At 70.9% G+C, this 230,686-nt stretch carries 190 protein-coding genes, 3 tRNA genes, 1 other RNA gene and 3 pseudogenes (2 of these 197 only partly in view); 128 read left to right on the forward strand and 69 right to left on the reverse strand.

Going from position 1 to position 230,686, the window contains the following annotated elements:
- A protein-coding gene (merA, locus tag M3147_RS01380; RefSeq protein ID WP_236021854.1) for a mercury(II) reductase crosses the window boundary here: on the forward strand, positions 1-665 show its 3' portion. Its footprint begins 658 nt before the window's first position; only the last 665 of its 1,323 coding nucleotides appear in the window; its start codon lies beyond the left edge, outside the window; the stop codon is at positions 663-665.
- A 222-nt stretch (positions 666-887) separates the two neighbouring features.
- On the opposite strand, the gene M3147_RS01385 is transcribed toward merA (M3147_RS01380), so the two are convergent.
- The 4 genes from M3147_RS01385 to cmtR (M3147_RS01400) form a co-directional block, all read right to left on the reverse strand.
- Positions 888-1,490 (reverse strand): cadmium resistance transporter, encoded by a 603-nt coding sequence (locus M3147_RS01385; RefSeq protein WP_100810821.1) that lies wholly within the window; start codon positions 1,488-1,490, stop codon positions 888-890.
- A gap of 76 nt (positions 1,491-1,566) precedes the next feature.
- Entirely contained in the window at positions 1,567-2,091 is a 525-nt protein-coding gene (locus tag M3147_RS01390) for a signal peptidase II (protein ID WP_236021811.1), read from the reverse strand.
- A gap of 47 nt (positions 2,092-2,138) precedes the next feature.
- Complete coding sequence (locus M3147_RS01395; protein ID WP_285873152.1) at positions 2,139-3,950, reverse strand: cation-translocating P-type ATPase; 1,812 nt, start codon at positions 3,948-3,950, stop codon at positions 2,139-2,141.
- An 89-nt stretch (positions 3,951-4,039) separates the two neighbouring features.
- Positions 4,040-4,399, reverse strand: coding sequence for a Cd(II)/Pb(II)-sensing metalloregulatory transcriptional regulator CmtR (gene cmtR / locus M3147_RS01400; RefSeq protein WP_026926287.1), 360 nt, complete (start codon positions 4,397-4,399; stop codon positions 4,040-4,042).
- A 135-nt stretch (positions 4,400-4,534) separates the two neighbouring features.
- Between cmtR (M3147_RS01400) and M3147_RS01405 the strand changes: the two genes are divergently transcribed.
- Both M3147_RS01405 and M3147_RS01410 read left to right on the forward strand, forming a co-directional pair.
- A complete protein-coding gene (locus M3147_RS01405) occupies positions 4,535-4,846 on the forward strand; it encodes a hypothetical protein (protein WP_251201721.1) in 312 nt (103 codons plus the stop codon).
- A gap of 604 nt (positions 4,847-5,450) precedes the next feature.
- Positions 5,451-6,596, forward strand: a complete 1,146-nt coding sequence (locus tag M3147_RS01410) for an IS110 family transposase (protein ID WP_013599792.1) — start codon at positions 5,451-5,453, stop codon at positions 6,594-6,596.
- Positions 6,597-6,609: 13 nt separating this feature from the next.
- Here M3147_RS01410 and M3147_RS01415 read toward each other — a convergent pair whose 3' ends face one another.
- A complete protein-coding gene (locus M3147_RS01415) occupies positions 6,610-6,936 on the reverse strand; it encodes a hypothetical protein (RefSeq protein ID WP_251202156.1) in 327 nt (108 codons plus the stop codon).
- Positions 6,937-7,027: 91 nt separating this feature from the next.
- Positions 7,028-7,393 (reverse strand): annotated as a pseudogene (locus M3147_RS01420) (DNA cytosine methyltransferase); the annotation flags it as partial.
- Between the two features lie 249 nt (positions 7,394-7,642).
- Between M3147_RS01420 and mobF (M3147_RS01425) the strand changes: the two are divergent.
- The 7 genes from mobF (M3147_RS01425) to M3147_RS01455 all read left to right on the forward strand — a co-directional run bounded on the left by mobF (M3147_RS01425) (position 7,643) and on the right by M3147_RS01455 (position 19,664).
- Positions 7,643-11,182, forward strand: coding sequence for a MobF family relaxase (gene mobF, locus M3147_RS01425; protein ID WP_251202131.1), 3,540 nt, complete (start codon positions 7,643-7,645; stop codon positions 11,180-11,182).
- A gap of 44 nt (positions 11,183-11,226) precedes the next feature.
- Positions 11,227-12,333 (forward strand): CBASS cGAMP-activated phospholipase, encoded by a 1,107-nt coding sequence (locus tag M3147_RS01430; RefSeq protein WP_005049382.1) that lies wholly within the window; start codon positions 11,227-11,229, stop codon positions 12,331-12,333.
- A complete protein-coding gene (locus tag M3147_RS01435) occupies positions 12,330-13,325 on the forward strand; it encodes an SMODS domain-containing nucleotidyltransferase (RefSeq protein ID WP_005049383.1) in 996 nt (331 codons plus the stop codon). The genes M3147_RS01430 and M3147_RS01435 overlap by 4 nt, the downstream gene beginning before the upstream one ends.
- Positions 13,322-15,076, forward strand: a complete 1,755-nt coding sequence (locus M3147_RS01440) for a ThiF family adenylyltransferase (RefSeq protein WP_005049384.1) — start codon at positions 13,322-13,324, stop codon at positions 15,074-15,076. The genes M3147_RS01435 and M3147_RS01440 overlap by 4 nt, the downstream gene beginning before the upstream one ends.
- Positions 15,077-15,230: 154 nt before the next feature.
- A complete protein-coding gene (locus M3147_RS01445) occupies positions 15,231-15,611 on the forward strand; it encodes a hypothetical protein (protein ID WP_005049385.1) in 381 nt (126 codons plus the stop codon).
- 548 nt (positions 15,612-16,159) lie between these two features.
- Complete coding sequence (locus M3147_RS01450; protein WP_034228238.1) at positions 16,160-17,125, forward strand: AAA family ATPase; 966 nt, start codon at positions 16,160-16,162, stop codon at positions 17,123-17,125.
- Entirely contained in the window at positions 17,118-19,664 is a 2,547-nt protein-coding gene (locus M3147_RS01455) for a S8 family peptidase (RefSeq protein ID WP_251201722.1), read from the forward strand. Before M3147_RS01450 ends, M3147_RS01455 begins: the two co-directional genes overlap by 8 nt.
- A 55-nt stretch (positions 19,665-19,719) precedes the next feature.
- Here the strand turns inward: M3147_RS01455 and M3147_RS01460 are convergent, their stop codons facing one another.
- Positions 19,720-20,025, reverse strand: coding sequence for a helix-turn-helix domain-containing protein (locus M3147_RS01460; RefSeq protein WP_251201723.1), 306 nt, complete (start codon positions 20,023-20,025; stop codon positions 19,720-19,722).
- Positions 20,026-20,512: 487 nt separating this feature from the next.
- Between M3147_RS01460 and dcuC the strand changes: the two genes are divergently transcribed.
- Genes dcuC through M3147_RS01475 form a run of 3 tightly spaced genes read left to right on the forward strand, consistent with a single transcriptional unit; the run spans position 20,513 to position 23,582 of the window.
- Positions 20,513-21,913 (forward strand): C4-dicarboxylate transporter DcuC, encoded by a 1,401-nt coding sequence (gene dcuC, locus M3147_RS01465; RefSeq protein ID WP_251201724.1) that lies wholly within the window; start codon positions 20,513-20,515, stop codon positions 21,911-21,913.
- A 14-nt stretch (positions 21,914-21,927) separates the two neighbouring features.
- A complete protein-coding gene (locus M3147_RS01470) occupies positions 21,928-22,836 on the forward strand; it encodes a nucleoside hydrolase (RefSeq protein ID WP_251201725.1) in 909 nt (302 codons plus the stop codon).
- A 38-nt stretch (positions 22,837-22,874) separates the two neighbouring features.
- Entirely contained in the window at positions 22,875-23,582 is a 708-nt protein-coding gene (locus M3147_RS01475) for a DUF899 domain-containing protein (protein ID WP_251201726.1), read from the forward strand.
- Here M3147_RS01475 and M3147_RS01480 read toward each other — a convergent pair.
- On the reverse strand, positions 23,571-24,008 hold the full coding sequence (locus tag M3147_RS01480) for a GNAT family N-acetyltransferase (protein ID WP_251201727.1): 438 nt from the start codon (positions 24,006-24,008) through the stop codon (positions 23,571-23,573). The genes M3147_RS01475 and M3147_RS01480 overlap by 12 nt on opposite strands.
- A gap of 52 nt (positions 24,009-24,060) precedes the next feature.
- Between M3147_RS01480 and M3147_RS01485 the strand changes: the two genes are divergently transcribed.
- On the forward strand, positions 24,061-24,666 hold the full coding sequence (locus tag M3147_RS01485) for a GrpB family protein (protein ID WP_251201728.1): 606 nt from the start codon (positions 24,061-24,063) through the stop codon (positions 24,664-24,666).
- A 4-nt stretch (positions 24,667-24,670) separates the two neighbouring features.
- Here the strand turns inward: M3147_RS01485 and M3147_RS01490 are convergent, their stop codons facing one another.
- Positions 24,671-25,270: a TetR/AcrR family transcriptional regulator gene (locus tag M3147_RS01490; protein WP_251201729.1), complete on the reverse strand. Its 600-nt coding sequence runs from the start codon at positions 25,268-25,270 to the stop codon at positions 24,671-24,673.
- Between the two features lie 72 nt (positions 25,271-25,342).
- Here M3147_RS01490 and M3147_RS01495 point away from each other — a divergent pair, with 72 nt between their 5' ends.
- Positions 25,343-25,762: a VOC family protein gene (locus M3147_RS01495; RefSeq protein ID WP_251201730.1), complete on the forward strand. Its 420-nt coding sequence runs from the start codon at positions 25,343-25,345 to the stop codon at positions 25,760-25,762.
- Between the two features lie 7 nt (positions 25,763-25,769).
- Here M3147_RS01495 and M3147_RS01500 read toward each other — a convergent pair whose 3' ends face one another.
- From M3147_RS01500 to ffs, 3 genes are all read right to left on the reverse strand, one after another.
- Complete coding sequence (locus M3147_RS01500; protein ID WP_251201731.1) at positions 25,770-26,444, reverse strand: DNA alkylation repair protein; 675 nt, start codon at positions 26,442-26,444, stop codon at positions 25,770-25,772.
- Positions 26,445-26,545: 101 nt separating this feature from the next.
- A tRNA-Ser gene (locus M3147_RS01505) sits at positions 26,546-26,633 on the reverse strand.
- An RNA gene (gene ffs / locus M3147_RS01510) (signal recognition particle sRNA small type) lies at positions 26,631-26,727 on the reverse strand. Before ffs ends, M3147_RS01505 begins: the two co-directional genes overlap by 3 nt.
- Positions 26,728-26,795: 68 nt before the next feature.
- Between ffs and pta the strand changes: the two genes are divergently transcribed.
- The 4 genes from pta (at position 26,796) to M3147_RS01530 (ending at position 32,208) form a co-directional block, all read left to right on the forward strand.
- Positions 26,796-28,982, forward strand: a complete 2,187-nt coding sequence (gene pta, locus M3147_RS01515) for a phosphate acetyltransferase (protein WP_251201732.1) — start codon at positions 26,796-26,798, stop codon at positions 28,980-28,982.
- Positions 28,979-30,202, forward strand: a complete 1,224-nt coding sequence (locus M3147_RS01520; RefSeq protein WP_251201733.1) for an acetate/propionate family kinase — start codon at positions 28,979-28,981, stop codon at positions 30,200-30,202. The genes pta and M3147_RS01520 overlap by 4 nt, the downstream gene beginning before the upstream one ends.
- A gap of 96 nt (positions 30,203-30,298) precedes the next feature.
- A complete protein-coding gene (locus M3147_RS01525) occupies positions 30,299-30,889 on the forward strand; it encodes an ArsR/SmtB family transcription factor (protein WP_251201734.1) in 591 nt (196 codons plus the stop codon).
- Entirely contained in the window at positions 30,886-32,208 is a 1,323-nt protein-coding gene (locus tag M3147_RS01530) for an MFS transporter (RefSeq protein ID WP_251201735.1), read from the forward strand. Before M3147_RS01525 ends, M3147_RS01530 begins: the two co-directional genes overlap by 4 nt.
- Positions 32,209-32,212: 4 nt before the next feature.
- Here M3147_RS01530 and M3147_RS01535 read toward each other — a convergent pair whose 3' ends face one another.
- The 4 genes from M3147_RS01535 to M3147_RS01550 are packed head-to-tail and all read right to left on the reverse strand — an operon-like array spanning position 32,213 to position 35,196.
- Positions 32,213-32,716, reverse strand: coding sequence for a hypothetical protein (locus M3147_RS01535; RefSeq protein ID WP_251201736.1), 504 nt, complete (start codon positions 32,714-32,716; stop codon positions 32,213-32,215).
- On the reverse strand, positions 32,713-33,966 hold the full coding sequence (locus tag M3147_RS01540) for a hypothetical protein (protein WP_251201737.1): 1,254 nt from the start codon (positions 33,964-33,966) through the stop codon (positions 32,713-32,715). Before M3147_RS01540 ends, M3147_RS01535 begins: the two co-directional genes overlap by 4 nt.
- 44 nt (positions 33,967-34,010) lie before the next feature.
- Positions 34,011-34,631, reverse strand: coding sequence for a SipW-dependent-type signal peptide-containing protein (locus M3147_RS01545; protein ID WP_251201738.1), 621 nt, complete (start codon positions 34,629-34,631; stop codon positions 34,011-34,013).
- Between the two features lie 7 nt (positions 34,632-34,638).
- A complete protein-coding gene (locus M3147_RS01550; protein WP_251201739.1) occupies positions 34,639-35,196 on the reverse strand; it encodes a SipW-dependent-type signal peptide-containing protein in 558 nt (185 codons plus the stop codon).
- 566 nt (positions 35,197-35,762) lie between these two features.
- On the opposite strand from M3147_RS01550, the gene M3147_RS01555 reads away from it, so the two are divergent.
- On the forward strand, positions 35,763-41,009 hold the full coding sequence (locus M3147_RS01555) for an IPT/TIG domain-containing protein (RefSeq protein ID WP_251201740.1): 5,247 nt from the start codon (positions 35,763-35,765) through the stop codon (positions 41,007-41,009).
- Between the two features lie 215 nt (positions 41,010-41,224).
- Here the strand turns inward: M3147_RS01555 and M3147_RS01560 are convergent, their stop codons facing one another.
- On the reverse strand, positions 41,225-41,596 hold the full coding sequence (locus tag M3147_RS01560; RefSeq protein ID WP_251201741.1) for a TraR/DksA family transcriptional regulator: 372 nt from the start codon (positions 41,594-41,596) through the stop codon (positions 41,225-41,227).
- 110 nt (positions 41,597-41,706) lie between these two features.
- Between M3147_RS01560 and M3147_RS01565 the strand changes: the two genes are divergently transcribed.
- Together M3147_RS01565 and recR are read left to right on the forward strand one after the other, a co-directional pair.
- On the forward strand, positions 41,707-44,145 hold the full coding sequence (locus tag M3147_RS01565) for a DNA polymerase III subunit gamma and tau (protein ID WP_251201742.1): 2,439 nt from the start codon (positions 41,707-41,709) through the stop codon (positions 44,143-44,145).
- Positions 44,146-44,148: 3 nt separating this feature from the next.
- Positions 44,149-44,745, forward strand: coding sequence for a recombination mediator RecR (gene recR, locus M3147_RS01570; RefSeq protein ID WP_251201743.1), 597 nt, complete (start codon positions 44,149-44,151; stop codon positions 44,743-44,745).
- Positions 44,746-44,779: 34 nt separating this feature from the next.
- On the opposite strand, the gene M3147_RS01575 is transcribed toward recR, so the two are convergent.
- Positions 44,780-45,286, reverse strand: coding sequence for a hypothetical protein (locus M3147_RS01575; RefSeq protein ID WP_251201744.1), 507 nt, complete (start codon positions 45,284-45,286; stop codon positions 44,780-44,782).
- A gap of 124 nt (positions 45,287-45,410) precedes the next feature.
- Between M3147_RS01575 and M3147_RS01580 the strand changes: the two genes are divergently transcribed.
- From M3147_RS01580 to M3147_RS01600, 5 genes are all read left to right on the forward strand, one after another.
- Positions 45,411-45,803: a nuclear transport factor 2 family protein gene (locus M3147_RS01580; protein ID WP_251201745.1), complete on the forward strand. Its 393-nt coding sequence runs from the start codon at positions 45,411-45,413 to the stop codon at positions 45,801-45,803.
- A gap of 138 nt (positions 45,804-45,941) precedes the next feature.
- Positions 45,942-47,216 (forward strand): aspartate kinase, encoded by a 1,275-nt coding sequence (locus M3147_RS01585; protein ID WP_251201746.1) that lies wholly within the window; start codon positions 45,942-45,944, stop codon positions 47,214-47,216.
- Between the two features lie 191 nt (positions 47,217-47,407).
- The gene (locus M3147_RS01590) at positions 47,408-48,463 is read left to right on the forward strand and encodes an aspartate-semialdehyde dehydrogenase (RefSeq protein ID WP_251201747.1); all 1,056 of its coding nucleotides are present in this window, start codon (positions 47,408-47,410) and stop codon (positions 48,461-48,463) included.
- A 272-nt stretch (positions 48,464-48,735) separates the two neighbouring features.
- Positions 48,736-50,376: a sensor histidine kinase gene (locus M3147_RS01595; protein WP_251201748.1), complete on the forward strand. Its 1,641-nt coding sequence runs from the start codon at positions 48,736-48,738 to the stop codon at positions 50,374-50,376.
- Positions 50,373-51,518: a hypothetical protein gene (locus M3147_RS01600; protein WP_251201749.1), complete on the forward strand. Its 1,146-nt coding sequence runs from the start codon at positions 50,373-50,375 to the stop codon at positions 51,516-51,518. The genes M3147_RS01595 and M3147_RS01600 overlap by 4 nt, the downstream gene beginning before the upstream one ends.
- Here the strand turns inward: M3147_RS01600 and M3147_RS01605 are convergent.
- Positions 51,515-52,177: a hypothetical protein gene (locus M3147_RS01605; protein ID WP_251201750.1), complete on the reverse strand. Its 663-nt coding sequence runs from the start codon at positions 52,175-52,177 to the stop codon at positions 51,515-51,517. The two genes, M3147_RS01600 and M3147_RS01605, sit on opposite strands and share 4 nt — an antisense overlap.
- A gap of 153 nt (positions 52,178-52,330) precedes the next feature.
- Between M3147_RS01605 and M3147_RS01610 the strand changes: the two genes are divergently transcribed.
- Complete coding sequence (locus tag M3147_RS01610; protein WP_251201751.1) at positions 52,331-53,818, forward strand: glycosyltransferase family 2 protein; 1,488 nt, start codon at positions 52,331-52,333, stop codon at positions 53,816-53,818.
- Positions 53,819-53,887: 69 nt separating this feature from the next.
- Here the strand turns inward: M3147_RS01610 and M3147_RS01615 are convergent, their stop codons facing one another.
- Together M3147_RS01615 and M3147_RS01620 are read right to left on the reverse strand one after the other, a co-directional pair.
- Entirely contained in the window at positions 53,888-54,901 is a 1,014-nt protein-coding gene (locus M3147_RS01615) for a response regulator transcription factor (RefSeq protein WP_251201752.1), read from the reverse strand.
- Positions 54,902-54,955: 54 nt separating this feature from the next.
- Entirely contained in the window at positions 54,956-55,930 is a 975-nt protein-coding gene (locus M3147_RS01620; RefSeq protein WP_251201753.1) for a glycoside hydrolase family 6 protein, read from the reverse strand.
- 296 nt (positions 55,931-56,226) lie between these two features.
- On the opposite strand from M3147_RS01620, the gene M3147_RS01625 reads away from it, so the two are divergent.
- From M3147_RS01625 to M3147_RS01700, 16 genes are all read left to right on the forward strand, one after another.
- A complete protein-coding gene (locus M3147_RS01625) occupies positions 56,227-57,888 on the forward strand; it encodes an ABC transporter substrate-binding protein (protein WP_251201754.1) in 1,662 nt (553 codons plus the stop codon).
- A gap of 48 nt (positions 57,889-57,936) precedes the next feature.
- Positions 57,937-58,941 carry an ABC transporter permease gene (locus M3147_RS01630; RefSeq protein WP_251201755.1) on the forward strand — a complete coding sequence of 335 codons (1,005 nt, stop codon included), beginning with the start codon at positions 57,937-57,939 and terminating at the stop codon, positions 58,939-58,941.
- A complete protein-coding gene (locus M3147_RS01635) occupies positions 58,934-60,052 on the forward strand; it encodes an ABC transporter permease (protein ID WP_251201756.1) in 1,119 nt (372 codons plus the stop codon). Before M3147_RS01630 ends, M3147_RS01635 begins: the two co-directional genes overlap by 8 nt.
- Positions 60,049-60,930, forward strand: a complete 882-nt coding sequence (locus M3147_RS01640) for an ABC transporter ATP-binding protein (RefSeq protein WP_251201757.1) — start codon at positions 60,049-60,051, stop codon at positions 60,928-60,930. The genes M3147_RS01635 and M3147_RS01640 overlap by 4 nt, the downstream gene beginning before the upstream one ends.
- Positions 60,927-61,784: an ABC transporter ATP-binding protein gene (locus M3147_RS01645; RefSeq protein ID WP_251201758.1), complete on the forward strand. Its 858-nt coding sequence runs from the start codon at positions 60,927-60,929 to the stop codon at positions 61,782-61,784. Before M3147_RS01640 ends, M3147_RS01645 begins: the two co-directional genes overlap by 4 nt.
- A gap of 62 nt (positions 61,785-61,846) precedes the next feature.
- Complete coding sequence (locus M3147_RS01650; protein ID WP_251201759.1) at positions 61,847-63,001, forward strand: ROK family transcriptional regulator; 1,155 nt, start codon at positions 61,847-61,849, stop codon at positions 62,999-63,001.
- A gap of 117 nt (positions 63,002-63,118) precedes the next feature.
- On the forward strand, positions 63,119-64,375 hold the full coding sequence (locus tag M3147_RS01655) for a 6-phospho-beta-glucosidase (protein ID WP_251201760.1): 1,257 nt from the start codon (positions 63,119-63,121) through the stop codon (positions 64,373-64,375).
- Positions 64,372-65,391, forward strand: coding sequence for an N-acetylglucosamine kinase (locus M3147_RS01660; RefSeq protein ID WP_251201761.1), 1,020 nt, complete (start codon positions 64,372-64,374; stop codon positions 65,389-65,391). Before M3147_RS01655 ends, M3147_RS01660 begins: the two co-directional genes overlap by 4 nt.
- A 70-nt stretch (positions 65,392-65,461) precedes the next feature.
- Positions 65,462-66,946, forward strand: a complete 1,485-nt coding sequence (locus tag M3147_RS01665) for a malate:quinone oxidoreductase (protein ID WP_308201032.1) — start codon at positions 65,462-65,464, stop codon at positions 66,944-66,946.
- A gap of 266 nt (positions 66,947-67,212) precedes the next feature.
- Complete coding sequence (locus tag M3147_RS01670) at positions 67,213-68,898, forward strand: ATP-binding cassette domain-containing protein (protein ID WP_251201762.1); 1,686 nt, start codon at positions 67,213-67,215, stop codon at positions 68,896-68,898.
- 106 nt (positions 68,899-69,004) lie between these two features.
- Positions 69,005-70,078: an Rv2578c family radical SAM protein gene (locus M3147_RS01675; protein WP_251201763.1), complete on the forward strand. Its 1,074-nt coding sequence runs from the start codon at positions 69,005-69,007 to the stop codon at positions 70,076-70,078.
- A 97-nt stretch (positions 70,079-70,175) separates the two neighbouring features.
- Positions 70,176-71,549 carry a sensor histidine kinase gene (locus tag M3147_RS01680; RefSeq protein ID WP_251201764.1) on the forward strand — a complete coding sequence of 458 codons (1,374 nt, stop codon included), beginning with the start codon at positions 70,176-70,178 and terminating at the stop codon, positions 71,547-71,549.
- Entirely contained in the window at positions 71,546-72,706 is a 1,161-nt protein-coding gene (locus tag M3147_RS01685; RefSeq protein WP_251201765.1) for a hypothetical protein, read from the forward strand. Before M3147_RS01680 ends, M3147_RS01685 begins: the two co-directional genes overlap by 4 nt.
- A gap of 54 nt (positions 72,707-72,760) precedes the next feature.
- Positions 72,761-73,408 (forward strand): thymidine kinase, encoded by a 648-nt coding sequence (locus M3147_RS01690; protein ID WP_251201766.1) that lies wholly within the window; start codon positions 72,761-72,763, stop codon positions 73,406-73,408.
- Positions 73,409-73,510: 102 nt separating this feature from the next.
- Positions 73,511-74,362, forward strand: coding sequence for a universal stress protein (locus M3147_RS01695; RefSeq protein ID WP_251201767.1), 852 nt, complete (start codon positions 73,511-73,513; stop codon positions 74,360-74,362).
- Between the two features lie 82 nt (positions 74,363-74,444).
- Complete coding sequence (locus M3147_RS01700; RefSeq protein WP_251201768.1) at positions 74,445-75,767, forward strand: UDP-glucose dehydrogenase family protein; 1,323 nt, start codon at positions 74,445-74,447, stop codon at positions 75,765-75,767.
- A 48-nt stretch (positions 75,768-75,815) separates the two neighbouring features.
- Here the strand turns inward: M3147_RS01700 and M3147_RS01705 are convergent.
- From M3147_RS01705 to M3147_RS01715, 3 genes are all read right to left on the reverse strand, one after another.
- Positions 75,816-75,892, reverse strand: a tRNA-Pro gene (locus tag M3147_RS01705).
- Positions 75,893-75,994: 102 nt separating this feature from the next.
- Positions 75,995-76,972, reverse strand: a complete 978-nt coding sequence (locus tag M3147_RS01710) for a metallophosphoesterase (protein WP_251201769.1) — start codon at positions 76,970-76,972, stop codon at positions 75,995-75,997.
- The gene (locus M3147_RS01715; protein WP_251201770.1) at positions 76,969-79,563 is read right to left on the reverse strand and encodes a transglycosylase domain-containing protein; all 2,595 of its coding nucleotides are present in this window, start codon (positions 79,561-79,563) and stop codon (positions 76,969-76,971) included. Before M3147_RS01715 ends, M3147_RS01710 begins: the two co-directional genes overlap by 4 nt.
- Before the next feature lie 158 nt (positions 79,564-79,721).
- On the opposite strand from M3147_RS01715, the gene M3147_RS01720 reads away from it, so the two are divergent.
- Positions 79,722-79,949, forward strand: coding sequence for a DUF4177 domain-containing protein (locus tag M3147_RS01720; protein ID WP_251201771.1), 228 nt, complete (start codon positions 79,722-79,724; stop codon positions 79,947-79,949).
- Between the two features lie 2 nt (positions 79,950-79,951).
- Positions 79,952-80,419 (forward strand): RidA family protein, encoded by a 468-nt coding sequence (locus M3147_RS01725; protein WP_251201772.1) that lies wholly within the window; start codon positions 79,952-79,954, stop codon positions 80,417-80,419.
- Between the two features lie 88 nt (positions 80,420-80,507).
- On the opposite strand, the gene acs is transcribed toward M3147_RS01725, so the two are convergent.
- Complete coding sequence (acs, locus tag M3147_RS01730; protein WP_251201773.1) at positions 80,508-82,463, reverse strand: acetate--CoA ligase; 1,956 nt, start codon at positions 82,461-82,463, stop codon at positions 80,508-80,510.
- A 510-nt stretch (positions 82,464-82,973) separates the two neighbouring features.
- Here acs and M3147_RS01735 point away from each other — a divergent pair.
- The 8 genes from M3147_RS01735 to M3147_RS01770 all read left to right on the forward strand — a co-directional run bounded on the left by M3147_RS01735 (position 82,974) and on the right by M3147_RS01770 (position 95,572).
- A complete protein-coding gene (locus tag M3147_RS01735; RefSeq protein ID WP_251201774.1) occupies positions 82,974-83,627 on the forward strand; it encodes an ATPase, T2SS/T4P/T4SS family in 654 nt (217 codons plus the stop codon).
- 109 nt (positions 83,628-83,736) lie between these two features.
- Positions 83,737-84,465: a hypothetical protein gene (locus M3147_RS01740; protein WP_251201775.1), complete on the forward strand. Its 729-nt coding sequence runs from the start codon at positions 83,737-83,739 to the stop codon at positions 84,463-84,465.
- On the forward strand, positions 84,452-85,615 hold the full coding sequence (locus tag M3147_RS01745; protein ID WP_251201776.1) for a helix-turn-helix domain-containing protein: 1,164 nt from the start codon (positions 84,452-84,454) through the stop codon (positions 85,613-85,615). Before M3147_RS01740 ends, M3147_RS01745 begins: the two co-directional genes overlap by 14 nt.
- Before the next feature lie 164 nt (positions 85,616-85,779).
- Positions 85,780-86,796 (forward strand): hypothetical protein, encoded by a 1,017-nt coding sequence (locus M3147_RS01750; protein ID WP_251201777.1) that lies wholly within the window; start codon positions 85,780-85,782, stop codon positions 86,794-86,796.
- Between the two features lie 20 nt (positions 86,797-86,816).
- The gene (locus tag M3147_RS01755; RefSeq protein ID WP_251201778.1) at positions 86,817-87,587 is read left to right on the forward strand and encodes a Hachiman antiphage defense system protein HamA; all 771 of its coding nucleotides are present in this window, start codon (positions 86,817-86,819) and stop codon (positions 87,585-87,587) included.
- Positions 87,571-91,071 (forward strand): DEAD/DEAH box helicase, encoded by a 3,501-nt coding sequence (locus M3147_RS01760; RefSeq protein ID WP_251201779.1) that lies wholly within the window; start codon positions 87,571-87,573, stop codon positions 91,069-91,071. The genes M3147_RS01755 and M3147_RS01760 overlap by 17 nt, the downstream gene beginning before the upstream one ends.
- Before the next feature lie 123 nt (positions 91,072-91,194).
- Complete coding sequence (locus M3147_RS01765) at positions 91,195-92,286, forward strand: hypothetical protein (protein WP_251201780.1); 1,092 nt, start codon at positions 91,195-91,197, stop codon at positions 92,284-92,286.
- A gap of 283 nt (positions 92,287-92,569) precedes the next feature.
- A complete protein-coding gene (locus M3147_RS01770) occupies positions 92,570-95,572 on the forward strand; it encodes a hypothetical protein (protein ID WP_251201781.1) in 3,003 nt (1,000 codons plus the stop codon).
- Between the two features lie 123 nt (positions 95,573-95,695).
- On the opposite strand, the gene merA (M3147_RS01775) is transcribed toward M3147_RS01770, so the two are convergent.
- Positions 95,696-97,072 carry a mercury(II) reductase gene (gene merA / locus M3147_RS01775; RefSeq protein ID WP_138176038.1) on the reverse strand — a complete coding sequence of 459 codons (1,377 nt, stop codon included), beginning with the start codon at positions 97,070-97,072 and terminating at the stop codon, positions 95,696-95,698.
- Between the two features lie 100 nt (positions 97,073-97,172).
- Here merA (M3147_RS01775) and M3147_RS01780 point away from each other — a divergent pair, with 100 nt between their 5' ends.
- Positions 97,173-97,562, forward strand: a complete 390-nt coding sequence (locus tag M3147_RS01780) for a heavy metal-responsive transcriptional regulator (RefSeq protein ID WP_138176040.1) — start codon at positions 97,173-97,175, stop codon at positions 97,560-97,562.
- Positions 97,563-97,577: 15 nt separating this feature from the next.
- On the opposite strand, the gene istB is transcribed toward M3147_RS01780, so the two are convergent.
- The 5 genes from istB to mobF (M3147_RS01805) form a co-directional block, all read right to left on the reverse strand.
- A complete protein-coding gene (gene istB, locus M3147_RS01785; RefSeq protein ID WP_251201782.1) occupies positions 97,578-98,378 on the reverse strand; it encodes an IS21-like element helper ATPase IstB in 801 nt (266 codons plus the stop codon).
- A complete protein-coding gene (gene istA, locus M3147_RS01790) occupies positions 98,375-100,069 on the reverse strand; it encodes an IS21 family transposase (RefSeq protein ID WP_138176056.1) in 1,695 nt (564 codons plus the stop codon). The genes istB and istA overlap by 4 nt, the downstream gene beginning before the upstream one ends.
- Positions 100,070-100,375: 306 nt before the next feature.
- Complete coding sequence (locus M3147_RS01795) at positions 100,376-100,696, reverse strand: helix-turn-helix domain-containing protein (protein ID WP_251201783.1); 321 nt, start codon at positions 100,694-100,696, stop codon at positions 100,376-100,378.
- Positions 100,697-100,807: 111 nt separating this feature from the next.
- A complete protein-coding gene (locus tag M3147_RS01800) occupies positions 100,808-101,146 on the reverse strand; it encodes a sulfate permease (RefSeq protein ID WP_251201784.1) in 339 nt (112 codons plus the stop codon).
- 156 nt (positions 101,147-101,302) lie between these two features.
- A complete protein-coding gene (mobF, locus tag M3147_RS01805; protein WP_251201785.1) occupies positions 101,303-104,866 on the reverse strand; it encodes a MobF family relaxase in 3,564 nt (1,187 codons plus the stop codon).
- Between the two features lie 271 nt (positions 104,867-105,137).
- On the opposite strand from mobF (M3147_RS01805), the gene M3147_RS01810 reads away from it, so the two are divergent.
- On the forward strand, positions 105,138-106,064 hold the full coding sequence (locus M3147_RS01810; protein ID WP_251201786.1) for a DNA cytosine methyltransferase: 927 nt from the start codon (positions 105,138-105,140) through the stop codon (positions 106,062-106,064).
- A gap of 577 nt (positions 106,065-106,641) precedes the next feature.
- Here the strand turns inward: M3147_RS01810 and M3147_RS01815 are convergent.
- Positions 106,642-106,977, reverse strand: a complete 336-nt coding sequence (locus M3147_RS01815; RefSeq protein ID WP_439954174.1) for a cytochrome c biogenesis CcdA family protein — start codon at positions 106,975-106,977, stop codon at positions 106,642-106,644.
- Positions 106,978-107,109: 132 nt separating this feature from the next.
- Here M3147_RS01815 and M3147_RS01820 point away from each other — a divergent pair, with 132 nt between their 5' ends.
- A complete protein-coding gene (locus M3147_RS01820; RefSeq protein ID WP_251201787.1) occupies positions 107,110-108,231 on the forward strand; it encodes an acetate/propionate family kinase in 1,122 nt (373 codons plus the stop codon).
- Here the strand turns inward: M3147_RS01820 and M3147_RS01825 are convergent.
- A complete protein-coding gene (locus M3147_RS01825) occupies positions 108,221-108,709 on the reverse strand; it encodes a hypothetical protein (RefSeq protein ID WP_081766238.1) in 489 nt (162 codons plus the stop codon). The two genes, M3147_RS01820 and M3147_RS01825, sit on opposite strands and share 11 nt — an antisense overlap.
- Positions 108,710-108,822: 113 nt before the next feature.
- Complete coding sequence (locus M3147_RS01830) at positions 108,823-109,344, reverse strand: AAA family ATPase (protein WP_021010663.1); 522 nt, start codon at positions 109,342-109,344, stop codon at positions 108,823-108,825.
- A 95-nt stretch (positions 109,345-109,439) separates the two neighbouring features.
- Between M3147_RS01830 and M3147_RS01835 the strand changes: the two genes are divergently transcribed.
- From M3147_RS01835 to M3147_RS01990, 32 genes are all read left to right on the forward strand, one after another.
- Positions 109,440-109,724, forward strand: a complete 285-nt coding sequence (locus tag M3147_RS01835; RefSeq protein ID WP_036297866.1) for a metal-sensitive transcriptional regulator — start codon at positions 109,440-109,442, stop codon at positions 109,722-109,724.
- 46 nt (positions 109,725-109,770) lie between these two features.
- Entirely contained in the window at positions 109,771-110,124 is a 354-nt protein-coding gene (locus M3147_RS01840) for a heavy-metal-associated domain-containing protein (RefSeq protein ID WP_150447125.1), read from the forward strand.
- On the forward strand, positions 110,121-112,400 hold the full coding sequence (locus M3147_RS01845) for a heavy metal translocating P-type ATPase (protein WP_021065010.1): 2,280 nt from the start codon (positions 110,121-110,123) through the stop codon (positions 112,398-112,400). Before M3147_RS01840 ends, M3147_RS01845 begins: the two co-directional genes overlap by 4 nt.
- Before the next feature lie 21 nt (positions 112,401-112,421).
- Complete coding sequence (locus M3147_RS01850; protein WP_021010667.1) at positions 112,422-112,685, forward strand: YHS domain-containing protein; 264 nt, start codon at positions 112,422-112,424, stop codon at positions 112,683-112,685.
- Positions 112,686-112,714: 29 nt separating this feature from the next.
- Positions 112,715-113,296 (forward strand): hypothetical protein, encoded by a 582-nt coding sequence (locus M3147_RS01855; protein ID WP_021065011.1) that lies wholly within the window; start codon positions 112,715-112,717, stop codon positions 113,294-113,296.
- Positions 113,297-113,450: 154 nt separating this feature from the next.
- Positions 113,451-113,942 carry a DUF6153 family protein gene (locus M3147_RS01860; RefSeq protein WP_251201788.1) on the forward strand — a complete coding sequence of 164 codons (492 nt, stop codon included), beginning with the start codon at positions 113,451-113,453 and terminating at the stop codon, positions 113,940-113,942.
- 105 nt (positions 113,943-114,047) lie between these two features.
- Complete coding sequence (locus M3147_RS01865) at positions 114,048-114,683, forward strand: DUF305 domain-containing protein (protein ID WP_036302052.1); 636 nt, start codon at positions 114,048-114,050, stop codon at positions 114,681-114,683.
- Between the two features lie 194 nt (positions 114,684-114,877).
- Positions 114,878-115,735: a F510_1955 family glycosylhydrolase gene (locus M3147_RS01870; protein ID WP_251201789.1), complete on the forward strand. Its 858-nt coding sequence runs from the start codon at positions 114,878-114,880 to the stop codon at positions 115,733-115,735.
- Positions 115,736-115,793: 58 nt separating this feature from the next.
- Positions 115,794-118,247 carry a phosphoketolase family protein gene (locus M3147_RS01875; protein WP_150447128.1) on the forward strand — a complete coding sequence of 818 codons (2,454 nt, stop codon included), beginning with the start codon at positions 115,794-115,796 and terminating at the stop codon, positions 118,245-118,247.
- A complete protein-coding gene (locus M3147_RS01880) occupies positions 118,244-120,790 on the forward strand; it encodes a heavy metal translocating P-type ATPase (protein ID WP_150447129.1) in 2,547 nt (848 codons plus the stop codon). The genes M3147_RS01875 and M3147_RS01880 overlap by 4 nt, the downstream gene beginning before the upstream one ends.
- 19 nt (positions 120,791-120,809) lie before the next feature.
- Positions 120,810-124,016: an HAD-IA family hydrolase gene (locus M3147_RS01885; RefSeq protein WP_150447130.1), complete on the forward strand. Its 3,207-nt coding sequence runs from the start codon at positions 120,810-120,812 to the stop codon at positions 124,014-124,016.
- The gene (locus M3147_RS01890) at positions 124,016-125,662 is read left to right on the forward strand and encodes an ABC1 kinase family protein (RefSeq protein WP_036298344.1); all 1,647 of its coding nucleotides are present in this window, start codon (positions 124,016-124,018) and stop codon (positions 125,660-125,662) included. Before M3147_RS01885 ends, M3147_RS01890 begins: the two co-directional genes overlap by 1 nt.
- Before the next feature lie 38 nt (positions 125,663-125,700).
- Positions 125,701-126,759 (forward strand): type II glyceraldehyde-3-phosphate dehydrogenase, encoded by a 1,059-nt coding sequence (locus M3147_RS01895; RefSeq protein ID WP_251201790.1) that lies wholly within the window; start codon positions 125,701-125,703, stop codon positions 126,757-126,759.
- Positions 126,749-127,033: a DUF2933 domain-containing protein gene (locus tag M3147_RS01900; RefSeq protein WP_033107642.1), complete on the forward strand. Its 285-nt coding sequence runs from the start codon at positions 126,749-126,751 to the stop codon at positions 127,031-127,033. The genes M3147_RS01895 and M3147_RS01900 overlap by 11 nt, the downstream gene beginning before the upstream one ends.
- On the forward strand, positions 127,030-128,049 hold the full coding sequence (locus M3147_RS01905; RefSeq protein ID WP_091344499.1) for a DMT family transporter: 1,020 nt from the start codon (positions 127,030-127,032) through the stop codon (positions 128,047-128,049). Before M3147_RS01900 ends, M3147_RS01905 begins: the two co-directional genes overlap by 4 nt.
- Positions 128,046-129,569 (forward strand): multicopper oxidase family protein, encoded by a 1,524-nt coding sequence (locus M3147_RS01910; protein ID WP_099194866.1) that lies wholly within the window; start codon positions 128,046-128,048, stop codon positions 129,567-129,569. Before M3147_RS01905 ends, M3147_RS01910 begins: the two co-directional genes overlap by 4 nt.
- Positions 129,566-130,696: a helix-turn-helix transcriptional regulator gene (locus M3147_RS19460; protein ID WP_251201791.1), complete on the forward strand. Its 1,131-nt coding sequence runs from the start codon at positions 129,566-129,568 to the stop codon at positions 130,694-130,696. The genes M3147_RS01910 and M3147_RS19460 overlap by 4 nt, the downstream gene beginning before the upstream one ends.
- A gap of 173 nt (positions 130,697-130,869) precedes the next feature.
- Entirely contained in the window at positions 130,870-131,766 is an 897-nt protein-coding gene (locus tag M3147_RS01920) for a bifunctional DNA primase/polymerase (RefSeq protein ID WP_150447135.1), read from the forward strand.
- 29 nt (positions 131,767-131,795) lie between these two features.
- Positions 131,796-132,416 carry a DUF2637 domain-containing protein gene (locus M3147_RS01925; protein ID WP_251201792.1) on the forward strand — a complete coding sequence of 207 codons (621 nt, stop codon included), beginning with the start codon at positions 131,796-131,798 and terminating at the stop codon, positions 132,414-132,416.
- On the forward strand, positions 132,413-132,829 hold the full coding sequence (locus M3147_RS01930) for a hypothetical protein (protein WP_150447137.1): 417 nt from the start codon (positions 132,413-132,415) through the stop codon (positions 132,827-132,829). The genes M3147_RS01925 and M3147_RS01930 overlap by 4 nt, the downstream gene beginning before the upstream one ends.
- A 92-nt stretch (positions 132,830-132,921) precedes the next feature.
- The gene (locus tag M3147_RS01935; RefSeq protein WP_150447138.1) at positions 132,922-133,758 is read left to right on the forward strand and encodes a hypothetical protein; all 837 of its coding nucleotides are present in this window, start codon (positions 132,922-132,924) and stop codon (positions 133,756-133,758) included.
- Entirely contained in the window at positions 133,755-134,834 is a 1,080-nt protein-coding gene (locus tag M3147_RS01940) for a ParB N-terminal domain-containing protein (RefSeq protein WP_251201793.1), read from the forward strand. Before M3147_RS01935 ends, M3147_RS01940 begins: the two co-directional genes overlap by 4 nt.
- 34 nt (positions 134,835-134,868) lie before the next feature.
- Positions 134,869-135,561 carry a hypothetical protein gene (locus M3147_RS01945; protein ID WP_251201794.1) on the forward strand — a complete coding sequence of 231 codons (693 nt, stop codon included), beginning with the start codon at positions 134,869-134,871 and terminating at the stop codon, positions 135,559-135,561.
- A 4-nt stretch (positions 135,562-135,565) separates the two neighbouring features.
- On the forward strand, positions 135,566-136,738 hold the full coding sequence (locus M3147_RS01950; RefSeq protein ID WP_308201033.1) for a M23 family metallopeptidase: 1,173 nt from the start codon (positions 135,566-135,568) through the stop codon (positions 136,736-136,738).
- Positions 136,738-137,004 carry a DUF6112 family protein gene (locus M3147_RS01955; RefSeq protein WP_251201795.1) on the forward strand — a complete coding sequence of 89 codons (267 nt, stop codon included), beginning with the start codon at positions 136,738-136,740 and terminating at the stop codon, positions 137,002-137,004. The genes M3147_RS01950 and M3147_RS01955 overlap by 1 nt, the downstream gene beginning before the upstream one ends.
- Before the next feature lie 71 nt (positions 137,005-137,075).
- Positions 137,076-137,345, forward strand: coding sequence for a DUF6112 family protein (locus tag M3147_RS01960; protein WP_045249057.1), 270 nt, complete (start codon positions 137,076-137,078; stop codon positions 137,343-137,345).
- A 34-nt stretch (positions 137,346-137,379) separates the two neighbouring features.
- Positions 137,380-138,786 (forward strand): conjugal transfer protein TrbL, encoded by a 1,407-nt coding sequence (locus tag M3147_RS01965; RefSeq protein ID WP_251201796.1) that lies wholly within the window; start codon positions 137,380-137,382, stop codon positions 138,784-138,786.
- Between the two features lie 3 nt (positions 138,787-138,789).
- Positions 138,790-140,262 (forward strand): SCO6880 family protein, encoded by a 1,473-nt coding sequence (locus tag M3147_RS01970; RefSeq protein ID WP_251201797.1) that lies wholly within the window; start codon positions 138,790-138,792, stop codon positions 140,260-140,262.
- A 53-nt stretch (positions 140,263-140,315) separates the two neighbouring features.
- Positions 140,316-141,113 carry a hypothetical protein gene (locus tag M3147_RS01975; RefSeq protein ID WP_251201798.1) on the forward strand — a complete coding sequence of 266 codons (798 nt, stop codon included), beginning with the start codon at positions 140,316-140,318 and terminating at the stop codon, positions 141,111-141,113.
- Positions 141,110-142,627 (forward strand): ATP-binding protein, encoded by a 1,518-nt coding sequence (locus M3147_RS01980; protein ID WP_251201799.1) that lies wholly within the window; start codon positions 141,110-141,112, stop codon positions 142,625-142,627. The genes M3147_RS01975 and M3147_RS01980 overlap by 4 nt, the downstream gene beginning before the upstream one ends.
- 170 nt (positions 142,628-142,797) lie before the next feature.
- Positions 142,798-143,157 (forward strand): Cd(II)/Pb(II)-sensing metalloregulatory transcriptional regulator CmtR, encoded by a 360-nt coding sequence (cmtR, locus tag M3147_RS01985; RefSeq protein WP_100345896.1) that lies wholly within the window; start codon positions 142,798-142,800, stop codon positions 143,155-143,157.
- A 5-nt stretch (positions 143,158-143,162) separates the two neighbouring features.
- Complete coding sequence (locus M3147_RS01990) at positions 143,163-145,049, forward strand: heavy metal translocating P-type ATPase (protein WP_100345895.1); 1,887 nt, start codon at positions 143,163-143,165, stop codon at positions 145,047-145,049.
- 345 nt (positions 145,050-145,394) lie between these two features.
- Here M3147_RS01990 and M3147_RS01995 read toward each other — a convergent pair whose 3' ends face one another.
- Together M3147_RS01995 and M3147_RS02000 are read right to left on the reverse strand one after the other, a co-directional pair.
- The gene (locus tag M3147_RS01995; RefSeq protein ID WP_137877693.1) at positions 145,395-146,777 is read right to left on the reverse strand and encodes an FAD-dependent oxidoreductase; all 1,383 of its coding nucleotides are present in this window, start codon (positions 146,775-146,777) and stop codon (positions 145,395-145,397) included.
- Entirely contained in the window at positions 146,774-147,478 is a 705-nt protein-coding gene (locus M3147_RS02000; RefSeq protein WP_245861740.1) for an aquaporin, read from the reverse strand. The genes M3147_RS01995 and M3147_RS02000 overlap by 4 nt, the downstream gene beginning before the upstream one ends.
- A gap of 37 nt (positions 147,479-147,515) precedes the next feature.
- Between M3147_RS02000 and M3147_RS02005 the strand changes: the two genes are divergently transcribed.
- Both M3147_RS02005 and M3147_RS02010 read left to right on the forward strand, forming a co-directional pair.
- Positions 147,516-148,193, forward strand: coding sequence for an arsenate reductase/protein-tyrosine-phosphatase family protein (locus tag M3147_RS02005; protein WP_100345591.1), 678 nt, complete (start codon positions 147,516-147,518; stop codon positions 148,191-148,193).
- Between the two features lie 5 nt (positions 148,194-148,198).
- On the forward strand, positions 148,199-148,858 hold the full coding sequence (locus M3147_RS02010; protein WP_205547920.1) for an arsenate reductase ArsC: 660 nt from the start codon (positions 148,199-148,201) through the stop codon (positions 148,856-148,858).
- On the opposite strand, the gene M3147_RS02015 is transcribed toward M3147_RS02010, so the two are convergent.
- Complete coding sequence (locus M3147_RS02015; protein ID WP_431606868.1) at positions 148,855-150,183, reverse strand: NAD(P)-binding domain-containing protein; 1,329 nt, start codon at positions 150,181-150,183, stop codon at positions 148,855-148,857. The two genes, M3147_RS02010 and M3147_RS02015, sit on opposite strands and share 4 nt — an antisense overlap.
- 75 nt (positions 150,184-150,258) lie before the next feature.
- Here M3147_RS02015 and M3147_RS02020 point away from each other — a divergent pair, with 75 nt between their 5' ends.
- The gene (locus M3147_RS02020; protein ID WP_100345588.1) at positions 150,259-150,618 is read left to right on the forward strand and encodes an ArsR/SmtB family transcription factor; all 360 of its coding nucleotides are present in this window, start codon (positions 150,259-150,261) and stop codon (positions 150,616-150,618) included.
- Positions 150,615-151,124 carry a GNAT family N-acetyltransferase gene (locus M3147_RS02025; RefSeq protein ID WP_251201801.1) on the forward strand — a complete coding sequence of 170 codons (510 nt, stop codon included), beginning with the start codon at positions 150,615-150,617 and terminating at the stop codon, positions 151,122-151,124. Before M3147_RS02020 ends, M3147_RS02025 begins: the two co-directional genes overlap by 4 nt.
- 2 nt (positions 151,125-151,126) lie before the next feature.
- On the opposite strand, the gene M3147_RS02030 is transcribed toward M3147_RS02025, so the two are convergent.
- From M3147_RS02030 to M3147_RS02040, 3 genes are read right to left on the reverse strand one after another with little or no spacing between them, the layout of a single operon-like run.
- Positions 151,127-152,857 (reverse strand): hypothetical protein, encoded by a 1,731-nt coding sequence (locus tag M3147_RS02030; protein ID WP_240423315.1) that lies wholly within the window; start codon positions 152,855-152,857, stop codon positions 151,127-151,129.
- Entirely contained in the window at positions 152,854-153,162 is a 309-nt protein-coding gene (locus tag M3147_RS02035; protein WP_251201802.1) for a helix-turn-helix domain-containing protein, read from the reverse strand. Before M3147_RS02035 ends, M3147_RS02030 begins: the two co-directional genes overlap by 4 nt.
- Positions 153,163-153,184: 22 nt before the next feature.
- Entirely contained in the window at positions 153,185-154,204 is a 1,020-nt protein-coding gene (locus M3147_RS02040; RefSeq protein WP_251201803.1) for a tyrosine-type recombinase/integrase, read from the reverse strand.
- A gap of 196 nt (positions 154,205-154,400) precedes the next feature.
- Here M3147_RS02040 and M3147_RS02045 point away from each other — a divergent pair, with 196 nt between their 5' ends.
- From M3147_RS02045 to M3147_RS02070, 6 genes are all read left to right on the forward strand, one after another.
- Positions 154,401-155,024: a hypothetical protein gene (locus M3147_RS02045; protein ID WP_251201804.1), complete on the forward strand. Its 624-nt coding sequence runs from the start codon at positions 154,401-154,403 to the stop codon at positions 155,022-155,024.
- 2 nt (positions 155,025-155,026) lie between these two features.
- On the forward strand, positions 155,027-156,790 hold the full coding sequence (locus M3147_RS02050; protein ID WP_251201805.1) for a type IV secretory system conjugative DNA transfer family protein: 1,764 nt from the start codon (positions 155,027-155,029) through the stop codon (positions 156,788-156,790).
- A 74-nt stretch (positions 156,791-156,864) separates the two neighbouring features.
- Positions 156,865-157,347: a single-stranded DNA-binding protein gene (locus M3147_RS02055; RefSeq protein WP_251201806.1), complete on the forward strand. Its 483-nt coding sequence runs from the start codon at positions 156,865-156,867 to the stop codon at positions 157,345-157,347.
- A gap of 14 nt (positions 157,348-157,361) precedes the next feature.
- Complete coding sequence (locus tag M3147_RS02060) at positions 157,362-157,916, forward strand: DUF4913 domain-containing protein (protein WP_251201807.1); 555 nt, start codon at positions 157,362-157,364, stop codon at positions 157,914-157,916.
- A gap of 196 nt (positions 157,917-158,112) precedes the next feature.
- A complete protein-coding gene (locus tag M3147_RS02065) occupies positions 158,113-158,637 on the forward strand; it encodes a hypothetical protein (RefSeq protein WP_251201808.1) in 525 nt (174 codons plus the stop codon).
- Between the two features lie 146 nt (positions 158,638-158,783).
- Positions 158,784-163,649, forward strand: coding sequence for a helicase-related protein (locus tag M3147_RS02070; RefSeq protein ID WP_251201809.1), 4,866 nt, complete (start codon positions 158,784-158,786; stop codon positions 163,647-163,649).
- A 9-nt stretch (positions 163,650-163,658) separates the two neighbouring features.
- Here the strand turns inward: M3147_RS02070 and M3147_RS02075 are convergent, their stop codons facing one another.
- Together M3147_RS02075 and M3147_RS02080 are read right to left on the reverse strand one after the other, a co-directional pair.
- A complete protein-coding gene (locus M3147_RS02075; RefSeq protein WP_251201810.1) occupies positions 163,659-164,024 on the reverse strand; it encodes a hypothetical protein in 366 nt (121 codons plus the stop codon).
- 366 nt (positions 164,025-164,390) lie between these two features.
- The gene (locus tag M3147_RS02080; protein ID WP_251202134.1) at positions 164,391-165,881 is read right to left on the reverse strand and encodes a recombinase family protein; all 1,491 of its coding nucleotides are present in this window, start codon (positions 165,879-165,881) and stop codon (positions 164,391-164,393) included.
- A gap of 296 nt (positions 165,882-166,177) precedes the next feature.
- Here M3147_RS02080 and M3147_RS02085 point away from each other — a divergent pair.
- From M3147_RS02085 to M3147_RS02105, 5 genes and pseudogenes are all read left to right on the forward strand, one after another.
- Positions 166,178-166,669, forward strand: a pseudogene (locus tag M3147_RS02085) (ATPase, T2SS/T4P/T4SS family); the annotation flags it as partial.
- Positions 166,666-167,679, forward strand: coding sequence for a type II secretion system F family protein (locus M3147_RS02090; protein WP_251201811.1), 1,014 nt, complete (start codon positions 166,666-166,668; stop codon positions 167,677-167,679). The pseudogene M3147_RS02085 and the gene M3147_RS02090, both read left to right, overlap by 4 nt.
- A 59-nt stretch (positions 167,680-167,738) precedes the next feature.
- On the forward strand, positions 167,739-168,005 hold the full coding sequence (locus M3147_RS02095) for a DUF4244 domain-containing protein (RefSeq protein ID WP_251201812.1): 267 nt from the start codon (positions 167,739-167,741) through the stop codon (positions 168,003-168,005).
- 22 nt (positions 168,006-168,027) lie between these two features.
- Positions 168,028-168,339, forward strand: coding sequence for a TadE family type IV pilus minor pilin (locus M3147_RS02100; RefSeq protein WP_251201813.1), 312 nt, complete (start codon positions 168,028-168,030; stop codon positions 168,337-168,339).
- Positions 168,339-168,635 (forward strand): annotated as a pseudogene (locus M3147_RS02105) (Rv3654c family TadE-like protein); the annotation flags it as partial. The gene M3147_RS02100 and the pseudogene M3147_RS02105, both read left to right, overlap by 1 nt.
- 95 nt (positions 168,636-168,730) lie before the next feature.
- Here M3147_RS02105 and M3147_RS02110 read toward each other — a convergent pair.
- The 4 genes from M3147_RS02110 to M3147_RS02125 all read right to left on the reverse strand — a co-directional run bounded on the left by M3147_RS02110 (position 168,731) and on the right by M3147_RS02125 (position 172,270).
- The gene (locus M3147_RS02110) at positions 168,731-169,942 is read right to left on the reverse strand and encodes a hypothetical protein (RefSeq protein WP_251201814.1); all 1,212 of its coding nucleotides are present in this window, start codon (positions 169,940-169,942) and stop codon (positions 168,731-168,733) included.
- Between the two features lie 57 nt (positions 169,943-169,999).
- On the reverse strand, positions 170,000-170,683 hold the full coding sequence (locus M3147_RS02115) for a response regulator transcription factor (protein WP_251201815.1): 684 nt from the start codon (positions 170,681-170,683) through the stop codon (positions 170,000-170,002).
- Positions 170,680-171,912: a sensor histidine kinase gene (locus M3147_RS19465; RefSeq protein WP_251201816.1), complete on the reverse strand. Its 1,233-nt coding sequence runs from the start codon at positions 171,910-171,912 to the stop codon at positions 170,680-170,682. Before M3147_RS19465 ends, M3147_RS02115 begins: the two co-directional genes overlap by 4 nt.
- 121 nt (positions 171,913-172,033) lie before the next feature.
- Complete coding sequence (locus M3147_RS02125; protein WP_230767642.1) at positions 172,034-172,270, reverse strand: hypothetical protein; 237 nt, start codon at positions 172,268-172,270, stop codon at positions 172,034-172,036.
- A gap of 177 nt (positions 172,271-172,447) precedes the next feature.
- Here M3147_RS02125 and topA point away from each other — a divergent pair, with 177 nt between their 5' ends.
- The 8 genes from topA to speB all read left to right on the forward strand — a co-directional run bounded on the left by topA (position 172,448) and on the right by speB (position 183,173).
- Positions 172,448-175,258 carry a type I DNA topoisomerase gene (topA, locus tag M3147_RS02130; protein ID WP_251202135.1) on the forward strand — a complete coding sequence of 937 codons (2,811 nt, stop codon included), beginning with the start codon at positions 172,448-172,450 and terminating at the stop codon, positions 175,256-175,258.
- Positions 175,255-175,875: a dTMP kinase gene (gene tmk, locus M3147_RS02135; protein WP_251201817.1), complete on the forward strand. Its 621-nt coding sequence runs from the start codon at positions 175,255-175,257 to the stop codon at positions 175,873-175,875. Before topA ends, tmk begins: the two co-directional genes overlap by 4 nt.
- Before the next feature lie 62 nt (positions 175,876-175,937).
- A complete protein-coding gene (locus M3147_RS02140) occupies positions 175,938-177,170 on the forward strand; it encodes a DNA polymerase III subunit delta' (protein WP_251201818.1) in 1,233 nt (410 codons plus the stop codon).
- Positions 177,167-178,732, forward strand: a complete 1,566-nt coding sequence (locus tag M3147_RS02145; protein ID WP_251201819.1) for an alpha/beta hydrolase — start codon at positions 177,167-177,169, stop codon at positions 178,730-178,732. The genes M3147_RS02140 and M3147_RS02145 overlap by 4 nt, the downstream gene beginning before the upstream one ends.
- Before the next feature lie 153 nt (positions 178,733-178,885).
- A tRNA-Thr gene (locus M3147_RS02150) sits at positions 178,886-178,961 on the forward strand.
- A gap of 287 nt (positions 178,962-179,248) precedes the next feature.
- Positions 179,249-180,547: an MFS transporter gene (locus M3147_RS02155; protein ID WP_251201820.1), complete on the forward strand. Its 1,299-nt coding sequence runs from the start codon at positions 179,249-179,251 to the stop codon at positions 180,545-180,547.
- Positions 180,544-182,214, forward strand: a complete 1,671-nt coding sequence (locus M3147_RS02160; protein WP_251201821.1) for an amidohydrolase — start codon at positions 180,544-180,546, stop codon at positions 182,212-182,214. The genes M3147_RS02155 and M3147_RS02160 overlap by 4 nt, the downstream gene beginning before the upstream one ends.
- Positions 182,211-183,173, forward strand: coding sequence for an agmatinase (speB, locus tag M3147_RS02165; RefSeq protein WP_251201822.1), 963 nt, complete (start codon positions 182,211-182,213; stop codon positions 183,171-183,173). The genes M3147_RS02160 and speB overlap by 4 nt, the downstream gene beginning before the upstream one ends.
- On the opposite strand, the gene M3147_RS02170 is transcribed toward speB, so the two are convergent.
- Positions 183,160-184,680, reverse strand: a complete 1,521-nt coding sequence (locus tag M3147_RS02170) for a PucR family transcriptional regulator (protein ID WP_251201823.1) — start codon at positions 184,678-184,680, stop codon at positions 183,160-183,162. The genes speB and M3147_RS02170 overlap by 14 nt on opposite strands.
- A gap of 181 nt (positions 184,681-184,861) precedes the next feature.
- Here M3147_RS02170 and M3147_RS02175 point away from each other — a divergent pair, with 181 nt between their 5' ends.
- The 5 genes from M3147_RS02175 to M3147_RS02195 all read left to right on the forward strand — a co-directional run bounded on the left by M3147_RS02175 (position 184,862) and on the right by M3147_RS02195 (position 190,037).
- On the forward strand, positions 184,862-185,848 hold the full coding sequence (locus tag M3147_RS02175; RefSeq protein ID WP_251201824.1) for a Gfo/Idh/MocA family protein: 987 nt from the start codon (positions 184,862-184,864) through the stop codon (positions 185,846-185,848).
- Positions 185,849-185,920: 72 nt separating this feature from the next.
- Positions 185,921-187,402, forward strand: a complete 1,482-nt coding sequence (locus M3147_RS02180; protein WP_251201825.1) for a D-alanyl-D-alanine carboxypeptidase/D-alanyl-D-alanine-endopeptidase — start codon at positions 185,921-185,923, stop codon at positions 187,400-187,402.
- Positions 187,403-187,446: 44 nt separating this feature from the next.
- The gene (locus tag M3147_RS02185; RefSeq protein WP_251201826.1) at positions 187,447-188,028 is read left to right on the forward strand and encodes an isochorismatase family protein; all 582 of its coding nucleotides are present in this window, start codon (positions 187,447-187,449) and stop codon (positions 188,026-188,028) included.
- Positions 188,025-188,855: an alpha/beta fold hydrolase gene (locus tag M3147_RS02190; RefSeq protein ID WP_251201827.1), complete on the forward strand. Its 831-nt coding sequence runs from the start codon at positions 188,025-188,027 to the stop codon at positions 188,853-188,855. Before M3147_RS02185 ends, M3147_RS02190 begins: the two co-directional genes overlap by 4 nt.
- A 111-nt stretch (positions 188,856-188,966) precedes the next feature.
- Complete coding sequence (locus M3147_RS02195) at positions 188,967-190,037, forward strand: LPXTG cell wall anchor domain-containing protein (protein WP_251201828.1); 1,071 nt, start codon at positions 188,967-188,969, stop codon at positions 190,035-190,037.
- 155 nt (positions 190,038-190,192) lie between these two features.
- Here M3147_RS02195 and hpaD read toward each other — a convergent pair whose 3' ends face one another.
- The 7 genes from hpaD to M3147_RS02230 all read right to left on the reverse strand — a co-directional run bounded on the left by hpaD (position 190,193) and on the right by M3147_RS02230 (position 198,825).
- Complete coding sequence (gene hpaD / locus M3147_RS02200) at positions 190,193-191,335, reverse strand: 3,4-dihydroxyphenylacetate 2,3-dioxygenase (RefSeq protein ID WP_251201829.1); 1,143 nt, start codon at positions 191,333-191,335, stop codon at positions 190,193-190,195.
- Positions 191,336-191,377: 42 nt separating this feature from the next.
- The gene (gene hpaE / locus M3147_RS02205; protein WP_251201830.1) at positions 191,378-192,913 is read right to left on the reverse strand and encodes a 5-carboxymethyl-2-hydroxymuconate semialdehyde dehydrogenase; all 1,536 of its coding nucleotides are present in this window, start codon (positions 192,911-192,913) and stop codon (positions 191,378-191,380) included.
- Positions 192,914-192,975: 62 nt separating this feature from the next.
- Positions 192,976-193,644: a GntR family transcriptional regulator gene (locus tag M3147_RS02210; RefSeq protein ID WP_251201831.1), complete on the reverse strand. Its 669-nt coding sequence runs from the start codon at positions 193,642-193,644 to the stop codon at positions 192,976-192,978.
- Positions 193,641-195,182 carry a fumarylacetoacetate hydrolase family protein gene (locus tag M3147_RS02215; protein ID WP_251201832.1) on the reverse strand — a complete coding sequence of 514 codons (1,542 nt, stop codon included), beginning with the start codon at positions 195,180-195,182 and terminating at the stop codon, positions 193,641-193,643. The genes M3147_RS02210 and M3147_RS02215 overlap by 4 nt, the downstream gene beginning before the upstream one ends.
- 65 nt (positions 195,183-195,247) lie before the next feature.
- Entirely contained in the window at positions 195,248-196,147 is a 900-nt protein-coding gene (locus M3147_RS02220) for an HpcH/HpaI aldolase family protein (protein ID WP_439954175.1), read from the reverse strand.
- The gene (gene hpaH / locus M3147_RS02225; RefSeq protein ID WP_251201834.1) at positions 196,132-196,917 is read right to left on the reverse strand and encodes a 2-oxo-hept-4-ene-1,7-dioate hydratase; all 786 of its coding nucleotides are present in this window, start codon (positions 196,915-196,917) and stop codon (positions 196,132-196,134) included. Before hpaH ends, M3147_RS02220 begins: the two co-directional genes overlap by 16 nt.
- A gap of 243 nt (positions 196,918-197,160) precedes the next feature.
- The gene (locus tag M3147_RS02230; protein ID WP_251201835.1) at positions 197,161-198,825 is read right to left on the reverse strand and encodes a thiamine pyrophosphate-binding protein; all 1,665 of its coding nucleotides are present in this window, start codon (positions 198,823-198,825) and stop codon (positions 197,161-197,163) included.
- Between the two features lie 168 nt (positions 198,826-198,993).
- Here M3147_RS02230 and M3147_RS02235 point away from each other — a divergent pair, with 168 nt between their 5' ends.
- The 5 genes from M3147_RS02235 (at position 198,994) to M3147_RS02255 (ending at position 204,858) form a co-directional block, all read left to right on the forward strand.
- Positions 198,994-199,299, forward strand: coding sequence for a hypothetical protein (locus M3147_RS02235; protein ID WP_251201836.1), 306 nt, complete (start codon positions 198,994-198,996; stop codon positions 199,297-199,299).
- 253 nt (positions 199,300-199,552) lie between these two features.
- Positions 199,553-201,088 (forward strand): ABC transporter substrate-binding protein, encoded by a 1,536-nt coding sequence (locus M3147_RS02240; RefSeq protein ID WP_251201837.1) that lies wholly within the window; start codon positions 199,553-199,555, stop codon positions 201,086-201,088.
- An 82-nt stretch (positions 201,089-201,170) separates the two neighbouring features.
- A complete protein-coding gene (locus M3147_RS02245; protein WP_251201838.1) occupies positions 201,171-202,112 on the forward strand; it encodes an ABC transporter permease in 942 nt (313 codons plus the stop codon).
- Positions 202,109-204,007 carry a dipeptide/oligopeptide/nickel ABC transporter permease/ATP-binding protein gene (locus M3147_RS02250; protein WP_251201839.1) on the forward strand — a complete coding sequence of 633 codons (1,899 nt, stop codon included), beginning with the start codon at positions 202,109-202,111 and terminating at the stop codon, positions 204,005-204,007. The genes M3147_RS02245 and M3147_RS02250 overlap by 4 nt, the downstream gene beginning before the upstream one ends.
- The gene (locus tag M3147_RS02255) at positions 204,004-204,858 is read left to right on the forward strand and encodes an ABC transporter ATP-binding protein (RefSeq protein ID WP_251201840.1); all 855 of its coding nucleotides are present in this window, start codon (positions 204,004-204,006) and stop codon (positions 204,856-204,858) included. Before M3147_RS02250 ends, M3147_RS02255 begins: the two co-directional genes overlap by 4 nt.
- 111 nt (positions 204,859-204,969) lie before the next feature.
- Here M3147_RS02255 and M3147_RS02260 read toward each other — a convergent pair whose 3' ends face one another.
- A complete protein-coding gene (locus M3147_RS02260; RefSeq protein ID WP_251201841.1) occupies positions 204,970-206,382 on the reverse strand; it encodes an aldehyde dehydrogenase family protein in 1,413 nt (470 codons plus the stop codon).
- A gap of 287 nt (positions 206,383-206,669) precedes the next feature.
- Between M3147_RS02260 and M3147_RS02265 the strand changes: the two genes are divergently transcribed.
- Positions 206,670-208,184 (forward strand): GMC family oxidoreductase, encoded by a 1,515-nt coding sequence (locus tag M3147_RS02265; protein ID WP_251202136.1) that lies wholly within the window; start codon positions 206,670-206,672, stop codon positions 208,182-208,184.
- Between the two features lie 73 nt (positions 208,185-208,257).
- Here the strand turns inward: M3147_RS02265 and M3147_RS02270 are convergent, their stop codons facing one another.
- The 5 genes from M3147_RS02270 to M3147_RS02290 form a co-directional block, all read right to left on the reverse strand.
- Positions 208,258-209,499, reverse strand: a complete 1,242-nt coding sequence (locus tag M3147_RS02270; protein WP_251201842.1) for a multidrug effflux MFS transporter — start codon at positions 209,497-209,499, stop codon at positions 208,258-208,260.
- A complete protein-coding gene (locus M3147_RS02275; protein WP_251201843.1) occupies positions 209,496-210,500 on the reverse strand; it encodes an alpha/beta hydrolase in 1,005 nt (334 codons plus the stop codon). Before M3147_RS02275 ends, M3147_RS02270 begins: the two co-directional genes overlap by 4 nt.
- 114 nt (positions 210,501-210,614) lie before the next feature.
- Positions 210,615-211,598 carry an alpha/beta hydrolase gene (locus M3147_RS02280; RefSeq protein WP_251201844.1) on the reverse strand — a complete coding sequence of 328 codons (984 nt, stop codon included), beginning with the start codon at positions 211,596-211,598 and terminating at the stop codon, positions 210,615-210,617.
- Positions 211,599-211,656: 58 nt separating this feature from the next.
- Positions 211,657-212,616, reverse strand: a complete 960-nt coding sequence (locus tag M3147_RS02285) for an aldo/keto reductase (RefSeq protein ID WP_251201845.1) — start codon at positions 212,614-212,616, stop codon at positions 211,657-211,659.
- Between the two features lie 32 nt (positions 212,617-212,648).
- A complete protein-coding gene (locus M3147_RS02290; RefSeq protein ID WP_251201846.1) occupies positions 212,649-213,758 on the reverse strand; it encodes a zinc-binding dehydrogenase in 1,110 nt (369 codons plus the stop codon).
- Positions 213,759-213,867: 109 nt separating this feature from the next.
- Between M3147_RS02290 and M3147_RS02295 the strand changes: the two genes are divergently transcribed.
- On the forward strand, positions 213,868-215,331 hold the full coding sequence (locus M3147_RS02295; protein ID WP_251201847.1) for an amidohydrolase: 1,464 nt from the start codon (positions 213,868-213,870) through the stop codon (positions 215,329-215,331).
- A gap of 61 nt (positions 215,332-215,392) precedes the next feature.
- Here M3147_RS02295 and M3147_RS02300 read toward each other — a convergent pair whose 3' ends face one another.
- The gene (locus tag M3147_RS02300) at positions 215,393-216,133 is read right to left on the reverse strand and encodes an SDR family NAD(P)-dependent oxidoreductase (protein WP_251201848.1); all 741 of its coding nucleotides are present in this window, start codon (positions 216,131-216,133) and stop codon (positions 215,393-215,395) included.
- A gap of 85 nt (positions 216,134-216,218) precedes the next feature.
- Here M3147_RS02300 and M3147_RS02305 point away from each other — a divergent pair, with 85 nt between their 5' ends.
- On the forward strand, positions 216,219-217,184 hold the full coding sequence (locus tag M3147_RS02305; RefSeq protein ID WP_251201849.1) for an aldo/keto reductase: 966 nt from the start codon (positions 216,219-216,221) through the stop codon (positions 217,182-217,184).
- An 83-nt stretch (positions 217,185-217,267) separates the two neighbouring features.
- On the opposite strand, the gene M3147_RS02310 is transcribed toward M3147_RS02305, so the two are convergent.
- Positions 217,268-217,996, reverse strand: coding sequence for an alpha/beta fold hydrolase (locus M3147_RS02310; RefSeq protein ID WP_251201850.1), 729 nt, complete (start codon positions 217,994-217,996; stop codon positions 217,268-217,270).
- Positions 217,997-218,126: 130 nt separating this feature from the next.
- On the opposite strand from M3147_RS02310, the gene M3147_RS02315 reads away from it, so the two are divergent.
- Positions 218,127-219,131 (forward strand): methyltransferase, encoded by a 1,005-nt coding sequence (locus M3147_RS02315; protein ID WP_251201851.1) that lies wholly within the window; start codon positions 218,127-218,129, stop codon positions 219,129-219,131.
- A 68-nt stretch (positions 219,132-219,199) separates the two neighbouring features.
- On the opposite strand, the gene M3147_RS02320 is transcribed toward M3147_RS02315, so the two are convergent.
- The 5 genes from M3147_RS02320 to M3147_RS02340 form a co-directional block, all read right to left on the reverse strand.
- Positions 219,200-219,784 (reverse strand): TetR/AcrR family transcriptional regulator, encoded by a 585-nt coding sequence (locus M3147_RS02320; RefSeq protein WP_251201852.1) that lies wholly within the window; start codon positions 219,782-219,784, stop codon positions 219,200-219,202.
- A gap of 237 nt (positions 219,785-220,021) precedes the next feature.
- Positions 220,022-221,686, reverse strand: coding sequence for an amidohydrolase (locus M3147_RS02325; protein ID WP_251201853.1), 1,665 nt, complete (start codon positions 221,684-221,686; stop codon positions 220,022-220,024).
- A complete protein-coding gene (locus M3147_RS02330; RefSeq protein ID WP_251201854.1) occupies positions 221,686-222,519 on the reverse strand; it encodes a molybdenum cofactor biosynthesis F family protein in 834 nt (277 codons plus the stop codon). Before M3147_RS02330 ends, M3147_RS02325 begins: the two co-directional genes overlap by 1 nt.
- Before the next feature lie 87 nt (positions 222,520-222,606).
- Positions 222,607-224,670: a primary-amine oxidase gene (locus tag M3147_RS02335; protein WP_251201855.1), complete on the reverse strand. Its 2,064-nt coding sequence runs from the start codon at positions 224,668-224,670 to the stop codon at positions 222,607-222,609.
- Positions 224,671-224,898: 228 nt separating this feature from the next.
- Positions 224,899-226,359 carry an APC family permease gene (locus tag M3147_RS02340; protein WP_251201856.1) on the reverse strand — a complete coding sequence of 487 codons (1,461 nt, stop codon included), beginning with the start codon at positions 226,357-226,359 and terminating at the stop codon, positions 224,899-224,901.
- A gap of 237 nt (positions 226,360-226,596) precedes the next feature.
- Between M3147_RS02340 and M3147_RS02345 the strand changes: the two genes are divergently transcribed.
- Both M3147_RS02345 and M3147_RS02350 read left to right on the forward strand, forming a co-directional pair.
- The gene (locus tag M3147_RS02345; RefSeq protein WP_251201857.1) at positions 226,597-227,361 is read left to right on the forward strand and encodes an SDR family NAD(P)-dependent oxidoreductase; all 765 of its coding nucleotides are present in this window, start codon (positions 226,597-226,599) and stop codon (positions 227,359-227,361) included.
- A gap of 60 nt (positions 227,362-227,421) precedes the next feature.
- Positions 227,422-228,237, forward strand: a complete 816-nt coding sequence (locus M3147_RS02350) for an SDR family NAD(P)-dependent oxidoreductase (protein ID WP_251201858.1) — start codon at positions 227,422-227,424, stop codon at positions 228,235-228,237.
- A gap of 84 nt (positions 228,238-228,321) precedes the next feature.
- Here M3147_RS02350 and M3147_RS02355 read toward each other — a convergent pair whose 3' ends face one another.
- Both M3147_RS02355 and M3147_RS02360 read right to left on the reverse strand, forming a co-directional pair.
- A complete protein-coding gene (locus tag M3147_RS02355) occupies positions 228,322-229,023 on the reverse strand; it encodes an ABC transporter ATP-binding protein (RefSeq protein WP_251201859.1) in 702 nt (233 codons plus the stop codon).
- Positions 229,020-230,686, reverse strand: the 3' portion of a protein-coding gene (locus M3147_RS02360) for a branched-chain amino acid ABC transporter ATP-binding protein/permease (RefSeq protein ID WP_251201860.1). The gene runs 133 nt beyond the window's last position; the window shows 1,667 of its 1,800 coding nt (coding positions 134-1,800); the start codon falls outside the window, past its right edge; it ends in the stop codon at positions 229,020-229,022. The genes M3147_RS02355 and M3147_RS02360 overlap by 4 nt, the downstream gene beginning before the upstream one ends.

The raw sequence follows: 230,686 nt of genomic DNA on the forward strand, positions 1-230,686 counted from the left end.
AGGGCCTGGTCCAGGTGACGACCCGCAACGGGAAGGACGCGACCGGTGAACGTGTCCTCGTTGCCACCGGTCGCACCCCGCGCACCGAAGGGCTCAACCTTCCTGCTGCGGGTATCGCGACCGACGAGCGCGGCTTCGTCATCGTAGACGAGCAGCAGCGGACCACGAACCCGGCTGTGTTCGCCGCCGGTGACGTCACTGACGTGCCCCAGTACGTGTACGTCGCCGCGAGGACTGGGAAGATCGCCGCGCACAACGCCCTGGGTCACGACGAGCGAGTCGACTACACCGGGTTGCCGTCTGTGCTGTTCACCTCACCCCAACTGGCCTCCGCCGGGATCACCGAAGCCAGCGCCATCGCCGCCGGATACCGGTGCGCCTGCCGATTCCTACGACTTTCCGACGTGCCCAGGGCCATCGCCAACCACGACACACGCGGCGGCATCAAGGTCGTCGCCGACGCCGACACCGGCAAAGTCCTCGGTATCCACGCCCTCGCCGACACCGCTGGGGAGATGATGCTCGCCGCAACCTACGCCATCACCGCCGGATTCACCGTCACCCAACTCGCCGACACCTGGGCCCCCTACCTCACCATGGCCGAAGGCATCCGCCTCACCGCGAACCTCTTCCGCAACGAACTCCCCACCTCCTGCTGCGCCTGACACAAGAGCCGGGCCCAGCGATGTGGTGATCCAAGTGATATCCGCGACGCCTTCAACACCGGCACCGACCGCGTGATCGACGCCTACGCGGTCAGCGTGGGCTCAGTTGAGGCAGCGGCGCCGAGCACGTCGTCTGGGCCGCTCACACGCGGAGCGCACCGGGACACTCAGCCGCCAGGTAGCAACCACAGCACGCTGCCATCTACGCAGTCGGCTACGAGTTCAGAGGCCGAAGGCACCACCACTGACGAGGATGAAGATGCCCAGGCCGATGAGCACGATCGGGAACAGGATGTGTTCCCAGCGTTCCAGGAGTTCGGCGATCGGTCGGCGGGTGGCGACGAACTTGCCCAGGCCGACGAGGGCGGCGACCAGGGCGAGGAACACGATGCAGTACGCCACCACGGCCGCTGGGCCCACGCTGAGGAAGACCGGGACGTAGACGCCGATGTTGTCCCCGCCGTTGGCGAAGGTCACCCCGGCCACCGTCCACACCCCAACCTTCTTGCCCTCGACCTTTGCCTCATCGTCATCGTCGGCACCGCGGTTGCGCCAGGCTTGCCACGCAGCCCAAAGTCCCAACCCCAGCGGAATGAGTCCGAAGTAGGGGATGACCTCCGGCGGCAGGAACGCTCCCGCCCCGAGCGTCACCAGCACGGAAGCGCCCAGGATGCCAGCGAACCCGAGGTACTGTCCGACCAGGATTCGGGCGGTGGTCCCGCGCCGGCCCGCGCCTCGGGCGAAGAACAAGGAGAGCACGATGATGTCATCGATGTTCGTGGCGATGAATAGGCCGATCGCCTGCAGGACGGAGGACAGGATCATGCGCCCACCGCCGCGTTACAGCCGCCTGGCGACCCAGCGGTTCCGGCAGCCGCGTGCCGTTGATACTCTGCGACCATCATTGTCCGTTCCTGGTGTGGTTTGGGCCTCGGAGGTAAAGCAGTACGCCCAGGGCGACGCCGAAACCGAGGATGACGTCGGCAAGGTTGCCGATGAACAGGTTGCCGTAGGCGAGGAAGTCGGTGACATGACCGCGGCCGAATCCGGGAGGGGCGAACAGCCGGTCCAGGAGGTTGCCGACTGCGCCGCCCCACACCAGGCCGATCGCGACCGCCCACCCGGCCGATGGAGCGCGCGCGGCGGCGATGAGCAGGGCGATGGACGCCGCGGTCGCGATGACGGTGAGCAGCCACGTTGAATCGGACCCTAAGGACATGACGGTGCCGGGGTTGAACGCGAGCTGTAAGCCGAGCCAGTCTCCCAAGAGCGGGATTGCGGTCATCCTCGCTGAGCTGAGCTGAGCGAGGGCGAGTGCCTTGCTGCCTTGGTCGATCAGCACCGCGCCGGCGGCGACGGCGCACGCGAGCAGGAACCAGCGGAGCCGGACGCGCGCCGCCGCCGGGCCGGCAGAACTCGCTTCCACGGCATCCGCTTTTCCCGGGGAGGGAGCGGAGCCGTCAAGGGGATCGGTCATGCCTTCGTGCGCCGCGCCGCGCGGAGCCCGTTGAGGATGACGACGACTTCAGCGACCTCGTGTACAAGCACGACCGCGGCGAGCCCGAGGACTCCGGTGATCGCGAGCGGCAGCAGCGCCACGATGATCGCGATCGACAACACGACGTTCTGGTTGATGATGTTGCGGCCGCGGCGGGCGTGGGCGAGGGCCTGTGGGATGAGGCGCAGGTCGTGGCCGGTGAACGCGACGTCGGCCGACTCGATCGCAGCATCGGCGCCCTTGGCTCCCATAGCGATCCCCACATCCGCGGCCGCCAGCGCGGGAGCGTCGTTGATGCCGTCCCCGATCATGGCAGTGGGCTGAGACTTCGACAACTTCGCGACGGCGGTGGCCTTGTCCTCGGGGCGCAGCTCGGCGCGCACGTCCCTGATGCCGGCCTGGTCGGCCAGCGCTGCGGCGGTGCGGGCGTTGTCGCCGGTGAGCATCGTCACCCCGATCCCGCGGCGGTTCAGCGTGGCGATGACCTCGGGAACCTCTGGGCGCAGTTCGTCACGCACCCCGATCGCCCCGGCCGGCTGGTCGCCTCGGTGCACGATGACGACGGTCATCCCCTCGGACTCCATCGCCCGCACCTGGTCGGCCAGTGATCCGGCATCCAGCCAGCGGGGGCTACCGACGGCGAGACGGGCACTACCGAGCGTGCCGGTGATGCCGCGCCCGGCGGTCTCGGTGACGTCGTGCGCGGTCGGGGCGTCGGGGACGGCCTTCGTGATCGCGGCAGCCAGCGGGTGCGTGCTGTGACCTTCCAGGCTCGCCGCCCACGCCAGCACCTCATTCTCGGTCGCGCCGGTGGTGACGACGCGGGTCACCGTGGGCTCGTTGCGGGTCAGCGTGCCGGTCTTGTCGACGGCGAGGTGGCGGATGCCGCCGAACCGCTCGAACGCGGCCCCGGACTTCACGACCACACCGAACTTCGACGCCGCGCCGATCGCGGAAACAACGGTGACCGGGACGGCGATCGCCAGCGCGCACGGCGAGGCTGCGACCAGCACCACCAGAGCGCGGGTGATCCACAGCTCAGGGTCGCCGCTCAACAGCGACCCAAGCACGCCGACCAGCACGGCGAGGATCATCACGCCGGGCACCAGCGGGCGGGCGATCCGGTCGGCCAGGCGGGCACGGTCGCCCTTCTCGGCCTGCGCCTGCTCGACCAGCTCCACGATGGTGGTGAGCGAGTTGTCGGTGCCGGCGGCGGTGGCCTCGACCTCGAGCACGCCGGTGGTGTTGATTGACCCGGCCGAGACGTCGGTGCCCGGTTCGACCTCGACCGGGATCGATTCACCCGTGATCGCGGACGTGTCCAGGCTGCTTCGCCCGGCCCGCACGGTGCCGTCGGTGGCGATCCGTTCGCCCGGCCGGACCACCAGGACATCCCCGACGCGCAGCTCCTTCGCCTCGACCTCGGCGGTGGCGTCGCCGCGCTTGACGAGTGCGGTGTCGGGCACGAGCTTCAACAGCGCCCGCAACCCTGCGCGGGCGCGGTCCATCGCCTTGTCCTCCAGCGCCTCCGCAATGGAGTACAGGAATGCCAGCGCGGCGGCCTCCTCGACGTAGCCGAGGATCACCGCGCCGGTCGCGCTGATCGTCATCAGCAGCCCGATGCCGAACTTGCCCTTGGTGAACAGCTTGCGCAGCGCGCCCGGCACGAACGTGTAAGCGCCCAGCAGCAGGCCGATCCAGAACAGCACCAGGCTCGCGGTCTCCGCGCCGGTCCACTCGCACACCAGGCCGGCGGCGAACGCGACGCCGGAGGCGATCGGGATCAGAACGCTCGGGCTCCGATACCACGGCCGGTCATCGTCATCATCGTGGTCGTCGAGGTCGACGTGCTCGACCTGCGAACCTGTGACCGCGCTCACGCCCGCACCTCCCCCGCCTGGCAACCCTCGACCCCGCAGTCCGGGTCCATGCACGGCACGCTCTCGTCGACCGCAAGCGTGACATCCACCAGCGCCGTCAGCGCGCGGGCCAGGTGCGGGTCTGCCACCTCGTAGCGGGTCTGTCGGCCCTCGGGCTCGGCCACCACGATCCCGCACCCGCGCAGGCATGTCAGATGGTTCGACACGTTCGAGCGCGACAACCCCAGCTCGCGGGACAGCACCGCCGGGTAGCTCGGCCCGGCCAGCAGGGTCAGCAGAATGCGGGAGCGGGTCGGGTCGGCCATAGCTCGGCCGAGCCGGTTCATCACGTCGAGTCGATCGGAAATAGTCAGCATACGATGACTATACACTGTACGATGTATATTCGGCGCCAGGTGTCCTCACGAGCGGCGAGTCAGTTGACAGCTCCCTACCAGCGAGCGTGGCGAAGTGCTCGAAGATCCGTCGTGGAGAATATGTCCCGTTCCTCGGTGCCGGCGTCCCGCTCGATTAAGGTCGACGACTACTTGGCCGCCGCATGCCTGCTGCCGAACCTTCAGTTGCTGGGTGGGGCCGCCAACATCGAGAAGCAGGATGGACTGCCTGCGGAGTGGATGGACACCGCCTTCCCGAGCGAGAACAAGCGAGCTACGTACCTTGCCGAGGACGACCTCGACGGCCTTCCGCTCGACTTGGCCGACTTCACCTCGTTCTTCGAGCAGCGCAAGCAGCGAGTCCGGGTCCGCCTGCTCGCCGCTCTGGGAACGACACCGGGAGCACCGGAGGACGCCGCTCTCGCGTAGCCCACGTTCACGCGGCGAGCAGTGACAGCGCGGACACAGCCTGGAGGGGTAGCACTCCGTTGCCGAGGGCGGTGATCTGTTGATTCTGCGTCAGGTCGCCGCTATCGGTGACCCATCCAGTCGGCAGGCCCATGAGCCATTCGACGAATGCCGGTGCTGGGCGGGGGCCGTCGGCGTCGTTCAGGAGGGCTGGCGCTTGCGCGGGTCGCCCGGTGATGTGTTCCCAACGAGTGATGGCGTCGGCGTAGCGTCCCCATCGCTGAACAGTCCGTCGATCAGCGACCACAGCGTCTCCGATTCGGCTCTCCTGTTCGATGAGCCACCCGGTCCGTGGAGGGCGAAGTCGATGATCTGGTGCGACTGCGAGCATCGTGACTGCGCCACCACCTGGGGTCTGACCCTTGCTTATGACCGGCCCTGCGGGTGCCCTCGCGTTGACGTGTCGGCCCCGGGTGGTGGCGTTCACCAGGCTGCTGGCCGGGTGGGCAGTGACCTGATAGGAGCCTGACTCGACCAGGGCCTCATCGCAGTCCTGTCCGCCCACTCCGGCCAGCTGAGCCATGGACAGCCCGCCCGGAAAGTGCGAGAGAGGATCCACAGCCCGATGCCCAGCATGCAGCTTCGGCGTGACGATGTCATCGTCGGCGTCGACACCCACAAGGACAACCACGTAGCGGTCGCGATCGACGGCTTTGGCGGCCGGCTCGGCGACATCGTCGTGCCCACCACCATCGCCGGGTTTGAGGAGCTCCTCGCCTTCTGTCTGGCCTTCGTCGGGTCGGCCGGTCGGCTGATCGGGTTCGGCGTCGAGGGCACCGGCTCCTACGGGGTCGGCTTGGCGCGCTACCTGCGCAACCACGGTCACGACGTCCACGAGATCGCCCGCCCAGCACGGGCCGCGGAACGTCGACTCGCAGGGAAGAACGACACCATCGATGCCGAGCACGCTGCACGCCAGCTACTGGCTGGGCACGGGCTGTCGACACCCAAGACCGCCGACGGCGCGGTCGAAACGATCAGGCTGGTCAAGATCGCCTACGACGGTGCCGTTCAAGCGCGGACAACCGCGATGATCACGCTCAAGGCGACCCTCGCGACCGGGAGCGAGGCGTTGCGGGCGGAGCTGGAGACGCTCACCGACCACAAGCTGATCCTCGCGTGCGCGGCGCTGGAGGGTCCGACTCCACTGCCGCCCGTGCGCCGTGGCGCACCTGCCGTTGTTGTGCCGGGCGACCCGGATGTGGCGATGCGACACGTGCTGTCCTCGATGGCGAAGCGTTGGCTGGCGCTGCACGAGGAGGCCAAGGCTCACGCCGCATCACTGAAGGCACTCACTGCGGCCGCTGCGCCCCAGCTCGTCGAGGCCGTCGGCGTCGGCTACGACACTGCGGCACAGATGCTGATCACCGCCGGCGACAACGCCAACCGGATCAAGTCCGAGGCAGCGTTTGCCAAGATGTGTGGCGCGTGCCCGATCCCGGCTGGATCCGGCAAGACCAACAGCCGGCACCGTCTGTACCGCGGCGGGAACCGGCAGGCCAACGCCGCGCTGTATCGCGTGGTCATCGTGCGCATGCGCTGGCATCAGCCGACGATCGACTACGTGGCCCGTCGCACCGCCGAGGGCATGTCGAAGCGGGAGATCATCCGGTGCCTGAAGCGGTACCTCGCTCGCGAGCTCTTCCGCCTGCTGCCGGCCCCGGACGCCATCGCCAAGCCCGTTAATGGAGAGCTCGAAATCGCGGCCTGATCGACTTGACGATCTATAGGAGCATCAGCGCAATCGTCCCTCGTCTCGCTCGCACCTGGTCGAGAGTCTCTCCACCGCGCGATGAGTCCGTCGCCAGCGGGGTGCGGAACAGTGCGCCGGGCGAGGGCGAAGATGCGGAAGCGTTGGTGAGGAGCGCCGACAAGGGAAGCCGGTAAGCCGATCCATCCTGCATCCAGCCGCAAGTCGGCCAGATCGCCGAGAACGGCGCCGAGAGCCCGAAGAGGTCGAGTTGCGTAGTCTCCCAGATGCCACGGGTCGGGTTCCACGTTGCGAAGGGTTGCGCCGTCGGGGGATGCATCGCCTGGGTTGCGTCGGTCATGGTTATCTCCTTCTGCGGATGGCCGCGTCGCGGGTGAGGACAGCAGCCCGCGGACGTTCTCGATGACGACCCATTCGGGCTGGAGCGCGTCGATGGCTACGGCCATGTGCGCCCAGAGACCCGAGCGCGTACCCGGAGCAAGGCCGGCGCGCTTGCCTACCGTGGAAACGTCTTGGCACGGGAATCCGCCGATGAGGATGTCCACGGGCTCGACCTGACTCCAGTCGATGGCCGTGACGTCGCCAAGATTCGGAGCTTCGGGCCAGTGGTGCGAGAAGACGCGGGCGACGGGCGCGTTGAGTTCGGAGAACCACACGGTCGTGGCGTTGAATACGTGCTCGACGGCGAGGTCGAGGCCGCCGTAGCCGCTGAACAGCGACCCGATCCTGAGTCGTGGTTCGCCGCTGATGTCGAGGTCGTGCATAAAGTATACTCCGGTGAAGGTCGTCCCCGGCATCCGTGCCTCGTTGAGCACTGATGCCGAGCTGGCCAACTGTCAGGTGCACAACTCCGGCACGCCCGCAGCTCGTCGAGCCACGCGAGCGACACCGCCCGACGCCCCCATCTCCGGCCTTCGCTCTGACCGCCATCCGAGGTCACACGCGTCTTGCAGGTCGAGGTTTGTCAACCAAAGTTGACGGAGCGTTCGCGCGGTCAACGCCCGCTCACCTGACCGTCGAAAGGCGGTGGCGTGGTGACGGTCTCGATGCGCGTGATGTCGGCCGGGGACGGCTACATGTACCTGCTGCGCACCGTCGCGGCCGCAGACGGCGACCGCGCTCTTTCAACACCACTGACCAGGTACTACGTGGAGGCGGGGACACCGCCGGGCCAGTGGCTCGGCTCTGGCGTCGCCGCGCTCGGCAAGGGGCAGCTCGCGGTCGGGGATCGGGTGTCGGAGGCCCAGCTCCAGCTCTTGGTCGGGATGGGGCGTGACCCGATCACCGGCGACCCGCTCGGGCATGCGTTCCCGGCCTACAAGTCGGTGCCGGAGCGGATCGAGGCTCGGATCGCCGACCTCGACCCGAGCCTGAGTCCGGGTGCCAAGGGCGAGGCGGTCGCGCGGATCGAGGTCGAGGAGACCGAACGTGGGAAGCGGCGGGCGGTGGCGGGGTTCGACTTCACCTTCTCGGTTCCGAAGTCGGCCTCGGCGTTGTGGGCGGTCGCGGATGCCGGGACGCAGGCGTTGATTGGTGAGGCGCATCATGCGGCGGTTGCGGAGGTGGTTGCGTTCATGGAGCGGGAGGTTGCAGCCACCCGGTCGGGTGCAACTGCCGGTGACGGTGCGGTTGCGCAGGTCGATGTGACCGGGTTGGTGGCGACGGCGTTCGATCACTTCGATTCCCGCGCCGGCGACCCCCATCTGCACACGCACGTCGTCATCTCCAACAAGGTGCAGACCGCGTTCGACGGCAAGTGGCGGAGCTTGGATGGCCGTCCGATGCACGCCGCCGTGGTGGCGCTCTCGGAGCTGCACGAGGCGGTGTTCGCTGATCACATGACCCGCACTTTCGGCGTTGAGTGGGAGGCCCGCGATATGGGCCGGGACCGGAACCCGGCTTGGGCGATTAGCAGCGTGCCGGAGGAGTTGGTCCGGGAGTTCTCCACCCGTGCCAGGTACATCGACGCCGAGAAGGACCGGCTGATCGCCGAGTACGTCGCCCGGCATGGCCGCCAACCCTCCACGGCCACGATCATCAAGCTCCGCGCCCAAGCCACCCTCGCCACACGCCCGGAGAAGGAGGTGCGGTCGATGGCTGACCTGACTGCCGAGTGGCGCACCCGCGCCACCGGGGTACTCGGCCACGACGCCACCACCTGGGCACGTGGGGTGATGGACAACGACAAGCCGCTGCTGCTGCGAGCCGATGACGTGCCCTTGGACGCGATTGGCGAACTCGGCCAGACCGTGGTCGAGATGGTGGGCGAGAAGCGCTCCACTTGGCGCAGGTGGAACCTGATGGCCGAGGCGTCCCGGCAGACGATGGGCTGGCGCTTCGCCACCATGCACGACCGCGAAGCGGTCGTGGGGATGATCGCCGACGCCGCCGAGCAAGCCTCGCTGCGGTTGACGCCGCCCGACCTCGCCACCAGCCCGGTCGCGTTCCGGCGGGCGGACGGCACCAGCGTGTTCCTGCCCAAGCACTCCACCGTGTTCTCCTCCGAGCTGCTGCTCGCGGCCGAGGACCGGCTACTCGACCGCTCTCGCACCCTGACCGCTCCCACCGTGCCGCTGGCGACGGTCGAGAACGTCATCACTAAGCCTGATCGTGAAGGGCGGATGCTCGGTGAGGATCAGGCCGACGCACTCATGAAGATCGCGGTCTCTGGCCGGATGCTCGATGTGCTGGTGGGCCCGGCGGGCGCCGGGAAGACCACTGCCATGAACGCGCTGCGCAGGGCGTGGGAGAAGGAACACGGCGCCGGGTCCGTGGTCGGGCTGGCACCGTCCGCCGTGGCGGCGCAGGTCCTCGCTGACGACCTGGGGATTGCGACGGAGAACACAGCGAAGTGGTGGCAGAACCACCTCGTCCACGGAACTGACTTCCAGGCGGGTCAGCTCGTCATTATCGATGAAGCCTCCCTCGCTGGAATCCTCTCGTTGGATCGCATCACCCAGCTCGCCGAACGAGCCGGCGCGAAGGTGTTGCTGGTCGGCGACTACGCCCAGCTCCAGTCGGTGGATGCTGGCGGCGCGTTCGGGCTCCTCGTCGGTGACCGGGATGATGTACCCGAGCTGGTCGACGTGCACCGGTTCATCCACGAGTGGGAGAAGTCCGCGTCCCTCGCCCTGCGGCACGGCCGTACGCAGGTGATCGACACCTACCTCGACCATGACCGCATCCGCGACGGCGACGGCGACGCGATGACCGATGCCGCCTACACCGCGTGGCGCGCGGACCGGAACCAAGGTTTGGTGTCGGTGCTGGTCGCCGAGACCCGCGAGGACGTGACCGGCCTCAACACCCGCGCCCGCGCCGATCTGATTCTCGACGGCGCGTTGAAGCCTGGTCGGGAGGTCGAGCTGAACGACGGGACCACGGCGGGGGCTGGGGACACGATCATCACCCGCCGTAACGACCGCCGACTGCGCAACGGCAAGGACTGGGTGCGCAACGGTGACACGTGGACCATCACCGGCGTCCGTGACGACGGCTCGGTCACGATCCGCAAGGCCGGCCGCAGGTTCGGCGGCTCCATCGTCCTGCCCGCCGCCTATGTGGCCGATCACGTCGATCTGGGTTATGCGGTCACGGCGCACAGGGCGCAAGGCGTCACTGTCGACACCGCGCATGTGCTGGTGGAGCCGACCACGACGAGGGAGAACTTCTACGTCGCGATGACCCGCGGCAAGCAGGCCAACAACGCCTACGTGATCCTCGACCGGGCCGACGAGCACGCCGAGCCACATCCGGGCGACAACCCCGACGCCACTGGCCGATCCGTCCTGTTCGGGGTGCTTCAACACACCGGTGCTGAGCTGTCCGCGCACGAGACCATCACCGCAGAACAGGAGCACTGGGGCTCGATCGCCCAGCTCGCCGCCGAGTACGAGACGATTGCTGCCGCAGCCCAACGAGACCGCTGGGCCACCCTCATCCGTGCCTCTGGTCTGACTGCCGAGCAAGCCGACACCGCGATCGAGTCCGAGGCGTTCGGGGCACTCACCTCCGAGCTCCGCCGAGCCGAGGCCAACCACCACAACCTCGACACCTTGTTCCCTCGGCTGGTCGCGGCGCGCGGGTTTGCCGATGCCGACGACATCGCCTCCGTCCTGCACTACCGAGTGGCTCGTGCCACTGCCCGCCCGGCTGGCTCGGGTCGCACCCGTAAGGCACCACGAATGATCGCAGGGCTGATCCCATCCGCGGACGGCCCGATGACCGACGATATGCGCCAGGCGCTTGATGAGCGGCGCGAGCTGATCGAAGCCCGTGCCGACGCGGTGCTCGACACCGCACGCCAGGCTGGCGAGCCCTGGACGGAACCGCTCGGTGAGCCACCCCGTGATCCGCGCAAGGAAGCGGCGTGGCGACGGCACGCCCAAACCGTCGCGGCCTACCGCGACCGGTACGGCATCACCGATGACTCGCCCCTCGGCCCGGAACCGGAGAACGCGGCGCAGAAGATCGACGCGGCTCGCGCAAGAAGCGCACTCGCACGGGTAAATGAAGCCGCCCGCCGATCCGCGGCCGTCACCGAGCGTCGCTCGATCGAGCGAATTTCTCCCGGGCGGAGCCTGTGATCTGAGCCCGAGGGAATGTCGGTGCGGCAGCGTAGAATAGTTACATGGGTGTAGTTCCTGCAAGTTCGACCGATCCCGGAGGCGAGACGCCGACCGGACAGGCCGACGCGCCCGGACGGCAGGACCCTCCATCCACGACGATCGAGTCAAGCACCCCATCCGTCGATCGTTTCCAGATTCTCGCCCTCGATGGCGGGGGAGCCAAGGCACTGTTCACCGCTCACGTGCTGGCGCGGCTGGAACAGGACCTCGACGTCAGCATCAAGGACTCGTTCGACTTGATCGCTGGCACGTCGGCGGGTGGGATCGTCGCGCTTGGGCTGGGTGCCGGTCTCGCCCCGAGCGAGATCGTGGGGCACTACGAAGAACTGGTCGAGGCGGTCTTCCCGGCCGTGCGCCGGCGACTGTGGCGGCGGCCTCGCCAACTCACTGCACCCATCTACGACGGCGATGCGCTGCGCACTGCCTTGACGAAAGTGCTCGGCCAAAGGCTGCTGGGAGACAGCGCGAAGCGGTTGGTCATCCCGGCGTGGGACGTGCAACGAGGCTCCGTGCATATCTTCAAGACGCCCCACCACACACGGCTCGCCCGAGACTGGCGCATCCCGATGGTGGACATCGCGATGGCGACCTCGGCGGCGCCGCTCTACTTCCCTGCCGCGCGTGTCGATGGACACCGCCTCATTGACGGCGGCGTGTGGGCGAACAACCCTTCCGTCGTCGCGATTGCCGAGGCCGTGAGCATGCTCGACGTACCGCTCGCCTCGATCAGGGTGCTCAACGTCGGCACCATCGACCAGCTCACGAACCACCCCAAGCGCCTCGACCGCGGCGGGCTGTTCAACTGGGCGAAGCCGATCGCGCCACTGATCCTCACAGCCGGCAGCCGTGGCGGACAGGGCATCGCTGAACATCTGATCGGCAAGGCCGCTTTCACCAGGTTCGATGCTCTCGTGCCGAGCGGACTGTACGCACTCGACTCGGCAGACCCGAGCGATGTCGCCGGCCTCGCCGCGTCCGTGAGCCGCGAGCTCAGCCCTATCTACACCGCGCGGTTCGCAGATCATCGCGCGGCGGACTACACACCGTTGATCGGAGACCGACACCGCGGCGACCCGACCAGCACGTCGACCACGGAGGTCTCCCGATGAAGCTCACTGACTACTTCAACGTCTTGCTCAAGGACACCGTCAACCTCGGCCAGGTGAAGCTCGACTCGCTCGACTCTCGCGTCGAGGCGGTCTACAAGGCGTTGAAGGCCGACGAGCAGATCGGGCACCTGATCCTCGGCAAGACGCCCCAGGGCTCGTGGGCGCACAAGACCATCATCAATCCGGTGGGCAGCAACGAGTTCGACGCGGACTTCATGCTCGACATGAGCGAGAACGCGGACTGGGCCGACGATCCCAAGAAGTACATCGAGGAGGTCTACGCGGCTCTGCACCGGCACAGCACCTACGGAAACATGCCGCACTCACGCAAGTGCCGTTGCGTCCGAGTTGTCTACGCGAACTCCATGCACCTGGACATCGTTCCGCACCTCAACCTCGCCGATGGACGCGAAGTCATCGTCAATCGCGACGACAACGACTGGGAGCAGACCGACCCCCAGGGGTTCACGGACTGGATGAGGGACAAGGACGCGCTCGCGAAGGGCAACCTCCGCAAGGTCATCCGGCTGATGAAGTACCTGCGTGACCACAAGAACTCCTTCACCGGGACCCGGTCGATCCTCCTGACGACACTGCTCGGTGAGCAGGTCACCGAGTTGCGCACGCTGCTTGACCCCGGCTACTACAGCGACGTCCCCACGACTCTCCTGCACCTCGTAAAGGACCTCGACGCCTGGCTCCAGGCGCGCCCGATCAAGCCCTCCATTCCGGACCCGTCCGGGTCCGGGGTCACCTTCGACCATCGGTGGGAGCAGTCGACCTACAGCTACTTCCGGGACCGTATTCATGTTCACGCCGCCGAGATCGAGGAGGCTTACGAGGAGGAGAACAAGGAGCGCAGCATCGAGCTGTGGCAGGGCATCTTCGGTGACGGCTTCAAGGCCCCGGCCACCTCGTCCAGCAGCGCGAAGTTCCCGGCAGCAGCTCCCGCGGCCGCTTCCACCGTGGGGCGGTCTGGCCGCGCGGGATGAGCCGCCGCAACCGGGCCACGCTGTCGGCTTGGCAGAAGCACCTCTTCGATGAGCTGAGGTCACTCGCCAGGGAGCACCCCAGCGACGTGCGGATAGTCGAGCAGCCTCGGCTCGACTCTGACGGCGACGCCACCCTCCGACTTCGGCTCCACACCGCAGATATCCTTCATCGCCCCGGTGGGCTGGGACTTGGAGACGACGAGGAGTTCATCGTCAAGATTCGCCCCTCGCTGTTCGCACCCCCGAGCGCCGAGGTTGACCACACACGCTTCCTCGGTTTCCCGCACGTCCTCCAAGGGCAGCGGCTCTGCATCTATCTCGACCCCTCCCGCGAGTGGCGCCCTTCCGCCGGGATGGCCGGATTTCTCAGCCGACTGTGGGACTGGCTCACCGATGCTGCCGGCGGAGCGTTCGATCCCTCGACCGCGATGTACCACGCTGTCGGAGGAGTGCTCCACCACGCCGATGACACACCCACCATCGTCGTCCGCGAACCTGGGCCGCCGAAGCGGCAGCAGATCGCTCGGCTCGTCGCCCGCTCACCGCACCGCTACGACCTCACCTACTCGACCGACCGCGACGGACACCGCACACCCGTCTTTGTCCTCGCGAGGGACCTCCCGTTCGGTGCGGCATCCACCTTCGCGCTATTCCTGACGCTCTTGGACGACCCGCATCTTGACCGCGCCGAAGGACGACCGCCAGAGGTCTCACCGCAATCGCCCGCTTTCCTTACCTCGCTCCTCGCCAGCGCTCTACGAAACCCTGACGGCACCGAGCAGTACTTCGTGCTCGCCGTTCCGCACCCCGCAGGTGGACCGCACCATCTTCTCGGCGGACGCCTTCCCGCAACTACCGCCGACGCCCTGCGACGCCTCGCCAAGAAGCACGGCACAGCGGTCAACCTCGACCCCGCGATCATCAACGCCGACATCCCCATCGAATGGTGCAACATGTCCGACGAACGGCAAGAGGTCACAACCCGACGCGACGACAACCGTCCCGTCAACGGCTTCCAAGGACGAGCCGTCCACATCTGGGGCTGCGGCGGCCTGGGCTCATGGCTCGCCGAGTTCATCGCACGCGCCGGAGCCAGCGCCATCACCGTCTGCGACCCCGGCACCATCACCGGCGGACTTCTCGTGCGACAGAACTACACCGAGGCCGACATCGGCCAGACCAAGGCCGATGCCCTCGCCACACGCCTCCGCGCGATCCGCGACGACCTGACCGTGACCGTCGCAGAAGGAAGCGTCCCCGACCCAGCCGTCTCACTCTCCGCGGACCTCATCATCGACGCCACCGTCAGCCACAGCATCACCACCTACCTCGACACCCTCGCCGGCGAAGACCGCACGGCACTCATCGCCCAGGTCGCCACCGACGCCAGGACAGGATCGCTCGGTATCGCCAACATCTGCGCGCCCGGTGACACCTGTACGCCGTCTGAGCTTGACGACCAGGCAGGCCGCTCGGTATTGGCCGATGGTGGATTAGAGCTGTACCACCGGCTCTGGGAGGACGCAGCCGAAGGCGACGAACTGACTCCCACGAGGGGATGCTCCGTACCCACGTTCCATGGCTCGGCCGCGGACCTCGCTGCTGTCGCCGCGACACTCGTCAACATGATCGGCCTGCACCTCCAACAGGCAGGGGCACCTGTTTCAGGGACCCACCTCATCGCCCTGCCACACGCACCAGCCGGCCCACGGCATCACTTCCTTCCCGCGGCGTCGGACACTCGCGGATGAGATAGCACGGGTTTACGTCTGTCCGGGCTTGGGCGTAAAGTTGGGGGCCGAGGCAGGTTCTCCTCGATTGCGGGTCCTTCGGGACGGCCCAGCTTGGGCGCTCATACACGTACTGCCTCCTCGACGGAGAGACACGTGTGACGAGAGGCCCGCCATGATCCGCCTTATCTGGACGCTCAGCGCCCGCACCCGCTACTACCTGCGCCGCTACATGCCCACCAACCGGCTGCTCGACGCGATCCGACGCCGACGCAACTTTAAGTGGGGCATCCCCGCGACGCTCCTCGCGGTGCCCTACCTGCTGATCGCGAGCATCTGCACCAACGCCCTCGACCAGGGGGCACCAGGCTGGTTGCATCTGGTCGTGTTGTGGGCGGTGTGGAACGCGATGAAGTTCATCGTCATGGGACCGGTCAGCCTGATCCTCCTGATCCGCGCCCGGACCCAGGAAGCCATTGCCCGGCACCGCGACCGGCAGGGCACCCGCGACCGCTCGGAGTCCCAGGTGCCTATGACCGTAGGGGCGGCCCGATGAACGCCCCCACCTACACCTACGCCGCTCGCCTACCTCCGAGGCGCACGAGCGGCAGCAGACCGCTTGTCTGGCGCTGCCCGCGACCTCGACCTTGATGTCACTCGCAGATACAGCGATGAAGCCGGCGATCGCTCGGAGCTGACATGACTGCTCGCTGACTCTGCAACCGGCAAGTTCTCAGCCCTGATGATCGCGCGGCTGGACCGTCTCGGGCGGACGATCCCCGTTGCCCCCCACGTCCTGGCAGACCTCGACACTGCTGGTGTGTGCGTCTGTGCGGTCGATCGTGGCACGTACGCCCTCACTGACCGGATGACGTTGGCAGACATCTTGACCGCCACGATCCGACCGTGCACGTGCGGAAGGCACCTCACGCGCTGACCCTGAGCACGGCGTGGACTCGGCCGAATCGCGGCGCCAGTCCCGGCCAGTGCGCTTGGCGGCCTGCTGGCTGACCCGAGTGGTCGGCATGCGGGGGATCAGCGATGCTCTGACGGTCCTGGCCCGTAGACTTGGGACAACACGCGGCGTACGGCGGGAGGTGAGTGGTGGCCGGATCAGGAGAGCACTTCAAGGCGCTCGTACGAAGCCACGGGAGCGGCGACGACGAGGCGTTCTACTCAGTCGCGCTACAGGTTGCCGCTCAGGCGGCTCGGCAGGGGCACCACCATCTCGCGGCTGACCTCAAAGCCGCAGTTGATCACTCACGTGTCGAGCGGCCGAAAAAGGTCACCTCAATCGCTCAACCGCGAGGCGATCTTTCAGAACTCGTTATCGCCTCTCACCCAGCCGTTGGCTTGAAAGACTTGGTCCTGCCGGATGAGCTGGCCGCGCAGGTGCGACGTGTCCTCAGCGAACAGCGCCAACGCAAGCAGCTTCTGGATCACGGCTTTGAGCCTGCGCATCGCCTCCTGTTCGAGGGGCCGCCTGGTACGGGCAAGACGATGACCGCGGCAGTCCTGGCTCACGAGCTCTCTCTGCCCTTGCTGACGATCAGGCTCGACAGCCTGCTGAGCAAGTTCATGGGCGAGACCGCCAGTAAGCTGCGCGTCATCTTCGATGCAGTGGGCGCGCAGCGCGGGGTGTACCTGTTCGATGAGTTCGACGCGCTCGGTGGCGACCGAGCAGGAAACGACGTCGGTGAGGCCCGACGCATCCTGAACTCCTTCCTGGTGTTCCTGGAGAACAGTTCTCCCGAGAGCATCGTCATCGCTGCCACCAACCACCGGTCGATTCTGGACAAGGCCCTGTTCCGACGTTTCGACATGGTTCTCAACTACTCACTGCCGGACGCGAAACAGGCCGCCGCCGTGATGCGCGGCAGGCTCGGGTCTCTCGCCAAGGGCGTCCGTTGGGCCGCACTGGCAGAGCACATGGCAGGGCTCTCCCATGCGGACCTCGTAAGGGCTGCGGAGTCTGCCGCCAAGAGCGTCATCCTCGCTGGCGGAACACGAGTGAGTGCCGACGACATTCGACAGTCGCTCAAATCGCGGCAGGCGGCGAGCCTTGGCTGAGGGGCAGCAACACCTCAGTCACCTTCTGGTAGAAGATCGAGCGGCAGACGAGGAGTTTCGCCGACGGGGTGGACCGGACCCGAAAATTCGTCCGGTCGAAGACCGTGCCGGTCACGGCGGCGGGCGGCTGAACGAGTTGCAGTCCGCGTTCTCTAGCGGTGACGAGACCCGTGAAGAACAACTCCCAGACGACGAGCTACGTGCCTTGGGCACCATCATCACGTTGGAGGGCTCTGACCCCGCGTATCCGCTCAAGCTCGACACTCTCCAACAGCTCACCTCGCACCGCGATCCGCAGCGCAGGCGCCCCAAGTGGCTCCTTCTCTCGGTTCTCCCCGCGGACTCGGGTTCTGGCATCCCCGAGCGAGCGACCGTCTGGGTCAGCGACGACTACCGTGCGAAGTTCCTGCAGATCTTCGAGGACTACCTGGCGAAGGAGTCACCGAAAGGCAAACCTCGCAACAACGAACTCGTCGCGAACATCGCACGCATCCGCGCCACCATCCTGGGTGACCTTTGGCAGTCCGAGGGTCGCCCGCCAGAAGGTACGACGACATGGTGGGAACTATGGCTACGCCCAAACGCTGACGGCCCCGATCTGCTACGGCGCTTCGCCGAAGCCTCCGGACTGACCATCTCGCAGCGTCTCCTCCGGCTCGTCGACCGCGACGTCATGTGGGTCGAGGCGACGTGGGGGCAGCTTGAAGTCCTACCGTTCACCGCGGTGCCGCTGGCCGAAATCCGGCGCCCGGAGTTCATCGACTCCATAGAAGACCTCACCGCCGAGGAGCAAGCCGAGTACGTCGACGACCTGGCCAAGCGACTGGAACCTGCCGACGAACTCCAGCCCGCCGTCTGCCACCTCGACACGGGCGTAGCGAGAACTCACGTCCTCATCGAGCAGTCCCTGGCACCCCAGGACCTGCACACCGTGATCGGCGTCAGCGGCTTCGATCAAGACGGACATGGCACCAAGATGGCCGGCATCGCGCTGCTGGGAGCCGCGGTCGACCGCCACCTGCTCGGATCGGACTCCGTTGTGCTGCGACACCGACTGGAGTCGGTTCGCATCCTTCCGACCAAGACCGAGAAGCCGCACGAACCCCGCGCGTACGGAGACGTCACCGCCCAAGCCGTCTCGCTGCCCGAAATCGCAGCGACACGGCGCCGGGTGTTCTGCATGCCGGTCAGCACCAGTACCGACACCCCCGGAAACCCAGGTCAGCCCACGCTGTGGTCGGCCACCGTCGACGCACTGGCCGTCGGCGCCAACGTCGTCAGCAACGGCGACGAACTCCGGCTACTCGCGCCACCAGACAGCGAAGCAGCAAGACTCCTGATCGTGTCCGCCGGAAACGTAACCGGCTACGTCGCCGACCACCTCGCCGAATCCGACACCTCTCCGGTTCGAGATCCCGGCCAAGCCTGGAACGCACTCACCGTCGGCGCCTACACCGACCTCGACGCGGTCCCGACCGATCCGGCCTTCGCAGGCTGGACCCCTGTCGCGCGGAAGGGCGACCTCTCGCCCCACAGTCGCACGTCTCTGCCGTTCGGGAACAGGCCCTGGCCGATCAAGCCCGACATCGTCATGGAAGGCGGCAACGTCCTCCATGACACCGCCTCCATGTTCGAGCCGAATCACCCGGCGCTGTCCCTGCGAACCACCGGGCACACAAACGACCAGGCTCTGGCGTCGGCCAACGCAACCAGCGCCGCGACCGCGCAAGCCTCCCGGCTCGCAGCCCTCGTCATGGCCACCTATCCCGAGTACTGGCCCGAGACGATCCGAGCACTCCTCGTCCACTCCGCGCAGTGGACACCCATCATGCGCGACGAAATCGATCGTGCGGGGCAGAGCGGACTTCAAGCCAAACAGATGCTGCTACGCCGATACGGCTGGGGCGTCCCGACCGAGGAACGCGTGTTGTTCTCCTCCGATCGGTCCGTAACCCTGGTCGTACAGGACGAGTTCACCCCTTTCGAGGGCGATGAGTTCAAGGTCCCGTCGTTCCGGCTACACGACCTTCCTTGGCCGCGCGAAGTACTGCAAGACCTGGGCTCCGCTTCCGTGACCCTGCGCGTCACCCTCTCCTACTTCATCGAGCCGACGGCTTCCCGACGAGGATGGCGGCAGCGGTACAAGTACGCATCACACGGACTCCGGTTCGAGCTACAAGACCCCCTTGAATCTGAGGCCCATTTCATTCAGCGAGTGAACCGTGAAGCCCGCACCGAGGAAGCCGGCGGGCGCCCCGCAAGCGGACAAGTGTCGTGGCTCGTTGGCGCCAACCAACGCCTGTACGGCTCACTGCATCAAGACATCTGGGAGACCTACGGTTCAGCACTCGCCGACACCGGAAAGATCGCCGTCTACCCCGTCGGCGGCTGGTGGAAGAACAACAAGAACCGCGAACGCGTCGACCGGAAGATCCGATACGCCCTCGTCGTATCACTCCAGACCGACGCCACCGACGTCGACCTGTACACACCAGTGGCGAACCTCCTCCACACCTCGATCGAGATTCCGATCGAGTGATGTCCGATTCGCTCCGAATCCCACGGATAACGGATGACACCGCCGGACTCGCAGCTCAGACGTTCGATGCGACGGCTTTTGCGCGCCGACCACCCGGTCGAATCGTGACGCCCTCTGCGGCCAGCGCGCGTCGGACAGCTTGCTGGCTGACCCCGTACCGCAGCCCGACTTCCATTAGCGTAAGGCCCTCGTCGTACAGCTCGACCGCTTCGGCGAGATGGCACTCATCGAGCCCCCGCTGGCGTATCGGTACCGAGCGGCGGACAAGGTGCGCCGCCGCGGTGCGGCGATGAATGCTGAACCGCTCGCCCAACTCCACGAGTGTCGCGCCCGACTCATACGAGGCCACCAGCTCATCCACCTGCCCCGGGCTCAGAAAGGTTTGAGTCATCCCAACTGCACGCACCATCCGCCCCCGCTCGTCCACCACAGACGGCTCCAGCGGCCTCCGGTTCCGCCGGTAGACGCCCCGCGACCTGCGAGAAGCCACGGTTTTCAAGGCCGGGCAGGGGTTCTCGAACTCTCTACGGAGGTCCACCAAGCATACGAAGGCTCGAACCCCGGTCGATGGAAACATCGGCCGGGGTTCGAGCCTTTTCGCTGTTCCGATCCCGGCGAGGGCGGTCGGCACCGTCGTCCGGGATGTCCCTCCCGCGGATCGCCGCGCCGCGCCGCGCAGGCGCAGGGTCTGCGTCCACCGATCGCGCGTCGGCGCGCGAGCGGGCGAGAGCCCGATGGAATCCCGGACTGCTCGACGCGCGAAGAGGGTGCGGAGTCCCGGCGCTACAGTAAGGTGATCGTGGTATCCCAGTATGGGAATGCCGGCTCATTCCTCCGAAAGGCGCTGCGTGCTGCTCGAATACCTCCTGGCGATCTGCGGAATCCTGCTCGTGGGGGCGCTGATCCACCGGAAGGTGAACGCGACCGTCGCGCTGCTCGCGGGTGGCCTGCTCATCCTCATGATCGCGCCGGCGCTCGGGCGCACCGGCACGGGCGGCTACGAGGTCGCAGCCACCGGCAATGCCTGGCTCGACCAGTTCGGTTACCTCGCGGCGATCCTCTCCCAGACGACCGCCGGCATCGGCATGGTCATCATGGTGCTGTTCGGATTCTCCGCCTACATGTCGCACATCGGAGCCAATCAGGTCGCCACCCGGCTGCTGACGAAGCCGTTGCTGCGGCTGCGGGCGAAGTACCTGCTCGTTCCGCTCACCTTCTGGATCGGCAACTTGATGTCGCTCGCCGTCCCCTCGGCGTCGGCGCTCGCGGTGCTGCTCGTGGCCACCCTGCTGCCCGCGCTCGTCGGTGCCGGGCTCACCCCGATCACGGCGGCCGCGGTGATCGCCACGACGGCGACGATCATGCCGACACCGCTCGGCGCCGACAACGTCATCGCGGCCGAACGCCTCGGCATCCCGCTCGACGACTACGTGTTCGGGATGCACGCGGCGATCTCGATCCCGACGCTCGTCGCCATGGGGCTCGCGCACCTCGTCTGGCAGCGCTTCCTCGACCGCCGGGCCATCGCACGCTCGAAGAACCTCGGCCGCCTGCCCACCGAGTCCGAGGCGCAGACGGCGCCCGAGGCGGTGCGCGACGCGCCGAGATGGTACGCGGTGCTGCCGGTGCTCCCGCTGCTGCTCGTGCTCGTGCCGTTCGTGCTGAAGCAGTTCACCCCGTTCGATCTCACCGTCGAGCTCGTGCCCGTGACGTTGATCGCACTCAGCGTCGCGGCCGTCGCCGAGTCGCTGCGCCGACGGAGTCCGCGGGCGGCGCTCGAGGACCTCATGGTGTTCTTCCGCGGCATGGGCACGGGCTTCGCCGTGGTCGTCGCGCTGGTGATCGCGGCGAACGTCCTCGTCGAGGCGATCATGCAGATCGGCGTCGTGGACGCGCTGTCCGAGTCCGTCGCCGGACTCGACGGGGCGGCCCTGCTGCTCTTCCTCGGCTTCTCCGGGGCCATGCTGCTGCTCGCGCTCCTCACCGGCGGGGTCGCGCCGTTCTACTCGCTCGTCGAGATCGCGCCGAAGGTCGCGCTGTCCGCCGGGGTGAACGGCGCCCTCCTCGTGCTGCCGATCCAGTTCATCGGCAACCTCGCCCGCGCGATGTCTCCCGTCGCCGCCGTGGTGCTCATCGTGAGCAGCTCGGTTCGAGTGTCCGTCGCGGAGCTCGTCGCGCGCACGAGCGTGCCGATGATCGTCGGCATCGGCGTCTCGATGCTGCTCACCTGGATCGTGGTGGGACCGTGACGCGGCGGCTGTGGATGGACTGCGACACCGGCTTCGACGACGCCGTCGCGCTGCTCGTCATCGACCGGGCGAGCGCCTTCGAACTCGTCGGCATCTCGACGGTGGTCGGCAACACGACGCTCGAGCGGACGACGGCGAACACGCTGGCCGTCGTCGAGCGATTCGAGATCGCCGCCCCCGTGCACCGGGGCGCGGCGAAACCGCTGGCGCAGGAGCCGCAGACAATCGAGGAACTGCTCGGCGGCGGTGCGCTCGGCACCATCGGCCGTCCCTTCCCGCCGCCGCGGGCACGGACCGCCGACCCGCGCGATGCGATCGCGGCGCTCACGGCCGCGCTCGAGGACGGCCCGCTCACGATCCTCGCGACCGGCCCACTCACGAACCCGGCCATCGTGTTCAACCTCCGCCCCGACCTCGCCGCGTCCGTGGAGCGGTTCGTCTTCATGGGCGGCTCGGCCACGAGCGGCAACCACACCGCGGCCGCAGAGTTCAATGCCTTCGCCGATCCGGAGGCGCTCGACGTGGTGCTCCGGGCCGGCATCCCCGTCGAGATGTTCGGGCTCGACGCCACCCGTCAGGTGCCCATCGGTCCCGGTGAGGAGGCGGCGCTGCGGCGCGCGGGCACCCCGAACGCCGAGCTGTGGGCCGACCACGTCGGCTTCTACCTGCGCATGCTCGACCGACGCACCCCGCGGCCCATGGCGCTGCATGATCCGACCGCGGCGGCCCATCTGGCGTGGCCGGAGCTCGTCGAGCTCGCCGACGCCCGCGTCGAGGTCGAGCTCCACGGCAGCCGCTCGCGCGGCGCGACGTTCTGCGAGTTCCGTGTTCCCGCCCTGGCCCAGCCGAACGCCCGCGTCGCGGTATCGGTGCAGGGCGAGGAGGTCATGCGGCGGGTCCTCGAGGTGCTCCGCGCCTCGTAGGGTCGCGCCGTGTCGGCGGTCGCGGGCAGACTCATGGCATGACCGAGTCAGAGACGAGAAGGTTCCCGGTGCCGCGCGTCGTCGACCGCGAGGAGTGGGCGGATGCGCGGGCGACCCTCCTCCAGCAGGAGAAGGCGCTCACCCGCATGAACGACGCCGTCGCCGCGATGCGCCGGCGGATGCCGGTCGTGGAGATCGAGCGCGACTACGTCTTCGACGGCCCGGACGGGCCGGTGCGTCTGCTCGACCTCTTCGACGGGCGTCCCCAGCTCATCGTGCAGCACTTCATGTACGGGGCCGACTGGGCCGAGGGCTGCGACGGCTGCTCGATGATGGCCGACCACATCGGGCCGCTGTCCCATCTGCACGCCAGGCGAACCTCGTTCGCGATGGTCTCGCGCGCGCCGATCGACATGCTCACCTCGTTCCGCGCGCGGATGGGGTGGGACCTGCCGTGGGTCTCCTCCGGCGGCACGAGCTTCAACGAAGATTTCGGGGCGACCGTCGACGGCGAGGAACGGCAGGCGATCAGCGTGTTCCTCCGCGACGGGGAGCGCATCTACCACTCGTGGACCACCTACGCGCGTGGCGAGGAGCGGTTCATGCTCGTCTTCGACCTGCTCGATCTGACGCCCTACGGTCGACAGGAGTCCTGGGAGCACTCCCCGGCCGGCTGGCCGCAGGACCCGAGCTACTCCTGGATGCGACTCCACGACCGGTACGAGCAGCCCGGGTCAGTCGCCTGACCCGGCCCTCGCTTCGGCTCGCCGCACCAGGTACTTCGCGGGCTCGGGGAGATCGGCGAAGCCGTACTGGCGGTACAGGCCGTGGGCGTCGGAGGTGGCGAGCATCGTGCGGGGGATGCCGAGGGCGTCGAGGTCGGCGATGACGCCGTTCATGAGCAGCTTGCCGATCCCGGCGCCGCGTGCGTTCGGGTCGACGAAGACGTCGCACAGCCAGGCGAAGGTGGCGCCGTCGGTGACGACGCGCGCGTAGCCGAGCTGGGTGCCCGCCTGCTCGTCGTAGACCCCGTAGTTGCGCGAGGCGTCGATCGCGGCATCCTGCGTCGCCCGACTGCGTCCCTCGGCCCAGTAGGCGAGGGTGCCGAGCCAGCGATGCACGCGGGCGCGGTCGATGCGGTCGGTGGAGCTCGAGAACGCGTACCGGGTCATTCGATCAGCGTAGGGTGGTGGCTCCGCCGTTTCGCCGAGCAGAGGAGCCGGAGTGCCCACGCCGCAGCAGATCGTCGACTTCACGGAGCCGCCGGTGCCGGAGGGGCGTTCGCCGTTCGTCCGGCCGCAGCGGGTCGAGCCGGTCGAGGTCGTGGCCTACGACGAGCGTTGGCCGGCGACGGCCGGCGAGCTCGAGGCCCGCATCCGCGTGGCGCTCGGCGCGCGGGTGCTTCAGCTCGAGCATGTCGGCTCGACCTCGGTGCCCGGGCTGCCCGCGAAGCCGGTCATCGACCTCGACCTCACGGTCGCCGACCCCGAGCGGGAGGAGGCGTGGCTGCCCCCGCTCGAGGCGGCGGGTTTCGAGCTCACGGTGCGGGAGCCGTGGTGGCACGGGCACCGCTGTCTGGCGCTGGACTCGCCGCGCGCGAATCTGCACGTCTTCGGCCCGACGAGCCCCGAGCAGTACAAGCACCGGGTCTTCCGCGACTGGCTGCGTGCCGACGCCGCGGACCGTGCGCGCTACGCCGAGGTCAAGGCCGGTGCGGCGCGTGCGGCGACCGAGGCGGGGGAGACGATCATGCAGTACAACGCCCGCAAGGCCGAGGTGATCCAGGAGATCTACCGGCGCGCGTTCCGCGCGGCCGGGCTGTTCGACTGAGTCGTCAGCGGTCTGCTCGGCCCGCTCGGGCGACCGCCGCATCGACGAGGAGGTCGAGGCTCCGATGTGCGGCCGCTCGAGCGGCGGCGTCGCCGGGATGCTCCGCCAGCCACAGCGCTGCGTCGTTCATGGCGCCGGACAGCATCGCGGTGAGCGGCTCGAGCAGCGCGCCGGTGACGCCGGTCGCCGCGATCGCCTCCCGCAGGTGCACGACCGAGTGCTCGGCGTCGAGCTGCCGCCACTCGGCCCAGCCGATCACGGCGGGCGCGTCGACGAGCAGGGTGCGGACCGCCGCGGCATCCGTGACGGCGTCGAGGAAGGCGAGGCAGCCCGCCCGTAGCTGCGCCGAGGCATCCGGCCCCGCCTGATCGGCCGCCGCGACCACCGCCGACGCGACCTGCTCCTGCAGGCGTGCGACGACGGCGGTGAACAGTCCGCGCTTGTTGCCGTAGTGGTGGTAGACGGCGCCGCGGGTAACGCCGGCGGCCGCGGCGACGTCTTCGAGCGCGACCGCGGCGTACCCGGATCCGGCGAACAGGGCGGTGGCGGTGTCGACGATCGAGCGGGCCGTGCGGGCGGCGTCTTCGGCGGAGGCTCGGGGCATGGCTTCCTTTACGTGCAGAGTGTATGTAAAACTGGGGACCAAACATTCTCAGTGTACGTAAAGGAGTCCATCATGACCGTCACAAGCTGCTATCCCGTGCTGATGAGCGACGACGTCGCCGCCGCGGTCCGGTTCTACCGGGAGGAGCTCGGCTTCGAGGCGACGTTCGAGAGCGACTGGTACGTGAGCCTCCGACTGGGCGGCTGGGAGCTCGCGGTGCTCGACCGCGGGCACGAGACGATCCCCGCCGGCTTCGGCACGGCGGCCGCCGGGGTGCTGCTGAACCTCGAGGTCGACGACGTGGACGCCCTGCACACCCGGCTCGTGGGGGAGCGGGGCCACGAGCCCGTGCTCGGGCTGCGCGACGAGGCCTTCGGGCAGCGGCACTTCATCGTGGCTGCGCCCGACGGCGTGCTGCTCGACGTCATCCAGCCGATCCCGCCGAGCGCGGAGTTCCTGGCGGCCTATGCGTCGGGGGCCGCCGAAGGCTAGGCCGCGCTCAGCCGGCCCGCTGCTCGCGACGCACCATCTCCCCGATCCAGATCGGTGCGTACGGCGAGGTGCAGTTCGGCGGGGTGGGGTAGTCCTTCAGCACCTCGAGGCGCTCGCCGATGTCGAGCGCTCGGGCGCGGAGCTCCGGGCGGCGGATGCCGATGGTCGCCAGGCAGGTGTTCATCTCCCACTGCAGGCGATCGGGGGCGTCCTTCATCTCGGCCTCGATCGTGTCGAGCAGGCCCGGAAGATCGAGCACCTCGGGTCGCTTGGCGACTGCGTCGGCGGTGAGCGCCCAACCCGCGCTCGCGACGACGGGGTCGGCGTCGGCGAGCCACGCCTTCCGCAGCTCCTCGGCGTGCGGACCCTTCCTCACGACGTAGTTCACGAGCCAGTCGTGCACCTTCGGCGCCCGGGCCTCCCGCAGCATCTCGTCGAGCTCCGCCGGGGTGAACGCACGCGGCTTCGAGATCAGGATGGCGACGAGGCGCGCCGCCGTGTCGTCGGTGGCCCACAACCGGAGCGCGAGCTCGTGGTCGGACTTCAGCCGCTTGGCGACGCCGCGGAGCTTCGTCAGGTTCACGCCGTGGTCGTCGCCGTGCCGGGCGTTCACCTCGCGCATGCGCGGGTCCTCGAGCTCGGCCAGTTCGGCGAGCACCTCGTCGACGGTGGTATCGGTCATCGGAGCCCTCCGCTCGTTCGCGACCAGCCTAGGCGGGGTGGAGTCGGCCCGGGCGGGGTGGAATGCAGAACGCCCGCCGTTGCGGGCGGGCGTTCTGCGTCTGGCGGAGGATGGGGGATTCGAACCCCCGAGGGCTTTCACCCAACACGCTTTCCAAGCGTGCGCCATAGGCCACTAGGCGAATCCTCCAGAGACCCCTCACGCACCCGCCAGAGCCCGGTTACCCTTGCTGCGTTTCCGCCCTGGGGGAGTTGGCCTGGATGGCGCCACGTGAGGAGCCTCGGACAGTCTACCCGAGTGAACGGCTCCGGATGAACGCCGGCTCCCAGGCTCGACCAATAGGCTGGGTCCGTGGCGCACAGCATCTACATCTGCTCCGCCGAGGGGAACACGGGCAAGTCCACCGTCGCGCTCGGGACCCTCGACACGCTCATCCACCGCGCGACCCGGGTCGGCGTGTTCCGACCGGTCGCCCGCTCGACCGCCGAACGCGACTACGTGCTCGAACTGCTGCTCGGTCACGACGGGGTCGTCGACCTCGCCTACGACGACGCGATCGGCGTGGGTTACGACGACGTGCACGCCGACCCCGACGGGGCGCTCGCGACGATCGTGCAGCGCTTCAAGGCGATCGAGGCGCGCTGCGACACGGTGGTCATCCTGGGCTCCGACTACACCGATGTCGCGAGCCCGACGGAGCTCGCCTACAACGCGCGCATCGCGGCGAACCTCGGCGCGCCGGTGCTGCTCGTGCTCGGCGGCCGCGCCGGGCTCCAGGGCGCCGAGCGCATCGGTCACGCCGACCACGCCGTGGGCGACGAGGCGCGAACCGCGCCCGAGCTCGCCCAGCTCGCCGAGCTCGCCGTCGAGGAGCTCGAGCGCGAACACGCGAGCCTGCTCGGCATCGTCGTGAATCGCGCCGACCCGGCCGAGCTCGACGCGATCGTCGCCGAGGTGCGCACCGCCGTGCAGCGCGGTCCCGGCCGGCACGGCCGGCCCGCGGCATCCGTCGCCGGCGAGGCGCCGACCGCGGTGTGGGCCATCCCCGAGGACCGCTACCTCGTCGCCCCGTCGATGCGCACCGTGATGGAGGCGGTCGGCGGCGAGCTGTACGTCGGCGACCCCGACCTGCTCGACCGCGAGGCGCTCGGCGTCGTGATCGCGGCGATGTCGATGGAGAACGTGCTCAACTGGCTGACCGAGGGCGCGGTCGTGATCGTGCCGGGTGACCGCAGCGAGGTCCTGCTCGGCGTGCTCACCGCGCACTCGAGCCAGGCGTTCCCGTCGATCTCGGGCATCGTGCTGAACGGGGGCTTCCCCCTCGCCGAGCAGGTCGAGCGCCTCGTGCAGGGGCTGAAGGCCGGGCTGCCGATCATCCGCACGCCGATGTCGAGCTACGAGACGGCCCTCGCGATCACCCGAACGCGCGGCCGGCTCGCGGCCGAATCCCAGCGCAAGCGCGACACCGCGCTCGCGCTCTTCGAGAAGCACATCGACGCGGAGGCGCTGCTCGAGCTCCTCGACGTCGCCCGCACCGACGTCGTGACCCCGCTCATGTTCGAGTACGGGCTGCTCGAGCGAGCCCGTCGGGCGAAGAAGCACATCGTGCTCCCGGAGGGATACGACGATCGCATCCTCCGCGCCGCGGCGACGCTGCTCGCCCGCGAGGTCGCCGAGCTCACGATCCTGGGCGAGGAGATCGAGATCCGCTCGCGTGCGATCGGGCTCGGCCTCGATCTCGCGCGCGCGACCGTGCTCTCGAACCACGACTTCGTCTACGTGACGCGCTTCGCCGAGGAGTACCAGCGTCGTCGCGCGCACAAGGGGGTCACGCTCGAGCAGGCACGGGAGCGCGTGCAGGACGTCTCCTATTTCGGCACGATGATGGTCGAGCTCGGCATGGCCGACGGGATGGTCTCGGGAGCGGCGCACACGACGGCGCACACCATCCGGCCCTCCTTCGAGATCGTGAAGACCCGGCCGAACGTCGACATCGTGTCGAGCGTGTTCCTGATGGCGCTCGCCGACCGGGTGCTCGTCTACGGCGACTGCGCGATCGTGCCCGACCCGACCGCGGCGCAGCTCGCCGACATCGCGATCTCCTCCGCTCGCACGGCGGAGCAATTCGGCATCGAGCCGCGGGTGGCCATGCTCTCGTACTCGACCGGTCTGTCGGGCGAGGGCGCCGACGTCGACAAGGTGCGCAAGGCGACCGAGCTCGTCCGGTTGCGGGAGCCCGCGCTCGCCGTGGAGGGACCGATCCAGTACGACGCCGCCGTCGATGCGGCCGTGGCGCGTACGAAGCTGCCGGATTCGGAGGTCGCCGGCCGGGCCACGGTCTTCGTCTTCCCCGACCTGAACACCGGCAACAACACCTATAAGGCGGTGCAGCGCTCGGCCGGTGCCGTGGCGATCGGCCCGGTGCTCCAGGGGCTCAACAAGCCGGTGAACGACCTCTCCCGCGGCGCCACCGTGCAGGACATCGTGAACACCGTCGCCATCACGGCGATCCAGGCGGCCGAGGGCGGCTCGCGATGAGCGTCGTGCTCGTCTGCAACACGGGATCGTCCTCGTTCAAGTACCAGCTCATCGACGTCGAACGCTCGGAGACGCTGGCGAGCGGCATCGTGGAGCGGATCGGTGACGGGGTGGGGCACGCCCAGCACCGCCACGGCGGGCCGGAGAACTCGACGTTCGCCACGAACTGGGACGGCGCCTTCGAGGTGCCGGACCACTTCGCGGCGTTCGAGGTGATGCTCGAGGGGTTCGCCGCCCACGGCCCCTCGCTCGAGGCGTTCCCGCCGGCCGCGGTCGGGCACCGGGTGGTGCAGGGCGGCGCGCGCTTCTTCGAGCCGACGGTCATCACCGAGCTCGTGAAGATCAACATCGACGAGTTGTCCTCGCTCGCGCCGCTGCACAACCCGGCGAACCTCGCGGGCATCGAGGCTGCGCAGCGCGCCTTCCCCGGCGTGCCCCACGTCGCGGTGTTCGACACCGCGTTCCATCAGACCATGCCGCCTGCGGCATACAGCTATGCCATCGACCGGGAGGTCGCGGCGAAGCACCGGATCCGGCGCTACGGCTTCCACGGCACCTCGCACCGCTACGTCTCGCGGGCGGCGGGCGAGTTCCTCGAGCGCCCGATCGAGGAGCTGCGCATGATCGTGCTGCACCTCGGCAACGGGGCGTCGGCCTGCGCCGTCGCCGGTGGACGCTCGGTGGAGACCAGCATGGGGATGACCCCGCTGGAGGGGCTCGTCATGGGCACCCGCTCGGGCGACCTCGACCCGGCGGTGCTGCTGCACCTGCAGCGCCGCGCCGGGTACTCGGTGGCGGAGGTCGATCAGCTGCTGAACCAGCGCAGCGGGGTGCTCGGGCTCGGCGGCCACTCGGACATGCGCGATCTCGTCGCGGCGGCCGAGGGCGGCGACGAGTCGGCCACGCTCGCGCTCGAGGTGTATGCGCATCGCGTGCGCGCCTACGTCGGGGCGTACGCCGCGCAGCTCGGCCGGGTCGACGCGATCGTGTTCACGGCCGGGGTGGGCGAGAACGCGGCGCTCGTGCGGGAGTGGTGCCTCGCGGGTCTCGAGGGCTTCGGGGTCGTCGTCGATCCCGAGCGGAATCGCACGGCCGCGCGCGGGGCGCGGCGCATCTCGGGCGACGAGTCGCGGGTCGAGGTGCTGGTGGTGCCGACGAACGAAGAGCTCGAGATCGCTCGGCAGACGGCGGCCGTGGTCGAGGGGCCGGCCACCGGCTGACGCCGCGTCGGCCGGAGGAGGCGGTGGTCCGGCGCTCGCATCGCCAATTCAACAAGAGATGTTGCACAATGAGTCTTGTGTAACTACGCTGGCGACATGACCGACCACGACCGGCACGAGCCGAGCCGCATCGAGCTGCACGATCTCGGCCGCATGCGCGCCCTCGCGAACCCCGCCCGTATGCGCGTGCTCGGCCTGCTCCGCCTCGACGGGCCCGCGACGGTCGGCAGGCTCTCGGAACGGCTCGACGAGGCGCCGGGGTCGGTCAGCTACCACCTGCAGACCCTCGCCAAGCACGGCTTCGTCGAGGAGGCGCCCGAACTCGCGCGCGACCGTCGTGAGCGGTGGTGGCGTTCCGCGCACGACTACACCAGCTGGGATCCGCTGGAGTTCCGCGACGATCCGGCGACACGCGCCGGCCTCGACGAGTTCCGACGGCAGGTGCTCGAGGGCTACCACCGCGAGCTGCTCGACGCGCTCGCCGCCGAACCCGCCCTCGAGGCCGACTGGGTCGAAGCATCCGAATCAGCGGATGCCGCCGCCCACCTCACGGCCGCCGAGCTCCGCGAGCTCTCCGCCGAGCTCGCCGCCGTGCGCGAACGGTGGCGCGGGCGTGGTCGTGAACGCCGCGACGGCACGCGCCCCGTGCGGTTCATCACCCACACCTTCGTGCGGAGCGAGCCGTGAGCGCGGGCGGCGAGACCGAGGCACTCGGCTCCCTCGTGGCCGCCGCCCCGGCGCCGCCGCGGCGGACCCCGCTCTTCGCGACGTTCGCGGCCGCGCTCTTCTCCCTCGGCGGGAACGCGATCGCCCTCGTCGCGATCCCGATCATCGCGTTGCAGCAGACCGGTTCGCCGCTCGCGGCGGGCGTGGTCGGGGTGTTCGCGACCGTGCCGCTCGTCATCGGCGGTGCGTTCGGCGGCGTCCTCGTCGACCGCTTCGGCTACCGGGCGTCGAGCATCGCCGCCGACCTCGCCAGCGCGGTCACGGTGCTCGCGATCCCGATCCTGCACGCCACCGTCGGCCTGCACTTCGGCGCCCTGCTCGCCCTGGTCTTCCTCGGCGGCCTGCTCGACCCTCCCGGCGACACCGCGAAGACCGCGCTGACCCCAGATCTCGCCGCACTCGCGAGGATGCCGATCGCCCGGGCCGCCGGCATCCAGTCCGCCGTGCAGCGAACCGCCTCGATGCTCGGCGCGGCGACCGCCGGCGCGCTCATCGCCTTCCTCGGGCCCATGCCGGCGCTGCTCGTCGACGCCGCCGGATTCGTTATCTCGGCCGCCCTGGTGCTGCTGTTCGTGCCGCGCGGGTTGCGGCCGGGTGCGGCCGGCGCGGCGGACGGGCCCGAAGCGGGCGCGGCACCGGACGAGGCCGGCAGCCGAGGCTTCGTCGCCGGCCTCCGCTTCGTCGCGCACTCGCCGCTGCTCCGCTCGATCGTGCTGCTCGTGACCCTCACGAACGCCATCGATGCGGCAGGCCTCACGGTGCTGAAACCCCTCTACGCCACCGAGGTGCTCGGCGACCCCGCGCTGCTCGGCTTCATGGTGGGCTGCTTCGCGGGCGGCGCGCTGCTCGGCTCGGCGGTGTTCGCCGCCGTCGGCCATCGCTGGTCGGGGCGGGTGCTGTTCGCCGCGTGCTTCATGCTGGCCGGCACCGTCCCGTACGCCGCGATGGCGCTCCAGGCCCCGGCTCCAGTGCTGCTGCCCGTGCTCGCGGTGTCCGGCTTCGCGGCCGGAGCGATCAATCCGATGATCGCCACCGCGATGTACGGGCTGATTCCCGACGGCATGCGTGCACGGGTCTTCGGCGTCACCACGGCGGGCGTCGCCGCGACCATGCCGCTCGGCGCGTTCCTCGGCGGCCTCGCCGCCGAGCAGCTCGGCGTCGTCACCACCGTCGCCGGCTGCGCCGTGCTCTACCTCGTGTTGGCGTCCAGCCCGCTCTACCTGCGGGCGTTCGGCGGACTGCACGCGGCGAACGCCGCAGCGGCGGCGGGCGACGACTGAGCGCTCACGTGACGGTGCACGTGCCCGTTCCGATCAGTGCGGGGAGACTGGCGGTCACGAGACGCTGGGCCGAGGTCCATCCGGCGCGCTGCACCGACACCGAGAGGTAGCCGGTGCCACCCAGGGCGGCGTTCAGCAGCCCGCCCGTGTACGTCGTGGTGTACGAGCCGCCGCTCGGCCCCGTGGTGGTGAGCGTGCTGCCGAGCAGGATGACCTCGAGCAGCAGCGGATTCGTGCCGGCCTTGTAGACCGCCTCGCCGATCGCGTAGCCCGCCGGCAGCTGCCAGGTGATCGAGATCCGTGCTGAGCCGAGCACGTTCGACGCGGTGCAGGCGGTCGCGAGCGCCGTCGGCGCCGGGAGCGTCGCCGCTGAGATCGTGCCGGTGCCGGCCTCGGTGTCGCTCCAGGCCGCCTCGGTCGATCGGACAGGAACGGCGAGGAGCGTCAGCGTCGCGGCCGCGACGAGTCCGACGACGAGCCGGGCCGCCGAGCCGGGCCGGCGGTTCATGTGCGCCGCCTTCGGGGTCGACGACCGATCGCTGCGAGCGCGGTGAGCGCCGTCCCGAGGGCGAGGGCGCCCGCGGCCAAGAGCATCCGAGTCTCGGGCGCGGCGCCGGTCGCGGCCAGCCCGCCGCCCGTGCTCGCGGTGCCGGGCCCGGCGTCCGTCCCGGTGTCGAGCAGCTCGCCGAAGCCGTCGGCCTGCACTCGCCACTCGGCGCGCGCCCCCGCCTCGGCATCCTGCTCCGGTATCCGCACGTCGAAGCGCAGCCAGCCGCCCGGACGCCCGGAGACCTCGCCCAGGGCGAGATCGCTGATCGACGCGTCGAGCCGGCGCTCGGGCAGGATCTCGCGACCGGTCGCGCAGCGGCCGGCGGCGGGCGCGCCGTCGCAGGCCACGACGCGCAAGAGGATCGGGGTCGGCTCCGTCACCGAGACGTCGAGCCGGAGTGCGATCATGCCCGGCGCCCTGGCGAGCGTGGAGGCGCCGAGCAGGAGCGTCGTCGGCTGCCCGGGGGCGAGCCGCGAGAGGACGAGTGGATCGCCGACGATCGCCAGCCTCAGGAACTTGCCCTGCACCACCCGTTCCGTCGGCGCCGCATGCGCGGGGGCGGCGCCGAGCACGGCGGCGACCGCGACCACGAGCGCGGCGACGATGCCGATCGGGCCGATCTGCGCACCTCCGGAGGACGCGCCGAGCTCGACTCCGGCGTCGGGCCGCCGTTCGTGTCGGCGAGGCGGTCGCGGCGGTCGCGGACTTCGCGGGCCGCGCGGCCAGAACGCCCAGAGCACGAGCGCCGTGAGCCCGAGCGTGAGCCCGCCGAGCACGATCGGCTGCTGGAGTGCCGAGATCACGCCCGCGACGCCCGGCACCGACCAGAGCACGATCCGAGCGGTGGCGACGTCGTACGGCGACGGATCGTCGACGGGATTCGCATCGCCCCGGAGGGTGAGCGAGCGCCGCTCCCCGTCGCCGCTCGGTGCCGCGTCGATGCCGACCACGCGGTGGGTGACGGGCAGCCGGCCGTCGCGCTCGACGGTGACGACATCGCCGAGCCGCACCTCCGCCGCCGGGATCTCCCGGACGACTGCCGCTGAACCGGCCGGGATCGCCGGGCTCATCGAGCCGGTCGCGAACAGCATGATCGTCACGTTGAACGCGAGCGCGGCGACGACGAGGGCGATGCAGACCGCGCCCCCCGCGGCGAGCAGGAACAGCCCCGCTTCGCCCGCCGCACGCCCCACCCGCGCGGCGCTCACGTCGTCTCCGTCATCTCTGCCCCGTCCCCGTCGAGGTCGTCGCATCACTGGTTCGAACTGGTCGTGACCGTCCACTTCAGCGTGCCGCTCTGCCCCTGGATCGTGCTCGGCGCAGTCGGCTTCATCCGCACCTGGAAGCAGTACCGCACGACGTTGCCCGCGGCCTTCGTGATCGCGGCGCTCTTGCCGGCGGGCACGTTCGCGGTGGTGTCGGTGAACGTCCCGTCGGTGTAGATCGAGCTGTCGCTGCACGCCGTTCCGGTGCCGGCGAGCACGGCGACCTTGTAGTCGAGCTGCGCCGTGAGGGTGCTCGCGCCGCCGGCCGCGATCGCCGAGAGCACGGACTGGCCGTCCACGGTGGTCGCCGCGGTCGTGCGCACGTCGAGACCGGCGGTCGCGGTCGCGGACGGCGAGAGGCCGGCCACGGCGAAGGTCAGGGTCGCCGGTGCGGCGTCGCTCGTCTGGGCGTACGTCGCCGACGCGGTGTCCTTCGCCTCGGAGACGAAGACGCTCGCGCTGAAGCTGCCGGTGCCCACCTCGGCGTCGTTCCACGCGGCCAGGGTCGCGGTGGCGCCGACGCCGAGCACGAGCCCGGAGGCGAGGACGGCGAGGAGCCGACGGCGGGTGACGCCGTGCGGCCCGCGCCAACTGCGGTGCCGCGGCATGATCGACCTACGAGATCGGAGCCGCTGAGGTGCCGAGGAACTCCCACGTGACCGAGCCCGTCTGCGACTGGCTGAGCGCGCTGCTCGCGGTGACCGCGATGCAGTAGTTGCGCTGCTCGGCGAGCGAGGCGAGCGTGCCGATCCCGTCGGGCGTCGTCAGCGTGGCCGGGGTCGCGCTCGGGACGACCGGGGTGCCGGCCGCGAACGCCGTGGCGTCGCAGCTCGTCCCTGTCCCGACATCGACGACGCCGTAGCTGACGTTCGGTGCGATGGTCCCGGTCCCGCTCGAGGTGAGCGTGAGGTCGGCGCCGTAGTTCGAACCGGCGCCGAGTTTCAGCGAGAACAGGTGGTACACCGTCGCGTCCGGCGTCAGCCGATCGGCACCGACCGCGAAGATGAGCGCCGCGCCCGGTGCGCTCGGATGCTCGCTGAACGCGGTGCCGTCCGGACTGCCGACGAGCGAGAACGCTCCCGAGCCGAACGTACCGCTCGCGAACTCCCGGTCCGTCCATGCGGCGAGTGTGATCGCCGCGCCGACGCCGAGGACGAGTCCTCCGGCCAGCACCGCCATGATCTTCCGGCGCCCCCGCGCCCCGTCTGCGCCGTCCGGGGGGGGGGGGGGGCCCCCCCCCCCCGCGCCGCCGCCGGAGCGGTCGCAACAGTGTCCTGATGCATGTTTCCCCCGATGTGCCGCTTTCGCGACGGTTTCCCTTGCGACGGAGCGTATTCCTTCGCCAGTCGGACTGGTGTCCCCCTTTCGGAGGTCACCGCGGACGCGGGCGGGGTGTGTCGGGATGCCTCGCGCGGGGGTGCGCGCGGGGGTGCGCGCGGGGGTGCGCGGGGGTGCGCGGGGGTGCGCCGGCAGACGCGCGCGCGTGGAGATGAGCAAGCCTCACCCCAGTTCGGGGGAGTATCGAGCATTTTTCACCGAAGCCTTGAATCCGGCTCCGATCCTGTGGCAGCGTGTGCGCCATCGACGGATGCGATCGGGTCGCACCGTCGGATGGCGACGAAGCCGAGGGGAACGGCTTCGCCCACGGGGGAGGGAAAATGTCGCGCCTGCGCACACGCATGTCCGAATTCGGGAAGGGTCGGCGAGAGGATGCCTCGCCGGGTTCACGGCGAACGGGGGTGGTTCGCGGGCTCGCCGCGGGCACCGTGGCCCTGCTCGTCGCCGGGGGTGGTGGTGCGCTGAGTGCGCAGGCCGCGCCAGGGGACCCGTCACAGGCCCTCGGGCAGTTCCTGGGGGCCGATCTGCTGCAGTTGCAGGCGGCGGACCTGGCCTACGCCTACGCCTCCGATCCAGGCGGGCCACCGAGCGAGGCCGACCCGTTCGACCTGGCGGTCCTGCAGGCGCTCGGACTCCAGCTCGACCTCGTCGGCAACGGGCTCGTGCAGCTGCCGCTGCTGACCGACGGCACCGGGCCCGGCCTGCTGAACCTCGGCGAGATCGGGGTGATCAACAGCTACGCCGGCACGGCGTCCACCACCGACTCCGTCGCCGCCAGCGGCGCGGTCGCCGACGACGGCACGATCTCCGTGTCCGAGGATGCCGACCCCGCCGACTTCGGCAACGCGACGGTGAACCTCACCGACCTGCTCGACCAGCTCGGCGTCGCCGCGGTGACCGACGAACTCATCGACGAGGCATCCCTGGAAGTCGGGGCCCTCGCCACCCGCGCGGCGAAGGCCGGCGGCACCGGGGTGACCAGCGACTACCGCGTCACCGATCTGAAACTCGACCTCTCGAGCCCCGCGGTCGCCGGACTCGCGACGCAGCTGCGGACGACGCTCGGCACCGCGACGACCGAGCTCACGAGCGATCTCGAGGCCCTCGCCGGTCCCGGTGGCGCCGTGCAGGGGGTCGTCGACGCGATCACCGACATCCAGCTCCTCGGCGTCGCGAACGTCAGCCTCGGGGACGCGACCATCGCCGTCACGCCACCGAACCTGGAGCAGCTCGTGGACGACCTGCTGGGCGGGCCGAACGCGATCCTCTACAGCGACGACGGGGCCGTCTCGGTGAACCTCACCGACGGCACCGTCTCCGTGGACCTCGCCGAGCTCGTGAACCCCGGCGGCCCGAACCTCAACGGGCTCCCCGCGAACACCTCCGTGCTCACGCCCGAGGTCATCACGATGATCACCGACGGGGTCAACCAAGCCCTCGGCAAGCTCGTCGGCCACCTCACGGGCGGCCTGGACACCCTGCTGAACTCCACGCAGATCTCCCTGAACGTGGCCCTCAGCGTCGTCGCCCTGCCCGCACTCGGCGGACTCCAGCTCGTGAACGCGCCGATCATCATCAACGGCACGCTCGCCCAGTTCCTGAACGGCACGGCCACCACGGATCTCTCGCAGCTCCAGCTCCTGCCGGGGGTGCCGAGCTGTCTCGGCGTCGAGATCGGCGGGGTCTGCACGGGCGTCGACATCAACACGTTGCTCGCCTCGGTGCTCACCACCGTGACGAACACCATCGTCCCGACCATTCTCGCCGGCGTCGTCTCGCCGATCCAGACGCTGCTGACGAGCACGAGCGCCGAGATCACCACCGCCCTGAACGGCGTCGTCGACGCGGTGCTGACGCTGCTCGAGCCCGCCCTCGACGGCCTGCTCGCGAACCTCGTCGTCATCCGCATCAACGAGCAGCCCACCGAGGCGCCGCTGAACGAACCGGGCGGCGACCTCGGGCCCGGCTCCTTCACGGTCCGCGCGCTCAGCGTCACCCTCCTGCCGAACGTCGTGGACTCCGACCTCGCGAAGCTCGACCTCGCATCGTCGACCGTGCTCGCGGCGGCGCTCCCGCCGGTGATCACCGCCCTCTCGCCGGACCGGGGCCCGCAGGGCGGCGGCACCCTCGTGACGATCACGGGCACCGATCTCGCGGACGCCAGCCAAGTCACGGTCGACGGCTCGCCGGTGACGTTCACCCAGGTGAGCGGCACCCAGGTGACCTTCACGACGGCAGCCCACGCGCCCGGCCCGGTCGACGTCAGGATCACGACGCCGGGCGGCACGAGCAACGCGATGCCGTTCACGTTCATCCCGGCGCCGGCGATCACGGCGCTCGCGCCCGGGTCCGGTCCGACGGCGGGCGGCACGCTCGTCACCATCACCGGTACGAACCTCGGGGATGCCAGTGCGGTGGCGGTCGACGGGGCACCCGTCGCGTTCACCCAGGTGAGCGCCACCGAGGTGACCTTCACGACGGCCGCGCACGCGGCCGGCCCGGTCGGCGTGACGATCACGACGCCGGGCGGCACGAGTGCTCCGATGACGTTCACCTTCGTGCCGCCGCCGACGATCAGCTCGCTCGCGCCGGACTCCGGCCCGACCGCGGGCGGCACGCTCGTGACCATCACGGGGACCGACCTCGGGGATGCCAGTTCGGTGACCGTGGACGGGGCATCCGTCGCGTTCTCCCAGGTGAGCGGGACGCAGGTGACGTTCACGACGGCCGCGCACGCGGCCGGTCCGGTGGAGGTGAGGATCACGACGCCGGGCGGCACGAGCGGCCCGATGACGTTCACCTATGTGCCGGCGCCGGCGATCACGGCGCTGACGCCCGATGAGGGCCCGGCGTCCGGTGGGACGCCCGTGACGATCGACGGCACCGATCTCGCCGGCGCGACCGCGGTCACGATCGACGGCGCCTCGGTGCCCTTCAGCCAGGTGAGCGGCACCCAGCTGGGCTTCACGACGCCGCCGCACGCCGTCGGTCCCGTGGACGTCACCGTCACCACCGCGGGCGGCACGAGCGGACCGCTCACGTTCACCTACCTGCCGGCGCCGCTCCTCACCGAGCTCGACCCGGACGCGGGGCCGACGGCCGGAGGGACGCCGGTGACGATCACGGGCAGCGACCTCGGCGGGGCGACCGGGGTGACGATCGACGGCACCCCCGTCACGTTCAGCCAGGTCAGCGGCACCGAGATCACCTTCACGACCCCGGCCCACGCGGCCGGTGCCGTCGACGTGGTCGTCACGACGCCGACGGGGACGAGCAACCCACTGCCGTTCACGTACTACGACGTGCCGGTCATCGCCTCACTCACGCCCGACGAGGGCCCGACCGCCGGGCTCACGCTCGTCACGGTCGACGGCACCGACCTCGGCGGCGCGACGCTGCTCACCGTGGACGGGGCCTCGGTGCCCTTCACCCAGGTGAGCGACACGCAGATCACGTTCCTCACCCCGTCGCACGCGGCGGGCGAGGTCGACGTGATGGTGACGACGCCGGGCGGCGCGAGCAACGCGATGCCGTACACCTACGTGCCGGCACCCGTGCTCACCTCGCTCGACCCCGACGAGGGGCCGACGGCGGGCGGCACGCTCGTCACCGTCACGGGGACCGACCTCGCTGGCGCGACCGGAGTGACGGTCGACGGTGCTCCCGTGACGTTCACCCAGGTCAGCGGCACGGAAATCACCTTCACGACCGATCCGCACGCGGCCGGCGCGGTGAACGTCGTCGTGACCACCGCGGGCGGGCCGAGCAACGCGCTGCCCTTCACCTTCGTGCCGGCGCCGGTGATCACCTCGCTGGCTCCGGATCAGGGGCCGACCGGGGGCGGCACGCTCGTGACCATCACGGGCACGGATCTCGCGGGGGCGAGCGAGGTGTCGGTGGACGGGGTCTCGCTGCCCTTCACCCAGGTGAGCGGCACGCAGGTGACGTTCACGACGGCGGCGCACGCGGCCGGACCGGTCGACGTGACCGTCACGACCGCGGGCGGTGAGAGCAGCCCGATGACGTTCACCTTCGTGCCGGCGCCGGTGATCACCTCGCTGGCTCCGGATCAGGGGCCGACCGGGGGCGGCACGCTCGTCACCATCACGGGCACCGATCTCGCGGGGGCGACCGAGGTGTCGGTGGACGGGGCATCCGTCGCCTTCACCCAGGTGAGCGGCACGCAGGTGACATTCACGACGGCGGCGCACGCGGCCGGACCGGTCGACGTGACCGTCACGACCGCGGGCGGTGAGAGCGGCCCGATGACGTTCACCTTCGTGCCGGCGCCGGCGATCACCTCGCTCGCGCCCGACCACGGGTCGACCGCAGGCGGCACCTCGGTGACCATCACGGGGACGGACCTCGCGGGGGCGACCGAGGTCGCCGTGGACGGGGCCTCGCTGCCCTTCACCCAGGTGAGCGGTACCCAGGTGACGTTCACGACGGCGGCGCACGCGGCCGGGCCCGCCGACGTGACGATCACGACCGCCGGGGGCGAGAGCGAGCCGATGACGTTCACCTTCATCCCGCCGCTCGGGCTCGCGGCGCTGAGCCCCGACCACGGTCCGGAGACGGGCGGCACGACCGTCACGATCTCGGGCGCGGGGCTCGACTCCACGACCGGGATCACAGTGGACGGCGAATCGGTGCCGTTCACGATCGAGGACGACGGCACGGTGACGTTCGTCACCCCGCCGCACGCCCCCGGGCTGGTCGAGGTCGACGTGACGAACCCGCTCGGCTCGGAAGCGCTGCCGTTCACCTACAACCCGGTCGCGACGGTCGACGAGGTCGACCCGCCGACCGGGCCGGAGGCGGGCGGCACCGAGGTGACGATCACCGGATCCTGCTTCACCGGAGCGACGGACGTGCTGTTCGGCGGGACCTCGGCCACGAGCTTCACCGTGGTGAGCGACACCGAGATCACGGCCGTGGTGCCCGCCGGTACGGGCGTCGTCGACGTGAGCGTCGTCGGCGTCGGGGACTGCGGCACCGGCACGCTGCCCGGCGGCTACACCTACCTGCCGCCGGTGAATGCGCTCGCGCTCATGCCGGACCGCGGCCCGGCGAGCGGCGGCACGGCCGTGCAGGTGACGGGCACGGGCCTCGGCGGCGCGACGGAGCTGCTGCTCGACGGCGAGTCGGTGCCGTTCACCCAGGTGAGCGACGGCCGGGTCGACTTCGTGACCCCGCCGCACGCGGTCGGACCCGTCGAGGTGACGGTCACCGCGGCCGGCGGAACGAGCGCGCCCCTGACGTACACCTACACGCCGGCCGGCATCGATACGGTGACGCCGCCGAGCGGCCCGTCGACCGGCGGCACCGAGGTGACGATCACCGGGCAGTGCTTCACCGGCGCCACCGCCGTGAAGTTCGGTTCGAAGAACGCGAGCTCGTTCCGGGTCGTCGACGATCGCACGATCGTCGCGGTCGCCCCGGCCGGCACCGGCGTCGTGGACGTAACGGTGGTCGGCAGCGCCGACTGCGGCACCGCGACGCTCGCGAAGGCCTACACGTACCGATCGGGTGCGATGGCCTCCACCGGGTTCGACGCCGCCCCCGCGGTGCTCGGCGGGGTGGCGGCACTCATCGCCGGATTCGGTGCGCTCCTGGTGGCGCTCCGAGGCAAGCGGCGCCGCGCCTAGCGGGAGCGGGATCGGGGGTCGGCGCCGCGGCGCCGGCCCCCGCTCTCGTGCGGGGTGGGAGCGGGATGCCGGGGCCTCCGTCGACCCGCTGGACTCGCGCGGGGAGGAGATCGGCGGGCGGGGAGGCCTCTGCCGGGGAATCGGGCCTCCCGCGGCGCGAATCTCCTCCGCCGTGGTGGCCCGGGCATGAGGGGTTCGGGCGGGCCGGGTGGTCGTCAGCCGGCGAGGCGGGCGCAGTCGATGCAGAGGGTGGCCGTGGGGCGGGCTTCGAGACGGGCGACGGAGATCGGCTTGCCGCAGTTGGCGCAGACGCCGTAACTGCCGTCGGCGAGCCGGGCGAGGGCGCGGTCGACCTCGGCGAGCTCGAACTCCGCGTCGGCGAGCACGGCCGTGCGCTGCGACCACTCCTGCGTCATCGTCGGGCCCTCGGGGTCGTGCTCGTCGTCGGCCGAGGCATCCGATCGTGCGCTGCGCACCTCGGCCATGCCTTCTCGATGCTCCGCGAGGCGGGCTTCCGCCTCCGCGCGCTCGGCCTGGAGCGCCTCCTCGAACTTCGCCATGCGGGAGTCGCTGAAGTGCCTGGTCATCGTCGCCCCTCTCCGCCGGTCCGGCGATGGCATCCGGCGTCCTGGCATGCTACGCCCGCCGGATGCCTCGATGCGGGAGGCGTGTCGGCGGGGGTGGCTACGATTGGGTGGTGGTCACCGCCCTCTATCGCCGCTACCGGCCCGAGACCTTCGCCGAGATGATCGGCCAATCACAGGTCACCGAGCCGTTGATGACGGCGCTGCGCACCGACCGGGTGAATCACGCCTATCTCTTCAGCGGGCCACGCGGCTGCGGCAAGACGACCTCGGCCCGCATCCTCGCCCGTTGCCTGAACTGCGCAGAGGGGCCCACCGACTCCCCGTGCGGCGTCTGCCCGAGCTGCGTCGAGCTCGCCCGCGGCGGCGGCGGTTCGCTCGATGTCGTCGAGATCGACGCGGCCAGCCACGGCGGCGTCGACGACGCCCGCGACCTGCGCGAGCGTGCCATCTTCGCCCCGGCGCGCGACCGCTTCAAGATCTTCATCATCGATGAGGCGCACATGGTGACCTCCGGCGGCTTCAACGCACTGCTGAAGATCGTCGAAGAGCCGCCCGAGCACGTGAAGTTCGTCTTCGCGACGACCGAGCCCGAGAAGGTGCTGGGCACCATCCGTTCGCGCACCCACCACTACCCGTTCCGGCTGGTGCCGCCGGCGCCCATGCTCGAATACGTGCAGCAGCTCTGCGCCGAAGAGGGCATCCAGGTCGAGCCGGGCGTGCTCGCCCTCGTCGTGCGGGCCGGTGGCGGGTCGCCGCGAGACACCCTGTCCCTCCTCGACCAGCTCATCGCCGGCTCCGAGGGCTCGACCATCGACTACGAGCGGGCCGTCGCGCTGCTCGGCTACACCCACGGCGCGCTGCTCGACGAGGTCATCGATGCGATCGGCGCGCGTGACTCCGCCGGTGCGTTCGCCGCCGCCGACCGTGTCGTGCAGACCGGGCAGGACCCGCGACGATTCGTCGAAGACCTGCTCGAGCGCCTGCGCGACCTCATCGTCGTCGCGGCCTCGTCTCCGGAAGCCGCCGCCGCCGTGCTCCGCGGTGTTCCAGACGACGAGCTCGCCCGCATGGCCGTGCAGGCCCGGGCCTTCGGCGCCGCCGAGCTCTCGCGGGTCGCCGACCTCGTCAACCAGACACTCACCGAGATGACCGGCGCCACCTCGCCGAGGCTGCACCTCGAGCTGATGCTCGCGCGCGTGCTCGTGCCGCCGGCCGCCGTCGGCGGTGCCGTACCGGCGTCGGCGGGCGCCGCCCAGGCGGCTCCGGCCGCAGCCGCTGCTCCGGCCGCTGCTGCTCCGGCTCCGATCGCGGCGCCGTCGCAACGCACTGCGCAGGCAACGGCACCCACCGCGGGTCCGGCGCGTGGGACGGTTCGCCCCGATCCCGAGACGTCGTCGCCCGCGGCCGCTGCGGCCGGCCCGGCGGTCCCCGCCGCCGAGTCGCCGTCCGCCCCGGCAGCTTCCGTGCCTGCGGCTCCGACCCCTGCTCCGGCTGCTGCCGAGGCGAAGGCGCCGGCTCCGAAGCCGAGCGGCCCGATCTCGCTGCCGCAGTTCCGCGACGCCTGGCCCGAAGTGCTCTCGGTGCTGCAGAGTCGCAAGCGCACGGCCTGGATGGTGGCCTTCACCGCGAAGGTCCGCGACTACCGCGAGGGCGATGTGCTGGTCCTGTCGTTCCCGAGCGTGCAGGACGTCGAGGGATTCCGCGGCGGGGCGCCCGGTCAGAGCGTCGCCGAGCTCCTGCGCGAAGCCATCGAGCACGTGCTCGGCGTCCGTGTGAAGTACATCGCGAAGCCCGAGGCCGCGTTCGCGGGCGAGCCCGCCCCGGTCGACTCGGTGCCCGCCGCGTCAGCGGGAGCTTCGCCGGGCGAACAGATCGAGCCGATCGACGGCGCGCGGCAGAGCGCGTCGTCCTCACTGTCGGCCACATCGACGACAGTCGCCGCACCGGCGCCGAAATCGGCCCCCCGCCAGGCCCCGGCCGAGTCTGCCTCGTCGAACCCCGCGCCGGCCGGCTCGGGACCGGTCGACTCGGGACCGGTCGACTCCTGGGCGACGGTGGCGATCCCGCGCGAGGCGCCCGCAGCGGCAGAGCCCGCCCCGATCGGTGTCGTGGCGGCGTCGCTCGCCCCCGCTGACCGTCCGGCCGCAGCCACGGCCCCGGCGCTCGACGAACAGCCGCCGGCTCCTGACGATGCCGACGCGCCGCCTGAAGACCTCGAACCACCCTTCGACCCGGGGCCCGAGCCCGAGCTCGACGCGGCTCCGGTGCGAGAGGCGCCTGCGCCCGGCCGAGCGTCCGAACCGGGCGCGGCCATGCCCGCCGCGCCCCAGGCTTCCCGCGCGACCGAGGCCAAGAGCGCCGGCGAGCCCCGCCCCGCGGCCCGCACCACGGCCGCGCCATCTCAGCGCGGCGGGCGCCCGGGAGGATCGGCCGGCGGCTTCCAGCGCTACGGCGAGGCCGTCGTCCGCGAGGTGCTCGGCGCGACCTTCCTCGAAGAGGTCGACGCGCCGCCGCCCCCCGGCCGCGGCGGATACGGGGAGCGTGGCTGAGCCGTGTACGAAGGCATCGTCCAGGAGCTGATCGACGAGCTCGGCCGCCTGCCCGGCATCGGGCCGAAGTCGGCGCAGCGCATCGCGTTCCACATCGTGCAGACCGAGCACTTCGACGTCACCCGGCTCGCCGAGGTGCTGCTCGAGGTGCGCGACAAGGTGCGGTTCTGCGACATCTGCGGCAACGTGTCCGAGCAGGCGACCTGTTCGATCTGCCGCGACCCGCGTCGCGACCCCGCCCTCATCTGCGTCGTCGAGGAAGCGAAAGACGTCGTCGCGATCGAGCGCACCCGGGAGTTCCGCGGGCTCTACCACGTGCTCGGCGGCGCCATCAGCCCGATCGACGGCATCGGCCCCGACGAGCTGCGCATTCGCCAGCTCATGCAGCGGCTTGCCGACGGCACCGTGCGCGAGGTCATCATCGCCACCGACCCGAACCTCGAGGGCGAAGCCACGGCGACGTATCTCAGCCGCCTGCTCACGACCCTCGAGATCAGGGTCACACGTCTCGCTTCCGGGCTGCCCGTCGGCGGCGACCTCGAGTACGCCGACGAGGTCACGCTCGGCCGAGCGTTCGAGGGCCGCCGCGTCGTCGGCTGACCCGCGGGGCCGATCGCAGCGCAGCGCCGAGCGCTCAGCGCAGCACTTCGACGAGCACGACCCACGCGTGCACGATCGACGCGGCGATGGCGAGCAGCGTCCCCGCCGCGAGCAGCCACAGCCCGGTGCCGGCGGCGGCCTCGCCCGCGATCACGATGACCGACGCGCCGGCGAGAGAGGCGGCCAGCGGCAGCACCCCCGGGATCGACTTGCCGAACCGCACACCGAACGTCGGGCTCTGCGCGCGATCGGCGAAGACGCTGCGCACGGCATGCACCTGGAACGCGGTCGCCGCGAGCGCGGCCAGCAGCACTTCGAGCCCGTAGAGCCGGGCGGGCTGCGGCGGGGCGATCGCGAGTCCCGTGGTGACGATCCCGAGCACGAGCGTCGCGAGACTGCCGGCGATGCGCGCCGTGAGCGAGGACTCGCCGGTGATCCGGGCGATGTTCACGGACATCGCCACGATGAGCAGACCCGCGAGCGCGGCCGTGGCGCCGACCATGGCGACGTTGAACTCGGCCCACTCCCGCAGCTCCGGCATGGGGCGATGCTAGCGCCGCGCCGGACGCGCGCGACAGGGGCGGCGGGCGGTTGACGCCGCCCCGCCCCGGGCGTAGGAAGGGCGCGGAGGCGGGCGCGGCGCCCGCCGTCGAGAGGGGACCGGGATGAGCGGCCAGGGAACTGGGGACCGACCGGCGCCGAGCCGACGACTCGCCGAGTGGATGGCGGGCTACTTGCGCGCCTGGCGCGGCAACGACGCGGCCGACATCGGCGCGCTGTTCACCGACGACGCGGTCTATCTGACCGCGCCCGACGCGGAGCCCAGGCGCGGTCGCGAGGCGATCGTCGCGGGCTGGCTCGACGACGCCGACGCGCCGGGGGAGTGGACGTTCGACTGGTGGGTGCTGCACGAAGGCCCCGACGTCGCGTTCGTGGAGGGGCGCACGGAGTATCCGGCCGAGCGGGACTACCTGAACCTCTGGGTCGTCCGCTTCGCCGACGACGGTCGTGCCACCGAGTTCACCGAGTGGTATTTGGCGCGACCGCACGGCGGGTGACGCGCCGCGGGCGCGACCGCTCGCGCGTCGTTCCGGACCGGGCGTCACATGGCGATCCGGGAATGCCCCCAGCCGTATGATGAAGACTCCGACGACGGGCCCGTCGGCCCGCGCGCGCCCAGAACCCCGGGAGGCCACGTGAGCTTGATCGTGCAGAAGTTCGGCGGATCGTCCGTCGCCGACGCCGAGAGCATCAAGCGGGTCGCGAAGCGCATCGTCGAGACGCGCAAGGCGGGCAACGACGTCGTCGTGGCGGTCTCGGCCATGGGCGACAGCACCGACGAGCTGCTCGACCTCGCGAACGAGGTCGCGCCGATCCAAGCGCCCCGCGAGCTCGACATGCTGCTGTCGGCGGGTGAGCGCATCTCGATGGCGCTGCTCGCGATGGCGATCAAGAGCATGGGGCACGACGCGCGCAGCTTCACCGGCAGCCAGGCCGGCATGATCACGGATGCCACGCACGGCGCGGCCCGCATCGTCGACGTCACCCCGGTACGCCTCCGCGAGGCGCTCGACGACGGCGCGATCGTCATCGTCGCCGGCTTCCAAGGCTTCAGCCGCGAGTCGCGCGACATCACGACGCTCGGCCGGGGTGGCAGCGACACCACCGCCGTCGCGCTCGCCGCCGCACTCGAGGCCGATGTCTGCGAGATCTACACCGACGTCGACGGCGTCTTCACCGCCGACCCACGCGTCGTGAAGCGGGCGCACAAGCTCGCCCGGGTGACGAGCGAGGAGATGCTCGAACTCGCCGCCTCGGGCGCCAAGGTGCTGCACATCCGCGCCGTCGAATACGCGCGCCGCCACGGCGTGACCCTGCACGTGCGCTCGTCGTTCAACAACACCGAGGGGACCGTCGTCTACGACCCCTCGCGCGCCCCCGAAGGAGCCGAAGTGGAAGAATCCGTCATCGCCGGTGTCGCCGTCGACCTCTCCGAGGCCAAGATCACGGTCGTCGGCGTCCCCGACAAGCCGGGCGTCGCGGCGAAGATCTTCAAGATCGTCGCCGCCACGAACGCGAACGTCGACGTCATCGTGCAGAACGTCTCGGCCGCCGCCACGGGCAAGACCGACATCTCCTTCACCCTGCCGAAGGCCGACGGTGAGAAGGCGCTCACGGCGCTCGCCGGCGCGCAGGAGGCCATCGGATTCGGCTCGCTGCAGTACGACGACCAGATCGGCAAGCTGTCGATCGTCGGGAACGCGATGCGCAACGCCTCCGGCGTCTCGGCGAAGCTCTTCGAGGCGCTCTACGAGGCCGGCATCAACATCGAGATGATCTCGACCTCCGAGATCCGGATCTCGGTCGTCACCCGCGCCGACAGCGTCAACCAGGCCGCGGTCGCCGTGCACACCGCGTTCGGCCTCGACGCCGCCGAGGACGCGATCGTGCACGCCGGCACCGGTCGCTGAGACCGGCACCGACCCGGATGCCTCGGCGCGACGCCGCGGCGGCCAGGCAGGTCGAACGGTGCCCGCATCCGGCCGAAGCATCCGGCCGGAATGCGTGACGTTCCTGCCAATCCGGCCGGTGATCGCCGATTTCCGGCCGGCCTCCGCCCGGCGTCGGGCACACTGGAAGAGCTACGAGTAAGAGGGACAACATGAGCAACGGTGTGAACATCGGCGTCGTCGGCGCCACCGGTCAGGTCGGCGCGGTCGTGCGCCGCCTGCTCGAGGAGCGGGACTTCCCGGTCGCGAGCATCCGCTTCTTCGCCTCCGCCCGCTCGGCGGGCACGACCCTGCCGTTCAAGGGCGAGCAGATCGTCGTCGAGGACGCGTCGACGGCCGACCCGACGGGGCTCGACCTCGCGATCTTCTCCGCGGGCGCGACGCTCTCGAAGGCTCAGGCGCCGCGGTTCGCCGCCGCCGGCGTCACCGTGATCGACAACTCGAGCGGCTGGCGGATGGATCCCGACGTGCCGCTCGTCGTGAGCGAGGTGAACCCGCACGCCATCGCCGAGGCGCGCAAGGGCATCATCGCGAACCCGAACTGCACGACGATGGCCGCGATGCCGGTGCTGAAGGTGCTGCACGAGGAGGCCGGCCTCGAGCGCCTCATGATCTCGACCTACCAGGCGGTCTCGGGCGCCGGGCTCTCGGGCGGCGAGGAACTGCTCGAGCAGGCTCGCGCGGCGGTCGCGCAGGACGCGATCGCGCTCGTCCACGACGGTGACGCGGTGCGCTTCCCCGAGCCGGTGAAGTTCCCCCGGCCGATCGCGTTCGACGTGATCCCGCTCGCCGGCTCGATCGTCGACGACGGCGACAACGAGACCGACGAGGAGAAGAAGCTCCGCAACGAGAGCCGCAAGATCCTCGAGCTGCCTGGCCTCCGCGTCGCGGGCACCTGCGTGCGGGTGCCGGTGTTCACGGGCCACTCGCTGTCGATCCATGCCGAGTTCGCGAACGAGCTGAGCCCGGAACGGGCGACTGAGCTGCTGGCCGCCGCCCCCGGCGTCGAGCTCAGCGACGTGCCGACGCCGCTCCAGGCCGCCGGCAGCGACCCGAGCTACGTCGGCCGGATCCGCGCCGACCAGTCGGCGCCCGAGGGCAAGGGCCTCGTGCTCTTCGTCTCGAACGACAACCTGCGCAAGGGTGCCGCGCTGAACGCGGTGCAGATCGCCGAGCTCGTCGCCGCGAAGCTGCCCGCCGCCGTCTGAGTCTCGCTCCCGAACGCCCCGAGGCCCCGGCCCCGGGGCGTTCGTGCGTCCGTCCGCGTCGCCGTGCCGGCATCCGCGCCGCAGCTCCCGACGCGACAACTCAGGAACAGTCCGATCGGCGTCCCCGGAAACCCGGTGATCTGCGGATGCCTCGCCGCTCATAATCGCCACATGTTCCTGAGTTGCGGGGTGGCGGGCAGCGCGGGCCGGGGGTGATCGCCGGCCGGGCGGATGCGCACTCGTGCGCGCATCCGGGACGCTAGGCTCTGAGCATGTCGGGACCGGGGGAGTCGCGGCGCGCCGGCGCCACGTTCGACCGCTCCGTCGTTCTCTCGCAGCTGCTCTTCGGCGCCGTGCTCGTGACCGCCGTGTTCACGCTGCTGCTGTTCTCGCCGGCCGCGCTCACGAAGCCGATCGCGATCGTCGCGGTGGCGATCGTGTTCACGGCGACCGGCGTCGCGATCATCCTCCCCTGGCACCGGTTCCCGCGCGCGTTCGTCATGGCCCTGCCGATCGTCGACATCCTCGCGATCGGACTCATCCGCATCGCCGAGCCGGCCGCGGGCGTCGGGCTGCTCTGGTTCTTCCCCACGATCTGGCTGGCGAGCTACTTCGGGCTCACCGGCGCGATCATCGCCGTGAGCTCCTCCTCCGTGCTCGTCTGGATCTCCGAGCTCGTGAGCGAGCGGGCGTTCACGCCCATCAGCGTCCCCTCCGTCGTGCTCCTGCCGATCGCGCTCAGCTTCATCGCCACGAGCACCGTGCTGAGCTCCCGCCGCGCCGGGGCGCAGCGGGTGCTGCTGCGCACCCAGGCGAAGCAGCTGGAGCGGGCGCTCCGGCGGGCCAACAAGCAGGAGCAGCGGCTCGCCGAAGTCCTGAACGCCGTCGACTTCGGCGTCGTGCGGCTCGACCGCGACGGCCGTGGCGGCGTGATGAACACGGCCTACGCGAGGCTCTACGGTCTCGACGTCGCCGACCCCGACGCCGCTCGCGACGGCGTCGCCTTCGCCGCCGACCGGGCGACCCCGCTCAGTGCGGTCGAACTGCCCTTCAACCGGGCCGCCGCCGGGCAGGAGTTCGACGACGAGGTCACCTGGATCCCCGGCGACGGCAGCGAGCTCCGTGCCGTCTCGGTCACCGCCCGGCGGCTCTACGACGAGGACGGCGGCCTCGAGGGCAGCGTGCTCGTCGCCCGCGACATCACCGAGGAGCGGAACGCCGTGCGCGCCCGCGACGATCTCGTCGCGTCCGTATCGCACGAGCTGCGCACGCCGATGACCTCCGTGCTCGGCTACATCGATCTCTCGCTCGACGCCGAAGGGCTGCCGCCGAACGTCACGCGCAACCTCGAGATCATGCAGCGCAACGGCGACCGAATGCTCGAGCTCATCGCCTCGATCCTGCAATCGGCGAAGCACGCCGAGGCGCCCCTGCCGCTCGCCCTCGCCCCCGTGGACCTGCACGAGGTCCTCCGCGATGCCGTCGAGGCCGCGCAGGCCCGCGCCGACGAACGCGACATCAGCCTGACCATCACCACGAGCGAGCCCGCCGTGGTGCGCGCCGACGGCTTCCGCCTCCGTCAGGTCGTCGACAACCTGGTCTCCAACGCGGTGAAGTACAACCGCCAGGGCGGCGAGGTCATGGTCGGTGCGACGGCCGACGAGGGGATGGCGTGGGTGGTCGTGCGCGACACCGGCATCGGCATCCCCGAAGCGGAGCTGCCGAAGGTGTTCGAGCGCTTCTTCCGCTCGGGCGGTGTCCGACAGGGCACCGTCCACGGCAGCGGCCTCGGCCTCGGCATTGCCCGCGAGCTCGTCGAGCGCCACGGCGGGGAGATCCACATCGACAGCGAGGAGGGCGCCGGCACGACCGTCATCGTGACCCTGCCCGTCGCCGGCCCGGAGGACGCATGACGATCGACCTGTACACCGTCCAGCTCGCGACCAGCACGGTGACGATCATCGCGGGGCTGATGTTCATCCTCGACACCGTGCTGCGCCGCCCCGACACGGCCGGCCGGCTGTGGGCCGTGTCGTTCATGGGCGGGATGCTGACCTCGATCTCGTACGCCGTATGGATCCTCGTGCCGGGCGCCTGGTGGGCGGTCGCCGTCGGCAACGGGGCGATGGTGCTCACCGCCGGGCTGCTCTGGTGCGGCGCCCGGGCCTTCAACGCACGCAGCGACCTGCTCTGGGTGCCGCTCGTCGTGGCGACCGGCGCCGGCGTCGCGGTGCTCGCCGAGGGGCCGGACGGCGGCGACTGGGCGGGGGCGCCGTTGCTGTTCCTCGCCCTCGCGGTGTTCTCCGGGCTGGGTGCGGCCGAGTCGCTCCGCCGGCCGATGCGGAGCCACTGGGCGGCGCGCGGCCTCACCGTCTCCTTCATCGTCGTCGCACTCTTCTACGCGTTCCGCACGGCCGCCTATTTCGCGCTCGGCACGGAGGCGCCGCTGTTCCGCACCTTCTTCGGCAGCGAGGCCGCGGCGTTCGTCATGATGACGCTCATCATCGTGATGACGGTGAGCCTCGTCATCATCCGTTCCGATCGCGTGGGCGACACGGGCGGCACGGGCGGTTCGCACTGGTCCGAGGGCGAGGTGCTGGCCCCGACGGCGCTCCGGCGCGTGGTCGAGGACCAGCTCGAGCGGGCGAACTTCCACGACGAGCAGCTCGTCTTCCTCCGGGTCGGCCTCGACGAGGTCGAGTCGATCTACACCGCCTTCGGCCGATCCGCGGGGGCCGCCCTCGCCGGACGCTTCACCGCGGCGGTCCGCCGGTACGCCCCGCCGACCGCCGCCATCGGCACCTTCGACGGCAGCGGCGAGCTGCTCGTGGTCGCGCCGTTCCCGCGGATGGCCGACGCCCGTCGCGCGGCGATCGCGCTGCAGGCGGGCATCGGCGAGCAGACCATGGTCGAGGCGGACGGCCTGCGGCTCTCCGCGAGCATCGGGATGGCCGGCAGCGACGCCGTGGGCTACGACTTCGACCGGCTGCTCGCGGCCTCGGGGGAAGCCGCGGAGCGAGCCCGCCAGTCGGGCGGCGACGCGATCGCCGACTAGGGCGTCGGCGCGGGGGACGGGTCGGCGGCCGCCGCGTCGTCCCCGGCGATCGCGATCACGAGCGTGTCCACCGCGGTCTGCTTCGCATAGTCGCTCGCGGTCGGCGTCGACTGCAGCAGCAGCTCGTAGCGCATCGAGAGCTCGACGCTCGCGGCCTGCGGGTCGAGCGGTGGCAGGGTGAAGGTCTGGCTGTACGTGTAGGGGTCGAGCACCAGGTAGCCCGGCGCGACGGTCGCCTGGTCGACGATCGGGTCGAAGCCCGGCAGCTCGCTGCCGTCGGCCGCGCGCACCACCGGCGTCGCCGTCACGCGCGACAGGTACACCTTCTGCCCGTCGGACGGCGTCACGGTGGAGCGCAGCGAGAAGGTGAGCGGCTTCTGCGCGGCGACGGTCCAGCGGTCCATCGACAGCGTCGACCAGTAGTCGGCGGTCAGCGTGATCGCGCCGACCTCCATCGTGCGCGTGGCCGACCCCGAGGCGAGGTCGTTCTGGATCGCAGCCGGCGGGGTGCTCGTCGCGGGCGGGGTCGAGGCCGGGGCATCCGTCGGGTCGAGCCAGGGCGGGGCCTGACACCCTGCCGTGACCAGGGCCGCGGCGGTGATCGCGACGACGGCGGCCGCCCGCCGTGCTCGGCCGAATTCGCGCGCGGTCGATCGCATCCGTCCCCCAGAGTCCCGAATCTTGAGCAGATCTTGAGGCGACGCTATCGCATCGCGAGGGTGCTCCTGCGGTCGGCCCGCCAGACTCAGTGGTGTTGGAGCGGGGACGCTGCATCCGATGAATACCCACGAAGTCGAACGAAAGGCCACGTCATGACCGACACCGCACTCCACCGGCCCACCCCCGGGGCCGATGCCGCGGTCTCGGCGACCCGAGCGCGGCCGCTGCACACCGACATACCCGAAGTCGCTCCGCAGTTCGATGACTTCGCCGCCGTCGTCGACACCATCACGGTGTCACGGGCGAGCATCGGCTGCATCGTCCCCGCCTACAACGAGGAGGAGTCGATCGGGCAGGTGCTCGAGTCGCTCCTCGGGCAGACCCGACTGCCCGACGTCATCCACGTCGTGGTGAACAACTCGACCGACCGCACGGTCGAGCACGCGGCCGCCTACGCCGGCCTGCACCTCCGGGAGGACGACGGCGTGGAGCAGTTCACCGAGGTGTTCGTCCACGACATCGGCGAGAACCCCGACAAGAAGGTCGGCGCGCTGAACTACGGCTACTCGCTCGTCGAGGGCATGGACTTCATGCTCGGCGTCGACGGCGACACGGTCGCCGACGCGCAGGCCGTCGAGTTCCTCGAGGCCGAGATCGCCTCGGACAGCCGCATCGGCGGCATCTCGGCGATCTACTCGATCGACGACCGCCCATTCACGGGGGTCGTCGCCCCGTTCCTCATCGCCGGCCAGCGCGCCCAGTTCGCCGCCTTCAACATGCAGAACATGCTGCGCGGCCGCAACATGGCGGTGCTCGGCGGCCAGTACTCGATCTTCTCCACCAAGGCCCTCCGCGACGCGATGACCGCGAACCGCCAGGTCACCCCCTGGGTGAAGGACAGCGAGGTCGAGGACTCGCTGCTCTCGCTGCAGATCAAGAGCGCCGGCTACCTCACGAAGATCTCGGCCCGCGCCCGCGCCGACGTCGGCGGCATGACGACGCTCCGCTCGCTCGACGCGCAGCAGGTGAAGTGGAACTACGGCGCCATCGAGCTGATGTGGCCCGGCCAGCGCGGCGACACGAAGGGGCAGCCGTTCCACCCGAATCTGCGCCTGCGCTGGCTCGAGAACCTCTCGATGGCGACGAACGCGGTCACGCGCATCCTGTTCCTGGTGCTGCTCGCCGGCTCGCTGTCGATCAACGCCTTCGTGTTCAGCCCGATCTGGCTGATCCCGCCGGTCGTCGCGATCCTGCTGAACGTGCGCATCGCGCTCTCGATGAAGCACCGCACCGCGAAGGACATCCTGTTCGCGGCGCTCCTCGTGCCCGCCGAGGTCTACATGTGGATCCGGCTCGGCCACTTCGCCCGCGCCTGGGTGAAGTTCGCCTCGCGCAAGCAGGTCGACAACTGGGCCGAGCAGGCGAAGGCCGAGCGCGGCGGCGGCCACGCCTACCTGACCCCGCTCCTCGTCGGGCTCGCGATCGTGGTCGCGATGGTCGCGATCTGGACGCAGCTCAGCCCCGTCGTGCAGTCCTCGATCCTCTGGATCGGCTGGCCCGTGCTCGGCACGATCACCGTGCTGCAGACGCTCGGCATGTTCGGCAAGCTCGTGCGCCGCCAGCACCGCTACCGCGTCTGAGACCCGGACGACGAACGGCCCGCCAGGCTTCCGCCCGACGGGCCGTTCGGCATTCCGGCGTCGGGCGCGTCAGTCCTCGGCGGTCATCCGGTAGCCGACCCCGCGGACCGTCTCGATCCAGTTCGGCTGCGTGGCGCTCTCGCCGAGTTTGCGCCGGAGGTTCGCGAGGTGCACCTCGATCGCGCGCTTGTCGGCGTCGCTCACGTAGTACGAGGTGACGTAGCTCTCACCGCGGAGGGAGAGGGCGAGGTCGGCCTTGCTGCGCACTCGCCGTCCGGAGTCCATCAGCAGACGCAGCAGCTCGAACTCGCTGCGGGTGAGCTCGAGCTGGTCGCCGTGGAGGGAGGCGAGGTGCATCTCGGGCTGCAGCCGGAGACCGCGGTGCTCGTACCAGCCGTCCTGGCCGCCGCCGTCGCCGTCGCCGTCGCCGGCGCCGGCGAGCGGGGCCGGCGCGGTCGCAGGTTCCGGCACCGCAGCGGCCTCGGTCGCGGCGGGGCTCGGTGCGGACGCGGCGGATGCCTCCGCGGGGCTCGCTGCGGCATCCGCGCCCGGGGTCCGTGCCCGAACGCCCGTCGGCCCGCCGACGAGGGCGGGTGACAGCGCGGCCGTGCCGTTCGAGGCATCCGCGGTTCCGGTCCCGGTCGTCGCGGTCCCGGGGGGCCGGCCGGACTCCGTCGCCGCATCGGTGCCGCGCTCCCGCTCGCGGCGCCGCAGCATCGCATCGATGCGCGCCCGCAGCTCGCGGGGCCGGAACGGCTTCACGAGGTAGTCGTCGGCACCGGACTGCAGGCCGATGAGCGTGTCGGCCTCCTCGCCGAGCGCCGTCAGCATGATCAGGTACGTGCCGCTGAACTCGCGGATGCGGCGGGCCGCCTCGAAGCCGTCGATACCGGGCATGCTCACGTCGAGCGTCGTCACGATCGGTTCGTAGCGGCGGACGAGCTCGATGCCGTCGAGCCCGTTGCCCGCGCTGTGCGTCTCGAATCCGCCCTGTTCGAGCACTTCCACGAGCAGCTGCCGGATGTCGAGGTCGTCCTCGATGATCACCGCGATGCGCTCGCCGTTCGTCTGATTCGCCGTCATTTCCCCGATCTTCCTTCGTCGCGGGCGTCCCGTCGCCCGCGGTCGTGCGTCTCGTCAACCGCCCCCGGTGAGGGCGATCGCCGCTTCCGGCCACCACTGTCCGGCGGGCGGGCCGCCGTTGCACGTGCCGTCGCTCTCGCCGGGCGGCTTGATCCAGAGCACCGCGTCGACGACCTCGTCGTCGATCGGCCCCGGATCCTCGCCGACGGTGCGCCCGGGCACGTTGCACCACGAGGCATCCGCGGGCGGGCCCGATCCGTTGCGGGAGACGTCGATCACCGCGTGGCCGCCGCCGAGCGCCGCGGCGACGCGGCGCGCGTAGTCGCGCTCCTCGCTCGTGGTGCGCGTGTTCGAGACGTTCGTCGCGAAGCCGCGCACCCGCTCGACGCCGGCGGCGCGCAGCAGCTCGGCCATGCGCTCGGCCGGGAGCCAGGCGGAGTGACCGCCGTCGAGGTAGATGGTGGCCGTGCCGGGCAGCCGCGCGGCGGCATCGCGCACGAGCGTGGGCCGGGCCGCGGCATCGGGGCACGCCTCGGCGAGCGCGAGGGCGTCCGGCTCGAGGATGACGACGGCCGGACGCTCGCCGATGGCGGCCGCGATCTCATCGACCCAGGCGAGGTAGGGCGCGCGGGGGAGGCCGCCGGAGCTCTGTCCGCCGCAGTCGCGGTCGGGGATGCCGTACACGACGAGGACGGGCAGTGCGGCGTCGGCCGCGGCATCGTCGAGCACGGCGTCGACCGCGGGGCCGACCTCGCCGGCGGGCAGGCGCTCGGGGACGAGCCAGACGGCGGTGGGTCGCGCGGCGAGCTGGGCCGCGGCGTCACGTTCGGCGGGGTCGGCCGCGGTGCCGGCGGCGGTGGCCGCCGAGGAGTCGGGTGAGCGGTAGAGCGACCGGCCCGCGAAGGGGGTGGTGGCGGGCGCGGCGGGAGCGCACGCGGCGAGCAGGGCGAGCAGGGCGATCGTGCCGCTCGCGACCACGACGCGGCGGGTGGCGGCGCGCGAACGCTCACCAGCTCCCGATGCCGTCATCGCTCGCATCCTTCCCCCGTTCCGGTCAGTCTATGGCCCTCCGTTTCCCGCGCCGCCGCCGCGGCTTCTCAGGAACATCCGGCGGGTATGGCGGCCGACCCCGATCGCGGGGCGCGGATCGGCGGGGATGTCGGCGGAGCGTTCCTGAGTTGTCGCCGCGAGCGCGAAGTAACTGGATTGGTTCTTTCTGGATAGAACCTTTTCTGATAGTTTCATTTCCGGTAACGCTCGCACCGAGATCCTGCGCGACGTCGCTGTTCTTCCCACGCAATGAAGCCAGAGAGGAAACACGAACGATGATTCGAACCACGCGCCGCCTGGCGCTCGCGCTCGCCGCGGGTGCCTCCGTCCTCGCCCTCGGGCTGTCCGGATGCTCACCGTCGGGCGGCACTTCCGGCGACGACCCGATCCTGCGGGTCTGGGCCGGAAGCGCCACCCCGATCAACAACAACTTCAACCCGTTCGCCGTCGACACCGCCGTGCACGCGACCTTCGGCGCCATCTACGAGCCGCTGTTCTTCTTCAACCAGCTCTCCGCCGACCCGCCCACGGGCATGATCGGCGACAGCTACGAGTTCAGCGACGACGGCAAGACCCTCACCGTGAAGATCAAGCCCGACCTCAAGTGGAACGACGGCGAAGCCCTCACCGCCGAGGACGTCGCCTTCACCTTCGGCTACGGCTCGAACGTCAGCGAGCAGTTCGTCTCCGCCGAGGCGACCGACGACACCACCGTCGTGCTCACGTACACCGAGCCGCAGTTCACGAGCGCCTCGCTCACCCTCGGCTCGACGTGGATCATCCCGAAGCACGTCTGGGAGAAGATCGACGACTTCATGGCGGAGACGAACCCCGAGCCCGTCGGCTCCGGCCCCTACAAGCTGAAGAACTTCACCGAGGCCGCCTACACCGTCGAGGCGAACGAGCTGTTCCGCGACGGCGCACCCGCCGTGTCGCAGGTGCAGTACCTCGGTCTCGACTCGAACCAGTCCGCGCAGGACCTGCTCACGACGGGCAAGATCGACTGGGTCGGCCAGTTCATCGCGAACCCGGACGCGGTCACCGGCTCCGGCAAGATCGCCACGCTGAACCTGCAGCAGGACCCGACGACCATCACGACGTGCGCGAACGCCGAGCTCGGCTGCACGGGACCCCAGACCGACCCCGCCGTGCGCCAGGCGATCGACGTCGCGATCAACCGCTCGACGATCCGCGAGAAGGCCTTCGCCGGCCTCGCCGCCGAGTCCTCGCCGTCGTTCATGCTGCTGCCGCGCGACGAGCAGTGGCTGAGCGATCCCGCCCTCACGACGAGCCCGCAGGACCCGGACGTCGCCAAGGCGCAGCAGATCCTCGAAGCGGCCGGCTACTCGAAGCAGTCCGACGGCTTCTACGGCAAGGACGGCGCGTCGTTCGAGATCGACCTGTTCTCGCCCGACGGCTGGACGGACTACAACGACGCGGCGAAGCTCATCTCCGAGCAGGCCGCCGAGGCCGGCATCCGCATCAACGCGCGGACCGTGTCGGATGCCGAGTACTGGACGCCGATCCAGTCGGGCGACTTCCAGATGACCCTCTACGGGCTCACCCAGAGCCTCGTCGCCGACCCGTACTCGAACTACCACGAGTACTTCGCCGGCACCTCGACCGTGAAGGTCGGCGAGACCCCGCTCGTCGGGCAGAACTACTCGCGCTACTCGAACCCGACGGTCGACGCCGCCGTGCTCGCGGCCGGGGCCACGGAGGACGTGCCCACGAAGCAGGCCGCCTACGCGACCATCCAGGCGGAGATCGCCCGCGACCTGCCGTACATCCCGGTCGTGCTGAACGCCTCGCAGTCGTTCTTCAACACCGCGAAGTTCAGCGGATGGCCCTCGGAGAACGACCTCTACGCGGCGCCGCTGCCCTACCTCTCGGTGGCGAACGCGGTCGTGCTCACGCACCTGAAGCCGGCCGAGTAAGCCCATGGTCCCGATGAGACGACACCCCCTCCGACGGGCGGTGCGAGGATGAGCTTCTACCTCCGACGGGTCGCCTTCTACCTGGTGACCTTCTGGGCGGCGATCTCGCTCAACTTCCTGCTGCCCCGGCTCCTCCCCGGCGACCCCGCGGCGATCATGCTCGGCAAGCTGCGCCGCGCGAACGCCGGCCGGCCGCTCTCCGAGGAGACGGTGCAGGCGATCACCGCGATCCTCGGTGCCGAGAGGGGCACGAGTCTCTGGGACCAGTACCTGGCGTACTGGGGCCGGCTGCTTCAGGGAGACCTCGGCGTCTCCTCGACGAGGTACCCGGCCCCGGTCGCCGACCTCATCTCCGCGGCACTGCCGTGGACGATCATCCTGGTCGGCACCGCGACCGTCATCTCCTTCGTGCTCGGCATCGTCGTCGGGGCCTGGGTGGGCTGGCGGCGCGGTACCTGGCTCGACCACCTCGTGCCCGTCACGACGGTGTTCCAGTCGATCCCCTACTTCTGGCTCGCGCTCGTGCTCGTCGCGGTGTTCTCCGTGCAGCTCGGGATCTTCCCGATCGTCGGCGGTTACGACGTCTTCGAGTTCCCGGGCGGTCCGGAGTGGAGCTGGGCCTTCGTCGGCAGCGCGATCTGGCATGCGATCCTGCCCGCCACGACGATCGTGCTCTCCTCGATCGGCGGGTGGCTGCTCGGCATGCGCAACATGATGGTGTCGACGATGTCGGAGGACTTCATCGTCACCGCCGAGGCGAAGGGGCTCACGCCGCGCCGCATCCGCACGAAGTACGCCTCGCGCAACGCCTCGATCCCGAGCCTCGCGGGCTTCGGCATCGCCCTCGGCTTCGTGGTGGCCGGCTCGATCGTGATGGAGCAGGTCTTCAGCTATCCCGGCATCGGCAAGCTCATGATCCAGGCCGTGCAGGGGCTCGACTACGCGCTCATGCAGGGCGTGTTCCTCGTCATCACGCTGACGGTGCTCGCGGCGAACTTCATCATGGACCTCATCTACGGCTTCATCGACCCGAGAGTGCGGCACAATGGCTGACCGGCAGACCCTCACCGAGCCGGACTCCGGCGGCGAGCTCCCCGGCGCCGGCGCGGAGACCGCGCCCGACCTGCCCTTCGGCGCCCCGCTCGGGGCGGAGGCCGCCCGGGAGAGCGCGAGGGCGGCGACCGCCACCGCGGCCGTCGCCGCTGCGAGCGCCGCGGCCGTGCGGCGCGGCGGGCGGTTCCGCGGGCTCCTGCCGCGCCGCTCCGGCAAGCTCGTGACCGGCATCGTGATCGTCGCGGCGATCACCCTGTTCGGCCTGCTCGGCCCGCTCGTCGCGCAGCCGCCGCGGGACTCCAACAACCCGGCGCTGCTGCCGCCCGGACCCGAGCATTGGCTCGGCACCACGAAGCTCGGCTACGACGTGTTCTCCCAGCTCGCCTACGGCACGCAGGGCTCGCTGTTCATCGGCCTCGTCGCCGGTCTCGTGGCGCTCGTGCTCGGGGTGCTGTTCGGCGTCTTCGCCGGCTACTTCGGCGGCATCGCCGACGAGGTGCTGACCCTCATCACGAACATCGTCCTCGTCATCCCGGGCCTGCCCGTCGTCATGGTGATCGCGGCCTACGTGCAGAACGCCGACGGGCTCGGTCCGCTCGCCCGCAGCTCGCTGCTCGTCGCCCTCGTCCTCGGCATCACGAGCTGGGCGGGGTCGGCGGTCGTGCTGCGCGCACAGGCCCGCTCGCTCCGCACCCGCGAGTACGTGGCGGCCGCCCGGGTCGCGGGCGAGCGGCCGGCGCGGATCATCTTCGTCGAGATCCTGCCGAACCTCGTGCCGCTGCTCGCCGCGCAGTTCATCTTCGGGGTCATCCTCGCGGTGCTGGGCGAAGCGGGCCTCTCCTACTTGGGTCTCGGCCCGACCGGCTCGATCACGCTCGGCACCATGTTGAACGACGCCCAGACCGGGCAGGCCGTCGGCACCGGCGCCTGGTGGTGGTTCGTGCCGCCTGGCGCGATCATCGCGGCACTCGGCGCCGGACTCTCGCTCATCAACTTCGCGATCGACGAGGTCGTGAACCCCAAGCTCAGGCTCGCCCCGGAGAACGCCAAGCGGCAGCGCAAGGCGACGAAGGCGGGCAAGGGCGTCGCCGATTCGGGAGCATTCGCATGACGGTACTCGGACAGGCGGTCCTCACCGCCACGAACGTTTCGATCGACTACGAGGTCGACCCGCCCGTGCAGGCGGTGCGCGGCGCTTCGCTCACGCTGCACCGGGGCGAGATCCTCGGCCTCGCGGGGGAGTCGGGCTGCGGCAAGACGACGCTCGCCTACGGGCTCAACCGACTGCTGAAGGCGCCGGCGGTGATGACGGGCGGCGAGGTCGTGTTCCACGACGCGAGCGGCCGGGACATCGACGTCGTGCAGCTCGACGGCGAGGCGCTGCGCGCCTACCGCTGGGACAAGGTGTCGATGGTGTTCCAAGGCTCGATGAACTCGCTGAACCCCGTGATGAACGTCCGCAAGCAACTGCACGACGTGTTCACGACGCACCGGAAGGGGATGCCGAAGGCCGCCCGCGAGGCGCGCAGCGCCGAACTGCTCTCCCTCGTCGGCGTCGACCCCGCACGCCTGTCGAGCTTCCCGCACGAGCTCTCGGGCGGCATGCGCCAGCGCGTCATGATCGCGATGGCGCTCGCGCTCGACCCGCAGGTGATGATCATGGACGAGCCGACCACCGCGCTCGACGTCGTCGTCCAGCGCGGCATCGTGCGCGAGATCATGCGCCTGCGCGAACGGCTCGGCTTCGCGGTGATCTTCATCACGCACGACCTGCCGCTGCTCATCGAGATCAGCGACCGCATCGCGATCATGCTCGAGGGCGAGATCGTCGAGCAGGGGGATGCCGCGAGCATCTTCGGCGATCCGAGGCATCCGTACACGAAGCGGCTGCTGCAGAGCTTCCCGAGCCTCCGCGGCGAGGGCGGCGCGTTCATCCGTACGGGCGTGACGGGGGCGACCGCCGCCGTCGCCGAGGGAGGTGCCGCATGACCGCCGAGACGTCGTCGCCGCCCGTCGCAGCGGGGTCGCTGCGGGCGGAGGCGCTGCAGAAGGACTTCCGGCTGCGCAGCGGCGTCACGGTGCGCACGCTGCACGCGGTGCGCGGGGTCTCGCTCGAGCTCGAGCCGGGGCGCACCGTCGCCCTCGTAGGCGAGAGCGGTTCGGGCAAGTCCACGATCGCGCGGATGTTCGCGAAGCTGGAGTCGCCGACGAGCGGCCGGATCCTGCTCGACGGCCGTCCGAGCGCGAACCGCGGCCGGGGGCTCGCCGCCTACCGCCGCGACGTCCAGATGGTCTTCCAGGATCCGTTCGGCTCGCTGAACCCGTTCCATTCGATCCGGCACCACCTGGAGCGGCCGATCCGGCTGCACCACCCGGGGCTCTCGACCGCCGAGGTGCGTGAGCGCACCGAGGAGCTGCTCGAGCGCGTGCGGCTGTCGCCGGCGGCGAAGTTCGCCGAACGCCGGCCGCACGAGCTCTCCGGAGGCCAGCGGCAGCGGGTGGCGATCGCGCGGGCGCTCGCCCCGGGCGCGCGGTTCATCATCGCGGACGAGCCGGTGTCGATGCTCGACGTCTCGATCCGCCTCGGCGTGCTGAACCTCCTCGCGGAGCTGCAGCGGCAGGAGCGGCTCGGGGTGCTGTACATCACGCACGATCTCGCGACCGCGCGGCACTTCTCCGACGAGATCCTCGTGATGTACCGCGGAGAGATCGTCGAGCGCGGGCCGAGCGAGCGGGTCATCCTCGATCCGCAGCACGTCTACACGAAGACCCTGCTCGACGCGGCGGCCGATCCCGACCGCCTCGGACAGCTTCGCGACGAGGTACGGCGGGAGGCGGGATGATCGTTCGAGAGCGAATCCGCTCGACTAGAGTGACCAGCGCGACACCAGGGGAGGAGGTGGAGATGAGTGCGATCGATCCGGGCACGCCGGCGTGGCTCGCGGCGCGTAACGACCGCACCGCCTTCCGGTTGCTCCTCGAGCACGGGCCGCTCACGCGCTCGCGCCTCGGCGCCCTCTCCGGCCTCTCCAAGCCCACGGCCACGCAGATGCTGCAGCGCCTCGAGCGGGTGGGGCTCATCCACCCGGTGGGCGAGGTCTCCGGCGGTCGCGGTCCGAACGCGGTGAGCTACGGCGTCCGCATCGACCGCATCACGGGGGTCGCGATCTCCGTGCTCGCCCACTCCATCCAGGCGGTCGTCGTCGACGCGCTCGGCGGGGAGCACTCGGTGGCCGAGGTCGTGCCGGTGGGAGAGCGCTCCCCGGAGGGCGACGTGCGAGCGGCGATCGAGGCGGCCTGCGCGGCGGCGGGCGCCGACCCGGCGTCGGTCAGCCGTGTCGTGATCGGGGTGCAGGCGGCGTTCTTCGGCGAGGAGGACGAACTCTCGCTCACCGACACCTTGCCCGGGTGGCCCGCCGTCGGCTCCGAGGCGCGGATCGTCCGGGAACTCGGCATCGACGTCACGCTCGGCAACGACGTGAACCTCGCGGCGATGGCGGAGCGGGCGGCGGGCGTCGCCCAGGATGCCTCGAGCTTCGCGCTGTTCTGGATCGGCGACGGCCTCGGCGTCGGCATCGACCTCGGCGGCGCGGTGCACCGCGGCGCCTCGGGCGGAGCGGGCGAGATCGGCTACCTCCCGGTGCCGAAGACGGCGGCGGCCTTCGCCCCGGAGGCGAACGACATCACCGACCTCCTCGGCGGTCCGGCCGTCGTACGACTCCTCGGCGGCCCACCGGGCGAGCCGCTCGCCACGGCCCTGGAACGGCTCGACGGAGACCCGGCGCTGCTCGAGGCGCTCGCGGAGCGCATCGCGCTCGCCGCGCAGCCGGTGCTCGCGCTGCTCGACCCGGCGATGCTCGTGCTCGGCGGGCCGACCGGCAGCGCGGCGGGTGGGGCGCTTGCGGACCTCGTCGCCGAACGGATCGACCGCGCGGCGCACCCGAAACTCGCCGTGCGGGCGAGCGGAACGGGCCCGCAGCCCGTGCTCCTCGGCGCCCGGCAGCAGCTCGTGCAGCAGATCCGCGACCGGCTCGAGGCCGACATCCTGCCGCTCGTCTGAGCGCGCCCCCATCAGTTTCTTCCCGTGAACGCCGTCCCGAGCGGACGAGGCGTCGCGACCATCACAGACCAGTACTCCCGGCCGGGGCATCCCCGCCGTGCTCGAGAGAAGGACCCCATGAAGCTCACCATCGTCGGCGGCGGCTCGACCTACACGCCCGAACTCATCGACGGCTTCGCGCGCCTGCGCGAGCAGCTGCCGCTCACGGAGATCCACCTCGTCGACCCCGACGCCGACCGCCTCCGCCTCGTCGCGGGGATGGCGGCGAGGATGCTCGCGCGGGCCGGCCACCCGGCTCGGGTGGTCGGCACGAGCGACCTCGTGGCCGGCGTCGCCGACGCCGACGCGGTGCTCGTGCAGCTGCGGGTCGGCGGGCAGGACGCCCGACAGTCGGACGAGACCTGGCCGCACGAGGCGGGCTGCATCGGCCAGGAGACGACGGGGCCCGGCGGCCTGGCGAAGGCGCTGCGCACCGTGCCCGTCGTGCTGCGGATCGCGGAGACCGTGCGGCGGCATGCGAAGCCCGACGCCTGGATCGTGGACTTCACGAACCCCGTCGGCATCGTGACTCGGGCGCTCCTCGAGCAGGGGCACCGCGCGGTCGGACTCTGCAACGTCGCGATCGGCTTCCAACGGCGCTTCGCACGGCTCCTCGATGTCGGCCACGACGAGGTGCGCCTCGGCCACGTCGGCCTGAACCATCTCACCTGGGAGCGGAGCGTGAGCATCGACGGCCGCGACCGGCTGCCCGAGCTCATCGACGGACGCCTCGGCGAACTGGCCGAGGAGGTGCACCTCGCCCCCGCGCTCGTCTCGCAGCTCGGCGCGCTGCCCTCGTACTACCTGCGCTACTACTACGCGCACGACGAGGTGCTCGCCGAGCAGCTCGCCGAGCCGACGCGTGCCGAGGCGGTGCGCGCGATCGAGCACGAGCTGCTCGAGCTGTACGCCGACCCGCAGGTCGACACGAAGCCCGAGGCGCTCGAGGGCCGCGGCGGCGCGTTCTACTCGGAGGCCGCGATCGAGCTGCTCGCCGCCATGCAGGGCGGCGACCCGGTGCCGCGGGTCGTGAACCTGCGCAACGACGGGGTGCTGCCGTTCCTCCCAGACGACCACGTCGTCGAGGTGCCGGCACGGTACGTCGACGGCCGCTTCGTCGCGGAGCCGGTGGCGGCGCTGCCGGACGACTTCGCCGGCCTCATCGGCTCGGTCGCCGGCTACGAGCGGCTCGCGCTCGACGCCGCCGTCCGGGGCGGGCGCGACCGGGTGCTGCGCGCCATGCGGGCTCACCCCCTCGTGCTGCAGCACGACCGGGCGGAGCGGCTCACCGATCTCCTGCTCGCCGAGAACGCGCGCTTCCTGGAGTGGGCGTGACGGCCGGGCAGCCGGGGCACACCGCGATCCCGCCGGAACCCGCGACCACCACGGCGGCGCCCGCCGTGGTCGTCGCGGTCGACGGGGGCGGCTCGAAGACCGACGCGATCGCCCTCGCGCTCGACGGCCGGGTGGTCGCCCGCCGCCGTGGCGGCGGATCGAGCCCGCACTTCGACGGACTCGCGCGTTCGGTCGCGACGATCGACGCCCTCGTGGGCGAGGTATCGGGCGGTGCACCGGTCGCGCAGGCGAACCTGTACCTCTCGGGGCTCGACCTCGACCGCGAGATCGGCGAGTTCCGCGCCGAGCTCGCCGGCCGATCGTGGGCCGGGCCGTCGACGATCGTCGCGAACGACCTCTTCGCACTGCTCCGGGCCGGAACCGACGAGCCCGACGCGGTCGTCATCGTGTGCGGAACCGGGGTGAACGCGGCCGGCGTGCGGGCCGACGGCCGGGTGGTGCGCTTCCCGTCGCTCGGGGCGATCTCCGGCGATTGGGGCGGCGGCTCCGGGCTCGGCGCCGAGGCGCTGTGGCATGCCGCCCGTCACGCCGACGGCCGCGGACCCGCGACTTGGCTCACGGGTGCGATGCTCGAGCAGCTGCAGCTCGACTCGGTGCAGGACCTCATCGAGGAGGTGCACTTCGGCCGACGGCAGGAGAGCTCGCTCGCCGCCGTCGCGCCGCTCGTCTTCGAGGCGGCTCGACGCGGCGACGCGGTGGGGGCGGCGCTCGTGGCCCGCCAGGCCGAGGAGATCGTGGCGTTCGCCCGGGCGTGCCTCACGAGGCTCGACCTCCTCGGCCGGCCCGTGCCGATCGTGCTCGGCGGCGGCATCCTCGCTGCGCGGGACCGGCTGCTCCTCGACCCGATCGAACGCGGCATCGCCGAGCTCGCCCCGCGCGCCACGCTCACGATCGTCGAGGACCCGCCGATCGTCGGGGCCGCGCTCCTCGCGCTCGAGAGCGCCGGGGCGGGGGAGAAGGCGCTCGCCCGGGCGCGCGCGGCGCTCGCGGGATGACTCGCTTGGACGCCGCGTATAGCCGACGCCTCGGCGATGGTCAAGGAGGCCTCGTGAGCGGTCATAGACTGTGGGCGTGACTTCAGAGGAAACCGTCGACGTCGTGCTGATCGGCGGGGGCATCATGAGCGCGACGCTCGGCTCCCTCATCTCCCGGCTCCAGCCGGACTGGAGCATCCGCGTGTACGAGCGTCTCGGCGAGGTCGCGCAGGAGTCGTCCAACGCTTGGAACAACGCGGGCACCGGCCACGCCGCACTCTGCGAGCTGAACTACATGCCCGAGGCGGCCGACGGCACCGTGAGCCCCGAGAAGGCCGTCTCGATCAACGAGCAGTTCCAGATCAGCCGACAGTATTGGGCGTACCTCGTCGAGCAGGGCGAGCTGCCCGAGCCGCACAACTTCATCAACTCCACCCCGCACATGACGTTCGTGCACGGCGCGGCGAACATCGAGTACCTGCGCAAGCGCGTGGCGGCGCTCGCCGACCAGCCGCTCTTCGCCGACCTCGAGTACTCCGAGGATCTCGAGCGCATCGCCGAGTGGACCCCGCTCCTCGCGAAGAAGCGCAATCCGAAGCAGAAGGTCGCGGCGACGCGCATCGCCGCCGGCACCGACGTCGACTTCGGCGCCCTCACCCGATACCTCTTCGACGACCTCGAGCGTCGCGGCGGCGAGGTCAACGTGAACCACCAGGTCACCCGGCTGAAGCGCCGCAAGGACGGCAGCTGGCACCTGAAGCTCCGCCATCTCGTGGGCGGCACCCCGAAGACCGTGAACGCCCGCTTCGTGTTCGTCGGCGCGGGCGGGGGCGCGCTGGCGCTGCTGCAGCATTCCGGCATCCCCGAGATCAAGGGGTTCGGCGGGTTCCCGATCTCGGGCCAGTTCCTGCGCACCACCGATCCGAAGATCGTCGCCCAGCACCAGGCGAAGGTCTACGGCAAGGCCGCGGTCGGCGCCCCGCCCATGTCGGTGCCGCACCTCGACACGCGCGTCGTCGACGGCGAGACGGCGCTGCTGTTCGGCCCGTACGCGGGCTTCACGCCGAAGTTCCTGAAGACCTCGACCTGGTTCGACCTGCCCTTCTCGGTGCGGCTGCACAACCTCGGCCCGATGCTGCAGGTCGCCTTCCGCAACTTCGATCTCGTCAAGTACCTCGTGGGTGAGCTGCTCGCCAACCGGGAGAAGAAGATGCAGGCCCTGCGGGAGTTCATGCCCACTGCGAAGACGGGCGACTGGGAGCTCATCACCGCCGGTCAGCGGGTCCAGGTCATGAAGAAGGACGGGGCCAAGGGCGGGGTGCTGCAGTTCGGCACCGAGGTGATCACCGGGGCCGACGGCACGATCGCCGGCCTGCTCGGCGCCTCGCCGGGCGCGTCGACCGCGGCGCCGATCATGCTCGACGTCCTGGCGCGCTGCTTCCCCGAGCGGATGGCGGAGTGGGAGCCGAAGATCCGCGAGATGGTGCCGAGCTACGGCACGCGGCTCTCCGACGACCCCGAGGTCGCCGCGGCGAGCCTCGCGGCCACGGCCGAGGCCCTGCACCTCAGCGCCTGATCGGGCGCGCGGTGCGGCGGCGCATGGGGCGCTCCTTGCGCGGTTGGGCGTGAGACTGCTATCGTCGACCCCGCAATGATCTGAGCACATCCCTTCGTCCCGCGCCTGAGGCGCCGTCGACATCGGGTGTGCTCTTTTCGTTGATCGCGACAGCGTTTCGCGCACCCCCACTGTCTCGGCAGATGCCCGGCGGGAGTCATCCCTCGTCCCCGGGCCGTCGCCGCGTGCGCTGCGGCCCGGGGACACCTCGCGAACGGGGGTCCGCCTTGACCGTCCACCACACCACCAACTCCTATCTCCGCGCCGAGCGCCTCTCGGCCGGCTACGCGGATCGCGACGTGCTGCGCGATCTCGATTTCACCGTCTCCCCGGGGCAGCGGCTCGGCCTCATCGGCGAGAACGGGGTCGGCAAATCGACCCTGCTCCGCGTGCTCGCGGGAGAGGCACCCGCCTCGTTGCACGCCGACGGCCGGCTCACCGCACCCGCCCGGGTCGGGCTCCTCCTGCAGGAGCTGCCGTTCGGCGACGACGAGCGCATCGACGACGTCATCGAGGCGCGCATCGCCGAGGTGCGCGCGATCGAGCGCGAGCTGGATGCCGCCGCGGCCGGCCTCGTCGACGCGAGTCCGGCCGCCGAGGCCCGGTACGCGGCCGCGCTCGACGCGGCCGAGCGCGCCGAGGTCTGGTCGGTCGACGCCCGCCGCGACGAGCTGCTCGACGGGCTCGGAGTGTCCAGGATCGGCCTCGACCGTCGCATCGGCGAGATGTCGGGCGGCCAACGCAGCCGCTTCGCCCTCGCGGCGCTCCTCCTCGGGGCGCCCGACGCGCTGCTCCTCGACGAACCGACGAACCACCTCGACGACGCCGCGGCCGAGTTCCTGGAGGCGCGCCTGCGTGCCTGGCGCGGGCCGGTGGTCTTCGCCAGTCATGACCGCGAGTTCCTCGATCGGGTCGCGACCGGCCTGCTCGACCTCGACCCCGCCCGCTCCGCGGCGGAGGTGCCGCTCGATGCCTCGGGCGGCACGGTCTTCGGCGGCTCGTTCAGCGACTACCTCGACGCCAAGGCCGACGCGCGTGTGCGCTGGCAGCGGCAGTACGAGGCGGAGCAGCTCGAGTTGCGGGCGCTCCGCGAGGCGGTGCGCGAGACGGCGAGGAACGTCTCGCACCGCCGGGGGCCGACCGACAACGACAAGTTCATCACCAAGTTCAAGCAGGGGCGCACGGACTCCGCCATCGCACGGCGGGTGCACAACGCCGAGCTCCGGCTCGAGACGCTCGAGCGGGAGCAGTTGCGGAAGCCGCCGACCGCGCTCGCGTTCACGGGCATCCCGACCGGCGCGCAAGCGCTCGGTGAGGAGGGCGGTCCGCTCGTCCAGGTCTCCGGGGCCGCGGTCGGCGATCGGCTGAGGCTCGAGACGTTCCGGGTCGAGGCGCTCGACCGGCTCCTCGTCACCGGCGCGAACGGCGCCGGGAAGTCGACGCTGCTCGGCCTGCTCGCCGGGCGCATCCACCCGGATGCGGGGGTGGTCCGTCGGCGGCGCGGCCTCCGTGTGGGACTGCTCGAGCAGGACGTGCGTTTCGAGGATCCGGATGCCTCGCCGCGTGCGCTCTACGAGCGGGCGCTGGGCGAGCATCGGGCGGCGCTCGTGCCGCTGCCGAGTCTCGGCCTCGTGCCGCGCCGCGATCTCGACCGGCCGATCGGCGGGCTCTCGGTGGGGCAGCAGCGTCGACTGGCGCTCGCCCTGGTGATCGCGAAGCCGCCGCACGTGTTCCTCCTCGACGAGCCGACGAACCACCTCTCGCTGGCGCTCGCGACGGAGCTCGAGGCGGCGCTCGGCGGCTACCCGGGCGCGGTGCTGATCGCGAGCCACGATCGTTGGCTGCGCCGCCGATGGACGGGGGAGGAGCTGCGACTCGCGGCGGGCCGGCCGCTCGACCGCACCGCCGCCTGATCGCGCAGCCTCTCAGGGTTGCCCGACTTCGATGAAAGTCGGGCAACCCTGAGCTGGGCCAGCGGGTCGGGTTGCGGATGACTCGAAGATATGTTCGAATGTGGGCATGCGGTGGAGCGGGCAGGAACTCGAGGTCGAGCAGGGCGCGACCCTGCCGGGCCTCGCCAAGCTGAGCAGCCTGGTCCGCTCGGTGCAGACGCCGGAGTTCGCCGGGGTGACCTTCCACGAGGTGCTCGCGAAGTCGGCGCTCAACCGGGTGCCCGGTCCCTCGTCGATGCCGTTCGGGTGGACTATCAACCCCTACCGGGGGTGCTCGCATGCCTGCGTCTACTGCTTCGCGCGGCCCACCCACACCTACCTCGACCTCGACGCGGGCGACGACTTCGACCGTCAGATCGTCGTCAAGGTGAACGTCGCCGAAGTCCTGCGCAAAGAGCTCGCCCGTCCCTCCTGGCGGCACGAGCCGGTCGCGCTCGGCACGAACACCGATCCGTACCAGCGCGCCGAGGGGCGCTACGCGCTCATGCCCGGCATCATCGAGGCGCTCGCAGACCGCGGCACGCCGATCAGCGTGCTGACCAAAGGCACGCTCCTGCGTCGTGATCTGCCGCTCTTGACCGCGGCGGCGCAGCGCGTCCCCGTCGATCTCGCGATGTCGATCGCGATCTACGACCACGAACTGCAGCAGGCCGTTGAGCCGGGCACCCCGAGCACGAAGGCCCGCCTGGCGACGGTGACGGCGGTGCGCGAGGCGGGGTTCGACTGCACGGTCTTCCTCATGCCGATCCTGCCCGACCTCACCGACTCGCGGGCGCACCTCGACGAGGCGCTCCGCCAGGTCAAGGCCGCCGGCGCCACCTCGGTGCTGCACGGCGCGCTGCACCTGCGCCCCGGGGTCAAGCCGTGGTTCATGCAGTGGCTCGACGTGCACCACCCCGAACTCGTGCCGAAGTACCGCTCCATGTACTACGGCACGAACAGCTACGCCCCGAAGGCCTATCGGCAGTGGCTCGCCGCTCGCATCCGCCCCATGATCCGGGCGCACGGGTTGCGGTACGGCAGCGAAGACCCCGTCACCGGCGGGGTGCGGTCCTCAGCCCTCGCGTCCGCCGTCCGCGCAGCGCGCGGAGTGGGCGGCTCGGACGGCCTCCCGCGTCCCGTCGGCGACACGCTCTTCTGAGCCACCGATGCGCAGCGGCGCGCCGGTACGCTGCGGTACTCTCGCTGCAGCCCGTCGATTTTCCCTGCGCTCGGCGGTGCGTTCGGGAGGTGCGGCGATGACCCATGGGTTGCCCGCACGCTTGACGCGCGCGGCCGAACATCGGGCGCTCACCAACGCGGGCCACGCCGCCGCCTTCGTCTGCCTCGCCGTCGGGATCGCAATCGGCATCCTCGCCGGCCTCGCCCTCGGCTCCACGAACGGCTGGATCGGCGCGGGCCTCGTCGCCGCGCAGGCGGCAGCCCTCGGCGTGCACGCCGTGCGCCCGAACCTGGTCACCGGGCTCGTCGCCCTCGCAGCGGGCACCGCGAGCGTGTTCCTCCTCGTGCCGATCCTGAGCGGCTCCGGCACCTTCGAGACGACGAACAACAGCATCTCCGCGCTGCCGCGGGTCGCTCTCGTCCTCATCGGCGGCGCCGGCAGCGGCACGTGGTGGGCGATCGGCTGGGCCGGAGCCGGCTGGCTCTTCGGCGAGCTGGCGACGGTCGTCGCCGCGGCGATGGTCGGCGCGGTCTGGGTGCCGAACCTGGCCGCCGGCTTCGCACTGGCGATCGTCGTCCTCGTTCGCGGATTCGACGGGCTCAACCGCCGGTACAACGGGCGGGCACGCCCTGGCCCGGCGGCGGGCGGGGAGCCGACGGCTGCCGCGATGCGACGGGAGTTCGCGCTTCGTGCCTCGGTGCGGCTGAACGAGCTCGCACTGCGGCATCTCACGATGGTCGCCGCGGCCGGCTCGGGCACGATCGACGACCGGCTCCGTCAGGAGATCGATCGTGATCTGAGCCTCGCCATCGGCCCGGACTGGGCGGCCTCGATCGCGGAGCGGGGCGGTGCTCGCGCGGCGGCGGGCGGCCTCGCCGCGACCGGCCGGTCGACGGACGCCGGGCCGGAGGCGCTCGCCGGCGAGCCGGGTGCGGGCACGAGCGCCGCACGCGTCCGTCCGGTGGCCGGCTCGGCGCCCTCCGCCGAGGTCGCCATCGAACCGGGCTCGGGCGCGACGGCGGGATCGGCGACACCACCGGCGACCGAGGCTCCCGCCCGGTTCGCGCAGGTCCTGCCGACCGCGCATGACGCGGCGAGCAACGGGGGCCTCGCGGTGCGGGTGAGCGGTGAGCTGGCCCAGCTCGCCCAGCTGGCTGCGCCCCGGCTCGACGCGCTCGACTCCGCGGTCGCGCAGTGCCTCGTGAACATCGTGCGCCACGCGGGCGTGCGCTCGGCCGAAGTCATGATCGGCGGCGGCACCGACGAGCTGACGGTGGCGGTGATCGACACCGGGGTGGGGTTCGACGAATCGCGCGTGCCCGCCGACCGCATCGGATTGCGGACTTCGATCCGGGCGCGGGTCGAGCACGAGGGCGGCACCGTGCGGCTGTGGTCGAAGCCGGGGGTGGGCACGACGATCGTGCTGACGATGCCGAGGTCGGTGCGATGAGCGGCCGATTCAGCCTCACGCAGCAGGAGACCGATCCGATCGGGGGCGGCACGGCGGCCCCGCTCGTCGCGATCGGTGCCGGTGCCGCGGTCACGATCTCGATGGTCTCGACCTTCGCCCACCGGGCCGAGATCGTCTCGCCCTTCGCCGCGGTGCTCGGCATCCTGCTGCTCATCGCCGCCGCGGTCGCCCTGGTGACCGGCATCCTGCCGTCGCGCGGGAGCTTCGCGAGCGAGCGCGTCTGGCTCGTGGTGACCATCGCGACGGCGGCCGCGGTCGCCGAGTACGTCAGCACCATGGGCAACGACGCGGTGCTCTACGACGACTACGGCCCCATCACCATCGGCCTGCTGCTGCTCTGCATGGCTCCGTACGCGAGCTGGGCGGCGCTCCTCATCGCGGCGGGGCTCTCATCGGGCGTCCTCGCCATCCTCGTCGCCGGCAACGCCGCGGCTGCGAGCAACTCGCAACCCGTCGCCTCGCTGGTGCTCGTCGGCTCGGTCGCCATCGTCGCCCTGGCCGCGGCGGGCGCCGCCTATTCGTACTCGATCGTCGGATCGATCCTCCGCTGGCAGCGCGAGGTGAATCGCGAGGCGCTCGAGCAGGAGGTGGCCGACGGCGACGGTCTCCTGCCCGGATCCGCCGCCGGTGGCTCGCCGCGCGTCGCCCTCGTCGCACGGGAGGTGCTGCCATTCCTCGCCTCGGTCGTCGCCGCCGAGCGCCTCTCGGTGGCCGACTCCGACCGTGCCCGCGAGCTCGCCGAGGGCGTGCAGGCCGAGATGAAGGCCGGCATCGAGGCGACCTGGCTCGACGACCTCGCCGATGCGCTCCGCGCCGGTGGCGCGGGCCAGGGCATCGAGGTGCTGGTCGACGACCCGAGCGGAGCAGCGGCGCTGCTTTCGAGCGATCAGCGGACGGCCCTCACCGCGATCGTCTCCTGGCTCGGTGGCAGCACTCGCTCCTCGGAGGTGCGCATCGCGGTCGTCGAGGGCGGCGGCGCCGGGCGGATCGAGGTGACCGCGGTGCCCGCGCAGGGACCGCCGCGCCACCGCGACCTCGAGCGCATCGTGGCGATCGCCCGAGCGGTGGGATTCCGCACCGAATCGATGATCTCGCGGGAGCGTACGATCGTCGAGTTGAACTACCCCGTCGGCTGAGCGCCGACCCCGTCCGCCGGCGCAGCCGGCCCGTTCCCTCCTGGAGGCAGCCCCGTGGCCAAGCTCTACTTCCGCTACGGCGCGATGAACTCGGGCAAGTCCACCGCCCTGCTCCAGGCGGCGTTCAACTACGAGGAGCGCGGCCACCGGGTGCTGCTCGCGAAACCGGCGGTCGACACGAAGGGCGACCGCGAGATCATCTCGCGGCTCGGCGTGACGCGGGAGGTCGACTTCACCATCTCGCCCGTCGACGCCGTGCGCGAGGTCTTCGAGCAGCACCGGGTCGGCAGCGGCACGGTCGACCGCGCCGGTCGGGACGTCAGCTGCCTGCTCGTCGATGAAGCGCAGTTCCTCACCTCCGAACAGGTCGACGACCTGCTGCGGGTCGCCCTGCTCGACGGGATCCCGGTGCTGGCCTACGGCATCCGCACCGACTTCCAGACGGTCGCGTTCCCGGGCAGTCGGCGGCTGCTCGAGGTCGCGCACAGTCTTGAGGAGCTGAAGACGATCTGCCGCTGCGGGCGCAAGGCCATCTTCAACGGCCGGCGCATCGGCGGGCGCTATGTGTTCGACGGCGACCAAGTCGCGATCGACACCTCGGCGGGCCCCGGAGCGGGCGGCGATGTCGAGGTCGAGTACGAATCGCTCTGCGGCGTCTGCTACCTCCAAGAATCCGGCGGGGTGCTGAACGGACGGCACTGACCGGTCACGGACGGACGACGTCGCGACCCGGCGGACGAACCGGACCCGTGACGTGGCCGCCGATCCGAGGCAGGATGGAAGCACGCCGAGATCGGAGGCCCCATGAACGACATCATCGTCGGTGTGAGTGCTGCAGGAGCGGCCACGGACGCGGCGGTCGCCTGGGCGGCGGACCGCGCCCGGGCCACCGGGGCCGTCTTGCGGCTCGTGCACGTCGTCGACGACGCGATCCCCGCGACGGGCGACGCGCAGCTGCTGCTGGCCGCGCAGACGGCGGCGCAGGGATGCCTCGACAGCGCCGCCGCGATCGTGGAACGGGTCGCGCCCGGGCTCGCCGCGAGCCAGGTGCTCGAGCAGGGCTCGCCCGTGGAGGTCTTCTCGAAGCTGTCGAAGGGCGCGGCCCTGCTCGTGGTCGGCAGCGACTGGCACGGCGGCAAGCGCGCGAGCCGACGCGGTGTGCACAGCCTCCGCATCGCGGCCGGCAGCCACAGCCCGGTCGCGGTGATCCCGGACATCGACGTCTCCGCCCGCCGCGGCGTCGTGGTCGGCGTCGACGGCTCCGAGGCATCCGCCAGAGCGCTCGCCTTCGCCGCCGAGGAGGCGACACGCACCGGCGAGCCGCTCACCGCGGTGCACTCCTGGGACGTCGCGGTCATGGTCGGTGGCGAGTACGGCTACGGGGTCGCGATGATCGCGAGCGACGACCTGCAGGCCTCGGCCGCTGAGCTCCTCGACGACGCCCTCATGCCGGTCGAGGCCGCGCACCCGGAGCTCGAGATCCGCCGCGAGGTCATCGCCGGCGACCCGGTGCAGGCGCTCGCCGACGCCGCCGACGAGGCACGGGTGCTCGTCGTCGGCAGCCACGGTCGGGGAGCGATCGCCAGGTTCCTGCTCGGCTCGGTGAGCCACGGCGTGCTCGCCCACCTCGAAGCGCCGACGGTGGTGGTCCGCTGAGCGCGGTTCGCCACTCCGTGTTCACCCGGGCGGGCGCGGTTCGCCCGTCCGGGACTGCGAGAATGGTCGCGGGAGGACTCAGATGAACGTCTCCGTGATCGGGTGCGGGTACCTCGGCGCCGTCCATGCCGCTGCGATGGCCGAGCTCGGCCACACGGTCGTCGGCATCGACATCGACGAACGAAAGATCGCCGAGCTCTCGGCCGGGAGGCCGCCGTTCTTCGAGCCGCGCCTCCGCGAGCTGCTGAGCTCCGCGATCGCGAGCGGTCGGCTGCGGTTCAGCACCGACGTGGCGGAGGCGGCCGGCTCCGAGGTGCACTTCCTCGCGGTCGGCACACCGCAGCAGGCGCGCTCGGACGCCGCCGATCTCAGGTATGTGGACGCCGCGTTCGAGGCGCTGCTGCCGCACCTCGTGCCGGGCGCGATCGTCGTCGGCAAGAGTACCGTGCCGGTCGGCACCGCGGCCGCACTCGCCGAGCGGCTCGCCCGGCGTGCGCCGCACGCGAGCCTCGCCTGGAATCCGGAGTTCCTCCGGGAGGGCTTCGCGGTGCAGGACACCCTGGAACCCGATCGGCTCGTCTACGGGGTGGCCGGAGGCCAGCACGACGAGCTCGGCCGGGCGCAGGCCGCGGTGCTCGACCGGGTCTACCGCGCGGCGGTCGAAGCGGGCACGCCGCGAATCGTGACCGACTACGCGACCGCCGAACTCGTGAAGGTCTCGGCGAACGCGTTCCTCGCCACGAAGATCAGTTTCATCAACGCGATGAGCGAGATCGCCGAGGTGACCGGCGCGGATGTCACGGCGCTCGCCGACGCCCTCGGGCACGATGCCCGCATCGGCCGTCGGTTCCTGAACGCCGGGGTCGGATTCGGCGGCGGCTGCCTGCCGAAGGACATCCGCGGCTTCGTCGCCCGGGCCGAAGAGCTCGGCCGGGGCGAGGCGCTCGCCTTCCTCCGCGAGGTCGACGCGGTGAACCTCAGGCAGCGTCAACGGGTGGTCGACCTGGCCGTCGAAGCCCTCGGCGGCCAGGTGCACGAACGCCGCATCGCCATCCTCGGCGTGACGTTCAAGCCAGAGTCCGACGACGTGCGCGACTCGCCCGCTCTCGACGTCGCCGTGGCGCTCAAGGGCCTCGGCGCCGAGGTCGTCGCGACCGACCCGGAGGGCATCGCGAACGCCCGTGGGCGGCACCCGCAGCTCGACTACACGAGTTCGACCACCGAGGCGCTCCGTGGCGCCGATCTCGTCGTGCTCGTCACCGAGTGGCGGGAGTTCCGAGCCCTCGACCCGGTGGCGGCGGGGGAGCTCGTCGCCGGTCGCTCGATCATCGACGCCCGAAACGTGCTCGACGCCGCGCGCTGGCGGGAGGCGGGCTGGACGTATCGCGGGATCGGCCGACCGTAGCTGCCCGGGAAACGAAGAACCCCCTCCTCGCGGAGGGGGTTCTTGCTGTGGTCGGGGTGACAGGATTTGAACCTGCGACCTCTTCGTCCCGAACGAAGCGCGCTACCAAGCTGCGCCACACCCCGGTGGCCCGAGCGTTCCCGCTGAGCCTCAACAAGGATAGCCGATATTTCGGCGCCCGCTGACCACCCGGGACTCGCTGGGCCGTCGCGACGCGACGGCCTTCGCTACGCGACCGCCGTGAGCGTCAGCAGCGTCGCCTCGGGCGGGCAGGCGAAGCGCACCGGGGCATAGATCGAGGTGCCGAGGCCGGCCGAGACGTTGAGGTAGGCCGAGCGCAGCCCGTGACGCCAGACGCTCAGCCCCTTCACCTGCGCCCGGGGGATGTCGCAGTTCGTGACGAGCGCGCCGAAGCCGGGCACGCAGACCTGACCGCCGTGAGTGTGGCCCGCGAGGATGAGCTGCGCGCCATGGTTCACGAAGGAGTTCAACACGCGCTGGTACGGCGCGTGAGAGACGCCGACGGTGACCGTCGGACGCTCCGCCTGCTCGAGCTCGGCGTCGGGCCAGCTCTCGTCACCGAGCGGGTCGTCCGCTCGGAGCTCGTCGATCGCCGCGGTGATGACGTCGAGCCGGTCGTAGCCGCGGTGCGGGTCGTCGACGCCGAAGAACTCGAGCCGGGTGCCGTTGATCTCGAGCGCGGCGGCGGCGTTGTCGAGATCAGTCCAGCCGAGCTCCGCGAAGTAGGCGTGCAGCGCTCCGATGTCGAGCCGCTCAGCCTGCCGACGGTGCCGGCTGGGTCCCGTGAAGTAGGCGAAGGGGTTCTTCGCCTGCGGGCCGAAGTAGTCGTTCGAACCGTTCACGAAGACGCCCGGGATGCCGGCGAACGGGGCGAACGCCGCCCGGATGCCGGTGAGGCCGTCGCGGTGCCCGAGGTTGTCGCCGGTGTCGACGATGAGATCGGGCTCCAGGCGCGCGAGCTCACGGACCCACGCCTGCTTGTCCCGCTGCCACGGAGCCATGTGCAGGTCGCTCAGATGCAGCACCTTGATCGGTGCGGCGCCCGCGGGGAGCACCGGGACGGACGCGGTCCGCAGGGTGTAGTGGCGTCGCTCGACGAGGGACCCGTACGCGAAGGCGGCCGCGCCCGCCGCGCCGATCGCGAGTGCGATCCGCGCGGCGGGCGCGAGGCGGGTGCCGCTCAACCGTCGCCTTCGCCGTCGTCGGGCGGCGTCGTCGGCTGGCCGCCGTTCGACAGGGTCACGCTGACGTTGCCGCCCTTGGCAACAATGGTGCCCGGGGCCGGGTTCTGCCCGGTGACGACGCTCGCGCCGCCGCCGCCCTGCGCTTGGAACTTCAGTCCGGCGCCCTCGACCGCGGCCTTCGCCTGGTCACGGGTCATGCCGGTGAGGTCCGGCACCTTCACGCCTTGACCGTTGCTCGTCGCGACGTTCACGGTCGTGCCCTTGCCGGCGAGCCCGCTCGGGTCCTGTGTCGCCACGGTTCCCGCGGGCAGGTCGGAATCGACCTCACCGCTGTGCGCGAAGCCGAAGCCGGCGTCCTCGAGCGCCTTCTGCGCCGCCTCCAGGGAGAGGCCGACGACGTTCGGCACCTCCGACTGGATCGAGCGCAGTGCGCCGTCGGGCGCGTCGGGGAAGCCGTCGCCGCCGTACTTGGCGTTGGCGACGGACATCACCCGGGGCCAGATCTGGTGTCGGATCTGCGCGACCTGTCCGGCATCGAAGTATTCGTTGCGGAGGTTCGTGTGGCCGCTCGCGTTGAACACGCCGGCGACGGTCGCGACCTTCGTCGACGTGCCGCTCATCCAGGTGGCCTCGTTGTTGTCGCTCGTGCCGGTCTTGCCCGCCATCGGCACCCACGGGTCGGTGCGCCCGTCGGACGCGGTCGCGGTGCCCTGGCTCATCACCCGCTGCATCGCATAGGCCATGCCGGCGGTGACGTTCGGGTCGACCCGCTGGCCGCAGTTCGCCGACGGCGGGGCGACCTCTTCGCCCTTGCCGTTGATGATCTTGTCGATCGCGATCGGGTCGCAGACCATGCCGTTGCCGCCGACGCCGGCGAAGGCCGCGGCCATCGTCACCGGCGCGATCTCGTTCGTGCCGAGGATCGTGGCTGGGCTCTGACCGAGGGGCTGGCCGTCGGCGCGGTGCACGCCGAAGGCCTCAGCGGTCTTGCGGATGCCACAGAGGTCGAGCTCCTTGGCCATGCCGACGAAGCCGGTGTTCGTCGAGTTGATCGTGGACTGCAGCGCGGTCATGCTGCCGCCGTTGCCGCCCTCGTCGTTCTTGGGGTTCCAGGTGGGGTCGTTCTGCGGTCCGTTGCAGCTGTCCTTGAACGTGCCCCAGTTCGACTTGCGGCGGCCGTCGACGCTCTCGTTCAGCGAGTGCCCCTCGGCGAGCCACTCGCCCACGGTGAAGATCTTGTACGTCGAGCCCGGCTGGAAGCCGGAGGAACCGCCGTACTCGTAGTCCGTGTTGTAGTTCACCGCGGAGGCGGTGCCCCCGCTCGCGGCGATCACGTCCGGATCGGGGGAGTAGTCCTTGTTCTGCGCCATGGCGAGCACCCGGCCGGTGCCGACCTGGACCGACACGGAGACGGCGCCGACATCGAAGTACGAGGCGAACGGGACGAGCTCGCGGATCGCACCGTCGGCCGCGGCCTGCAGATCGAGGTCGAGCGTCGTGAACACCTGGAGGCCACCCTGCTCGAGCATCTGCGCGCCCTCGTTGACGTCCTCGGTGGCGGGGTCGTCGTACGAGTTGATGATGATGTTCTTCACGTAGTCGCAGAAGAAGCCCGAGCCGCTGGGCGCCGACTGGCAGCCGGTGCTCGACGGCGTGATCACGGGGGTCACCGGCGTGGCGATCGCCGCGTCGTGATCCTCCTGGGTGATCTTCTTGTACTCGAGCATGCGGTCGAGGATGTAGTCGCGCCGCTCCTTGTTCGCCGCGTACGGCTCGGGCTCGCCCTGCTCGTTGACCGTGGCGGCGCCGTTGTCCTCGTCGTCCGGCTGGTCGAGGCGGAACTTCTCGGGGTTGTTCGTCATCGCGATGAGGCTCGCCGCCTCGGGCAGGCTGACGTCGGCGGCCGACTTGCCGAAGTAGTACTTCGCCGCGGACTCGACGCCGTAGACGCGACCGCCGAACGCGGCGATGTTGAGGTAGCCGCGGAGGATCTCGTCCTTCGTGTACTTCTTCTCGATCGAGATCGCGTAGCGGATCTCCTTGAGCTTGCGATCGGGCGTCGTCTTGGTGGCATCCTCGATCGCCGCCTCGCGCTCCTTCTCGTTCGGGTGCTCGCGCACGGCGTTGTTCACCAGGACGTTCTTGACGTACTGCTGCGTGATCGAGGAGCCGCCCTGGGTCGCGCCGCCGATGACGTACTCGTTCAGCGCGGCGCGCAGGGTGCCTTGCACATCGACGCCGCCGTGCTCGTAGAAGCGCGGGTCCTCACCGGCGACCGCGGCGTCCTTCAGGTACCCGCTCATCGCCTCCCAGGGGACCTCTTCGCGGTCCTGGTCGTAGAAGGAGGCGAGGTGCACGGGGGAGCCGTCGGAGGCGGTGGCGTAGATGTCGGACTTCTGGGCCAGATCGCCGATCTCGAGGTAGCCCGGGAGGTTCTCGAACATCGTGATGCTGTTGTTGGCGGCCATGCCGGTCACGGCGAGCGCCGGGGTCACGGCGGCCGTGACAAGCACACCGGCGAGCGCGCTCATGCCGAGAAGGCCCAGGAGGCCTCCGGCGGCGCCGCTCGCCGTACGATTTTTGGCAGACATATAGTGGAGCCTAACGGAGAAGGCTGGCAAAACCCCGCTACGCGGGTGCGCCGGGATTCCGCGGCTGACACGCCGGATTCGCCACAATCGGATGCCGGAATGCCCGCAGCGGAAGCTCCGACCCACTCATCACCCCGCAGATCGAGCTCTGGAGCGCCATGACGACCTGGGAGTACATCACCACCCCGCTGCTGATCCACAACACGGCCGCGATCCTGAACAACTGGGGATCGGAGGGCTGGGAGCTCGTGCAGATCGTGCAGGGCCCCGAGGGCGGGCTCGTCGCCTACCTGAAGCGCCCGGTCGGCGACGAGGCGTCCGCCGCCGCCAGCGCCGGAGCCGCCGCAGCCGCGCAGGCCGCGAAGCAGTTCGAGGGGAAGGCGTGATCATGTCGTTCGAAGCACGCCTGAACGAGCTCGGCATCCAGCTCCCCGACGTCGCACCGCCGGTCGCGGCCTACGTCCCCGCCGTCGTCACCGGCTCCCACGTCTACACGAGCGGCCAGCTGCCGTTCGTGTCCGGGGCCCTCCCCGCGACGGGCAAGGTCGGCGACGGGCACGGCCTGGTGCCGGCCGACGACGCGAAGTCCTACGCGCGCACCGCCGTCCTGAACGCGCTCGCCGCGGTCCGCGCCGAGCTCGGCTCGCTCGACCGGGTGACCCGCGTCGTGAAGCTCGTCGGCTTCGTCGCCTCCGACCCGGCGTTCTCCGGGCAGCCGGGCGTCATCAACGGCGCCTCGGAGCTGCTCGGCGAGATCTTCGGCGACGCCGGGCGGCACGCTCGCTCCGCGGTCGGCGTCGCGGTGCTGCCGCTCGACGCGCCGGTCGAGCTGGAGCTCGTGGTCGAGTTCGCCTGAGTCGCGTCCGATACACGGATGCCCCGGCGGGAAGCTTCCCGCCGGGGCATCCGTCGTTCCCGGGCCGGGCGCACGCGCCCGACCGGGCCTAGCGCACCTGTTCGGTGATCGCCGTCATCACCGAGGTGTCGGCGAGCGTCGTCGTGTCGCCGACCTGGCGGCCCTCGGCGAGGTCACGCAGGAGGCGGCGCATGATCTTGCCCGAGCGGGTCTTCGGCAGCTCGTTGACGATGAACACCTGGCGCGGGCGCGCGATCGCCCCGATCTGCGTCGCGACATGGCGGCGCAGCTCTTCGGATGCCTCCGCCACGTCGGTCACGCGGTCGGCCTGGCTCGCCTTCAGGATGACGAACGCCACGACGGCCTGTCCGGTCGTCTCGTCGGCGGCGCCGACGACCGCGGCCTCGGCGGTCCAGGGGTGGGCCACGAGCGAGGACTCGATCTCGGCGGTCGACAGGCGGTGACCGGAGACGTTCATGACGTCGTCGACGCGGCCGAGCAGCCAGACGTCGCCGTCCTCGTCGCGGCGGGCGCCGTCGCCGGCGAAGTACTTGTCGCCGAACTTCTCCCAGTAGGTCTCCTTGAACCGTTCCGGGTCGCCCCAGATGCCGCGGAGCATCGACGGCCAGGGCTCGGTGATGACGAGCAGGCCGCCGTCCTCGCCGCCGACGGGCTTGCCGTCGTCGTCGAGGATGTCGACGGAGATGCCCGGCACCGGCACCTGCGCGCTGCCGGGCTTCAGGTCGGTGACGCCGGGGAGGGCGGAGATCATGATCGCGCCGGTCTCGGTCTGCCACCACGTGTCGACCACGGGGATGGAGCCGCCGCCGATGACGTGGCGGTACCAGATCCACGCCTCGGGGTTGATCGGCTCGCCGACGGAGCCGAGCACGCGCAGCGAGCGGAGATTGAACTCGTGCGGGATCTGGCGGCCGAGCTTCATGAAGGAACGGATGGCGGTCGGCGCCGTGTAGAGGATCGAGACGCGGTACTTCTCGACGATCTCCCACCAGCGGCCCGGGTGCGGGCTGTCCGGCGTGCCCTCGTAGAGCACCTGGGTGGCGCCGTTCGCCAGCGGGCCGTAGACGACGTAGGAGTGACCGGTGATCCAGCCGACGTCGGCGGTGCACCAGTAGACGTCGGTCTCGGGGTGCAGGTCGAAGACGTTCTTGTGGGTGAACGCCGCCTGGGTCAGGTAGCCGCCCGAGGTGTGCAGGATGCCCTTCGGCTTCCCGGTGGTGCCGGAGGTGTAGAGGATGAACAGCGGGTTCTCGGCGTCGAACGCCTCGGCGGCGTGCTCGGCCGACGCCGTCGCGACCGTGTCGTGCCACCACTGGTCGCGGCCCTCGGTCCAGCCGACCTCGTTGCCGCCGCGCTGCACGACGAGCACGTTCTCGACGCTCCCGCCGGTCGCGCGGTCGAGCGCGTCGTCGACGACGGGCTTCAGCGGGAACACCTTGCCCTTGCGGTAGCCGCCGTCGGCGGTGATGACGAGCTTCGCCTCGGCGTCGTCGATGCGGGACGCGAGGCTGTCGGCGCTGAAGCCGCCGAAGACGACGGAGTGGATGGCGCCGAGACGGGCCACGGCGAGCATGGCCACGACCGCCTCGGGGATCATCGGCAGATAGATGGCGACGCGATCGCCCTGGCCGATGCCGAGGCCGGCGAGCACGTTCGCCGCGCGCTTCACCTCGTCGGTCAGCTGTGCGTAAGTGATGGTGCGGCTGTCGCCCGGCTCGCCCTCCCAGTGGATGGCGACACGGTCGCCGTAGCCGGCTTCGACGTGGCGGTCGAGGCAGTTGGCGGCGACGTTCAGCCTGCCGTCGCCGAACCAGCGGGCGAACGGCGGGTTCGTCCAGTCGAGCACCTCGGTGAACGGGGTCTCCCACTGGATGAGCTCACGGGCCTGCTCGGCCCAGAAGCCCAGGCGGTCTTCGGCGGCGCGGCGGTACAGGCTCTCGTCGGCGACGGCCTGGGCGGCGAACTCGGGGCTCGGGCGGAAACGCCGGATCTCCTCGAGCGCGTGATCGATCTGTGCGGTCATGGTTCTCGGTCGCTCCTTCGCGATGTGCATGGATCGGATGGGTTCGCCTGCCCCACCCAGCACCCTACCGCCAGCCTGGAAGGCCGTCGTACACTGTGTCCGTCGGCGTCATGCGGCCGGCCGTTCTCGGGTCATCTACAACTGGCTGAGGGTTCGCGGAGAGAATTCTGTCTGTCCGCACAAATGAGGACAAAAAGTACTTGCGCATGAATCGAGAAGCCCTACACTGGGTACCGCCCGAACACTCGTTTCGAGGCCTGCAGCGTGCCGCATTCCCCCCAATCGGTACGCTGCCGAGGCGGCACCTGTTCCCCCCAATGGGTGCCGCCCCCTTCTTTTAACCGGTGGGGTGCGCTTCACCGGTGCGGGCGGCGTGCTGCTGCCGATCTGGAATCGCGATCGCGCTCAGGAGCGGCGGTCCTCCTCCACAACGACGTGGGGGAGGAGCGCCATCCCCGGTGTCGTCGCCACGGCCCCGCCGAGCGAGCGACGCTCCGTACGCTCGCCGGCATGACCGTTCCCTTCGTCGCCTCCCCGTCGTGGCTCCCCGGCGCCGCCACGGGCTCGGCCGCGCCGTCGAGGCGAGCACCCGACGCCGGCGAGGGCCGGCCGGGGGCGGCGGCGTCCGCCGACGAGCAGCGGGCACCGGGCTCGCCGCTCCCTGCGCATCCGAGCGCGGCATCCCGCGTCCCGCCGCCGGTCCCGCGAGCGCTCGAGCTCGAACTCCTCGGGGAGCTCGCCCCCTTCGCGAGCTTTCCCGACGTCACCGACCTCTTCGTGAACAGCGAGCGCGGGCTCTGGGTCGACCGCGGCGCGGGCGCCCTGCACGAACCGGCGTGGGCCGCCGGCGAGGCCGAGGTCCGTGCGCTCGCGGTGCGACTCGTCGCCCGCGGCGGGCGGCATCTCGACGAAGCGAGTCCAGCGGTCGACGTCCGGCTCGGCTCGGGCATTCGGGTGCACGCGGTCCTCCCGCCGATCTCGACGGTCGGCACCCTCCTCTCGGTCCGCATCCCGCGGGCCGCCGGGCACTCGCTCGCCGGGCTCGCGCGGCTCGGCATGCTCGACGACCCCCAGCTGCGCCGAGTGGAGCGGGCCGTCGTGGAGCGCGAGAACCTGCTCATCACCGGCGCCGGCGGCACCGGCAATACCACATGGCATCTCTGACCCCAATAGACCCCGCGTCTGCGATACGCGGCAGCTCCGTGTGATCGTTTGGCGTTGAAAACTAAAGCGATGTGCTACGTTTGGGGTATCCGGATGAAGGGAGCCCACTGTGGCGATCGACGAGGGGCGCGCGTGGGCGCTGCGAACGCTGGGAGCCGACGGCGTGCTGGTGCGAGAGCAGATCTCGTCCATCATCCGCGACTGCCACGAGAAGATGGCGAACGCGCAGGCCGAGGCCGAGATGAAGCACACGGGCGTGTATGGCCAGATCTGGCGGAAGTGTTTGGACGAGTTTGTGACGGTGCTAGGGCGCCTGCCCTCGGCTGAGATCGTTCCGCGCCGGGGCTACAAGCTGGTCGCTTTCAACGGGGTGATCTTGTTTCCGTGGCGGTTCGCGCGGGAGCGATCCACGGACATTGGCTCGCGGCCGTTCGCCGTCTCGGACACTCGGATCTCCCTGTTCGGTGAGGAGCGCGAATCGACGCAGCAGCGTCTGGACATCGAGTTCGAGCACCCCGAGTTGACCGAGGAAGAGCGGGAGCTGCTCGACGCCGAGAGCAAAGCGCTCGAGGAGGCGCTGTCGACCCACTCCCGCGTGGTCGTCGTCCCGTATGCGAGCAACCCGTTCGCGCTCTACAGCGTCGACTGGGGCGAGGCGACGTTGGGAAGCGACGGCTACCTCACCTTCGCGTCGATGGAATCGCTGCTCGAAGTAGGCGCAGCCTCCCTGGTGGATCTGGACCTGACGGACGAGTCGTTCTCCGACGGGCCGATCCCGCGCCCGGATCTGGGGGTGAAGGGCGACGAGGCGGACGGAGAGGCTGATGGACGACCGTGACACCCTCTTCTCGCTGCTCGGAGCAACCGACCGTCCCGATCTCGACGCCGTCGCTGACGCGTTCGACCCAGCTCGTCTGACGCAGGCGCGTTTCGCGGCCGGCTTGTCGAAGGCGAAGCTCGCTGAGCTGGTCGGGGTCACGCCTGCGGCGATCGGTCAGTACGAGTCGCGAGTGGTAACGCCGCGCCGCGACCTGCTGCCGGTGCTTGCGCGCGAGCTGGATGTCCCGGTGGACTACTTCGCCACGGGTCGACCCATCGGCCGCGTTGACGGCTCGGAGGCGCATTTCCGGAGCCTGCGCTCGACCACCGCGCGGGATCGGTCCAAGGCGATCGCGTTCATTGAGCAGGTCTGGGAGCTGACGTTCGCGTTAGAGAAGAAGGTCCGGTTCCCCGATGTCGACTTGCCGGTGGTGGATCGGCAGCAAGCGGATCCCGTTTCCGCGGCGCAGGCGCTTCGCGAGCATTGGGGTCTGGGCGTGAAGCCGGTCAAGCATCTGGTCGCGCTGACGGAATCGCACGGGATCGTCGTGAGCCTGCTGACGTTGGCGAACGCCGATGTAGCCCGAGTCGGCGCGTTCTCGACGTCTCGCTTGGCTCGCCCGGTCATCGTGGTGACGCCCGAGCGCGCGAAGTCGGTGTTCGTCTACCGGTTCACGGTCGCCCACGAGTTGGGGCACCTGCTCTTGCACGGCGAGGCCGTTCCAGGTGACCAGCAGCAGGAGCGAGAAGCCGATCAATTCGCTGCTGAGTTCCTGACTCCACGTTCCCAGATTGTGAACTTGCTGCCGCGGACCGTGAACCTTTCCCGGCTCGATGAGCTCTCGCGGCATTGGGGTGTGTCGGTGGATTCGCTGCTGCTACGGATGAAGGAGACCGGTACGGTCTCCGACGCTTCGATCCGTCGGGGCTACCAGAAGCTGAACCAGCTGCGCAGCTCCTCACTGGACGCGCCCGAGCCGGTGAACGCATATCCGGGTGAGGTGCCGTCGATGTTGGCCGAGGCTGCCCGGCTTGCCGATCAAATCGGCTTCGCGCAGATAGACCTCGCCCGCGAGCTGCGTTGGCACCCGGCACGTGTGCGCGAAGTCCTGGGTGTCGACGATCCCAGGCCGACATTGAAGCTTGTCACCGATCCCTCACCGGAGTAGGGCTGGAATGGTGTCGTCGAGGTCGAGGAGTAGCGCGCAGATGACGGCCCTCCGGAACGGTAACGACGTCGCCCAGCGGCGATGGGATTCGGCAGCCGCGAGACGGAGGATTAGGGATGAGCCGATCAAGTTCGAAGACCCGGCGAGCTGCTCGGGCGGCGGGCGTGACTGCTCGTAGCGCCCAGAGTTCCGGCATCGTAAAGTGCTACGTCGAGCGGTTCGAGAACGCGGTCGGCGCACCGGACCTCCGCCTTCGCGAGAAGTCAACCAAGCGGCTCGTGCGGGTTCTGACGGACAACCAGATGTTCAGGTCATTCGCGCCGCTGTCGAACCTTCTGCAGGACTGCTACGCGCATGGAGGCGGCCTCGTTGAGCCGCGGAGTCGCGCGGAGTACGTCGCCATCGCCGCGCCGATTGTGAAACAAGGCGCTCACGAGATAGCTGTCGCGTTCGAGGGCTTCTCGGTTAAGGTCCACATCGTGACGGCGGACGTCGCATCTCCTCCGACATCCGTGTGGGCTTACATCGAGGAGTACCCGGTCGATGGCGGGGGCCTTGGTCTGCGTCTTCGCCAGAAGGTCACCGGCCGGAAGGTCGAGATGTACGGCAGGAACCAGGATCACTTGCTCACATTCCTCAGCAGCCCGCAATTCACAGGTGCTGACTCGCACATGCCGAACATCTACCAGAAGGACGGCTTCGACGACTACGTGCTGGTTTCCGGAGGTGCTGCCACGGACTCCTATGACGTGCTGCTCTTCAACGACGGTGCCGAGCTCACTTATCTGCTTGGCCCGACGCCCGACACCGCATACAGGGACGCGTTCCGTGAGCTCACGGATGAGTCAGCGCCCAAGGCGCACGCACGTACGGCACAGATGCACTTCGACACGGGCCGGTACCGCGAGGCCGTGCTCGCCGCGCGACTCGCTGTCGAGACGGCATGCGGCGGACGTGGGCCCGACGTGAAGCGCCGGCTCGCTAACGCTCCTGCTGACGTTGCGGCTGCGGGTGATGCGCTGTACGGGAAGCGCCACATCGCCGTCCATGAGGGCGACACGCGGGTCGAGCAACCCGCCATCTCGATCGCCAACGACACCCTGTACGGCCTCGCCACACAGGCGATCCTCGCGATGCACAGCGTCCTCGCCTACCTAGAGTCAGACAGTTTCAGTAGCTGAGCCTCTGCCACGATTGAGGGATGGCACCGCTTTCTTCGTGGACGACTTCCACGCGCGAGCTGCTGAGGCGGCACGCGATGGTGCACATGGTTGCCTCGCCGTCGACCATCGGGTCGGGGGTCGACTGGGCTGCGTCACAGATCCCGAACCAGTACACGGGTCCGGACCGCGTCGCCGCGATCCTGGCCGATCTGGGGAAGCCTGCTGCGGCCGAATACTTGGAAGGGAAGCTCCCTATAAGCAAGCGCACCCGCTCGGGCGACCTCGGAGAGATCATCGGAGCGCAGTACGCGGCGCTTGAGCTGGGGTTTCGAGTCGTGGAACGCCTGCGGTGGAAGGACCACCGTGAGATGTCGATGCGTGGAGATGACCTGGTTGGGGTGCGCGCGGCCACCAACGGATCGCTCGAATTGCTGAAGGGCGAAGCCAAGAGCCGTGCGACGCTCGGATCGGCGACGGTCACAGACGCGGACCTTGCGCTCAGACGCGATCGGGGACGCCCATCGCCTCACGCTCTCAGCTTCGTCGCTGACCGACTCCACGAACTCGGCGAGCATGCATTGGCGAACCTTGTCGACGACGCTCAACTGACTACAGGGATCAGCCAACGGCAGGTGGTGCAACTGCTTTTCACCTTCACGGGCAACGACCCACGCAACCTCCTTCGGACAAACACGACCGCATATCGAGGCGGCGTAAAGCGCCTCGCCGTCGGCCTGCAGGTCTCAGAGCATCAAGCGTTCATCGCGAACGTGTACTCGAAAGCGATCGCCAATGCCCGAGACAGTTGAGGACATTGAGGCCGCGATCGAGGAGGCGACCACCCCCGGCTTTCGCGAACAGCTTCTCGCGCGAGGCGAAGCCCGGTCGATGATCTGGCGTGACGGCGTCCTGCCCGAGGAGGCGCCCGCGTTCGATCAGCTACTCAGCTACGACCTTCTCTCCTACGGCTATTCGCTCCTGGGCCTGGGGCTACGTCTCGTGGAGGCGAATGGGTCGCAAAGCCTCGCCCAACGCGCCTTCGAGGGCGCAGCCACAGCCATCGAATCAGTCATCGCCAGAGGACCTAACTCGCGCGAACGGGGCTTCCACCGTGTCGTCGCCGCAGCCGCGTACCACCTCGGCAGTTACTCCGCGCGGGCATACTCGCTGCTTCAGACAGCGCTCGATTCCGGTGAAGTCACGATTGGCGAGCGATCCCTCATCCACATCATCCGCCGAGAACTCGACACCCTGGACGCGCTCATCCTGAGCCACCGCGACGAGGACGTGGCAGCAGACGCCAACCTGGTTGAGACGTTGCGCGGGCTCTTCGAGTCCATGAGCGATGAGGACCAGGACGCTGACAGCGGCGACACCGATGTCATCGACGTTGTCGACCTCGCACTGACGGACGCGTTCGTCGGTGCGATCAGCATGGCGCTGCTTGCGTTCGAGCGGGGCGAGCAAGCGCTGCTGGATGAGGCCCTCAGCACACTGCAGGTCGGTCTAGGAGCCGCCAGCGAATTGAACATGGTTCCGCAGTGGTGGTGCCATCGACTTGCGATTCACCTACTCCGCGGCCTCTGGGAGGCTAGTTTCCATCGCCTGCTCCCGGACGGTCCCATCGACGGTGATGGTGGCGACTGGGCACGGCTGCGTGCGACGTTCATTGCATCCCTCTTCCGGAGGCGACGCTCGGAGATCGACCTATGGCCGTCGCAGCTCGCCGCCGCAGAGCGGGTGCTGAACACCAGCGAGAACCTGGTGTTGTCTCTCCCGACGAGCGCCGGCAAGACCCGGATTGCCGAACTTTGCATCCTCGCGTGCCTAGCCGAGGGCCGGCGGGTTGTGTTCGTAACCCCGTTGCGGGCGCTGTCAGCCCAGACCGAAACGGCCCTGCAACGCACCTTCACCCCTCTGGGGAAAACCGTCACATCCCTCTACGGCGCGATCGGGGCCAGCAGCGCCGACGAGGATTTGCTGCGAGAGAGGGACATCGTCGTCGCCACTCCCGAGAAGCTCGACTTCGCCCTGCGCAACGACCCAACACTCCTCGACGACGTAGGGCTTGTCGTCCTCGACGAGGGGCACATGATCGGGGCGGATGAACGTGAGGTCCGATACGAAGTTCAGGTACAACGACTGCTGCGCCGTGAGGATGCGGCCGCCAGACGTATCATCTGCCTCTCGGCGATCCTGCCAGACGGAGACGAAGTCGAGGACTTCGTCAACTGGCTCACCGATGACCAACCCGACGGTCTCATCGCGAGCTCGTGGCGGCCGACGAAACTTCGCTATGGCGAAGTGATCTGGCAAGGCGATCGAGCCCGCCTGAGCATCATCGTGGGAGACGAGGAGCCCTTCGTGCCCCGGTTCCTCGAACCCTTCGTTCCACCGATCGGTCGCAGGACGACGCCCTTCCCCAAGGATCCGCAGGAGTTGACGCTGGCTACCGCCTGGCGGCTCGTCGACGACGGGCAGACCGTCCTGATCTTCTGCCCACTCAAGTCATCGGTGAACGCCTTTGCCAAAGTCATCGTCGACCTTGATGCGCGCGGAGCACTCGGGAGTGTCTTCGAAGGAGATCCGGGCGACCTCGCCTCGGCCATCGCGATCGGAGAGGAATGGTTTGGCCGAGATCACCCGATCCTCGCCTGTCTGAGACTCGGCGTAGCGATTCATCACGGATCGCTGCCCGCACCCTACCGACGAGAGGTGGAAAGGCTGCTACAGCGAGGAGCGCTGAAGGTTACGGTCTCTTCACCGACCCTCGCCCAGGGACTCAACCTCTCAGCCAGCGCGCTCGTAATGCACAGCCTCTGGCGCAACCGGGAACTGATCAAGGCGTCTGAGTTCCGCAACATCGTCGGCAGAGCTGGCCGAGCGTTCGTGGACTCCGTCGGCCTCGTCGTCCACCCAATCTTCAAGGACGTGTCCCGAGGGAGGCGGAACTGGAGGCAGCTGGTCGAGGACACGGCTCTGCGCGACATGGAAAGCGGCCTACTGCAACTGGTGGTGAACCTGTTCGCCCGGATGCAGGCCAAGCACGGTCTCCGGGACCTGGACGCGCTGCTGGAATACGTCGCCGGCACAGCGGCGTGGGATTACCCAGAAGTTGTGGCCGAGAGCGAGGAGGAAGCCGAGCGTTCCCGAACTGCGTGGCGCTCGCAGCTCGCTAGCCTCGACAACGCCCTCCTCAGTCTGCTCAACGATTCCGCGGTTGCGGAGGAAGGAGTCGAGGGGGCTCTCGATGACGTGCTCGCCTCGTCCCTTTGGGCCAGGAGCTTGGCTCGACGGCAGGGGCCCGTTCAGACAGCGCTTCGAGCCGGTCTGACCGCGCGCGCACGCTTCCTCTGGAGCCAGTCAACTGCGGCACAGCGCCGAGGGTACTTCCTTGCGGGGGTCGGTCTCGAGACCGGACGCCAACTCGATGAGCACGCCAGCATCTTGGAGCAGTCCCTGCGCGACGCAGACGAGGGCATCCGAATCGGCGACCCCGATGCCGCAATCGATGCCCTAACGAGCTTCGCCAGGATCGCATTCGGCATTCACCCCTTCGCGCCCCGCGCTCTTCCTCCACATTGGGAAGGCGTCCTCGCTGGTTGGCTTCGCGGTGAGGACCCCTCGCAGATAGCGGGGGAGGAGGTCACGGACACGCTGGAATTCATTGAGGACTCGCTGGCCTACAGGCTGCCATGGGCGCTGGAAGCGGTCCGGGTCCGAGCGACCGCCCACGAAGAGCCTGTAGGCGATCTTTGGGCGCTCGTCACCGACGAGCACGGACTCGCAGTTGCGGCGCTAGAAACAGGGACGCTCAACCGTTCCGCCGCGCTGCTCATGCAGGCCGGATTCTCTTCCCGAGCCGGTGCTCTCGCCGCGGTCACGGCCGGAGACGGCACCTTCACGACCGTGTCGGAGCTTCACCAGTGGATGAACTCGGAGGAGGTCCGGCGACGCGCAGACGACTCGCACTGGCCGACTGTGTCATCTCACGATCTCTGGGTCGGTTTCATCGGCCGTAGCACTGCTGCACCGGAGAGAACCTGGATCAACACGGTCGAGGATGCCGCGGTGACGTGGCTCCCCGATCATCAGCCGAGTAGCGGGACGCCGTATCGGGCTGTGTCCATTGCGAACGGGGAGACCATTCTCCAGGCCGCTGACGGTCGACGGGCCGGTCTGCTTGAGGAACCGCTCAATCCGAATCGGCGCGGCTTGCTCACAGTCACCGGGGCCAGCCCTGCCAACGTCGTCGAACTTCGCTATCGAGGCCCATCCGACCTTCATGCATAGCGGTGTCGCGTGAATCCCAGATCAGGCGAGCATTCCTGCGAGGAAATGTAATGCGGGATTGCAGCGAATACCACATGCAATCTCTGACGCCAGTACGAGGGTGGCCCGCCGTATGGTCGGAGCATGAGTCAGGAGTGGGCGCGACACCGTGACGTGGATCTTGAGGGAGCCGCGTCGGCCACCGATGCTTACATCGAGGCTCATTCATCTGCATCGGACTCGATCGAGGTGTCGTGGCGAGTGCTGCACTCGCTCATTGACCTGATCCCGATGACGGCGCAGAACGCTTTCTCGGGCAATCTTGCTCCAGCGTTCGAGGCAGAGCGCGAGGCTCGCACATCGTTCACCCTTGCGCGGATAGGACTCTACAAGCAGGCGCTCGTCTCGCTCCGAAGCGTTCTCGAACTCGGAATGCTCTCGGTGTACTGGGACGCGCACGATGAAGCGCATCTGGACATCCAGAGATGGAGAGCCGGCGCGGAGAGAACTCCGAGCCTTGAGGCAGTCGAGAGGCGCCTGAGAGAAGTGCGCGGCGTCGCGATCTATCTTGAATCCGATCCGGCCCTGTTCGACCGTATCCGCCAACTCAGCGACGACCTTGGGGCGTATGTGCACACCCGCGGGCACCGCAGCTCGAGCGCCGGGCTCGTCCCGTTCACGAACATCGCGAGCTTCCACGCTGAAGCATTCGACCTCTGGGTGCGACGAGTGACTGAGGTCGTGCAGTTCGTGCTTGTGATCCACCTCATGAAGTATCCGGTTGGTCTACAGGTGACACCCCTGAGTGAGAAGTTCGGCCTCAACCCGCCGGCCGGCGGCCTTGTCGAGCCTCATGTGCGGGAAATGTACCGAGCGTTCCTGGAGCCTGAGATGCGCGACCGGCTCCAGTCGATGAGTGATGGCGATACTGAAGCGGTCGGTATCCGTGAGTGGGTGGAGAGCCTTCCCACCTTGTCCGAAGAAGACTGGCGTCAGGAGCTACTGAAGCATGATCGTCAGTCGATCGAATCAGGCGGCTACGAGATGTGGGCCAAGCTCCGCGATTCAGTGGACGAGCACCTCGAAGGTCAGGTGACGGATGCAGAGTGGAGCGAGCGCCAGGCATACCGCGAGGACCTGCGTCAGTGGGCCGAGCAGGAGGGGTTAGCCACGCTCGAAGATGTCATCGCGCGGCAACGGGCTCGCATCGCGGAGCGGAGCGCAGAGGAGCAGTAGTGCCGACCGTACTCGGCTGAACGCATGAAGTGAGGTGTGCGCGGCCCCGACCGTTATAGCCCTGGTCAGGCCGCAGTCCAGGCGAGCAATTGTAGGTGGGATCGCAGCGAATACCACATGGAATCTCTGACCCAGGTAGTTGCGGGCGCTCCGAGCAACAGTCAGTTCGTTCGCAGAGGCCGGAACTCGGCAGCGGCTGCGCGACGTCGCGTGGGCCGATCCGCGCACCTGCTCTGAGGACGGTCGCTTCCCCCCGTCCTTTGCAGAGTCAGGAGGACGGCCCATGTCAATGTCGATCGCATCCCCACCCGAGCCCCGAGGGGTGCATCCGCCCGGCGCGGTGATCCGTCGTCTCTCTGCCGTCCTCGTCGTGCTGTTCGTGCTGGCGGGCACGGTCGTGCTCGGTGCGGCGCCGGCGCACGCGGGCAGCCTGGGGACCGGCTACTACGGTGACTCGGGTTTCCTGGGGGCGTACAACACGGACGTCGACGGCAGGCAGGGGTACTGCATCGACCTCGGCGCGAACTCCCCGTTCGATCCCACGTTGGGGCCGCAGACGGTGACCTCCCTGGACTCGCTATCCCGCCAGCAGCTTGCCGAGCTGAACTACGTGCTGGACAGGTGGGGCCAGTCGGGCGATCCCAACCTCACGGCGGCGGTCGCGCTGTATGTGTGGTCGGTCGCCGATGCCGGCGTCTACAACAGCCACGGGATGTCTGGCGACGACTACTACGTCGCCCGCGCGCCCGTCGGCGTGCGCGGCACGATCCTGGCGAACCTCGCTGTCATGCGGCAGGAGGCCGCCATCAACGCGGTCACCGATCCGTCGCTGTCGGTGAGCATCGCCATGTCGGATCAGTACGCCGGCACGGTGACGGTCACCGCTCACCCGGCGTCGCTTCAGGGTGGGGCGGCGCTGACGGGCGCGGTGTTCGCGGACGGTTCCACGTCGCGCACGCTCGGCGCTGGGCAGTACGGCATTACGGGCATCCCGGCCGACGGGGTGCCGTCCTATCGGATCGAGGCGAGCATGAGCGTCGCCGCAGCTGGGTACGGCGCGCAGGTCGACCTCTACACGACGCCGGGGGCGCAGCGCCTCATCGCGGCCGTCGCCGGTTCCTCGACGGGGCTGTCTGCTCAGGCGCAGACGCCGATGATCGACCTGGACTTCCAGCCGCAGATCGCCACGCAGGTGTCCTCCCGCTACGTCTCCGAGGGCGACACGTTCACCGATCAGCTCTCCGTGACGCTGACGAAGGGGACGTGGATCAGGATCGACGGCGTGCCGGTCCCGATCACCGCGACGGGCACGCTGTTCGGCCCGTTCGATGAGCAGCCCGCCGAGGCGGAGGCGGCACCGGCCGGCGCTCCGGTGGCCGGGCAGGAGACGGTCACGCTGACCGGCGCGGGCTCGTACACCTCGCCCGGCACGGTCACCGCGGCGGAGTCGGGCTTCTACTCGTGGGTCTGGACGATCGACAAGGCGGCCCAGGGCGCCAACGGCCGGTATCTGACCGACTCGTTCGCCGACCGTTTCGGGCAGGTGCCGGAGAGTAGCGTCGTGCCGTTCCAACCGGTTGCCGTCTCAGAGGCGGATCAGCACCTCGCGGTGCCCGGCGACGCGCTGACCGACACGATCACGGTTTCCAGCGCGAACGGCGCGTGGCTCAAGCGCGACGGCGCCTACATCCCGATTGTGTTCGAGGGCACCGCCTATCAGGTGCCGGGCACGCTGCCGCCAGCGCAGGCGAGCCTGGCGGACGCCGGGGCGGTGCCGCTGGGCACGGTGACAATGACCGCGGACGGCCCTGGCGTCTACACCTCGCCGGAGGTCGTGGCGCCGCAGGGCGGCTTCGTGACCTGGGTGTGGCGGGCGCACAAGGCGACCCAGCCGGAATGGGTGCGCGACTATCTCGCCGCGGACTGGACCGACGACTACGGCATCACGGTCGAGACGACCTCGGTGCGTTGGCCGATCACGACGACCTCGCTGATGCGCGAGTACAACGTCCACTCCGGCGGCAGGGCGTTCGACACGGTGACGGTCACGGGCTTCCCGGCCAACCACGGGCAGTTCGAGGGCGACGGCTACTGGCAGGCCGACAACGACGAGGTGATCCACACCGTATACGGGCCATTCGCGACGGACGACGTGCTCACGGACGACCTCGCCCTGTCCGACGCGCCCGTACTGACCTCGATCACGACCCCGGCGCGGAACGGCGTGTACCGGCTCGGCTACACCGATGCCGACCGGATCACTCCGACCGAGCCCGGCTTCTACGTCCTCGTCACGACCTTCGCCGGTGACGACCGGGTGCAGCCCTACCGCTCGTCACCCGCCGACGTGCTGGAGCGGTTCTTCGTGCCGCCGACGCCGGAGGTCGAGCTGCCGGTCACGGTCATCACGCAGGCGACGCCGGCCGTACTCGTGGGCGAGCCGTTCGCGGACACGGCCCTGGTGCAGGGCACGATCCCCGAGGGGGCGTACCTCCAGTTCCGCGCCTACGGCCCCGAGCCGGTCGACGCGGAGCCAAACTGTGCGACCGTGCTCTACGAGAGCGAGTCGATCCCGGTCACCCAGCCGGGCGTCTACGCCTCGGGCGAGACCACGGCGGACCAGGCGGGCAACGTCTACTGGATCGAGACGCTCGATGACGCCGACGCGACGATCCTCGTGGAGGGCACCTGCGGCGCCCCCGGCGAAACCACCGTGGTCACCGAGCAGCCCGAGCAGCTGACGGTCACGACGCAGGCCGTCGCCGAGGTCACGCTCGGCGAGCCCGCGCACGACCTCGCCCGCGTCAGCGGCAGCGTCCCGGACGGCACAACGCTCGTCTTCGAGGCGTACCGGCAGGACGAGGAGACCGTGAGCTGCACAGCCGACGAACTCGCGTTCCGCACTGAGCCGATGCCGTTGGACGGCCCCGGCGAGTACGCCTCCGAGGAAGTCGTCTTCGAGCAGGTCGGCACCTACTACTGGATCGAGACGCTGTTCGATGAGAACGGCACTGAGATCCACCGCGGCCTATGCGGGGCGCCCGACGAGACCACGGCCGTGATCCCCGTTCCGGAGACGCCCGAGACGCCGGACCTGCCGCCGTCGCTGGCGCTGACCGGCGCCGGGGACTGGATGCTCCCGTTCGGGATCGCCGGCGGCATCTTCGCCCTGGCCGGCGTGCTCACGCTGTGGTTCGGCCGCCGCCTGGCGATCTACCGCGAGCGCAACGGCTACGTGCGAGAGGAGGACGAGGACTTCCTGGCACTGTTCGACGAGCAGCGCTGATCGCGGACACAGGTGCGGGCACGGTCGATGACCGTGTGACTTTGTCAACCTGATCTGGCCCCGGGGTGACGTTTTGAAGTGGCCCCGTCGAGGCGTCGGTTCGATGTGGGGCGCTGTCTGCTGTCAGGCGCAGCAGGAGGTGGGGAGTTCGTTGCGGAAGAGGTTCGCGGTGAGGCGGATGCCTTCGGCCATGGTGAGGTACGGGGCCCACGTGTCGGCGAGTTGGGTGACGGTGAATCCGGCTTTAATGGCGTAGGTCGCGGCGAGCATCATCTCGCCGGCGGTTTCGGCGAGGGCATGGACGCCGAGGACTTTGCCGGTGTCCGCGTCGGCGACGATCTTGATGCCGCCGCGGGTGTTGTGGTTCGTGATGGCTCGGGGCACATCGGACAGCCTCAGGTATCGGCAGGCGCACCGGTATCCGGCGGCGATGGCTTCGGCTTCGGTGATGCCGGCGGAGCCGAGCTGCGGCGCGGTGAACAGGACGGAGGGCAGCCCGGTGTAGTCGACCTGTTCGTGGTGGCCGAGGGCGTTGCGGGCTGCGATCTTCCCGGCCATCGCGGCGACGTACACGTACTGGGGCACGTCGGTGACGTCGCCGGCGGCGAACACGACCGGGTTCGTGGTCCGCTGCTGCTCGTCGACGATGATGAAGCCGCGGTCGTCGGTCGCGACGCCCGCCGCGGCGAGGTCGAGCCCGTTGGCGCGTGGTGTGCGTCCGGTGGCGATGAGGACGCGTTCTCCGGTGACCGCCTTGCCGGTGCGGGTGCGCACCCGCACCACGCCGTCGTCCTGGATGATCGTGGCGGCGCGGTCGCCTACGACGGTGATTCCCTCGGAGAGGAAGGCCTTGCGGAGTTCGGAGGAGAGTTCGGGCTCGGCGTGCGGGGCGAGCCGGCCAATGATGGTGACGGCCACGCCGAGGCGGGCGAAGAGCTGGGCTTGTTCGAGGCCGACGAAGCCGCCGCCGATCACTACGAGCGAGGCGGGCAACTCGGTGAGTTCCATTGCCGTGGTCGAGGTGAGGTAGTCGACGTGCTCAAGCCCGGGGATGGCCGGGACGTGCGGTTCGGCGCCGATGGCGACGAGATACGACCTGGCACGAACCGGTCGTTCGTCGATGAGGAGGGTTGCCGGGTCGGTGAATGTGGCGGCGCCGGGGAGGATGTCGAACCCGTAGGCGGCGGCGATGTCGGCGTACTTGGTCTGGCGGAGCATGCCGACGAGGTCATCCTTCTGCCGCACGAGGGCGCCGAGGTCGACAGTGCCGGCGGACGTGGGGGCGCCGGGGAACGGGTTCGCGAGGGCGGCGTGGCGGGTGTGCGCGGCGGCGAGGAGCGTCTTCGAGGGCACACAGCCGACGTTCACGCAGGTACCGCCGAGGGTGCCGCGTTCGATGGCGACCACGCTGGCCCCTTCGAGTCGGGCGTGGATCGCGGCGGACATCGCCGCCCCGCCCGTGCCGATCACCGCAAGATCGAACTCGCTGTGCTGCGTCATGATGCCTCCTCGGGTGAACCGGGCCGCTTGCGCGGTCACATCCGTCAGAATGGACCTTCAAGCATGCTTGAAGGTCAAGCCCGTTGGTGGAGGTGTCACAATGCGGATCGGAGAGCTCGCGGAGAAGGCGAGGACGAGGCCGTCGACGCTGCGGTACTACGAGGAGCGCGGACTGCTGCCGCCGCCGGAGCGCACACCGGCCGGGTACCGCAGCTATGGCGACGAGACGGTGCAACGGCTCGCGTTCATCGGCCGGGCCCGCGCGGCGGGCCTCACCCTTGCGCAGGCCGCGGAGATCCTCGATGTTCGCGACGCGGGCCGTTCGCCGTGCGCGCATGTGCGGGACCTCCTTGACCGCCGACTCGTGGAGATCGACGAGCAGCTCGAGCAGCTGCACGCCCTGCGAGGGAGCATTGCCGAGCTTCGAGCGCACGCGGCCGCTACGGCGTCCGAAGCCTGCACACCGGAGTCCATCTGCCGCTACCTCTGAATGGCTTTCGGATCGCTACTGCCGCTGACGGGTGTGGTTGAGGCGATAGGAGGTGGTGCCGGTTTCGATGATGGTGCCGTTGAACGTGAGCCGGTCCACGATCGCCGCGCACAGGCGCGGGTCGGTGAAGGTCTTCGTCCAAGCGCTGAATGACTCGTTGGATGCAATCGCGACGGAGTTCTTCTCTTCGCGCTCGGTGAGGACCTGGAACAGGAGTTCCGCGCCGCGCCGGTCGAGTTCCATGTAGCCGAGCTCGTCGATCAGGAGCAGGTCGACGCGGCCGTACCGGTTGATGGTACGGGTGAGCTGTTTCTCGTCGGCGGCTTCGACGAGCTCGTTCACGAGCTTCGTGGCGAGGGTGTATCGGACGCGGAAGCCTTTCTCAGCTGCGGCGGTGCCCAGGCCGATGAGCAGGTGCGACTTCCCGGTGCCGGAGTCCCCGATCAAGCAGAGCGGGTCGCCGCGGCGGATCCAGTCCCCGTTCGCGAGGGTATGGATCGTCGCCGGGTTGATGTTCGGATTCGCGTCGTAGTCGAAGTCGCCGAGCCATTTGTTCCTCGGGAACCCGGCTGCGGACACGCGGCGGACCACGGACCTTCGGTCCCGGTCGTCGCACTCGGCGAGGAGGAGTTCGGCGAGGAAGCCTTGGTAGGTCAGCTGCTCGCGTTCCGCGGCCGTGATCGCTTCGTGCATCACGGCCCGCATGGTGGGTAGGCGGAGCCTGCGGCAGGCTTGGTCAACGGCGGCCGCGGCGGCTTCTTCGGTCAGCCCGCGCTGTCGACGCAGGGTCGTGGTGACGTTGGTGGGAGTGGTCATGTTCCGGTGATTCCTTCTCTCTTATCGGTGACCGGCGGTTCCGGTTCGGGACGTCGGCTGAGGAGTTCGTCGTAGTGGGCGACGGATGGCAGCGGCCGCCGGTCGGCTGGGAGTCCGGCGATCACCGCGGCCGGATCCGCGAGGCGACGCTGGGTGAGGCTGAAAACTCGCTGCACATCACGTCGCGGTTGTTCAACGCGATGACGGTCTGACTCGGGCCCGGCCGCGTGCAGGCGGGCTTCGACCGCGACGACGTCGGCAGACACCGCCCCGACCGTGAGCGCGGCACGGATCCCTGCGATCACGTCAACGGTTCGCATGGTCCTGTGGAGCAGGAGCACGTCGATCAGCGCCCTTGTGCCGGCGCTGTCGCCGTCGACCTTCCGCGCTTGCTGCCAGAACGCGTCATGCGTTGTCGTGAACACGCCGGCTTCGCGTGCACGGGCCAGCGCGGTGGATCCGGGCAACGCGCCGGGCTTGCGTCTGAGGACCTCGAGGTAGTGGTCGAGGTTGATCGATTCGCCGCCGCGGGCCACGACCCGCTCGTGCCGAGCGACCTCGGCGTGGCCATCGAACACCACAAGTTCAGACGCCCGCAACGAGACGCGCACCTTTCGCCCGATCAGACGGGCGGGCACGGAGTACCTCGCCATCCGCACGGTGATCAGGCTCGAACGGTCTACCCGCGGGTAGAGCACCAGGCCAGGGTCGAACAGCTCGCCTGGCAATGACGCAAGGCGTGCTTGTTCGTCGGTGAAGTCTTGCCCGACAGTGCGGATCCGGGTGTTGATACGCCGCTCGTTGTCGCGCGCGTCCCACCGGCGGATCTGCTCGTTCAACTCGGCGAGCGAGTCGATGACCGGCATCGGAGAAAGCCAGGTGCGACGAAACCGACCGACTTCGCCTTCGACGCCGCCCTTCTCATGGGCGCCATCGATCCCGGGCTGGCAGTAGAACGAGTCGAACCCGTAATGCGAGCGGAACAGCACCCACCGGTCGTTCTCTATCCGACTACGGCCCTTCCCGTACAGCACCGTCTGCACCGCGGCCGTGAGGTTGTCATATCGGATGTGCAGGGTCGGGATCCCACCGATCTCGTCGAACGCGTCGATGTGTCCCTCGAGGAACGCTTCCTGCGATTGCGTCGAGTACACCCGGTGCACCGCCTTCCCCGAGTGCGAGAGCCGGAACGTGAACATGTGGCACTTCGTCTTCACCCCGGCCAGGATCACCCAGACCTCGCCGAAATCGACTTCGGCTTCCTCACCAGGTGCGTGCTCCTGCGGGACGAACACCTCGACGCGGCGCCCGGCGGCGGCGTCGATCTGAGCACGACGTACGCGCACGTAGTCGCGGACCGTCGAGTAGGACAGTCCCGTCGCTTCGTGCTCGTCGACCAGCCGCGCGAGAACCCTTGTCGCCGTGTGCCGCTGCTTGCGAGGAGCGTCCAGATCCTGCGTGAGCATCGCGTCGATCACCGCCTTGTACGGCCCCAGCCGAGGCGACATCCGCGTCGGAGTCTTCCGCTGCGGCGGAACCGGCGACGCCAGCGCCTGCCGCACCGTGCGACGGTGCACCCCGAACCTGTCTGCCAACGCGCGCACCGATAGCCCGTCGACGCGCGAGGCACGCCGGATATCCGCGAACAATTCCACTTTCGACCCCTGCCGGGCCCGCTCATCCTGAAGCAACACGAAACACACGCTCGGGTGGGGCCAGATCAAACCGTCAGAACCGCCCCGGCAAGTCAGAAAGTGGGGCCACTCCTAGCCGTCACCCCGGGGCCAAAACAGACTGACAGAACCAACCGTGCCCGCACTTTCACGTCCGGCGTCAGTCGACGGTCGCGCAATCAGAGCAGCGACCGAACGCCTCGAACCCTGGAGCGTGACCGCGTAGAAACGCAGCGCCGCCGCCAGAAGCGCAGCCCTCGGCCGGCGGCACGATTGACTCGCAGCGAACCGCGACGCTCTCCGGCGTAGTCAGGGCGGGAGGGTTCAGTCGCCGATGCCCAGGTGCTTGCCGAGCTCGGCGTACAGATCGAGCACCCGCCCGGCGTCGATGCTATATCGGGTGCGCTGTCCGCGGCGGGCGAGCTCGGGAGCTGGGTCAGGCACGACGACGCCGAGCGCGGTCAAGCCGGTGAGGTGGAACTGCACGGTCTTGGGCACCAGGCCCAGGGCGGTCGCGAGCTGTCCGCGAGTGGCGGGTCCGTGCTCGTGGATGTAGCCGATGATTGCGACCCGGACCCCGTAGCCGAACGCGCTCACGGCGTCACCGACCCCCGGAGGCAGGTCGGGGCGAACGTGTTCAGGCACCCCACCATTCTGCCGGAGTCGCCTCGTTGTCTCGCCTCGCCCACAAGGGGATAATACCGTTATCCACTAAGCAGAGGGCTGACCGGTTGACCGAGGCGGAGAGCGATGGCGTCAGGCGACGGCGTAGCGGGCCTGCGCCCGGCGGGCGCGGGCCTCGTGCAGGCGGGTCCGGGCAAGCAGGATCAGGCTGACCGGGCCGATGAACGCGAACTTCGCGGCGTTCCAGAGGAACAGCACGACCAGGATGTTCAGCCAACCGGGGCCGCCGTCGGCGACCGCGGCGGCGAAAGCGGCGGCAGCGAGCAGGTAGGGGATGGCGATGAGCATCGCGGGGGCGCCCCACTTCAGGCCGCGGCGGGTGCGGATCTTGTCGAGCAGAATGTTGGTCGGCATGTAGCGGCGCAGGAATGCGCGGGTACGAACGCTGAGGGTCCAGAGCAGCCGGATCATGAGGGCGGTCCTCTCCTAGTGACTCGGCAGCGAGTAACTAGAAGGACCAGCCCGGCAAGCGGAGCGGTCATGCCTTCGCAACAAGCGACGGCGCCGAAAGGAACTGCCTGCACCCAGGATACGCCGACAGGCGCGACATCGGAAGCGCATCGCCGATCACAGGCTGGGACCGCTGCGCTCGGCGTGTGGATCGCGCGGCGTCCAGGCGTCGTGCTCGGCCGTGTCGGTCAGGGTGCGAGCACGCTCGAGCGCAGCGCGGGCGCGGGCGGCGTCCAGTCGTTGTGCGGTCGAGTCAGGGGCAGCGCCGAGCGGAGTGTCGGCTGCGATCCCGTAGCGGTCTCGGTACGCGGCGATGGTCGCGGCGGCCTGCCACCATCGGGCTCGGGCCGTCTCGCGGGTCGGCGGTGCTCCGAGATGTCCGGCCCATGCCAGGTGCTCGGCGACTGCGGCGCGGGCGAGCGCTTGGGCGCGGTCCTCGATGAGCTGTCGGCGCTCCTGAAGGGCTCGTGGCATCTGCGCGTCCATCGGGCCGCCGGCTTCGGGGATGAGCCCGGCGATGAGGCGGGGCGCGCGGCGCGAGCGGCCCGCGCCTGCCGGTCTGGCTGTAACGGCGGCCAGACGCGCGTGCAGCACGGCCGCGACGTCCTCGGCGTCGTGGAGGCTTCGGGAGGCGACCAGGCGCGGTAGCAGCACGGCGACGTCGTGGTGGTTGGCCTCGGCGTAGCGCAGCTCGGCGGCGAGGGCGCCGAAGGCGTCGGAGGCGATCGCGTCCTCGGCCTCCTGCTCGGTGAGGCCGCTGGTGCGGATCAGCTCGGCCCAGCGGTCTTCTTGCGCGGCGGTGGCGATCGTCTCGTATTCGGCCGCGATCTGCCGGATGGACGACCATGCCTCCTGCTCGGAGGTGATCGCCTCGTGCGCGGACAGCTCGGCGCCAGAGTGCTGGATGACGCCGAACAGCACCGTGCGGGCGGTCGCGGCCGTGTTATCGCCGGGATGCGGGCCGGCATGCACGCCGTCGGGCCGGTCGGTCGCGACGTAGGCGTGGTTCGCTTCGCGTCCGCGGGTCATCGCGACGTAGAGGTTCTCCTTGGTCGTCGTCGCCTCGATCAGCGCATGTGCGGTGTCGGTCGTGAGCCCTTGCGCGCGGTGCGCGGTGACCGCGTAGCCGAGATCCAGGTGTTCTCGGACGTAGCCGGCCGGCAGCACCACGGACGCGCCGCGTCGTCGGCCGGCTCGTCGGACGGTGACCGAGCCGTCGCTGCGCACGGCGGTCATCGTCCAGCGGTCGCCGTTGCGGACCCAGCCGCGCCCTGCGGCGCGCAGGCGCCGGTCGTTGTGGCGGGAGATGACCGCATCGCCCGGTGAGGCGACCGTGCCGTCGTGCAGTATCACGGAGCCGCGCAGCGGAGTCACGGCGCCGTCGAGGATCAGGTCGGCGCGTGCCCGCTGGTTGAGCAAGGTGACAGACTCGTGGGTCTCCGCGATCAGCACCGACTGGCGTCCGGCGAGCATGTCGTTTCGCCACCCGGTGTAGGCGGCGTCCGTCATGGCGTCGGTGTCGCCGTCGTGAACCCGACCGTGGGCGGCGTACTCGTCGATAACAGAGGCGTCGCCGTGTCGGAGCCCGAGGGAGGCGGCCTTCTCCCAGCGGTGCGTGAAGCGGTGGATGTCGACGAGCTCGGGCGCGTCGTCGCGGTCGTGGACGAGCATCGAGAACGCGCCGCCCGCGTCGACCGACTGCAACTGCGCCCAATCGCCTACCAGCAGCGCCTTCGCGCCGGCCTGCGCCACGAGCGCGGTGATCCGATCCAGGGTCAGCGTCCCGGCGAGGGACGCCTCGTCGATGATGACGAGCTGGCCGGCGTGGAACGTCGTGCCGTGGACGAGATGATCCTGCCACCACTTCGCGGTGTTCTCCGTGACGATCCCGAGGTCGTCGCCGAGCACCTGCGCGGCTGCCGCGGACGGGGCGAGCCCGACGACCGAGCCTTGACCGTGCTGCGTCTCCCAAGCCCTCCGCAGCGCGCTCATCGCTGTCGTCTTCCCAGCGCCGGCCGGGCCGACGAGCGCGTCGAGGACGCGACCGGAGACGGCGACCGTCGCCAAGGCCGCAGCCTGGTCGTCGCCGAGCACGAGGCCGCGACGGTCGGGCCGGCGGGTGAAGCGCTCGAGCTGGGCGAGGTCGAGCGTCGGAGCGGTCAGCAGACGGGATCGTTCAAGCAGGCGATCCTCTGCGGCCAGGAGCTGTTCGGAGGAGTAGACCGTGGAGTGCTTTGGGCGGAACGCGCTCGTGCCGTCCGGGCGTCGGAAGATCGCGGGACTGCTCGCCAGCTCGGGCGGCGTGAGGCGCAGCGAGCCCGCCTCGCCGGCGTCGGCGATCATGCCCACGATCGCCTCGCGATCGGTCGTGCTGGCGAAGCGCCAGCCCATCGTCTGCCGCGCCGCCTCGGCGTAGAGGTTCCAGCGCCGCCACGTCGCGCGCTTCTCGCCGACGACCTCGATCACCGTCTGGCCGAGTTCGCGGATCACGTCGAGCGGGATGTCATCGGCGCGCAGCAGCGGCACCGACGGTGCAGCTGTGATCCGGCCCGCCCATTCGGTCGCGTCCTCGCCCAAGCTCGCACTCGCGCGCTCACGCCATTGCGCCGTCAGCGCGGCGAGAGACTGCACCTGCTTGTCCGGTCTCGTCGTCAGCGTCGCCTGCGCGCGCAGCTTCACGATCGTCGCCGATGACGGACGCCGCCCGTGCTCACCGATGTATCGCTCGATGAGCCGATCAGTCTCCTGGTCGATGTGCCGCGATCGGCTGGAGAACAGCGCGATCAGCGACTCCGGGACGGTCGTGATCGCCCACGCCGGGTTCCGGTCCCGGCCACGAGACCGCGCCTCCCACTCGACGCCGAGGGTCCACGTGAGGTGGTCGGCGAACACCGCCTCGTGCAGCTCTGACAGCGCGACGACCGCCGCGTGCAGCGGCCGGCCGTCCAGCGACCGCCACTTGCCGTCGAGCAACGTCTGCACCTTGTTCGAGATCACGACGTGCGTGTGCAAGTGGGGATCGCCGGCCCTGCTGTCGTAGTGATCGAACGCCGTTGCGATGAGTCCGCCGACGCCGACCTGTGCAACGGCGCCGTCGCGTCCGGTTGCGCCGACGCGCGTGGCCGCAATCTCTCGCTCCATGAACGCAACCACCTCTGCAACGGCTGCATAGTGAGCGTCGGCGATGATCGCCTGCGTGCCAGCGTCCGCAACCGCCCACACGACCGATGCAGCCTTCGGGATCGAGAACGTGAAGTCGAACCCGGCGACCGCGCGCCGGGTCCCGCGCGCGGCTTCCTCGGCCTCGATCTGCGCGATCGCCTCCGCCCGCGCGACCACGCCCAGACTCGGGTCCAGCGTGGCGATCCGCGTCTCGACGCGGGCGGCGGCGGTCGAGAAGTCCTGGTAGGCGCGGCCGAGCGGATCGCCCGTGACCGGATCACGCCCCATGCCGACGAGCAGCTGGAGTTGGACCTCCGAGACCTGATCGCCGGACACGATCCTTCCGCCGCCGAGAGCGGCCACGCCGCTGCCCATCCAGCGGCCTGGAGGAGTTCCTTCCTCGAGGTAGTACCTCGTCAGCGGGGTCGACAAGGCGCGGTTCCCGTCGCCCGAGGCGACCGTCTTGAGCAGGTACTTATAGCCCTCGCCCGCGCTCATCACCCGCATCGAGACCGTCATGCCCGTCAGGTGCGGACGGGATCACCGGCTTCGGACCCGGCGCTCGCGCCGGGTCCGAACCTCGTCTGCAAGAGGCGTGGACCGACCGAAGGCCGGCTGACCGGCCGCGCCGGGACGACGTTCTCGCGGACGCGATCCGAGGCCGACGCGCCGAGCGATCGAGGTCGCGATGACGGGCGGAGCGCCGGGGCGCGTGGATGGCGTGCGCACCTGGAAGGTGACCAGCCCGGCGACGTCTCGACCGGGACGCGCCGACCGTCATGGAACCGCGATGCTCGACACAGCCACCGCCCCGGCCGCACCGCTGCGGATCGGATCGCTGTTCTCCGGCTACGGCGGCCTCGACCTCGCTGTCGAGCACGTCTTCGGCGGGCGCTCGGTGTGGTTCTCCGAGCTCAACCCCGCCCCGGCGCGCGTCTTCGCGCATCACTGGCCCGGCGTCCCCAACCTCGGTGACATCACCCAGATCGACTGGCGGCAGGCCGAGCCGGTCGACGTGCTGTGCGGAGGTTTCCCTTGCCAGGACGTCTCCACTGTCGGCAAACGCGCCGGCCTCGCCCCCGGCACCCTCTCTGGCCTCTGGGCGCAGATGGCGACTGCGATCGACGTGCTGCAACCCGAGTGGGTCGTCGCCGAGAACGTCCGTGGCCTGCTCTCGGCCACCGCTCGACGCCCCGAACCAAAGGACGACCCCGATGAAAGCAACCCCCTCTCCGCAGCCCTCGAGTTCGCAACCCCGCCGAACGCTCTGCCCTTCGCGCAATGGAACCCGACCCGTGGAATCTGGGAGACACATCAGCCCGACCTCTACGGGCACTTGGAGCCGTACTCGGCGATCTGGCCGACCTCCGGTACGACGCTCGCTGGCTTGGCCTACCCGCTTCCCACGTCGGCGCAACCCACACCCGATTTCGGATCTTCATCCTCGCCCGGCGCACTCTTCCGCACCCCGCTCGCCTCGGACGTCGCCCGTGGCGGGGAGACCCTGGAACAGGTCCGAGCCCGACGCGGCACGATCGCCCTCTCGCATCAGATCATCGACCTGGCGCAGAACGGACCCCGATCCTGGAAGGGCAAGGAGACGGCCGGGCTGTGGCCGCTGATCGAGCAGCTGTTCGACGGTGGGGACACTACGCCGGAGCCATCCGACGGTGGGAATACTTCACCGGACGGACTGCCCCCTCGCCGGCCCTCCTGAATGACGGCGGTCAGCCTCGCCCTGCGCCGCGATTCGTGGAATGGCTCATGGGTCTGCCTGACGGTTGGGTCACAGACCCCGATCTCGAGTTGACTGGCAGCGAGCAGCTCACCGCACTCGGCAACGGCGTCCTACCACGCCAAGCGATCCGAGCCCTCGACGCCTTACGTCGGGGCATCACCATGTAGTTGGCGCCTCTTGCTCATCCCATACGCTTCACGGCTTTCCATCGCAGCGGATCTTGAGGCCTTCAAGGCCTAGCTCTTTCTTGCCCTTGCCCTTGCTGCTTGTGCTTCTCGCCGATGTCGTCGCAGAGTCGCGCGCCCGGGCGATCAATCCACCATCTGCTCGGCCAGAAGATTGAGTCGTCGACCCGATCTCGTTCATGCGGAACCGCGGGGAGCGGTTGGGATGAGTGCCCCAGGATTCGACCGCGAGGAAAAGGCGCACTGGCGATTCCAGCTCGTCAAACCAGCCGCATTTTACTCGGCCTGGATACGCCGTCCTCTTCCGTCCGACGGCGCCTGACCCAGCTTCTGGTTCGGCGACGGCCTACAGGGCTCGAGTTAGTGATGAGCTAGATCGGCAAGACCGTCCCGCTGATGAGTCCTTGGAGCGAGTAGACGAGCATTGTCCACAGCCCGCTGATCAGGAAGATGCCGATTCCGATCATTGCGACGCCGCTGGCGATGTTGATCGCGCGGATGTGCCGGCGCAGGAACGCGGTCGCTGTGGTCGCCCATCCCAGCCCGGCGGCGAGGGCCAGGAACGGCAGGCCGAGGCCGACACAGTACACGGTGGCGAGCAGTGCGCCCCGTGGTGCCGATGCGGCGCTGAGGCTGAGTGCGGAGATCGCAGCGAGCGTGGGGCCGAGACAGGGCGTCCAACCGAGGCCGAAGGCGATGCCCAGCATAGGTGCGCCGGCCAGGCCGGTTGAGGGTCTGATGCCGAGTTTCGCGGTGCGCTGTGCTGCAGGCCGGAAGTCGGTGCGGTGGAGACCATAGAATCCGACGACTACGGTGGTGGAGCCTTCGGGAGGTCGCGGATGACGGTCGTTTTCGTCCTCAATGCGGGCTCATCCTCGGTCAAGTGGAGACTGGTCGACGGGGAAACGGGCACGACGATCCGGGGCGGCGTCGTGGAGCGGCTCGGCCACGCCGGTGCGGATGGGCGTGAGCACGGCGCCGTGATCAGCACGCTGCTGGCCGGACTGGAGCACGAGCGCATCGCGGTCATCGGCCACCGCGTCGTGCACGGCGGCGACCGATTCGCAGCGGCTGCGCTGATTACTGACGAGGTTGAACATCAGATCGACGAGCTCGCCACCCTGGCTCCGTTGCACAACCCGGTCAACCTGACCGGCATCCGCGCTGCGCGCGCCGCCTTCCCGGACATCCCGAACGTCGCGGTGTTCGACACCGCGTTCCACCGCACCCTGCCGGCTGCGTCGGCATCGTATGCGCTTCCCGCAGACCTCGTCCAGCGACATCAGATCCGCCGATACGGCTTCCACGGCATCTCCTACCAGCACGTCTCCGCCCGCACTGCCGAACTGCTCGGGCGCGCGCTGTCGGAGCTTCGGCTGATCATCTTCCACCCGGGCAACGGGGCATCCGCTTGCGCAGTGGCCGGCGGCCGCTCGGTGGAAACCTCGATGGGCATGACGCCGCTGGAGGGGCTCGTGATGGGCACTCGCGCCGGGGACCTGGATCCGGGGGTGCTCCTCGCGCTCGGCCGCGCCGGCGTAGCATGGGATCGGCTGGAGGCGCTGCTCACGCGCGAGAGCGGCCTGCGGGCGCTGGCCGGCACCGAGGACATGCGCGACATCCATGCCGCGGCCGCCGCTGGGGATGCGAGCGCCGCCGCTGCGCTCGACGTCTACCATCCCCGGCTGCGCCACTATCTCGGCGCCTACCTCGCCCAGCTCGGCGGAGCGGACGCGATCGTCTTCACCGGCGGCGTCGGCGAGAACGCCGCCGCGACGCGCGCGGCGGTGGTCTCCGGCATGGCGGGCCTGGGCATCCTGATCGACCCGGCACGCAACGAGGCGAGGGCCGACGGGGCGCGAGCGATCTCGGACCCGAGCTCACCGGTCGCCGTGCTGATCGTTCCCACGGACGAGGGGCTCGAGATCGCCCGGCAGTCGCTCGCAGCGGTCAGCGTCTAGCGGTTCGGTCGACGTCGGAGGAGGCGGTCTCGTTCGTCCGATGCCGTCGGATGACGTTCAAGACGAGGACGGTTGCGAGCACCAGTGCCAGCACGAACATGGTCGCGATGAACCACAGGAAGTCCGAGCCGATCAGGATGTTGCTGATGACGAAGCGTCCGAAGGCGACGAGCACCCCGGCCGCCGTGCCGAGGTAGAGCCACAGCGTGCGGCGGGACAGCAGGGACGCGCCGATGCCCAGCAGCACGATCCCGAACCCCGCGATGAAGCCGCCCCAGGTCGAGAAGACGATCCCGAGCCAGTCCACGAATGCCACTGGCAGCGTGGCGGCGTCGATACCCGTATGCCGGATGTCTTCTGGCAGGAGGGAGGGTCGAAGGAACAGGAAGTAGACCCCGATCCCGAGGGTGAAGACGCCGAGCGCGGTCGTGAGAGCGCCGCCTAGCAGGTCCTTCCGGAGACGTTCCTGAGTGGGCATCCGAGACATCCGTCCTGTTCGACCGTGGGGCGCGTTCTCGCCTGGACCTGTGCCGGTGAGATGTGCCCTGGGCCCCAAGCGTTGCACAGGACATCCCGATCGGGCGAGAGCGGTCAGAGCCGGTCCAGGATGAACTGCACCCGCTCGTCGGCGCTGAGGACCGGAACCCGCACGACCGGCAAGGGCAGCGCTTCGTACACCTGGGTCAGCAGTTCGTGGATGCGCTGCTGGGCGGCGGTGTCCTCGGTGCGGGCGTAGTCGGCGGCCAGGGGCAGCAGGTCGAGGATGAACGTCGTGCGGTAGTCGACGTGCTCGAGCGCGGTGAGCAGGGCGGGGTCGGGCTCGAGATCGAGGAAGCGGTAGTAGGCGAGGGAGTCGGGGACGGCCCGGTCGAGGAACACGGTGGCGTCCGGGTCGAGGGCAGCTTCCTCCGCGAGCTGCATGTCCAGGACGCCGCGCTGGAACTGCCGCTGCTTCGCCCGGACCTCCTCGACGGTGCGGCCGGCGATGCGCTGCAGGTCGAGATAGTGCCGGGCATGCTCGATGGTGGTGGTGTAGCCGCGGTCCCGCAGCAGGTTCACGGTGGTGGTCTTGCCCGAGCTGGGCCCGCCGGTGATGACGTACCAGTTGGTCACGTTCGCCCTTTCGCTCTGCCCGCTCCGGGAATATCCTCTTCACGAAGTACCTTATACCGCTATAGGGTATCCGATCGACGTCGGAGGTGGCTGAGATGGCACACGGATACGTGGATGACAAGCAGGCGCTGCTGGCGCGGTTGCGTCGGGCGGAGGGGCAGGTGCGCGGGATCGCGCGGATGGTCGACGAGGACGTGTACTGCATCGACATCCTGACCCAGGTCTCGGCGGCGACGAAGGCGCTGGAGTCGGTCGCGCTGACGCTGCTGGAGGACCATCTCGGGCATTGCGTCGCGCAGGCGACCGCGCAGGGCGGCCCGATCGCGGAGGAGAAGCTCCGCGAGGCGAACGCCGCGATCGCGCGGCTGGTCCGCTCCTAGAACGTTCACACCACACGCATCGACACGCTCACGAAAGGAGCACAACATGACCGGACAAGGATTCCAGGACCTCGGCCTGCAGGCGACGAACGGCGTTGGCTGCGCCTGTTGCGCCCCCACCTCCCACGCCGCCACGGCCAACACCACCGCCTCCGCGACGGCGCAACCGGCATCGGGCGAGGTGTCGGCGCAGTTCCTGGTGGAGGGGATGACGTGCTCGCACTGCGTGCGGAGCGTCACCGAGGAGGTCTCCGCGATCGACGGGGTCTCCGGCGTCGAGGTCGACCTGCACGCCGGCGGCGTGTCCACGGTGACCGTGTCCAGCACCGCCCCGGTGGACGCGGAGCGGGTGCGGGAGGCGGTCGAGGAGGCCGGGTACAGCCTCGCCGCAGCCTCATGAGCACGCTGGACGTCGATCTCGACATCACCGGGATGACCTGCGCGTCGTGCGCGACGCGGGTCGAGCGGAAGCTGAACAAGCTGCCCGGGGTGGAGGCGACGGTCAACTTCGCCACCGAGAAGGCCCGCGTGCACTCGGAGGCCCCGGTGCCGGTGGAGGAGCTGATCGCGGCGGTCGAGCAGGCGGGGTACGGAGCGAGCCTCCCAGCCCCGCCTGTGCCCGACACGGCTGAGCAGACCATCCCGCGGGACGATGAGCTGGCGTCGCTGCGGCAGCGGCTGATCGTCTCGGCGGTGCTGGCGGTGCCGGTCGCGGTGCTGTCGATGATCCCCGCCCTGCAGTTCACCTACTGGCAGTGGCTCACGCTCACCCTGGCCGCGCCGGTGGTGGTGTGGGGGGCGTGGCCGTTCCACCGCGCCGCGGCGATCAATGCCCGGCACGGGGCGGCGACGATGGACACTCTGATCAGCGTCGGGGTGCTGGCCGCGTTCGGCTGGTCGCTGTACGCGCTGTTCTTCGGCGGTGCGGGGATGCCGGGAATGCGGATGAGCGTCACCTTCGTCGGCACCCCGCAGGCCGGTGGCCACGAGGTGTACCTGGAGGTCGCCGCGCTGGTGACCGTGTTCATCCTCCTCGGCCGCTACCTCGAGGTTCGTGCCAAGCGGCAGTCCGGCGAGGCCCTGCGCGCCCTGCTGGAGCTCGGCGCCAAGGACGCAGTGATCCTCCGCGAAGGCACTGAGCAGCGTGTCCCCGTCGCACAGCTCGTTCCGGGTGATGTCGTGGTGGTGCGGCCGGGTGAGAAGATCCCCGCCGACGGCCTCGTCACCGAGGGAATGTCCGCGGTGGACGAGTCGATGCTGACCGGCGAGTCCGTGCCGGTCGAAGTCGCCCCCGGCTCCCGCGTGGTCGGCGCGACTGTGAACACCGGCGGGCGCCTGCTCGTGCAGATCACCCGCGTCGGCGCCGACACCGAGCTGGCCCGGATGGCGCGGCTGGTCGAGGAGGCGCAGACCGGCAAGGCCCAGGTGCAGCGCCTCGCCGACCGGGTGTCGGCCGTCTTCGTCCCCATCGTCATTGTCCTCGCCCTGGCCGCGTTCGCCGGGTGGCTGATCGCGGGGGCGCCCTTGGAGGTCGCCTTCACCGCCGCGGTGACCACCCTGATCATCGCCTGCCCGTGCGCGCTGGGGCTGGCGACGCCGACCGCTCTGCTGGTCGGCACCGGCCGCGGCGCCCAGCTGGGCATCCTCATCCGCGGACCCCAGGTGCTCGAGCAGACCCGCCGCATCGACACCGTCGTGCTCGACAAGACCGGCACCATCACCGCCGGCACCATGACCGTCACCGGCATCCACCCCGCTCCCGGCACCGATGAGGCGGAGCTGATCCGGTTCGCCGCGGCGCTCGAGCACGGCTCCGAGCACCCCATCGGCCGCGCCATCACCGCCGCAGCCGACGGCCCGACGGATGCCGTGGAGTCATTCGCCGCCGAGGCCGGTCAAGGCGTGCAGGGCATCGTCGACGGCCGCATGGTCGCCGCCGGCCGCGCCACCTGGATCACCGGGCAATGGGCGATCGCGATCCCCGACGAGCTCGCCGCGACGATCACGGCCGACGAGGCCGCGGGCGCCACCGTGACCGTCGTGGCGTGGGACGGGCAGGCGCGCGGCGCGATCAGCGTCGCCGACACCATCAAGCCCACCAGCCGTGAGGCCATCGCCCGACTGCGCGGGCTCGGGCTGACCCCGATCCTGCTCACCGGCGACAACCCCGGCGCCGCCCGCACCATCGCCGACGACGCCGGCATCGAGGACGTCCGCGCCGGAGTCACCCCGCAGGGCAAACTCGACACCATCCGCGAGCTGCAGGCATCCGGACGGGTGGTCGCGATGGTCGGCGACGGCGTGAACGACGCCGCCGCCCTCGCCCAAGCGGACCTCGGCATCGCAATGGGCACCGGCACCGACGCGGCCATCACCGCCGCGGACCTGACCATCGTCTCCGGCGACCTGCTCCTGGTCCCGGACGCGATCCGGCTCGCCCGCCGCACCCTGGGCACCATCAAGGGCAACCTGTTCTGGGCGTTCGCGTACAACGTCGCCGCGATCCCGGTCGCGATGCTCGCCCTGCTCAACCCCATCCTCGCCGCCGCCGCGATGGCGTTCAGCAGCGTGTTCGTCGTCACCAACAGCCTCCGACTGCGCCGCTTCCGCCTCCTGCCCGCCCCGACGCCCACCGTCCTGACGCCCAGCCGCGACACCACCCCCGTCCACGCCTGACACCCACGCAAGGAGACCGCCATGACGCACGACCACGAGCACCACACCGGCCACGAGCACGCCGCGCACGATCACGGATCCCACGAGCACCATCACCATGAGCCCCCGGCCGGGGCGACCAACCTCGTCACCTGCCCGGTCATGCCCGGCAATCAGGTCGACCCGGCGTGGGCAGAGAAGCGCGGCCTGTTCCGTGACTACGAAGGCGCGCGGTACTGGTTCTGCTGCCCCGAGTGCGGGCCGCTGTTCGACGGCGACCCCGCCCGCTACGCCAACGCCGCCTGACCCACGACGGCAGGGAAAGGGGGCGCGGGATGGATACAGCGGTCGGTCTGGTGCAGGCCTACCTGCGGGTGAACGGGTACTTCACCGTCGCCGAGTACCCGGTGCTGGACGCGACCGGTCCGGACGGGCCGCGCACCGTCACCGACCTGGACATCCTCGCGATCCGACTGCACCACATCCCCGGCGACGACCCCGACCCGGCCCTCGGCGCCCGCCCCGGGGCGCCGGACATGATCGTCGGCGAGGTCAAGGAGGGCGCCCCGAAGCTGAACCCCGCGATGCGCGACCCCGCGGTGCTGGAGGCCGCGTTCGCCCGGTTCGGCTGCTGCACCCCCGCCGACGCGCCCGCCCTCGTCCAGGAGCTGCTGACGGCCGGGCAGGTCCTCGCCCCGGAGGGCCACCTGATCCGCACGGTCGCGTTCGGCAACACCGCCCGCCCCCATCGGTCCGGCTCCTGGCACACCGTCCCCCTCGAGCACATCCTCGACTATCTCCGCGATCACCTCGCCCGCAACTGGGCCGTCGTCGGTCGCACCCAGATCAAGGACGACACCCTCGGGCTGCTGGCTCTGATGGAGAAGGCCCACCGTGCCGGAACGGGCCGCCGATGAGCCGGTTGCCGCGCACCGGTCCCCATCCGGGACCATCGCCCCTGGCCAGGCATCGGTCGGGCGACCAGGCTGGGCAGGACCGCCGTGCGCCCGATCGGCGCCGACGGGGATCCAGGCACACCGGGGTACGCTGGACGCGGGAAGGAGGTCGGCGGTGAACCACATCCGAACCCTGGTGCACGCCCCATCCGGGCTGCACCGGCTGCTGCTGACCTTCGCGACCGCGCTCCTGCTGATCGCCGGCCTGCTGGCCATGCACACCCTCACCGGCACGCTCACCAGCGGGCACGCCGACACCCCCGCAGCGGCCTCCGAAGCCGCCCATGCCGCGCCCGACTCTGACCTGGGCGGCACCGTCGCGACCGGGAGCATGCTCGAGAACACCATCGGGACAGGCACCGAGGCTTCGGGCGGGCACTGCGAGGGCGACTGCGACAGCTCGGGCGGAATGCCGGACCATTCGATGCTGATGATGGCGTGCTTGCTGGCGCTGCTGGCCGCCACCATCGTGCTGCTCGCCCCGGCGCTGCTGGCCCGCCTGGGCACCGTCCTCGCCCTGCTACGCCTGCACGGGCGGAATGTGCTCACCGCGTTACCGCACCCCCGACCACCTTCCCTCATCGTCCTGTCGATCAGTCGAACCTGATTCCCCGCCCTCCCGTCGCCGCTGTGCCGGGAGATGCTGCGCCGTGCCCGCATACGGCTCGGGAATCAACTCACCATTCGACTGACTAGACAAGGACACCCACCCATGCGTTTCCGCATTCTCGCGCTGAGCACCGCCGCGCTCGCCGCGGCGCTCGTGCTCGCCGGCTGCGCGCCCACCGACGGATCCATGCCCGGCATGGACCACGGCCCCGGCGGCATGACCAGCGGCACCCCCGCCCCCTCCGAGCAGGCATCGTTCAACTCCGCTGACGAGATGTTCGTCACGATGATGATCCCGCACCACGAACAGGCCATCGAGATGGCCGATCAGATCCTGGCCAAGGACGGCATCGACGAGCGGGTCGTGACCCTCGCCGAGCAGATCAAAGCCGCCCAAGGCCCCGAGATCCAGACCATGAAGGGCTGGCTCGAGGACTGGGGAATCCCCTACGACGACTCCATGTCCGACATGGGCGGGATGGGCGGGATGGGCGGCATGGACCACGGCGACGGGATGATGTCCGACGACGACATGGCCGCCCTGGACGCCGCCACCGGGGTCGAGGCGACCCGGCTGTTCCTCGAGGGCATGGTCGGCCACCACCAGGGCGCCGTCACCATGGCCCAGATGGTGCTGAACAACGGCGAGAACCCGGACGTGGCCGCGCTCGCCCAGCAGATCATCGACGGACAGACCGCCGAGATCACCACCATGCAGGACATCCTCGCCACCCTCTGACCCGAACCCCTCGGGCGGGGCCGACCACCCCTGACCTGGCCCCGCCCGAGGCCCGGCGCATCCGTCCTGACCGACAGCGCCGGCCCGTCGAAAGGCCCATCATGACTTCCCGGACTCTGGCCGCGTGCTTCGTGGGCATCATCCTCGCCCTGATCATCCTGTCCGCGGCGACTGCTCTTCATCCAGGCGATCGCATGAGCAGCAACGCCACCACGATCACGGCCGCTGCCGTCGCCGCTGCCGCGGGCCTGCTGCTGACCGGCTGCACCTCCACGCCGACCGCCATCTCGGCACCCGCCCCGGACACGGGTCTCGGTCATGTGCACGGCATCGTCGACCTCGGCGGGAGCACCGTGCTGCTGGGCACCCACATCGGCCTCTACACCCTCACCGACACCGGCGACATCTCCGGCCCCCTGGGAGGCGCGGACTTCGACGCGATGGGCCTGACCGCCGACGGCGACGTCCTCTACGCCTCCGGGCACCCCGGACCGAACACCCCGGCGGAGCTCGGCGAGCACAACCTGGGACTCATCCGAAGCACCGACGCCGGGACCACCTGGGAGCCGGTCGCGTTTACCGGGCAGGAGGACTTCCACGTCCTCACCGCCGGAGACCGTGCGATCCACGGGATCGGGTCCAGCTCGATCACCATCCGCACCAGCACCGACGGCGGGACCACCTGGATCGACGGCGCCGAGCTCCCCGCCGCCGACCTGACCGTCACCACCGACGGCACCCTCTACGCCGCGACGCGGCAGGGCCTGCGGGAGAGCCGGGATGCGGGCGCCACCTTCGACCTCGTCGCGGATGCGCCGCCGCTCTACCTGGTGGAGGCGGACTCCACGGGCGGGCTGGTCGGCGTCGACACCGACGGCACCCTCTGGCGACTCACCGGCACCGGATCCTGGGACAGCGTCGGTGCCGCCACGGGCACCGTCCAGGCGCTCGGGAACGCAGATGGGGCGGTCGTGCTCGTCGACGACCGCGGCGTCGTCTGGATCCACGGCACCGAGACCACCGTCGTCCTCCCGACAGGGACCGCACAATGACCGCTATCACCATGACCACATTCGGCGGCCTCGGCCGCGAACCGCGAGGAGTCCTACCATGAGCACCGCAGCGGCCCGTTGGGCCCACCGCACCACCGACGTCACCCTGGACCGACTGGAGGAGGTGGATGCGTGGTGGCGGGCGGCGAACTACCTGAGCATCGGGCAGATCTACCTGCTCGACAACCCGCTGCTGCGCGACCCGCTCACCGCGGAGCACATCAAGCCGCGGCTGCTGGGGCACTGGGGCACCACCCCGGGCCTGAACTTCCTGTACGCCCACCTCAACCGGGCGATCACCGATCGGGACCTGAACACCCTGTACGTGACCGGGCCGGGGCACGGCGGGCCGGGCATGGTCGCCAACGCCTACCTGGACGGCACGTACACGGAGCTGTACCCGCGGATCGACCGCACCGAGGAGGGACTGCGGGCGCTGTTCCGGCAGTTCTCCTTTCCCGGCGGCATCCCCTCGCACGCGTCCCCGGACACGCCGGGGTCGATCAACGAGGGCGGCGAGCTCGGCTATTCCCTTGTCCACGCCTATGGCGCCGCGTTCGACAACCCGGATCTGCTGGTCGCCTGTGTGATCGGCGACGGGGAGGCGGAGACCGGGCCGTTGGCGACCGCGTGGCACGGCAACAAGTTCCTCAACCCCGCCGCGGACGGGGTGGTGCTGCCGATCCTGCACCTGAACGGGTACAAGATCGCCAACCCGACGGTGCTGTCCCGCATCCCCGAGGACGAGCTGGTCGCGCTGCTGCGCGGCTACGGCCACGAGCCGTTCGTGGTCACCGTCGGCTTCGACGGCGAGGACCCGCGGGAGTCCCACGCCCGGTTCGCCGGCGTGCTGGACGAGGTGCTGGACCGGATCGCGGACATCAAGACCGCCGCGGCGGCCGGCACCCTGGAGGGCCGGCCTGCGTGGCCAGCGATCGTGCTGCGCAGCCCGAAAGGCTGGACCTGCCCGCCGGTGATCGACGGGCTCCCCGTGGAGGGCACCTGGCGGTCCCACCAGGTGCCGCTCGCCGAGGTCCGCGACACCCCCGAGCACCTGCAGATCCTCCAGGACTGGCTGGCCTCCTACCGGCCCGACGAGCTCTTCGACGCCGACGGCGCCCCGTTCCCCGCCACGGTCGCGGTCGCCCCGGCGGGAGTGCGGCGGATGAGCGCGAGCCCGGTCGCGAACGGCGGGCAGCTGACCGTCCCGCTGCGCCTGGGCGATTTCCGGGACCACGCCCACCCGGTCGACCCCGAGGCGCGAGGCGCGGAAACCGGGGAGGCGACCCGGGTGCTCGGCGAATGGCTCGCCGACGTGATCCGGCACAACCCGGACAACTTCCGCATCTTCGGCCCCGACGAGACCGCCTCCAACCGGCTCGCCCCGCCCGTGTTCGAGGCCACCGGCAAGCAGTGGAACGCGACCGTGCTGCCGGTGGACGAGCATCTGGCCCCGACCGGGCGGGTCATGGAAGTGCTCAGCGAGCACCAGTGCCAGGGGTGGCTGGAAGGGTACGTCCTGACCGGCCGGCACGGTCTGTTCAACTGCTACGAGGCGTTCACCCACATCGTCGACTCGATGTTCAACCAGCACGCCAAATGGCTCGAAGCGGCCCGCGAGGTGCCCTGGCGGGAACCGGTGCCGAGCTTCAACTACCTGCTCTCCAGCCACGTCTGGCGGCAGGACCACAACGGGTTCAGCCACCAGGATCCCGGGTTCATCGACCTCGCTCTGAACAAGAGCCCCGACGTCGTGCGGGTCTACCTCCCCTTCGACGCGAACACGCTCCTGTCCACGTACGATCACTGCCTGCGTTCCACCGGATACATCAACGTCGTCGTCGCCGGAAAGCAGCCCGCCCCGCAGTGGCTGACGATGGATGAGGCGATCGAGCACTGCACCCGGGGTCTCGGCATCCTGCCGTGGGCGGGCACCGAGACGGAGGGGAGCGAGCCGGACGTGGTGCTCGCCGCCGCCGGCGACGTGCCCACCCTGGAGGTCCTCGCCGCGGCCGCGCTGCTGCGCGAGCACATCCCGGGCCTGTCCGTGCGGGTCGTGAACGTGGTCGACCTGACCCGTCTGCAGTCCGAGGACCAGCATCCGCACGGGCTGCCGGACGGGGAGTTCGACGCGATCTTCACCCCCGACAAGCCGGTGATCTTCGCGTACCACGGCTACCCGTGGCTGATCCACCGGCTCGCCTACAAGCGCGCCGGGCACCAGAACCTGCACGTGCACGGCTTCGTGGAGAAGGGCACCACCACGACCCCGTTCGACATGGTCATGCTCAACGACCTCGACCGCTACCGGCTCGCGATCGACGTCCTCGACCACGTCCCGGGCCTTGCTGCGACACACGCGCAGCTGCGGCAGGAACTCGTCGACGCCCGCCTGCGCGCCCGCGCCCACACCCGCGAGCACGGCACCGACATCCCCGCCGTCGCCGACTGGCGCTGGCCCCACCCCGACACCGACCTGAACCGCCCCTCCACCGCGAAGGAAATCCGATGACCGACACCAAGACCGTGACCCTGCAGGTCAGCGGCATGATCCGCGCGACCTCCAAGAACGTCACCGAAGCCCACCTCGCCCGCCAGCCGGGCGTCCTGTCCGTCGACGCGAACCCGGTCTCCCAGACCGCGACCGTCACCTACGACCCGCAGACCACCTCGGTCGCGCACCTGCAGAAGTGGGTGATCGAATGCGGCTACCACTGCGCCGGGCAGTCCGTCCCGGACCACATCTGCGACCCCGCCCACGAACCTCACGAGCACGCCGACCACCACGACCACGCCGAGCACGAGGGACGCGCGGTCTCCACCGGTCATGACACCCCGGCGGGGCACGAGCACCCGCACCCGCACCCGGCAGCGGACCACGCGGACCACTCCGCCATGGACGCCGGCGCGCATGCCGGTCACGCTCCGGCCACCGAGGGCGGACACGATCACGGGGCTCAGCCGGCCGGCCGCAGCGCGCAGGATGTGATGGGCCACGGCGGGCATCACGGCGGCATGTCGATGGACGCGATGATCCGGGACATGCGCAACCGGTTCCTGGTCGCGTTGATCCTGTCGATCCCGATCACCCTCTGGTCCCCGATCGGCCGGGAGGTGATCGGCTTCGAAGTGCCGGCCCCGTTCGGGCTGCGCGACGACGTGTTCATGCTGATCGTGTCGCTGCCGGTGATCTTCTACTCGGCCTGGATCTTCTTCGACGGCGCCTACCGAGCCCTGCGGGCCCGCACCCTCGACATGATGGTGCTGGTCGCGGTCGGCGTCGGCGCCGGCTGGATCTACAGCCTGATCATCACCCTCACCGGCGGCGGCGAGGTCTTCTACGAGGCGGCGACCGTGCTGGCCACCTTCGTGCTCCTCGGCCACTGGGTCGAGATGCGCGCCAGGGGCGGCGCGAACGACGCCATCCGACGGCTGCTGGAGCTCGCTCCCGCCCGCGCGGTCGTCCTCCGCGACGGCGAGGAGGTCGAAATCCCCACCTCCGAGGTCGTCCCCGGGGACCTCATGCTCATCCGCCCCGGCGCGAAGGTCCCCACCGACGGCGTCGTCGAGGACGGCGAGTCCGAGATCGACGAGTCGATGGTCACTGGCGAGTCCATGCCGGTCGAGAAGGCGCCCGGCTCGGAGGTGATCGGCGCGACCGTGAATACCGTCGGCACCCTCCGGGTGCGCGCCACGAAGGTTGGCGCCGACACGGCGCTGGCGCAGATCGTGAAGCTGGTGCAGGAGGCGCAGAACTCCAAGGCCCCTGGGCAGCGTCTCGCCGACCGGGCCGCGTTCTGGCTCGTCCTGCTCGCCCTCGTCGGAGGCACTCTGACCTTCCTGGTGTGGTTCCTCGCCGGGGCGGATGTGCCGATGGCGATCCTGTTCGCGATCACCGTCGTCGTTATCACCTGCCCCGACGCCCTCGGGCTCGCCACCCCGACCGCGATCATGGTCGGCACCGGCCTGGGCGCCAAGCGTGGTGTCCTGTTCAAGAACGCCACCGGCATCGAGACCGCCGCGCATATCGACACCGTCGTGCTGGACAAGACCGGCACTCTCACCAAGGGCGAGCCCGAGGTCACCGACTACATCCCCATCGGCATGGACGACCTCGAGCTACTCGCCCTCGCCGCGGCGCTCGAGCGGGAGTCGGAGCACCCGCTGGCCAAGGCGATCGTCACATACGCCGAGAGCCGGAACATCCCGCGTCGCACCGCGTCCGCGTTCCGCAACGTCACCGGGCAGGGCGCGATCGCCACCGTCGACGGAAAGCAGGTGGTGCTCGGCAACGCCCGGCTGATGGCCGCGCAGGGCATCGACACCGGCCCGGTCGTCTCGCAGCAGCAGGCCCTCGCAGACGGCGGCCGCACCGCGATCATGTTCGCCGTCGACGGGCAGATCGCCGGCGTGATCGCCCTCGCCGACGCCCCCCGCGACACCGCGAAAGCCGCGATCGACGCACTCCACGAGCAGGGCATCGAGGTGGCGATGCTCACCGGCGACAACAAGCCCACCGCCGAGCGCATCGCCTCGCTGCTGGGCATCGACACCGTGATCGCCGACGTGCTCCCCGAGGACAAGTCCGCCAAGATCGCCGAGCTCCAGGCATCCGGCAAGAAGGTCGCGATGGTCGGCGACGGCGTCAACGACGCCCCCGCCCTCGCCCAGGCGGACCTCGGCATCGCGATCGGCGCCGGCACCGACGTCGCCATCGAGACCGCAGACGTCGTCCTGATGCGCTCCGACCCGCTCGATGTCGCGATCGCGCTGAAGATCGGGAAGGGCACGCTGCGGAAGATGCGGCAGAACCTCGGCTGGGCCATCGGCTACAACGCCATCGCGCTGCCCATCGCCGCCGGCGTGTTCTACCCCGCGTTCGGGATCATGCTCACCCCCGAGATCGCCGCCATCAGCATGTCCGGCTCCAGCGTGATCGTCGCCGTCAACGCGCTCCTGCTCAAGCGGCTCCGGCTGCCCGCCCAGCAGGCCCCCGCGGCCCCGGCAGAGGCGAGCAGCCTCGCCCCGGCGTCGACGCCCGGCGGCGCCTCATGACCGGACGCGAGGCGCCGCGATGACTCCGCGGTCGGCAGAGCACGGGACTCACCACCTCGATGCCGTCTACGACGCGGTGCTGTTCGACATGGACGGCGTGGTCACGAACACCGCCGCGATCCATGCCGCCGCGTGGAAGCAGCTGTTCGACGAGGTGCTGCGAGACCCGCGTGTGCAGGTGGACGACCCCGAGACGACCTTCGACCCGGTCGCCGACTACCGCCGCTATGTGGACGGGCGAACCCGCGAGGACGGGGTATCGGCGTACCTGACGACCCGTGGGATCGCCCTGGACGCCGGAGATCCCGACGACCCACCAACGGCGTGGACGATCGCGGGGCTCGCGGCGCGCAAGAACGAGCTGTTCCTGGCGGAGCTGGGCACCCGTGGGCTGCGCGTCTATCCGGGCACCGCGGCGCTGCTGCATCGCCTGCGGGACGCGGCCGTGCCGGTCGGGCTGGTCACCGCGAGCCGGAACGCGCAGCAGATGCTCGCCGCCGCAGGACTGGCCGGCTGCTTCGACACCGTGGTGGACGGCCGGATCGCGCTCACGCATCACCTGAAAGGCAAGCCGGATCCCGCCATGTTCGTGGAGGCGGCCCGGCGACTGGGTGTCGCCGCGGCCCGCACCGCGGTCGTCGAGGACTCGGTCGCCGGCGTAGCGGCCGCGAGGCGCGGAGGCTTCGGCTTCGTCGTCGGCATCGACCGCGCCGGAGCGCGGGAGCAGCTCGAGGCCGCGGGCGCCGACCTCGTCCTGGCCGATGTCGCCGAGCTCGACCTGGGCGTCTCCACCACGGATCCGTGGCAGCTGGTCTACGACGGCTTCGACCCCGCGCACGAAGGGCACCGGGAGGCGCTCACCGCGCTGGGGAACGGCTACCTGGCCACCCGTGGCGCCCGGCCCGAGCACCACGACGACGGCATCCACTATCCCGGCACCTACCTCGCCGGCGTGTACAACCGACTGGCGAGCACCATCCACGGGCGCGAGCTCGAGGAGGAGCATCTCGTCAACACGCCCAACTGGCTTCCGGTGGACCTCCGCATCGGAGGCGGGCCGTGGCTGTCCACCGGCCAGGTCGTCGCGCACAGCGAACGACGCGAGCTCGACCTGCGCCGCGGCCTGGTCGTCCGCCGCGCGGTCCTCACCGCTCCGAACGGGGATCGACTCGACTTCGTGCAGACGACGTTCACCTCCCTGGACGAACCTCACCTTGCCGTGCTGGAAACCACGCTCACCGCCCCCGACTGGAGCGGCACGGTCACCCTTCGCGCCGGGATCGACGCCGGCGTGCGCAACAGCAACGTGGCCGCGTACCTCGGATCGGACGCCACCCACCTCACGCAGCCGACGTTCCGCCACGTCGGCGACACCACCCTCTGCGAGGTGCGGACCCGACAGAGCCGGGTCCACATCGCCACCGCCGTCCGCACGACCCTCACCGGAACCGACAGCGCGACCGATCACCGCATCGACACGCCATCGCAGCCCACCCGGGAGCTGCGCATCCCTCTGGAGCAGGGTCGACCGGTCACCCTCACCAAGACGGCCGCGATCTACACCTCCCACGATCGGGCCATCAGCGAGCCGGGTGGTGCCGCCCTGACCCTGCTCACCGAACGCGGTGGCGACGTCGAGGCGCTGCGGGAACGCCACGCGGCGGCGTGGCGGCGACTCTGGGAACGCTTCGCGGTCACCCTGGACGCCGACACGCACAGCCGACTCATCCTGAACCTGCACGTCTTCCACCTGCTCCAGACCCTCTCGCCGCACACCGTCGAGCTCGACGCCGGGGTGCCCGCCCGCGGCCTGCACGGCGAGGGGTATCGGGGGCACGTCTTCTGGGACGAGGTGTTCGTCCTGCCCGTGATCGCTCTGCGCACGCCCGAGATCAGCCGGGCGCTGATCGACTACCGCTGGCGGCGACTGGACGCCGCCCGCGCCGCGGCGACCGCCGCCGGACTCCGCGGAGCCCTCTTCCCCTGGCAGAGCGGCAGCGACGGTCGCGAGGAGACGCCCGAGGCGCTCTACAACCCGCGCTCCGGTCGGTGGATGCCGGACAACTCCCACCGTCAACGCCACGTCGGCCTCGCCATCGCCTACAACGCCTGGCAGCACTACCAGGCCACCGGCGACCTCGAGTGGCTCGCCGAACGCGGCGGCGAGCTCATCATCGAGGTCACCCGCCTGTTCGCCTCGCTCGCCGAGCACGACACTGCCACCGACCGCTTCCACATCGCCGGGGTGATGGGACCCGACGAGTTCCACGACGGCGCCCCGGACGCTCCCGGCAGCGGCCTGCGCGACAACACGTACACCAACGTCCTCGTCTCGTGGGTCGCCACGCGAGCGGCCCGGACACTCGCCCTGCTCCACGGGCACCGCGGCGAGGGCCTCCGCGACCGGCTCCGCGTCACCGACGAGGAGATCGCGGGATGGGCCCGGCTCAGCACACGACTGGCGGTGGGGTTCCACCGCGACGGCATCCTCACCCAGTTCGACGGCTACGAGAGCCTGCAGGAGCTGGACTGGGACCACTACCGCGAGGAGTACGGGAACATCGGCCGGCTCGATCTCATCCTCGAGTCCGAGAACGACAGCACCAACCGGTACAAGCTCGCCAAGCAGCCCGACGTCGTCATGCTGGTCTACCTGCTCGGTCACGACGGGCTCCGGGCGCAGCTCGCCACGCTCGGCTACCCGTTCTCCGAGCAGGACCTGACCCGCACGGTCGAGTACTACCTCGCCCGCACCGCCAACGGGTCGACGCTCAGCCGAGTCGTGAACGCCTCCGTCCTGGCCGGCATCGACCCGTCTCGCTCCTGGATCGCGTTCCGCGAGGCGCTGATCGCCGATCTCGACGACTCCCAGGGCGGCACCACCCGCGAAGGGATCCACCTCGGCGCGATGGCCGGCACCATCGACCTGCCCGTCCGCTCCTTCGCCGGCATGGCCCTCGGTGACGACGAGCTCGTCTTCGCCCCCCGACTGCCGCCGAACCTCACCCGGGTCGGGTTCCAGATCCGATACCGCGGCCACCTCGTCGACGTGATGCTCCGTGACCGCAGCCTGGAGCTTCGCGTGCACGCCGGCTCAGCACCCGCGATCCACGTGCGCGTCGGCGCGGTCGCCGTGCCGCTCTCGGCCGGACAGACCAAGACGTTCGCGATCGGCCCGGGCACCTCGGCCCGCGACGCGACCAACCGCGAAGGAGGCCTCGACTGATGAGCACGCATCGGAGCCGGTATCGGCGCATCGCCACCATCCTCGAGCACCACGGACTCGGGCTCGGCCTCGGGCTGCTCGGACTGGAGAAGTGGATTCCCTTCAACAAAGGCGTTCTCGGGCATGCGCGCCGGGACGAGCCCTACACCAGTCCGGAACACCTCCGACTCGCCCTCGAGGAGCTCGGACCGACCTTCATCAAACTCGGCCAGCTGCTGTCCACCCGCAACGACCTGCTGCCCGCCGCTTACCTCGCCGAGTTGGTCAAGCTTCAGGACGCCGCGCCGCCCGAGGCCTGGGAGCCGATGAAGGCGGTGATCCGCGAGGAGCTCGGCGCGGACCCCGAACAGCTCTTCGCACAGTTCGACCCGCAACCGCTGGCCGCCGCGTCGATCGGGCAGGCATACGCCGCGACCCTTCACGACGGCACCCAGGTCGTCGTGAAGGTCCGCCGACCCGGCGCGGTCGCCCAGATCCACGAAGACCTGGAGATCCTGCAGAACCTCGCCGAGCGCGCCGACAAGCGGTGGGATGCCGCCCGCCAGTACAACCTGCCGGGCATCGTCGAGGAGTTCTCCCGCACGCTGCGCGCCGAGCTCGACTATCTGCAGGAGGGCCGGAACGCGGAGCGGTTCGCCGCCGACTTCGCCGACTCACCCGACGTCGCCGTCCCTCAGGTGTTCTGGGAGACGACCACGTCACGCGTGCTGACCCTGGAACGGATGCACGGTATCCGAGTCGACGACCTGCCCGCCCTGGACGCGGCCGGCATCGACCGGAACCAGCTGGCCAGGCGAGGCGCAGACCTCATCCTCACCATGGTGTTCGAGAACCGCTTCTTCCACGCCGACCCGCACCCGGGCAACCTGTTCATCCAAACCGACGGATCCATCGCCCTCATCGACTTCGGCATGGTCGGCCAACTCGACGAAGAGGTCACCGAGCAGCTCTCCGACGTGCTGCTCGCCTTCACCCGCGGAGACTCCAACGCGCTCGCCACCGCCCTGCTCGCGCTCTCGATCACCAAGAACACCTCCGACCGCGGCGAGCTCGGCCGCTCCCTGGACGTCTTCGTGTCGCGGTATCTCGGACGCCCCCTGTCCGACATTAACCTCAGCCACCTGCTCGGAGAGCTGCTCGCCCTGCTGCGACACCACCACCTCCAGCTGCCGCAGCAGACCGCTCTGCTGTTCAAGGTCCTGATGATGGGCGAGGCACTGGCGGCACGGCTCGACCCCGAGTTCGAGATGCTGCAGGCGCTCACCCCCTTCTCGGAGCGGATCGTGCAGCGACAGTTCTCCCTCCCCGCCCTGGCGAAACGCTGGGCACAGGCATCCGCGGATGCCGGAGCACTGCTGCTCGAGCTGCCCGGAACACTCAAGCAGCTCCGGCGGGTGCTGGAGAACGGCGGCCTCGAGGTGCACCTGCGCGCGGCCGAACTGGAACCGCTCGTGGGACGGGCTGAACGGATCGGCAATCGCCTGATCGCCGGCATGATCACCGCCGCCCTGATCAACGGCATCGGCGAACTCGTCAGCGGGAACACGAGATGGCGCTCGCGGGAAGGCGTCATGATCGGCGCCGGCGCGAGCGTGGTCACCGCACTCGGCGGCTACCTGCTCTGGACCACGCGGCGACGGCGATGACCGCCGCGGCTCCCATCCCTCATCAGAAAGGCACGCACATGAACACCATTCGAGTCGGCGTCAACGGCTACGGCGTCATCGGCAAGCGCGTCGCCGACGCGGTCCTGCTGCAGTCGGACATGGACCTGGTCGGCGTCGCGGACATCGCCACCGACTGGCGGATCAAGTCCGCAGCGAACCGCCTGCCCGTGTTCGCCTCCACCATCGAGGCGCAGCAGGCCATGCGGGGCGCCGACGTGCCCGCACGGGGAGTGCTCGACGACCTTCTCGCGCAGTGCGACGTCGTCGTCGACACCACCCCCAAGCATGTGGCAGCGGGAAACCTGGAGCGCTACCGCGCCCTCGGCGTCAAGGCAGTGCTCCAAGGGGGCGAGTCCCACTCCACCACCGGCCACTCCTTCGTCGCCCAAGCCAACTACGCCAGCGCCATCGGCAGGGACAGCACCCGGGTGGTCTCCTGCAACACCACCAGCATCGTGCGGATCCTCGGCGCGCTGGATGCGGCCGGACTCCTGCTGCGTGCCCGCGGGGTGCTCATCCGCCGCGCCACCGACCCGTGGGAATCGCACCTCGGCGGGATCATGAACACGATGGTCCCAGAACCGACCATCCCCTCTCATCAGGGCCCCGACGCACAGACCGTGCTCCCCGGACTCGATGTCGTCACCATCGCCGCCAAAGGCGCCCACACGCAGACCCACAGCCACTACTGGACGCTGCAACTGACCCGGGAGGCGACCCGCGACGAGGTGCTGGACGCCCTGCGCGCCGCGCCCCGCATCGCGTTCATCCGGATGTCCGACGGCCTGGTCGCCCTCAACTCCACCGTCGAGCTGATGCGCGATCTCGGCCGCCCCCGGGGAGACATGTGGGAGGTCGCCGTGTGGGAGGACCTGGTCACCGTGAACGGCAGCGAGGCCTACCTCGCCTACCAGGTCTACAACGAGGCCATCGTCGTGCCCGAGACGATCGACGCGATCCGCGCGCTGACGGGCACCGTCCCCGACGCCGCGACCTCGATCCGCCTCACCGACGAGAGCCTCGGCATGCGCCAGGACTTCCTCACACCGGCGGCGGAGCCCGACCATGACCGGTGACCACCAACCGCCCGCCGACCATCCCGGCGAAGGCGACCCGCGGCGACGGATGCCTGTGACGGCGTGGCTGATCATCGGGATCTCCGTGCTCGGGATCGCGATCTACCTGTTCATCGACCACCTTCCCCACGTCGTCGCAGTGCTGCCCTACGTCGCGATCATCGGCATGGCCGCCATGCACCTGTTCGGCCACCGCCACCACACCGGCGCCCACGACTCGAATCATCGACGCCACGGGGGCGACAGCGGGACCGACACGCGAGAGTCGTCGTGAACACCGTCGTCCGCCCCCTCGCGGACGCCAGCCGGCACGGGCACCCCCGACCGCTGCGGATGCTGTGGGTCACGCTCGCCTGGGGGTCGTGCTTCGTCGCGATCACCGTCGGCCTGCAAGACGCCCCGCCGCTGTGGCTCGCGGCACTGAGAGCCCTCATCGCCGGGGTCGCGCTCGCAACCGTCGCCGGCATCCAGCGGGCACCTCTTCCCCGCGACCCGAAGACATGGGCACTGATCGGCTGCCTCGGACTGGTGAACATCGCCCTGGCATTCGCGACGATGTTCGTCGCCGCGACCGGACTGTCGACCGGGATCGCCTCGGTGCTCGCCAACGCGCAGCCAATCCTGATCCTGCTGCCCGCGTGGTGGCTCTACCGCGAGCGTCCCACCCCCGCCGCGATCGCCGCGATCGGCCTGGGCTTCACCGGCCTACTCATCATCGTCCTTCCCTCCGGGCTCGGCACCGGAGCGTGGCTCTCACTGACCTCCGCCGCCGCGATCACCGCCGGCACCCTCATCGGCCGGATCGTGCACGCAGACGTCCGAGTCGTGGCGGCAGCTCAGCTGCTCATCGGAGGTGCGATCCTCGCCGGCACCGCAGCCGTCACAGAAGGGCCGCCCACGATCGACTGGAACATCCGGTTCATCCTCACCCTGCTGTTCCTATCACTGGTCGGCACCGCCGCCACCACGGTCGCCTGGTTCACCGAGATCGGACGTGCCCGGCTCGACCTCCTCGCCGCGTGGACGCTGCTCGTGCCGGTCTTCGGGATCCTGCTGTCGCTGCTGATCCTGCGCGAGGACCCGGGCCTGTGGGGCTGGATCGGGACCGTGATCGTGCTGATCGCAATGGCGTTGCTCGCCATCGGATCCAGGCGCTCAGAGCCCTCGGCCGTCACGGCAACCGGCAATCGTGCCCCACGAGCCTCCGCCGATCATGCGACGTCCGACCCGGACGGCCTCCCTGACGAAAACCACGGCCCGCGCTCCCGGCCGGAAAGGAAACAACGATGAACCCGTCGCCCGCCCCACGCCCCCGCTTCCTCCTAACTCGGCGAGGGTTCCTCGGCGTCAGCATTGGCGCCGTCGCGACGGTCGCGCTGGCATCCTGCGCGCCGGCGGCGAACTGGGTGCAGCCCGACGGCGCCCAGGTCCAAGGCGCCGAGCGGCGCCGCGGCGGCACCGGGAAGGTCACCACCGCGACCCTCACCGCCGCCCCGACCGTGCTGGACCTAGCCGGGGCGACCGCGCCGACCTGGGCGTTCGGGTCTGTTCCGGCGCCCGTGATCCGTCTCGGCGCCGGAGACACTCTGAAGGCCACCGTCCGGAACCAGCTCGAGGCGGACACCTCCGTGCACTGGCACGGGCTCGCGCTGCGCAACGACATGGACGGCGTCCCGCCGGTCACCCAGCAGCCCATCAAGGCCGGGGCCAGTTTCGACTACGAGTTCATCGCGCCCGATCCCGGCACCTACTGGTTCCACCCCCACGTCGGGGTGCAGCTGGACCGTGGCCTGTACGGGGCGCTGATCGTCGAGGACCCCGCCGAGCCCGGCGGGTACGAGGACGAGTGGGTCATCATCCTCGACGACTGGCTCGACGGCGTCACCGCCACCCCCGACGACGTCCTTGACGAGCTGTCCGCCGGGATGGGCGACATGGGCGGGATGGGCGACATGTTCATGCGGATGGGCAACACCCTCATGGGCGCCACCTCCGACCTGCTCGGCGGCGACGCCGGCGACGTCTACTATCCCCTCTACCTCGTCAACGGGAAGCCCCCCGCCGACCCGACCCAGTTCACCGGGCGGGCCGGCGAGAAGGTGCGGCTGCGGATCATCAACGCCGGCAGCGACACCGCGTTCCGCCTCGCCATCGGCGGTCACACGCTCACCATCACCAATACCGACGGATTCCCCGTGGAACCGGTCGAAGTCGACAGCATCCTCATCGGCATGGGCGAACGCTATGACGCGATCATTACCCTGGATGACGGCGCGTTCCCCCTCATCGCTCAGGCCGAGGGCAAACGCGATCGCGGTTTCGCCGTCATCCGCACCGGCAGCGCCGCGGCAGCACCGACGGCCGATGTGAGCATCCCGGAGCTCACTAGCAGCCGGATCGGGACCGCACAGCTGCTGACGTCAGATAGCAGCGTTGCGCTGTCCTCACGGCAGCCTGATCGGACCGTGGCGATCACTCTCACCGGAGGTATGGCCGAATACGACTGGGGCATCGACGGGCGACGGTTCGATATGAATCAGCCCCTCGACGGCGCGCACGAGATCCGCGAAGGCGAACGCGTCCGGTTCACGATCACTAATGACACCGAGATGTGGCACCCATTCCATCTACACGGTCACACCTACCAGCATGAAGGTGGCGGCCCGCGGAAAGACACGTCGATCATCCTGCCCAAGCAGACCCTCACCGTCGACTTCGACGCTGACAACCCAGGTCTCTGGGTCGCCCACTGCCACAACATCTACCACGCCGAAACCGGCATGACCACTGTCATCGGCTATCGGGCGTGACCACGGCGCAACCTTCCGGAGGCCACGGAACTGGTCGTGTCGATGAACGCGTGACGGCGCCATTGATCGGACGGGATGCGGTCCCACCCCTGCGGGATCGTGACGATACCGGCCGCGGCTACGTTATTGGCCGGCCGGCCGGTCCGCCGTTGTCGGCGGTGGAGAGCGTGCGCGCCGAACGCATCCACCCCGCCGTGTTTGGGCACGCCAAGATCGTCCACGTCCTCGAGGGCGCCGCACACATTGAGACAGCCACAGGCATCCACGAGTTGACACCGGGCTACGCGATGGCTCTCGGGGCCGGCATGTGGTGCTCAGTGCGCCCAGACCCGACTGTGCGGCTATGGACGCTCTACTTCGACGAGTCCTTCCTCCGCTCCCACATGCGATGGGTGCTCGCCGACACCACGCGCGTCCGTCCGGGCGTGCATCCTGACGCCTGGGACGGCTCGGCACTCGTGCTGCAGCCTGGCGTGGACATCCTGCACCGCATCGAACCGCTGTGGCGCCAGATCAGCCTCGTGAACGAGACCGCGCCACCGGAGGTCGCGACCACCCGACTGATCTCTCTGTTCTCCCGCGCCGTCGAGATTGCCCTACCGACGCTGCTCGCCGACGACGGCGCCGTGCCCGAGAGGTTCGTCCTCCCGGTGCGCGGCCGGCTCGCGCAGCCGCCAATCGCTCGCCCCGTGCGCCGCTCGGTCGTCCTGCTGCGCTCGCGCATGACCGAGCCGTGGACGGTCGGCAGGCTCGCCGCGGAGGTGGCCGTCTCCCGCGCCCATCTCACACGCGTTTTCACCCAGCAGGTCGGTGTCGCCCCCATGCGGTTCCTCATCGAGACCCGCCTGACGGAGTTCACGCGACTGATCGAGGAAACCGACCTGCCGATCGCCGATGCATCCCGGCAAGTCGGATGGAACGACGCGCGAGTTGCGGCAGTATGGTTCCGCAAGCGCTTCGGAATCACCCCCACGCAGTACCGGCGGCATCCGCACCCTTCTTGCACCGGCGCCATGCCGTGCGAGTCGTGCCGTGGTGTGTGCGCCCTCACTCCGGTCCTTGAGCCCGTAACTCGTGCGGTGTCGCGTGATTCGCGCCGCGACGCGCACATTCGGCGGCTTTCCTAGACGATCTCCGCGCCCTCCCGGTAGGCCGGGTTGATACGTCAGGTCCACCGCTGCGCCTGACGGGCGTACTCGCTGATCGTCCGTCTGCCTGCTGCGTGGTGAACCTCGCGCACCTCATAGTCGCAAGCCATGAAGCGAGCCCTGGTATCGGGGGCGTAGGGAGGAGGCCGGCTATGGACATCGGCGCCGTGCTACGCGCCGCCGCGGCGATGCCGCTGTCGGATGCGGCGAGGTCGTTCGCCCAGGCCGGCGTCCCCGTCTTCCCGTGCCGGCGTCTGGGGAAGGAGCCGCGCACCGAGCACGGGTTCCATGACGCGAGCGCCGAGTTGCGACAGGTGGCCGCGTGGTGGCGGCGCTGGCCGACCGCGAACATCGGCGTGCCGACCGGCGCGGTCTCGGGCTTCGAGGTGGTCGACGTCGACGTCCACCCGGCCGGAACCGGATACGCCGCGTTCGGGCGAGCGCAGCGCGAGGGCCTGGTCGACGGATGGGCCGCGCTCGTGCGCACCCCGTCCGGCGGGCTGCACGCCTACTACCCGGCAAGCCCGGACGATCCGCACCGTTCCTGGCAGGCGCCGGCCGCGCACATCGACTTCCGTGGCGACGGCGGCTACATCGTCGTGCCGCCCTCAACGGTGATCGGGCGGGCTGGGAAGCGCTCCTATACGGTGGTCGCCACCGCGACCTCCGACGGCGCGCCGGTCGACGCGCGCGCCTTGCGGGAGCTGCTGGACCCGCGCCCCGAGCCGGTCCCGTGGGCGGGGCCGCGGGAGCGCGTCGGAGACCTCGACCCCGATCGGCTGGCACGCTGGGTTGCCGCGCGCGGTGAGGGCGAACGCAACCGTGCCCTGTTCTGGGCCGCGTGCCGCGCCGCCGAGGCCGGCGTCCCCTCCGCCGACGCCCACGCCGTCCTTGGGCCGGCTGCCGAACGCGCCGGCTTGCCGGTTCCCGAGATCACTACGACGATCCGCTCCGCGTATCGCATCGCACACCCGCAGGCCGCGGCCCGGCCCGTGCCTGCCGGAATGTCCCCGGTCGCTGTGCAGCCCTCGATCCGGGCGGTCTTGTGAACGGTCAGCCCCAGGTGCGGCGATTCGTTGTGGGCACCGCCATCGCGGGCACGGTGTTCATCGCGATCGGCGCGTTCTGGCTGTCCTTCACGGCGCTGGCGGATCTGGCGCGCCGCTCCGGGATCGACGACGCGCAGGCGTGGGCGTGGCCGCTCATCGTGGACGGCATCATCGTCGTCGCCACGGTCGCGGTCGTCGCCCTGGCCGGGCAGCGAACGGCCTGGTATCCGTGGTTGTTGCTGATGGCCGGGGCGCTCGTGTCGGTCACCGCGAACGCGATCCACGCGATTGTCGCCGCCGATGCCGACGTGCCGGCGGTGCTCGCCGCCTCCGTGGCCGCCGTGCCGCCGCTGGTGCTGCTGGCGATCACCCATCTCACCGTCGTCCTCACCCGCGCGCGCCCGGTCGGCCCGTCCGAGCAGAGCGTCGCCGAGCCCGCGCTCGCGGTCGAGGTCGAGCCGGTCGCGGAGGCGGACCCGCCGACGTCCGGGCGGGAGCTCGCGGTGGTGCTGCGGGATGAGGGCTGGTCGAACAAGCGGATCGCCCGGCACGTCGGCGTGCATCCCTCGACTGTCGGACGGTGGCTCGGAGCGCGTACCTCTCCGATAGCCATCACCGCGACCGCCGACACGGAAGGAACGCAACCATGATCGACGCGATCCGAGACGCGCAGCCGCCTCACGACAAATCGCGTGAGGCCGGCTCGCAGCCGACCCGCGCCCCCATCGAGCGGCCAGAGCCGGACGTCTCCGAGTTCGCGGTGCATGGCGACCCGTCCCGTCAGGCCGTTCCGGGACCGGCTCCGGCTGCGGCGTCGGGGCGCAGCACGGTCGCGTGGGTGCGGCCGACCGATCTGTTCGTCAGCCTGAGCGGGCGCGCCTCGGGCCGGGGCATCGACTTCCAGGCGGAGTTGGCACGCCGGACCCGCCGGCTGCCGTCGAACGCAGTCGCGGTGTCCCGTCGCGGGATCGCGCGGCGTTCGCACCGGCTCGCCCCGGTGACCGCGTTCGGTGTGAACACCCCGGCCGCACAGACCTCGCTCGAACCCCTCGAGCTGAAGTAGGCCGGAGCCCCAGCATGCACCGCTTCCCCAGCGTCCGGCCGGCCGCTGGGGAGCGTCCGTGTACCTGCCTGACGTACAGGAGGTGCCCGATCATGCTGCAAACCACTCAGCCCGCGTTCGCCACGAGCGAGGGACTTCGCGTCCTGCTCGTCCGCCTGCACGACGCCGGCCCCGGCGCCTGGCGCACCGACCCGGAGGCGGCGGCGCTGATGCAGTACACGATCCGCAAGTACGCGGGCCTGGCCCGCAAGCACCGCCAGGAGCCCGAGGACGCAGCCCCGGCCGCGTTCGATGCGATGCGCACGTCCTCGGTGCGCGGCGCCGACGACCCCTGGGCGGTTGTCACCCGCGCCGTGGACATCACCCTGAAGGCCGACGAGCAGGCCGCCGGGATGCTGTGCTCCACCCATCAGGCGCGACGCGCAGAATACTCCGGCTTCCATGAGGCCGAGCGGTTCTCCGACCGGGAGACCTCGATCACCGAGTACCACCCGGCGTTCCGCGTCGAGGCGCCCGAGGACACGGACGACGAGAGCGACGACCGCTCCGAGCAGGCCCGCCGCGCCCTCGAGGAGACCATCGCCTTGTTCGTCGCGTTGGACTGGCCCGAGGACGTCACCCGCGCGTCGATCGAGTACATCAGCGGACGGCTCATCGAGACCGGATCGCGGCGGGCTGCCTACGAGTCGTTGCGTCGGGACAAGCACGCCCGCGCGCTGCTGGATATGCCGCGGGTGTCGTGGACGACGCTGCTACGCGTCGTGCTTGGTAGCCCTGACCCGACTCTGGTGGCCACGAACACCGGCCGCGGGGTGCTGCTGCGTCTGACCCGCGGGTATCCGGTCGCCGAGATCGCCGCCGACGACGACCTGGCGCTGACGATCATCCTCGCCAACCCGATCACCGTGCGCGGTGGCGAGCTGACATGAGCACGAGCGACCCGACCGCGGGACACATCGAACTGGAATGGTCGCTCGACGCGATCCGCATGGGCTACCGGCACCGGCAAGAGCAGGGCGACATCCCCGGCCTGGCCGAGTCGATCCGCCGGCAAGGGTTCCTGCACCCGCTGACGATCACCCCCGACGGGTTGCTGATCTGCGGCGGGCGCCGCTACCTGGCAGCGCAGTACCTCGGGCTGAAGACCGTGAACGTGTGGGTGCGCACCGGGATCTCCGACAAGCTCTCTCTGCTGCTGGCCGAGCAGGACGAGAACCAGCTGCGCCTGGACTACACCGACCTGGAGAAAGCGTCCCTGTACCGGGAGCTGCGCGCCGAGCTCGCCGCGGACGCCGCACGCCGCCAGGAGGCCACCCGGTTCACCTCCGAAGGAAGAAACCCCAGGTCAGACGGTGCCGCCGAATCGACGGCACCGCACGGGGAGGCGGGGGACGTCCGTGAGCGGGCGGCGCTGATGGTCACCGGCAAGAAGGGGTACACGAAGCTGGAGCAGATCGGACGCTTGGAGGAGCTGGCCGCCGACGACGCCCAGCCGGCGTCCGTGCGCGAGCGCGCCCAGGCCGGCTTGGACGCGATCGGCCAGGGCGGACCCGTCAGCCCGGCCTACCGGCGCGCGCAGGCCGAGCAGTCCCTCGCCGAGCTGGAGCGCCTGGCCGAGGACGACACCGAGCCCGGCGGCGTGCGTGACGCGGCGGCCCGTGCGCTGGCGCGGCTGCGCGGCCAGCAATCCACCGTGCGCGCAGCGGAGCTGGAGCGGGTCGCTGCCGACACCCTGGCCCGTGTCCGTGCCGCCACCAAGCGCCGACCGGGCCGGCCGCACCCGGTCCCAGGGCAGGGGCAGGACGAGCCGGCGCGTTATCCAGTGCGGGTGTTCGTCGCCACGGTCGATGACTTGGCCGGCTTCACGTCGCACTTCGATCCGGCCGAACTCGCCGCCACGCTCGACGACGAACAGTGGGCCGAGTTCGAGGCCGTCCTCGACGCGCTGAACGAGCTGGCCGAGCAGATGCGCTCGGCGCGCACGCGTCGCCTGATCGCGCTGTGACCGTGCGCGGGGATGCCCCGCGCACCTGGACAGCATGGAGCTGACCCCTCGACCCGGACGCCGGCTACGCGTCATCCTTGCGCTGGTCGCCGCCGGCCTGCTGCTGATCCTGGCCGGCGTCGGCGTGTACGGGCTGCTGGCCGGTCCCCGCCGCGACGCCCCAGTCGACCCGCCGCCGAGCACCTCATCCACGCCTGCCCCGGTCGAGACATTCCCCGCCGCGGACGAGCCCGCCGCGCTGCGGCTCACGCACGACCCCGAGCGGTTCGCCCGCTCGGTCGCGGCGACCCTGTTCACCTGGGACGCCGGCGCCAGCTACGGACCGCTGGACATCGCCGACGTGCTGCTGGAGGCCGCCGAGACGACCACCGGGGAGCAGAACGGCCTCGCCTCCGACATCGCCGGCTACTTGCCGACGACTTCGGCGTGGGCGCAGCTGCGCGGCTACGCCACGAGGCAGAGCCTCACCATCGACAGCATCGGCGTCCCGGACGGCTGGGCCGACGCGCTCGCGCAGGCCCGCCCCGGCCAACTGCTGCCGGGCACGACGGCGTTCACGATCGACGCGACCCGGCACCGCACCGGCATCTGGAACGGGCAGCAGATCACCTCCGAGCATCCGGTCGCGTTCACCGCGTTCATCGTGTGTTCGCCGCCCGCGCCGGAGTTCTCCACCGGGCCGTGCCGACTGCTGCGCCTGTCCCAGCTCGACAACCCGCTGCGGTGACGGCATGAAGAAGCTCGCCATCACCCTCGCGCTGCTGATCTTCGTCGGCCTCTCCCCGGCGCTGCTGGCGGTCGGACTGCTGATGACCCCCGCCGCCCAGGCTGCAGCGTGCCTGCCCGGCTCCCTGACGGTCGGGGCCATCCCCGACGAGCTGACTGCCACCGCAGCCGACGGCACCTCGATCACGCTGACGCGCACGCAACTGACCCATGCGGCCACGATCATCACGGTCGGCGGGCGCACCAGCGGCGTGGGCGCGCCCGGCGTCGTCATCGCCCTGATGGCGGCGCTCACCGAGTCCCGGCTGCGGATGCTCGCCAACACCGGCGCCTACCCCGAGTCCGGCGACTACCCGAACGACGGCAACGGGGCCGACCACGACAGCCTCGGCCTGTTCCAGATGCGGCCCGCCTCCGGGTGGGGAACCGTCGCCGAGCTGATGGACCCCGACTACCAGGCGCGCGCGTTCTACGGCGGGCCGGACGGCCCCAACTACCCGAGCCCGAGGGGTCTGCTCGACATCCCCGGCTGGCAGCAGATGGACCCCGGCGAGGCGGCGCAGGCAGTCGAGGTCAGCGCCTACCCGGATCGCTATCAGAACTACCGACCCGTCGCCGAGACGATCCTGCGTGTGCTGACCGCACCGCCGCGCGGAGGCGCAGGCGGTTTGGCCACGCCGATCGTGCTCGAGACCACGAGGGTCGTGTTCCCGCTTCCGACCGGGACATGGGTGCGCACCGACCCATTCGGGATGCGTGTTCACCCGATCACCGGCGAGCGGTCGATGCACACCGGCACCGACTTCGCCGCCGCCGACGGCACCCCGATCTTCGCGATCGCCGACGGCATGGTCACCCACGCCGGCTACTCCGGTGGTTACGGCGGGCTCATCGTCATCGAGCACACCGTGGGCGGGCAGCGGGTCGCCTCGGCCTATGCGCACATGTGGGAGAACGGCATCTATGTCGCCAACGGGCAGACGGTCAGCGCCGGGCAGCACATCGGCGACGTCGGCTCCTCCGGACAGTCCACCGGCCCGCACCTGCACTTCGAGATCCGCGAAGGCGGCGGGGGCGGCACCGCCGTCGACTCGGAGCCGTGGCTGGCCGAGCGCGGCGCGCTCGACCTGGACGCCGCCAGCACCTCCGCATGCAGGCCGAGCCCGGAGGCTGCCTGATGGACGTGTTCCCCGACTTCGGCGCCACCGCCGGCGCGGCGGACCTGCCCCAAGTCATCGGCGCCCTGCTGATGTTCGTGCTCGTCATCGCCGTGCTGATGCTCGTCGTCTGCGCGATCACCTGGGCGCTCGCCGCCTCGCACGGTAACTACCAAACCGCCACACGCGCCCGAACCGGGCTGCTCGTCGCGATCGGCACCGCCGTGCTCGCCGGAGCCGGCGTCGCCTGGCTGAACTGGCTCATCACCCTCGGCTCCGGGCTCTGAAGCCCCGGTGGGATGTGCCGCGCACCTGACTCGCGAGAACACATCCCTCGCGAACGTCAAGGAGTCCCACCGTGATCGACATCGACCCCAACGGCACCGGCCTGCCCGGTATCGAGCAGCTGCGCACCATCGTCGGCGCGATCATGACGGTAGGTCTCATCCTGAGCGTCCTGGCCCTGATCGTCTCCGCGATCATCTGGGGCTTCGGCGCGAACAGCAGCAACCCCCACCTGGCCTCGCGCGGCAAGGTCGGCGTCCTGGTCAGCTGCGGTGCCGCGATCATCTGCGGCGCGAGCGTCACCCTCATCAACTTCTTCTGGAACGTGGGCCAGAGCGTATGAGGAGCCGCGCGAGCGCGCACCGGGAGCGGCGCTCATGAGCGTGTGCGACATCCCCGTCATCTCCAGCGTCTGCGATGCCGTCGGCGAGGGCGTCGCCTCCCTGGTCGCGGCCCCATTCGATTGGCTCGCCCAGGCGATGGGCGCCGCCGCCGGGTGGCTATTCCAAGCCGTGTGGGGCGTGTTCGACACCACCACCCTCGTCGACGTCACCGGCGCCGAGTACGTCGGCGTCTACAACCTCCTGTTCGGCGTCGCGATCTTCGTGATGCTCGTCTTCTTCTGCCTCCAGCTCATCACCGGCCTGATCCGCCGCGACCCCGGCGCCCTCCCGCGCGCCGCCCTCGGGCTGGCGAAATCCGTGCTCGGCTCCTTCGTCGCCCTCACCCTGACCGGAACGCTGCTGGAGATCACCGATCAGCTGTGCATCGGCATCGTCCAGGCAACCGGCAACTCCATGCAGGACATGGGCGACAAGATCGCCCTTCTGGGTGGCGCGCTCGCCGGCATCAACATCGCCGCGCCCGGTGTCGGGGCGATCATCACCATCTTCTTGGCGGGCCTGGCGATCTCCGCCGCCGCCATCGTGTGGTTCTCCCTGCTCGTGCGCAAAGCCCTCCTGCTGGTCGCGATCGTGTTCGCTCCGGTCGCCCTCGCCGGAGCATCGTGGGATGCGACCCGTGGCTGGTTCGGCAAGTGGGCGACCTTCGTGCTCGCCCTGATCCTGTCCAAGCTCGTCCTGGTCGTCGTGTTCCTCGTCGCCATCGCCCAGGTCTCCCAGCCGATCGACCTCGACCTCGCCTCCATCAGCGACCCGATCGCCGGCGTCGTCCTCATGCTGGTGGCCGCGTTCGCGCCGTACATGACGTACAAGTTCATCTCCTTCGTCGGGTTCGACATGTACCACGCGATGTCGGCCGAGCAGGAGGCGAAATCGGCCATGAACAGGCCCGTGCCCGTGCCGACCGGAGGTGGTAACGGGGCGTCCCCGAAGAAGATCCTCGACGGCGGCGACGCCCCCTCCGGCGGCGGCCGGCCCCCTGCGCCCACCGGGCAGCCGTCGACCGGAGGCGGAGGCGGAGCGGCGGCCGGAGGCGCGGCGCCCGCCGCGGGCGGCGGTGCCGCCACAAGCTCAGGCGCCGGGGCCGGTGCCGCGGCGGGAGGTGGAGCCGCAGCCGGCGGCGCCGCCGCCGCAGGGCCGGTCGGTGCGGCCGTCGTCGTCGGTGCCAAGGTCGCCGGCGCCGCAGCGACCGCAGGCCCGAAGGCCGGCAACGCCGTCGCCGCCGCCGCCGGAGGACACGCGGACGCCGCCGAGCCGGCCACGACCCCACCGAGCACCCCACCCGCCCCGGCCGCGCCGTCACGGCCGGCCGCGCCCGCATCGCCGCCGCCGCGCCAGCCCGACCCGCCGGCGCGCCCGCAGCCCCCGGCGAAGAAGGAGTAGGTCATGGCATCCCGAACCCGCGCCGGCCATCGCGACGAGCCCGAACTGCACCCGGTCAAGTTCTCCCGACTCACCCGCCGCGGCGTGCTGCTGGGCCTGTCGCTGTCGCAACTGCTCGTGCTCGCCGTCGCGGCCCTGTCGATCGTCGTCGCCCTCTACATGGGCGGCGGCGTGCTGCTGGCCTACGCCGCCCCAATCTGCCTGCTCTGCGCCGTGCTGGCCTGGGTGCCGGCCGGCGGCCGGAAGCTCATCGAGTGGGTGCCGATCGCGCTGCGCTGGATCTGGCGCACCACCGGCGGGCAGCTCATGTTCCACGCCCGGATCGTCAAGCCACGCCCGGCGGGCACCCTCGCCCTTCCCGGCGACGCCGCGGCGCTGCGCGAGTACCTCGACCCGGCCACCGACGCGGCGATGATCCACGACCCGCATGCCCAGACGCTGACGGCGGTGCTGACCGTCACCCATCCGGCGTTCGTGCTGCTGGACCCCAGCGAGCAGGAGCGCCGCGTCACCGGATGGGGCCGGGTGCTCGCGACCTGCTGCCGCTCGGGACGGCTCGCCCGCGTGCAGGTGCTGGAGCGGACGCTGCCGGACTCCGGCAGCGGTCTGGCCGAGTGGTGGGCCGAGCACGGCCGCGCCGACGGCTCATGGACCTCGAACACCTACGCCGAGCTCATCGACCGGGCCGGCCCCGCCGGGGAACGGCACGCCACGACCCTCTCGGTCGCGCTCGACCTGCGCACCTCGGCCCGCGCGATCCGCACCGCCGGCGGCGGGATGAAGGGCGCCGCCGCGGTGCTGCGACAGGAGATGACCACCCTGACGGCGGCGCTGCGCGCCGCCGACCTGACCCCCTCCGAGTGGGCCGGTCCCGGCGAGATCGCCGTGATGCTGCGCTCGGCGTATGACCCCGCCGTCGCGGCGACCCTGGAACGACACCGCGACCTCGGCCGTGACCTCGCCACAGCCGGCCCCGTCGCGATCACCGAGAGCTGGCAGCACCTGCGCTCGGACTCCGCCTTCCACGCCGTGCTGTGGATCACCGAATGGCCCAGGTCGCTGGTGTATCCGGGGTTCCTCGCCCCGATCCTGCTGTCCTCGGGCGTGCGGCGCGCGTTCTCGCTGATCGCGACCCCGATCCGCTCCGACCAGGCCGCCCGCGACATCCGTAAAAAGAAGACCGAGTACATCAGCGACGCGCACCAGCGTCAGCGGATCGGTCAGATCGAGGATGCGCAGCAGTCCGCTGAGTTCGAGGACGTCCTCCAGCAGGAAGCGGACCTGACGAGCGGCCACGGCGTCCTGCGCTACACGGGCCTGATTGCCGTATCCGCGCCGACGCTCGATGAGCTGGAGGCGGCCGTTTCCGCCCTCGAGCAGGCCGCGATCCAGGCGTCGTGCGAGACGCGCCGCCTGGTCGGGCTGCAGGCCGCGGCGTTCGCCGCCGCCGCGCTGCCGCTGTGCCGCACCGTCTGACCGGCCGTGCGCACCTGTCCTCCGACACGCCAACCCATCGTGAGGACAACGCCATGCCGACTCTGACCGACCCGCTCGCGGATGCCGCGGAGAGCGCCGCCGCGCTGCGCGGTCTCGCGCACGCCACGCGGGACATGCCCCCGACCAGCACTTACCCGGTGCTTGGCGAGCTGATCGCCGGCACCCGGTCGCTGCGGCAGGTGCTCGATCAGCTCACCCGCAGCCACGTCGACGCGCACGAGCTCGCCCGCACCGACGACGGTGACCCGTTCCTCGGCCGGGTCTACGCGCTCGCCGCCGCGGACGCACTCAACCTCGCCGCAAACGCGCTCGACGAGGTGCAGGTGCGGCTCGACCTGGCCTCGCAGCACGCCTCCCGCATCGCCTGGCAGCCTGCCAGCCTCGACCCGGCCGGTCTCGCCGGCGCCGCCCCGACCCATGCACCGGAGAAGGCGACCTCCCGGTGGGTGAGCGTCGTGTTCCTGCAAGGCGAGGAGGCCGACGAGGTGCTGACCCTCATCGACCGCGAGGGTCCCGACGCGGCCGTTGCGCACCTGGCGCGGTGGGACTACGGCCAGGAGACGACCGACGCGGCGCTGGTCAACGGCTACGTCTACGACGCCCCGCCCGTCGGTGCGCTGGACCGCACGGTCACCGTCGAGGGATACGCGCTGACGTACAACCCGACCCTCGGTCACGTCGGCCTGCTGCGCGCGCACGACGTCGCGCCCGACCCGGCGCTCGCCGAGCCCGCGCCCCTCACGCAGGCCGGCAGGGGGCGGCCCGCCGACCCGGAGTGGTTCGGTGCCGCTCCGCAAGCCGCACGGCCGGGTCAGGGCCTCGCGCTGTGAGCGGCCAGGACGACGACCGCCTGCACACCAGCGTGCTCGTCTCCCCGCAGAACGAGCGCCGCAAGCACCGCAAGGCGCGCCAGCGTGCCGCCGCGGAGTTGATCGCCGAGCAGCAACGCACCCGCAAGCTGCAAGCGCAGCAACGCTGGGAAACCGAGCGCGACGAACGCCGCCGCACCACCTACCTGCCACCCGCCGGGGAGGCCGGCCCGGCTGCGCTACGCACCCCCGGCCGGCTGCGGCTGCCGCGCCATCAGGACACCTCGGCGACGCTCGCCGGGGCGTATCCCTTCCTCGCCGAAGGCGGCCTCGGGTCCGCAGGCGTGTTCGTCGGCCAGGATCTCTACTCCGGCGGCAGCTTCGTCTACGACCCGTGGGTCTTGTACGCGCGCGGGGTCATCACCGCTCCGAACATCGTCGTGGCCGGCATCGTCGGCTCCGGCAAGTCCTCCCTGGTGAAGTCCCTCTACACGAGGTCGATCGCGTTCGGGCGCAGGGTCTACGTGCCCGGCGACCCCAAGGGAGAGCACACGGCGGTCGCCGAGGCCGTCGGCGGGAAAGCGATCGTGCTCGGGCACGGGCTGCGCAATCGGCTGAATCCGCTGGATGAGGGGCACCGGCCCTCGGACGTGTCCGACAGCGAATGGGCGACCCAGGTCGCTGCACGCCGCCGCGATCTGATCGGCGCGCTGACGGAGACCGTGCTGGATCGGCGGCTGACGCCCCTGGAGCACACCGCGATCGACCTCGCCCTGGCCGATGCGGTGCGCTCGGCCGAGACCCCGATCCTGCCGATGGTCGTCGACCGCATCCTCAACCCCGCCGCCGCCGACGACTCGGACGGGCGCCTCGCCGAGGACGGACGGCTCGCCGGGCACGCTCTGCGCCGGCTGGTCGCCGGCGACCTCGCTGGGTTGTTCGACGGCCCCTCCACGGTGACGTTCGACCCGTCCCTGCCGATGGTCAGCCTTGATCTGTCCCGCGTCGCGGAGAACAGCACCCTCATCAGCGTCCTGATGACCTGCTCGTCCGCGTGGATGGAAGCGGCGCTGCTAGACCCCAACGGCGGGCAGCGGTGGGTGATCTACGACGAGGCATGGCGGCTCATGTCCCATGCGCCGCTGCTGCGCCGCATGGACGCCCAATGGCGCCTCGCTCGGCACTACGGCATCGCGAACGCGCTCGTGTTCCACAAGCTCACCGACCTCGACAACGTGGGCGACAGCGGCTCGGCGATGCGCGCCCTGGCATCCTCGCTGCTCGCCAACGCGGAGACGCGGATCATCTACCGCCAGGAAAGCGACCAGCTCGGCATCACCGGCGAAATCCTCGGGCTGACCGGCACCGAGCAGAAACTGCTGCCCACCCTCGGCACTGGGCAAGGGCTGTGGCGGGTCAAGGATCACTCCTACGTCACGCAGCATCAGCTGCATCCGGCCGAGCTCGAACTGTTCAACACGGCCACGCGCATGACCGGGGAACCCCGTAAGTTCACGATTCCTGAAGTCGGTTGATGCAGGAACTCACGGCATGAGGGCCTGGTTCAGGGTATCTGGGGCCGTGAGTTCCGTGGCTTGTAGGGGGGTGATGGTTGTGTCGATGCGGACGGCAGGATCGGCGGGCTGTGCAAGACCGTGATCGGCGTGGGGCTCAGATACGTCAGCGCCTGCTGTATAGTCATCTCATGCTGACTATTGCTTCGCGGTTGGATGTGATGAACCGGCTGGGCCGGGCGATGGCCGACCCGACCCGGTCGCGGATTCTGATGACACTGCTGGACGGGCCGAGCTATCCGGCGGTGCTGTCGCGGAGTCTGGAACTGACCCGATCGAACGTGTCGAACCATCTGGCGTGTCTGCGGGACTGTGGGATCGTGGTGGCCGAGCCGGAGGGCCGCCAGACGCGTTACGAGATCGCCGACCCGCACCTGGCCGCCGCGCTGGATGCGCTGGTGGAGGTCACGCTGGCTGTGGACGAGAACGCGCCGTGCATCGACCCGGCGTGCTCGGTCGTCGGCTGCTGCGAGCCGGGAGCGATCGCGTGAGCACGATGACTGGCTCCCAGGTCGCGCAGCTCGACGATGACGACGATGACGACCGGCCGTGGTGGCGGAGTCCGAGCGTCCTGATCCCGATCGGCTCCGGTGTCGCGTTCGCCGCGGGGCTGGTGTGCGAGTGGACCGGCGCGGATCTCGCCGCCCTCGTGCTGTTCTGGATCGGCCTGCTGCTGGGCGCGTCCACGTTCGTGCCGGGTGCGCTGCGGAAGCTGTTCACGCGGGGCAAGCTCGGCATCGGGCTGCTGATGACGATCAGCGCGGTGGGCGCGGTGATTCTCGGCTATGTCGAGGAGGCCGCGGCGCTGGCGTTCCTGTACTCCATCGCGGAGGCGCTGGAGGACAAGGCGATGGACCGCGCCCGCGCGGGCCTGCGGGCGCTGCTGAAGCTGGTGCCCGAGACGGCGCTGGTCAAGCGAGGTGACGCCACGGCCGAGGTCGAGGCGAAGGAGCTGCGCGTCGGCGACCTGCTGGTGATTCGACCTGGCGAGCGGATCGCCACCGACGGGATCGTGCGGGTCGGGCGCAGCAGCCTGGACACGTCCGCGATCACCGGCGAGTCGATCCCGGTCGAGGTCGAGCCCGGCGACGCGGTATCGGCCGGGTCGATCAACACCTCCGGCGTGCTCGAGGTCGAGGCCACCGCGGACGGCACCGACAACTCCCTGACCACGATCGTGGAGCTGGTGGAGCAGGCCCAGGCCGAGAAGGGCGACCGCGCCCGCCTGGCCGACCGGATCGCTCGCCCCCTCGTGCCGGGCGTGATGATCCTCGCCGTGCTCGTGGCCCTGCTCGGGTCGCTGCTGACCGGCGATGTCGAACTGTGGATCACCCGCGCGCTGGTTGTGCTGGTCGCGGCGTCGCCGTGTGCGCTGGCGATCGCCGTTCCCGTGACCGTGGTCTCCGCGATCGGGGCGGCTTCCAAGTTCGGCGTCGTGGTGAAGTCCGGCGCCGCGTTCGAGCGGTTCGGCGGCATCCGGCACTTGGCCGTCGACAAGACCGGGACGCTGACCCGCAACGAGCCCACTGTGAGCCGCGTCGTCACCACCGACGTGGCCGAGGACGAGGTGCTCGCATGGGCGGCGAGCCTGGAGGCGCACAGCACGCACCCGCTGGCCGCCGCGATCACCAACGCCGTCCGGCAACCTCCGACCGCGCAGGAGGTCACGGAGACGGCAGGGCACGGCATCACCGGGACGCTGGGCGGTGCCCGGCTCGCCGTGGGAAGCCCCCGCTGGCTCGACGCCGGAACGCTGGCCGGCGAGGTCGAGGCGATGGAATCTGAGGGAATGACCGTCGTCATTGTCCACCGCGAGGGCGTGCCGGTGGGCGCCGTCGGGGTCCGGGACGAGTTGCGACCCGAAGTCCCGGAGGTGATCGCGACGCTCCTCAAGCGAGGAGTGGGAGTGACGATGCTCACCGGCGACAACGCCCGCACCGCCGCCGCCCTGGCCGCACAAGCCGGCATCACCGATGTCCGCGCCGAGCTGCGCCCCGAGGACAAGGCCACCGCCGTCGCCGCGCTGTCGAAGTCCCAGCCCACCGCCATGATCGGCGATGGCATCAACGACGCCCCCGCGCTGGCCGCCGCCGACCTGGGAATCGCGATGGGAGCCAAGGGAGCCGACGCGGCGATCGAATCCGCCGACGTCGCGTTCACCGGCCACGACCTGCGCCTCATCCCGCAGGCCCTCGCCCACGCACGCCGAGGCCGCAGCATCATCAACCAGAACGTGGTGCTCTCCATCCTCATCATCGCCGCCTTGCTGCCACTGGCGATCCTCGGAGTGCTTGGCCTGGCCGCCGTCGTCCTCGTCCACGAGATCGCCGAAGTCGTGGTCATCCTCAACGGTCTGCGGGCAGCCCGACGGCGGAAGGCATGAGTCGCCCTTTCGACCGCGGGATCGCCCCAGCGGCAACGAGTGCGACGGACACGGAGGCGACGATTCCCCGCCGCGCCGCGCCGCGACGGGCCGCGTCCGGCCGCGCTGGTTCCTGCTCGCCTGCGCCCGCCGCGCCGGTCGATCAGGGCACCAAGACCATCGCGCAACTCAGCGAGCACGAGCGCTTCTCGCCGGTGGGCAACGTGCTCGGCCTGCAACTCGCGTTCAACCCCGGCACCGTCATGTCCCTCGGCACCAACGCGACCTGGATGCTCGTCGGGGGCGGCGCGATCGGGAACCTTCTCGACCGGCTCCTCGCCAGCTCGCCGCGCTCAACGTCGGCTCCTAGACCAGCACCCTCGCGCGCTGGCTCTCCCACGCTTGCGCGGCGACCTGCACCGCGTCCCACGGTGAGCCCAGCGGCGGCGTGTAGGAGAGGTCAAGGTCGGCGAACTGCTCGATAGTCAGCCCGGCGTAGAGGGCGGTGGCGAAGGTGTCGACGCGCTTGGCGACCTCGGTGCCGCGCCTGCCGACGAGTTGCGCGCCGAGCAGTCTCCCGTCGCCGGTGTCGCCGGTGATGCGGAAGTGGATCGGGTGCGCGCCGGGGTAGTAGCGCTTGTGGTCGTCCGCCGCAGAGCTCACCGTCGCGGGCGCGTACCCGGCGGCGATCGCCTCGTGGTCACGCAGGCCGGTGCGGGCAGCGATGAGGTCGAAGACCTTCACGACCTGGGTGCCGACCGAGCCGGCGAAGGCCCGGTCACCGCCGAGGGCGTTCTCCCCGGCGATGCGGCCCTGCTTGTGGCTCGTCGTGCCCAGCGGCAAGTAGGTCACCCCGAGCAGGCGGTGATGGGTGATGATGCCGTCCCCGGCGGCCCAGACGTGCGGGAGGCCGGTGCGCATGTGCTCGTCGACCACGACCCCGCGGCCCGCGCCGAGGCTCGCGCCGGCCTGCTCGAGCAGCTCGGTGTTCGGCCGCACCCCGACGACGACCAGCACGAGGTCCGCGGTCTGCGTGAACGGCTGCCCGTCGCGGGTGCCCGTGACGGTGAGCCCGGCTGGGGTCTTCTCGATCCCGGTCACGGTCGAGCCGGTGACCACCTCGACGCCGTGGGTCGTGAGTTCCTCGTGGACGAAGGCGCCGAGCTCGGGGTCGAGGGTGGAGAGCACTTCGGGGCCGCGCTGGAGCTGGACGACGGTCATGCCGCGGGCGATGAACGCCTCGGCCATCTCCAGGCCGACGTAGCCGGCGCCGACGATGATCGCCGACTGCGGCTGCCGGGCGGTGAGGTCGTGATCGAGGGCGAAGGTGTCGCCCATCGAGTGGATGACATGCACCCCGTCCGCCGGGGTCAGCGCCTCCAGGCCGGTGATGCCGGCGTGGGACGGGAGGGCGCCGGTGCCGACGATCAGCTCGTCGTAGGCCAGCTCCTCGAACGCGCCGTCCGGGGTGCGGACGGTGAGCCGGCGACCTGCGACGTCGATGCCCGTGGCGAAGGTGTTCAGCCGCAAGCTCATGCCGGTGGCTTCCAGGTCGGCGCTGGTGCGGTGCGCGAGCGACTGCCAGGGCTGCACTTCGCCGGTGAAGTAGTAGGGGATGCCGCAGATGGAGAAGTTCGGGTACTCGTCTGCGACCACGACGGTCACGTCGGTGTCAGGGTCGAGCTCGCGGGCGCGCAGGGCGGCGGAGATGCCGGCGTCGGAGCCGCCGATGGCGATCAGGTGGGTCATGGCTGGGCCTTTCGATTCGGGAAGAGCAGGAGCACGAGGCCAACGCCGGCGGCGGCGCCGACGAGCTGGGCGGCGAGGAACCACAGTGCGGAGGTCGGGGCGATGCCGGCGAAGGTGTCGGTGAAGATCCGGCCGATGGTCACGGCGGGGTTGGCGAAGGAGGTCGAGGAGGTGAACCAGTACGCGGCGCCGATGTAGGCGCCGACCGCGGGGGCGACCACGGCGCTGCGGCCGGTGCGGGCCAAGGCGAAGATCAGCAGCACCAACCCGGCGGTGGCGACGACTTCGCCGAGCAGGTGGCCCGCCGAGAGGCGATCGGTCGTGGACACCGCCGTCGGCGCCTGGAACATGAGGTTCGCGAGGATCGCGCCGCCGATGCCGCCGGTGACCTGCGCGACGAGGTAGACCACGATCTCGGAGGGAGCGTGGCGGGTGCCGAGGAAGCGGTCGGCGAGGGTGACGACGGGGTTGAGGTGCGCGCCGCTGACGGGTTGGAAGATCAGGATGAGCACCGTCAGCCCGAGCGCCGTCGCCAGCGAGTTCTCCAGCAGCTGCAGCCCGACGTCGTCTGGCGAGAGACGCTGGGCGGCGATGCCGGAGCCGACCACGACGGTCACCAGCAGGCCGGCGCCGAGGAACTCGGCGACCGCGCGCCGCCACAACGGGGCGGGGGCGGATGTCGTGCTCTTTTCGTGGGTCACCTTGACGACGATACATTGCTCAGTCACTATTGAGGTAATGAACATTGAGCGAACTGACCTGGCGGGGCGGGTGGCGCGATATGCGGCGCTGGCCGATCCGGTGCGGCTGCGGATCATGGACCTGCTCACCCTCGGCGATGCCGCCCCGGTCGAGCTGCAAGCCGAGCTCGGCGTCTCCTCCAGCCTGCTCGCGCACCACCTGAACCAGCTCGAGCACGCCGGGCTGTTGCTGCGGACGCGGTCGGAGGCCGACCGGCGCCGCACCTACCTCCACCTCGCCCCCGGCGCCTTCACGGGGCTGACCCCGTCGCCGGCCCTCGGCGTGCGGCGGGTGGTGTTCGTCTGCACCGGCAACTCCGCACGCTCGCAGCTCGCCGCCGCGCTCTGGCACGACGCCAGCGACATCCCGGTCGCCTCCGCCGGCACGCACCCGGCAGACGCCATCGAGCCGGGCGCGATCGCCGCCGCCGACCGGCACGGCCTCACTCTCCGTGCCGCCCGACCGCGGACGCTGGCCGAGGTGCTGGACGTCGACGACTTCGTGGTCACGGTCTGCGACACCGCCCACGAGGAACTCGCCGGCGAGGGCCGGGTGCATTGGTCGGTGCCCGACCCGGTGCGCGACGGATCGGATGCCGCATTCGATGCCGCCTTCGAGGACATCGCCGCCCGTATCCAGAGCCTTGCCCCGAGGCTGACCACGACGAAGGGATGACGACGATGTCACCGCACCAGGAACCGCACGCCACGATCACGATCGACCAGGAGGCAGCCCTCGCCTCCGGCGCGGAGCGGCTGACCCGGGAGTTCGACGGCACATTCGGGCGGGAGACGATCGACCGTTTCCTGCACGCCTCCTACACCGACCTCGCCCAGCGTGCGACCGTGCCGAACTACCTGCCGCTGCTGACCGAGAAGTTCGCCAGGCAACGCCTGCGCGCCCTCGCCAAAGTCGACGGGCTCCACGTCGACGGAAAGCCGACGGTGCTGTTCCTGTGCGTGCACAACGCCGGCCGCTCGCAGATGGCCCTCGGCTTCTTCCAGCACCACGCCGGCGAGCACGCCGTCGGCTGGTCCGGCGGCTCCGAACCCGGCCACGAGGTCAGCCCGGTCGCCGTCGAGGTGATGGCCGAGCGCGGCATCGACATCGCCGGCGAGTACCCCAAGCCCTGGACCGACGAGGTCGTGCGCGCCGCAGACGTGGTGATCACGATGGGCTGCGGCGACGCCTGCCCGGTATTCCCCGGCAAACGCTACGAGGAATGGACCCTGCCCGACCCCGCCGGATGGACCCCGGAGGGCGTCCGGCCGGTGCGCGACGAGATCGAGGCTCGCGTCCTGAACCTGCTCGCCGAGCTCGGCGTCCCCGCGAGAACCTAGACCGCAGTACCCGCGGGGGCACGTCCGAGCTGGATCACCTGCGGCGCTGCGGGTGCGCAGCAGGCGCCGCCCTTGGCTCCGGTCGGGTCGTCGAACAGTCCCGCGCCGCCGCACACGCCCGTGCCCGGCAGCACCAGCTCGCTCCGGGCCGCAGCCTCGTGGTCACCGGCGAGCTCGGCGACGACGCTGCGAACCTGCTCGTACCCAGTGAGGGCGAGGAAGGTCGGGGCGCGGCCGTAGGACTTGGCCCCCACGATGAAGAGGCCCGGCTCGGGCTGGGCCAGGTCCACAGCGCCGGTGGCGCGCACCGAACCACAAGAGTGGATGTTCGGGTCGATGTCCGCCGCGATCCGCACCGGCGCCTGCAACCGGGCATCCAGCTCCAGCCGCACCTCGGACAGGATCGACAGATCCGGCCGGAACCCGGTCAGCACCACCACCCGATCCGCGGGCTCGAGCACGCGCCCGTCCTCGGCAACCAGCACCGCACCCTGATCGGCGGTGTCGATCCGCTCGATACGGAACCCGGTCACCAGGCTCACGAGGCCCTGGTCGACCGCGGTGCGAGCGCGCTGGCCGAGTGCGCCACGCTCGGGAAGCTCGTCCGCCTCCCCGCCGCCGAACGTGTCGCCGACCGTCCCGCGGCGCAGCACCCAGGTGATCCGAGGGTCCGGGTGCTGGCGGGCGATGCGGGCCAGCTCGGTGATCGCCGTCGCCGCGGAGTGCCCATTGCCGACCACCACCGTGTGCCGCCCCGCATACGGCTCGGCGTCGGCGAACGACGGAATCCGATACGTGAGGAATCCGGCCGCGGCGGTCTCGCCGAGCGCAGGCAGCCCGTCGGCACCGGCAGGATTCGGGCTCGTCCAGGTGCCCGAGGCGTCGATCACCGCCTGCGCCTCGATCCGCGACTGCGAGCCGTCGGCCTCCTCGACGTGAATCACGAACGGCTGCTCGGCGCGCCCGGCATCCACCAGCAGGTCACGTCCCTTGCGACCGACGCCGGTGACCCTTGCGCCGTAGCGGACGCGATCCCCAAGAACCTGCGCGAGGGGCGCGAGGTATCCGGTGATCCAGGCGCCGCCGGTCGGATACCCCCGCTCGGGTCGCTGCCACCCGGAAGGCTCGAGCAGCCGAGCCGCGGCGGAGTCGACGAGCTCGGGCCACTCCGAGAACAGCCGCACATGCCCCCACTCCGCCACCGCCGCCGCGGGACCCGCGCCCCTCTCCAGCACCAGCGGTTCCAGGCCGCGCTCCCGCAGATGCGCTGCGGCGGCCAGCCCCTGCGGTCCCGCGCCGATCACCACGACAGGAAGATCCACCACCCACTCCTCACATCGACTAACATCAATACATCGAGAATCCTCGATACATCGACAGATGTCAATACGACTGGGAGGATGAGCACCGTGACCATCGCGCTCCCGCTCCTCACCGAAGACGGCACCGCGTGCTGCGGCACTGTGGCCGGTGGCGCGCTCGAATCGGAGCAGGCCGAACGGATCGCCCGCGTGTTCAAGGCTCTCGGCGACCCCACCCGGGTCAAGCTCCTGTCCCTGATCGGCGGCAGCGACACCGGGGAGATGTGCATCTGCGACCTCACCGACCCCGTCGGCCTTGCCCAGCCCACCGTCTCGCACCACATGAAGCAGCTCGTCGAAGCCGGCCTTGCCACCCGCGAGCAGCGCGGCAAGTGGGCCTACTTCCGCGTCGTCGACGGCGCCCTCCAGAACGCAGCCCGCACCCTCCTGCCCGAATGATCCGCGTCGGCATCCGTCCGATGACGCCCGCGGACTGGCCTGCCGTCGAGCACATCTACCGTGAAGGCATCGCCACCGGGCACGCCACGTTCGAGGCAGAGCCACCCGACTGGGATGGCTTCGACAGCGGCAAGCTCCCCGATCTGCGCCTCGTCGCCACAGACACCGACGGCCTCGTCGTGGGGTGGGCGGCCGCCAGCCCCGTGTCATCGCGGCCGGTGTACCGCGGCGTGGTCGAGCACTCGATCTACATCGCCGATGCCGCCCGTGAGCAAGGCGCCGGAGCCGCCCTCCTGGAAGCGTTCATCGCTGCCGCGGACACGGCCGGCATCTGGACCATCCAGTTGTCGATCTTCCCCGAGAACACCGCGAGTCTGCGCCTGCACGACCGCCACGGGTTCCGCACGGTGGGCACCCGCGAACGTATCGCGCTTATGGGTTACGGCCCGTTGGCTGGCACTTGGCGCGACACTGTGCTGATCGAGCGCCGTCGATCAGGCGACTGAGGTCAGTCCGGCCGGTGGCCGCTGAGGTCGGGGTCGAGGACGCCGAGGTAGCGGGCGACCGACTCGATGCCGATCCCGAACAGGTCGCTGATGCGGCGGACGTCGCCGCCGCTGGCCTGGACTTCGTGCAGGACGCGGTCGGTGCGCAGCGTCTGCGCGGAGATGCCGGCCTTGAGCCAGGGGAACTGCCGGCTCGGGGCGCTGAGCCGTGGCGCGGTCTGCATCGTGACGAACAGGTGCGGGTTCATCGTGCGCGGCCATCTCGTTGCTCGGTGGTCGAGCCAGGTCCGCAGCCGGGCTCGCACCGGCTCGGCCAGCGGGATCACGCGCCCGTCAGGCAGGGTGAGCCGGCCGTCGATGATGTCGGTGAGCTGCAGCGCACGAATCTGGAGGTTGGTCAGGCCGTGGAAGGCGACGATCGAGGTGGCGAGGGCGACCGCTGGATCTGAGTGGTTCAGGGCGGCGAGGATCGTCTCGGTGTCGGCCGGCAGCGGTGTGCTGCGGCGCGGCTCGGTCAGGGGCATGCCGGTCGTCGGGTCGGCGAAGATCGCATTGCGTCCCTTGAGGATGCCGAACAGGGCACGGAATCCGCGCTCGGCCCAGTGCCGCTTACCTGCGTCGGCGGGCAGGGAGTCGAGCAGCAGCTCGGGGCTGATCTCGGCGAGCGACTCGATGCCGTCTTCGGCCCAGGCGGTGACGATCGGGGCGATGCCGAGGATCTGAATCTTCACCGTGGCCGGGTCGCGGGGCTTCCGCCGCGGTGGGATAGGACTGCCGTGGATCATGATGTCGAACCAGAGCTCGAGCTGGGTCCGCATCGCCGGCGGGAGGCCGGCGAACTTGCCGTCGAAGTAGCGGTCGATGTGCGGGGTGCGGTCGTCGATGAGCAGGCCGGCGGCGTCGAGGACATCGAGGGTGGAGACGATGTTGCCCTCGGCGTCATAGCGGCGCAGCCGGATCACTTCGGTGGCGCGGACCATCGTCGTGCCGTCGGGGGCGAGGATCTGGAGCATCTTCAAGGAGCGACGGACCTGATTGGTCTGCCGGTTCGACCAGCCGAACTGCCGGGCGTGCTCGAACACGATCCCGTCGGTGCGGTAGCTCCAGTCCCGGGCCTGCGCGGTCGCCCGCTGCCGGAGCACCTCGGGGTCCGGTGCGAGCTCGAACAGCGCCGGCTGCTCCCAGACGCTCGCTTCGGCATCGAGCACGATCCGCGACGCCCGCGTGGACTGCGCGGGCAGGGGCAGCTTGCGGCGGGCGGGCATGTTGGCGAAGAACAGCTGGAGCCCGTGCCGGGTGCCTTCGTCGAGGTCGATGTCGCGGCCGGGCTGCTGGATACGCCGCGCGGATTCGATGCAGAGCCGGCAGGCACCACGTTCGCCGATCGGGAGGCGACGATGGCAGAAGCGGCAGTCGCCGACCGGGTTGTGACTCGCCCACCAGGCGCAATGCCGGCACCGCCACTGGTGCCCCCGATAGACGCCCCAGGCGTAGCAGTCCTTGCACTGACCGATGTAGTGCGGGCTGCCGGGGTGGCACCGCTCGCACAGGCCCTGACTGAAGTAGTCCGGCGAGCCGCACCGCTCGCACGACGGAGCGGGGAACGGGCCGCCGGGGAGGCAGCCGTAGCAGTAGTCGACGCTCGGCCAGTGCCAGGCCGCGCGGTTCACGCCGCAGGTGAAACAGAACTTCGGCGGCCGGAACCGGGAGGTCACTCCCGGTTTGGTGCTCACAGCGGCGGCTCGGGCCGCTTGCCGTTGTAGCGGGGCTTGACGATCGACGGCGAGCCGTTCGCCGCCTGCTCCTCGACGGTCTTCGCCGGTCGAAGCGCTGCCGCGCCGTCGAGGTCCGCGGTCAACAGGTCGCCGGGCGTGCAGTCCAGCACGAGGCAGATCACGTCGAGGTCGTCCAGCCGCAGCGTGGTCGGGGTGCCGGTCCACAGGCCCGACATCTTCCCGACGCTCATCTCCAGGCCGGCGTCCGCGAGCAGCCGCCGCAGCTCCGAAGACTTCCAGATGCCGCGCTCGGCGGCGGCCATGCGCAGGTTCCATTTCATGGGTTCACACTCTCCCTCCGAATCGGGTCTCCAGCCGCCGGTTCGCGGTCAGCCACGCCTGCTCGACGTGGTCGCTGGAGACGTGGATGTAGCGGGTCGTGGTGGATAGCCACTCATGCCCGAGGATCTCCTGGATCGCTTTCAGATCCATACCCGCGCCGTACAGCGACGAGGCGCAGTAGTGCCGCAGGACGTGCGGGGTCATCCGGCCGACCCAGGCCGGCAGGAACACGACGGTCTGCGCTTTGAGTCCTTGGCGCAGCACGTCGTCGCTCGCCCGTGAGCAGCGTCCAAGGTCCTGGTCGAACCGCTCCGAGGGAATCATCGGCGCGACGGGGTTGTCCCAGTCCGGGCCGAACAGGTGCCGCACCTCCGCGAGCCACCAGTCGATCAGCCGATCGGCGCCGTTGATCGCCGGCACCAGCCGCGGCTTCACGCCGCGGCCGCGCGAGCCCTTCCCGAAGCGGACGTGGAGCTTGCCGAACTCGCCCAGATCAGGCCGCCAGTCGCGGATGTCGAGTTTGGCACTCTCGTTGATCCGCAGCCCCAAGCGCCGCCAGAGCGATGCGGCGAAGTAGTCCCGCGCCGCCGGAAGGAACTTCCGCGCGCTCGACAGCGAGCTGCGCCATCCCGCGAACAGATGGTCGACCTCGGCGTCCGACGGCGGCACGCGGATCTTGCCGAGCGAGTTGTTCGACTGCCGGTTGTACTCGTCGATGGGCTGCTCGAGGACGAACCCGGTCAGCGCATGCACGTCGGCCCGGTAACGGGCGATCGCGAAGTCGTAGAACTGAGCGAGCGTCTTCGCCTTGCCAGCCCGCGTGCTCACAGCCAGACCCGCCCGACGCAGACCCGCGAGGAAGCGATCGGCGTCGTCCGGCGCCGCGGCCCAGAGCGGGGCGGCGAGGCTCTGCCGGAACTCGAACACCGCGGCCCGCGAGGACTGGATGTGCCCGTCGGTCAGGCCGGCCGCTGCCATCGCCAGAGCGAACTGGTCGACGAGCTCCTGCTCGAAGTCGGCCACATCCTGCTCGTCGCGGAAGCCACGGGCGCTGCCGATGCTTCGCACCACAGCGAGCTTCATGAGCCCGTCAGTTCATCAGCACCGCACATACGTCAACAATACACAGATTCTTTCAGAAATCATGAAATCTCTACAAGAATCGGGTATCGGTGGCGATCCCTGCGTACCTCGCTCCTATGAGAGATCGAGGGAGCAGATGGCCGAACGAACTCACGGCAGTTGGGACAGGCGTGGCGTGAAGCCCCGCTACCGGCGCGGCAGCGACGCGGCCGACGAGCCCGACAACACGGCGACGACCGCCCAGCCGATCATCCACGTCCCGCACGTCCGGGTTGACGTCGCACCCGACGGTGCCCTGGCCGTCACGGTCGACGGCGCCCCGTTCACCCCACCGGAGGCGCTGTCGCCGCTGCGGCGCGATACCTTCGGGGCGCTCGCCGATCACCTCACCACCGCCCTCAACGGCCCGATCCGCGTCGAGGTGTGTGAGGCGGACGGCTCGACCTTCACCGACATCCTCACGCCACCGCGCCGCCGGAGCCGTTTCGCCCCTCCCGAGCCTGCCTTTCCCCAGCAGGCTTCGGCTCCGGCGGCTGCGGTCCCTGCTGTGTTGTTCGAGGTGAGCGCGGACGGGTTCGTGCCCGGCGAGGACGTCGCCCTGGCGGTCATCGTCGCCCATTCCGACGCCGGCCCGACCGGGCACGGTCGCGCGCTGCTGCAACGGCACCTGCTCGAGCTGGCCCCGACGCGCGAGGTTCTGCTGCTAGGCCGGGTCTCCGGCACCCTGTCCGTCCACCATCCAGACCGGGACCGCCAGTGAGCATGACGACGGGACGCGGCCCCGAAGACCTGCTCGCGAACCTCGGCATCGGCCTACTCGTCGCCGTCGCCGGATTCGCCGGGGTGCTGCGGGTCGCCGGGACGATCGCGGCGTTCCTGACCGGGGCGCCGCAGCCGGCAGGCGGCATCGAGGCCGGCCTCGGTGTGCTGCTGCGTCCCGGCGACCCCGGCGATCCACTTGGTGCGCCGGGGCTGAACCCGGTCGTCTACTGGATAGTGACGGGCCTGCTGCTCGCCGTCCTCGGCGTCGCAGGCTGGTGGGGCTGGTCGCTGCTGCGGCGGCACTCGACGGCGACCCGCCGCGACCCGCACCGCATCCAGGGCACCGCGACCGGCGCGGAGGTCGCCCAGGCCGCCTCCAGTCGGGCGCTACTGCGCCGCGCCTCCACGCTGCGACCGGCGGTCGCGGAGCCGAAGCCGGCCGACGTCGGCTACCTGCTCGGCCGCTCGCACGGGCGCCAGGTGTGGGCGTCGGTGGAGGACAGCATCCTGCTGATCGGCCCGCCGCGGGCGGGCAAGGGCATGTTCGTCGCGATCAACGCGATCCTCGACGCCCCGGGCGCGGTCGTGACCACCTCGACCCGACCCGACAACCTCACCGCAACGCTTCGCGCAAGGCTCCGCCGCGGCCCCGTGGCGGTGTTCGACCCACAGCACCTGGCCGAAGGCGTGCCGGCCGGACTGCGCTGGTCGCCGGTGCGTGGCTGCGAAACTCCGCTGACTGCGATGATCCGCGCGACGGGACTGGCCGCCGGGACCGGGCTGTCCTCGGGTGGGGTCGAGGGCGGCGGGTTCTGGGAGGGCAAGACCCGCACCGCGCTCCAGGCGCTCCTGCACGCCGCGGCCCTCGACGGGCGAGGGGCCGCCGAGCTGTTCCGCTGGACCCTAGACCCGACCGCCGCCGCCGAGGCCGTCGCGATCCTCACCGCACACCCGCAGGCGGCGACCGGATGGGCCGAGTCGCTGGAGGCGATGATCCACGCCGACCCCCGCACCCGCGACTCGATCTGGCAAGGCGTCTCCCTCGCGTTGAGCTGCCTGGCGGACCCGCGCGTGCTGGAAGCGGTCACCCCGCGCCCCGGCGAGGACTTCGACCCCGCGGCGTTCCTCACCCAGCGCGGGACGCTCTACCTGCTGGCGACCTCCGCGGGCGCCGGCGGTTCCTCGGCGCTGGTCTCCGCGTTCGTCGAAGACCTTGTGGAGACCGCCAGGCACCTGGCCGCGACCTCACCCGGCGCTCGCCTGGACCCGCCGCTGCTGCTCGCGCTGGACGAGATCGGGAACCTCGCGCCCCTGCCGAGCCTGCCCACGCTGATGGCGGAGGGCGGCGGCACGGGGATCACGACCATGCCCGTGTTGCAGTCCCTCGCCCAGGCGCGGGAGAAGTGGGGCGAGAATGCCGCCGCCGCGATCTGGGACGCCTCCATCGTCAAGATCATCCTCGGCGGCGCGTCCGGCTCACGCGACCTGCAAGACCTGTCGACCCTCATCGGGGAGCGAGATGAGACCACCCACTCGGACACGATCGGCGACCGCGGATCGCGCTCCTCGCAACGCTCCGTGCGCCGCGTGGCCGTGATGCCGCCCGAGACGATCCGCACCCTGCCCTTCGGCACCGGGATCACACTGCTGCGCTCGGCCCCGCCGATCGTCACCGATCTGCGGGCATGGACAAGCCGCGAGGACGCCGCGACGCTGAAGGCCGACCGTGCCGAGATCGAGGCATCGCTGCGGCGTCCCGCATGACTGGCAGCGGGCGCGCACCTGCCTGATGGGAACGGCCGCGGCTGGCGGCTGTCACGACAGGCAAGGAGCACGACGTGAGCATCCAGACCCAGCAGTCACTGACCGGGTTCATCGCCACGGAGCCGCAGCTGACCACGACCTCAAAGGAGCAGGCCCGGTTCTACGCCAGGGTCGGCGTGCGGCATCAGCGCGTGGAGCCGGACGGCACCACGACCGACCTCGAGCCGACGTTCCACCACCTCGTCCTGTTCCGCGCCGCCGCCAAGCGCGCTCACGCCCAGTTCGCAAAGGACGACAGCTTCGTCGCCAGCGGCCGCGTTCACGCCTTCACCTACGAGCGGGACGGCAAGACGATCCCCGACGAGGAGTTCATCGCGACCGCGATCGGCCACGACAGCCTGCGCACCCGGTACGGCGTCGACCGCAGCCGGCGCGCCGGGCAGGCCGTGGAGGTGGACGCCGCCGAGCGCCCTACGCCGCGACCGCGCCGCAAGCCGGCCCCGATCGGCGACGCGCCGCAGCGCCCGTCCGCAGAGTCCACCGCGGTCGCCCTCTGAACGGCGGGCCTGCCATGAGCACCCCCGACGAGACCCCGCGCGAGCCTGCCCCCGACGCTGGCCCGGAGCTGCTGCCGGAGCCGCCGCACCCGGTGAACTGGAACATTCTGACCGCCGACGAGGCCGAGACCGAGTGGCTGGAGCTCAACGCCTGGGTGAACTGGCTACGCCGCACCTACGGGCTGCCGGCCGCGGTGATCCCGCCGCTGTGGCACCGACACCCCGAGCTCGTCTGGGAACTGAGCGCTCTGCACCTGCACTGGCTGGGCGCCTACGACCCGGAGCAGAACGGGTCGGCACCGCTGGGCTGGCACCGCGACTTCGCCGACGCCCGGCACCGGCTGCGCGATTGGGTCGCCGCATCCGGCACCCGACTGGACCGCGACCGCCCGACCCGGCAGACGGTGTGGCCGGGCGAGGAACCGGCCGAGCCGGTCGAGGAGACGCCGATCACCGACCGGGACGTGGACTTCGTGCAGCACGTCCTCGATGACGTCGCCCGCCGCCGGGCGGCAGAGGACGAGTTCTACCGCAGCCTCGACCCGGACACGGGCGAGATCCACCCCTGAACCTCGGCGACCGATCACGGGAGAACCCATGCGTGACGCGGAAGTGGCCTGATGGCTGCGCGCCGGAATCGTGACCCGCATCCCGGTCAGCTCGCGTTCGACCTGTGGGGGCTGGACGAGCAGACCGCCGACGAGTCGTTGGCCGCCGCGCTCGCATCCGACACGCCAGACGAAACGACCGGGGAGGAGCACGTCGATGAACAAGTACGCGGCAGCAGCCAGAGCGCATTGGGAGAGGACGGCCCCGACGAGGCTTCACGCGCTGGAGAACCCGGAGGAGTTTTTCACGAACCTGGGCCTTCAGGTGCAGGCGGAAGTGTCGGACCTGATGGCAATGCTGGCTGGGACGCGATCTTCGGAGCAGAATTACTTGCGGGAGGTCGCCCGGCTGGTGACGGCCCGGCGGATCGCGGAGGAGGTCGTGATGGCACAGCTGGTGTGGATCGGCGACCCGGAGCTGCCGCTGGAGCAGGCCCGCGAGGAGTGGGAGCAGACCCGGCCCTCGGACGAGAACCTCGTGATCTGGGCCGAGCGGATGCAGGACTCCCCGGACTTGATGCCCTCGACGGTGGAGCTGGAGCAGATGGCGAACGACTGGGCGGTGCCGGTGGCCTTCCTCGAGGGCCTGGTGGCGACCGAGCCGCCGCGGGACTACCTGCGGGAGAACCAGGCCGTGCTGCAGGAGGCGGCGACGATCCGCTTCCTGCGCGAACTGAGCTAGCCGCCCCACCTCGGTTCGTCCCGGCATCGCAGGACGACCTGGCCCCTTCGGGGCCGAAGGCCCGGTTCCAGGCGAACACCGCTGCGATTCGGCTGGCGCACGCGCTAGCGGCTGAGAACCGGGGGGCGACTGCTGAGGAGCAGCAGGTGCTTGCCCGCTGGTCGAGCTGGGGGGCGCTGCCCGATGTGTTCGATGCGGCCAAGGACGGCTGGGATGTCGAACGCGCCGAGCTGCGCGGTCTGCTCGACGAGGCGGAGTGGGACGCCGCGGCCCGCACGACGATCAACGCCCACTACACCGACCCGTTGATCGTCCGGCAGATGTGGCGAGCGATGAGCGCGCTCGGCTTCACCGGCGGCGCCGTGCTGGAACCCGGTTCAGGGGCGGGGACGTTCATCGGGCTCGCGCCGGGCTCGGCGCAGATGACCGGCGTCGAGCTGGACCCGGTGACGGCGGCGATCAGCCAGGGCCTCTACCCGCACGCGACGATCCGCGCCGAGTCGTTCGCCGACACCCGCCTGCCCGAAGGGCACTTCGATGCGGCGATCGGCAACGTGCCGTTCGCCGGCGTCGTCCTGCACGATCCGGTCCACAACGGCACCAAGCAGACGATGCACAACCACTTCATCCTGAAGTCGCTGCGGCTGACCCGGCCCGGCGGGCTCGTCGCGGTGCTGACCTCGCATTACACGATGGACGCGCAGAATCCCGGCGCACGCCGGGAGATGAACGCCCTGGCGGATCTCGTCGGGGCGATCCGCCTGCCCACCGGCGCGCACCGCCGCGCGGCTGGCACTGAGGTGCTCACCGATCTGCTCATCTTCCGCCGCCGCGAGGACGGTCGGCCACCGGCCGACGACCTGTGGGAGACCGTCACGCCGGTCAGCATCGACGGGCGACTGGTGAAGATCAACGCCTACTTCGACCATCGGCCCGAGCGGATGCTCGGCGCCGTCGGCGTGCAGCAGGGCATGTACGGGGCGGACACGCTCACCGTCACCGGCGACCTCTCCGAGCTGGAGAGCACCCTGGCGCTCGCCGTGGATGAGATCGTGTTCGCCGGGCGTCGGCTCGGGCTGACGATGAGCGAACGCACCGCGGCACAGCAGTCCCGCCGTGCCGCGTTCACCCCGTCAGCGCCGGCCGTGTGGGACGGCAGCATCGTCCCGGTCGACGGCGGAGAGTTCGCGACCGTCGCCTCCGGGGCGCTGGAACCGTTCGCCGTGCCCAAGTCGGCGGCGACCGAGCTGCGCGCCCTGCTCGGGCTGCGCGACCGGGCCACGACCCTGCTGATGCTGGAGTCGGCGACGGTGGACGACACGATCGAGGTCACCGAGGCGCGGGCCGCGCTGCGCCGCGACTACCAGAAGTACCTTGGCAAATACGGCCCCCTCAACCGCTACACGCTACGGCCGACCGGGCGGCAGAACCCCGCCGGGGACGACACCTACGCGCGGATCGTGCCGACCCCGATCCGGCTGCTGCGCTCCGACCCGTTCGGGCCACTGGTGATCGCATTGGAGCAGTTCGACGACACCGAGCAGACGGCCACGCCGGCGGCGATCATGACCCGCCGTGTCGTCGCCCCGCGCCCGGAGGTGCAGGGCGTGGAGACCCCCGCTGACGCGATCGCGGTGAGCCTGGACCGCACTGGCGGCATCGACCCGACCCTGATCGCCGACCTGCTGGGCATGCCCGAGCACGAGGCACGCCGGGCGCTGGCCGGGATGGTGTTCACCGATCCCGTCGGCGGCGAGCTCGTCCACGCCCCCGCCTACCTGTCCGGTGACGTGCGGGGGAAGTTGGAGGCCGCCAAGGCGCGCGCCGCTGACGAGCCCGCGTTCCAGGCGAACGCCGACGCGCTGGCCGCCGTGCTGCCGCCCGCGCTCGGCGTCGAGGACATCACCGCGCGCTTGGGCGCGGTGTGGATCAGCGAACGCATCCACGAGGACTTCCTCAACGCGATCCTGAAGACCTCCGACGTGCGGGTGGAGAACGCGCTGCCGGGCATGTGGGAGGTCCGCGGCGGGCGAGCGGGGGTGCTGTCCACGAGCGAATGGGGCACCGAGCGGCGCCCCGCGCCCGACATCGCCCAAGCCGTCATGGAGCAGAAGACGTTACTCGTCTACGACGAGGTGGAAGACGTCGGCGGGAAGATCCGCCGCGTCCTGAACCCGATCGAGACGACGGCCGCGCAGGAGAAGGCCGACCTGATCCAAGAGCGGTTCGGCGAGTGGGTGTGGGAAGACCCGGCCCGCGCCGCGGCGCTGGTCGAGGAGTACAACCGGCGCTTCAACTCCATCGTCCTGCGCGACTACAGCGATGCGGGCGACTACCTCTCGCTGCCCGGCATGGCGGCGAGCTTCGAGCCGCGTCCGCACCAGCGGGCCGCGGTCGCCCGCATGATCGCCGAGCCCTCGGCCGGTCTGTTCCATGAGGTCGGTGCCGGGAAGACGGCCGAGATGGTGATGGGTGCGATGGAGATGCGCCGCATGGGCCTGATCGCCAAGCCCGTCGTTGTCGTGCCGAATCACATGCTGGAGCAGGTCGGCCGGGAGTGGTTGCAGATCTACCCGCAGGCCCGCATCCTCGCCGTCTCCAGCGGTGACCTGACTGCGGACAAGCGCCGCACCTTCGTCGCTCGCGCCGCAGCGAACGAGTGGGATGCCGTGATCTTGACGCAGGGGGCGTTCGCGAAGATCCCACTGCGCACGGAGACCCAGCAGGCGTACATCCGCTCGCAGGTCGATGACGTCAAGCAGGTGCTCGACCAGGCCGAGGGCGAGGACCGGATGAGCGTCAAGCGCATCCAGCGCAAGCTCCTGGCCCTGGAGAACAAGCTCAAGGACCGCACCGACACCTCCCGCGACGTCGGGGTCTGCTTCGAGGACACCGGGATCGACTACGTGATCGTCGACGAGATGCACATGTACAAGAACCTCGCCACGGAGTCCAACATTCGCGACGCCTTGATCGAGGGCTCCGACCGTGCGACCGACCTGCACATGAAGCTCGAGTACCTGCGCTCGCAGGGTCGGGAGCGGGTCGTCACCGGCGCTACGGCGACCCCGATCTCCAACTCGGTCACCGAGGCATACGTGATGCAGCGCTATCTGCGTCCCGACCTGCTCGACGCGGCCGGCATCGGGGCCTTCGACGCCTGGGCGGCGACGTTCGGGCAGACCGTCACGCAGATGGAGATGGCCCCGACCGGGAACAACACGTTCCGCATGAAGACCCGCTTCGCGAAGTTTTCGAACGTGCCGGAGATGCTCAAGATGTGGTCGATCTTCGCCGACGTGAAGACCGCCGAAGACCTGCAACTGCCCACCCCCGACCTCGTTGCCCGCGACGACGGACAGCGCGTCCCGGCGACCGTGCCGGTGCAGCCGACCGTGGAGCTCGAACGGTTCATCGAGCACCTGGGGGCGCGGGCGGAGAAGATCGCCGCGAAGGCGGTTCCGCCCACTGAGGACAACATGCTCAATGTGTCCACCGACGGCCGCAAGGCCGCCCTGGACATTCGCATGATCGTCCCGAACCGGCCCTCCGGCCCGACGAAGATCGACGCGGCCGCGGACGCGATCCACCGGGTATGGGAGCGCACGCGCGACAACGAGTACCTCGACGTCATCACCGGGCAGCCCTCGCCGGTGCGCGGGGCGTTGCAGCTGGTGTTCTCTGATATCGGGACGCCGAACCCCGATCGCTGGAACGCCTACGACGAGTTGCACGCCCAGCTCGTGATGCGCGGGATGCCGGGCGAGGCGATCCGGTTCATGCACGAGGCCAAGACCGACACGGACAAGGCGCGCCTGTTCGCCGCCGCCCGTGCCGGGCACATCGCCGTGCTGCTCGGCTCGACGGAGAAGATGGGCGTCGGCACGAACGTCCAGGCCCGCGCCGTCGCGCTCTACCACCTGGACTGCCCCTGGCGCCCGTCGGATATTGCCCAGCGCGAGGGCCGGATCATGCGACAGGGCAATCAGAACGCGGAGGTCGCGATCGTCCGATTCGTGACGGAGCGATCCTTCGACTCTTACATGTGGCAGGGCGTCGAGCGGAAGGCGACGTTCATCGCCCAGCTCATGCGTGGCCGGCTCGACACCCGCGAGATCGAGGAGATCGACTCGTCGGCTCTGTCCGCCGCGGAGGCGAAGGCGATCAGCTCCGGCAACCCTCTGCTGCTGGAGCACTCCACGATCCAGAACGAGGTGACCAGGCTGCGCCGGCTGGAACGTGCCTATCACCGTAACGAGTCGATGCTGATCCACAGCCGCGACCGCGCCCGCGGCGACGCACGCCGCGCCGGGAACGATATCGAGCATCTGGAGGCGGCGCTGCCGCGCATCCGCGATACCTCCGGCGAGAACTTCCGTATCGAACTGCGCGGCACGCACTACGACTCGCGGGTCGACGCCGCGCATGCGCTCGCCCGGTGGGCGCACGACTCGGACCTGAAGTGGGCGCCGAAGTACGCGACCCGCGACTACGGCGTCATCGGGCGCATCAGCGGATTCGACGTCCACCTGGGCACGCTGCCGATGCTCGGCGATCTGCTCATGGAGATCACGCTCGACGGCGTGCCACGCAGCGGCTTCACCATCTCCCGCGACATCTTCCTCGAGGGCGGCGTCGGTGTGATCCAGCGCATCGAGAACCGCGTCTCGGGCATCCCCACCCTGCTCGGCCACGCGCGCGACGACCTCGCCGTCGCCGAGCAGACCATCGCCGAGACGGAGGAACGCATCGGCCAACCGTTCCGGTACGCGGGCGCCCTGGCCGAGTCAGAGACCGACCTGGCCCGTGTCGAGGCGCAGCTCGCCGCGATGCAGGACGGCGGAGACCTGCCGCCCGCCGTCGAGGAGGCCCGGATCACCGTGGAGGCCGTCCGCGCGCACCGGCCGACGCTCGGTGTGCGGGCCGACCCCGACCGCACTGTGGCCGACCTCGCCGTCGTCGAGCGTTCGACGGCGGCGGCGCAACGCGAAGGACCGCAGTTCGGGTTCTGAGGTCGAGCCTCAGAACAGGGTTGGCGCGTCAGGGCCAGCGGCGGACGGACGTGTCCCGAACGACGAGGACGGCGCCAGCCGCTGCCGCGCGGGCGCCTGCTCGGCCTCGGGCATGAGGCGGCTCGCCAGGACGGCCTTGACGTCGCTCCACAGGTCCGGGCGGTCCAGGTGCGCGTCCTTCTGGCAGTCGCGGGCCAGATCGCTCAGGAACCGCTCTCGGCGGGCCGGCGTCGACATCTGCTCGTCGTAGAAACCGTGGATGTCGTAGTCCGCGATGAACCCGAAATAGCCGTGCGTGGAGAGCCCGAGATACAGCGGGCGGGTGAACCGCTCACGAGGGAAGTCGTCGGCGATGAATCGCAGCAGGGAGTTCACGAACCGCGCCTTGCGCTCTGGGGTGCCCGAGTCCCAGCCCGAGTCGGCGAACTGCTCCGGCCGGTATCGAGGGGTCGCCATGATGCTGCTCCGCTTCTTCGCCACGGGTAGACACCCGCATCATGAAGGTGCGCGCCGCCACGGCGGGTGCGATTCGCGCACCTGTAGGTCATGGGCGAGACAAGGACAGAGCACGCTACTCCCGGCGAGTTCGCGAACGATCCGCTCCCGCCGAACTTCGATGTGGTGGCCTGGACGCGAGAAGCATGCGAGGCATCGGGGGTGCCGTTCGCGGTCGAGGACCCGGTGGTGCTAGGCCGGCTCCGCGCGCTCATGGAGCATCCGGCCTGACCGGGCACCCTCCCGTCATGCCTTAAAGGTGAGCTGGACGCGCTCGGGCCGGAAACGGGAACCACCGTTCGCGTAGGGCTGCACGACGAGGCTGTCGATCAGCGCGGTCAAGATCGCGCGCTTCTGCGGGACCGTCCACTCGTGTTCCCAGGCATGCCGGAGAGCCGCTTCGTCGCCGATTGGGAGCCCTTTGAGTGCCGACCCGCGGTTCACCCTGCCGAGAGCCAGTTCTGCGTCGTGAACGGCGCCCTGCGCCGCGACGCGACCCGCGTGGTACTCGCTGCGACTCAGCATGCCTGCCCCGTAGTCACGGGCGAGGTCTTCCATACGTTCGCGCGCGGCCATGATCCGTCCCATCGCCTCCGCGACCGCCCCGCCTGTCTCGGGAGTATCTGTCGGGAGCGTGGTCACGGCGAGGCGGGCGATCACCGCTTCCCTGACGACGGCCTCCAGCCCGGATGCGCTGACCGACAGGCCGCCTCGCTCGGGATGCCCCGGCACGGGCATGCAGCGGTAGTAGCGACGCTTGGCGTCCGAAGGACCGTGGGTGTTCTTGCCTGACACCAGTCCTGACCCGCACTTCCCGCAGGTCGCGATCGCCGAGAGCAGGTTGATCGAGGATGCGCCGACGCGCCGGTCGGGATTGGAGAGCATGGCCCGGATGCGAGTTGTTTCCTCCGGGGTGATGATCGCGGGCCAGTTTCCTGGCCCGAGGATCTCCCGTCCGTTGGGGGCGTCGCCGCGCTTGCGGCCCGGCTCATATGCCCGCTGCCCACTGATCCGCGCGGAGACGAGGATCGACTTCACAGTGGTCGCGTGCCACACCCCGAGCGTCTTCCCCGTCCCCGCTTGCGGTGCAGGGAACCCGGACTCTTCGTTCAGCCAAGCGGTGATCGATCGCAGCGACTGACCAGCCAGGAACCTGTCGGCTATCTCTCGGACCACCGCGGCCTGTTCTGGAATCAGCACACCGCCGGTGCCGTATCCGAACTTCGCTGCGCCGTGCCAGTCGCCGCGCTCGGCCTTCTGCCGGTTCGCGCGGCGGATGCGGTCGGCCTTGTGCCCGGACTCGTAGGCGGCCATCGCAACGAGCTGGCGGGCCATCAGCCGGCCCTCGTGGGTGTTGAGGTCGAATGCGCCGCCCATGACGGCCTCGATGCGGATCGGATGCGTCTCCACGAGGTCGATCAAGTCCTCGAGCTCGCGGGGTCGCCGATACAGGCGGTCGACGTGCCACACCACGACACGCGAGGGGCCGAGCTTGATCCGGGCGAGCATCCTTGCGAAGTCCGGCCGCTTCTTGTCTAGGTAGGCCGACGTGTCGTTGTCCATGAATACGTCGCCCTCGGCGACGTCCAAGCCCAGCCGGGCACACAACGCGAGGCAGTCGTCTCGCTGCCGTTCGACGCCGGCTTCTTCCCCGGTGCGGTCCTCGCTGATCCGCAGATATACCAGCACCTGCTCGGTGATCGTCCCGGTGCTGCTCGTCGTTGCCCTAGAGAGCATCACGACCACCTCGATCGGAGCCCTGCCCCATCGACGCATCGAACGCGAACTGAACCAGCGCCCGGAGCATCTCCCCAGAGGAGCGATCGACAGCCCGGCGGGTTGTCCGCAACGTCGCCGCCACGACTAAGTTGTTCTCGCGGCAGTACCGCTGAATGTCTCGTCGCTGCGCCTCCGTATCCCTGCCAGCGTCTCGCGCGCGGGCCACCCGCACGTACACCGCGACGTTCCTCTTGCGTTCGACATCCATGCCGATCACCTCCACTGAACAGGTGCGTCAGATGCACCAAGTGGAGAAGACCACGCTCCTCGCCGCGCTCCTCGGCGCGGCGCCGCCGCACGAGCGCATCGTCGTCATCGAAGACGTGGGCGAGGCGGTCATCGGGCACCCGCACGTCGTGTCGCTCGAAGCGCGGCAGCCGAACCTCGAGGGCGCCGGACGCATCGGGCTCGACGCGCTGGTGCGCGAGGCGCTGCGCATGCGCCCGGATCGGCTCGTGGTGGGCGAGTGCCGAGGCGCCGAACTGCGGGAACTCCTCTCGGCGCTGAACACCGGGCACGACGGGGGTGCAGGCACGATGCACGCGAACTCGCTCGCCGACGTCCCCGCGCGGCTCGAGGCGCTCGGGGCGTCGGCGGGGCTCTCCACCGCCGCGGTCGCACGGCAGGCGGTCAGCGCATTCGACCTCGTGCTGCATCTCGAGCGGCACGGTGGGGTGCGCACGCTCGCCTCGATCGGGCGACTCGTGCTCGACCACGATCGGCTCGGCGTGGAGGTCGACCGGTGAGCGCCGCCGCGCCCGAGCAGGCGCCCACTCGCCCGAGACGCCGGTTCCCGGTGACCCGCCGCCCCGGCGGCGCCGACGAGGAATCGACGATCGAGCGGGCGGCGGCCGTCGCGGAGCAGCTGGCGACCCTGCTGTCCGCCGGGGTCGGCGTCGCCGCGGCGTGGTCGCACCTCGACCCGGCCTCCGACCCCGCCGCCGGCCGCCGGACGGACGCGGGCGGCGGCGCACTTACGGACCCGATCGCCGCCGCCGCAGCCGCCGCGCGCGAGGGACTCCCGGTGCACGACGCGCTGCGCCGCAGCGAATCCAGCGGGCCGTGGCGGGCGCTCGCCGCGGCGTGGGAGATCGCCGCCGCGTGCGGAGCACCGTTGGCCGGCAGCCTGCGCGAGCTGTCCACCGCGCTGCGCGACGAGGCGCAGCTGCGGCGCGAGGTGCGCACCGCGCTCGCGGGGCCGAACGCGAGCGCTCGCCTCGTCGCCTGGCTCCCCGTCATCGCGATCGGCTTCGGCCTCGTGCTCGGGTTCGACACGCTCGGCGTGCTGCTCGGCTCGCCGCTCGGCCTCGGCTGCCTGCTCGCCGGAACTGCGCTCCTCTGGGCCGGGCGCCGGTGGAATCGGGCGCTCGCCGCGCGGGCCTCGCGCGGCTCCGCGGATGCCGGGCTCGAGTACGACCTGCTGGCGATCGCGTTGACCGGCGGGGTCTCCCTCGACCGGGCACGGACCCTCGTCGCGACGGCCTTGTCGGATGGTGACGGCCCCACCGGCACGATCGAGATCGACCGGATCGTCGGACTCGCCGCCGCGGCCGGCGCCCCGGTCGCCGAACTGCTGCGGGCCGAGGCGTTCCGGGTCCGTCGTGCGGCGCGCGCCCAGGGCATCGCCCGGGCCGCGGCCCTCGGGGTGCGTCTGATGATCCCGCTCGGGGTCTGCGTGCTCCCGGCGTTCGTCCTGCTGGGGGTCGCGCCCCTCGTCATCTCGGTCGTCTCCGGCACCTTCTCGGGCGCCGGATGACCGCCCTGCTCGTGCCACCACCGACCGCGGCAGCGGCCAGACAAGAAGAGAGGGATCTCATGAATCATCGAACGCGTCCGCACGGGAGCACGACCACGCCCGAGGTGACCGCGGGCGGCGCCGTCGCGGACAGGCCCGATCCGCGGCATCGTCGGGGCGGGCTCTGGCGACGTCTCGCCGGCGAGCGCGGCGCCGCCACCGCGGAGTACGCCGTCGCCACCATGGCGGCGGTGGGCTTCGCCGGGCTCCTCGTCGTCATCCTGCGCGGTGACGAGGTGCGCGGCATCCTCACCGACCTCGTGCGGAATGCGCTCAGCGTCGGCTGAGTCGCGGCGCGAGCGGGGCAGCGTGACCGCGGAGCTCGCGGTCGCGCTGCCCGCGGTCGCCGCGGTGCTCGCGCTCTGCCTCGGCGCCGTGCTGCTCGCCGCACAGCAGGTGCGCCTGAGCGACGGCGCCGCCGATGCCGCCCGGGCCCTCGGACGGGGCGAGTCGGAGTCGACGGCTGCCGCGATCGCCGCCCGGGTGTCGGGGGCCGACGTGGCGGTCGGCTCCACGAACGACGGAACGTTCGTGTGCGCGACACTCCGCGCCTCCGCCGCCGGGCTGCTCTCCGCCATCGAACTGCGGGCGTCCTCCTGCGCGCTGGCCGGGGGACGCTGATGTCCGGCTCCGTGCTCGCGGTCGGTGTGGTCGGTGCGTGCGCAGCCACGGCGCTCGCTGCACTCCCGCTGCTCGGCGTGCACGTCGAACGACAGCGTGCCGGGCACGCTGCGGATGCCGCTGCGCTCGCCGCGGCCGATGCCTTGAGCGGCGCGGTCCCAGGCGTGCCGTGCGAACTGGCCGCCGAACTCGCACGCCGGAACGGGGCGACCCTCACCGCGTGCGAAGTCGAGGGGGCGACCGCGACCGTCGCCGTCGAGATCGAGCTGCCGCTCGGCTCGGTGGCGGCGCGGGCGAAAGCCGGGCCGCCATCGACCCGCCGCACCGCAGCCGGTCAGCGCGGGGCGGGCGCCGGCCCGCTATCGGCCGGCGCCCGCGCGTCCGCAGCGGCTCAGCGGAGCGGCCGGGGCTCTCGGTCCTCCAGCGCGTCGAGTTCCGCGAGCCTGCGCTCGCGGTCCCGGTCCGCGTCCACCTTCCTGGACTTCCTGGCCTCCCGCCCGTGCGGGCGGGACGGTGCGATCGGCTGGGTGGCTCGATGCATGGCGTAGCCCCACGCGGCGAGCGCGAGCAGCGGACCCCACAGCCAGAAGGGGAACAGCAGCACGATCTCGAGGAACGGCAGCCCCTCGCGCCCCATGTTCTCCAAGCCGGTCAGCAGGAACTCCAGCCCGTTGGCGAAGAACAGCACGGCGACGACGACCGCGGGGATCACGGCGAGGCCGACCGGAACGGGGCGGCCCCCGATCACCGCGAGCCACGGCGAGAAGCGCTCGCCCCACGGCAGGATGAGGCCGAGCGTGAGCACGCCGCCGGTGAGCATCGCGGCGCCGAGGAGCAGCCCCGTCGGCAGCATGGCCGGCTCTCTCGCGAACAGTTCGGCGCTCCCGCCGAACAGCGGCCAGGGAGTCAACCAGGAAGCCCGCGCGATCGTGTACGGCAGGGCGCACGCGGCCGCGAGGACGGTGATCCAGGTGCGCCGGCGCAGCACGAAGGCGGCGAATCGCCCGTACGGCGGGCGCGCCGACCCGATGGCCCACAGCACGAGAGCGGCGGCGACGATCAGATAGGCCGCCGTCGTCCCGATGAAGGGCAACTGCTCGCCGAGCGCGACGACGAAGCGGGGCACGAACGAGCCCGCGTCGAGCAGGTGTGCGCCCGTGGCGACGATCACGACGACGACCGCAGTCACGGCGATCCCGATCAGCGGGTGCCGCACCGTGAGCAGCACCACCGCCGAGATGACCAGGGCGACCGTCACGAAGGCGAAGACGTACCCCGCGGCCGGGATCACTCCGCCCGGAGCGAGCAGGATCGTCCCGCAGGCCAGCACGGCTGCGGCGAGGCGGGTGCCCGCCCGTGCGCGCGTGCCCCCGTGTTCGGCGGCGTAGGCGCGCAAGCTGACGGCGATGCCCGCGACCCCGAGCAGCAGGCTGAGGATCGCGGACAGGGTGGGATCGAGCCAACGGTCGATCAGCCCCGGCGGGACCTCGACGTACCAGTCGGCGACGTCCGCGACGGACAGTCTGAGGAGTGCCAGCGCGGCGATGACCGACGACGCGGCGACGGCCAGCAATGGAAAGAGGAGTCTCGTTCGTGCGTGCATGCGCTCACGCTAGGAATCAGCGAACGGGCGCCGCATCGCCCGGCCGGGCGGACCGCCTCACCCGCGCGGGTGATCCTCGCGCTCGCCCGCTCGGAGCACGCCGTGCTCGTAGGCCCAGATCACCACATGGATCCGGTCGGGCAGGCCGAGCTTCGCCAGCACCGCCTTGACATGCGTCTTGACGGTGTTCGGCGAGAGGTAGAGCCGGCGGGCGATCTCGTCGTTGGAGACCCCGGTCGCGAGCAGACGGACGACCTCCTGTTCTCGCGGGCTCAGCGTGAGCATCGTCGCGGAGCCGGACGCGGCCCGAGGGGCGGGCCCGCGGCGGACGAAGTCGATGAGGGCCTCGACCGCGCGATCGCCGAGCACGGGCTCTCCAGCCGCAACCGCCGCGACCGCGTTCGCGAGCTCGTCCGGCGCGGCGTCTTTCGTCAGGAAGCCGCTGGCTCCGGAGCGAATGGCCCCGAGCACGTACTCGTCGAGGTCGAACGTGGTCAGCACCAGCACGCGGACGGCCGGTCGGAGGCGCAGCACCTCGGCGGTCGCACCGATGCCGTCGGTGCCCGGCATGCGCACGTCCATGAGGACGACGTCGACCGCGTGATCCCGCACGAACGCGATGGCCTCGTCGCCGGAGCGCACCGAACCGACCACCTCGATCCGTTCGTCCCGACCGAGCATGAGTGCGAGCGGCTCTCGCAGCAGGTCCTGGTCGTCGGCCAACAGGAGCCGCACGGTCATCGCGCCGTCCTCTCCGCCGGGCTGGTCGAGTTCGAGCCCGCCTCATGGTCGCACGGCAGCACCGCGCGCACCGCCCACCCGGCCCGTCCGCCCTCGCGCCCTTCCTCTTCGTGCCCCTCCGGCCCCGCCGAGAACCGGCCTCCGGCCCAGCGCACCCGCTCGGCGAGACCGAGGAGCCCGGTCCCCGTGCCGAGTCCGTGGTCACGCCGCCCGGCACCTCCGTCGTCGCGCACGGCGGCGTCGAGCTCCCGCGGCAACCAGTGCAGCGCGACCGTCACGCGCAGGGGCGGGACGGTGTGCCGGATCGCGTTCGTCAGGGCCTCCCGCACGACGTGGTGCAGGGCGAGCATCGCAGCCGGAGCCAGACGCCCGGGGTCGCCGCGTTCGTCGAGGACCACGTCGAGCTGCGGGGTCCGCGCGTCCGCGATCAGCGCCCGCACCGCGTCCAGGTCCGGCGCGGGGGAGAGCGGGGCGGCGTCGGTGACGATCCCGTGCATGCCGCGCAGCGCGTCGCGCCCGGTCCGCATCACGACCTCGAGCGCTCGGGTGCTGGTCCGCGGATCCTCCGTCAGGAATGCCCGGGCGACCTCGGCCTGGGCGACCATGACGGTTACCGCGTGGGCGACGACATCGTGGAGGTCGCGGCTGATGCGGCCCCGCTCCGCGATGACGGCTCGGTCGGCTTGCATCCTGGCGGCGTCCGCGACCCGGATCCTGCGAGACCGCTCCAGCGCTCCGAACGCCCACGCGGCGGCATTGACCGCGGCGAGCCCGACGAAGGAGCCGAACCGGAGCGTGGCATCGGGGAGGCCGGTGGCGAGCAGCGCGACGATGCCGGAACCGGCGACGCCCACGGCCAGCGCGACGACGCTGGTGCGCAGTCCGCATTGCACCGTGACCTGCACCAGGCACAGCAGGAACGCGATCGAGGAGGGCGAGAGCGTCGCTGAGACGGGGCCGCTCTGGGGGAGCAGGGCGAGGGCGAGCATCACGATGCTCGCGCCGACGAACGCCGCACGGGGATACCGGAGCGCCGCGAACGACGTGGCGTGCAGCACCGCGAAGAGACCGATGGCGAGCCACTGGACGACCGGCGGCCCGGCGGCATCGAGCACGGAGACGACGGTGGCGGGGAACAGGACGATCGTGAGCGCGGCCGTCGTGATGACCTCGGGCCGCAGCCAGAAGCGCGCGAGCGCGCGTCCCGGCCCCGATTCCCGTGCTCTCACGCCCCCATGCTCTCATCCGCCCGCGCTTGTCGGTATCGCACCGGTGGGCGACGCGGTCGCCGCTTCGGCCCGGGACCCGCCGCTGGGCGCGGGATCACGGAACCCGCCGCTCGGCGCGGGATCAGTCGAAGACGGTCTCGATGAATCGGTAGTCGACCGCGGTCGGACGGGCATCGCCCGGTCCATCGAACTCGAGGCCGGCGCCGCGCGCGTAGACATAGCGCTTGCCGGCGTCGGCGTTCAATTCGATGCGCGGCCGGGGGTCGCCACTGTCGAGGAACGCGGTCGCGACGGTCTTGCCTTCGAGCGGCCCGTCGATCAGCTTGGCGGTGTACGAGCCCGAGGATGACGTGTCCATGCGGTCATTCTCCTCCGCCCATGTCGAACCGCAAGGGGTGGATACGCCACCGTGGCGGGGGCGCACTCCCGGCCAGGGTGTGTATCGTGTGGCTGTCGGCGCTCGGCGTCGACGGACAGCACACCGCTCGGGGGCGCGGCGTTCCGCTGCACTCTCGTCTCGAAGCAATAGAGGAGTCTGGTGTCAGGCAAGAAGTTGGTGATCGTCGAGTCGCCGACCAAGATGAAGTCCATCGCCGCGTACCTCGGCGACGGCTACGAGGTGCTGTCGTCCGTCGGGCACATCCGCGACCTGGTCGAGCCGAAGAACCTCCCGCCGGAGCTCAAGAAGGGTCCGCTCGGCAAGTTCTCGGTCGACGTCGACAACGGCTTCGAGCCGTACTACGTCGTCTCCGATGCCAAGAAGAAGACCGTCGCCGACCTCAAGCGGGCGTTGAAGGGGGCGGACGAGCTCCTGCTCGCCACCGATGAAGACCGCGAGGGCGAGGCCATCGCCTGGCACCTGCTGCAGGAGCTGAAGCCCAAGGTGCCCGTGCGCCGCATGGTCTTCCACGAGATCACGAAGGACGCGATCCTCGCGGCGAAGGACAACACCCGCGAGCTCGACACCTCGCTCGTCGACGCACAGGAGACGCGCCGCATCCTCGACCGGCTCTACGGCTACGAGGTCTCGCCGGTGCTCTGGCGCAAGGTGGGCCCGGGGCTGTCGGCCGGCCGCGTGCAGTCGGCGGCGACCCGCCTCGTAGTCGACCGTGAGCGGGAGCGCCTCGCGTTCGTCGCCGCGGGGTACTGGGATCTCGTCGGCACCTTCGCGACCGATGCCCCGGGCAGCGCGTTCGCGGCGAAACTCGTTCGCGTGGGCGGCAAGCGCATCGCCACCGGTCGCGACTTCAACGACGACGGCAAGCTGACGTCCTCCGCGGTGGTGCTGGACGAGCCGACCGCGACGGCGCTCGCCGCGGCCCTCCGCGACGACACCGTCGCCCGCCGGGTCGCCAAGGTCGAGTCAAAGCCGTACTCGCGCCGCCCGGCCGCGCCGTTCACGACCTCCACCCTCCAGCAGGAGGCGGCCCGCAAGCTCCGCCTCTCCGCGAAGGACACCATGCGCGTGGCGCAGTCGCTCTATGAGAACGGCTACATCACCTATATGCGCACCGACTCGAACTCGCTGTCGCAGCAGGCGATCGCGGCCGCCCGGGCGCAGGCGACGAAGCTCTACGGCGCCGAATCGCTGCCCGACAAGCCCCGCGTGTACGCCGGCAAGTCGAAGAACGCCCAGGAGGCGCACGAGGCGATCCGCCCGTCCGGCGAGGTCTTCCGCACGCCGTCGTCGCTCCAGGGCTCGCTGCGTGGACGCGAGTTCGACCTCTACGACCTCATCTGGAAGCGCACCGTCGCCTCTCAGATGGGCGACGCCAAGGGGCACACCGCCACCGTCACGATCGAGGTCGGGCCGACCGCGGCATCCGCGGCGGCTCCGGCCCAGCCGACCGCGCCGATCGGCGGCACGACCGCGGAGTTCACCGCGAGCGGCACCGTGATCACCTTCCGCGGCTTCCTGGCCGCCTATGAAGAGGGACGCGACGAGGAGCGCAACGCCGACGACTCCGGCGACGCCAAGCTGCCGCAGCTCGCCGAGGGGCAGGGCGTCGAGCTCACCGAGCTCGAGGCCAAGGGCCACGAGACGAGCCCGCCGCCGAGGTACACGGAGGCGAGCCTCACGAAGCGCCTCGAGGAGCTCGGCATCGGCCGTCCCTCGACCTTCGTATCGATCATCTCGACGATCCTCGACCGCGGCTACGTGACCCAGCGGGGCCAGGCGCTCGTTCCGAGTTGGACCGCCTTCTCCGTGGTGCGGCTCCTCGAAGAGCACTTCGGCGATCTCGTCCAGTACGACTTCACCGCCGAGATGGAGGACGATCTCGACCGCATCGCCGCGGGCGAGGCCGACCGGGTCGACTGGCTGAACGAGTTCTACTTCGGCAGCGAGCGGCACCGCGGTCTCCGCCAGGTCGTCGACAACCTCGGTGAGATCGATGCGCGCGAGATCAACTCGATGGCGATCGCCCCCGACGTGACGCTCCGCATCGGCAAGTACGGCCCGTACCTCGAGGTCGTCGAGGAGGGTGCGGCGCCCGACGCGACCCCGCGGCGCGTGAACCTGCCGCCGGAGCTCGCGCCCGACGAGCTCACGGTCGAGAAGGCCCGCGAACTCATCGAGGCGCCGGTGCAGAGCGACCGCGTGCTCGGTCAGAACCCCGCGAACGGCAAGCAGATCGTCGTGAAGGACGGCCGGTTCGGCCCCTACGTCACCGAGCTCGAGCCGGAGCCCGAGGCTGCGGACGCGACCGTCGACCCGGCGACCGGCGAGGTCGTCGAGGCGAAGCCGAAGCGCGGCGCGAAGAAGGCGGCGGCCGCGAAGCCGCGCACCGCCTCGCTCTTCAAGTCGATGGACCCGGCTGAGGTCGACCTCGACACGGCGATCCGCCTGCTCGAGCTGCCCCGCGTCGTCGGGCTCGATCCCGAGTCGGGCGAGGAGATCACCGCGCAGAACGGGCGCTACGGCCCTTACTTGAAGAAGGGCGCCGAAACGCGCACCCTGCCGAGCGAGGACGCGATCTTCGATCTCGATCTCGCGGGAGCCCTCGAACTCCTCGCGCAGCCGAAGTACGGCGCCCGGCGGGCGTCGAGCGCGCTGAAGGAGTTCGACGCCGATCCCGTGAGCGGCAAGCCGATCAGGGTGAAGGACGGCCGCTTCGGGCCGTACGTCACCGACGGCGAGACGAACGCGACGATCCCGCGGGCCGAGTCGGTCGAGGACATCACCTTCGAGCGGGCGGTCGAGCTGCTGCAGCTGAAGCGCGAGAAGGGGCCGGCCAAGCCGAAGGCGAAGCGGGCGACGACCACGAAGACGACGACGAAGAAGGCGGCGCCGAAGAAGCCCGCGGCGGCCAAGAAGACCGGCACCTCGAAGAAGAGCCAGGCGTGACCCGGGGCCTGTTCATCACCCTCGAGGGCGGCGACGGCTCAGGCAAGACCACCCAGGCCGAGCTGCTCCGGGAGTGGCTCGGCGGCCTCGGTCGCGAGGTCGTCCGCACCCGCGAGCCCGGTGGCACCGAGGTCGGCGTGGAGGTGCGGGAGATCGTGCTGCACCACCGCGGCGACATCTCTCCCCGCGCCGAAGCCCTGCTGTACGCGGCCGACCGCGCGCACCATGTCGCGACGCTCGTGCGCCCGGCGCTCGAACGCGGCGCCGTGGTGCTGCAGGACCGGTACATCGACTCCTCCGTCGCCTACCAGGGCGCCGGCCGCGTGCTGGACAGTCGTGAGGTGCGGGCCCTCTCGGAGTGGGCCACCGAGGAGCTCGCCCCCGACCTCACCGTGCTCCTCGACCTCGACCCCGAGGCCGCCCGCGGTCGCCTCGACGCCTCGCGCACGCGCTACGACCGGCTCGAGGCCGAGGCATCCGAGTTCCACCGCCGCGTGCGAGAGGCCTACCTCGCGATCGCGGCGGCCGAGCCAGAGCGGGTCGTCGTCGTCGACGCCGCGCAGCCCGCCGAGCAGATCGCCGCCGAACTGCGCGCGCGGATCGAGCCGTTGCTCTAGATGACGCGGGCGGGGGAGCGGATGCCTCGAGCCGCGTCGGCGGCGGAGGGTAGCGTGGCAGGGTGAGCGTGTGGAGCGAACTGACGGGGCAGGATGCCGCGATCGCCGTCTTCCGCGCCGCCGCTTCGGCTTCGATGAGCCGCGTCGGCGCCATCCCTGAGCGCGGCTCCGCGCCTGTCGAGGGGCCTGAGGCGGCCTCCGCGCCCGACGCGCGCAGCATGACGCACTCCTGGCTCATCACGGGCCCGCCGGGGTCCGGCCGGTCGAACCTCGCCTACGCCTTCGCGACGGCGCTCATCGCGGGCGACCCCGACGGCGACGAGCGCACCCGCATCCAGGTCGAGGCGCGGAGCCACCCCGATCTGCACGTGCTCACGACCGAGGGCGTCATCATCAAGGTCGCCGACGTCCGCGACATCGTGAAGCGCTCGCACTACGCACCCTCCGTGGGCCGGCACCGCGTGATCGTCGTCGAAGACGCCGATCGCATGACCGAGCAGACCTCGAACGTCCTCCTCAAAGAACTGGAGGAGCCGCCGGAGCGCACCGTGTGGATCCTCTGCGCGCCGAGCGAAGCCGACCTCATCCCGACCATCCGTTCGCGCGTGCGCTCCGTGCGTCTGCAGGTGCCGAGCATCGCCGATGTCGCCGAGCTGCTCGTGCGCCGCGACGGCGTCGACCCGGGCCTCGCGGAGCGCGCCGCTCGCGAGGCGCAGAGCCACATCGGCATGGCGCACCGGCTCGCCACCAACGAAGAGGCGCGCAGCCGCCGGGCCGAGACGCTTCGGCTCGCCCTCGGCGTCCGCTCCGCCGCGACCGCGGTGATGACGGCGTCACGGCTCCTCGAGATCGCCGGTGACGACGCGAAGGCCATCACCGAGCTGCGCGATCAGGAGGAGCGCGAGCACGCGCTGCGCTCCCTGGGGTTGTCTCCGGGCCAGGCGATCCCGCCCGCGCTCCGATCCCAGATCAAGGCGCTCGAAGATGATCAGAAGCGGCGGGCGACGCGAAGCCTGCGCGACGGCATCGACCGCATCCTCGTCGATCTCGCCTCGCTCTACCGCGATGTGCTGCTGCTGCAGCTCGAGGCCCAGGTGCCGCTCGTGAACCGCGAGATCGAGGCGGAGCTGCGCGCGGCCGCCGCGGCGGCGACGCCGGCGCGCACGCTCGCGACACTCGACGCCATCCAGCTCGCGCGCATCCGCATCGAGGGCAACGTCGCACCGGCGCTCGCGCTCGAGGCGATGCTCGTGAGCGCCATCAGACGACCGGGAACCGAACGGGGGGCCGCATGATCAGCACCGGCACGACAAGGGGCGCCCGCGCCCGCAGACGCATCGGGGCGGTCAGCATCGTCGCCGCGGTGGCGCTTCTGCTGAGCGGATGCTTCCCCAACCTCGGCGGACTCTTCCCGAAGCCCGCGGCCACTTCGACGCCGACGGGCGAACAGGTCTCGGCCGAGCTGGAGCCGTTCTACTCGCAGATCCTCACCTGGAAGGGCTGCGGCGACGAGCTCGAGTGCACGACGGCGACGGCGCCGCTCGATTGGAACGACCCGGCGGCCGGCGAGACCGAGCTCGCACTGGTCCGGCACCGCGCGACGGGCGACCGCATCGGCTCGCTCCTCGTGAACCCCGGGGGCCCGGGAGCGTCGGGGGTCGACCTCGTCACCGACTCGCTCGATTTCGCGGTCGGCCAGCCGTTGCAGGAGCGCTTCGACGTCGTCGGCTTCGACCCCCGCGGGGTCGGGCAGTCCAGCTCGGTCGTCTGCTACGACGCGGCGGAGATGGACCAGGCGCTGTTCTCGATCCCCCCGGGCGAGCGAGGCAGCGCCGAGTGGATCGCGGCATCCGCGAAGAACTTCGAGGACTTCGGCGTCGCCTGCGCCGAGAACACCGGCGAGCTGCTCGGCTACGTCGACACGGTGAGCGCGGCCCGCGACCTCGACCTGCTGCGGTCGATCCTCGGCGACGCGAAGCTGAACTACCTGGGGTACTCCTACGGGACCTTCCTCGGCGCGACCTTCGCGGGGCTCTACCCCGACAAGGTGGGGCGGCTCGTGCTCGACGGTGCGATCGACCCGTCGGCGAGCGAGTTCGAGGTCTCGAAGGCCCAGGCCATCGGCTTCGAGCAGGCGCTGCGCGCCTACATGGCCGACTGCCAGGGCGCGGCCGACTGCCCCTTCCCGGGCGACGTCGACGCCGGCATGGCCGAAGTGGGGGCGCTCGCCGCCTCGCTCGATGCCAGCCCGCTGCGCGGCAGCGACGGTCGCATGGTCGGCGCCGACACCTACCTGACCGCGATCATCGCCGCGCTCTACAGCCCCGACTCCTGGACGTACCTGTCGGAGATGTTCGACTCGGTCATGCTCGGCGACGCCGACATGGCGCTCACGCTCGCGGACTTCTACTACGGGCGCAACCCCGACGGCACGTACAACGACAACTCGACCGAGGCGTTCCGTGCCATCAACTGCCTCGACTACCCGCTGCGCGACGGTGCGGGCGACCTCCAAGCCGAGGCGGCCGAGATCGTCGCGGCCGCGCCGGTCATCGGTCCGTTCTGGGGCTACGACACGGGTGGCGGCTGCGAACTGTGGCCGGTGCAGGGTGACGCGACCCGCGCCGAGATCCACGCGGAGGGGGCCGACCCGATCCTCGTCATCGGCACGACCGGCGACCCCGCGACGCCTTACGAATGGGCCGTCTCGCTCGCCGACCAGCTCGACTCCGGCGTGCTCGTGAGCTACGAGGGTGAGGGGCACACGGCCTACAACAAGTCGAACTCCTGCGTGAACGACGCCGTCGAACGGTACTTCATCGACGGCGCGGTTCCAGCGAGCGATCCGAAGTGCTGAGCGGTTCGAGTCGATCGAGCTGAGGCTCCGGCGGCGGTGCGGCGCAGGAACGCGCCGCACCGCCGGTTCGCGCCGGCCGTGGTCATCGGGGGCACCCGGCATCCGCTACTATTGTTTCTCGTGCCACCGCAGCGTTCGCGCCGCGGGAGTCACGCCGCCTTAGCTCAGTCGGCAGAGCGATTCACTCGTAATGAATAGGTCGTGGGTTCGATTCCCACAGGCGGCTCCACCTCCGAACGGCCCTCCCGAAGCCCGGGAGGGCCGTTCGCGTTCGAGGCCTTCACCGCTCGCTTCGGACGAGCTCGCGATCCTCCGGACCGGCGATGAAGATCTCCTCGACGGCCAGTCCGAACGCGGCCAAGCGATGGACGATCGTCACCCCTGGCATCCGGTTTTGGACATTCGTCGCATTGTTGGCGCGCGTGCGCCGCGCCTAGCCTCGTCGGTACCGGTCGCCGCTCCCTCGAACGGCACCCGGCTTCCCCCGATCCGCATCGCTTCAGTGAGGAAACGATCGTGACATCCACCGAACCCCGCACCATCGCCCGACCCCGCCGGGCCGCGCTCGCCGCGCTCGCCGGCACGAGCATCGAATGGTACGACTTCTTCATCTACGCGACGGCCGCCGCCCTCGTGTTCCGGCACGTGTTCTTCCCGCCCGACATGAACCCGGTACTCGGCACGATCGTCGCCTTCGGCACGACCTCCTTCGGCTATCTCGGCCGCCCGATCGGGGCCTTCCTCTTCGGTCACCTCGGCGACCGCTTCGGCCGCAAGCCCGTGCTCATCGCCACGCTGCTGCTCATGGGCGTCGGCACCTTCGGCATCGGCCTGCTGCCCTCCTACGAGGTGGTGGGCCCGCTCGCCCCGCTGCTGCTCATCACCCTGCGCCTGCTGCAGGGCGTGGCCATGGGCGGCGAGTGGGGTGGCGCCGCGCTGCTCGCGATCGAGCACGCACCCGTCGAGCGCCGCTCCTTCTACGGCTCCTTCGCGCAGCTCGGCTCCTCGGTGGGCGCGACGCTCTCCTCGGCGGTCTTCGCGATCTCGGAGCACATCGGCGACGGCCTCGTCGCAGGCTCCTGGCGCATCCCCTTCCTCTTCAGCGCCGTGCTGGTGGTCATCGGGCTCATCATCCGCTCGGTGGTCGGCGAATCGCCCGAGTTCGTCTCGGCGCGCAGCGCGCAGGAGCTCTCGGCAGCGCCCGTGCGGGAGGTGTTCCGCACGCCGAAGCCGCTGCTCATCGGCATCGGCGCCATGCTCGTCGCCACCGGCGGCTACTACGTGACGTCGTCCTTCTTCCTCGCCTACTCCTCGGAGCAGGCCGGCGTGCCGACGGAGCTGGTGTTGAACGCGCTCATCATCGCCGGCCTGTTCGAGATGGCCTTCGTGCCGCTCGCGGGCTGGCTCGGCGATCGATGGCGACCGCAGTTCGTCGTCGCCGTGGGGCTCGCGGGGATCATGATCGTGGTGGTGCCGCTGTACCTGCTCGCGCACACGGGCTCGTTCCTCGTGATCACGGTCATGCTCGCCGTGACGGCGCTGTTCACGGGCTTCAACTACGGGCCGATCGCCGCCGTGCTCGCGTCGATCTTCCCGGTGCGGGTGCGATACACCGGCACCTCGCTCGCCTACCAGGGCTCCGCGCTCACGGCCGGGGCGCTCACGCCGATCGTGCTGCCGACGCTGCTCGGCATGTCCGAGGGTTCGCCGGTGCTGATCTTCGCCTACCTCGCCCTGCTCTGCCTCGTCGCGATCGGCTGCGTGCTCGCCACCCGGGGGCTGGCCGCTCGTGTCGAGCGGGGGACGGTCGCATGAGCGCCGTCAGCGAACTCATCGTCAGCGGACGGATCCGGCCGAGCGGTTCGGAGCGTCTCGTCGAGGCGATCCTCGTCCGCGACGGCCGCATCGCGGCGGCGGGATCGCTGCACGACTGCCGTGCCCTCGCCTTCACGACCACCGAAGAGCTCGAGCTCGGCGAGCTGACCGTGCTGCCCGGCTTCGTCGACGCGCACTGCCACCCGCTCATGCACGGCCAGTTCGCCTCGTGGACCGACTGCAGCTGGACGGCCGCACCGAGCATCGACGACGTCGTCGAGCGGCTCCGCGAGCGCGGCGCGGCGCGGCCCGGGGCGATCCGCGGCCGCGGCTTCCACCACGGCAACGTCGCCGACCAGCGGATGCTGAACCGGCACGACCTCGACCGGGCCAGCACCGAGCGGGAGGTGCTCGTCTTCCACTCGAGCGGGCACGGCGCCATCGCGAACACGGCGGTGCTGCGCGCGCTCGGCGTCACCGCCGAGACGGCGGACCCGGAGGGCGGCCACCTCGGCCGCGATGCCGACGGTGCGCCGGACGGGACGTTCTGGGATGCCGCCGCCGACTGGTTGACCGGCGTCGCGGGGGTGAAGATCGGCAACAACGGGCCGAACTTCCACCTCTCGGACGACCCGGAGGAGCTGCACGCGCACCTCGCGGCTGCGCAGCGCGAGCTGCACTCGGTCGGGGTGACCTCCGTCGTCGACGCTCAGGTCACCTCGCGCGAGCTCGGCGCATATCTGCGCGCCCGCGATCGCGGCGAGCTCACGCTGCGCGCGGAGCTCCTCGTGATCTCGAGCCTGATCGGGCAGCTCGAGCAGCTCGGCGTGGCGGGGCGGCTCGGCGACGAGCAGCTCGCGATCGCCGGGGTGAAGCTGTACTCCGACGGCGCGCTGACCGCCGCGACCGCTCGGTTCAGCTCGCCGTACTGCTGCGACCCGTCCGACTTCGGCTACCTCTACCACCCCGATGGGGAGCTCGAGGGCATGATCGCGCGCGTCACGGCGCTCGGGCTGCCCTCGGCGACCCACGCGCAGGGCGACGCCGCGATCGAGCTCGTCCTCGACATCCACGAGCGCCTGCACGCCGGTGACCGACCGCTCCGGCACCGTATCGAGCACTTCGGCGGGCCGACCGAGGCGCAGGTGCGTCGGGCAGCGGAGCTCGAGCTCTGGCCGATCACGCAGCCGCAGTACCTCGCCCGCTACGGCGACGAGCTGCTTGAGGCGCTCGGCGACCGGGCCGAACGCCTCACGCCGCTCGGCGAGATCCGTGACGCGGGGGCTCCCGTCGTGCTCTCCTCGGACGCTCCGGTCTGCCCGCCCGGGCCGTTGGACGCGGTGCACGCGGCGGTGACCCGGCGCACAGCCGGCGGCCGGGTGCTCGGCGGACCGGAGCTGCAGCTCGCCCTCGCCGAGGCGATCCTCGGCCACACCGCGACCGCGGCGGCCTCGATCAGCCGGGAGCACGCGATCGGCTCGCTCGAACCCGGCCGCTTCGCGGACTTCGTGGTGCTCGACCGCGACCCCTACCTCGTCGACATCGACGAGGTGCTGGCGATCCGTGTGCTGCAGACCTGGGTCGGCGGTGCGCAGGTGTACGAGGCCGAGCCGCAGCTCGACGACATGACAGCCGGGCGGACGCCGCTCACGGAGGGAGCACGATGATCATCGGACCGGTCGACGGGCAGCGTTCGCCGCGCTACGCCGGACTCAGCACCTTCGCGCGGCTGCCGCGCATCGAGGACGTGACGGATGCCGCCCTCGCGGTCGTGGGCGTGCCGTTCGACGCCGGCGTCACCTTCCGGCCCGGCGCGCGGTTCGGTCCCTCGGCGATCCGCGAGGCCTCCCGCCTGCTGCGGCCGTTCAACCCGGCACTGGGCGTGGCCGCGTTCGACCTCGTGCAGGTCGCGGACGCCGGTGACCTCGACGCGAATCCGTTCGACATCGCAGCGGCGCTCGGCGAGATGGAACGCGGGTTCCGTGCGCTCAGCGGGCGCGACCGGCGGTTCGTGGCGCTCGGCGGTGATCACACCATCGCGCTGCCGGCGCTCCGCGCCGTCGCCGACGTGCACGGCCCGGTCTCGCTCGTGCACTTCGACGCCCATCTCGACACGTGGGACACCTACTTCGGAGAGGCGTACACGCACGGCTCGCCGTTCCGCCGCGCGAGTGAGGAGGGGGTGCTGCGCCGGGATCGTTCCGCGCACGTCGGGCTGCGGGGCTCCCTCTACAGCGGGGAGGATCTGCTCGACGACGAGCGGCTCGGCTTCACCGCCGTGCACAGTCGGGAGCTCGACGCCATCGGCGCACCCGGGGTGCTGCGGCGGGTTCTCGACCGGGTCGGCGACGCCCCCGTGTACGTGTCGATCGACATCGACGTGCTCGACCCCTCGATGGCCCCTGGCACGGGGACGCCGGAGGCGGGCGGGATGACGAGCCGGGAGCTGCTCGAGATCCTGCGGGGCCTGCGCGGAGTGAATCTCGTCGGGGCGGACATCGTCGAGGTGTCCCCGCCGTTCGACCACGCCGCGATCACCGCGGTCGCCGCGGCGAACCTCGCCTACGAGCTGATCGGCATCATGGCCGAGCAGCTGGCCGACGGGCGGGCGGTCAACGCCGGCTGAGCTGAACGGCCGCCCACAGCTCGAGCCGTCCCGCGAGGCTCGACGGGTCGAGCCCGAGCACCTCGCCCGCCGCATCGATTCGGTGGCGGAGGGTGTGCCGGTGCACGCCGAGCTCCCGCGCCGCCGCATCCCAGGCGCAATCGTGTTCGATCCAGGTCTCCACCGCGGTCCAGAGCGCGGTGCCGGCGCGCTCGTCGTGCTCGCGGAGCGTACGCAGCGTCGCCCGGGCGACGTTGGCCGCGCCCTGCTCGGCGAGCGCGCCCAGCACGCCGCCGGCGGCGAGGTCGCCGTACTCGGCGATGAGGGACGCCGCACTTCGCGGCGCGCGGCGCAACGCGAACCGCGCCTCCTCGAGCGCGCCGGGGAGCGCCTCGAACCGGCTCGCCGAGGTGCGGCCGGCCCGGAGGCCGTGCTGCGTCACGAGCTGCAATGCGGTCGGAGCGGATGCCTCGTCGACGAGCACCATGATCCGGCCGTCGAGGCGGGCGAAGAACAGCCCGCCCGCGCGCGCGTTCGCGGCGAGCTCGAGGGCGTCCAGGACAAGGTCGGAGTCCGGGGCGCCGTCGAGCACGAAGACACCGAGCGGCGGGCTGGGCAGCTCGCCCCAGGCGTCTCGCGCCGTACGCCGGGCGAGCTCGACCGCGCCGCCGAGGAGCTGCTGGAGCACGCCGTCACGCAGCTGGAGCCGGGCCCTGGCGAGAGCGCGATGCTGGGCGAGTGCGAGGCTCGCGAACGCGATGACGCTGTTCACGAGATCGGTCGCCGACGGGTCGCGATCGCGCAGCCCGGCGAGCACGATCGCCCCATCGAGATGTTCGATGCCGATCGTCTGCAGTGCGTACTCATGCCCGTCGGCCTCGAGTCGGGACGAGCCCCTGGCGCCGCGCCCGAGGGCCTCGGTGACCGCGGAGCGCAGTTCTGCGCCGGCCGGGCGGGAGAGGTCGGAGGCGAGCTGCGAGCCCGCGGCGTCGAACAGCAGCACCCGGCAGTCGAGCTGCCGCTCGAGCTCGGCGACGATGGAGGCGAGCCCGTCGGGGCGGAGCGCGGCCTTCGTGAGCGCGCGCTGCGCCCCGACCGACCAGCGGATGCGCTCGGTGCGCTGCGCGTCGAGCGCCTCCGCCACGAACTGGATGTACGCCAGGTACGGCGTGAGATCGGTCATCTCGATGAGCGGCAGCCCGTGCGCCCGGCAGGCGTCGATGAGCGCCCCGGGGGTCTCGCCGTGGTGCAGCCGTGCGCCGAAGCCGAGGCCGACGATTCCGTGCCGTTGCAGGCGCTCGACGTAGGCGTCGTAGCGCTCGGCCGTGGTCGTGCCCGGCGGGAACTGCGCACCGTCGGTGAGCAGCAGGTGGCCGGCGGCGAGGAACGGGGTCGGATCGGGCAGGTCGGAGCCGTGCACCCAGGCGATGGGCCGCTCGATCGCTTCGGCGGTGCCGCCCGGGACGAGCAGCTTCAGACGCTCGCCGCCGAAGTCGAGGAGGGTGCGGATCGTCGGCGGCGCGGCCATCCCGGAAGTATACGAGGCGCCACGACGAAAGGCCCGGGATCGCCGGGCCGTTCGCACGATCCCGGGGAGGACCGGGAATGCCTGCACGCTAGGCGAGGCCGCGCGAATCCGCAGCGTCCCCGATGTGGGGACAGACCCAGCCGACGGTGCTCGCGCGAGCCGGCGGGCCTAGGCTTTCCCCATGACCGATCGACTCCGCTGGGGCATCCTCGCGACGGGCGGCATCGCGCGCCTCTTCACCTCCGACCTGAAGCTCGCCGGCTTCGACGTGCGCGCCGTCGGCTCGCGCAGTGCGGCGTCCGCCGCCGCCTTCGCCGAAGCGTTCGGCATCCCGACGGCGCACGCGGGATACGAGGCGCTCTTCGCCGACCCCGAGGTCGACGTCGTCTACGTCGCGACCCCGCACCCGATGCACGCCGAGAACGCCGTGGCGGCGCTCGACGCCGGCAAGCACGTGCTCGTCGAGAAGCCGTTCGCGCTGAACCGTGCCGAGGCCGAGCGCATCCGCGATGCGGCGGTCGCGAACGGGAGGCTCGCGCTCGAGGCGATGTGGACGCGGTACCTGCCGCACATGGTGCGGATCCGCGAGCTGATCGCCTCCGGAGCGCTCGGCGAGGTCCGCTCGCTCATCGCCGACCACACGCAGCTGCTGAGCGATGATCCTGCACACCGCATCAACGCGCTCGAGCTCGGCGGCGGGGCACTGCTCGACCTCGGCATCTACCCGATCTCCTTCGCGTGGGATCTCTTCGGCGAGCCCCGCGACATCCGCTCGTCCGCCGTCTTCAAAGCGACCGGTGCCGACGCGCAGCTCGCGACGATCTTCCACTACCCGGGCGGGCAGACCGCCACCACCTATTCCGCGAGTGACACGCAGGGCCCGAACCGGGCAGCCGTCCTCGGCACGGCGGCACGCATCGAGATCGACGAGGTCTGGTACTCGCCGACGACGTTCCGCCTCGTCGCCGCCGACGGGAGCGTCCTCGAGACGTACGAGTCGAAGGTCGAAGGCCGGGGGATGCAGTATCAGGCCGCCGCGCTCGAGGCGCTCGTGGCCGCCGGACGGCTCGACGGCGGCGAGCTCCTGCCGACCGCCGAGACGGTCGGCATCATGGGGACGCTCGACGCGATCCGCGCCGAGATCGGACTGCGCTATCCGGGGGAGTGACCCGCGCCGGTGCGACCACCGGCCGAGCGACGCTCAGGAAGCGTGGAGGCGACCCGTCCGTAGAATGCCCGGGTGAACGAGGAGACGGATGACGCGAGCGCGCCAGGCGAGGCGCCCGTTCCGCCTCCCTCGGCGCCCGGCGGGCTCCTGACCCGTCTCCGCGCCGCGCTCGGCAGCCATCGTGTGGCGACGGCGCTCGGCGCCGGGGCGCTCGGCCTGCTCCTGCTCGGCGGGGGCGCGCTCGCCGTGGGTGCCGCTCTGCGCACCCCGCCGGCGCCTGTGCGCGTCGCCCAGACCATCGCGAACACGCCGACCGCCGAGTCGAGGCCGACGCCCGAGGCCGCCGCCGCGCCGGTCGCCCTCCGCACCTGCTCCGTCGCCGAACTCGCCGCCGACTCGCGCCTCGGCGAGCTGCAGGCGCAGGTCGTGAACGCCGGCACCGGCGAGGTGCTGTTCGACCGCGGCGGCGCGACGCCGTCGCGCACCGCGAGCGTCATGAAGGTGCTGACCTCGGCGGCCGCGCTCGCCGTGCTCGGCCCCGACTACCGGGCGACCACGACCGTCGTGAAGGGCGCGGAGCCCGGCACCGCCGTGCTCGTCGGCGGCGGGGACGTCACCCTCTCGCGCACGCCGAGCGGCGACGAGGGCGTCTACCCGGGGGCCGCGCACCTCGACGACCTCGCAGCTCAGGTGCGCGCGGCGTGGGACGCGGACCCCGCGAACCCGCCGCTCACGAGGCTCGTGCTCGACGCGAGCTCCTTCGGCGGCGAGGAATGGCAGCCGAGCTGGAACCTCAAGGAACGCGACGACGGCTACATGTCGAACATCGCGGCCCTCATGGTCGACGGCGACCGCGACGACCCGTACTCGAACACTTCGTCCCGCAGCGACGACCCCGTGGGGCGAGCCGGCGAGGCGTTCGCGGCGGAGCTCGGCGGCATCGAGACGATCGAGCGGGGCACCGCGCCCGCCGGCGCCCCACCCCTCGGCGCGGTCTCGTCGCCCACCGTCGCCCAGCTCGTCGACAAGGCGCTCGTGGTGTCCGACAACACGGTCGCGGAGATGCTCGCGCGCCTCGTCGCGATCGAGACCGGCGCGGGCAACGACTTCGGCGCGATCAACGCGGGGGTGCTGCAAGGGCTCGCCGGCTACGGTGTCGATACCGCCGGGATCGTGATCGTCGACGGCTCGGGCCTCTCGGACGACAACGCGGTGCCGCCCGCCTACCTCACCCGACTGTTCCAGAAGATCGCCGCGAGGGAGGGGCAGCTCGGGGTGCTCCTCGACGGCCTGCCGATCGCGGGCGAGCGCGGCTCGCTGTCGTACGACGACCGCTTCACGGGCGACAACGCGGTGGCCGACGGGCAGGTGATCGCGAAGACCGGCTGGATCGACACCGGCTACACGCTCGCGGGGGTCGTCCACGCCGCGGACGGCGCGACCCTGACCTTCGCGATCTACGCCCTCGGTGACGTCTCCGACGACGCGAAGCAGGCGATCGACACGCTGGCGACGGGCTTCTACCGCTGCGGAGCGCAGCTGTCGAACCGCTGAGCCGCGGATCGCGTCGCCCCGGCGTTCGGAGGCACAATGGAGGCATGACGAAGGCGCTGTTCATCATCGACGTGCAGAACGACTTCACCGAGGGCGGGGCGCTCGGCGTCGACGGCGGCGCCGCGGTCGCCGCGGGCGTCACGACGTACCTCTCCGGGCACCGAGGCGAGTACGAGCTCGTCGTCGCCTCGCGCGACTGGCACGACGGAGACAGCGACAACGGCGGGCACTTCGCCACCGGCGAACCCGACTTCGTCGACACCTGGCCGGTGCACTGCGTCGCGGGGACACCCGGAGCCGAGTACCACCCGGCGCTCGACGTCTCCGGCGTCGACGTGCACATCCGCAAGGGGCAGGGCCGACCCGCCTACTCGATCTTCGAGGGCACCGACGAGGCGGGACGGGGCATCGCCGAGCTCCTCGCCGAGCGCGGGATCACCGGGGTCGACGTCGTCGGCATCGCGACCGACTACTGCGTGCGGCAGAGCGCGCTCGACGCGCTCGAACACGGCCAGCACGTGCGGGTGCTGACCGGACTCGTCGCCGGAGTGGCCCCGGAGTCGTCGGCGGCCGCCCTCGCGGAGCTCGGCCACGCCGGAGCCGAGATCGTCGCGGCGGAGGCGTGAGCCCGGCGCTGCCCGGCGCAGCCGGTCCGGTCCTGCACGCGGAGGCGGCGGACGGCTCGCTCATCGCGTACCGGCGCACCCCGGCGGGGGCAGCCGCCGAGCCCGGCGCCACCGGGCTCCCGCCAGTGCTGCTCGTGCACGGCTTCGGTGCGAACGGCGCGATCACCTGGCAGCGCACCGGTTGGGTCGACGCGCTCACCCGCGCGGGCCGTGACGTGGTGACCGTCGATCTCCGCGGCCACGGCGACAGCGACGCGCCGATCGAGGCGGCGGCGTATCGCGCCGAGGTGCAGGGGGCGGATCTCGCAGCCGTGCTCGACTCGCTCGAGATCCCCCAGGTGGACGTCGTCGGCTACTCGCTCGGCAGCCGCATCGCCGCCGCCCTCGCCCGCAGTGCGCCCTCCCGGGTGCGCCGCCTCGTGATCGGCGGCGCCGGGCCGCAGGAACTCTTCGCCAGTTGGGACCTCGAGCGCGCCCGGCAGCTGCTGGACGCTGAACGCTCGGAGCGCGCCGACGGCGGCTCGGATGCCGCGGCGGTCCCGGCCGGCGAGCAGGTCATGCGCGCGGTGCTCGGCACGGCGGTCCGCTCGGGCGCCGACCCCGAGGCGTTGCTCGCGTGCATCGAGGGCATCGCCGGGGCATCCCTCGACCTGCCGTCCGAGCTGCCCGTGCTGTACGTCGCGGGGGCGCTCGATCCGGTCCCGCGCGGCGCGGCGGAGCTCGCCCGCGAGCGCGGCGCCGAGTACCTCGAGATCCCGGGCCGCGACCACGTCTCGACGCTCACCTCGCGCGCGTTCAAGGACGCCGCCGTCCGATTCCTCAGCTGACCCTCGCGGCCCGAACTGGGGGGCGGACGCCGTTCCCTCGTGCACGCCCGGGGCACTAGAGTCGTCCTCGCCCCGGGCCCGATGCGCGTGCCCGCGAGAGGAGCTTCCCCCGTGACCTCAGCCTTCATCCGCGTCGCCCCCGCCGCGATCGGCGTCGGACTCCTGCTCGCCGCCGCGACCGCCGTGACGCCGGCCGTCGCCGACACGACACCCGCGACCGACTGCCGCACGGACTGCACCGCGGTGTTCGACACCGCGGGCCTGCACACGCTCGCCGTCCCCGCCGGGGTCGTGTCACTCCGGGCCACGGTCTCCGGCGCTGCGGGGTCGCCCGCGCCCGCCGCGCTCGGCCTGTTCCCCGACGCGGTCGGCGGCCCCGGCGGCGTCACCACCGCGACGCTCGGCACCGCGCTCGGCGGAACGACGCTCACCCTCCGCGTCGGTGCCGCCGGGGAAGGCAGCGCCCTCGCCGACGGCGACGGTGCGCTCCTCGTCGTCGCCGGCGGCGGCGGCGACGGCGGCTACGCGGGCCGCTTCGAACTGCCCGACCAGCTCTTCGCCGCCTACCCGGGCGGCGCGGGCGGCGCGCCGAGCGCCCCCGGCGTCGCACCGGGCGGCGACGGCACGACCTTCGGCACGGGGGCGTTCAACGGCGCGGGAGGCGCGCTCGCGGCCGGCGGCGCTGGCGGAGTGGGCGGCGCCAGCGGCTCGGCCGGTGCCGCGGGAACGACGAGCTCCCCGGGCGCGATCGGCCTGTCCGCGGGCGGGGCTGGAGGCATCCTCACCGTCCAGGACGACCAGTACGAGGCCGGCCCCGGCGGGACGGGGTTCACCGGCGGCGGTGGCGGTGCGGTCAGCCTCGATGCGGTCGATGGCGGCGACGAGATCATGATCGACGTCGTCGGTGCCGGCGGCGGCGGGTCCGGCTTCCTCGCCGAGGGACTCAGCGCGGTCGCCGGGGAACCGAACGCCGGAGCTGGCTCGGTGACCGTGGTGTGGTCGCTCCCGCCGCTGCCCGACCCCGAACCGGCGTCGCCGGTCGTCGCGCCGCCCGCCGAGCCGACGGGTCCGCAGCTCGCCGAGACCGGGGTCGAGGCGCCGTCGCTCGGGCTCGCCGCTGCGGCGATCGCCGCGGCCGGTGCCGCGCTCCTGGCGCTCCATCGCCGTCGGCGTCGCGCCTGAGTCGCCGAGCCTGAGTCGCCGAGCCTGACCCGCCGCGCCTGACCGTCGCGCAGAACTCAGGAACATCCCGGTGATACGCGGGAACGCCGCCCGGCGATTCCCCGGAAAACCGGGGGACCGCCGGGCGGCGTTCCTGAGTTGTGCGAGGCGGCGGCTCAGAGGGTGTTGCCGAGCTTGAAGCCCTGCTCCTCGTCGCCCTTCCGCGTGTACGAGAAGCCGTCGGCCCCGATCGTGACCTCCATCTCGCTGTCGTCGGTGCGGGCGACGACGGGCTTCGGATTGCCGTCGAGGTCGAGCACCAGCGAGGCATCCGTGTACCAGCTCGGCACGACCGGGTTGCCCCACCAGTCGCGACGCTGGTTGTCGTGCACGTCCCAGGTGACCACGGGGTTGTCGGGGTCGCCGGTGTAGTAGTCCTGCGTGTAGATCTCGACGCGGTGACCGTCGGGGTCGCGCAGGTACAGGTAGAACGCGTTCGAGACGCCGTGGCGACCCGGGCCGCGCTCGATCGCGTCGGAGCGGCGGAGCGCGCCCAGCTTGTCGCAGATCGCCAGGATGTTGTGCTTCTCGTGCGTGGCGAAGGCGACGTGGTGCATGCGCGGCCCGTCGCCGCCCGTCATCGCCGTGTCGTGCACGGTGGGCTTGCGACGCATCCATGCCGCGTAGACGGTGCCCTCCTCGTCCTGGATGTCCTCCGTGACGCGGAAGCCGAGCGACTGCATGAAGTTCACGGCGCGCGGCACGTCGGGGGTGACCTGGTTGAAGTGGTCGAGGCGCACGAGCTCGCCCGGCGTGTGCAGGTCGTAGCGCCACGAGAGCCGCTCGACGTGCTCGGTCTGGAAGAAGAACTCGTAGGGGAAGCCCAGCGGGTCCTCGACGCGGACCGAGTCGCCGATGCCCTTCGTGAAGCCCTCGGCCCGGCGCTCGACGCGGCAGCCGAGCTCCGTGTAGAACGCCACGGCCTTGTCGAGGTCCTCGGCCGTGCGCACCCGGTACGAGAACGCCGCGACCGCGGCGACGGGGCCCTGGCGCAGCACGAGGTTGTGGTGGATGAACTCCTCGGTCGAACGGAGGTAGATCGCCTCCTCGTCCTCCTCGGTGACGTACAGCCCGAGCACGTCGACGTAGAACACGCGGGAGGCCGCGAGGTCGGTCACGACGAGCTCCATGTACGCGCAGCGCAGGATGTCGGGAGCGGGCACCGAGGGCGTCGGCACCGGGTTGTCGCTGTGGATCGGGGCCTCCTGGCTCACATAGAAGCCGGAGGAGGTGAGGGTCATTTCGTCGCGGTGGGTCATGTCAGCGTCCTTGCCTGGGGTGGAGTCTGGGGCGTGGGCCGGTCAGCGGGGGTCCGGGTCGTCGAGGTCCGACTCGTGGATCTCCTGCTTGCCGAACGTCGGGTTGTGCGGCGCGCCGAGCGTGATGTGCACGCTCTGCTGGTCGGTGTAGAAGTCGATCGAGCGGTAACCGCCCTCGTGGCCGAGGCCTGACGCCTTGACGCCGCCGAAGGGGGTGCGGAGATCCCGCACGTTGTTCGAGTTCAGCCACACCATGCCGGCCTCGACCGACTGGGCGAAGTTGTGGGCGCGCTTCAGCTCGTTCGTCCAGATGTAGGCGGCGAGCCCGTACTTCGTGTTGTTCGCGAGGGCGAGCGCCTCCTCCTCCGTGTCGAAGGGGGTGATCGCGACCACCGGGCCGAAGATCTCCTCCTGGAAGATGCGGGCGTCGGGCGAGACGTCGGCGAACACGGTGGGGGCGACGTAGTTGCCCTCGGGGAAGCCGTCCGGGCGTCCGCCGCCCGCGACGAGGCGGCCCTCGCGCTTGCCGAGCTCGACGTAGCTCATCACCTTGTCGTAGTGCTCGGGGTGCACGAGCGCGCCGACCTCGGTGGCCGGGTCGTGCGGGTGGCCGACCTTCACGCGCTTCGCTTGCGCCGCGTAGCGCTCGACGAACTCGTCGTAGACGTCGCGCTGCACGAGGATGCGCGAGCCCGCGGTGCAGCGCTCGCCGTTCAGCGAGAACACGCCGAAGATGCAGGCGTCGATCGCGACGTCGAGGTCGGCGTCGGCGAACACGACCGCCGGGCTCTTGCCGCCGAGCTCCATCGAGAGCCCCTTCAGGTACGGCGCGGCGTTGCCGAAGATGAGCTGCCCGGTGCTGCTCTCGCCCGTGAAGGAGATGAGCGGCACGTCGGGGTGCTTCACGAGGGCGTCGCCGGCGTCCTCGCCGAGGCCGTTCACGAGGTTGAACACGCCCTTCGGCAGGCCCGCCTCCTCGAAGATGCCGGCCCAGAGCGAGGCGGAGAGCGGGGTGAACTCCGCGGGCTTCAGCACGACCGTGTTGCCGGTCGCGAGCGCGGGGCCGAGCTTCCACGACTCGAGCATGAACGGGGTGTTCCACGGCGTGATGAGGCCCGCCACGCCGATCGGCTTGCGGTTCACGTAGTTCATCTGGCGGCCCGGCACCTTGAAGGCGTCGTCGGCCTGGGCGACGATGAGGTCGGCGAAGAAGCGGAAGTTCTCGGCGGCGCGACGGGCCTGGCCGAGCGCCTGGGTGATCGGCAGGCCGGAGTCGAAGGACTCGAGCTCGGCGAGGCGGGCGTCGCGCGACTCGACGAGGTCGGCGATCTTGTGCAGCACGCGGGAGCGCTCGCGGGGGAGCATCCGCGGCCACGGCCCCTCCTCGAAGGCGCGCTTCGCGGCGGCCACGGCGCGCTCGACGTCGGCCTTCTTGCCGGCCGCGGCGTGGACGTAGGTCTCGTTCGTGACGGGGTTCAGCACCTCGAACGTGTCGCCGTCGAGCGAGTCGACGAACTCGCCGTCGATGTAGTGCTGGATCTTCTCCGGCAGGTCCGCCGGGCGGTACGCGTCGGTCATGCGGGTCTCACCTTCATCGTGTCGTGGCGCCGGGCCGGGAACGGCGGCGGCGCCGGTGGGGCTCAGGGGGTCGGGGTGTGCGCGTGCTGCTCGGCCTGATAGGCGAGCACGGCGTCGAGGGTGGCGGTGCGGTGGCCGCGGGCCGCCAGCTCGATCTCGATCGAGGGGGCGTCGTCCTCGATGAGCCGGAGGATCGCCTCGTGCTCCTCGACGGAGGACTGCGCGCGGCCGGGCACGAAGCTGAACGAGGAGTCGCGCAGCACCTTCATGCGGTTCCAGCCGCGGTGCACGAGGTCGAGGATGTGCGGGTTCGGGCACTCCTCGAACAGCACGGCGTGGAACTCGAGGTTCAGCGCGGTGAAGCGGTGCGGGTCGAAGGCGTCGAGGCTCTCGCGCATCCGCTCGTTCACGGCGCGGGCACGGGCGATGTGCTCGGCCGTGAGCGTGGGGACGGCGAGCGCGGTCGCCGCGCCCTCGACGAGGGCGAGCGTCTGCATGGTGTGCAGGTACTCGGTCTCCTGGATGAGGGCGACCTGGGCGCCGACGTTGCGCTCGAAGGTGACGAGGCCTTCGGCCTCGAGCAGGCGGATCGCCTCGCGCACCGGCACGACGGAGACGCCGAGCTCGCGGGCGATGGTGCCGAGCACGAGCCGGAAGCCCGGCACGTAGCGGCCGTCGTCGATGCGCTCGCGGATGAAGCGGTACGCCTGCTGCGCCTTGCTCTCGTTCATCGGGCGCCCTCGCTCTCGGCGGCCGGGCCGCGCGCTGCGCCGCGGCTCGCCTCGTACTTCGCGCGCCACTCCGCATTCATGGGGAAGAGGCCGTCGACGGATGCCCCGGCGGCCACCTGTTCGGCGACCCAGGCGTCCTCGCGTTCCTGCGCGGCCGCCTCGGCGGCGACCTCCGCGGCGAGGGCGGCGGGGATGACGAGCACGCCGTCGCCGTCGCCGACGATCACGTCGCCCGGCTGCACGGCGGCGCCGCCGCAGGCGATCGTGACGTCGGTCTCCCACGGCACGTGGCGGCGGCCGAGCACGCTCGGGTGCGGGCCCTGCGAGAACACCGGGATCTCGAACTCGGCGACCGCGTCGAAGTCGCGCACGCCGCCGTCGGTGACGATGCCGGCCGCGCCGCGCACCTGGGCGCGCAGGGCGAGCACGTCGCCCACGGTGCCGGTGCCGCGCTCGCCGCGGGCCTCGACGACGAGCACCTCGCCCGGGGCGACCTGGTCGAAGGCTCGCTTCTGGGCGTTGAAGCCGCCGCCGTGCTCCTTGAAGAGGTCGGGGCGGAAGGGGATGAAGCGCAGCGTCTTCGCCGTGCCGACGATGCGGTCGCCGGGGTGGTTCGCGAAGACGCCCTCGATGAAGACGTCGTGGTAGCCGCGTTTGCGGAGCGCCGCGGAGATCGTCGCGACGGCGGCCTGGGAGAGGAGCTCGCGCACCTCGGGGTCGAGGCCGGTCGGGGCTGCGGATGCCTCGGCGACCGCAGCGGCGGAGTCGGGGGCGCTCGCCCGGCCGTCGGCGACCGCGGCGAGCAGCTCGGCCTCGCTGCCCCAGGCCTCGAGGCGCTGGTCGTCGTCGATGGCGGGCTTGCTGCCGAAGCCGCCGAAGGCGTGCGCGCCCTGGGTGACGGTGGTGACGAGCCGGCCCGTGCTCGGGGCGCCGGGCGCGGCGGGGGCGTCGACCTCGACCTCGACGACGTCGCCGGGGACGACGACCGAGGAGCCGGCGGGCGTCCCGGTGAGGATGACGTCGCCGGTGTCGAGGGTGAGGTGCTGGGAGAGGTCGGCGACGAGGCGGCCGAAGGGGAAGAGGAGCGTGTCGGAGGTGTCCTCCTGCACGAGCTCGCCGTTGACCCAGGTGCGGACGCGCCAGCCGTCTTCTCCGGCGACCGAGGCGGGGATCGCGGCCGGGCCGATCGGGGTGAAGCCGTCGCCGCCCTTGTTGCGCACGTTCGAGCCCTTGTCGGCGGCGCGGAGGTCGTAGAGGCCGAAGTCGTTCGCGGCGGTCACGGCGGCGATGTGCGACCAGCCGTTCTCGGGGGAGACCCAGCGCGCGGGCGCGCCGATCACGATGGCGATCTCGCCCTCGAAGGCGAGCAGCTCGGTGCCGGCGGGGCGTTCGATGGTGCCGCCGGTCGCGGCGAGCGAGGAGGCCGGCTTGAAGAAATAGCTCGGCTGGGCGGGGGTGCGGCCGCGCTGGGCGGCCCTCGACGGGTAGTTGAGGTGCACCGCGATGATCTTGCCCGGGGTGGGGATACCGAAGGTCATTGACATCCTCGTCTCGTTGTATCTGAAATCATATACGATCTAGCGATGCGGTGGAAGGCCGACGCTCAATAGCTCGCCCGGGGCGCGGACGGCGGGGGCGTGGGGCGCGCGGCATCCGTCTCTTCCGGCTCGCCCGTCGGCGCGTTCGCCGGATGCGCACCGATGAACCGGTCGGCGAGGGCCTCCGAGGCGCGCGCGAGGATCGCGACATCCGCCCCGACCGCGGCGAAGGCCGCGCCCTCGGCGAGATAGCGGTCGGCGTCCTCGGGGACGAACGCGTTGATGCCGGCCGGCTTGCCGGCGGCGCGCGCGGCGCGGATCGCGGTGAGCGCCGCCTCGACCACGTCCGGATGGCTCGGCTGACCGAGCAGGCCCATGGAGCCCGCGAGATCGGCCGGCCCGACGAAGATCGCGTCCACGCCGTCGACCGCGAGGATCTCCTCGACGTTCGCGACCGCGGCGGCCGACTCGATCTGCACGATCAGGCTCACCATCTCGGAGGCGCGGCCGAGGTAGCCCTCGATGCGGTTCCAGCGCGAGGAGCGCGCCAGCGAGGCGCCGACGCCGCGCGCGCCGTACTCGGCGGGGGCGACGCCGCCGTCCGCCGGGCCGGGGTAGCGCACGGCGCGGACGAGCTCACGCGCCTGCTCGGCGGAGTCGACCATCGGCACCAGGAGGTTCTGCACACCGAGGTCGAGGTACTGCTTGAGCAGCACGGTGTCGCCGATCGGTGGCCGCACCACGGCGGAGACCGGGTAGGCCGACATGGCGTAGAGCTGATGCAGGATCGACTGCAGATCGTTGGGGGAGTGCTCGGCGTCGAGGAGCACCCAGTCCACGCCGCTGCCCGCGGCGACCTCGGCGACGATCGGACTCGCCGAGCAGACCCACATGCCGACCTGCGGGCGGTCGGCCGCGGCAAGTCGCGCCGCGAACGTCTGCGGGGCGTTCATTCGAATCGGCACGTGATCGCCCCCAGCTGGCCGTAGTCGGCGTGCACGGTGTCGCCGCGCTCGACCCACATCGGTCGGGTGAACGAGCCGGCGAGCACGATCTCGCCCGCCTCGAGCGACTGCCCGTGCTGGGCGAGCTTGTTCGCGAGCCAGGCGACGCCCATGGCCGGGTGGCCGAGCACCGCGGCGGCGACGCCCGACTCCTCGATCGTCTGGTTGCGGTAGAGGAGCGCGCCGACCCAGCGCAGGTCGAGCTCGTCGACCTTCACCGGGCGGCCGCCGAGCACCATGCCGCCCATCGCGGCGTTGTCGCTGATCGTGTCGACGATCGTGCGGCCCTCGAGCTCGATGTGCGAGTTCAGGATCTCGAGCGCGGGCACGACGTAGGCGGTCGCGTCGAGCACGTCGAAGATCGTCGTGTTCGGCCCGGAGAGCGGCTTGGCGAGCACGAAGGCGAGCTCGACCTCGATGCGCACGTTCGAGAAGCGGTCGAACTCGACCGTCGCCCCCGACTCGAAGACCATGTCGTCGAAGATCACGCCGTAGTCGGGCTCGGTGATGCCCGTCGCCACCTGCATCACCTTCGAGGTGAGGCCGATCTTGCGGCCGACGAGGCGGGCGCCGGCGGCGGCGCGGCGTTCGGCCCAGAGCTTCTGCACGGCGTACGCGTCCTCGACGGTCATGCCGTCGTGGCGGGCGGTGAGCCGCGGCACGATGCCGCGGTCGCGATCGGCGATGAACAGTTCGTCGGCGATCGCCTCGATGGTGGACTGGTTCAGCACGCGGGCTCCACTTCCTCGTCGGGCGCTTGGGTTGATCGTATACGATCTTGCCGCCCGCGGCGAGGCATCCGGCTCCCGCCCGCCGCCCTTCGACAACTCAGGATGCCTCCGCGCGGCCCCACCGCCCGCCGCCCTTCGACAACTCAGGATGCCTCGCCGCCGTGCCCAGCGGCGGCGCGGGTCGTCCGAAGCGACGACCCGCATAACTGCCAGATGTTCCTGAGTTGTGTGAGGAGGGGAGGGTTAGCGGGAGTTCACGCGGATGATCTCCTGCTGATACGGGGCGATGACGTCGCCCGAGATGCGGCAGTCGAGCAGCAGGAAGGGGCGATCCGCCGCGGGGCGGGCCGCCCAGTCCGCGAGGGCGTCGAGATCGGCGAGCTCGCGGACGACGACCCCCTCGGCGCCGAAGGCCGCGGCTGCGGCGGCGAAGTCGGCCTCGGGGATGCGCATCGGGCCCTCGGCGAGCCCCTTCAGGCCGTAGAGGTTGACCTCGGCGCCGTAGGCGGCGTCGTTCCAGACGACGGCGACGCCTCGGCCACCGGCGGTGCGGATCGCGGTCTCGAGGTCGGCGATCGCCATGAGTCCGCCGCCGTCGCCCGTGGTCAGCACGATCGTCGACTCGGGACGGGCGGCCGCCGCGCCGGCGACGCTCGGGAAGCCCTGCCCGATCGACTGGAACGCGGTGCCGACCATCATCATCCGGTCGGGCGCGGCCACCGGCCAGTACATGTTCGCCCAGCCGATGAAGTGCCCGCCGTCGGAGACGACCACGCGGTCCTCGGGCAGGAGTTCGGCGATCCGGCGAGCGGTGCTGCGCGGGTCGAGCCGGCCGTCGGGCGCGGCGGACTCGCCGGGCTCGTACGCCCTCGCCGCCGCGACGTCGACCCGCTCCCGCCAGCCGCCGGACGGTTCCGTCCCGCCGCGGACCGCCGCGACGGCGGTCACGAGCTCGCGGGCGACGAGCGCGGCGTCGCCGCGAACATACCCGCCGACGTTCGGGTGGGTCGCGGCCGGGGCGACGTCGACCTGGAACACCCGGGTGCCGGGCGCGAACAGCTCGCCGAAGCGCATCGTGAACTGGTTGAGCGAGGCCCCGAAGACGACGGCGACGTCGGCCTCGTGGACGAGCGCCATCGCCCCGTCGGCGCCGAAGCCGCCGGTGACCCCGAGGTCGTAGCGGGCGTCGGGGAAGACCCCGCGGCCGAGCGCGGTGGAGGCGGTGAGCGCGCCGGTCGCGGCGGCGAGCTCGCCGAGGGCGTCGCCGGCGTCCGCGAGCCAGGCGCCGCGCCCGGCGAGGAGGAACGGGCGCTCGGCCTCGGCGAGCGCGCGGGCGATCTCGGCCAACTGGCCGTGAGCGAACTCACCGGCCGGGGCGATCGGTGCAGGCCGGGTGAGGGCGGGGGCCTGGGCGAGCGGTCCGGCCTCGACGGCCGCGACGTCATAGGGGATCGCGAGTACGACCGGGAGGCGGTACTGCAGGGCGTGCTCGATCGCGATGACCGTGGTCGCCGCGGCATCCGTGCGGCCGACCGTATAGGTGCGGGCGCCGACGGCGGAGGCGAGGGCGATCTGGTCGACGTCCCAGGGGCGCGGGCCCGAGGTCGGCTCGTCGCCGACCACGAGCACGAGCGGCACGCGGGCCTGCGCGGCCTCGGCGAGCGAGGTGAGCGTGTTCGTGAAGCCGGCGCCGTAGGTCGAGGTCGCCGCGGCGAGGCGCTTCGAGGCGCGATAGTGCGCGTCGGCGGCGACGACACCGCCGGCCTCGTGGCGTACCGCGGTGAACACGGCGTCGGTCTCGCGCTCGATCGCGTCGAGGAAGTAGGCGTTGCCGTTGCCCATCACGCCGAAGACGTGGCTGAGGTGGGCTGCGAGGGCGTGGGCGACGTGGGAGGAGACGGTGGGCATGCGGCGGCCTTTCGAGACGCGACGGACGGATTCCGTATGTGTCTCGCAACCGACGCCGGCATCGGCTCGCTTCGTGCCCATTTTTCGAGCACCGGCGCGGATGGCGCGCCTGGACGGAACGAGTATACGGCGACGAAACGGATGCCGCGGGCACGGCATGATTGAGCCATGAAGACCGTGCAGTTGCGTCGCTATCAGATCGTCGAGGGCGAGTTCGAGGCGTTCGTGGAGTGGTTCGAGACCCGGATGCCCGCGGTGCGGCGGGCCACCGGGTTCGAGGTGGAGTTCGCCTACGGCCGCCCCGAGGCGAACGAGTTCGTCTGGGCTGTGAGCGTGGCAGGAGATCGCGCCGAGTTCGATCGCATCGAGGCCGCGTACGTCGTCTCGCCCGAGCGTGCGGGCGCGTTCGAGGGGGTCCCCGAGCGCATCGCGAGCAAGGAGATCTCCTTCGTCCAGGCGGTCGCCATCGTCTGATTCCAGGGGCTCGACCGCGGGGGCGGCGACGTGCGCGGGCACGTCGCCGCCCCGTCTTTCTCCAGGTGTTGTGTTTCTTGTCAACAGTTGTAGACTTACCCGCACGGCACATCGAGGTGACGACCTCTCGAGCTCCACGGCTACGGCGCCGCGGCGCATCGACGCGCAGAACGCGACCGGAGGGATCGGCACTCGCCCTGACCGCGATGTCCCGCAGCACCCACCTGTTTCCCCGCAATCGAGAGAAGAAGACATGAAGAAGGCACTGCCAGGCGTCGCCCTCGCCGCGGCCGCCGCGTTCGCGCTCACCGCGTGCACGTCCGGTACTGACGCGCCCTCCGACGGTGACGGCGGGACGACGGTCCACCCGCTGAGCATCGGCAACTTCCTGGACGTCACCTCCTGGGACCCCTCGCTCGCCGACATCGGCTTCGACGGCCCCTACCTGTCGGCGGTCTACGACCCGCTGCTCACCATCGACGGCGACGGCCAGCCGCAGCCCGGCCTCGCCACCGACTGGAAGGTCTCAGACGACTTCACCACCATCACGATGAACCTCCGCACCGACACCGAGTTCTCGAACGGCGAGGCCTTCAACGCCGAAGCCGCCGTGAAGAGCCTCGACTACCTGAAGGCGGGCGTGCGCTCGCAGGAGGCGTACCAGAAGGTCGACAGCTTCGAGGCGGTCGACGAGGACACCATCGCCATCCACCTCACCCAGCGCGACGACACGATCCTCTACTTCATGGGCCTCGGCCGCAGCTACATGATGGCCCCCTCGGCCATCGACGACGGCTCGCTCGCCACCGCTCCCGTCGGCTCCGGCCCGTACACGCTGAGCGACACCTCGGTGCCCGGCGCGGAGTACCACTTCGACAAGGTCGCCGACCACTGGGCCGCCGAGGACTTCCCCTTCGACCCGCTCAGCATCTCGCCGCTCTCGGACGCGACGGCCATGCTGAACGGCATGGAGGGGGGCCAGTTCAACCTCATCTACGGCGACAAGACCGCGATGGACCTGGCCCCCGACAACGGCTGGAACGTCGCGAGCGGCCTGTCGATGTGGGTCGGCCTGCAGTTCAGCGACCGGCTCGGCGCGACCGAGATGGGCAAGCCGCTCGGCGACGTGCGCGTGCGCCAGGCGCTGAACTACGCGTTCAACGGGCAGGAGCTCGTCGACACGATCGGCCAGGGCGTCGGCGTCGCGACCAACCAGGTGTTCCCCGCCGACACCCCCGGCTACGTGAAGTCGCTGAACGACATGTACCCGGCGAACATCGACAAGGCGAAGCAGCTGCTCGCCGAGGCCGGCTACGCGGACGGGTTCGACGTGACCATGCCCATGGCCCCGCCGTTCCAGCCGTGGCAGGCGATCATCGAGCAGACCTTCGGCGAGCTCGGCATCGGCGTCACCTTCAAGGAGACCGACTTCATGCAGTACATGTCGGTCGCGCCCGAGTACCCCATGTTCGTCGCGGTCATCGCGATGGACGGCAACCCGGTCGCCACGGTCGAGCGTCAGATCGCGAAGCCGCAGTGGTACAACCCCACCCCGGGCGTCGAGGCGTTCCCCGAGATCCAGGCCCAGATCGACACCGTGTTCACCGCCGAGCCCGGTGAGGAGCAGATCGCCGCGATCGAGAAGCTGAACGAGCTCGTCACCGAGCAGGCCTTCTTCTCGGTCTGGAGCCAGTCGACGAACACCTACATCTCGACCTCCGAGTTCGAGGTGACGCCGGTCATCGGCATGATGTTCCCGACGCTCCGCCAGATCGAGGTCGTGGGCTGACCGCCTCGGGACGGGGTCGCGCGGCACGCGCGGCCCCGTCCCACCGGCTTCCCCCGAGTCCGCACCCCATCCAGGAGTCCCCATGCTCACCTTCACACTCAAACGGCTCGTCTCCGGGGTGATCCTCCTCGTCGTCGTGGCGACCGCGACCTTCTTCCTCGCGCACGCCGCGATCCCCGACCCCACCCTCGGGCTCCTCGGCAGCGCCGCCACCCCAGAGGCGCAGCAGGCGCTCGCGGCGAAGATCGGCACCGACCGCCCCGTGATCGTGCAGTTCGGCGACTGGATCGCCGGGCTCTTCCGCGGCGACCTCGGCGATTCCTGGAAGAACTTCCAGCCGGTCGGCGCGCAGATCGCGCTGAAGCTCCCCGTCACCCTCTCCGTGGTGACCGCCGCCGTGCTGCTCTCCGCCGTGCTCGGCGGCCTGCTCGGCGTGCTCGCCGGCCTCCGCCCCGGCACCTGGATCGACAAGCTCGTGAAGGCCGGCGCCGTCGTCCTCTTCGCGCTGCCCGGCTTCTGGGTGGCGCTCCTGCTCGTGATGACCTTCGCGGTGCAGCTGAAGTGGTTCCCCGCGGTCGGCTACGTGCAGCCGCAGGAATCGGTCGGCGGATGGCTCCAATCGATCACCCTGCCCGCGATCTCGCTCGCGCTCGGCGCCGTCGTGATGATCGCCGAACAGCTCCGCAACGCGATCATCCGCGCCGACGGCCTCGACTACATGCGCACGCTCCGAAGCCGCGGCCTGCCGCAGTGGCGGATCGTCGTGCATCTGCTGCGGAACTCCGCCCCGCCGTCGCTGACGATCCTCGCCCTCATGTTCGTGGGACTCCTGTCCGGCGCCATCATCGTCGAGCAGATCTTCGCCCTGCCCGGCATCGGCCCGCTCACGCAGGCGTCCTCGCAGAACGGCGACATCCCGATGCTGCTCGGCATCACCGTCGTGACGGTCGTCTTCGTCGTCATCATCAACTTCCTGCTCGACATCCTGCTCGGCTGGATCAACCCGAAGGCGCGTGTGAAGTGACCTCCCCGCTGACCGAGAACATCGACACCCGCGCCTCGCGTCGCGGTTCCACCTTCGTCCGGCTGCTGAAGCGTCCTGCCGGGGCGGTCTCCTTCGGCATCCTCGTGCTGATCGTGCTCGTCGCGGTGTTCGCCCCGCTGCTCGCGCCGTACGACCCGAACTTCGTCGACCTCTCCATCACCCGCGCGCCGCCCAGCCCCGAGCACCTGCTCGGCGGCGACACCACCGGCCGCGATGTGCTGAGCCGGCTGATCTGGGGCACCCAGATCACCCTGTGGGGCGCCCTCGTCGCGATCGTGACCTCGCTCGTCATCGGCGTGCCCTCCGGCCTCGCGGCGGGCTACTTCGGCGGCGCGACCGACCGCATCGGCACCTGGATCAGCGACGCCGTGCAGTCCGTGCCCGGCATGATCATCCTGCTCATCGTCGGCGCGAACACGGGCAACGACTTCAACCTGCTCATGGTCACGGTCGGTGTGTTCATGGCGCCGGGGTACTTCCGTCTCACCCGCGCGACGGTGCTCGCCGTGCGCAACGAGGCCTACGTCGACGCGGCGAAGGTGTCCGGGCTCTCGCACGCGCGCATCATGGGCCGGCACGTCATCCGCCCCGTCGTCGCGCCGATCGTCATCCAGTCCGCGCTCACCGCGGGCATGGCGATGGGCATGCAGGCCGGCCTGCAGTTCCTCGGCATCGGCGGCGGCACCACCCCCGGCTGGGGTGCCGCGATGAACGAGGGGTTCCGGGTCATGCGCACCGACCCGCTGCTGCTGCTCTGGCCCTCGCTCGCCCTCGGCATCTCGATCGCCGCCCTCGCGGTGCTCGGCTCGACCCTCGCGGACGTCGTCAGCGTCACGGCACCGCTCCCGTCGCGGAAGGCGCGGCGCGCGCGTCGCGCCGCGGAGCGCGCCGCGGCCGCCTTGGGCGAGCCGGCCGTCGTCACCGCCTCGACGGGCGCCGTGGCGCACGCCGCGGTGGACTCGGCCGTGCAGATCGAGAACCTGCGGGTGCGCTACGAGACCGCCGACGGCGAGGTCGAGGTGGTGCACGGCATCACCCTCGACGTGGCGCCGGGCGAGGTGCTCGGCATCGTCGGCGAGTCCGGCTCCGGCAAGTCCCAGACGGTCTTCTCGGTGCTCGACCTGCTGCCGAAGACCGGCAGCTACACGGCCGACGCGATCTGGATCGGCGGCGAGGACGTCACCTCGCTCGGGCGGCGCGACCGGGCGCGTCTGCTCGGCCGCGAGATCGGCTACGTGCCGCAGGAGCCGATGACGAACCTCGACCCCTCGTTCACGATCGGGCACCAGCTCACCGAGCCGCTCCGCGCCGTGCACGGCCTGAGCGGCGCCGAGGCGAAGGCCAGGGCGCTCGCCATGCTCGAGCGCGTCGGCATCGCCGACCCGCCGCGGGTGATGCGGGCGTACCCGCACGAGCTGTCCGGCGGCATGGCCCAGCGCGTGCTCATCGCCGGGGCGATCGCCGCGAAGCCCTCGGTGCTCGTCGCCGACGAGCCGACCACGGCGCTCGATGTGACGGTGCAGGCCGAGGTGCTGGAGCTCCTCCGAGAGCTGCAGCAGGAGTACCGGATGGCGCTCGTCATCGTCACCCACAACTTCGGCGTCGTCGCCGACATCTGCGACCGCGTCGTCGTCATGCGGCACGGCTCGATCGTCGAGATCGGCGAGGTGTCGCAGCTCTTCTCGAACCCCGAGGACGACTACACCCGCGAGCTCATCGCCGCCTCGCTCGACGGGGCCGAGAGCCGTGCCGAGCTCGACCGGGCCTTCGTCGCGGCGCACGCGGCAGCCTCGCCGGGCGCCGTCGACGGCGCCGGGCTCGCCCCGGACCCGGATGCCTCGACCGAGGCCGACCGCAAGGAGGTGCGCGCATGAGCGCGACCGCATCCGCTCCCGCCGCCCGCGGGCCGTTGCTCGAGGCGAAGGACGTCGTCGTCGAGTACGGCACGCGGCGCAAGCCCGACCGCGTGCTGCACGAGGTCTCGCTCGAGATCGCACCGGGCGAGTGCCTCGGCCTCGTCGGCGAATCCGGCTCGGGCAAGTCCACCCTCGGCAAGGCGATCCTCGGTCTCGTTCCCGTCGCGGGCGGCTCGATCACCTTCGACGGTCGCGACATCACGCACGCCACCGGCCGCGACCGCCGGTCGCTCGCCGCCGACATCCAGGTCGTCTTCCAGGACCCGTACGGCTCCCTCGACCCGCTGATGACCGTCGGCGACATCCTGGCCGAACCGCTCGCCACCGCCGGCGCGAGCCGCGCCGAGGCGAAGGCCGTGGTGGGCGAGATGCTCGACCGGGTGCGGCTGCCGAAGCAGGTGCTCGACCGCTACCCGAGCGAGTTCTCCGGCGGGCAGCGGCAGCGCATCGCGATCGCGCGGGCGCTCGTGCGCCGGCCGAAGCTCATCATCTGCGACGAGCCGGTGAGCGCGCTCGACCTCACGACGCAGGCGACGATCCTCGACCTGTTCATCGAGCTGCAGCGCGACACCGGGGTCTCGTACCTCTTCGTCTCGCACGACCTCGGCGTCGTGCGCCGCGTCTGCCACCGGGTCGCCGTGATGTACCGCGGCCGCATCGTCGAGACGGGCGACGGCGAGCACGTGACGGGCGACCCGCAGGACGCCTACAGCCGTCGGTTGCTGATGGCCTCCCCGGTCGCAGACCCCGCGCTGCAGGTCGAGCGCCGCGCGGCCTGGCTCGCGCTCCGCAGCGAGCACGCCGCCTGACGAGGCGGATGCCCGGCGAAGCCGGGCGCCGCCAGAGGCGGATGCCGACCGCATCCGGCACGGCGAAGGGCCCCGCTCATCGAGCGGGGCCCTTCGTCATGCCTGGTCGGCTCAGCCGCTGACGACCTGCGGCTCGGCGACGGCCTTCAGACCCTCCACACCGAACTCGCGGCCATAACCGGACTGCTTCGCCCCGCCGAACGGCACCATCGGGTGCAGGCCGCCGTGCGAGTTGATCCACACCGTGCCGGCCTGCAGGCGCGCGGCGATCTCGCGGGCGCGATCGCGGTCCGCCGACCACACGGAGGCGCCCAGGCCGACCTCGAGCTCGTTCGCGAGCCGCACCACCTCGTCGAGGTCCGAGTATCGGATGACCGGCAGAGCCGGACCGAACTGCTCCTCGACCACGAGGTCGTTGTGCGGGTCGATGTCGGCGACGATCGTCGTCGGGTAGAAGTTGCCGACGGCGTCGTGGTCGGGGTCGCCACCCAGCACCACGCGGGCGCCGGATGCCTTGGCCGACTCCACGAGGCGGTCGACGATCTCGTATTGGCCGCGGTTCTGCAGCGGGCCGAGCACGTTCTGCTCGTCGAGCCCGACGCCCATGGGCACGTTCTTCGCGACCTCGACGAGCGCCGCGACGACCTCGTCGTAGACGGAGTCGTGCACGTAGAGCCGCTTCAGCGCGGCGCAGGTCTGGCCCGTGTTGATGAACGCGCCCCAGAACAGGTTCTCGGCGATCGCTGCGGGGTCGACGTCGGGCAGCACGATGCCGGCGTCGTTGCCGCCGAGCTCGAGCGTGAGCCGGGTGACGTTGTTCGCGCTCGCCTCGATGATGCGCTTGCCGACGGGGGTGGAGCCGGTGAACATGATCTTGCCGACCTTGGGGCTCTTCGTGAGCGCGTCGCCCACGGTACGGCCCGGGCCCGCCACGATGTTCAGCACGCCCGCGGGCAGCACCTCGTTCATGACGGCGACGAGCGCGAGGCCGGACAGCGTGGTCGTCTCGGCGGGCTTCGCGACCACGGTGTTGCCCATCCGCAGTGAGGGGGCGATCTGCCAGATCGCGATCATCATCGGCCAGTTCCACGGCGAGATCGCACCGACGACGCCGATGGGGCGGTAGTGCAGCTCGGCGTAGTTCTCGCCGTCGTCGACGACGACCTCGACGGGCAGTGGCGTCTCCGCCGTCGCGCGCAGCCAGGCGACGCAGGCGCCGACCTCGAAGCGGGCGTTCGGGCCGTTCAGCGGCTTGCCCTGCTCGCGCGAGAGCAGCTCCGCGAGCGGTTCGGCGGACGCCTCGATCGCGTCAGCGGCGCGGTGCAGGTAGCCCCGCCGCTCCTCGTCGGCGAGGGCGGCCCACGCGGGCTGCGCGGCGACGGCGGTGTCGATCGCGCGCTCGAGCTCGGCGACGTCCTGCACGGGGGCGACGCCGATGAGCTCGCCCGTCGCGGGGTCGTGCACGTCGCGGGACGGCCCCGACGACGGCGTGATCGCCTCCAGGAGGCGGTCGTAGCTTTCCATGGATTCCTCCACTCAGAGAGTCCGGTCGAGACCGGGTGAATCCGGTCGGATCCCACGCTACGAGCGCCCGCCCGGGAGGCCTTGACCTGGCGAGCACGAGCGTTGACCGTCTGCGTACGGGGGCGCGCGAGCCCTCGCCGTGATGCCTCGAGGCTGGCAGCCTCGAGGCATCCCCGATGGAGAGGAAACCGCTCGTGGCCGCATCCCCCCAGTCCACCTCCGCCCCCCAGTCCACCCCCGCCCCTGAGTCCGGCGCCGTCCCCGACGGCGCGCGCCGCGTCGTCGTCGTGGGTGCGGGCTCCGCCGGCAGCGTGATCGCTCGCCGCCTCGTCGATGCCGGTGTCGCCGTCACCGTGATCGAAGCCGGCGGCGAGGACACGAACCCCGCGATCCACGACCCGAGCCGGATGGGCGAGCTCTGGCACAGCGCGGACGACTGGGACTACTTCACCGAGCCGCAGCCCGCCGCGGCCGACCGGCGCCTGCACCTGCCGCGCGGCAAGGTGCTCGGCGGCTCGCACTCCCTGAACGCGATGATCTGGGTGCGCTGCGCCCCGGCCGACTACGACCACTGGGCGAGCCTCGGCAACGACGGCTGGTCCTGGGACGAAGTGCTGCCCATCTACCGGGACATCGAGCGGTTCTCGGGCGGCGCCTCGGCGCTGCACGGCGACGGCGGCCTCCTGGATGTCACCGACGACTACCCGCTCGACCCGATCCAGGCCTCGATCATCGACGCCGCCGTCGAGGAGGGGCTCGAGCACAACCCGGACTACAACGGGGACCACCTCGACGGCGTCTCGCAGGAGCAGGTCACCATGCGCGACGGCCGTCGTCTGAACACCTACCTCGCCTACCTCGCGCCGGTGCGCGACGCGGTCGACGTCCGCGTCGGCTGCCACGTGCACCGGCTGCTCTTCGCGGAGCCCGAGACCGGCGACGCCCTCAACGGCGCCGGGCCGCGCGTCGTCGGCGTCGTCTACGAGCAGGACGGCGAGCTGCACGAGCTGCACGCCGACGAGGTCGTGCTCGCGGCCGGCGCGATCGACTCGCCGCGGATCCTCCTGCGCAGCGGCATCGGGCCGGCGGACGAGCTCGCCGAGCTCGGCATCGAGGTCGTCGCTGACCTGCCCGGCGTCGGCCGCAACCTGCACGACCACCTGCTCTCGCCCGTGATCTTCACGACCGAGCGTCCCGTCGGCCCGCCCCACGAGGGCGTCTCGGTGACGCAGACGCACCTGTTCTGGAGGAGCGACCCCGCCCTCGAGGTGCCCGACACCCAGCCGATCCACTTCAGCGTGCCGATGTACCAGGAGGGCATGACCGGGCCGGGCGACGGCTTCTCGCTCATGGCCGGGATCGTCACGCCGAAGAGTCGCGGCAGCATCCGCCTGTCCGGTCCCGAGCCGCACGACCCGCTGCGCATCGACCTCGGCGCCCTCACGCACCCCGACGACGTGCGCTCGCTCGTCGCCTCGGTCGCGCAGTGCCGCCGCATCGGCGGCCGTCCGGCGCTCGCCGAGGCGTGGGGCGCGACCGAGCTGTACCCGGGGCCGGAGGTCTCGGACGAGGAGCTCGAGGCGTACGTGCGCTCGACGGCGATCACGTACCACCACCAGGTCGGCACCTGCGCGATGGGCGTCGGCCCCGACGCCGTGGTCGACCCGAGGCTGCGCGTGCACGGTGTCGCGGGGCTGCGCGTGGCGGATGCCTCGATCATGCCGCGCGTGACGACGGGCAACACGAACGCCCCGGCCGTGCTCATCGGCGAACAGGCCGCCCGCTTCCTCCTCGCCGACTGACCGCCCCGACCACTTCGCGAGTTGCCCGACTTTCATGAAAGTCGGGCAACTCCGGTTGGGGGTGGGGGTGGGTTCAGGGGGCGAGGGTGCCGCGGCGGCGGAGGACGGGGAACACGACCGCCCAGCCGAGCGCGAGTGCGACGAGCGCGCCCGCCGCGATCGTCGAGCCCATCGCGAGGGCCGTCGCCCCGGTCAGCGAGGCGAGCGGCGCCACGATGGGGCCGACGGTGAACTGCGCGGTGCCGAGGACGGCGGATGCCGTGCCGGCCCGTTCCCCGTGCGCCGAGAGCGCGAGGGTCGAACCGTTCGGGCCGCCCACGCCGACGCTCGCGAGGAAGAGCCCGAGCGCGAGGATCACCCAGAGCGCGCTGCCGGCGACGGCGCCGCCGAGGAGCGCCAGGGCGCAGGCCGCGGTCACGCTGAGGCCGATCAGGTACATCCGCGCCGGTCCGGTCCGCCGCACGAGCACCCGGCTGAGCTGCGCGCCGGCCATGTTCGCCACGGCGTTCGCCGCGAAGCACAGCGAGAACAGCTGTGGGCTCAGGCCGAACTCGTCCTGCAGCACGAAGCTCGACATCGAGAGGTAGGCGAAGAACGCCACTCCGCCCGCCGCCGAGGCGCCGAGCACGGCGAGGAACAGCCCGTCGCGGGCGAGGGCACCGAGGTGCCGGCCGCTCGCGGCGAAGCCGCCGCCGTGCCGCCGCTCGGGCGGCAGCGTCTCGCGCATGAGGGTGAGTGCGAGCACGAAGAGCAGACCGCCGACACCGCCGAGCACGCCGAAGATGCCCCGCCAGTCCATGACGAGCGCGAGCTGTCCGCCGATGACGGGCGCCACGATCGGGGCCGAGGCGCTGACGAGCATCAGCAGGGAGAGCATGCGGCTGAGCTCCGCCCCCGCGTAGAGGTCGCGGGCGACGGCGAGGCAGATCACGATGCCGGCCGATCCCGCGAGCCCTTGCAGGAAGCGGGCGACGAGCAGCACCTCGATACTCGGCGCCGCGACGCAGGCGAGCGAGAGCAGGGTGAACAACGCCACCCCGACGAGGAGGGGGCGGCGCCGCCCGAAGCGGTCGCTCAGCGGACCGGCGACGAGCTGACCGAGGCCCAGCCCGATCATGCACACCGACATCGTCGCCTGGGCGAGGGCGTCGCTCGTGCCGAGACTCGTCGCGAGCTGCGGCAGGCTCGGCAGATAGAGGTCCATCGAGAGCGGGCCGAAGGCCTCGAGCAGGCCGAGCACGAGCATCGCCCGGCCGACGCCCATGACGGGGCGGGCGGGGCCGGCGGTCGGGGTGGCTCCCGCATCGGGCGTCACGCGGACGGCTCGGACGGCAGGACGCCGAGCGTGCGCCGGAGCCAGCTGTCGCGCGCCTCGTTCGCCGCCCGGGAGACGATCGCCTCGGGCGAGAAGCCCGAGAAGCCGTGGTACGCGCCGGCCCAGACGTGCAGTTCGGCCTGGCCCCCGGCGGCCCAGATCCGCGAGGCGTAGGCGACCGTCTCGTCGCGGAACACCTCCGCCGCGCCGACCTCGAGGTAGGCGGGCGGCAGGCCGCCGAGCTCGGCGGCGCGTGCGGGCGCGACGGCGGGGGAGACGTCGTCGCCGAAGCGGCGGTCGCCCAGCACGGCGGTCCAGGCGGTGTCGTTGTTGTTGCGGTCCCACGCGCCGATGCCGTCGTACTGGCGGCTCGAGACGGTTTCGTTGCGGTCGTCGAGCATCGGGCAGTTGAGCAGCTGTCCGGCGAGGCGGGGCCCACCGCGCCCGCGCGCGAGCAGCGAGACGCCGGCGGAGAGGCCGCCGCCCGCGCTCGCGCCCGAGACGATGATCCGCTCGGGGTCGACGCCGAGTTCGGCGGCGTGCGCGGCGAACCACTCGAGCGCCGCGTAGCAGTCCTCGACGGCGGCGGGTCCCGGGTGCTCGGGGGCGAGCCGGTACTCGACGGCGACGCCGACGGTGCCGTAGCGCAGCGCGAGCTCGATGAGCTCGGGGGTGCCGAAGAAGCGGGTGCCGAGCACGAGGCCGCCGCCGTGGATGCTGAGCACGCCGGGGGCGGCCTCGGCGCGCTCGCGGGGGCGGATGATCGTCACCTCGAGGTCGGGGGCACCGGCCGGGCCGGGCACGCGGCGGTGCTCGAACTCGAGCGGCAGCTCGCCGAGCTGCGCCTCGATCGGCGGGATGACGGTGGCGAAGTGCGCCCGGTTCGCGAGGATCGTGTCGGCCCGGAGCGGGATGCGCTCGACGAGCTCGAGGAAGGCGGCGAGCCCCGGCTCGAGGGCGGGGTCGTAGGGCACCGGGATGGGCGCGGCGTCGGTGGTCATCGGGACTCCCTCGTTCCGGTGGTGGTGGCGGTGTGCGGTGTGCGGGTCCGAGTCGTCCGTGCCGGCGGGGCAGGCGTTCCGCCGGCACGGACGTCGGGGTCGGTGGGTGCGGGGTCAGAGCCCGAGCACGCGGCGGAGCCAGGAGTCCCGGGAGGCGAGCGCCGCGCGGGTGAGCTCGGTGTCGGGCGCGTACATGTCGAAGCCGTGGAAGGCGCCGCCCCAGACGTGCAGCTCGGCCTGGCCGCCGGTGGCCCAGATGCGGCTCGCGTAGTCGACGTCCTCGTCGCGGAACATCTCGGCGGCGCCCACCTCGATGAACGCGGGGGCGAGGCCGGCGAGGTCCTCGGCGCGGCTCGGCGCCGCGTAGGCGGGCGCATCCGTGGAGGAGGCGAGCTCGGCGCCGAGCACCATCCGCCAGGCGAGCAGGTTGAGCTCGCGCTGCCAGGTGCCGATGCCGTCGTACTGGTAGCTGCCCACGGTGCTGTTCGTGTTGTCGAGCATCGGGCAGATCAGGAGCTGGCCGGCCAGCGCGGGCCCCTTCCGGTCGCGCGCCATCAGGGCGACCGCGGCCGCGAAGCCGCCGCCGGCGCTGCCGCCCATGACGACGATCCGCTCGGGGTCGACGCCGAGCTCGGCGGCGTGCTCGGCCGTCCAGACGAAGGCGGCGTAGTTGTCCTCGACCCCGGCGGGGTAGGGGTGCTCGGGGGCGAGCCGGTACTCGACGTTCACGCCGACGACGCCGAGCGACTCGACGAGGTCTACGACCCGGCCGTGCTCCCAGGAGCGGTGGCCGACGATCATCCCGCCGCCGTGGTAGTTGACGAGGGCCGGGACCGGCGCGCTCGCCGCGTCGTGCCCGGCCGGGCGGAAGATCGTGATCTCGAGCTCGGGGGACCCGGCCGGGCCCGGGATCACCCGCTCCTCGGTCTCGACGGCGCGGCCGGCGACGAGCTCGGCAGCGGCGGGGAACATCCGGTCGGCGCCGTCGCGGGTGTGCGGCAGGCTCTCTTCGGTGAGCGGCGGCTGCGGCGCGGCGTTCATCGCCTCGAGGGCGGGCAGCAGTTCGTCGGCGAACGGCACGGGCGGGTAGGCGGTCATGGTCTCGGCTCTCGATCGGTCAGTGGAACGGTGATGGGAGTGGGATGCCTCGGGCCGCTCACGGGCCCTCGGGGTCGACGATTCCGCGGTCGGCCCAGAACGGCTCGACGAGGCGGCGGAGCTCGGCCGCCCCGACGCGCTCGGCGAGCTCGACGGCCGCGAGGTTCTGCTCGAGCTGCGCCATCCGCGTCGCGCCGAAGAGCGTGGTCGTGTTCGCCGGGTGAGTGAGCGTGAAGGCCACCGCGAGCTGCGCCGGACTCGCCTCGAGCGATTCGGCGAGCGCGACGAACTCGGGCACCTGCTCGACGATGCGGGCGCGGACGTCGCCGGGATCGCGGCCCACCTCGCGCTCGCGCTCGACGCGGCCGGCGAGGATGCCGCCCTCCAGCACGTCGGAGGCCTGCATGCTGAAGCCGCGCTCCCAGAGCGCGGCGAACGGTTCGCCGTCGGGAATGGCGCGGCGGGCGACGCTGTACTTCAGCTGCGCGATCTGCGGGCCGGGCACCCCCTCGGCCTCGGCGAGCTCGAGCAGGGTGCGGATGTTCGTCGCCGACCAGTTGTTGACGCCCCAGGCGCGGATCAGCCCGGCCTCGGCGAGGCCCGCGAGGTCGAGGACGAGCTCGCGCAGCGAGAGGTCGTCACGGCGCAGGTCGCCGAGGATGACGAGGTCGGCGTAGTCGGTGCTGACGCGGAAGAGCGCCCGCTCGAGCTGCGGCCGGAAGCCGCCCTCGCCGTAGCCCTCGAGCCAGAGCTTCTCGGAGAGCTGGTAGTGCTCGCGGGCGAGCCCGGCGCCGCGCACGATCGCCGAGAACAGCACGTCGGTGATCGCGGGCGGCTTCATGCCGGGGAAGCCGTACACGCCGACGTCGAAGAGGGTGATCCCGCGCTCGACGGCGGTCGCGACGAGCTCGACGGCGTCCTCGAAGTCCATGCGGTCGTAGGTGTGCCAGGAGCCGAGCGCGAGCACGCCGGTGCGGATGCCGCTCGTGCCGATCTCGCGGGTGGGGATGGGAGTCATGTGGGTTTGTTCCAGTCCTGCTCGGGCGCCGCTCAGGGCAGGCGCGGGTCGATGACGGCCTTGATCTCGCCGAGCCGGTGCATCCGGTCGATGTGCTCGCTCGCCTCGGCGAGGGGCACGGCGGGGGAGAAGAGCTCGTCCCACGGCATCCGGTCGGCGAAGGCCCGGAAGAAGTCGATCGCGCGGGCGTAGTCGGAGATGTCGCCGTTCAGCGAGCCGACCACAGTCAGCTCCTTGCCCATGACCGCCGAGAGCGCGATCGGCTCGCCGACCGGGCCGGTGGAGCCCACCACGACGAAGGTGCCGCGCTGGGCGGCCATGCCGATCGCCTCGGGGCCGACGCTCGGCGCCCCGGCGAAGTCGAGCACGAGCTCGGCGCCCTGCCCTTCGGTGAGCTCCAGGACCCGGGCGACGACCGCCCCCGAGCCGCCCTCGATGCCGACGACGTGATCGGCGCCGAAGCGTTCGGCCATCGCGAGCCGTTCGGCGGGCGCCCCGACCGTGATGACGGTGCCGGCGCCGGACAGCTTCGCGACGGCGGTGGCGAAGATGCCGAGGGCGCCCGAGCCCTGCACGACGACGCGGGAGCCGGGGCGCACGCCGCCGGCGCGGCCGAAGGCGCGCAGCACGGTCTTCGCGGCGCAGCCGGCCATCGAGGCCCAGGTGTCCTTCACCTCGGACGGCAGCAGCAGCTTCGCGGCGCCGGGCACCACGTAGGCGTAGTCGGCGAGTCCGGCGGTCGCGTAGGGCGGCACGTCGGAGCGCTGCAGGAACCCGTAGCCGCGGCGGCTGCAGGCGACGGGCTCGCGGAGCACCGTGCAGCCGAAGCACTCGCCGCACGTCGATTCCGACCAGCCGATGCGGTCGCCGACCGAGAGCTCGCGGCCGAGGGCGTCGCGGGCGCCATCGCCTGCGGCGACGATCTCGCCGACCATCTCGTGGCCGAGCACCATCGGCAGCATGCCGGGGAAGCTCATCCGGCCCGACCAGATCTCGATGTCGGTGCCGCAGAGGCTCGCGCAGGTGATGCGCACGAGGGCCGCGCCGGGCTCGATCTGCTGGGGGAGCGGCAGCTCCTGCAGCTCGAGGGGCTCGCCGTGCGCGGTGAGCACGGCGGCGCGGGTGGTCGTGGGGATCGTCATCGAAAGCTCCCTTCGAGGCGGTGGTTCCGGTCGCGACGTTGTCGACCGGCCGCCGATGTGGGTTATTCTACATACGTTGACCAAAATTGCCAGCGCTCGAGGAGGAGACGTGCAGGGAGTCGAACGATCGGGTGCCGAGGGCCCCGCCGAACTGGTGCTCCGCGGGGGGACGGTGCTCGCGCTCGACGCCGCCGACACCCGCGGCACCGCGATCGCCGTGCGGCACGGCCGGGTGCTCGCCGTCGGCGACGAGGCGAGGGTCGCGCCGCTGATCGGCCGCCGCACGCGCGTCGTCGACCTCGAGGGTCGAGCGGTCATCCCCGGCATCAACGACTCGCATCTGCACGCCGCCTGGCTCGGCGCGATGTGGCCGGACACGGTGTTCGGGGCGATGGAGGCCGGCGCGGGGGCCGAGGTCCCGTCCGGCGGGCACGGCGGGCCGACCGCCGAGGCCGCGCCGTTCGAGGCATCCGCCGCCGCTGCCGACCCGCACGTCCCGGCCGGGCCGCGCCTCGTCGACGACGAGGCGGGCCGGCGCCGCGCCATCCTGCGCGCGGGCGAGCTCATCGCCTCGCTCGGCATCACGAGCTACACGGAGCCCGGGCTGGGTCCCGGCGAGGACGACGGGGCGACCGGATGCTTCGGCCAGGCCGTGCTCGAGACGTACCGCACACTCGAGTCGGAGCGCGCGCTCCGGGCGCGGGTGAACGTGCTCGCCCTGTTCGGGGTGCTCGACGGGCCGAGCGAGCTGCGCGCGTTCCTCGCCGGGCTGCGCGGGCTGGACCGGCAGACCGAGCGCCCCGCGTGGCTCCGCGTCGCGGGGGTGAAGATCTTCGCGGACGGCATCCCGCCGATGCTGCAGGCGTGGACCGCCCACGCCTATCCGGACGGTTCGCACGGCGACCTCCTCGTCGGCGGTGGCGATCTCGGTCAGCGGGCCGCGAACCTCGCCGAGATGATCCGCGCGGTGCACCGGCAGGGCCTCCAGCTCGGCGTGCACGCGACGGGGGACCGCACGATCGACCAGGTCGTCGACGCCGTCGAGGCCGCTGCCGCGGAGGCGCCGGCCGATCTGCGCCACTACGTCATCCACGGCGACCTCGTGACACCCGGGGCGCTCGAGCGGATGCGCGGGCTCGGCATGGGGCTCAACGTGCAGGCCGGCATCGCCGCGAAGACGGCCCCGTGGGTGGCCGGCGTGCTCGGTGAGGAGGTCGCCGCGGCGGCATGGCCGATCGGCCGCGCGATCGAGGCCGGCGTGCGCGTGTCGCTCAGCTCGGACGCCCCGGTGCTCGCGCCGGACTGGCGGCAGGGCATGGCCGACGCGGATGCCTGGATGGGCGCCGCGGCGCCCGCGGACGCCGAGCGGCGGATGCTCCAGCTGCTGCACGCCTATACGGTGGTGCCGGCGCATCAGGACGGTGCGGAGGGCTGGAAGGGCACGCTCGCACCGCGGATGGCGGCCGATCTCTGCGTGCTCGAGGCGAATCCGCTCGAGCTCGCCCCGGCCGAGCTGCCGGACGTGGCGGTCGACCTCACGGTCGTCGACGGCGACGTCGTCTTCGAGCGCTGACCCGCACACACCCCGGAGTTGCCCGACTTTCATGAAAGTCGGGCAACTCGGGGTGGGGCGTTCAGGTGAGCAGCTGGCCGCCGTCGACCGCGAGGCTCACGCCCGTGATGTGCGCGGCGCCGTCGCTCGCGAGGAAGACGACCGCCGGAGCCACCTCCTCGACCTCGGCGAGCTTGCCCAGGGGGATGCGGCTCGACCAGGCCTCGCGGGCGGGGGAGCCCTCCGGCATCCCCATCCGCAGCATCGGGGTGAGCACCGGGCCGGGCGCGACCGCGTTCACGCGGATGCCGTGCCCGGCGAGCTCGATCGCCGCCCAGCGGGTGAGCGAGTCCACGGCCGCCTTGCTCGACTCGTAGGCGCCCATCCCCGGCGTCGGCTGCCGGCCGCCGATCGAGGAGATGTTCACGATCGCGCCGCGGGTGCCGTTCGCGATCATGCGGCGGGCGACGGCCTGGGTGATCGTGAAGGTGCCGACGATGTTCACCTCGACGATCGAGCGGTAGGCGTCGGGCCCGAGCTCGGTGAGCGCGCCGTGCACCGAGAGGATGCCGGCGTTGTTCACCAGTACGCCCAGCGGGCCGTGCTCGGCTTCGACCTGCTCGACCGCGCGGGCGGCGGCTTCGGCATCCGTGATGTCGAGCGCGAGGTGCGCGACGCCGAGCTCGTCCGCCGCCACGCGCGCGGCGTCCGCGTCGACGTCGGCGACGACGACCCGGTCGCCCGCGTCGCGGAACGCGGCGGCGATGCCGCGGCCGATGCCGCCGGCGCCGCCGGTGATGAGCACGATTCGAGGTTCGGACACGGGATCTCCTTCTGCCGTCGGCGTGCGTCGGTGCACGCTCGTGGTTATATTATACGAGCGTAGAAAAAAGCGACGAGGAGGCCGCATGACCGTCACCGTTCCCACCCGCCAGCTCGGCCCAGGCGGGCCGGAGGTGCCCGTCTTCTCCCTCGGGTCTTGGAACACCTGGGACCGCATGGACTTCGACGACGCGGTCGCGCTGATCCGCCGCGCCCATGAGGCGGGGGCGGCGTTCTTCGACGTGGCGCACTACGACCTGGGCCCGCACGCCGAGCAGGCGACCACTGACCTCATCTTCGGCCGCGCCGTGCGCGAGGCCGGACTCGCCCGCGAGGACTACCTGCTCTGCGGCAAGCTCTGGCTCTGGGAGTACCCGCGCGTCGGCTTCGCCGGACAGTTCACCACCTCGCTCGAACGGATCGGGGTCGAGCGCGCGGAGTTCGCCGTCGTCGGCGACTATCTCGAGCCGATCGACGTGCGCCGCGTCGTCGACGACGTGCAGGCCGAGATCGCGGCCGGCCGGCTCGGCGCCTGGGGCGTCAACAATTGGCGCGCCGACGACCTCGTGCTCGCGCTCGACCACGCCGAGCGCGAAGGCCTGGTGCCGCCGAGCTTCGCGCAGCTGAAGTACGGCCTCGTGCGCCGCTCGATGGCCGAGGGGCCCGAGTACGGCGAGCTGTTCGCGTCGGGGCGGCTCGCGCTACAGGCTTCGGATGCCTTCGAGGGCGGCATCCTCGCGGGGAAGACGGTGCCCGGGCGGAAGATCGGCGCCGACGTCGGCGGGATCCGCGAGCGCATCGTCGCGATCTTCCCCGAGGTGGCTCGGATCGCCGCCGAGCTCGACGCGACCCCGACGCAGCTCGGCATCGCCTTCTGCCTCGCGAACCCCGCGACGGCGAACGTGCTCTTCGGCGTCAGCCGGATGGCGCAGCTGGAGGACAACCTCGGCGCGCTCGCCCTGCTCGAGCGGGTGGGCGCCGCGGGCATCCGCGCGGCGACCGAGGGCCTCCAGCTCGACCAAGCCGTCCGCTCCGACGGCGTCTGGGCGTAGCCGCGCGGCCCGTGTCACCCTGCTCCACCCCCCGAGTTGCCCGACTTTCATGAAAGTCGGGCAACTCGGGGTGGGGGGTGGCGTCAGGCGAGGAAGTCGAGCACGGCGCGGCGGAACTCGGGGCTCGCGAGTGCGCCCAGGTGGTCGCCGGGCACCCGCACGAGCTGCCCGCGCGCGACGCCCTCGGCGACGCCGTCGAGGCCGGTGGTCATCGGGTCGTCGGTGCCGGCGACGAAGAGCACCGGTACGGCCGGCACGTCCTGCGACGGGTCGAAGGGCTCTCGCGCCAGACCGGCGATGAGGCGCGGCAGCGAGGCGTGGTCGCGCCCCGGCGCGCCGATCATCGCGGCCATCATGCCGAGCATGGGGTCGGCCGGGTTCTCGCCGCCCAGGGCGCGGACGAGGGCGGCGACGTCGACGCCGGCGAACGGCTCGAAGGGACTGAGGCCGCCGAGCACGAGGCGCTGCACGCGCGGCTCGACGGCGGCGAGCGCCCAGGCGAGCCGGGCACCGAGGGAGTAGGCGACGACGTCGACCTGGCCGGACTCGGGGAGGGCGTCACGGATGGCCTGGACGACCGCGCTCGTCGAGGCATCCGCGTCGGGTGTGATGGCGGCGGCGGTGCCGTGGCCGGGCAGGTCGACGACGATCGTGTCGCGCCCCGAGGCGGCGATCGCCTCGGCGAGCCCGGTGGCGACGAAGTCGGTCTCGCCGTCGGAGGCGAAGCCGTGCAGCAGCACGACCGGGGCGGCGTCGCCGGCTGTCGAGCCGCCGATGGCGGGGAGGGTGCGGGTGCTGACGGTGAGTGGCATGCGTTCGCTTTCGACGGTGAATGAACGGGTGGATCTGTTTTTCTATGTTAGTAGAAAAACGTGTAGCATCGTGCTGAATCCACGACATCGCCGTCCCACGGATACGGGCGGCCGCACAGGAAGCGCAGCCATGACCGACACCCTCCAGCCCACCGAGCGGACCGCCAGCCCCGCCGCCATCGTCGACATCGCGATCGGCTTCATGGGCGCGAAGCAGCTCATCACCGCGAGCCGCATCGGCCTGTTCGCCGCGCTCGCCGACGGCCCGCTCGACGCTGAGGCGCTCGCCGCGGCGACCGGGGTGCCGCAGCGCCAGGTGCGCATCCTCGCCGACAGCATGAACGCGCAGGGCCTGCTCGAGCGCGACGGCGGTCGCTACTCACTCACCCCGGATGCCGCGGCCTACCTCACGGGCGACCGCGCCGAGATCGACCTCGGGCCGTTCCTCGCCTTCCTCGGCGACACCTCCTACGAGCAGTGGCGCGGCTACGACCGCACCGTCGACTCCGACGCCCCCGGCGTGCTCGAGCTCGACGAGGCGGGCTGGGGCCGGTTCCTCGCCGGGGTCATGCGGTACAACGAGCTGCACGCCGACGAGTTCGCCCGCGCCTTCGACGTGGCCGGGCGACGCTCGCTCCTCGACCTCGGCGGCCTCAGCCCGGCGTTCGCCGTCAACGTGATGCGGGCGAACCCGGAGCTCACGACGCGCTTCGTTGTCGCGCCCGACTTCGCCGACTCCGTCGCCCAGGCCGTGGCCGAGGCGGGCCTCGCGGACCGCGCCGTCGTCGAGGGCGGCGACACCGAGTCCGTCGAACCGGGTGGCGAGCACGACCTCGTCTTCGTGAACCACGTGCTGCACCGCTTCACGGCGGAGCAGAACCGGACCATCCTCGCGAACGCCCGCGCGGCCGCGGCACCCGGTGCGAAGCTCGCCGTCCTCGACTTCACGCTCGACGACGAGCCGCGCCAGCGCCGCATCGACGCGCTGCACGCGGGGGAGTACTACAACATCGACGGCACCGTGGTGTTCCCCGAGGCCGAGGTCCGCGAGTGGCTCGAGGCCGCCGGCTGGCGCTACGTGGAGACGATCGCGCTGCCGGGCAGCCCGCGCATCCTCGTCGCCGAGGCGCGCTGACCGGCGCTGCCGAGCCCACCCCCACCCCGAGTTGCCCGACTTCCATGGAAGTCGGGCAACTCGGGGTTTCAGAGGCGGTCGAAGAAGGCGCGGAGGTGCGCCTCCTGCAGTGCGGTCGTCGAGGTCTGGGGCGAGATGAGGCTCATGATGTTCGCCCCGACGTTCAGCAGCACGATCTCGTCGACGAGCTGCTCGTCGCGCGTCACGGTCGTGATGTCGCCGTCCTCGCGCCCTTCCGCGATGTAGCGGGCGAGAGCCTCGCGCCAGACCGCGAGGTGCGCGAGGTAGGCCTCGTGCAGGGTCTCGTTCGACACGGCTCGCTCCCAGAAGGAGAGCAGCACGCGACCGGACGTGACGCGCTCCTCGTCGAGCGGCATCGCGGCCCAGCAGATCGCGCGCAACGCCTCGAGACCGCGCTTGCCGGCGACCTCGGCCTCGATGTGCTCGCCCATCATGCCGAGCGAACGCTCGTAGGCGCCCTGGATGATCTCGTCCTTGCCCGGGAAGTAGTGCTTGAGCGCCCCGTTCGCGAATCCCGCCTCGGCAGCGATCTCACGCATCGTCGCGGCCTCGATGCCGCCCTTGACGATGAGCCGCCAGGTCACGTCGATGATGTCGCGGCGACGCTGGTCGTGATCGATCACCTTCGGCATCCGGCCCTCTTCCCGTTGTCGCGCAGGCGGCGCAGATCGCCGACGCTCACGCGTCAACCAGTGTAGGCGAACGGTCGGGGCGGCAGCGCTTCGACAAGCTCAGCGAACCACGTGGTTCCCTGAGCTTGTCGAAGGGGGCGCCGCTGTTGGTTCCCTGAGCTTGTCGAAGGGGGCGCCGCGCTTCGACAAGCTCAGCGAACCATGCGGCGCCGCTTCGACAAGCTCAGCGAACCAGGCTCAGCGCACGTACACGCGGCGCCCGGCGAACCAGGTCTCGGCCACCGTCGTGCGCACGAGCTCCTCCGCGGGGCCCGCGAAGGGGTCGCGATCGAGCACGACGAAGTCGGCCGACTTGCCCGCGACGAGCGATCCGGTCTCGGCGCCGAGGCCCATCGCCTCGGCGGCGTTGATCGTGAACGCCGCCATCGCCTCGTCGAGCGTGATGGCCTGCTCCGGCCACAGCGTGCCGGGGAACACCCCGGCCGGGTCGGCACGGGTCACGAGGCCGTGGATGCCCTCCCACGCGTTCGGCGACTCCGAGACCGGCCAGTCCGAGCCGCCCGCGATGAGCGCGCCCGCGTCGAGCAGGGCGCGGTTGGGCTGCATCCGGCCGGCCCGCTCGGCGGGCAGCACCGTCGCGATCGCCTCGGGGATGACGCCGGGGAACCAGATGAACGGCGACAGGTCGGCCGAGACCCCGAGCTCCGCGAAGCGGGGGATGTCGGACTCGGCGACGAACTGCCCGTGCGCGACCTGGTAGCGGGTCTCGGTGAAGCCCTCGGCGCGCAGCCGCGCCACGGTGTCGAGCACGAGGCGCACCGCGGCGTCCCCGGAGCAGTGGATCTTCGCCGACAGCCCGCGCTCGGCGGTGCGCCGCAGCCAGCCCCAGAGCTCCTCGGGCGGGAGCGTCGTCTCGCCGAGGAAGTGGTCGCCGTGCGCGTCGTCAGGCAGGTACGGCTCCAGGAAGGCGCCGGTGCGGGCGGGCGGCACGCCGTCGAGGAAGATCTTCACGAAGTCCGGCCGGTGGTGCTCGGTGCGGAACGCCTCGCCCCGCCAGACGAGTCCCTCGCCGACGGGGTCGTAGCCGAAGATCTGGTCGTTCACCGTCAGGGAGGACACCACCCAGGCGTCCAGCTCGGCATCCGCGTCGAGGGCGCGCAGCGCCTCGAGGATCTCGAGCGAAACGGCGGCGTCCTGGAACGCGGTGACGCCGTAGCTGTTCAGCAGCTCGACGCCGCGCCTGGATGCCGCGCGGTGCTGCTCGGCGGTGAGCCGGCGCGTGCGGGCCATGGCCGCTTCGACGGGCAGCCCGGCGGACTCCAGCAGCACGCCGGTCGGCCGCCCGCTGACCGGGTCGAGCTCGATGACGCCGCCCTCGCCGGGATCGGACTCGGCCGTGATGCCGGCGAGCTCGAGCGCGCGGGAGTTCGCCCAGCGGTTGTGCCGGGAGTCCTCCATGAGCATCACCGGGCGGCCACCGGATGCCTCGTCGAGTCTGGCCCGGGTCGCCTCGTTCGAGATCGCGGTGCGCAGGGTGCTGCCCCACGCCCCGCCCGTGATCCAGGCATCGGCGGGCAGCCCGGCCGCGTACTCGCGGACCGCCGCGAGCACCTCCTCGACCGAGCCGGACGACGAGAACGACAGCTCGAAGAGGTCGGTGCGCCCGGCCAGCGCGTGGTGGTTGTGCACGTCCACGAGGCCGGGCATGAGGAAGGCGCCGTCGAGGGCGCGCCGCTCGGTGCCCTCGCCCGCGAGCGCGAGCGCGTCGGCATCCGTGCCGACGGCGAGCAGCCGCCCGCCGCCGACCGCGAGGGCCTCGGCCCACGGGGCCGCGGGGTCGCCCGTCCAGATGCGGCCGCCCGTGAGCACGAGCTCCGCGGGACCGCTGCTCGCCGTCGCCATCAGCGCGAGGTGTCGTACTCGTCGGGGTGCACGGTGACCGAGATCAGCCGGCCGTGGGCGCCGAAGGTGAAGTGCGTCGGCACCTCGCCCGACTCGTCGAGCCCGAACAGCACGCCGTGCGAGCGGATCGCGCGGGCGTCGCGGTGGTCGGCGATCGTCACCGAGGCGCAGGGGATGACCTTCTCGCGCCAGGCGAAGACGTAGATGCCCGGGCGGATCTGCCACACCGAGTTCTCGTCGGTGTCGGCGAGGCCGCGCTCCGGGCCCGCGAGGCACTGCCAGGTGTACCACTGCGGCGAGAGGTAGAGGTGTTCGTAGGCGTGCACCGGGCTGTACACCCACTGCACCCGGCGGCCGATGAGCGTCGTCGTCGGCGTGGGCGCCTCGCCGGTGAGCTCGATGCCCTCGATCCGGGAGGGGACGAAGATCTGCTGCACGCGGGTCTTCCCGGCCTCCGCCTCGGGCCGGATCAGGCTGATCACGGCGAGCGCGTGGCCGCTGCGGAAGTCCAGCACGAGCGTGACGGCCTCGTTCGGCAGGTACTCGTGGTGGAACTGCACGTAGTACAGCTCCTCGTCGACCTTCACCGCCTCGTACGCATCGGTCTTCGCGGCGGCCTCCGTCGGGTCGCCCGCGCCCGGCTGGTACTCCCAGTCGACCGTGTGCTCGGCGAAGCGGTGCACGATGCGCGTGCCGCGCTCGTCGACGACGGCGATCTCGCGGCCCACGAGGTCGAGCGAGTGCGGCGCCTTGTTCGCGTCGAACCCGGGAGCGAGACCGTCGAGCGGCAGCCAGGTCGAGGTGTCGGACAGGTTCGTGGCGGTGTCGGTCATGATGCTCCAGTCGTCGTCATCGTCGGGGTGGTCTCAGGTTCAGCGGCTCAGCAGCTCAGCGGCTCAGGGGCGCAGGGGCGCAGGGGGTCAGTGACCGCAGCGGCACTCGCCGCCGCCGCAGCATCCGCCCGAGGCATCCGCACCGCCTTCGCCGGGCGCGCAGTGCGCGGCCGCGCCGTCGGGCAGGTCCATCGCCGGGTTCTGGTCGAGGAAGCCGTGCGGCTTGAACCAGAAGCCCGAGTAGTCGACCGGCATGATCGGCCAGTCCTCGGTGCGTGGGATGTGGGTCGGCCCGAACACATGCCAGAGCACGAGGTCCTCGCCGTCGAGGCTGCGGTCCGCGGCGGTCCACTTCGGCAGGCCGTCACCGGCGTGCGCGTTCGGGTAGAAGCCCGCCGGGTAGAGCTCCTCGGGGTCGTAGCGGGTGCCCCAGAGGTGCTTCGTCGCGAAAGCCGCGCGCGCGGCGACCGAGGAGTCCGGCTGCGCCGCGAGGAGCGCCTTGCCCTCCGGGATGAGCCAGTACGCGGTGGGCTTGCCGACGACGTTCGTGCGGTGCGCGCTGCGCACCTCCCAGACCCGGCCGGTCAGCCCGTTCGCGACGCGCTGCGCCTCGGACTCGCTCGCCAGCTGCACGTCCGACCAGGTGAAGGCGTTGCCGTAGGGGTTGTCGGGACCGGTCGGGATGCCGACCATCTCGATCTCGTGCAGCGTGTTGTCCTCGCCGTCGATCGCGGCGTCGATGCGGGCGCAGAAGAGGTGCTGGTGCACCGGCGTGAAGATGCCGGGCGCGATCTCGGGCGCGTGCGGGTTGTCGCTGCCGGGGATGCCGGCGCCCGCGAACACGATGCCCGTCGCCTTCGCCTCGACCTGGATCGAACCGTCGAGGTAGAAGTACCAGAAGAAGCCGTAGTCGTAGTTGCCGATCGTGGAGAAGTAGCTCACCACGAGGCGCCGGCTGCGGCGGGTCTCCGGGGTGCCCGCGAGATCGGTGTGCTTCCAGAGGATGCCGTAGTCCTCCTCGTGCATGCACACGGCCTGCGGGATCTTCACCGGGTTGCCGTGGTCGTCGGGCACGAAGGCGTCGAAGTAGTGGATGACGCCGAGGCAGTCGCAGCCGAGCGCGAGCGAGTTCGCGTTCTTGCCGAGCAGGTACTCGCCCGCGTCGAAGTAGCTGATCCAGTGCCGGCTGATCGAGGTGTCGCCGTAGGGCACGACCATCTCGGGGACGCTCGCCCGGTGCGCGACCGAGCGGTGCTCCTCGCCGTCGCGGAAGGTGATCTGGTTCAGCACCAGGCCCTCCTGCTGGGTGAAGCCGACCCGGAAGCGCCAGTTCTCCCACTCCACCAGGCTGCCGTCGACCGAGAAGCTCGGGCCCTCGGGCTGGGTGATCTCGATGGGCTTCAGCGTGGTGCGGGCCGGGCCCTGCGCCGCCGCCGTGTAGTTGCCGTGCTGCATCGGCACGGGCACGTCGCCCTCGTCGTCGATGCGGATCACGCGGCGCTCGGTGAGGTCCACGTGCACGACGAGGCCCTCGACCGGGTGCGCCCAGGGGCTGTCCTGCTCGTCGAGCCGCAGGTAGGTGTGCGAACGCACGATCCGCTTGCCGACCTCGTCCTCGCGGCCGAAGTAGCCGGGGGCGAGCGGCGAGCAGAAGGCGAGCTCCAGGTGCTCCCCGAGCCCTCGACGCTTCATCGCCGCCTGCCACTCCGGCGAGGCCTTCACGATCGTCGCCGCCTCCTCGTACTCCTCGAAGAGGTACTGCGGCTGGCCGTACGGCGCCTCGGTGTTCGGCAGCACGCGGAACGCGTCGACCTCACCGCGGCTCACCGCCACGATCGCCTCGCTCGCGACGCCGGTGTCCCGGTCGAGCAGGGTCACGCGGATGCGTCGGTCGAGGGGGTCGCCCGCTCTCCACGCGGCGAGGTCCGCCTTCGCCGGGTCCACCGGCAGCATGCGGGGCACTCGGGTGGATGCCGAGACGTGCCCGGCCTCGTCGAGGATGCGCCGCGCGGCGGCGATCTCCTCGCCCGTCAGCGGGTCGAGCGGGTGCTCGGCGCGCTCCGGGGTGGTCACGCGGGCACCGTGCGTGTGCGTGACATCGGGGCGGTGCGAGCCGCTGGGGGAGAGCGAAACGTCGGCGTGCTGGGTCATCGTGGTCCTCGATCAGGGGGTCGTTGCGTCCAGTATCGGCCGAGGCGTCGGCCGCACGGTTGACCGTGCGCGCCGACGCCTTGACGTTGCGTGCGAAGAGCGGGCGACCGTGCGCGGCAGCCCAGTCGAACCGCGTGGACCTTGCGTGCGAAGAGCGGGCGACCGTGCGCGGCAGCCCAGTCGAACCGCGTGGACCTTGCGTGCGAAGAGCGGGCGACCGTGCGTTCCTTACTCCACGACCTCGGTCGCGCGGGTGTGCACGTTGAACTTCTCGAGGTCGGTCTCGAGGCCGGCGTACACCTCGGGCTTCTGCCGCTTGAGGTACGACCCGTAGCCGATCCCGCCGATCACGGCCGCGGCGAGCAGCAGCGGCAGCAGGCGGATCCACAGCTCCTGGGAGCCCGCGACGACGTCGAAGTTCCAGATCGCCAGCAGCGAGATCGCGGCGATGCCGAGGAAGCCGATGCCCGGGGCGATGAGCGTCGACCAGAGCCGACGGTCGCGCTGCCGGCGGAACGCGACCACGATCGAGAGCGCCGCGAGCCCCTGCAGGATGAGCACGCTGAGCGTGCCGAAGCCGAGCATCGCCGGCACGAGGGTCAGGATCGGGTCGGCGCCGGCCAGGAAGAAGATGATCGCCATGATCGCGGCGAACGACGCCTGCACGAGCCCGGCGACCTTCGGCGTGCCGTTCGCGCCGGTGCGGGCGAGGGCGTGCGGCAGCACCCGGGCGCGGCCGAGCGAGAAGAGGTAGCGGGTCGCGGAATTGTGGAAGGCGAGCATCGCGGCGAAGAGGCTGACGAGCAGCAGGATCATCATCACGGTCGTGAGCGGCCCGCCGAGGTACTGCTGCGAGAGCGAGAAGATGAGGTCGCCGGTCGGCAGGTGGTCGATCGCGGTCTGCTGCGCCTGGGCGACGCCCGTCGCGCTCACGACGGCCCAGGTGGTGACGCCGAGGATGATGCCGATCGCGGTGATCGCGATGTACGTGGCGCGCGGGATGGTGCGCAGCGGGGTCTTCGCCTCCTCGCTGAAGAGCGCGGTCGCCTCGAAGCCGAGGAAGCCGGTCGCGGCGAGCAGCAGGCCGATCGGCAGCGAGCCGGAGAGCACCCACTCGGGGCTGAACGCGGCGACGTCGTAGCCGGTCTGCACGAGCACCGAGATGTCGAACACGACGAGCATGAGCACCTCGAGCACGAGGCAGACGCCGAGGATCTTCGAGGAGAAGTCCACGCCGATGCGGGCCAGCACGTAGCAGACGACGATCGACGCGAGGCCCCAGACCAGCCAGTGGATGTTCACCCCGGTGAGGTCGGCGATGATCGTCTGCATGAAGAAGCCGCTCGTGCCGATCGTGCCGACGACGAAGAAGTTGTAGCCGAGCGTCGCGATGAGGCCGGCGACGAGCCCGCCGGTGCGCCCGAGGCCCTTCACCACGAAGGCGTAGAAGCCGCCGGCGTTCACGAGCTGCTTCGACATCTGCCCGTAGCCGATCGCGAAGAGCAGCAGGACGATCGCGACGATGAAGAACGATGCGGGGGTGCCGCCGCCGTTGCCGAGCGCGATCGCGAGCGACGCGACCACGATGATGCCGGTGAGCGGCGCCACTGCCGCGAGCACGAGGAAGACGATGCCGGCGACGCCGAGGGCGTTGCGCCGGAGTTCATTGGGGGCGGAGTGTTCGCTCACTGCGTGGTCCTTCGATCTCGGGAACTGGGGTGCAGCTCTGGGGGTAGCAAGGATTCTGGCGGTGGAGCGGATGCCTCGGCTTGACGCGGAGCGAACGGCAGTGGTGTCCCAGCGCACGGTCGCGCGGCGCGTCTGCCGGGCGGTCGCCCGGGCGGTGCAGGATGGCGGATGCCGGCGGGTGCCGATCAGGGGGCGCCCGCCGGCGCACCACCGAACGACGGCAGAGAGGCCAGCCGGATGAGACTCGGACTCGAGCGACGCCCGGCGCTCGTCACGGGCGCGGCGAGCGGCATCGGCGCCGCCGTCGTGGCGCGGCTCCTCGACGAGGGAGCCCGGGTGGCGGCCGTCGATCGCGACGCCGAGCGCCTGCACGCGAGGTGGGCGGATGCCGCGGGCGTCGTCGCCATCACCGCCGATGTCGCCGACGAGGCATCCGTCGTCCGTACCGTCGAGCGGGCGGTGACCGAGCTTGGCGGCCTCGCCGTCGTCGTCGGCTGCGCCGGGATCTCCGGCCCCGTCGGCACGAGTCTCGACGAGACCCCGCTCGCCGACTGGCAGGCCGTCTTCGCCGTGAACGTCACCGGCTCGTTCCTGCTGCTGAAGCACACCGCCGCCGCCCTGCGCGCCGACGCCGCCCGCTCTGGCGACGCCGCCGTCGTGCTGCTCGCGAGCGACTCCGCCCTCGTCGCCGCCCCCGGCATGGCGCCGTACTGCGCCTCGAAGGCGGCCGTCGTGCAGCTGGCCCGCGCCGCCTCCGTCGAGGCGGCCGGCACGGGCGTCCGCGTGAACACCGTGTGCCCCTCCGTCGTGGATACCCCGATGAGCCGCGGCGACCTCGGCCTCGAGGAGCGCGGTTTCGATGGCCTCGACTACCCCGTGCAGCTCCCGGAGGAGGTCGCCGACGAGGTGCTCTTCCTCGCCTCCCCGCGGGCGCGCGCGATCACGGGCACCTCGCTCGTGAGCGACTTCGGCTACACCGCCCGCTCGGGCTTCCCGGCCTGAGGCTGGAACGGTACCGGGCCGGGCAGACCACACGACCGCAACGACAGGAAGGAGCCCGCCATGGGCTACGCGGGATCATCGACGGCGGGCAAGGTCGTCGTCATCACGGGCGGCGGCACCGGCATCGGCGCCGCCATCGCGGAGCGCTACGCCGCGGAGGGCGCGCACGTCGTCGTCGTCGGCCGCCGCCGCGAACCGCTCGAGCGCGTCGCGAACGCGATCGGCGCGCTCGCCGTCGAGGCCGACGCCGCCGACGCCGAGTCGGCGAAGCGCGCGGTCGCCGAGGTGCTCGCCCGGCACGGCCGCCTCGACGTGCTCGTCGCGAACGCCGGCGGCCACGGCTTCGCCGCCGTCGGCGACACCGACGACGCCGCCTGGGAGGCCGCGATGCGGGCGAACCTCACGACCGCCTTCGTGATGGCCAGGGAGAGCCTGCCCGCCCTCATCGAGTCGAAGGGGCAGATCGTCGTCATCTCCTCGCTCGCGGGACTCTTCGCCGGGCCGTCCGTCGCCGGGTACACCGTCGGCAAGCACGCCCTCATCGGCCTGACCCGCACGCTTGCGCGCGACTACGGGCGGCACGGCGTGCGGGTGAACGCCGTCTGCCCCGGCTGGGTGCAGACCCCCATGGCCGACGAGGAGATGGACGAGTTCGCCAGGCACGCCGGTTTCGACGGCGGGCGCGAGGCCGGCTACGCCGCGGTCACCGCCGACGTGCCGCTGCGCCGGGCCGCCGCCCCCGCGGAGATCGCCTCGATCGTGCGCTTCCTCGGCTCGGGGGAGTCCTCATACATGACCGGCTCCGTGATCGTCGCGGACGGCGGCGCGCACGTCGTCGACCTGCCGACGATCGCCTTCGAGCACGCCGGCATGTGACGCGCCCCGCGTCTGACGCCAGAACCCGAGTTGCCCGACTTTCATGAAAGTCGGGCAACTCCGGTTCTTCGGCGGGGTTCTCGCTCAGGCGGGGGCGCCGCCGAGGTAGGCGCGGTGCAGCAGGCTCGCGTCCTCGCGGAGCGTCGCGGCCGGGCCCTGGAAGCTCACCTGGCCGCTCGCGACGACGAGCGCCTCGCTGGCGAGGCCGAGCGCGAGGTGCGTGAACTGCTCGACGAGGAGCACCCCGACGCCCTGCTCGGCGATCTCCGACACGATCGGCAGCAGCCGCATGAACACCACGGGCGCGAGCCCGAGCGACATCTCGTCGATGAGCAGGAACCGCGGCCTGGCGGCGAAGGCCCTGGCGAGCACCACCATCTGCTGCTCGCCGCCGGAGAGCAGCGCGGTTGGCGCGTCGATGCGCTTCTCGAGCTCGGGGAATCGGGCGAGCGCCGCGTCGACCTCGGCCGGGGTGCGCGCGGTGAGGGAGAGGTTCTCCCGCACCGTCAGTGAGGGGAACACCGCCCGCCCCTGCTCGATGTGCACGATGCCCTGCTTCGCGCGGGCGACCCGGGACAGCCGCTCGATCGGCGTGCCGTCGAGGCGGATCGTGCCCGCCGAAATCGGCGCGACCCCCGAGATGCCGTCGAGCAGGCTCGTCTTGCCGGCACCGTTGGGGCCCACGAGGGCGGTCACCCGCCCCTGCTCGAGTGTGAAGGACACGCCCTGGATGACGGGACCCGCGCCGCGGCTCACCGCGACGTCGTCGATGATCAACGCACTCACAGCATCTCCGTCTCACCCATGTACGCCTTGATGACCGCGGGGTCCGCGAGCACCTCGTCCTGCGGTCCGCTCGCGAGCACCCGGCCGAAGTCGAGCACGGTGAGCGTCGAGCAGACCGTGCGCACGAGGTCGAGGTCGTGCTCGATGAGCACGATCGCCATGCCGTACCGGGCGGGCACTTCGCGCAGGCGCGCGCCGAGCTCCAGGTGCTCCTCGTGGGAGAGCCCGGCGGCGGGTTCGTCGAGCAGCAGCACCCGCGGCCTCGCGAGCACGTTCGCGGCGACCTCGACGAGGCGCCGGGTGCCGACGTCGACGCCCGCGAGCCGGGTGCGCGCGGGCGGGCAGCCGAAGAAGTCGAGCACCTCGGCCACCTCCTCCGCGGTGACGCGGCGGCGCGCGACGAAGCGCACGTAGGCGTCGACGGTCAGGGCGGGCGGCACGCGGTCCTGCTGGAACGTGCGGCGCAGGCCGAGCCGGGCCCGCTTCGTCGGGGACATCCGCCCGAGCGTCGTGCCGCCGAGCCGCACGGCCCCGCTCGCCTGGGGCAGGAAGCCGGAGATCGCGTCGACGAACGTCGACTTGCCCGCGCCGTTCGGGCCGATGAGCCCCATCACGCTGCCGGCCGGCACTTCGAGGCTCACCTCGTCGAGCGCCTTCAGGGCGCCGAAGCGCACGGTGAGGCCCGTCACGGAGAGCGCGGGCTCGCCGCTCGCGGGGCGAGGAGCGGATGTCGGGAGGGTGGGAACGGATGCCTCGACCGGGGGCTCCACCACGGCCGGATGCGCCGCGGCATCCGCCTTCGCCGCCTCCCGTGCCGCCGCGGCGCGGCGGTCCGCGCGCTTCCACCAGAGGTTGCGGATGCCCTGACCGAGGTTCGTGCCGCTCGTGAGGGCCTGCACGCCGAGGGCGCCGAAGATCACGAAGCCCCAGTCCTGCGGCACGCCCCAGCGCTTCAGCAGCTCGGGCACGAGCACCCACAGGATGCCGCCGAAGATCGCCATGTCGATGAGGTACGCGCCGCTCATCACCGCGAGCACGTAGAGCGCGAGCGACTGCAGCGGCGTGAAACTCGACGCGAACGGCAGCTGCACCTGACCGGCGAGGAGGCCGCCCGAGATGCCGCCGAGCGCCGCGGAGACCGCGAAGGCGGTGAGCTTCGCCTGCTGCACGCTCTGGCCGACCGAGGCGGTGCCGCGTTCGCTGAACGCGACGGCCTTCCAGCTCGATCCCCAGCGCCCGCGCTGCAGCCAGAACACCACGAGTCCGCAGACCGCGAGCACGATGATGCTGAAGAAGAAGTAGCCGCGGTCGGTCGAGAAGCCCTCCGGTCGCAGCACGGGGATGCCGTCCTTCGAGCCGGGGAACTGGATCTGCAGCAGCGTCACGTCGAACGCCGCGGCGAAGCCGAGTGTCACGACGGCGAGGTTCACCCCGCGCAGGCGCAGCGCGGGCAGGCCGACGAGGATTCCGACGACGCCCGCGGCGAGCCCGCCGGCGATCAGCCAGACCACGAATCCGCCGGGCACCTCGAGCACGTTGAACAGCGAGACCACCCAGGCGCCCACCGCGGCGAAGGTGAGCTGGCAGAGCGCGATCATGCCGGCGGAGCCGGTGACGATGCCGAGGCCGAGGATCGCGATGGCCGCGGTCACGGCAGACACCG

This window comes from Agromyces mediolanus (assembly GCF_023715325.1).
GTDB lineage: Bacteria > Actinomycetota > Actinomycetes > Actinomycetales > Microbacteriaceae > Agromyces > Agromyces mediolanus_A.

Excerpts from the sequence above, each read along its gene's own strand:
- M3147_RS01385 (WP_100810821.1), bottom strand. The coding sequence starts at position 1,490 with ATGATCCTGTCCTCCGTCCTGCAGGCGATCGGCCTATTCATCGCCACG.
- cmtR (WP_026926287.1), bottom strand. The coding sequence starts at position 4,399 with ATGCTGACTATTTCCGATCGACTCGACGTGATGAACCGGCTCGGCCGA.
- M3147_RS01410 (WP_013599792.1), top strand. The coding sequence starts at position 5,451 with ATGCCCAGCATGCAGCTTCGGCGTGACGATGTCATCGTCGGCGTCGAC.
- M3147_RS01415 (WP_251202156.1), bottom strand. The coding sequence starts at position 6,936 with ATGACCGACGCAACCCAGGCGATGCATCCCCCGACGGCGCAACCCTTC.
- mobF (WP_251202131.1), top strand. The coding sequence starts at position 7,643 with ATGCGCGTGATGTCGGCCGGGGACGGCTACATGTACCTGCTGCGCACC.
- M3147_RS01430 (WP_005049382.1), top strand. The coding sequence starts at position 11,227 with ATGGGTGTAGTTCCTGCAAGTTCGACCGATCCCGGAGGCGAGACGCCG.
- M3147_RS01435 (WP_005049383.1), top strand. The coding sequence starts at position 12,330 with ATGAAGCTCACTGACTACTTCAACGTCTTGCTCAAGGACACCGTCAAC.
- M3147_RS01440 (WP_005049384.1), top strand. The coding sequence starts at position 13,322 with ATGAGCCGCCGCAACCGGGCCACGCTGTCGGCTTGGCAGAAGCACCTC.
- M3147_RS01445 (WP_005049385.1), top strand. The coding sequence starts at position 15,231 with ATGATCCGCCTTATCTGGACGCTCAGCGCCCGCACCCGCTACTACCTG.
- M3147_RS01470 (WP_251201725.1), top strand. The coding sequence starts at position 21,928 with ATGGACTGCGACACCGGCTTCGACGACGCCGTCGCGCTGCTCGTCATC.
- M3147_RS01475 (WP_251201726.1), top strand. The coding sequence starts at position 22,875 with ATGACCGAGTCAGAGACGAGAAGGTTCCCGGTGCCGCGCGTCGTCGAC.
- M3147_RS01480 (WP_251201727.1), bottom strand. The coding sequence starts at position 24,008 with ATGACCCGGTACGCGTTCTCGAGCTCCACCGACCGCATCGACCGCGCC.
- M3147_RS01490 (WP_251201729.1), bottom strand. The coding sequence starts at position 25,270 with ATGCCCCGAGCCTCCGCCGAAGACGCCGCCCGCACGGCCCGCTCGATC.
- M3147_RS01495 (WP_251201730.1), top strand. The coding sequence starts at position 25,343 with ATGACCGTCACAAGCTGCTATCCCGTGCTGATGAGCGACGACGTCGCC.
- M3147_RS01500 (WP_251201731.1), bottom strand. The coding sequence starts at position 26,444 with ATGACCGATACCACCGTCGACGAGGTGCTCGCCGAACTGGCCGAGCTC.
- M3147_RS01520 (WP_251201733.1), top strand. The coding sequence starts at position 28,979 with ATGAGCGTCGTGCTCGTCTGCAACACGGGATCGTCCTCGTTCAAGTAC.
- M3147_RS01525 (WP_251201734.1), top strand. The coding sequence starts at position 30,299 with ATGACCGACCACGACCGGCACGAGCCGAGCCGCATCGAGCTGCACGAT.
- M3147_RS01535 (WP_251201736.1), bottom strand. The coding sequence starts at position 32,716 with ATGAACCGCCGGCCCGGCTCGGCGGCCCGGCTCGTCGTCGGACTCGTC.
- M3147_RS01545 (WP_251201738.1), bottom strand. The coding sequence starts at position 34,631 with ATGCCGCGGCACCGCAGTTGGCGCGGGCCGCACGGCGTCACCCGCCGT.
- M3147_RS01560 (WP_251201741.1), bottom strand. The coding sequence starts at position 41,596 with ATGACCAGGCACTTCAGCGACTCCCGCATGGCGAAGTTCGAGGAGGCG.
- M3147_RS01575 (WP_251201744.1), bottom strand. The coding sequence starts at position 45,286 with ATGCCGGAGCTGCGGGAGTGGGCCGAGTTCAACGTCGCCATGGTCGGC.
- M3147_RS01580 (WP_251201745.1), top strand. The coding sequence starts at position 45,411 with ATGAGCGGCCAGGGAACTGGGGACCGACCGGCGCCGAGCCGACGACTC.
- M3147_RS01590 (WP_251201747.1), top strand. The coding sequence starts at position 47,408 with ATGAGCAACGGTGTGAACATCGGCGTCGTCGGCGCCACCGGTCAGGTC.
- M3147_RS01595 (WP_251201748.1), top strand. The coding sequence starts at position 48,736 with ATGTCGGGACCGGGGGAGTCGCGGCGCGCCGGCGCCACGTTCGACCGC.
- M3147_RS01600 (WP_251201749.1), top strand. The coding sequence starts at position 50,373 with ATGACGATCGACCTGTACACCGTCCAGCTCGCGACCAGCACGGTGACG.
- M3147_RS01605 (WP_251201750.1), bottom strand. The coding sequence starts at position 52,177 with ATGCGATCGACCGCGCGCGAATTCGGCCGAGCACGGCGGGCGGCCGCC.
- M3147_RS01610 (WP_251201751.1), top strand. The coding sequence starts at position 52,331 with ATGACCGACACCGCACTCCACCGGCCCACCCCCGGGGCCGATGCCGCG.
- M3147_RS01615 (WP_251201752.1), bottom strand. The coding sequence starts at position 54,901 with ATGACGGCGAATCAGACGAACGGCGAGCGCATCGCGGTGATCATCGAG.
- M3147_RS01620 (WP_251201753.1), bottom strand. The coding sequence starts at position 55,930 with ATGACGGCATCGGGAGCTGGTGAGCGTTCGCGCGCCGCCACCCGCCGC.
- M3147_RS01625 (WP_251201754.1), top strand. The coding sequence starts at position 56,227 with ATGATTCGAACCACGCGCCGCCTGGCGCTCGCGCTCGCCGCGGGTGCC.
- M3147_RS01630 (WP_251201755.1), top strand. The coding sequence starts at position 57,937 with ATGAGCTTCTACCTCCGACGGGTCGCCTTCTACCTGGTGACCTTCTGG.
- M3147_RS01635 (WP_251201756.1), top strand. The coding sequence starts at position 58,934 with ATGGCTGACCGGCAGACCCTCACCGAGCCGGACTCCGGCGGCGAGCTC.
- M3147_RS01640 (WP_251201757.1), top strand. The coding sequence starts at position 60,049 with ATGACGGTACTCGGACAGGCGGTCCTCACCGCCACGAACGTTTCGATC.
- M3147_RS01645 (WP_251201758.1), top strand. The coding sequence starts at position 60,927 with ATGACCGCCGAGACGTCGTCGCCGCCCGTCGCAGCGGGGTCGCTGCGG.
- M3147_RS01650 (WP_251201759.1), top strand. The coding sequence starts at position 61,847 with ATGAGTGCGATCGATCCGGGCACGCCGGCGTGGCTCGCGGCGCGTAAC.
- M3147_RS01655 (WP_251201760.1), top strand. The coding sequence starts at position 63,119 with ATGAAGCTCACCATCGTCGGCGGCGGCTCGACCTACACGCCCGAACTC.
- M3147_RS01675 (WP_251201763.1), top strand. The coding sequence starts at position 69,005 with ATGCGGTGGAGCGGGCAGGAACTCGAGGTCGAGCAGGGCGCGACCCTG.
- M3147_RS01680 (WP_251201764.1), top strand. The coding sequence starts at position 70,176 with ATGACCCATGGGTTGCCCGCACGCTTGACGCGCGCGGCCGAACATCGG.
- M3147_RS01685 (WP_251201765.1), top strand. The coding sequence starts at position 71,546 with ATGAGCGGCCGATTCAGCCTCACGCAGCAGGAGACCGATCCGATCGGG.
- M3147_RS01695 (WP_251201767.1), top strand. The coding sequence starts at position 73,511 with ATGAACGACATCATCGTCGGTGTGAGTGCTGCAGGAGCGGCCACGGAC.
- M3147_RS01700 (WP_251201768.1), top strand. The coding sequence starts at position 74,445 with ATGAACGTCTCCGTGATCGGGTGCGGGTACCTCGGCGCCGTCCATGCC.
- M3147_RS01715 (WP_251201770.1), bottom strand. The coding sequence starts at position 79,563 with ATGTCTGCCAAAAATCGTACGGCGAGCGGCGCCGCCGGAGGCCTCCTG.
- M3147_RS01720 (WP_251201771.1), top strand. The coding sequence starts at position 79,722 with ATGACGACCTGGGAGTACATCACCACCCCGCTGCTGATCCACAACACG.
- M3147_RS01725 (WP_251201772.1), top strand. The coding sequence starts at position 79,952 with ATGTCGTTCGAAGCACGCCTGAACGAGCTCGGCATCCAGCTCCCCGAC.
- acs (WP_251201773.1), bottom strand. The coding sequence starts at position 82,463 with ATGACCGCACAGATCGATCACGCGCTCGAGGAGATCCGGCGTTTCCGC.
- M3147_RS01735 (WP_251201774.1), top strand. The coding sequence starts at position 82,974 with ATGACCGTTCCCTTCGTCGCCTCCCCGTCGTGGCTCCCCGGCGCCGCC.
- M3147_RS01745 (WP_251201776.1), top strand. The coding sequence starts at position 84,452 with ATGGACGACCGTGACACCCTCTTCTCGCTGCTCGGAGCAACCGACCGT.
- M3147_RS01755 (WP_251201778.1), top strand. The coding sequence starts at position 86,817 with ATGGCACCGCTTTCTTCGTGGACGACTTCCACGCGCGAGCTGCTGAGG.
- M3147_RS01760 (WP_251201779.1), top strand. The coding sequence starts at position 87,571 with ATGCCCGAGACAGTTGAGGACATTGAGGCCGCGATCGAGGAGGCGACC.
- M3147_RS01765 (WP_251201780.1), top strand. The coding sequence starts at position 91,195 with ATGAGTCAGGAGTGGGCGCGACACCGTGACGTGGATCTTGAGGGAGCC.
- M3147_RS01770 (WP_251201781.1), top strand. The coding sequence starts at position 92,570 with ATGTCAATGTCGATCGCATCCCCACCCGAGCCCCGAGGGGTGCATCCG.
- merA (WP_138176038.1), bottom strand. The coding sequence starts at position 97,072 with ATGACGCAGCACAGCGAGTTCGATCTTGCGGTGATCGGCACGGGCGGG.
- M3147_RS01780 (WP_138176040.1), top strand. The coding sequence starts at position 97,173 with ATGCGGATCGGAGAGCTCGCGGAGAAGGCGAGGACGAGGCCGTCGACG.
- istB (WP_251201782.1), bottom strand. The coding sequence starts at position 98,378 with ATGACCACTCCCACCAACGTCACCACGACCCTGCGTCGACAGCGCGGG.
- M3147_RS01800 (WP_251201784.1), bottom strand. The coding sequence starts at position 101,146 with ATGATCCGGCTGCTCTGGACCCTCAGCGTTCGTACCCGCGCATTCCTG.
- mobF (WP_251201785.1), bottom strand. The coding sequence starts at position 104,866 with ATGACGGTCTCGATGCGGGTGATGAGCGCGGGCGAGGGCTATAAGTAC.
- M3147_RS01810 (WP_251201786.1), top strand. The coding sequence starts at position 105,138 with ATGCTCGACACAGCCACCGCCCCGGCCGCACCGCTGCGGATCGGATCG.
- M3147_RS01815 (WP_439954174.1), bottom strand. The coding sequence starts at position 106,977 with ATGCTGGGCATCGCCTTCGGCCTCGGTTGGACGCCCTGTCTCGGCCCC.
- M3147_RS01820 (WP_251201787.1), top strand. The coding sequence starts at position 107,110 with ATGACGGTCGTTTTCGTCCTCAATGCGGGCTCATCCTCGGTCAAGTGG.
- M3147_RS01825 (WP_081766238.1), bottom strand. The coding sequence starts at position 108,709 with ATGCCCACTCAGGAACGTCTCCGGAAGGACCTGCTAGGCGGCGCTCTC.
- M3147_RS01835 (WP_036297866.1), top strand. The coding sequence starts at position 109,440 with ATGGCACACGGATACGTGGATGACAAGCAGGCGCTGCTGGCGCGGTTG.
- M3147_RS01840 (WP_150447125.1), top strand. The coding sequence starts at position 109,771 with ATGACCGGACAAGGATTCCAGGACCTCGGCCTGCAGGCGACGAACGGC.
- M3147_RS01845 (WP_021065010.1), top strand. The coding sequence starts at position 110,121 with ATGAGCACGCTGGACGTCGATCTCGACATCACCGGGATGACCTGCGCG.
- M3147_RS01850 (WP_021010667.1), top strand. The coding sequence starts at position 112,422 with ATGACGCACGACCACGAGCACCACACCGGCCACGAGCACGCCGCGCAC.
- M3147_RS01855 (WP_021065011.1), top strand. The coding sequence starts at position 112,715 with ATGGATACAGCGGTCGGTCTGGTGCAGGCCTACCTGCGGGTGAACGGG.
- M3147_RS01865 (WP_036302052.1), top strand. The coding sequence starts at position 114,048 with ATGCGTTTCCGCATTCTCGCGCTGAGCACCGCCGCGCTCGCCGCGGCG.
- M3147_RS01870 (WP_251201789.1), top strand. The coding sequence starts at position 114,878 with ATGAGCAGCAACGCCACCACGATCACGGCCGCTGCCGTCGCCGCTGCC.
- M3147_RS01875 (WP_150447128.1), top strand. The coding sequence starts at position 115,794 with ATGAGCACCGCAGCGGCCCGTTGGGCCCACCGCACCACCGACGTCACC.
- M3147_RS01880 (WP_150447129.1), top strand. The coding sequence starts at position 118,244 with ATGACCGACACCAAGACCGTGACCCTGCAGGTCAGCGGCATGATCCGC.
- M3147_RS01885 (WP_150447130.1), top strand. The coding sequence starts at position 120,810 with ATGACTCCGCGGTCGGCAGAGCACGGGACTCACCACCTCGATGCCGTC.
- M3147_RS01890 (WP_036298344.1), top strand. The coding sequence starts at position 124,016 with ATGAGCACGCATCGGAGCCGGTATCGGCGCATCGCCACCATCCTCGAG.
- M3147_RS01895 (WP_251201790.1), top strand. The coding sequence starts at position 125,701 with ATGAACACCATTCGAGTCGGCGTCAACGGCTACGGCGTCATCGGCAAG.
- M3147_RS01900 (WP_033107642.1), top strand. The coding sequence starts at position 126,749 with ATGACCGGTGACCACCAACCGCCCGCCGACCATCCCGGCGAAGGCGAC.
- M3147_RS01910 (WP_099194866.1), top strand. The coding sequence starts at position 128,046 with ATGAACCCGTCGCCCGCCCCACGCCCCCGCTTCCTCCTAACTCGGCGA.
- M3147_RS01920 (WP_150447135.1), top strand. The coding sequence starts at position 130,870 with ATGGACATCGGCGCCGTGCTACGCGCCGCCGCGGCGATGCCGCTGTCG.
- M3147_RS01930 (WP_150447137.1), top strand. The coding sequence starts at position 132,413 with ATGATCGACGCGATCCGAGACGCGCAGCCGCCTCACGACAAATCGCGT.
- M3147_RS01935 (WP_150447138.1), top strand. The coding sequence starts at position 132,922 with ATGCTGCAAACCACTCAGCCCGCGTTCGCCACGAGCGAGGGACTTCGC.
- M3147_RS01940 (WP_251201793.1), top strand. The coding sequence starts at position 133,755 with ATGAGCACGAGCGACCCGACCGCGGGACACATCGAACTGGAATGGTCG.
- M3147_RS01945 (WP_251201794.1), top strand. The coding sequence starts at position 134,869 with ATGGAGCTGACCCCTCGACCCGGACGCCGGCTACGCGTCATCCTTGCG.
- M3147_RS01950 (WP_308201033.1), top strand. The coding sequence starts at position 135,566 with ATGAAGAAGCTCGCCATCACCCTCGCGCTGCTGATCTTCGTCGGCCTC.
- M3147_RS01955 (WP_251201795.1), top strand. The coding sequence starts at position 136,738 with ATGGACGTGTTCCCCGACTTCGGCGCCACCGCCGGCGCGGCGGACCTG.
- M3147_RS01965 (WP_251201796.1), top strand. The coding sequence starts at position 137,380 with ATGAGCGTGTGCGACATCCCCGTCATCTCCAGCGTCTGCGATGCCGTC.
- M3147_RS01970 (WP_251201797.1), top strand. The coding sequence starts at position 138,790 with ATGGCATCCCGAACCCGCGCCGGCCATCGCGACGAGCCCGAACTGCAC.
- M3147_RS01975 (WP_251201798.1), top strand. The coding sequence starts at position 140,316 with ATGCCGACTCTGACCGACCCGCTCGCGGATGCCGCGGAGAGCGCCGCC.
- cmtR (WP_100345896.1), top strand. The coding sequence starts at position 142,798 with ATGCTGACTATTGCTTCGCGGTTGGATGTGATGAACCGGCTGGGCCGG.
- M3147_RS01990 (WP_100345895.1), top strand. The coding sequence starts at position 143,163 with ATGACTGGCTCCCAGGTCGCGCAGCTCGACGATGACGACGATGACGAC.
- M3147_RS01995 (WP_137877693.1), bottom strand. The coding sequence starts at position 146,777 with ATGACCCACCTGATCGCCATCGGCGGCTCCGACGCCGGCATCTCCGCC.
- M3147_RS02005 (WP_100345591.1), top strand. The coding sequence starts at position 147,516 with ATGAACATTGAGCGAACTGACCTGGCGGGGCGGGTGGCGCGATATGCG.
- M3147_RS02010 (WP_205547920.1), top strand. The coding sequence starts at position 148,199 with ATGTCACCGCACCAGGAACCGCACGCCACGATCACGATCGACCAGGAG.
- M3147_RS02020 (WP_100345588.1), top strand. The coding sequence starts at position 150,259 with ATGAGCACCGTGACCATCGCGCTCCCGCTCCTCACCGAAGACGGCACC.
- M3147_RS02025 (WP_251201801.1), top strand. The coding sequence starts at position 150,615 with ATGATCCGCGTCGGCATCCGTCCGATGACGCCCGCGGACTGGCCTGCC.
- M3147_RS02035 (WP_251201802.1), bottom strand. The coding sequence starts at position 153,162 with ATGGCCGCCGCCGAGCGCGGCATCTGGAAGTCTTCGGAGCTGCGGCGG.
- M3147_RS02045 (WP_251201804.1), top strand. The coding sequence starts at position 154,401 with ATGGCCGAACGAACTCACGGCAGTTGGGACAGGCGTGGCGTGAAGCCC.
- M3147_RS02050 (WP_251201805.1), top strand. The coding sequence starts at position 155,027 with ATGACGACGGGACGCGGCCCCGAAGACCTGCTCGCGAACCTCGGCATC.
- M3147_RS02060 (WP_251201807.1), top strand. The coding sequence starts at position 157,362 with ATGAGCACCCCCGACGAGACCCCGCGCGAGCCTGCCCCCGACGCTGGC.
- M3147_RS02065 (WP_251201808.1), top strand. The coding sequence starts at position 158,113 with ATGAACAAGTACGCGGCAGCAGCCAGAGCGCATTGGGAGAGGACGGCC.
- M3147_RS02080 (WP_251202134.1), bottom strand. The coding sequence starts at position 165,881 with ATGCTCTCTAGGGCAACGACGAGCAGCACCGGGACGATCACCGAGCAG.
- M3147_RS02095 (WP_251201812.1), top strand. The coding sequence starts at position 167,739 with ATGAATCATCGAACGCGTCCGCACGGGAGCACGACCACGCCCGAGGTG.
- M3147_RS02110 (WP_251201814.1), bottom strand. The coding sequence starts at position 169,942 with ATGCACGCACGAACGAGACTCCTCTTTCCATTGCTGGCCGTCGCCGCG.
- M3147_RS02115 (WP_251201815.1), bottom strand. The coding sequence starts at position 170,683 with ATGACCGTGCGGCTCCTGTTGGCCGACGACCAGGACCTGCTGCGAGAG.
- M3147_RS02125 (WP_230767642.1), bottom strand. The coding sequence starts at position 172,270 with ATGGACACGTCATCCTCGGGCTCGTACACCGCCAAGCTGATCGACGGG.
- M3147_RS02145 (WP_251201819.1), top strand. The coding sequence starts at position 177,167 with ATGATCAGCACCGGCACGACAAGGGGCGCCCGCGCCCGCAGACGCATC.
- M3147_RS02160 (WP_251201821.1), top strand. The coding sequence starts at position 180,544 with ATGAGCGCCGTCAGCGAACTCATCGTCAGCGGACGGATCCGGCCGAGC.
- speB (WP_251201822.1), top strand. The coding sequence starts at position 182,211 with ATGATCATCGGACCGGTCGACGGGCAGCGTTCGCCGCGCTACGCCGGA.
- M3147_RS02170 (WP_251201823.1), bottom strand. The coding sequence starts at position 184,680 with ATGGCCGCGCCGCCGACGATCCGCACCCTCCTCGACTTCGGCGGCGAG.
- M3147_RS02175 (WP_251201824.1), top strand. The coding sequence starts at position 184,862 with ATGACCGATCGACTCCGCTGGGGCATCCTCGCGACGGGCGGCATCGCG.
- M3147_RS02185 (WP_251201826.1), top strand. The coding sequence starts at position 187,447 with ATGACGAAGGCGCTGTTCATCATCGACGTGCAGAACGACTTCACCGAG.
- hpaD (WP_251201829.1), bottom strand. The coding sequence starts at position 191,335 with ATGACCCACCGCGACGAAATGACCCTCACCTCCTCCGGCTTCTATGTG.
- hpaE (WP_251201830.1), bottom strand. The coding sequence starts at position 192,913 with ATGACCGACGCGTACCGCCCGGCGGACCTGCCGGAGAAGATCCAGCAC.
- M3147_RS02210 (WP_251201831.1), bottom strand. The coding sequence starts at position 193,644 with ATGAACGAGAGCAAGGCGCAGCAGGCGTACCGCTTCATCCGCGAGCGC.
- M3147_RS02215 (WP_251201832.1), bottom strand. The coding sequence starts at position 195,182 with ATGACCTTCGGTATCCCCACCCCGGGCAAGATCATCGCGGTGCACCTC.
- M3147_RS02230 (WP_251201835.1), bottom strand. The coding sequence starts at position 198,825 with ATGCCCACCGTCTCCTCCCACGTCGCCCACGCCCTCGCAGCCCACCTC.
- M3147_RS02235 (WP_251201836.1), top strand. The coding sequence starts at position 198,994 with ATGAAGACCGTGCAGTTGCGTCGCTATCAGATCGTCGAGGGCGAGTTC.
- M3147_RS02240 (WP_251201837.1), top strand. The coding sequence starts at position 199,553 with ATGAAGAAGGCACTGCCAGGCGTCGCCCTCGCCGCGGCCGCCGCGTTC.
- M3147_RS02245 (WP_251201838.1), top strand. The coding sequence starts at position 201,171 with ATGCTCACCTTCACACTCAAACGGCTCGTCTCCGGGGTGATCCTCCTC.
- M3147_RS02255 (WP_251201840.1), top strand. The coding sequence starts at position 204,004 with ATGAGCGCGACCGCATCCGCTCCCGCCGCCCGCGGGCCGTTGCTCGAG.
- M3147_RS02260 (WP_251201841.1), bottom strand. The coding sequence starts at position 206,382 with ATGGAAAGCTACGACCGCCTCCTGGAGGCGATCACGCCGTCGTCGGGG.
- M3147_RS02275 (WP_251201843.1), bottom strand. The coding sequence starts at position 210,500 with ATGACCACCGACGCCGCGCCCATCCCGGTGCCCTACGACCCCGCCCTC.
- M3147_RS02280 (WP_251201844.1), bottom strand. The coding sequence starts at position 211,598 with ATGACCGCCTACCCGCCCGTGCCGTTCGCCGACGAACTGCTGCCCGCC.
- M3147_RS02285 (WP_251201845.1), bottom strand. The coding sequence starts at position 212,616 with ATGACTCCCATCCCCACCCGCGAGATCGGCACGAGCGGCATCCGCACC.
- M3147_RS02290 (WP_251201846.1), bottom strand. The coding sequence starts at position 213,758 with ATGACGATCCCCACGACCACCCGCGCCGCCGTGCTCACCGCGCACGGC.
- M3147_RS02305 (WP_251201849.1), top strand. The coding sequence starts at position 216,219 with ATGACCGTCACCGTTCCCACCCGCCAGCTCGGCCCAGGCGGGCCGGAG.
- M3147_RS02310 (WP_251201850.1), bottom strand. The coding sequence starts at position 217,996 with ATGCCACTCACCGTCAGCACCCGCACCCTCCCCGCCATCGGCGGCTCG.
- M3147_RS02315 (WP_251201851.1), top strand. The coding sequence starts at position 218,127 with ATGACCGACACCCTCCAGCCCACCGAGCGGACCGCCAGCCCCGCCGCC.
- M3147_RS02320 (WP_251201852.1), bottom strand. The coding sequence starts at position 219,784 with ATGCCGAAGGTGATCGATCACGACCAGCGTCGCCGCGACATCATCGAC.
- M3147_RS02325 (WP_251201853.1), bottom strand. The coding sequence starts at position 221,686 with ATGGCGACGGCGAGCAGCGGTCCCGCGGAGCTCGTGCTCACGGGCGGC.
- M3147_RS02330 (WP_251201854.1), bottom strand. The coding sequence starts at position 222,519 with ATGACCGACACCGCCACGAACCTGTCCGACACCTCGACCTGGCTGCCG.
- M3147_RS02335 (WP_251201855.1), bottom strand. The coding sequence starts at position 224,670 with ATGACCCAGCACGCCGACGTTTCGCTCTCCCCCAGCGGCTCGCACCGC.
- M3147_RS02345 (WP_251201857.1), top strand. The coding sequence starts at position 226,597 with ATGAGACTCGGACTCGAGCGACGCCCGGCGCTCGTCACGGGCGCGGCG.
- M3147_RS02350 (WP_251201858.1), top strand. The coding sequence starts at position 227,422 with ATGGGCTACGCGGGATCATCGACGGCGGGCAAGGTCGTCGTCATCACG.